This window comes from Flavobacterium sp. KH_001, assembly GCF_057840745.1.
The window spans coordinates 230,686-461,371 of record NZ_CM174520.1 but is presented as its reverse complement, the minus strand read 5'-3'; the positions used below and the strand labels follow the sequence as shown (position 1 = coordinate 461,371).

Genomic DNA, 230,686 nt, shown 5'->3' with positions numbered 1-230,686 from the left:
AATAAAGGTAAAAAATAAGAAGCAATGGGAGTTCGTAAAAGAGAAACAGCAGATGCGAGAAAAGAGGCTAATAAGTCTATTGCTTTCGCAAAATTGAATAACTGCCCTACTTCACCTAGAAAAATGCGCTTAGTAGCGGACTTGGTAAGAGGTCAGAAGGTAGAAAGAGCACTTAACATCTTAAGATTCAGTTCTAAAGAGGCTTCAAGAAAATTAGAGAAACTATTATTATCTGCGATCAACAACTGGGAGCAAAAAAATAGTGAAGGTAATTTAGAAGAAGCTGGATTATTTGTTAAAGAGATCAGAGTAGATGGTGGAATGATGTTGAAAAGACTTCGTCCAGCTCCGCAAGGTCGTGCACACAGAATAAGAAAACGTTCTAATCACGTAACAATCGTGCTTGGAGCTATCAATAACACACAAAGCAATTCTTAAGCAGCATGGGACAAAAGACAAATCCAATTGGAAATAGACTTGGTATCATCAGAGGGTGGGACTCAAACTGGTATGGTGGAAATGATTACGGTGATAAACTTGCCGAAGATCACAAAATCAGAAAGTATATCCACGCTCGTTTATCAAAAGCTAGTGTATCAAAAGTAATCATCGAGAGAACTTTGAAACTTGTAACCGTTACTATCACTACTGCTAGACCTGGTATCATTATCGGAAAAGGTGGACAAGAGGTAGACAAGTTAAAAGAAGAACTTAAGAAAGTTACTGACAAAGAGGTTCAAATCAACATCTTTGAAATTAAAAGACCCGAATTAGATGCTTATCTTGTGGCGACAAGCATCGCTCGTCAAATCGAAAGCCGTATTTCTTACAGACGTGCAATCAAAATGGCTATTGCTGCTTCTATGCGTATGAACGCTGAAGGTATCAAAGTTTTGATTTCTGGTCGTTTGAATGGTGCTGAGATGGCGCGTTCAGAAGGTTTCAAAGAAGGTAGAATTCCTCTATCAACTTTCAGAGCTGACATTGATTATGCTTTGGCTGAAGCTCATACTACTTACGGTAGAATGGGTATCAAAGTATGGATCATGAAAGGTGAAGTTTATGGAAAGAGAGATCTTTCTCCGCTTGCAGGAATGGATAAAAAACAATCTGGAACTGGTGGCGGTAAAGGTGGAGATTCTCCGAGAGGAGACAGAAAACCTTTTAATAAAGGTGGTAAACCAGACGCTCGTAAAAGAAAGTAAATTTTTAAACTAAAGAAAAATGTTACAGCCTAAAAGAACAAAATACCGTAAGGTACAGAAGGGTAAAATGAAAGGTAACTCTCAAAGAGGGCATGAACTTTCTAATGGAATGTTTGGTATTAAATCTGTACATGAAGATGGAATGTTCTTAACTTCTCGTCAAATCGAAGCTGCACGTATTGCTGCAACTCGTTTCATGAAGAGAGAAGGACAATTATGGATCAAAATATTTCCAGACAAACCAATTACTAAGAAGCCTCTTGAGGTACGTATGGGTAAAGGTAAAGGTGCCGTTGAATATTGGGCTGCCGTTGTTAAACCCGGAAGAATTATGTTTGAAGTTGGAGGAGTTCCTTTATCAGTTGCAAAAGAGGCTTTACGTCTTGCAGCTCAAAAGCTTCCAGTAAAAACTAAATTCGTCGTTGCTAGAGATTTCGAAGCATAATTAAATTTATATTATGAAACAATCAGAAATAAAAGATCTTTCTGCAGCGGAGTTGCAAGAAAAACTTAGTCAAACTAAGAAAATATATGCTGACCTAAAAATGGCTCACGCTATTTCTCCAATTGAGAATCCACTTCAGATTAGAAGTGTAAGAAGAACAGTTGCAAGATTGGCTACAGAGTTAACTAAAAGAGAGTTACAATAATTGTATTCTGCTGAAAGATGGAAGAAAAAAGAAATTTAAGAAAAGAAAGAATAGGTGTTGTTACTTCAAATAAAATGGATAAGTCTATTGTTATTGCTGAAGTAAGAAAAGTAAAACACCCATTATACGGTAAGTTCGTGTTGAAAACAAAGAAATACGTTGCACACGACGAAACAAACGACTGTAACATTGGAGATACTGTAAGAATTAGCGAAACGCGTCCTTTAAGTAAAACAAAATGTTGGAGATTAGTTGAAATCTTAGAAAGAGCTAAATAATTATGGTACAACAGGAATCAAGACTAAAAGTAGCAGATAACACGGGAGCAAAAGAAGTTTTAACTATCCGTGTTTTAGGAGGTACCAAAAGAAGGTATGCCTCTGTTGGTGACAAGATTGTAGTATCTATTAAAGATGCAACTCCTAACGGTAACGTTAAAAAAGGAGCTGTTTCAACTGCAGTTGTTGTACGTACCAAAAAAGAAGTGAGAAGAGCTGATGGTTCTTATATCCGTTTCGATGATAATGCATGTGTTCTTTTGAACGCTGCAGGGGAAATGAGAGGAACACGTGTTTTTGGTCCGGTAGCAAGAGAACTTCGTGAAAAACAATTCATGAAAATTGTATCATTAGCACCAGAAGTGCTTTAATTCGTTTTAAGATGATAAAGCTAAAAATAAAATCAGGAGATATCGTAAGAGTTATTGCTGGAGACCATAAAGGTGCTGAAGGTAAAGTTTTACGTGTTTACCGTGAGAAAAATAAAGCGATAGTTGAAGGTGTAAACATGGTTTCGAAACATACAAAACCAAGTGCTAAAAACCCTCAAGGTGGTATCGTTAAGAAAGAAGCTTCTATACAAATATCTAACATTTCACTAATTGATCCTAAAACAAAGGAAACAACTAGAGTTGGTATTAGAGTAGAGGGAGATAAGAAAGTAAGATTTTCAAAAAAATCTAATCAAGTACTATAGTAATGGCATATACACCTAGACTAAAAGAAGAATATAAGAGTAGAGTAATCTCTGCTCTTAAAGAGGAATTCGGATATACAAACGTAATGCAAGTTCCAAAACTTGAAAAAATCGTTTTGAGCCGTGGAGTTGGTGCAGCTGTATCTGATAAAAAACTTATTGACTATGCAGTTGATGAGTTAACAAAGATCACTGGACAAAAAGCAGTATCTACAATTTCAAAGAAAGACGTTGCGTCTTTCAAATTGAGAAAAGGGATGCCTATTGGAGCAAAAGTTACTTTACGTGGTGAAAGAATGTATGAGTTTTTAGATAGACTTATTACTTCTGCTTTACCGCGCGTTAGAGATTTTAGTGGTATCAAAGCTACTGGTTTCGACGGAAGAGGTAATTACAATCTTGGAGTTTTAGAGCAAATCATTTTCCCAGAAATTGATATTGACAAAGTAAACAAAATTTCAGGAATGGATATTACATTTGTTACTACTGCAAAAACAGACAAGGAAGCAAAGTCATTATTGGCTGAATTAGGATTACCTTTTAAAAAGAATTAAGACATGGCTAAAGAATCAATGAAAGCCCGTGAGGTGAAAAGAGAGAAAACGGTAGCTAAGTATGCTGAAAAAAGAAAAGCTTTGAAAGAAGCTGGAGATTTTGAAGGATTACAAAAATTACCGAAAAATGCTTCACCAGTTCGTTTACACAATCGTTGTAAATTAACAGGTAGACCAAGAGGTTATATTCGTCAATTTGGTATTTCACGTGTAACTTTCCGTGAGATGGCTAATAATGGATTAATTCCTGGAGTTAAAAAGGCGTCTTGGTAATCTCGCAATAAGTTACTACTTTTGCAAACCAAAAAATAATTTTTAATTGATTAAAGGTTCGGGAGGCGAGTGCCTCCCGAAAACCATAATCGCAATCAAATACATATGTATACAGATCCTATTGCAGATTATTTGACTAGAGTTCGTAACGCTGTGGCTGCAAACCACAAAGTTGTTGAAATTCCAGCTTCTAATCTTAAAAAAGAAATAACTAAGATCTTATTTGATCAAGGTTATATCTTGAGTTACAAATTTGAGACGAACACTGTTCAAGGTTCTATCAAAATCGCTTTGAAGTATGATAAAGATACTAAAGAGCCTGTAATTAAAGATATCCAAAGAATTAGTAAACCTGGTTTACGTAAATATGCAGGTGCTGCCAAATTACCAAGAATCCTTAATGGATTAGGAATTGCTATTGTTTCAACTTCAAAAGGTCTTATGACTGGAAAACAAGCGAAACAATTAAATGTAGGTGGTGAAGTAATTTGTTACGTATACTAATTTTAAAGACTAAATAAGATGTCAAGAATAGGTAAAAGCCCAATTGTAGTCCCTGCTGGCGTAACTGTAGAAGTTAAAGACGGTATTATTACAGTAAAAGGAAAAAAAGGTCAACTTACTCAGGAGTTTTCGGACGTAACTGTAACAGTTGAAGGCGATCAGGTTCAAGTTGAAAGATCGTCTGATCATAAAGACCAAAGAGCAAAACACGGATTATACAGATCATTAATCAATAATATGATTATTGGTGTATCAGAAGGTTTTACAAAAGAACTAGAATTAGTTGGAGTTGGTTATAGAGCTTCAAACCAAGGTCAAAAATTAGATTTAGCACTTGGATATTCTCACAATATTGTTTTAGAAATTGCTCCAGAAGTAGCTTTAGAAACAATATCTGAAAAAGGTAAAAACCCTATCGTAAAATTAACATCATTTGATAAACAACTTTTAGGTCAGGTTGCTGCGAAAATCAGAGGTTTCCGTAAGCCAGAGCCATACAAAGGAAAAGGTGTTAAATTTGTGGGTGAAGTATTAAGAAGAAAAGCAGGTAAATCAGCTTAAAAAATAAGATTATGTCATTAACAAAATCTGATAGAAGACAGAGAATTAGATTCAGAATTAGAAAATCGATTAGTGGTACTGCTACTAACCCAAGACTATCTGTATTTAGAAGTAACAAAGAAATTTACGCTCAACTTATTGATGATGTAAATGGAGTTACTATATTAGCTGCATCTTCAAGAGAAAAAGAAATAGGAAAAGGTACTAACGTTGAAGTAGCTGCTGCTGTTGGAAAACTAGTTGCTGAAAAAGCGTTAAAAGCTGGGATTGATACCATCACTTTTGATAGAGGAGGTTATTTATATCACGGTCGTATTAAATCATTAGCAGAAGGCGCAAGAGCGGCTGGACTTAAATTCTAATATATTATGTCTAAATACAAAAATGTAGAATTGGTAAAACCAAGTGGTCTTGAACTTAAAGATCGTCTGGTAAGTGTTAATCGTGTTACTAAAGTTACAAAAGGTGGTAGAGCTTTCGGTTTTTCTGCTATTGTAGTTGTAGGTGATGAAAATGGAGTAGTTGGTCACGGATTAGGAAAATCTAAAGACGTTTCTGAAGCAATTGCGAAAGCAGTAGAAGATGCTAAGAAAAATTTAGTAAAAATTCCTTTGAATGGACAATCTGTTCCTCACGAACAAAAAGGTAAATTTGGTGGTGCACGTGTATTCTTAATTCCTGCTTCTCATGGTACAGGAGTTATTGCTGGTGGAGCTGTTCGTTCAGTTCTTGAATCAGTAGGTATTCACGATGTATTGTCTAAATCTCAAGGATCATCAAATCCTCATAACGTAGTGAAAGCAACTTTTGATGCTTTATTACAAATGAGAAGCGCTCACACTGTTGCAAAACAAAGAGGTGTTTCTTTAGAAAAAGTTTTTAAAGGTTAATTCAAGGAAATTATGGCTAAATTATTAGTAAAACAAGTAAGAAGCAAAATCAACTGTCCTCTTTCTCAAAAGAGAGGTTTGGAAGCTTTAGGTCTACGTAAAATGGGACAAGTTGTAGAGCATGATTCAAACCCTGCTATCCTTGGTATGATAAACAAAGTTAAACACTTAGTTTCTGTTGAAGAAGCTAAATAACAAATACTGTTATGAATTTAAGTAACTTACAACCAGCTGAAGGATCAACGCACAATCAAAATAAAAGATTAGGTAGAGGAGAAGGTTCTGGAAAAGGTGGCACTGCTGCAAGAGGTCACAAAGGGGCAAAATCTCGTTCTGGTTATTCTAAAAAGATTGGTTTTGAAGGAGGGCAAATGCCACTTCAAAGACGTGTGCCTAAGTTTGGTTTCACAAACATCAATCGTAAAGAATACGAAGGTGTTAATTTAGATACGCTTCAATTATTAGTAGACAATGGTGTGATTACTGATTCTGTTTCTATGACAGATTTCGTAGCAAATCGTCTAGCTACCAAAAATGAGATCGTTAAGATTTTAGGTAGAGGAGAATTGAAAGCAAAATTAAAAGTAACTGCCCACAAATTTACTGCTACTGCAAAAGCTGCTATTGAGGCTGCTGGTGGAGAAGCTGTAACTATATAACTTATCTATTAAGATGAAGAAATTTATTGAATCAATAAGTAATGTTTGGAAAATCGAAGAACTGAAAAACAGAATCTTAATTACATTAGGATTGCTTTTAGTATATCGTTTTGGTGCACACGTTACGCTTCCTGGAATTGATGCAACTCAATTAACTGGTTTAGCGGGACAAACTAAAAATGGTTTAGGATCTATCCTAGACATGTTTACTGGGGGTGCTTTCTCTAAAGCTTCAGTTTTTGCTTTAGGTATTATGCCTTATATTTCTGCGTCTATTGTGGTTCAGTTGATGGGAATTGCTATTCCTTATTTACAAAAACTTCAAAACGATGGAGAAAGTGGTAGAAAAAAGATTAATCAAATCACTCGTTGGTTGACTATAGCTATTACACTGGTTCAAGGTCCAACTTATATCTATAATTTATACAGAACATTGCCTGGTAGTGCATTCTTACTAGGCTTTAATTCTCCTGAATTTTTGTTCTCATCTGTTATCATTTTAGTGACAGGTACAATCTTTGCTATGTGGCTTGGAGAGAAAATTACAGATAAAGGTATTGGAAATGGAATTTCATTATTAATTATGGTTGGTATCTTAGCTCGTTTACCTCAAGCTTTTATTCAAGAGTTTACAACGAGAGTTACCAATAACAATGGAGGTCCAATGTTATTAGTTATTGAAATTATTGTGTGGTTATTAGTGATTATTGCTTGTGTATTGCTTACAATGGCAGTACGTAGAATCCCGGTTCAATACGCTCGTCGTACAACAACTGGTGATTATGAGCAAGATTTAACAGGTGGTAATAGACAATGGATTCCTCTTAAGCTTAATGCTTCTGGAGTTATGCCAATCATTTTTGCTCAGGCAATTATGTTTATACCTGCAGCTGTAGCTGGATTGTCTAAATCAGACACATCACAATCTATTGTTGGAGCATTTAGTGATATGTTCGGTTTTTGGTATAATTTTGTATTTGCAACTTTAATTATTGTATTTACATTCTTCTACACTGCAATTACTGTTCCTACTAACAAAATGGCTGATGATTTAAAAAGAAGCGGTGGTTTTATCCCGGGAGTTCGTCCAGGTGCTGAAACTTCAGATTTCTTAGATAAAGTGATGTCTTTAATAACTTTCCCAGGATCTTTATTCCTTGCTTTGATTGCTGTGTTCCCAGCTATTGTTGTAAGTATTATGGATGTACAACAATCTTGGGCAATGTTTTTTGGAGGTACCTCATTAATAATTATGGTTGGAGTTGCAATAGATACTATTCAGCAAATCAATTCATACTTGTTAAACAAACATTATGATGGTTTAATGAAGACTGGTAAAAATAGAAAAGCGGTAGCTTAATATATTTATGGCAAAACAATCAGCAATAGAACAAGACGGATCAATCATTGAAGCATTGTCAAATGCGATGTTCCGTGTAGAGTTAGAAAATGGACATATTGTAATTGCTCATATTTCTGGTAAGATGCGTATGCATTACATCAAATTATTACCTGGTGATAAAGTGAAACTGGAAATGAGCCCTTATGATTTGTCAAAAGCAAGAATTACTTATCGATATTAAAGGATATTCACTATGAAAGTTAGAGCATCAGTAAAAAAGAGAAGTCCCGAGTGCATCATTGTGCGTAGAAAAGGGAGATTGTACGTAATAAACAAAAAGAATCCTAGATTTAAACAAAGACAAGGATAATTATGGCAAGAATAGCAGGGGTAGATATCCCAAAAAATAAAAGAGGTGTTATAGCACTTACCTATATCTTTGGATTAGGAAGAAGTAGAGCTATTGAGATTTTAGAAAAAGCTCAAGTTAGCCAAGACAAAAAAGTTCAAGATTGGAATGATGACGAGATCGGAGCAATTCGTGAAGCTGTTGGAGCATTCAAAATTGAAGGAGAATTACGTTCTGAAGTTTCTTTGAACATCAAACGTTTAATGGATATTGGTTGTTACAGAGGTATCCGTCATAGATCTGGTCTTCCGTTAAGAGGGCAAAGAACTAAAAACAACTCTAGAACAAGAAAAGGTAAAAGAAAAACTGTTGCTAACAAGAAAAAAGCAACTAAATAATAAGTAATATGGCTAAAGCAACTGCAAAAAAACGTAAAGTTATCGTTGAATCAACGGGAGAAGCTCATATTTCTGCTACCTTCAATAACATCATCATTTCTTTGACAAACAAAAAAGGTGAAGTTATTTCTTGGTCTTCAGCTGGTAAAATGGGTTTCAGAGGTTCTAAAAAGAATACTCCATACGCAGCTCAAATGGCAGCAGAAGATTGTAGTAAAGTAGCTCTTGAGGCTGGACTTAAAAAAGTAAAAGTTTATGTAAAAGGACCAGGAAACGGACGTGAGTCTGCTATTCGTTCTATTCATAACGGTGGAATTGAAGTTACTGAGATTATCGACGTTACTCCAATGCCTCATAACGGATGTCGTCCTCCAAAAAGACGTAGAGTTTAATTTTATTTATTCATAGTATAAACAAGGTAGAATATAGATTATCGAAGGATTTGACCTGAATTCATAATCTCTACCTTAAATTTAATTTTTTAGAAATGGCAAGATATACTGGTCCAAAAACTAGAATTGCTCGTAAATTTGGCGAAGCAATCTTCGGAGATGATAAATCTTTCGAAAAAAGAAATTATCCACCTGGACAACACGGGATGGCTAAAAAAAGAGGTAAAAAATCTGAGTACGCTGTTCAGTTAATGGAAAAGCAAAAAGCTAAATATTCTTACGGAATTTTAGAAAAACAATTCAGAAATTTATTCAAAAAAGCATCAGCTACTAAAGGTGTTACTGGTGAAGTTCTTTTACAATTATGTGAGGCAAGATTAGATAACGTTGTTTTTAGAATGGGTATCGCTCCTTCTAGAAGAGGTGCTAGACAATTAGTTTCTCACAGACACGTTACTGTTAATGGTGAAGTTGTAAATATCGCTTCTTACCACCTTAAACCTGGTGATAAAGTGGCAGTTCGTGAAAAATCTAAATCTTTAGAAGCTATCGAACGTTCTTTGTCAAATTCAAGTCATGTTTATGAATGGATTACTTGGAATAATGATCTTAAAGAAGGAACTTTTGTTTCTGTACCTGCAAGACTTCAGATTCCAGAAAACATTAAAGAACAATTAATCGTAGAGTTGTACAACAAATAATAATTGACTTAGTCGAAATTTATGGCAATATTTAATTTTCAAAAGCCCGATAAAGTTATCATGATCGATTCAACCGATTTTGAAGGTAAATTCGAATTTAGACCTTTAGAACCTGGTTATGGATTGACAGTTGGTAATGCACTTAGAAGAGTTTTGCTTTCAGCATTAGAAGGTTATGCAATTACATCTGTTCGTATCGAAGGTGTAGATCATGAGTTTTCTACTATTTCAGGTGTTGTTGAAGATGTTACCGAAATTATCCTTAATCTAAAACAAGTACGTTTCAAACGTCAGATCGAAGATATCGATAATGAAGCAGTTACAATTTCTGTTTCTGGTAAAGATCAATTAACAGCAGGTGATTTTCAAAAATTTATTTCAGGTTTTCAAGTTTTGAATCCAGACCTTGTTATCTGTAATTTAGATTCTAAAATCAAATTGAACTTCGATTTAACAATCGAGAAAGGTAGAGGATATGTTCCTGCTGAGGAGAACAAAAAACAGAATGCTGCAATTGGAACCATTTTTACAGACTCTATTTTTACTCCGGTAAAAAATGTAAAATATGCAATTGAAAACTTCCGTGTAGAGCAAAAAACAGATTACGAAAAATTAGTTTTTGAAATTAAAACTGATGGATCAATTAATCCAAAAGATGCTCTTACTGAAGCTGCTAAGGTTTTAATTCACCACTTCATGTTGTTTTCTGACGAAAGAATTACACTCGAGGCTGACGAAATTGCACAAACAGAATCGTATGATGAAGAGTCATTGCATATGAGACAATTGCTTAAAACTAAGCTTGTTGATATGGATTTATCTGTGAGAGCATTAAATTGCTTGAAAGCGGCTGAAGTTGATACACTTGGTGATTTAGTATCGTTCAATAAAAATGACCTAATGAAATTCCGTAATTTTGGTAAAAAATCTTTAACAGAGCTAGATGAACTTGTAGCAGTTAAAAATTTAACTTTCGGAATGGATTTAGCTAAATACAAATTAGATAAAGAATAATTCAATCCGCCACGGCGGATTAAATTTAAAATAGCAATGAGACACGGAAAAAAATTCAATCACTTAAGCAGACAGACTGGACATAGAAAAGCTATGTTAGCTAATATGGCTTGTTCTCTTATTGAGCACAAACGTATTAACACTACTGTTGCTAAGGCTAAAGCGCTTAAACAATTCGTTGAGCCTTTAATCACAAAATCAAAAGAAGATACGACTCACAATCGTCGTATTGTTTTTGCTTACTTACGTAGCAAATATGCGGTAACTGACTTGTTCAGAGACGTAGCTGCTAAAGTTGGAGACCGTCCAGGTGGATACACTCGTATCATTAAAGTTGGAAATCGTTTGGGAGATAATGCTGATATGGCAATGATCGAACTTGTAGATTTCAATGAACTTTACAATGGAGGTAAAAAAGAAGTTAAAAAAGCAAAAAGCCGTCGTGGTGGTAAAGCAAAAAAAGCTGAGGAAACTACTGAGGCTCCAGCTGCTGAGTCAGAAACGACTACTGAAGCTTCTGAATAATTATGAAAGTAATGATTCTATAAAAATCAAGGATAAGCTAATTTTTAGTTTATCCTTTTTTTTTGATTTTTTTTAAAGAAATCAAAATATAACTTATTTGAATACTTAGGTTTTATTTTTATGAATGAAATTTTTAAAAAATCTTGGAAGCGCTCTTTTAAAGAAGTAAATTTGCAAAATATCTAATTACAAGTAAAACAAGTCTGGCTGGTTTTATACCGATTAAAAACAATACAAATTAAAGAATGAAATACACAACACGACAAAGCGCCATTTTATTACTAAGTGATGGAACAATTTTTCACGGAAAATCTATCGGGATCAGCGGTAAGACTTTTGGTGAAGTTTGTTTTAATACTGGAATGACGGGATATCAGGAGATTTTTACTGATCCTTCGTATTTTGGTCAAATTATGGTAGCTACTAATGCACACATTGGAAATTATGGTGTAAATGATTTAGAGATTGAATCTGATAGTATCAAAATTGCTGGTTTAGTTTGTAAAAACTTCAGTTTTAATTATTCTCGTGAAGATGCTTCAGGAAGTTTGGAGGATTATTTTGCAAAGCAAAATTTAATCTGTATTTCTGATGTTGATACTCGTGCACTTGTAAGTTATATACGTGACAATGGAGCTATGAATGCAGTTATTTGCACAGATGGGACTTCTATTGAAGAGCTAAAAAAAGAACTGGCAAATGTGCCAAATATGGAAGGTTTAGAGTTGGCATCAAAAGTTTCAACTGCTGAGCCTTATTTTTTTGGAGATGAAAATGCTACATATAAAATTTCTGCCTTAGATCTTGGGATAAAAAAGAATATATTGAGAAATCTTGCTAAAAGAGATTGCTATATTAAAGTTTTTCCATATAATTCTACTTATAAAGATTTAGCGTCGTTTAATCCAGATGGATATTTCCTGTCAAATGGACCTGGAGATCCGGATCCTCTATTTGGTGCTATCGAAGTAGCAAAAGAAATTTTAGCTAATGATAATCCTTTGTTCGGAATTTGTCTAGGACACCAAGTTATTGCTTTAGCAAATGGAGTTGAAACTTATAAAATGTTTAATGGACATCGTGGAATAAATCATCCGGTAAAAAATATTATTACTGGTAAAGGAGAAATTACTTCTCAAAATCATGGTTTTGCAGTTAATAAAGAGCAACTGGACAATCATCCTGATTTAGAAATTACACATCTGCATTTAAACGATGAAACAGTTGCTGGTATGAGAATGAAAAATAAAAATTGTTTTTCAGTTCAATATCATCCTGAAGCAAGTCCAGGACCACATGATTCTTCTTACTTGTTCGATCAGTTTGTTGAGAATATAAAACTAGCTACTGCTAAAACGATATAGTTAATAAATAAAGGTGTTTAATAGTAAGAATGCATTTTTTCTATTAAATATTTTTATAATTTCGAAAAAAAATATAATTTATTAATAAAAAACAAAAATAATGAGTATTATAATTAAAGTTCACGCAAGACAAATTTTTGATTCTAGAGGTAATCCTACTATTGAAGTTGATGTAGTAACTGAAAATGGAGTTTTAGGAAGAGCTGCTGTTCCATCTGGAGCATCTACTGGAGAGCACGAAGCTGTTGAATTACGTGACGGAGGAAAAGCATTTCTAGGAAAAGGAGTTTTAAATGCAGTGAATAATGTAAATACTGTTATTGCTGAAGAATTAGTTGGAACTTCTGTTTTCGAACAAAACACTATCGATCAATTAATGATTGATTTAGACGGAACGCCTAATAAATCTAAATTAGGAGCTAATGCTATTTTAGGAGTTTCTTTAGCTGCTGCAAAAGCTGCTGCAAATGAACTTGGATTGCCGTTGTACAGATATGTTGGTGGAGTTTCTGCTAATACATTACCTGTTCCGATGATGAACATCATCAATGGTGGTTCTCACTCTGATGCTCCAATTGCATTTCAGGAGTTTATGATTTTCCCTGTAAAGGCAACTTCATTTACACATGCTATGCAAATGGGAACTGAAATTTTTCACAGTTTGAAAAAAGTATTACACGACAGAGGTTTGAGTACTGCTGTAGGTGATGAAGGTGGTTTTGCGCCAAATTTAGCTGGTGGTACCGAAGACGCCTTGGATACAATTAAATTAGCAGTTGAAAAAGCAGGGTATTCTTTCGGTGACGAAATTATGATTGCTCTTGACTGTGCTGCTTCTGAGTTTTATGTAAACGGTAAATACGATTATACTAAATTTGAAGGTGAAACTGGAAAAATCAGAACTTCTGAAGAACAAGCTGATTATTTAGCTGAACTTGCTGCTAAATATCCAATTATTTCTATCGAAGATGGTATGTACGAAGATGACTGGAATGGATGGAAATATTTAACAGATAAAATTGGAGATAAAGTACAATTAGTAGGTGATGATTTATTTGTTACTAATGTTGAGCGTTTATCTACAGGTATTGAAAAAGGAATTGCAAATTCAATTTTAGTAAAAGTAAACCAAATTGGTACTTTAACTGAAACGATTGCTGCTGTAAATATGGCTAAGAATGCTGGTTATACTTCTGTAATGTCTCATCGTTCTGGAGAGACAGAAGATAATACTATTGCAGATTTAGCTGTAGCTTTAAACTGTGGTCAAATTAAAACAGGTTCTGCTTCTCGTTCTGATCGTATGGCAAAATACAATCAATTATTAAGAATTGAAGAAGAATTAGGAAGTACTGCTTATTTTCCAGGGTTAAAAGCTTTCAAAATTAAATAATTGTAAGGTTATATATAGATTTAAACCATCCATTTTTTAATGGGTGGTTTTTTTTTGGAGTTTTAACAAATTCATAGCAGTATTCCTTTTTTAATTAGTCTTAAATTCCTTAGATTTGATAAATTATTATTTTAAAGATTTATTTCCGATATATTATGTCAAAAATAGCTACATTAGAAGTAGATGGTCAAAAAATTGAGCTTCCGGTAATTACAGGGAGTGAAAATGAATCAGCTATCGATATTAACAAATTACGTGATTTAACTGGTATTATCACAATTGATCCTGGATATAAAAATTCTGGTTCTTGCAAAAGTGAAATTACTTTCTTAGACGGAGAATTAGGAATTTTGCGTTACAGAGGGTATTCAATAGAAGATCTGGCTGAAAAAGCTAGTTTTCTTGAAGTATCCTATCTTTTAATTTTTGGAGAATTGCCAACAGCTCAGGAATTAGAGCAGTTTGAAAATGGTATTAAAAAACATACTTTGGTAAACGAAGAAATGAAAAATATCATTGATGGATTTCCAAAAACAGCTCATCCAATGGGTGTTTTGTCAGCTTTGACAAGTGCATTAACAGCATTTAATCCAAAAGCTGTAAATGTAGATAATGAAAAAGAAATGTACGAGGCCATTTGTAAAACAATGGGGAAATTTCTTGTAATCGCTACATGGACTTATAGAAAATCAATGGGTTATCCGTTAAATTATTACGATAACACAACCGGCTATGTTGATAATTTTATGCAATTAATGTTTAAATTGCCTACTGGACCTTATGCAGCAAATCCTATTATAGTTGATGCTTTGGATAAATTGTTTATTCTTCATGCAGATCACGAACAAAATTGTTCTACATCTACAGTGAGAATGGTTGGTTCGTCTCATGCTGGTTTATTTGCTTCTATTTCAGCTGGAGTTTCGGCACTTTGGGGACCTCTTCATGGAGGTGCAAACCAAGCAGTGCTAGAAATGCTGGAGGAAATCAATAAAGATGGTGGGGATACTGATAAATTTTTAGCGAAAGCAAAAGATAAAAATGATCCTTTCCGTTTAATGGGATTTGGTCACAGAGTTTACAAAAACTTTGATCCAAGAGCTAAAATTATTAAAAAAGCAGCTAAAGAAGTATTAGAAACTTTAGGTGTTAATGACCCTATTTTAGAAATCGCTAAAAAGCTAGAATCAGCAGCTCTTGAAGATGATTACTTCAAATCAAGAAATTTGTATCCAAACGTAGATTTCTATTCTGGAATTATTTACAGAGCACTAGGAATTCCGACTGATATGTTTACAGTAATGTTTGCTATTGGAAGATTGCCAGGCTGGATCGCGCAATGGAAAGAAATGCGTGAAAATAAAGAGCCAATCGGAAGACCTAGGCAAATTTATACAGGACATCCTTTAAGAGACTTTAAGTCTAATAAATAAAATAACTTTAAAGCTTCACTTAACTGTGAAGCTTTTTTTATATTTGCTCAAAATATAATAGAGTTATGTTGCAATTAAATATAAAGAACGAAACGTCAAGATTGCGTGCAGTAGTTTTGGGTTCAGCCGTTCATAATGGGCCAACTCCATCTATTGATGAAGCCTATGATCCCAAATCATTGGAACATATTAAAGCTGGTACCTATCCTGTTGAAGAGGATATGGTTGTTGAAATGAATGCTTTTAATGCTGTTTTTCAAAAATATGATGTAACTGTTTATCGTCCGGAAATGATTGAAAATTACAATCAAATATTTGCAAGGGATATTGGCTTTGTAATTGATGATGTTTTTGTAAAATCAAATATTTTACCTGATAGAGAACGTGAGTTAGATGCAATTCAATATGTAATCGATCAAATGAATCCTCTAAAAGTAGTTCGTCCTCCTGAGGAAGTTCATATTGAAGGTGGAGATGTAATGCTTTGGAATGACCATATTTTTATAGGAACTTATAAAGGAAGTGATTATAAAGATTACATCACTGCAAGAACTAATATGCACGGTGTAAAATATATTAAAGAATTATTCCCTAATAAAATTGTCAAAGAATTTGATTTAGTAAAGTCTAAATTAGAAGCTCGTGATAATGCTTTGCATTTAGATTGTTGTTTTCAGCCTGTTGGAAAAGATAAAGGAATAATTTATAAAAGAGGTTTCCGTGAAGAGGCTGATTATCTTTATTTGGTAAATCTTTTTGGAAAAGAAAATCTATTTCATATTGAAAGAAACGAAATGTATAATATGTTTTCAAATGTCTTTTCAATAGATGAAAATGTAGTGGTTTCTGAGAAAAATTTTACCCGTCTGAACAATTGGCTTCGCGCTAATGGATTTACTGTTGAAGAAATTCCATATGCTGAAATTGCAAAGCAGGAAGGTTTGTTGAGATGTTCCACTTTACCATTAATTAGAGATTAGAAAATAAAGTTTCAAGTTCAGGTTTCAAGTTTCAGGTTGGTTACGAAACTTGAAACCTGACCCGAGAGCATTGCTCGAACAGGCGAAGCAAACTTGAAACAAAAAAATAAAGAAAATGAGACAAACAACAAATGCAATCGTAATGATTCGTCCAGTTGCTTTCAGAATGAATGAGCAAACGGCAGTGAATAATTACTATCAAAAAGTATTAGACGGACTTTTGCCAAGTACAGTAAATGCAAAAGCACAGCAAGAATTTGATGTTTTCGTGGAAAAACTAAGAGCTGTTGGAGTTGATGTTACGGTTATAGACGATAATTTGGAGACTGATACTCCAGATAGTATTTTTCCAAACAATTGGGTTTCTTTTCATGAAAATGGAGATGTAGCATTATATCCTATGTTTGCTGAAAATCGTCGTCAGGAACGTCGTGAAGACATTCTAGATACGCTTGAAGAGAAAGGTTTTGAGATTTCTAATATAATGGACTATACATCTGCTGAGGAAGATGGTTTTTTTCTGGAAGGAACAGGGAGTTTGCTTTTGGATCGTGCCAATGCAAAAGCATATTGCGCATTATCTCCACGTGCTGATGAAGAATTATTCATAGAGTTTTGTGAAGATTTTGATTACGCTCCAGTAATTTTTGAAGCATTTCAAACTGTTGACGGTGAACGTAAATTAATTTATCACACAAATGTGATGATGTGCCTGGGTGAAACTTTTGCAGTTATCTGTGCTGATTGTATCGATGATAAAAAAGAGCGTAAAATGGTTCTTGAAAATTTAAAAGCCGATAAAAAAGAGATTATTCTAATCACAGAAGTACAGGTGAATAATTTCGCAGGAAATATGTTAGAAGTTCGAGGTGCAAATGACAAGAAATACATTGTTATGAGTGCATCGGCACATCAAAGTTTGACACCAAAACAAATTGCTCAACTAGAAAATCATGCTGAAATTTTAAGCTCAAGCTTGGATACTATTGAAGCTTGCGGCGGAGGAAGCGCAAGATGTATGATGGCTGAAGTATTTTTACCAAGAAATTAAAGGAATCCATAGAATATAAAAAAGGGATATAATGTTATGTTATATCCCTTTTTATTTAGGTGAAGGTAAATCTATTTACATCAGATTTCCTTTGATAATGTTAATGATTGAACTTACTATATATTGAATACCAATTGATATTACGATAAATCCAACAATTCTGGAAATTGCGACAATTCCTGAAGCACCTAATATTCGGGCTAAATAATGAGCGCTTTTTAAAATGGCAAAAATGGCAACTGCAATTGCTAAAATGGCTAAACTCGAAATAATAATTTCATTCATTTGGTGATGTTCCTGATAGAAAGCAATCAATAATGATATTGAACCTGGTCCTGCTAACATAGGAATAGCTAATGGAGTTAAAGCAATGTCATTTCTTTGGTGAGCTTCATTTTCAATCTTTTTATTAATTCCTCTCTTTTTATTGAATTTGCCGGAAAGTAAAGAAAAACCTGAATTTACAATCACAATTCCGCCGGCAATTCGAAGCGCATCAATACTAATTCCGAAAAAAGTCAGAACATATTGACCGATAAAAAAAGAGACAATGAGAATAATGAAAACATTTATAGCTGTCCACAATGAAATACGGGATCGTTCTTTTTGAGAGTCATGTTGGGTAAGGCCTACAAATATTGGAACAGTACCAATTGGATTTAAAACAGAAAAAAGTGCAGCAAATAAATAAATGAAAAGATCCATAAAGTTTGGGTTAGTACTGTAAAAATAGATAATTTTTAATTGTTTAAAGTAAATTCATGTTAGGATAATGTTTTTTATTACTCCAATTCTACATTAATAACCTAAAACAAGCTCGTTCTTTTTGATTACTTTTGTACAATATTCTAAAATAATGAAAAATAAGAAAACTTTAGTTCTTGGAGCTACCACAAAATCAGATAGATATGCTTATAGAGCTATAAATATGTTGGTTCAAAAAGGACATACGGTATTGGCAATTGGTCAAAATACTGGCGAGGTTGCCGGAGTGAAAATTTACACGAAAGCAATTCCAGTTAAAAATATAGATACTGTAACTTTATACTTAAATCCTGCCCGTCAGCGCGATTATTATAATTATATTATCGAAGCGCAGCCAAAAAGAGTTGTTTTTAATCCTGGAACTGAAAATCCGGAATTATATCAATTGTTAGAGCTGAATAATATCAAGGCTGAAGTTGCTTGTACTTTGGTCTTATTGGCTACTAATCAATATTAAGTTTTTTAAGAGCTAATTCCGCTATCATTTTTAAGCAAACTTCAGGGAACTCTAATTAAATTAAAGCAGGGGGAAGTAATTTTTTTGTTTTTTAATAGAAAGCAATAGGATTTCCACTTCTATCGGCACTAAAAAGAAACATTAAAGTATTACTTTTGTCGTCATGGAATTTTCATCAAAATTAATAGAAAAAGCAGTTAATGAAATGTCTCAATTACCGGGAATTGGTAAACGCACGGCATTGCGATTGGTTCTTCATTTGCTAAAACAACCGAAAGAACAAACCGGTTTTTTGTCTCAGGCATTATTAAACATGCGGGAAGATATTAAATTTTGTGAGAGTTGCCACAATATTTCAGATACAAAAGTTTGTGAAATCTGTGCCAACCTTGCAAGAAATCATCAGACAATTTGTGTGGTTGAAGATATTCGGGATGTAATGGCTATCGAAAACACAGGTCAATATAAAGGAATCTATCATGTACTTGGGGGTAAGATTTCGCCAATTGAAGGTGTTGGTCCAAGTCAGTTAAATATTTCCGGTTTGGTTGAAAAAGTGAAAGGTGGAAAGGTAATAGAGATTATTTTTGCACTTAGTTCAACTATGGAGGGCGATACTACAAATTTTTATATTTATAAACAAATTGCTGAATCTGAGATTGTAATTTCAACAATTGCCAGAGGAATTGCTGTTGGTGACGAATTAGAATATGCTGATGAAATTACACTTGGAAGAAGTATTTTGCATCGTGTTCCGTTTGAAAAAACTTTCAAAAACAACTAAATAAGATTAAATAAAAGTTAGATTTCCTGAAAGTTAAAGGAAAAGCTATATTTGCGATAAATTTTTTAATAATGACAAGAAACGGCTTTTATATTGTACTATTAGTTAGTATGCTTTTTACATCCTGTATCCCTGTAAAGGATCTATGGTATTTGCAAGATAAAAATAGTACAGGTGAGCAAAATACGGTTTCTGCAGTTGAATCTAAACCGTACAGATTGCAGGTAAATGATATTATAAGTGTTAATATAAAGGCAATTGATCCAAAACTGGTTGCGATTTTTAATACCACAGAAAATGCGACAACAGCAAAGTCTGAATCCGCTTTGTATTTTGACGGATTTACGGTTGATGATCATGGTAATATTCGAATGCCGATTTTAGGAGAAATAAATGTTATTGGCTATACTCTTGAAGAAGTTAGGGTTAAAATTGAGAAAAAATTACTAGAAGAATATTTTAAAAGCGAAGCAAATGTTTTTGTAACAGTAAAACTTGCCGGTTTTAGATATACAATAAATGGAGAAGTTGGAAGCACAGGGACAAAAACATTGTTTCAGTCGCATGTAAATATTATGGAGGCAGTTGCTAACGCAGGAGATATAACTACTGTGGGTAATAGAAAAGCGGTAATGATAGTTCGTCAAACTCCAACTGGAGTTCAAATGAATGAAATTGATCTTACAGATGCTAACGTAATGAAATCACCTTATTATTATTTACAACCCAACGATTATATTTACGTAAAACCTTTGAGACAGAAAACTTGGGGAACGGGACAAACTGGTATTCAGTCAATCGGTACTATAATTACCTTATTGTCATTGGCGACAACAGTGTATTTAATTATCAAAAACTAAAGTAAATTCAATAAATGTTAGACATAAAAGATTTTTCCATTTTTGAAAATCATTCAAATTTTGATTTTAAAGGGTTTATACTAAAGATTCTTAGTTACTGGAAATGGTTTTTGGTTAGTTTAATCATTGCATTTACTATCGCCTATCAGGTAAACATTCGTAAAGAAAAGATTTACGGAATGAAAACAATGATTTCTATAAAGGAAGAAAGTAATCCGTTTTTTACATCTAACACAAGTTTAGTTTTTAATTGGGGAGGAATTTCAGATCAGGTAAACGGAATATCAACAATTTTACAATCAAGGTCTCACAATGAGTTAGTTGTAAGTAAGCTACAGTTTTATATTGATTATTTTACACAAGGAAAGTATAATTTGACAGATTCTTATGGTGCGGTTCCATTTTATGTTGATATTGATAAATCGAAAGGTCAGCTTGCGAATGTTCTGATTCGTATAAAATTTTTAAGCCCTAATGAATATGAAATTAGAATTCCATTTGAACAGAATTCAGTTTCATTGATTAATTATTCGGATAATTCATATTCCAGTACAGCTGTTCAGCCAGCCGAATTTGTGAAAAAATACAAAGTTGGAGAACAGGTTTTACTTCCGTTTCTAAATTGGAAATTACAGATTAATGATAATCCAGGTATTTATAACGGTAATGAATACTTTGTTCGATTCAATGATTTTGATGGAACAGTTTCTCGTTATAGAGGTATTAATGTTGATTCGGACGATAAAGGAGGTTCGATATTGACATTAGGAATGCAGGGAACTAATAAGGCTCGAATGGTCGAATATCTGAATGCGACAGTGAAAATGCTGATCAAAATTCAACTTGACGGTAAAAATCAGTTTGCTACTAATACAATACGATTCATTGATAGTACTCTTGTTGCAATGGAATCTCAATTAAAAGAAACCGGAAATGAATTAAAATCATTTAGAAAGGATAAGAATATCTACGAAATAGAAGGTGGTGGCGCTAAGTTTTCTGATAAAATTATGGATTTTGATGTAGAAAGGGATTTGGTTTCCAGAAAGATAGCTTATTATAATTCCCTAAAAATGTATTTGAATAATAGTGTAGATTATTCAAGATTACCAGCTCCGTCTGTTGCAGGAATTGAGGATCCAAATATTGTTGCCAGTGTCTCAAAACTTATAGCGCTTTCAACACAAAGATCTGAAATGGCGTACGCAGTAAAAAGTGAAAAGATTTTTAAAGATTTTGATAATCAGATGCAGGCCGTTAAAAGTGTACTGTTAGAAAATATAGCTTCCGCAAAAGCGTCATTATTGTATGATTTGTCTTTGGTAAATGCTAAAATTGGTCAGGCAGAAAATACGGTAAAAAGGCTTCCTGAAGAGCAACAGGAACTGTTGAAAATTAAAAGAAAGTATGATCTAAATGACAATATTTATACTGAATTTCTTCAAAAACGAAATGAAGCAGAAATCGTAAAAGCTTCTAATTTATCCGATATTCATTTTATAGATCCAGCAAAAGATATTGGAGGTGGTTTAATTGGACCTAAGACCTCAGTAAATTATGTTTTGGCTCTTTTTCTAGGTTTGTTGATTCCATTATTGTTTGTTTTTGGAATTTTCTTTATAAATAATTCAATTCAGAATACTGACGATATTAGTAAGTTGACGCAGATTCCGTTGATTGGTGTTATTGGTATTAATAAAGATAACGTGAGTCTGGCGGTATTTGATAAGCCTAAGTCGGTGCTTTCTGAAGGTTTTAGAACTATTCGCTCATCCTTACAGTTTTTGTATAAAAAACAACAGGTTAGTGGCTCTAAAACGTTAATGATAACTTCTTCTATTAGCGGGGAAGGAAAAACATTTTGCTCGATTAATATAGCAACTGTTTTTGCTTTAAGTGAAAAGAAAACAGTGATTATTGGTCTGGACTTAAGAAAACCAAGACTAGCAGATGAATTTAATTTGAAGAATTCAATAGGTGTTGTAAATTATTTAATTAAACAAAATAGTTTAGATGAAATTACTAATCCTACTCAAATTGCGAATCTTGATGTTATCCTTTCAGGGCCAATTCCGCCAAATCCTTCTGAGCTTATTTTAAGCGATGCAATGAAAGAATTGATAGATGAACTGAAGCAAAAATATGACTATATAATTTTAGATACACCGCCGGTTGGATTGGTTTCTGATGCAATAGAATTGGCTCAATATGCTGATGTTACCTTGTATATTGTAAGACAAAACTATACTAAAAAAGACATGATATCGTTGTTAAATACTAGAATAAAAAGAGGAGAACTTAACAATGCCAGTATTGTTTTTAATGGTTATGAAAATAAAGCGAAGTATGGATCTGGTTATGGCTATGGCTATGGTTCATATTCAAACGGATATCATGATGAAGAAGTTAAATTAAGTTTTTGGAAAACTATTTTAAACAAATTCACTAAAAATAATATGTCATAGATGAAAGTATCATCTCAAATACAGTTTTAATTCCCAGAGAGGTAGTTGTATGACTAGTTTTTAAGTAAGCAGAGATAAAGTAAATGCATATCAGGTTATGATTCGATTCCGTTGCATGAAGGGAATATGAAAAGCTGTGAAACGGTGTTAGAATAACCTGAAACAAACCCGAGATTAAGATAACAGTAAAATAAATGAAAATTACAAAAATTTGTTGCATTGGTGCAGGTTATGTTGGAGGTCCAACGATGGCGGTAATTGCTCAAAAATGCCCACATATTGAAGTCACTGTCGTTGATTTGAATGAACAAAGAATTAAAGACTGGAATGATCCAAATACTGATAATATTCCAATTTATGAACCAGGTCTTTCAGAAATTGTAGCTGAGGCCAGAGGGAGAAATCTTTTCTTTTCGACAGACGTGGATAGAGCAATTGATGAAGCACAGGTGATTTTTATATCAGTAAACACACCAACCAAAACCTATGGAAAAGGTAAAGGTATGGCGGCTGATTTAAAATATATTGAATTATGCGCCAGACAAATTGCAAAAGTGGCAAAGCAAAATAAAATTGTTGTAGAGAAATCGACTTTGCCAGTAAGAACAGCTGAAGCTATTAAAAGTATTTTAGATAATACAGGAAATGGTGTTCAGTTTCAAATTTTGTCAAATCCCGAGTTTTTGGCTGAGGGAACAGCAGTAACGGATTTGTTAAACCCAGACCGAATTTTAATTGGAGGCGATACTACTCCGGAAGGTGAGTCAGCTATTAATTCTTTGGTTGATGTTTATGCAAATTGGGTTGAAAAAGATAAAATTTTAACGACGAATGTTTGGTCATCAGAGTTGTCTAAACTTACTGCAAATGCATTTTTGGCACAACGAATTTCGTCTATAAATGCAATGTCTGAATTATGTGAAAAGACTGGTGCTGATGTTAATGAAGTTGCAAGAGCAATCGGAATGGATTCCAGAATTGGTCCAAAATTCCTTAAAGCGTCTGTTGGCTTTGGAGGGTCTTGTTTTCAGAAAGACATTTTGAATTTGGTTTATATAGCAAAATCTTATGGTTTAAATGAAGTAGCAGATTATTGGGAGCAGGTCATTATAATGAATGATCATCAAAAAAGAAGATTTTCAAATAAAATCGTTCAGACATTATATAATACTGTGGCGGATAAAAAAATTGCATTTTTAGGTTGGGCTTTCAAAAAGGATACAAATGATACCAGAGAGTCTGCTGCTATTTATGTAGCCGATGATTTGGTCAACGAGCAAGCTAAAATTTCGGTTTATGATCCTAAAGTTTCAAGAAGCAAGATGCTTAATGACTTAGATTATTTAGGAACTAGAACAGCTGAAGAAAATGGTACAGCGTTAACTGTATTTGATGATCCATATGAAGCAGTTAAAGGATCTCATGCTATTGCAATTCTTACTGAATGGGATGAGTTTACAGCTTACGATTGGCAAAAAATATATAATTCTATGCATAAACCCGCATTTCTTTTTGATGGAAGAAATATATTAAATGCAAGAAAACTGGAAGAAATTGGATTTATTTACAAGGGAATAGGTTCTTAGTTTCTATTGATATTGAAGTACACTTAAAAGGAAATGAATGAAGGAAGATGCGAACGTTTTATTTCAATATAAAGACAAATTATGACTTGGTATGTTTTATATACAAAACCCAAATGGGAAAAAAAAGTAGCAGAAAAACTTAATCAAATTGGGATAGAGTGTTACTGCCCAACAGTTACACAAATTAAGCAGTGGTCAGATAGGAAAAAAAAGGTTGTTGTACCTCTTTTTAATTCTTATGTATTTGTTCAATTACCTGAAATTGAGAAAAATTCAGTTTTTACTGTTCCAGGTGTAATTCGATATTTATTTTGGCTAGGGAAACCTGCTGTAGTGCGAGATGAGGAAATTAGTATTATTAAGACAAGTCTTCAGGCTTCAGATGTGATTGATGTTACGGTCTCTGCAATTCAGGTGGGAGATAAAATAAAATTAGAATCGGGAGCTTTTAGTAATCAGGATGCAATTGTACAGGAAGTTTCGAAAACACATTATATTTTGATACTGGAATCTCTAGGTTGTGTTCTAAAAGTGAAATATAAATAATTAGGTGTTTCATACTAAAAAAATCAAAAACGGTTGATGAAATGTTAGATATATACATTTTATTAGCTGTTTTTTTTATTATGTGTTTTTTTACATACTGATTGATAGTGAGTTGGTAATTTTAAGTTTTTTTTTGTGATTTGTTTTTTGCGTATTACGGGAAACCGTATTGAATAAATTGACTTAAAATGCTATATTTGCTGAAAATGATTTTAAAGTATCTGTGCCAGTTTTTGTGGCTCAGAGGGGCGAAGCCGTGAAGTTAAGTTACTGGATCTTGTGAAAAAGTAGTGTAAACGGAATGTAATATTAAAGTCTCAGTTATTACTTTGGTTACAAGCTATGCTCCTTAAAATTATATTGCGAGCTATAAAGTCAGAATTTTTTAGTGAACATACTCAGTTTAGATTCTTTTTAATGAGTTCAATTAGAATAAAATAGTTTGCTGCAATTCTGAAATATTTTTTGTAGGTCCACGTTTAAATAACTGCATTAGCGAGAGTATCGCTTCACAAGTAGTAAAGTTGATGATAGCAAAGGGATTTCTGTTAATGGAATAACCTTCTAATACTTGGTACTACGGTATCGTATGGATTTATTGGTGACTAAAACTGCTGATATAATAAAAGTATTAATATAACAAGGCATATCATCACGGTATATGATCCTCTCTCGGATATGGAGGAAGTTAAAAGAGAAAGATTAACAATGTTAAATTCAATTTTAAAAGAAAAATTTTCTATTTTGTTTTAAGTTAGGATTTAAAATTTTTAAGTCTAAATTTTTCAAACTTACAAAAACAAGTAGCTAACTATTTGATGTAAAGAATGGTCTGAGATTAAGGCTGATTGGATACTTAATAGCAACAGTGCTTTTTATTAAAAAAAAATATGAATATAGATAAATCTATTACACATGTAATTTTGACTGGCGGAGTAGGAAGTAGATTATGGCCTCTCTCGCGAAAAAGCCAGCCAAAACAATATTTAGAAATATTTGAAGGAAAATCTTTATTTGAAATGACGGTCGACCGCAATAGTCATTTAGCGAATAAAGTGATGGTTGTAGGAAATATTGATAATCATCATTTAAGTGGTAAAGTGATGGGGAAAACCCAAACTTCCTATATCAATATTGTCGAAGCGACACCAAGAAATACTGCTGCAGCAATAGCATTTGCTGCATTTGCATCTAATCCTCAAGATGTATTAATTATAACCCCCTCTGATCATATTATTGATAAAATGGAAAATTATAATGAGGCGATCAATGATGCTGTTAAAAAAGCACAAGAAGGTTTTATTGTTACATTTGGAATTATACCAACTAAACCAGAAACCGGATACGGGTATATTGAATCTAAGGGAGATAAAGTGATTTCTTTTCGTGAAAAACCAAATGAAACCACTGCAAAAGAATTTATTTCGAGAGGAAATTTTTTATGGAACAGTGGTATGTTTTGTTTCAAAGCTGGGGTATTATTGGAAGAATTAAAGCAATTTCAGCCTGATGTTTATGAAAAGTCAAGGGCGGTCTGGGAGACAAATAAAGATGGTTTTTTAGACTTAGATTTATCATTAGAAATTCCGTCAATTAGTATTGATTATGCAGTGATGGAACGAAGTAAGAAAATAAAAGTAGTTCCAGCTTCGTTTTCATGGTCAGATTTAGGGTCATTTGAATCAGTATATGATTATTTGGTTTCAAAAAATCATCCTGTTGATAAAAATGGGAATATGGTTATTGGATCTGAAAAACATACTGTTTTCTTAGGATTAAGAAATACAATTTTTGTTTATACAGATTCAGTTAATTTAATTTTGCAAAAAGAAAATTCACAAAATGTGAAAGATATTTATAGTGAGTTGGAAAAGCAAAATTCTGATTTACTAAACTAAACTTATATTTAAAATGAAAAAAATTCTTATAACAGGAGGTGCTGGTTTTATTGGGTCTCACGTCGTTAGACGTTTTGTTAATAAATATCCAGAATATCAAATATTTAATTTGGATGCTTTAACTTATGCTGGAAATCTGGAGAACATTAAAGATATTGAGAATAATTCAAACTATACTTTTATAAAAGGAGACATTGTCGACGAAACATTTATAAATGAACTTTTTTCTGTCCATAATTTTGACGGAGTATTACATTTAGCGGCTGAATCACATGTTGATCGTTCAATTAAAGATCCGTTGGCATTTGTTAAGACAAATGTTATCGGAACCATGAATTTATTAAATGCGGCTAAAAATCAATGGAAAGATAATTTTGATGATAAGCGTTTTTATCATATAAGTACAGATGAAGTTTACGGTTCGCTTGGGGCTGAGGGACTTTTTACAGAAACTACACCATACGATCCTAATTCTCCTTATTCTGCTTCAAAAGCAAGTTCAGACCATTTTGTTAGAGCTTATGGTGAAACTTATGGTTTGCCTTATGTTTTGACAAATTGCTCCAACAATTATGGTTCTTATCATTTTCCGGAAAAATTAATTCCACTTTTCATAAACAATATCATAAATAATAAACCATTGCCAGTTTATGGAGACGGTAATTATACAAGAGATTGGCTGTTTGTAGAAGATCATGCTATAGCTATAGATCTTGTTTTTCATGCGGGAAAAAATCATGAAACTTATAATATTGGCGGGTTTAATGAGTGGAAGAATATAGATTTGGTTAAATTGTTATGCCAAATTATGGATCAAAAATTAGGTAGGAATATAGGAGCTTCAGCAGAATTGATAACGTATGTAAAAGATAGACCTGGGCATGATTTGCGTTATGCGATTGATGCTTCAAAAATTAACAAGGAACTAGGCTGGAAACCATCAGTAACTTTTGAAGAAGGATTGGAAAAAACAATTAATTGGTACTTAAGTAATGAAGAATGGCTTCAAAATGTAACTTCGGGGACATACAAAGAATACTATAAAAAACAATATTCGTAAAAAAAACAGGACTATTTAAGGCCCCTTTGGTTTAAAATTATAATTTAATATGAAAAAGATAACTTACGTTCTTACTCTATTTTTTGTTCTATTGCTGTCTTTTAGTGTACATGCACAGGACATGCTTAAATCTAAAGATTTGAGTACGGTAAAAGTCGATTATCTATCCCAGGAAGATATTGTAAAAATAGCAGCTCAATTAAAAAGCAACAATATGACTATTGATGAGGCTGAACCAATGGCACTTTCAAAGGGAATGAGCCAGACAGAGTTTGATAAGTTAAAAGGCAGAGTAAAAGATTTATCTTACAATTCGGGAAGTGATGCTAAAGCTGATCAGTTTAAAAACAACAAAACGCAATTTGGAAGAGAGCAGGAAAACATTGTAAATAATAAAGTTAAAGATTCCTCTAATGCCTTAATTTTTGGATCAGAACTTTTTGATAATCCTACTTTGAATTTTGAACCAGATTTAAAGTTGGCAACACCAATGAATTATATCTTAGGACCTGGAGATGAGTTGCAAGTAAGTGTTTATGGAGTTCAGGAATATAATGCCAGTATTCCTGTAAGTGTTGAAGGTAAAGTCAGTATTCAATATGTTGGGCAGATTGCCGTTTCAGGAATTTCGGTTGAAGCAGCGACACAGAAAATTAAAGCAGCTATTGCAAAAGTATATAGCTCTGTTCAATCAGGACAATCTCAGGTTAGTATCAGTTTAAGCCGAATACGTACTATAAAAATTACAGTTGTTGGCGGAAAACAGCCGGGAAATTATTCTATTTCCTCACTTGCCACAGTTTATAATGCATTGCATCTTGCTGGAGGGCCTGGCAAAAATGGAAGCTACAGAAATATTGAATTGATAAGAAATAATAAAGTCTACAAAAATGTAGATATTTATAGATTTCTGGTAAAAGGCGATCAATCAGACAATGTCAACTTAAAAGATAACGATGTTATTAGAATTCCTGCTTATAGTCAGCGAGTAACTGTAGAAGGACAGGTGAAACGACCTGGGATATTTGAAGTTAAAAAAGGAGAAACTTTTACTGATCTCTTAAGTTTTGCTTCTGGCTTTAATGAATTTGCTTATACAGCCTCAGTAAATGTTGTGCAAAAAACAGGAAAAGAATATAAAGTTCATGATATAAATGAAGCACAGTTTTCTAGTTATTATCCTCAATCTGGAGATGTTTTTAAAGTTACCAAAATCTTAAATCGCTTCGAAAATCGTATCAAAATTGAAGGCGCCGTTTTTAGACCAGATTATTATTCTTTCACAGAAGGAATGAGAATTTCTGACCTTATTACCAGAGCAGAAGGATTGAAAGAAGATGCCTATACAAAAAGAGCCAGAATCATTCGACTAAAAACTGATTTAACAACTGAAATTGTAAATGTGGATTTAAGTGGGGCATTATCTGGAGACTTAAATGCTGATCTTGAATTGAAAAGAGAAGATATAGTGACCGTTTACTCTATTCTGGATTTTAGAGAAGAATATAAAGTTACAATTGATGGTGAGGTAAAAAATCCAGGAACTTATGATTATTTTGAGAACTTAACCTTGAATGATTTAATTGTTCAGGTGGGTGGTCTAACCGGTTCTGCATCTAAAAGAGTTGAAATAGCAAGAATGGTAAAATCTGATATAATAGATGATAATGATCCGAAACGTGTTGAATTGGTCGAATTCGAAATTACGGCAGATAATAATGAACAGGTGAAAAATTTCATTTTGAAGCCCTTTGATGTGGTTAATATTAGAAGAATTGCAGTTTATGAAAAACCACAGATGGTTATTATAAGCGGAGCTGTTTCTTATCCAGGTAAATATGTTTTGGCAAATAAAAAAGAAACTGTTTATAATGTCGTAATGCGGGCAGGCGGATTGACATCAGTCGCAAACTCTGCCGGAATGAAAATCAAAAGACCAATCAAACAAGAGCAAATCGATAAAATAAAGAGTATTGATTTGAATTTATCTAAGAATGACACATTAGATGAAGCACTAGTAAAGAAAATTGAGGAAGATGTGAAATATGCAACGATTCCAATTGATTGGAAAAAAATTGTTAAGGACAAGAATCATTATTCAAATGTTACTTTATTTCCTGGTGATGAAATTATAATCGCAACATATAATGAAAGTGTAAAGGTTACCGGAAATGTTTTATTGACCTCAGAGATTCCATACAGAAATGGTAAAAACTTAAAATACTATATAAATGCTGTTGGGGGTGTAGATAGTAAGGGATGGAAAAAGAAAGCATATATTATTTATCCAAATGGTCAGGCGTCAGTAACTAATTCATTTTTGTTTTTCAGGTCATATCCGAAAGTACAACCAGATTCGCAAATAGTTGTTCCTGAAAAACCTGAAACAAATAAACTAAGTACAGGGGAATGGGTGAGTATTGGGAGTGTAATTACCAGTTTGGCTTTATTAATAGTAACCGCGTTTAAATAATTTAGAGACTTCTTATGAAAGAGAATGATACAGTCATTGATAATGAAATAACATTAAAAGAAATTATCGATCAATCAAAAATTGAATATCAATTTTTACTTTCTAAATGGAAAATTATTGTTATTGTTGGATTACTGGGAGGACTTTTAGGGTTAGGTTACTCTTACATTAGAAAACCAATTTATACTGCAACTTTATCATTTGCCCTTGAAGACGACGGAAATTCTGGTGGAGGATTAGGAGGTGCATTAGGATTTGCCAGTTCACTCGGTTTTGACATAGGTGGGAGCGGAGGAGGAGCTTTTGTGGGAGCAAATTTACCAGAGCTTTTTAAATCAAGATCAATGGTTGAGAAGGCATTATTAAACCCAATTAACATTGATGGTACAAAAACTTCTTTGGCCGAAGTATATATTCAAGATCACAATTGGAGAGAACAATGGGAAGATGATACTCAACTTGCAAAAGTCCAATTCTTGCCAAAAAAGGGAAATACGCGTTTTACACGTGTACAAGATAGTATCTTAGGTGTAATGTATAAAGATTTGTCGGAAAATGTTTTGAGTGTAGCTCAAAAAAACAAAAAGATATCAATTGTTAATATTGATGTAGTATACACAAATGAAGTTTTTGCAAAATATTTTACTGAAGCTCTTGCTAAAGAAGTATCTAATTTTTATATAGATACAAAAAGTAAAAAAGCTCGTATGAATATGACTATACTAGAGCGACAAACGGATTCAATTAGAAATGAACTTAATCAAGCAATAGCAGGTGTTGCTATAGCAAATGATAATACATTTAATTTAAATCCTGCATTAAATGTTAAGAGAATACCTTCTTCCCGAAAACAAGTTGATGTTCAGGCCGATGGAGCTGTTTTAGCAGAATTGATTAAACAAACCGAGTTAGCGAAAGTTACTTTACGTCGTGAAACCCCCTTGATTCAGATTATTGATAGACCAATTTTTCCTTTGAAAAAAGACAAAGTGGGAAAAATTAAAGGAATTCTTTTGGGTGGCTTTTTATTTGGTTTTTTGGCTGTTCTATATATGTTGCTTAAAAAATATTTAAAAAATAAAAATATTATATGAAAATTTTGATAACTGGTGGCGCAGGATTTATTGGGTCAAACTTATGTGAATACTTTCTACTTAAGAAATACCAAGTAGTCTGCTTAGATAATTTTTCAACTGGAAACAGACAAAATATTGATAAGCATATTTCTAATCCAGATTTTAAATTAATTGAAGGAGATATTAGAAATTTTGAGGACTGTAAAAGTGCCGTTCTTGGAGTTGATTTTGTATTGCATCAAGCGGCATTAGGATCAGTTCCTAGATCTATAAACGACCCTATAACCACTAATGAGGTAAATGTTTCCGGATTTTTAAATATGCTTGTTGCAGCAAGAGATGAAAAAGTAAAAAGATTTGTTTATGCAGCTAGCTCTTCAACTTATGGAGATTCTGTTGGTTTACCGAAAGTGGAGGATGTAATAGGCAAACCTTTATCTCCTTATGCCATTACTAAATATGTAAATGAACTTTATGCAGAAATATTTAGTAAAACATACGGGCTTGAAACTATAGGGCTGCGTTATTTTAATGTTTTTGGTAGAAGACAGGATCCGAATGGTGTATATGCCGCAGTAATTCCAAAATTTGTAATCCAATTTATGAATTATGAGAGTCCTGTAATAAACGGTGATGGCAACTACTCTAGAGATTTTACATATATAGACAATGTGATTCAAATGAATGAACTCGCCATGACTACTAGTAATCCTGAAGCGGTAAATACGGTTTATAATACTGCTTTTGGAGATAGGACAACTTTAACACAATTAGTGAGTTTATTGCAAGAATATTTATCTGATTTTGACCCAAAAATCAAAGATGTAACTGTTGTTCATGGAGCTAATAGAGTAGGTGATATCCCCCATTCGCTGGCAAGCATAGATAAAGCAAAAAAACTGTTAAATTATGATCCGCAATTTTCTATTCAAAAAGGGTTAAAAGAAGCCGTTAAATGGTACTACGATAATTTAAAAAATTAAAAAAAATGAAAAAAATTGCCATTATTGGTTTAGGATACGTTGGTTTGCCCTTGGCAAGATTGTTTGCTACAAAATATTCTGTTATTGGTTTTGATATCAATAAAGAAAGAATATCGTCTTTAAAATCAGGACATGATTCGACTTTAGAAGTAGAAGATGATATATTAAAAGCTGTTTTAGTTGATAGTCTTAGTGAGGTAAAAGGACTTTATTTTTCAGATTCTTTAGAAGACTTAAAGGAAGCACAAGTGTTTATTGTTACAGTACCAACACCTGTGGATAAAAATAATAGACCTGATTTAACGCCACTTTACAAGGCTAGTGAAACTGTTGGTAAAATTCTTAAAAAAGGGGATATTGTAATATACGAATCTACTGTTTATCCCGGAGTTACTGAAGAGGAATGTATTCCTGTTCTTGAGAAAGTATCAGGTTTAAAATTTAATGTTGATTTTTTTGCAGGATACTCGCCGGAGAGGATTAATCCTGGTGATAAACAACACACTGTTGAAAAGATCCTGAAAGTTACTGCAGGTTCAACTCCTGAAATTGGTGAAGAAGTGGATGCTTTATATAGAAGTGTAATAACTGCCGGGACTCATCTTGCCCCTTCAATTAAAGTTGCCGAAGCAGCTAAGGTAATTGAAAATTCGCAGCGTGATATCAATATTGCTTTTGTAAATGAATTGGCTAAAATTTTTAACCTAATGAATATTGACACGCAAGCCGTCCTTGAGGCAGCAGGTACAAAGTGGAATTTCTTGCCATTTAAACCTGGTTTGGTTGGAGGGCATTGCATCGGTGTTGATCCTTACTATCTCGCACAAAGAGCTCAGGAATTTGGATATCATCCTGAAATTATTTTGGCAGGAAGACGATTGAACGATAGCATGGGTGAATATGTAGCTTCGCAGGTGGTTAAATTAATGATAAAAAATGAAATCGCAATAAACGGTTCAAGCCTTTTAATGTTAGGAATTACTTTTAAAGAAAATTGTCCTGATGTAAGAAACACAAAAATAGTAGATGTAATCAATTCCTTAAAAGAATATGGTATTAAGATTACAGTCTATGATCCATGGGCAGATCCTGCGGACGTTTTTCATGAATATAAAATAGAAACACTTTCAGAGTTACCGAATGATAATTTTGATGCAATCGTATTAGGTGTTGCGCATGCTGACTTTTTAAAATTGGAATTTGATAACTTAAAAAAGGAAAAGGCTATAGTATATGATGTAAAAGGGATTTTAAATTTTTCAGATGGTAAACTTTAAAAAAGTATTTTCATAAATGTTTAGATATGGGACTATATAAAGTTGCGTGATGGAATAATTCATTAATGAGAAAAGTAAGATTAATGAATTATTTGTATTCAAAAAAAATTCCTTTTTTACCAGATATAATAATAAGATATATTCGCGTTATATATTCTTGCGACATACCTTTTAGAATTAATATTGGAAAAGGGGTCGTGTTTAAACATAATGGATTAGGTGTTGTAATTCATCCAAAATCAATTATAGGCGACTACACAAAAATTTATCAAAATGTTTCCATTGCCGGTCGTAATGGGAGAGAAGCTCCAACAATTGGAAAAAATGTGTTTATTGGGGCAGGGGCTTGTGTTTTAGGAGGAGTTGTAATTGGTGATAATGTAACAATTGGTGCTAACTCAGTTGTAATACATGATATTCCTGACAATGCAGTTGTTGTTGGCGTGCCGGGAAAAGTTGTGAAGTTTAATAATTAAGTAAAAAATGAAAGAAGAGAAAAATAAAATATTGCTGGTGTATGATTCAGTTGAATATTTTATGCCTTTTATCGAACGAAAAAATGTTGATGTCTTTAGATTATATAAAAATCTTAACTACGTAAATAGACTATTAAAAAAAATCTTCCAACTCTTAAATATTCGTACTATTTATTGGTATGAAAAATGGTTGAAAAATTGCAGTGATTACAAGACCATTATTTTTTTTGCAAATCGAGATTTTTATCCCTTGTACTACATAAAAAGGAAAAATCCCAAAGCAAAAATTATATTTTGGTATTGGAATCCGGCTATAAAAATGGCAGATCCGGATACTGTTCCTAAAGAATTATGCGAAATTTGGTCTTATGACCCTGTTGATTGCGAAAAATATAACTTAAAAAAGAATACTACATTCTATTTTAAGGATATAAAAATAAAAGAAGCCGCTAAAGAAATTGATTTACTTTTTTTAGGGATTAATAAAGGAAGGAAGAAAATCCTTAATGAATTAAATACTATAATGAATGAAAATAACATTAAAACTTATTTTCATGTAGTTCCAGATAAAAATGAAAAACGTCTAGATTCAATAAAGCCTATTCCTTATAAAAAATACCTTCAATTAGTTTCTAAATCCAAATGTATACTAGATCTGGTTCCGGAAGATAATAATGGAATGACATTAAGGCCAATGGAAGCCATATTCCTAAAAAGAAAACTTATTACAAATGATGCTAAAATTATGAAGGAGCCTTTTTATAATTCTAGCAATGTTTTTGTTTTAGGAGTTGATAAATTTGAAAATTTATATGATTTTATTAATTCTGAGTACACGGAAATAGACCTTAGTAAAGTACTTAGCTTTGATTTTGAAAATTGGTTAAATAGATTTTTTGTTGAAGAGAATAATTAATGAAAGATCTAATAAAATCATTTTTATCGTTTGGATTAGCTACATCTATAGATAGATTGCTAGGTTTAATTTTATTACCAATTTATACTAGTTGTTTTAATAAAGTTGAATATGGTGTAATAGATATGGTAGCAGTTATTCTCGGAATTGCCACAATATTTGGAGTGCTTCAAATAGAAACCTCTCTTCAAAGATATTATTATGAATCAAAAGAGCTGAGAAAAAAACTTTTGATTTCAAATGTATTTATTTTCATTTTAGCAGCCTCTGTTTTGGTAGCTGCAATAATGTATTTATTGGCACCATATTTGGCTGTTTCATTATTGGAGAATAAACATTATGAAGAGCTTATCAGGCTTGCTGCTTTTCAGCTTCCATTAATTAATATTAGTATGCATGGCCTTGTGGTTTTGCGTTATGAGCGTGAAAATTTAAAGTTTCTTCTAATCATAATTATTAAACTAATTCTCTCATTGCTTTTTGTTTACATTTTTGTTATTTTTCAGAAACTTGAGCTTTACGGCGTTTTTTTAGCGCAGTTATTCTCTCTTTTATTTTCAACTATTCTTGTATTAATTTATACAAAAAAGTACTTTGTATTATATTATTCAAAAGAAGTGATTAGAAAAACGACACGTTATGCTTTTCCGCAAATACCTGCAAGAATAGGTAGTGTGTTGCTCTCTCAGGCTAATCGTTTCTTTATGTTAAGTTTTTTAAGTTTAGGTGCAATTGGATTATATGCTGTTTCTTTAAAGCTAGCATCAGGAGTTCAAATGTTTTATTCTGCTTTTGTTATGGCGTGGGGACCTTTTATGTTCGATCAGTTTAAAAAGAAGAATAATAAAAAAATATTTGCATCGGTTTTGCCTATTATATCCTCCTTGATTTTTGCTGTCGTCGGTGTGATTACTTTGTTTTCGCAAGAAATTTTTCGTCTAATGGTATCTAAAGATTTCTATGAAGGACATAGATTTATAGGAGGACTTTCGCTTTATTTTGCTTTATTCATTATTAAAGAGGTAGTAGATATTGGACCCAAATTTAAAGAAAAAACTAAATTTCTTTCATATACATTTTTGGTTTCACTTTTAGTGAATTTAGGATCACTTTATATTTTAATTCAATTTTATGGTTTAGAAGGAGTTGTAATTTCAATGATCGTTACGAACGTATTTCTCGTAATTTTATCTTGGTTAGTTTCAAACTATCTATATCATATTTCCTTTAATAAAATTTATTTTATTTTGTTATTATTACCAGTTTTATTACTTAGTATAGTGTCAATGTACATTGAGTTTGGTTTAATAACAAGAATCGGGTTGACTTTTTTATTGCTGCTCATTTACTCTTGGAGTATGTATTTGTCTATAAAAAAATACAAAAATATTGTAATTACAGAATGATTTACATACTAATTTTTATTTCTATAATCTTCTGCGTGTTTTTGTTTGATTTTAATAAATCAAATGGAGCGTCAAATACCGTATATAATTTTTATTTGATCGTTTTTATTTTGATTGCAACTTTAAGGTGGAAAGTAGGTGGAGACTCAATTAGTTATCAGAATAGTTTTGAAGAAGATATACCAAATCTCTTCGAGTTAGATCTTGAATTCATTAAAGATTATAAATGGGAACCATTTTTTGTATTGGTGTTTTCATTTTGTAAAACGATAACAAAAGATTTTTGGTTTTTTCAATTCATTCATGCCATTTTTATTAATACAGTTTTTTTTAATTTTATTAAAAAGAACACTTCGTATAAATACATCGGATTAACTATATATTCGCTTTTTTTTTACTTCTATTTTAATTTTGAAATCTTGCGAGAATCGATAGCTGTAGCGATTTTTGTATTAATGTACCCCTTTTACTTAAACAAAAAATGGAAAAAATATTATCTTTTAGTGATAGTTGCTATCATGTTCCATTTTTCAGCATCAATATTATTAGTTTTCCCGTTGTTTCGTAATGCTGAGTTTAATTCAAGAGGAATTTTTTGGCTTTTTGTAATGGCGATTTTTTTCTTTATAATGAGTTTAATTTTTCCAATTCAATTAATATTTGCATTATTGGGAGATAATGCTCTCAACAAATTTGATTATTATTCTAACGTTATCATGAATTTTTATGGTACACTATATAAAATATTACTTTTCATAATTATTCCATATATAATATATAGATATAACAACAAGTATAGTAATAATGATCTTTTTAAAGAACTTATTTATGCTTATTTTTTTGTATCCTTTGCATATATTGTCATTTCAGGTTTAGGAAGATTTTTAAATTATTTCGCTCCTTTTGTCATCATTTATTATGCTAATACATTGCAGTTGATATTTAGATCAAAATCAATATATGAGATTAAAATTCTTCTTCTAGCAGTTATAATGTTTTTTCCAATAAATTATAAAATGTCTTATTACATGCGCTCTACAGATTATCTCGTTAAAGGAACTTATGCTTATAATATGTGGTTCCCATATTCTACAATATTTAGTAAGGAAGAAAAACTCGATCGTGAAACATTACACGATGAAGGATTAAGAGAATCACTTTCTAATACTTTAGATAATAATTAAAATATTGAGTATGGATTTTATGCTTGTAAATAACAATGTAATGTTTGAAAAAGATCAACAATTACTTGTTTATAAAGAGACGGGAAAATTTTTTGTTGAGGTTAAAGACTTAGGAAATAAAGTCAATGTTTTTCAACTTAGTATGTTGCAAAAAAAGAATGACACCTTCGCAAATTATAATATTAATGATAAAGGGCTTAATATTTATAATGTAAAAAGAAGAAATAGGTATTTTGCCTATATAAAAGCTTTTTTTAAGGCTCAATATATAATTAGAAGGTCTAATTTTATATATATATATTATCCTGGACCAATTTGTGTTTTTTTAGCTTTTTGTGCTATTTTGCACAGAAAAAAATTTGGATTATATGTAAGAGGAGAACAGGGATTTGATTCTTCTTTATCTAAAATTTTATTCAAAAAAGCCCAATTCGTAAATACTATATCCCCAAAATTTACTGATTTAATTACAAGTTTTGGAGGAAAGGCTTTTACTATTCGACCAATGATTGAATTAGGAGAGAAAGATATTGTGGAAGATAGAATGTATACTTCTAAGGAAAATTACAACTTATTGTATGTTGGCAGAGTGGTTGAAGATAAAGGGGTTTTCGAATTAGTTGAAAGTGTAGCTGCTTTAATTGAGAAACATAAAAATTTATCTATTAGGTTAACGATGATTGGTGATGGTTCTGATTTAAATAAGTTACAGGTTTTTGCAAAAGAATTAGGAATTGAGAGCAATATCGATTTTAAAGGAACTATAACAGATAGGATTGAATTGTCTAATCATTTTCTTAATGCAGATTTGTTTATATTACCCACACATCACGAAGGATTTCCCAGGGTTTTATATGAAGCAATGATTTTAGGAGTGCCAATTGTGACTACTTTTGTTGGAACAATTTCTTATTTAATGATTGATCAAGTGAACTGTATGGAGATTAAACCTAAAGATGTAAAAAATCAAATTCAAATATTGGAATCTATTTTACTTGATTATAATAATAAAGCAAAAATGGCTATAAAAGGAACTCAGACTATAAAAGAGTATTTAGCGGATAAAAAGTATAGTCATGCTGAGCAATTACATAATTTAGTTATTGGAAATTCTTAAGATATGGTTTCAGTTATTATACCGTTTTACAGTCATTTAGATTGGTTAGAAGAAGCATTGGAAAGTGTTTTTGATCAAACTTATACAGATTATGAAATCATTGTAATTAATGATGGCTCAACTGAGGATCTTACTAACTTTAAAAAAAAATACTTAGATCGAATAGTATATTTTGAAATTAAAAATAGTGGTCCCGCTTATGCTCGAAATATAGGCATTGAAAACGCAAAAGGAAAATACATTACCTTTTTAGATTCAGATGATTTATGGTTACCTACTAAACTCGAAAGACAAGTTCAGTTTATGGAGGACCACAAGGTAGTTTGGAGTCATACACTTTATGCTGTTTTTAATAATGAAGATGAAGAAAGAAAACTAACAATCATTAATAATGAAGATTATAGTGGAAACATCTTTCCTCTTTGTTTTACATCATTAAAAATTGGAACCCCCTGCGTAATGATTTTGACTCAATTTTTAAGAACTAATAGTAATATTCGTTTTTCGGAAAACATGAGATTTGGTCAAGATGGGTATTTATGGATGTTAATTGGTATGACTGAACCCTTAGGTCTATGTAAAGAGGTATTGACATATGTTAGAAGGTCGGGAGGGAATGCAGTACAAAGGGCTCGCGTTCATTTATATGTAAAGGGGAAGTTATATGAAAATCTAATAAAAAACATGCAATTAAATTATCCGGGAGTTAAATTGAATATGTTAGTGAAATTAGCGTATGCGCATTGCGGTTTTGGAAATAATATTGTTAGTTCTCTAGAGAATAGTAGCAGCTTTAACATCAGAAAAAATGTGTTAGAAACAGTCTCCAAGATTATTTATCTGCCAACATTTATATTTTTTAAATTATATTCAAAGAAAGTAAAATTATGGAATTGATAAAAAGATATGGACTATTAGGTTCTGCTAGATTACTCGTATCACTTGTTTATACTAAAATTTTTTTTTCGAAAGCAAGATTAATAAGATTACCTTTTGATATAAGAAATAAGAGATTTATTAAGATTGGTGAAAATTTCACCACGGGATTTGGCTGCAGGCTTGAAGCATTTCCGACAGATTACAATAATCATGATTGTTTAGTTATTGGAAAAAATGTTGAATTAAATGATTATGTGCATATAGCTGCAGGTGAAAAAGTTGTTATTGGAGATGATGTTTTGATTGCGAGCCGAGTATTTATTTCGGATCTGAACCACGGAAATTACACAGGCATTGACCAAGATAATCCACTAGTCAAGCCAAATGATCGGAAATTATCAACAAAACCTGTTATTATAAATGATAATGTTTGGATAGGAGAGTCTGTTTGCATTTTAGCAGGGGTTACCATTGGGAAGGGGAGTGTTATTGGGGCAATGTCGGTAGTAACTAAAACTATTCCAGAGTTTTCCATTGCAGTGGGATCACCTGCAAAAGTTGTTAAAACGTATGATTTTGAAAAAAAGGTCTGGACTAAAATTTGATTATAACTAATGAAAATTTCTGCAAGTATAGTGCTTTATCATTCTGATTTTGACACTTTAAAGAATTTAATAAAAAGTATTTATTTATCTGAAAATAGTGTTAAGCTCTATTTAGTAGATAACTCACATGATGATAGTCTTAGAGTACTTGAAAAGGAAAATGTAAATATAGTATATATACATAATAATGAAAATGTAGGCTTTGGTAAAGGACATAATATTGCATTTAAAAAAGCAATAGAAAACTTTTATGAATATCATTTTGTTATTAATCCCGATATTATTATTGACCCGCAAATCAATATAATAAATAGAATGGTAGAATATATGGCTCAGAATAAAGATATTGGTATGTTAATGCCTAAAATCTTAAATGAAGATGGAACTATTCAGTATTTGCCTAAATTATTACCAAGCCCAATTGATATTTTTATTCGTAAATTTAAAAGGCCAAAATCCTATTATAATTCTTTTATTGAAAATTATGAACTAAGATTTGTTGATCCAGATGTAGTTTACACCGCACCAATATTATCAGGCTGTTTTACCCTATTTAAGCTTAGTATATTTCAAAAAATCGGATTTTATGATGATAGATTTTTTATGTATTTTGAAGACTGGGATATATCCAGAAGAGTCAATGAAAAGTATAAGACAGTTTATTTTCCATTAGTTTATGTTTATCATGGCTATGAATCAGGAGCAAATAAAAGCAAAAAGCTTTTTAAAATTTTTGTTAATTCTGCCATTAATTATTTTAATAAATGGGGTTGGATGTATGACAAAAACAGGAAAAAGATTAATGCAAATACAATTAATCAATTTAAATAAAAATTTATGAAAAAAGTTTTTTTATTTATAATTATTTTAAAATCCGTGGGCATGTTTTCTCAAACTTACAAAGTTCTTCCTTTGTACAAAGAGCTCTTTGATAAGCAAGTAAATGTCACAAAGCATGAGAACGATTATCAGGATTTTTTAAAAAAAGCTTACGATGCCGAAGCAAATTTACCTGAGAACTTTGTGAAAAATGGTTCGGTTGATTATACTTTTTATATTCAGGAGGCTATTAATAAAAATGATATTGTTAAGCTTCCGAACTTTCCAATTTTAGTTAATACAAAAGGAATAAAATTAAAAAGTAATAGTGTTTTATTATTTCAAAATAAAACAAAATTGGTTATTCAGCCTAATAATTTAACTAATTATGAAATTTTAAATTTAAATGGAATAGATAATGTAAAAGTGTACTATGCCAACATTGAAGGAGATAAATATACTCATGTTGGAAAAGCCGGACAATGGGGATTTGGAATTAGTATCAGAGGTTCAAAAAACATTTTGTTAATTGGACCACAAGTTAGTAAAACTTGGGGAGACGGAATTTACATAGGGAAGTTAAACAAAAATTGTAGTGAACAAATAGAAATTATAAATAGTGTAGTAAATGATGTAAGACGTAATGGTATTTCCGTAACATGCGGAGTAAATATTAATATAGTATCACCATTGCTTGCTAATACTTGTGGTAATAGTCCGAAAAGTGGATTAGATATAGAACCGAATACTAATGATGATTTATTAGATAATATAATTATTTCAAATCCAATTACATTTAATAACGAATGGAGTGGGATATTGATAGTTTTACAATCCCTAGAAGGAATGAAAAACAAAAAAGTGTCCATAGATATTCAAAATCATGATGACATTAAATCAAGAAATGCATTATCTCTGCAAGGTTTAGTCTTAAATAAGTATAAAGATTTTGTTTTGGATGGTACAGTAAAAGTCAACGGTACTGCCTATAAACAAAATAAAATGGGTTTTTATTTATATAAATCAGATTTATCAAATTTGCAAATTGAGTCAGATAATCAAGATGTTTCCAAACGAATTAGTAATTATAGAAGTGCAAAAAAATAATTTTTTATATTTTGAAAAATAAAATTGTAATTACAGGTTCATCGGGATTTGTTGGTAGGAATATTAAATGTTACTTGAAAGATAGCTATGAAATAATTCCAATGTCTGCTCGTTTTTTTCCAGATCAAAAATTTCATATTAACGGAGATGCCGTAATTCATTTGTCGGGTAAGGCACATGATTTGAAAAAAGTTTCTAATTCATCGGAATATTTTGAAGCTAATTTTGAACTGACTAAACAATTATTTGATTCTTTTTTAGAATCAGAAGCTTCGGTTTTTATATTTATGAGTTCGGTTAAAGCTGCTGCCGATGAAGTTTTAGAAGTTTTATCTGAAAATGTAATAGCAAATCCAAAAACACCTTATGGTCAATCAAAACTACTGGCCGAAGAATATATTCTTTCGAAAAAAAATCCTAATAATAAAAGAGTTTTTATTATTAGACCATGTATGATTCATGGTCCGGGAAATAAAGGGAATCTAAATTTATTATACAATGTGGTTCAAAAAGGAATACCTTATCCTCTAGCAGCTTTTTACAATGAAAGATCATTTCTGGGTATTGATAATCTTAACTTTTTGATTAAAGAAATTCTTCAAAATCAAGAAATTCCTTCTGGAGTCTATAATTTTGCTGATGATGAAGTTTTGTCAACAAATGAGCTAGTTAAAATAATTGCAGATGTTTCAAATAAAAAAAACTTGTCTGTAGCAGTTCCGAAAACTATTATTAATAACATTGCTAAACTCGGAGATTTAGTGAAGTTTCCGCTGAACTCAGAAACAGTTAAGAAATTAACTGAAAATTATAAGGTTTCAAATTATAAGATAAAGCAGGCAATAGGAATTGATAAGATGCCATTGACGGCGCGCCAAGGGTTAGAAAAAACAATCAAAAGTTTTATAAAAAAATAATGGAATATACAATACTGGGATTACTTTTAATGATTTTAATGCTTCTGTATTTTAAAATTGCAGATCGTTTTAATATTATCGACAAACCCAACGAGAGAAGTTCACATACTGAAATTACGTTAAGAGGAGGAGGAATCATTTTTTGGTTTGCAGCGTTACTTTATTTCGTACGCCATTTTCAGGATAATTACTTTTTTTTTACGGGAATTACGTTAGTAAGCTTGGTGAGTTTTTGGGATGATATTCAGAGTTTATCCAATAAGATCAGGATTTCTATTCATTTTCTGTCGATCACTTTGATTTTTTATGATTTGGAGTTATTCAATACTGTTCCTGTTTTTGGAATTGTTGCCGCCTATATTTTAGCAATCGGATTAATAAATGCGTACAATTTTATGGACGGAATTAATGGAATTACGGGATTGTATACTTTGGTAGTATTGGGATCGCTATTATACATAAATTCTAAAATTCAACTTTTTATAGATGGTAGTTTCATAAAATATGGAATGATTGCGAGCTTAGTCTTTTTGTTTTTTAACTATAGAAAAAAAGCCAAATGTTTTGCTGGGGATGTAGGAAGTATTGCAATTGCTTTTTGGGTTATTTATCTCATTTTAAAGCTTGTTTTAATAACAAATTCACTTATTTGGTTGTTGTTTTTAGCTGTTTATGGTGTTGATGCTGTGTGTACAATTTTACATCGATTGTATTTAAAGCAAAATATTTTTGAAGCACATCGCTTGCATTTTTATCAGATCTTAAGTAATGAATACAAGGTGCAGCATAGATTAGTGTCTCTTTTTTATGCATTGGCACAGATAGTAATTTCAATTTTAGTAATTGCTCTCTATCAAAAAGTAAATGAAATATTATTATTTGTAATAGTTATTTTCCCTTTGCTTTTGGTGTACTCGTTAAAATTTTATCTCTTAAGAGAAAATAATTTAAGATTAAATTCATGAAACCGAAAATAATTCAGGGCGGTAACTTTTCAGATCATCGGGGAACTATTTCATACGTAAATGATTTTAGTTTTGGAGATATTGAAAGGTTTTATATTATTAGTAATTCTGATGAAAATCCTATTCGTGCCTGGCAGGGACACAAATTAGATGCTAAAAATTTTTATTGTTTAAGTGGATCTTTTAAAATTCACTTTGTAGAAATTGATAATTGGGAAAATCCTTCCAGAAATTTACATATTGAAACAGTTTATGTATCTTCATCAGATAGTAAAGTAGTTCATATTCCAGCAGGTTATGCAAATGCAATCGAAACACTTGAAAGTAATTCGAAATTAATGTCATTTTCCACTTTGCCATTAACAAATGTGAAAGAAGATGACGTACGTTTTCCCTCAGATTATTGGGTTTTAAATGGATAATTCAAGAATATATTTATCGGTAGCACAAGCAAGTGGTTTTGAACAAGAATATATTCAGGAAGCAATTAATACAAATTGGATTACTTCCGGGGGACCAAATGTTGATAATTTTGAAAGAGAACTTCAAAACTATTTAAGTGAACAGAAATTTGCTACAGCATTGAATTCCGGAACATCTGCAATTCATTTAGCCTTAATTTTGTTAGGAGTGAAAACGGGTGATGAGGTAATTTGTCAAACGATGACATTTTCAGCATCAGCAAATCCGATTTTGTATCAGGGAGCAATTCCTGTTTTTGTAGATAGCGAACCTGAAACCTGGAATATTTGCCCTGAAAATTTAGAAATAGCTATAAGAGACCGAATAAAAAAGGGTAAAAAACCCAAAGCTATAATTGCGGTGCATTTATATGGCACACCTTATAAAGTGGAACAAATTCATGCGATCGCAGATGCGTACGAAATTCCAATTATCGAAGATAGTGCGGAAGCTTTAGGGAGTTATTACAAAGGAAGAAAATGTGGAACTTTTGGAACTTTTGGAATTTTATCGTTTAATGGAAACAAAATTATTACGACCTCTAGTGGAGGGGCATTAATTTCTAATTCTAAAGAGATAAAAGAAAAAGCTGTTTTTTATGCTACTCAATCAAAAGATGAAGCTGTTCATTATCAGCATAGCGAAATTGGTTATAATTACAGAATGAGTAATATTTGCGCTGGCATTGGTATGGGGCAAATGAAAATAATAGAAGATAATATTCAACGCAAACACGAAGTTCATCAATTTTACAAGGGGATTTTTGATACGATAGGGGGTGGTGTTGAACTGTTTGAAGTCGGTGCAGGACAGAGAGATTATTTTTCAAATTATTGGTTAAATACGATTTTGATTAAGCCGGATAAAAAGAATAATAAAAACAGAGAAAGTTTAAGATTAGCTTTTGAAGCAGAAAATATTGAAAGCCGCCCACTTTGGAAACCTATGCATTTACAACCCATTTTTTTTAAATATCCATATTATGGCAATAAGGTTGCTGAAGAATTATTCGACAAGGGGTTATGTATGCCATCTGGGACAAATCTAACTACTGACGATAAAAATAGAATCAAAGGAGTGATCAACACTTTCTTTAAGTTGTAAGTAAATATCAAGAATATATCATAAAATGAAAATTGAAGAAACATTTATAAAAGATTTAGTTATTGTTGAGCCAACGGTCTTTGGAGATGAGAGAGGTTATTTTTTCGAATCTTACAGTAAGACTAAATTTCAAGATTTAGGAATTGAAATAGATTTTGTTCAGGATAATCAATCGTATTCAAAAAAAGGTACTTTGCGAGGTTTGCATTATCAAAACCCACCTTTTGCACAAACTAAATTAGTACGAGTACTACAAGGTGAAATTATTGATGTTGCTGTAGATTTAAGAAAAGATTCACCTACCTACGGAAAGTCATTCAGTATATTATTATCCGGTGAAAATAAGAAACAATTATTAGTTCCTCAAGGTTTTGCACATGGGTTCTCAGTTATAAGCGAAACGGCATCAGTAATGTATAAGTGCGATCAATTTTACAATAAAGCGTCTGAGGGAGGAATTAAATTTGATGATCCGTACTTAAATATTGATTGGGGAATGAATTTAGAAGAAGCAATTGTGTCTGAAAAAGACCAGGTACTTCCATTTATAGATAATTGTAATAGTTTATTTTAATGGAAAAAATTCTTGTTACAGGTGCTAATGGACAATTAGGATCGGAGTTAGCAGTTTTAGCAAAAGGATATCCAAAATATGACTGGGTATTTGCTGATCGAAAAGAGACTTCTTTAGATAATTTAGAGTTGCTTAAAAAGCAACTAAACGAAATTCAACCTGATATAATCTTAAATTGCGGAGCTTATACTGCAGTTGATAAAGCAGAAACTGAAAAAGAAACTGCCTTTACAGTGAATAGTTTAGCTGTAGAAGTGATTGCAAAATATGCCTTAGAAAATAAAGCGAAATTAATTCATATTTCTACTGATTATGTTTTTGACGGAACTTCTTCAATTGCTTTAGATGAGTTAGCAGAAACAAAACCTATAAATGTATACGGGGAAAGTAAGCTCGCAGGTGAAATTGTATGTTTGAAAGAAAACCCAGATTCCGTAATTCTAAGGACTTCTTGGGTATATAGCAAGTTTGGTAATAATTTTGTCAAAACAATGCAACGATTAATGCAGGAAAGAGACGCAATTAGTGTAGTAAATGATCAAGTTGGTTCTCCCACCTATGCGGCGGACTTAGCTCAGGCAATGATAATCATTCTTGAATCTGAAAATTGGACTCCTGGAATATTTAATTATTCAAATGAAGGAGAAATAAGTTGGTATGATTTTGCATTGAGTATAAAAGAATTGGGAGGATATGACTGTACTATTACTGGTATTCCATCAGCTGCTTATCCAACTCCTGCAAGACGTCCTGAATTTTCACTACTGGATAAGACTAAAATCAAGAAAATTTATTCCGTAAAAGTGCCTGATTTCAAGGAAAGTTTAAAAAAAATATTTATATAATCGTTTAAGATAATAGGTTTATGAAAGGAATAATTTTAGCTGGAGGCTCTGGCACACGTTTACATCCTTTAACACTTGCCATGAGCAAGCAAATGATGCCGGTTTACGATAAACCAATGATTTATTACCCATTGTCAACATTAATGATGTCGGGAATTAATGAAATATTGATTATTTCTACCCCTCATGACTTACCAAATTTTAAGAAGCTATTAGGAGACGGATCTAGTTTAGGTTGTAAATTTAGTTATGCTGAGCAGGCAATTCCAAATGGATTGGCACAGGCTTTTGTAATAGGGGAAGAGTTTATTGGGTCTGATGATGTAGCTTTGATTTTAGGCGATAATATATTCTTTGGATCTAATATGCAAGAACTATTAAAATCGAATACAAAACCAAATGGTGGTGTCGTCTTTGCTTATCACGTTTCTGATCCTGAACGTTATGGAGTCGTAGAGTTTGATGAAAATTTTAAAGCAATTTCAATTGAAGAAAAACCAGCAGAACCAAAATCCAGCTACGCAGTGCCAGGACTTTATTTTTATGATAATTCTGTAGTAGAAATTGCAAAGAATATTAAGCCTAGTGCTCGTGGCGAATATGAAATTACAGATGTTAATAAAGTATACTTAGAAAGAGAAGCTTTAAAAGTGGGTATTTTGAGTCGAGGTACAGCCTGGCTAGATACAGGGACGTTTAACAGCTTGATGCAGGCAGGGCAATTTGTTCAGGTTTTAGAAGAAAGACAAGGATTAAAAGTGGGCTGTATTGAAGAAATTGCATGGAGGCAGGGATTTATAAATGATCTACAATTAGAAGAATTAGCTCTGCCATTAGTGAAATCGGGTTACGGAGCATACCTAATTGAATTTTTGAAGCAGAAGAAAAAAGGGGGTAAAATTTAAATTACACACATTATATATGTAATTAAAGCCTTTAATTTGTATTTTTGTAATACATACAAGATTTACAGAATCAAACCTAATCAAATTGAATACAGATAAGCAGACCAAAATAGCCGATTTATTGCATAATTCATTCTCTCCAAGGAATCTAAGAGCGCAGATTAACAATCTTAGTTATTTGCCTAGGTGGATTATTATTGGTATTGATGTATTGGTGTTGGCTTTTTCTTTTACGTTTACCTATATGCTGTTTGAAGGAACAGCTTTAGGTTATATTATTACTTCTTACGACTTTTATTTTGTAGCAAGTCTAATTGCTGTGAATATATTTTTCTTTTGGTTATTTAGGACTTATTCAGGTATTATTAGGCACTCATCCTATATAGATGCAATAAAACTTTTATTCTCTCAAATGTCGGTTTTGGTGTTCTTTTTATTTTTCAATTTAGTTTTTGAATTATATACAGGACATAAAGCATTTTTAAATACAGCTCTTTTCATTAACCTGGTTTTATCCTTCTGTGGATTGTTTTTATATCGTGTTATAGTAAAACAAACTTTTGAATTATATTTTTCAGAAAAAACCAACTCTAAGCTAATAAGAACCGTAATCTACGGAACAGACGCAAATGCTATTTCAGTAGCAAATGCTTTGAAATTTGAAACGCCTTCAAGATTTAAAATTGTTGGTTTTGTGGATAAAAACAATCAAAATGCATCTAAGCGAATGCTAGATTTACCTATTTTGATTTTAAGAAAGAAGCTACCCGCTTTAATGCGCTCTGTAGCTGCTGAAGGAGTAATTATCGCAGATAAAAGTTTATCTAAAGAAGAACAATTAATTATAGTTGATCAATGTTTGGAATTTAATTACAGAGTATATACAGTTCCATTGATATCGGACTGGGAAAATCAAAAAGAGATTTCTCAAAAAGTAAAAAATATTCAAATTGAAGATTTACTAGAAAGAAAACCAATTGTTTTGGATAGTAAGTCTATTTCTAAGCAATTGAAAGAAAAAACAATTCTTATTACTGGTGCGGCAGGATCTATCGGAAGCGAGATTGTTAGGCAAGTTTTGGGATTCAATCCGAAAGTAGTAATAATACTTGACCATGCCGAAACACCTCTTCATAATTTGTGTTTGGAGACATTGGCAATGAATTCGCAAACAAAAATTGTTGCAGTAATTGCTGATGTGAAAAGTAAAAAAGCTTTAGAAAAAGTTTTTAAAAATTATAATCCTCATGTTGTTTTTCATGCTGCTGCATACAAACATGTTCCTTTGATGGAAGAAAATCCATCACAGGCAATCTTAACCAATATTAAGGGAACTAAAAACTTAGCTGACCTATCTTGTAAATATCGTGTTAGAAAGTTTGTTATGGTTTCAACAGACAAGGCCGTCAATCCAAGCAATGTGATGGGAGCGAGTAAACGAATAGCAGAAAAGTATGTACAGTCTTTATTCCTGAAAAATCAAAAAGAAAATGGTGAAAGTGGTGTAACAAAGTTTATTACAACGCGTTTTGGAAATGTTTTAGGATCAAATGGATCTGTAGTACCATTATTTACAAAGCAAATAGCCGAGGGAGGACCTGTTACGATAACGCATCAGGATATTATTCGATATTTTATGACTATTCCCGAAGCTTGTCAGCTAGTGCTGGAAGCTGGTGCTATGGGTAACGGAGGTGAAATTTACATCTTTGATATGGGTAAGCCGGTACGTATTATTGATCTGGCTAAAAAAATGATCAAATTGGCAGGATTTATTCCGGAGAAAGAAATCAAGATAAAAATAGTTGGTTTAAGACCTGGAGAAAAATTATATGAGGAATTATTAAATGATACTTCTAAAACGTTGCCAACGTATCATAATAAAATTATGATTGCGCAGGAAATTCAGGATGAGTATGAAAATCTTCATACCGAGATTGATGAACTAATAGGTATCGCAGATTTTTATGACAATGATGATATTGTTGCTAAAATGAAAAAAATTGTACCTGAATTTAAAAGTATGAACTCTGCTTTTGAAGTTTTAGATAAATAAAGATTTAATATATAAATCAAATGGATAATAGTAAAAGGTGTTTTTTTAAACGCCTTTTCGCTTTTTTGGGAATTTTTAACCGACTAAAAATCTTGTTAATTTGACAAGAGAAGAATGCGTATTAAAAATAACAAAACTTACAACTTAATTTGTGAGCACACAGAAATGAATACTACAGATAATAACAATGAATGGCTGTTTGAAATAACACCAAAAAACAAATTCTTTACATTAAATCTTAAAGAGGTTTGGCGATACAGAGATCTATTATTTCTATTTGTAAAACGAGATGTAATCACGGTTTATAAACAAACAGTTTTAGGGCCACTTTGGTACTTAATTCAACCTTTATTTACATCTATTACCTTTACCATCATTTTCAATAATGTTGCCGGAATTGATACAGGGCCAGTTCCTCCATTTTTGTTTAATCTGGCAAGTATTATGGTGTGGAATTATTTTACTTCCTGTTTAAATGGTACGTCAGATACCTTTAAATCGAATGCAGGAATATTTGGAAAAGTTTATTTCCCAAGATTTATTACACCGTTATCTGTTGTAATTTCTAACTTAATTAAATTTGGAATTCAATTTTTAATTTTTGTTGTCTTTTATATTATCTATTATTGTAGAGGAGCCGATTTAAACTTAAATAGTATGGTATTATTTTTCCCTGTCTTAGTTATTATCATGGGGATTTTAGGACTTGGGCTAGGTATGATCATTTCCTCTATGGTGACAAAGTATCGTGATTTTAGTTATTTAGTTGGTTTTGGAATACAATTACTTATGTATTTATCTGCCGTTATGTACCCGATGGAATTGATAAAACAAAAATTGCCTAAATATGGCTGGATCGTCGAATACAATCCTTTGGCTTATGTTATCGAAACAGCACGTTATATGCTTTTAGGTGTAGGTAATATTTCGATTTTAGGATTATGTTACACTTTGAGTGTGACTGTAGTCGTTTTCTTTATAGGACTTTTGATTTTTAATAAAACAGAAAAAAGTTTTATAGATACTGTTTAGACCGCAATTTATTTTTAGATAATTTACAACCTACAATTCATAGTTCATAATTGAAAAAAGATATCATTTTAAAGGCAGAGAATATTTCTAAACAATATCGTTTAGGACAAGTTGGTACTGGTACATTAAGTCACGATTTTAATAGATGGTGGCATGAAATACGTGGAAAAGAAAATCCATATTTAAAAATAGGTGATACTAATGATCGTTCTACAAAAGGAACTTCAGAATATGTATGGGCTTTACAGGATATCAATTTTGAAGTAGAGCGCGGTGAAGTTTTGGGTATAATTGGAAAAAATGGTGCAGGAAAATCAACCCTACTGAAGATACTTTCAAAAGTGACCGCTCCAACAACTGGCAGTATAAAATCGCGTGGACGTATTGCTTCACTACTGGAGGTAGGAACTGGCTTTCATGGGGAAATGACAGGGAGGGAAAACATCTATTTAAATGGTGCTATTTTAGGAATGACCAAAAAAGAAATCATTTCTAAAATTGATGAAATTATTGACTTCTCTGGCTGTGAGCGCTACATTGATACACCAGTAAAAAGATATAGTTCTGGAATGACCGTTCGTTTGGCATTTGCAGTAGCCGCTTTTTTAGAACCTGAAATTTTGGTTATTGATGAGGTATTAGCTGTTGGTGATGCTGAATTTCAGAAAAAAGCTATTGGGAAAATGCAGGATATTTCACGACAAGGAGGAAGGACTGTTTTGTTTGTGAGTCATAATATGGCTGCGGTTAAAAGTCTTTGTACTAAAGGAATTGTTTTAGAACATGGAAAAGTTGTTTATGAAGGGAATGTAGTTGAAGCTATATCAGAGTATTTAAGTCTAAATATGAATCTAAATTCTGTTAAAAAATACTCTATTGAAGATGCTCCATCTAGTGAAGCCATTAGATTATTGGAGACAGAAGTTTTAAATGATAAACTTGAATCTAAATTGGATTATTTTATTACAGAGAGGATTGGAATTCGAATAAAATTTGAAATTTTAAATGAAACGGATGATTTGGTATTAGGATTGAATCTTTTTAATAACGAGGAAATTCATATTTTAAGTTCGCATCAAAGAAATAATAATATTAATTATAAAGTAGGAATTTATCAAACAATTGTTTGGTTTCCTAATAATTTCCTTTCAGAAGGATTTCATTTTTGTGGTATTGCTGCAATGTCTTATAGGGGGATTTTCAGGGTTCATTTTCATGAAATAAATAAATTCTCTTTTAATATAATTGATGATTTTACAAATAAATCTGCTAGGGGAAGTTATTACAAAGGAAAATTTCCTGGAGTTATTCGTCCAATTTTGGAGTGGGATAATGTTAAGAGTTTATAAAATTTAAGTATGAAAGATTTGGAGTTTACAGGTGAACGATTAACGACAAGCGTTGATTCAATTCACGGGGTTATTGAGCATCTACATCGATATGCTTTAGCTCAAAAAATGACTAAAGATAAGATCGTTTTAGATATAGCTTCTGGCGAAGGATATGGTAGTTTCCTTTTAAGTAAAAATGCAGTCAAAGTTTATGGAGTTGATATTGATGAGAAATCTATAAACCATGCGAAAGTTAAATATGCATCGTCAACAAATATTGAGTTTACCGTTGGCTCTACAGATGAAATACCATTACCAGATAGTTCTGTTGATGTGGTAATCTCTTTTGAGACAATTGAACATCATGATAAGCACGATTTGATGATGAAGGAAGTTTCTAGGGTGCTTAAACCAGATGGTATAATCCTTATTTCATCTCCAGAAAAAAGTATTTATTCTGAGAGAGATCCTAACAACCCTTATCACATAAAAGAATTAAGTCTGCTTGATTTTGAAAAATTGTTAAATAATAATTTCAAAAATGTTAAATTATTTAATCAGCGCTTTGTTATAGGTTCCTTAATAAATTCATTTGATCAAAATAAGAGATCGGATTTTAGTTTTTTTGACGGAGATTACACAACTATTTATAATGAATTATTTTATGATCAGTTTTATAACAAACCTTACTTTAATTTAGCATTATGTTCTAATGTTGATTCGGAGCTTTATTTAGAAATTGGAACCTCAATTTTTAACGGTGTTAAGGCAGTTAAAAATGAAATGAATAAACAAAAACTCATTGATTCAAAAAAATATCAAGAAGTTTTAAACTCAGAATCTTATAAATTAGGTCACTTTTTTGTAAGAAAAATAAATATATTAAGAAAGTTGTGGAAAAAATAAAACCTATTGCAATATACCTTCCTCAATTTCATCCGATTCCCGAAAATGATGAATGGTGGGGTAAAGGTTTTACCGAATGGACTAATGTGACGAAAGCTCATCCAAGATTCGAAGGACATTATCAACCTCATTTACCTGCTGATTTAGGGTTTTATGATTTACGTTTAGAGGAAACAAGATTAGCGCAGGAAGAACTTGCTAAGATGTATGGAATTTACGGTTTTTGTTACTATCATTATTGGTTTAATGGAAAAAGACTTTTAAACGAACCATTAGATAGAAAGCTTAATAATCCTAAAGAAGATTTACCTTTCATGATGTGCTGGGCAAATGAAAATTGGACAAGAGCTTGGGATGGTTTAGATAAAGAAGTATTACGTAAACAAGATTATAGTTTTGATGATGATGCAAATCATATTCAGCACTTAATTTCTTATTTTAAAGATGATAGATATATAAAGGTTGAAGGTAAGCCTGTATTTATTGTTTATAGACCAAATCTTTTTCCAAATATGCAAAAAACAATTGAAATTTGGCGAAAAATAGTTAAGGAATTTGGTTTTCCAGATTTATATATAGGCTTTGCTCAAAATAAAGAATATCAATTTGATCCAGCAGATAAAGGTTTTGATTTTGCTTTTGATTTTCAGCCAAATTCTTTACATAATGCTACTGCAAAAATTTACCCTACAACTTTTCAAAAAAAAATTACAAGAAAAATAAAAAATATATTTAGGATAAAAGGAAATATGAATTATTACGTTGATTATTTGGATTTTGCGCAGAATCAGATGAATAAGCTTTTTTTAAAAGATGTGTATCCAGGGATAACTCCGATGTGGGACAATTCGGCAAGACGAAAAAATAATAATTTCATATTACACGATTCAACACCTGAAAAATATAAAATTTGGTTACAACATATAAAGGAAAATTATTCTTGGGAATCTGTTCCTGAAAATTTTCTATTCATTAATGCATGGAATGAATGGGCTGAAGGCAATCATTTAGAACCTTGTCAAAAATGGAAAAAAAGTTATTTAGAAATAACTAAAGAAGTATTATCATAAAAAAAGATACTTTGAAGTATAACTTAGGGAAATAATTAAATAAATAGCAAATGGTGATTAATAACAAGCCACTAGTATCTATTTGCATTCCAACTTATAATGGAGCTAAATATCTACAAGAGTCTTTAGAGAGTATTAAAAAACAGACCTATTCTAATGTTGAAGTTATTTTTAGTGATGATACTTCTAGTGACGATACATTATTACTCATTCATAATTTTAAAAGCGAAGTCAATATTCCTGTTTACATTTATAATAATAGTAAAAAAGGAATAGGAAGTAATTGGAATAATTGTATCAAACTTGCTAATGGTGAATATATAAAATTTCTTTTTCAAGATGATGTTTTAGAATATAATTGCATCGAAGAAATGGTGAATGCTTATAATAAATTCCCACAAATAGGACTTGTTGCCTCAAAAAGAAGCTTTATAATTGATGAAAATTCACAAAATGAAACTATAAAGCAATGGATTAGCAAGTATGGCGATTTGCAAGAAACAATTTCTCAATCTGAAAATGAGATTTTAATCTTAGATAATCAGTTATTTAGAAGTAAGCAATTCACTTTGTCACCGCTAAATAAAATAGGTGAACCAAGTACTGTAATGTTTAAAAAGTCAATTGTTAAAAAAATTGGTTACTTTAGAACTGATCTGAAACAAGTTTTAGATTATGAATTTTGGTATAGAGTATTAAAAAACAACAAAATTGTCATTATCAATGAGCCACTTGTAAAGTTTAGAATTCATCAGGACCAGGCAACAAATGTTAATCGAAGAGATGATATAAAAGATTATGATATTTATGATAAATTATTATATAAAAAATATTATTCACTATTAAACCCTGAAGTGCAAAAAAGACTTTATAAAAAGTATTCTTTTCTTGCCAGAGTAAATCGCAAAATCAAGTCTATTATGAAAATTAAGAGTTAATGAAGATAGCGGTAATTATAGTTACTTTTAATCCGGAAAAGTGGATTGAAAAATGTTTTTCGAGTTTGAGAAAAAGTACCCTTGAACTACAGACAATAGTAATTGATAATAAATCTTCTGATAATGCGACAACAATAATAAAAGAATTATATCCAGAAGTCACCTTGTTAGAATTGGATAAAAATTTAGGTTTTGGACAAGCAAATAATATTGGAATAAAAAAAGCTTATAATGATGGTGCGGATTACTTTTTTTTGTTAAATCAGGATGCCTGGATCGAACAAGATACTATTGAAAAGTTGATTATTGCTCATCAAAAGCAAAAGCAATTTGGAATATTAAGTCCGATGCACCTAAATGGAAAAGGAGATGCATTAGATTATAATTTTTCCTCTTTTGCAAGCCCACCCAAATGTAAAAAATTATTTTCAGATATTTTTTTAAATATAACAGACGATAAAATATATAAAACGGAATTTGTCAATGCAGCCGCATGGCTAATTTCTCGAGATTGCATTGAAAAAGTGGGCGGGTTTAGTCCTGTTTTTTTTCATTATGGAGAAGATGATAATTATTGTCAGAGGGCTAGATTTCATAAGTTATCTATAGGAATTCTCCCTGTTGCTAAAATTTATCATGATCGGGAAGATAGAAATAAAAATCATTATTTCGATGATATAAAAATTGCATATCAACGTAGAATACTTTTAAAAGCTTCTAATGTTTTTTATGATTTCTCATTTAAACGTGAATATTTTCATTGTTATTTTCAAATCATTAAATCAGGTTTATTATTTAGATTAAAAGATAGTTCTAATGCATATTTGAAACTTCGAATTTTAAATTCAATAGATAAAAACCAAATTGCCAAGAGTAAAATGATCAGTAAAATTCCTCAGAAATCATTTTTATAAAAAATGACTCCTTTAATTTCTATAATTATACCTACTTATAATCGTGCTCACTTGATAAGTGAAACACTTAATAGTGTTATTAGTCAAACATACACAAACTGGGAATGTATCATTGTTAATGATGGTTCTCTTGATAACACAGAAAAAATTGTTAAGGAGTATATCAAACAAGACAATCGATTTCAGTTTTATGATCGACCGAAACATCTTTTAAAAGGGGGAAATGCTGCGCGGAATTATGGATTTGAGGTAAGTAAAGGAGAATTTATTAACTGGTTTGATGATGATGATACAATGGAAAAAGATTTTTTGTTTACAAAACTTTCTTCTTTTAATGAAAATATTGATATTGTGATTGCACCAGGATATTTTTGCGATTCTCAATTAAACATTCTTAAAGAAATGAAATTCAAATCCAGCGGTAATTTATTTGTAGATTTCTTATTATGGGAATTACAGATTATAACGAATTGCGTAATGATAAGAAGGGAATTTTTAATCAATAGAAAGTTATTTGAAGATTGGATAGTTCGGGGCCAAGAAACAGAGTTTTTTTCAAGACTTTTTTATAAAATTGATAATAATAAAGTTCGTATTATAGATAGTTTCCAATTTTTTCATCGAAATCATTCAGAGAGAAAGACTTCAAAAGATAAAGAATATATTATCGAAAATCAAAAATGCACGGGATATATTTATATAAGCAATTATAGTAGAGTGAGAGAGCAAAAAAATGAGATGCTCATAACATTATTTTATAATAGAATTATTGCATTATGGTTTCGTCATCTTAAATTTAAAGATTTTGTTAATCTGAGAAACTTAGAAAATCAATTTCTTTTTAGATTAAAGGAAGACAAGATTAATTTTTTGAAAATTAAACTCGCATTTTTTTTGTGTCGAAAATTTAATATTCAATCTACTAAATTCAAGAATTTTCTAAAGAAAAAATATGAATCAGATTCCTAAAATAATCCATTATTGTTGGTTCGGCAACGCCGATTATTCTAATATTCAGGAAATTTGTTTTGCGTCATGGAAAAAACATTTACCAGATTATCAATTTATGTTATGGGATGAAAAGAATTCAGATCTTGATCATCCTTTTATTCAATTTGCATATAATAAGAAAAAATTTGCTTTTGTAGCTGATTATGTGAGATTAAAAGCGGTGTACGATTTCGGTGGAATTTATTTGGACACAGATATGTTCTTGGTGAAAGATTTCGATGCCTTATTAAATCAAAGTTTTTTTATTGGTGCTCAAGACAAAAAATTAATCAACGCGAGCATTTTTGGAGGAATTAAAAAAAACGACTTTATAAAAGAATGCCTAAAATACTATGACGATCAAAGACCGCAGGAGTGGCAATTGAAATTGGCAATCCCTAGAGTTTTGACAAGAGTTTTTGAAGCATATACCAATACTTTTAATACAACCTTTGATTCGTTTATAGAAATGAAGGGATTATGTGTTTATCCAGCTGAATATTTCTATCCATTACCTTTTGATGTTAACAAGTCTTTTCAAAAAGCCTTTTTAAAACATGCAGTCGATAATACAATCGCAATTCATTTATGGGAAGGTTCGTGGATCGATTATGATATTTTTCAGTTAATTCGAAAGCGAAATTATTTAAAGGCTCTAAAAAAAATAAATTTTAATAAAAAAATAAATTTTAAGTTTCTAAAAAAATGCACTAACGCAATAATTTATTCAATCAAAAATTAATGATTTCAGTTGTTATAAGGAATAAAAATGAAGCAATTGCTTTAGAATCCATTTTGAATATTTTGCAAAAAATATACATCGATGATATTGATGAGATAATTGTAGTAGATAATAAATCCACAGATGAAAGTATACTTGTAGCGGAAAAATTTAAATGCAAGATTATAACCATTGAAAATTTTACATATGGAAAAGCAATTAATTTAGGTATTAAAAATGCCAAAAATGATCTCATTTTACTTTTAAGTTCACATGCTGTCCCAATAGGAATGTCTTTTTTCAAAAATACAATTATAGCAGTCAATAAAGAGGAAAAATCGGCTGGTGCAAGATTTATTAATTCTATCGAAAATTATAAAAGAGCATTGAATAATGATTTCTTGGTTAAAGATGGTTTGAATTTTGGTTTGATGGCTGCTTGTGCAATAGTAAATAAAAAGGTTTGGGAAACTTATCCATTTGATGAAAAGCTGATAGCAAGTGAAGATAAGGAATGGTCTGATCGAGTATTAAAAGCTGGTTTTAAAATTCTCGATATAAATGAAACTTTTTTTTATTTTGCTAATAGAAATGATAAAGAAAAACTAAAAAGATGGGAAATTGAAACAATAGCACATTATCAATTGCATAAATTAAAATATCCATCGATTTTTAAAATAGCATTAAATTTTATTAAGAAAATGACTTTTAATTTACCTAAAGAGTATTTAAAAAAAATGAAATTTGAATTCTTATCTCTGATAGTAAAATTAAAAATAAGTAATTCGCTTAGAAAAAAAAAGTTATGAGTTAGTCTATAACTCATAAAAATAGTAGTATTGATTTACTATTTAATTAAATGAAGAATTTTATTGTGGCTTAGGGGTATGAAATAACCTAAAAAGGTTTAAGACTAGAAGATGTCTTTCTAAATAGTTGTAAAAAATGAGATAATTATTATATGGCATTCTATAAGAAGGTTAAAAATGTTCCAATTGTTGACATATTTTTATGAGTATGATCGCAAAACAATAAATTTTTTTTACATGCATGGTTAAACAAGAGAAAAGATAAAATTCAAGAACTAACACTTTGTTTCACATCGCTATAAAATTCTTTAAATAAAATATTATTCTTCGTAATTATTATTGTTACGGGAATAAAAGTTCAACGATAGTAGCTGATTTTTTATGAAAAGTTATTATAAGCAAAATTATTTGCAGCCAATTTATAAAAATATCTAATGATAACAATTGTTTTAACCAATCGTAATCGTGATTTACAGACTATAAAAAACTGTCTGGACTCTTTAGCAATGCAAACCAATAATGAGTTTGAATTGTTCTTTGTTGATTATGGTTCAAATGAAACTTATGTGCCTCATTTAGAAAAGCTCCTTTTAGAATATCCTAAAATTAAGTATTTGAATTGCCCTGTTTCCGGACAATTATGGAATAAATGCAGGGCTATAAATATTATTTTGCAACAATGTAAAACCGCTTATTTTTTTGTTGGAGATATTGACATGCTTTTTCACTCTGATTTTATCAGCAGACTTCACGAACTTAAAAATGAATCCAGAGTCACCTATTTTCAAGTTGGCTTTTTAGGCGAAAAAGAAACAGCACTCCAGAAAAATTTTGATAATGCGACTATTAGCTTTACTTCAAAAAAAGAGGCTACCGGAATGACATTGTATCCAACTCAACTATTAAAAGAAATTAATGGATACAATGAATTTTATCACGGCTGGGGTGCAGAAGACACAGATGTTCATGTTCGATTAGAAAATCTTGGAGTTGAAATTGAATTTTACAAAAAAGAGATTCTTCTTAAGCATCAATGGCATCCAAAAACATATCGAACTAATTTAAGTACAGATCCTTATCATTTTAAATTAGAAAGAATTAATCACTCCTATATTCTTATTTCACAAACGAGTAAACAAATAAAGGCAAACATAGATCAGGAATGGGGTGTTTTGCCTGAAAAAAAGGAGTATGCCAAATTATCGAATACTACTGACTGTACTACAATAGAGATTGAGCCAGAAATATCTAATGTGAACGCGTTATTAGCGCAATTAAATAATTTTGAAGATAAAGTCGTTTCTGTAATTATTAAAGATGTATCCAACAACAATAAAATAAAGCAATCAGTAAAAAGAATTTTGGGAAAAAAATATCTTAAATTTTTATCTATAAAAAATGTAAACGATATGATTCTCCAGGAAATTGTTTTGCATTACAGAAATTTACCCTACCAATATTCATTTAATCAAAATGAAGGCTTAATTCACCTTAAAATTTGTTTTAAGTAATGAAAATCCTAATGGTTTCGATTTCATCACTTCATTTTTTTAGGTGGACTAGTCAGCTTCAAGATTCAGGGTATGAGGTGTATTGGTTTGACATTACCGGAATGAGTAACAAAGTTGAAAGATTAAATTGGGTCTCACAAAAAACGAACTGGAAACTAAAATGGAATTATCCGGGCCGAATATTTTTAAAAAGTAAATTTCCTGAAATAAATTATAAAATTCAAAAAATAAACGAAAGGGAAACCGCTAAAGTTTTTGAAGAATATTTGAACGAAATAAAGCCGGATGTGGTACATAGTTTTGCGTTATATTTATCATGTACTCCCATAATCTCGGTTATGGAAAAATATTCAAATCAAAAATGGATTTATTCTTCCTGGGGCAGCGATTTGTTTTATTTTCAAAATGATTCAAAATATTTAAAAGATATAAAACGGGTTTTGCCCAGAGTAGATTACTTGTTTACAGATTGCAAGAGAGATTATGAGATAGCAAAGAAATATGGCTTTACAGGCGATTTTCTTGGTGTTTTTCCTGGTGGAGGCGGATTTGACCTGGCCTTTATGAAACAATTTAAATTACCCGAAAAACAACGAAAAATTATTTTAATTAAAGGTTTTCAAGGAAGATCAGGAAGAGCTATTTCGGTTTTAAAAGCAATAGAATTGCTGGAAAAAGAATTGTCAAATTATACGATGGTTGTTTTTGGTTCTGACAAGGAAACCTTAGATTATGCAAAAAAATCGACATTAAAAGATTGGCCCAATTTTCAAATAGAAGGAAAAATGACACATCAGGAAGTTATTCAACTTATGGGGCGGTCTAAAATTTACATTGGTAATAGTAACTCAGATGGAATTCCTAATACTTTATTAGAAGCTATCTGCATGGATGTTTATCCTATCCAGTCAAATCCGGGTGGCGCTACGACAGAGATTATTAATCATGGTGTTAATGGTTTGCTAATTGAAAATTGCGAAGATGTTTCTGAAATTAAATCAAACATTTTGGATGCAATCGTGCATGTGCCTAAAACAAATCAGGATTTAAAAAAACTTCAGGAAGAATTAGAATTTGAATATTTAAAAGAAAAAGTACTGGATAGTTATAATAGTTTAGGTGATGTGCCAATAGAAATTAAAGATTAGTATAAGTGAAAAAAAGTATTTCGACTCAAGAAGATATTAAACAATTGATTATTGATATTGAGCAAAAGTGGCCTGTAGATTTATGGAATATAAATGGAATTGATATTTGGCCTTATGTTAGAATTAAGATCTATATAGATTTCTTAGTTCAAATGAATAAATCAGATTCGTCAACCGAAACAAATAAAAAGACAGAGAAAGAAAAGGCCAATTTTTTACTGCGTTATTTTTTAATGATTATAAAAATAACAGGCGCTTTCGTGAGATTAATTTCGTTTTTTTTAATGTTGAAAAATAAAAAGATTTTATTTTTTGGTTCACATATTCATAGAGTTGTAAATGAGGGTGTTTATTTTAATAGATTTTATGATTCAATGATTGAACATCATAAATTGGAAGATGAGGTTTATATGGTCGAGTATCAAAAAACCTATAACAAGATGTACAATCCTGGTGCTATAATAGAATTAAAAAAATATTTGAATGATTATACTTTATTCTCTAAAGTGTTTTCTGTTTTTACAAAAAATAAAAACACAATTGATTTAGAAGGGTATGATGACTTTTATCTCTGGTTGTCATTACATTTTTTTGAATTGAAAAAAGTGAAGATTTCACAGAAAGACTTAATTAATTGGTCTAATAAAATTAAATCACTTAAAACATTTTATAGATTATTTTATAAAAAAGTAAAACCATCTAAAATAGTTTTTCTTGGATATTATGGTTTGGATGATTTGACAGCCGCCCTATTGGTTGGTAACGATTTAAAAATTACGACCATAGATTTTCAGCACGGGCCACAAACTAACATTCATATGGCTTATACCAGCTGGACAAAAGTTCCAAAAGAAGGTTTCAATATAATGCCAGTTGAATTTTGGAATTGGGATTCAAGATCAAAAAGCAATATCGAAAAATGGGCTTCTAAGACAAACAAAGTTAAGTCAAGACTGGTGGGACAACCTTTTGTTTCATATTATTTGAACAAATATAAGAATATAGAGAAAAGTGATCAAAAACAAATTTTTTATAGCTTACAAACTACTCCATTTTCGATTGAGGATATGATTACTCCTAAAATTATTTCATTAATAAAAAAATCGAATTTGAAATGGATTTTTAGATTGCATCCAAGAAGTAACATAAGCTTGCAATCATTAAATGATTTTTTGATGCTGCATAATATTGGTGATAAAGCCGTGACTCAGGATGCATTTCAAACTCCTTTGCCAGAATCTCTTGCCAGTTCTTTTTTGCATGTTACAAATTATTCTGGTTGTTTAATTGAAGCTTATTTAATGGGAATCCCGTCATTATTAATTCATAATATGGGTAAAGAAATGTTTAATTTATACATCGATAATAAAAAAGTATTTTTTCTGGATCAAAATGAATCAAATTTTGAATTGGATTTTTCTAATCTTATTGAAAGCATGGGAGAAAATAGTATGTTTAACACCAAGTTAGAAGTTTATAATCCTTTAGCATAATTTAATTGTGGAAAATATGTTAATTAAAAATTGAATTTTGAATACTAAAGAAAACTTTTTGTGGATTTCAAACCTGCGTGTACTTGCTGTCCTTGCAGTTATTTTTGTACATACAGCCTCACCTTTGGTTACCAAATTTGGTTTATTGCCAACTGCATTTTGGAATTATGCTAATTTTTATGATGCTGTGTCTCGATTTTGTGTGCCTGTGTTTGTAATGATTTCAGGAGCTTTATTGCTCAATAAAGAGTATCAGATTGTTATTTTTTTCAAAAAGCGCTTTGTTCGTATTCTCTTGCCTTTTTTATTCTGGAGTATTTGTTATGTCTTATATTCAATTTTTATAAAAACCAGCGATTATCAAAAAATGCATTTTTTTGATATAATTAAAAAACTGATCAGATCTGTTTATTTTGGCAGCGCTTACCATTTGTGGTATGTTTACATGCTTTTAGGATTAATACTGATTATCCCAATACTTAATTCCTGGATTATGAGGGCAAAGAAAAATGAAATTCATTATTTTTTATTGTTGTGGTTTGTAACTCTTTCATTTAAAAACCTGGGAATGGAAAATTACAAACCACCAATAGAGTTGCTTTATTTTTCAGGATATGTTGGTTATTTAGTATTAGGTTATTATTTGTCTGTTATTGAATTTAAGAATACAAAAAAGTGGAAAATAATAGCTTTACTGCTTTTTATTTCTGGTTCTCTTATTACTTTTTTGGGTACCTATTGGCTTTCACTTTCAAAAGGAAAAACCGACAGCTCATTATATGATTTTTTTAGTTTTAATGTACTTCTCGCTTCGATTGGCATCTTCATTTTTTTTAGATTGTCTGATTTTTTTAATCGAAAAAGCAATTTAGTTATAGGGCAGATAAGTCATTTTAGTTATGGCATTTATTTAATTCATGTTTTGGTTTTATGGATATTAGATAGTTTTGCGATAAATGCTTCGTTGATTTCTCCATTAATAGGTACTCCAATTACAGTTTTGTTATGTTTAGGTATCTCAACAATTATAATAAAAATTATTAATATGAATAAGTTTGGCTCTTATATTTCAGGCTAGCTTTGTTCTCTTAGTATAACCTTTTTGTTATATACTTGTTTCATAATTCATTTATAATTAGGTGCTTTGACGCTGGAGGGTAAGAGGTTTTTTTTATTCTGATAGTTATGTGCCTGATGAGCATAATTTTAATTAGTATAATACATCGTTTTTTAAGTTTAAAAGTTATTTTTGGGTGCATTTAAAATGTTATATATGAAAAAAACAGCAATAATTCCACTACGTAAAAACTCAAAAGGGATTCCGGGGAAAAATAAAAAGAAAATGCTTGGGCGTCCGCTTTTTTCCTGGGCTCTTACTGCCGCTATTTTTTCAGAATTAGATGAAGTATACATTTTTACAGATGATGAAGACATAATCAATTATGTAAACAAGGAATATTTTTGGTCTCCAAAAGTAAAAGCACTTTTACGAAATGATAAAAATGCTTCTGATACGGCATCTACAGAAAGCGTTTTGTTGGAATTTGCAGAAAGTGTTCAAAATGATTTTGATATTTTATGTTTATTACAGGCAACTTCGCCCATGACAACAGCACAAGATATCAATGCAGCGTTAAATGAAATTATTGTAAACAAAAAAGCTTCTGCATTGACTGTTGTCAATACGCATCGTTTTATTTGGAATTCTGACGGAACTCCACAAAATTATGACGTTTTTAAGAGACCAAGACGCCAGGATTTCGAAGGCTTATTGATCGAAAATGGCGCTGTTTATACAACAACAAAAGAAGCGTTTTTGTCTTCTCAAAATAGAGTTAGCGGTTCAATTGGTTTAGTAAGGATGCCTGAAGAATCACTTGTAGAAATTGATAGTTTGTCTGATTGGGAAATTGTCGAAGGTTTACTAGCAGATCGTCAGAAAAAGAAGAAAGTACACCAACGAATTGAATATTTAGTATTGGATGTTGACGGTGTTTTTACAGACGGATGCGTTTATTATGATGCCGAGGGCGAATTGGCCAAAAAATTTGATATGCGTGATGGAATGGGATTAGAAATAATCAGACAAAATCAGGTTGAGGTAATCGTAATGACTTCAGAAAATTCTGAGTTAGTAGCACAGCGAATGAAGAAATTGCAAATAAAACATACTTTTTTGGGGGTTAAGGATAAGTTTTCGTTTTTAACTCAGTTTCTTTTAGATAGAAATAGTAGTTTTGGTGCCGTTGCATACGTGGGCGATGATGTAAATGATTTAGCAAATATTTGTAGTGTTGGATGGTCGTTTACACCAGCTGATGCAACAGAAGTAGTCAAAGCAAATGCAGATTATATATTGACAAATGCTTCAGGAGATGGTGCAATTAGAGAAACTTGTGAAATTTTATTAAAATATAATAAACGTTATGAAAGATTATAAAAAACCTTATGTGATTGCTGAAATTGGATGTAATCATAAAGGCGAAATGGCCATTGCCAAAGAATTAATTAAAATTGCTAAAATCTTTGGAAATGCAGATGCAGTTAAATTTCAGAAACGTAACAATAAAGAACTTTTAACAGAAGAGCAGTACTATGCTCCACATCCGAACGCTTCAAATTCATATGGAAACACTTATGGTGAGCATAGAGAATATTTAGAGTTTGATGTAGAGCAGCACCGTGAACTTAAAGAATATTGTGAGGAAATTGGAATTGTATATTCAACATCAGTTTGGGATACAACTTCTGCAAAAGAGATCTCGTCATTAAATCCCGAATTTATTAAGATTCCTTCAGCCTGTAACAACAATTTTGAAATGTTAGGTTGGTTATGCGATAATTATCAGGGTGAAATTCATATTTCTACCGGGATGACTACTAAAAATGAGACGGAAATTTTAGTAGCGTATTTTACTGAAAAAGGAAGAAATAAAGATCTAGTTTTATATAATTGTACCTCAGGTTACCCTGTTCCGTTTGAGGATGTTTGCTTGCTGGATATTAATTTGTTGAATCAAAAATTTGGAGATAAGGTAAAACATATTGGTTTCTCGGGGCATCATTTGGGAATTGCCGTTGATATTGCAGCCTATACTCTAGGTGCCAATATCATAGAAAGACATTATACAATTGACAGAACCTGGAAAGGTACAGATCACGCGGCTTCATTAGAACCAATGGGTTTACGTAAGTTAACCCGCGATCTTCAGGCTGTTTATCAGGCATTAACTTTTAAGAGTTCTGATATATTGCCAATTGAACAAATTCAACGAGATAAATTAAAAAATAAAAAAGTCTAACTGAATGTTTTTTTCAAATAGAATAAGACTTTTTTGGTGGAATGAAAAAGTAATTCAGGGTAAGTCCAAAGAAAATTACGGCGACGTTTTAGGGAAATATCTTGTTGAAAAAATTTCAGGAAAGAAAGTTGTTTTTGCCTGGCCAAAGAAGTTCTCTATTCTTGATTGGTTTATCCCCATTTATGTTACTGTAGGAAGTATTCTAGCCAACGTAAATCACAAATGTATTGTTTGGGGAAGCGGAATTATTGATCAAAAAGCAAAAATTAAAAACGCTGTTTTTTTAGCCGTTCGCGGTCCACAGACACGTCAGTATTTGTTGGGTTTTGGCTATGATGTTCCAGAAATTTATGGAGACCCGGCATTATTGCTACCGCGATATTTTAATCCAAAAATTGAGAAAAAATACAAATTTGGCTTCGTACCACATTACAATGATTACAAATTAGTACATCATTGGTTTAAAGACAATCAGGACGTATTGTTGATTGATATGATGACAAATGATATCGAATCTAAAACTATAGAGTTTTTGCAATGCGAAAAAATAATTTCTTCTTCTCTACATGGAATAATTATTGGGCATGCGTATGGAATCCCGTCTGTTTGGCAAAAGTTTTCAGATAAGGTTTTCGGAGATGATATAAAGTATCAGGACTATTTTGAATCGATTCAGTTGCCATTTTATACTCCTGAAATTAGAATTTCTCCTTTTACAGATACTCAAATGGAAAACTTGTTTGCAGATTTACCAAGTTTACCCCTAAAAGAAAATGTAGAAAAATTATGTGATGGCTTAATGAAAGTATGTCCTTTTAAATAAGGAGTTTTTAGATAATCATCAAAGATTTGAATATGAAATAGAATGAAAAAAAAAATATTTATTTTTCTGCCAGACGGTGTTGGACTTCGCAATTTTGCTTTTACAAATTTTAAAGAAATTGGAGAAGAAAAAGGATATCAAATTACCTATTGGAATAACACAGTTTTTTCTTTAAACGATTATTTAGGATACAATGAGGTTGAAATTGAGAATCATACCACGCATCCTTTAACGCCTCTTTATTCGAGAATTAGAAAACATATAGAATTAAATGTTTCTCAAAAAAAGTTTAAAGACCCAGTATATCAAACTTATAAATTTTCTTTTAGTTATAATGGATTTAAAAACATTTTAAAAACATTATATATCAAATTATTGATTGGTTTTAATTCATCAGAGGAAGGAATTTTAAGAATAAGAAAACGTATCAATGCCCTGGAACGTTCGACATCAAAATATCAATATTGCAAAGCGCAATTAGAGGAACACAAACCTGATTTGATTTTTTGCACTACTCAAAGAGCAACGCAATCGATTAGTGCATTACTGGCAGCTCAGGATCTTAATATTCCGGTAGTTTCCTTTGTATATTCATGGGATAATGTGCCAAAAGCAATGCAGGTAGTCGAAGCTGACTTTTATTTTGTCTGGAGTGATTTAATGAAACAGGAAATTTTAAAATATTATCCTTTTGTAAAAGAATCTCAGGTTTTTGTTACGGGGACACCTCAATTCGAACCTCATTATAATCGTAACTTGTTTAAAAGTAGAGAAACGTTTTTTAAAGAAAACAATCTTGATAGTTCGAAAAGATATATTTGCTTTTCTGGTGATGATGAAACAACTTCACCTTTAGATCAGTATTATTTGGAAGATTTGGCAAAAGCCGTAATAAGTCTAAATGCTAAAGGCGAAAATGTTGGTATTATCTATCGTAAATGTCCTGTTGATACAACATCTCGTTACGACGACATACTTAATTCTTATAAAGATGTTATAACTGTTGTGGATCCATTATGGAAAGCAGTGGGAAAAAACTGGAATGAAATTTTACCTACAAAAGAGGATTTGGGATTATTGCATAATGTTTGTGCACATTCAGAATTTGTAACAAATGTTTGTTCTTCAACTGTATTTGATTTTGTCGCTCATGATAAACCCTGCATCTATTTTAATTACGAACAGCCTCAATTAAAAAAAGGTATTAGAGATATTGGTCAGAACTATAAATATGTTCATTTTAGAAGTATGCCCAGTAAGGAATCTGCTATTTTTTGTACGAGTAAGTTAGATTTAGAAAATCAGGTAAAACAAATTTTAGATAAGAAATTATCTAATGTTTACGATGGAAAAAAATGGTATAGTATTGTCGCAGGAGAAAATCCAATTCTTGCCTCTGAGAATATTTGGGAAGCTATAAATAAGATTGTAATAAAATAATTATGTTTTTTAATTCTTTAGCTTTTGCTATTTTTTTACCAATCGTTTTTTTCTTGTATTGGTTTATATTTAACAAAACCAAAAGCAACCAAAATGCTTTATTAATTGTTGCCAGTTATTATTTCTATTCTTGTTGGGATTGGAGATTCCTTTTTTTGTTAGTTTTCTCCACATTCCTGGACTATTATACCGGAATACAAATCGAAAAAGGAAAATCAGAAAAAAGTCGAAAATTTTGGTTTTGGCTTAGTATCCTGGTCAATTTAGGTTTCTTAGGCGTTTTTAAATATTATAATTTCTTTGCGGCTTCTTTCGCAGAATTGCTAAATTCAGCGGGAATTCATGCAAGTCCAATTTTGTTGAATGTTATTCTTCCTGTCGGAATTTCATTTTATACCTTCCACGGTTTATCGTATGTAATCGATATTTATTTTAAGCGAATCAAAGCCGAATATAATTTTATTGATTATTCACTTTTTGTTAGCTATTTTCCGCTTTTAGTTGCTGGGCCAATAGAAAGAGCGACTCATTTATTGCCGGAAATAAAAGTAAAACGAGAATTTGATTTAGAAAAAGCCAAAGAAGGTGTTTGTCAAATTGTTTGGGGATTAGTCAAAAAAGTAGTTATTGCAGATACTTGCGCCACTTATGCCAACGCTATCTTTGACAATTATACTTCAATGAATTCTTTCTCTCTTATTTTGGGAGCAATTTATTTTGCTTTCCAGATCTATGGAGATTTTTCAGGATATTCAGATATTGCTCTGGGAGTTTCAAAATTGTTTGGTTTAGATTTGTTGAGAAATTTTAATTACCCTTATTTTTCAAGAGATATAGCAGAGTTCTGGCGTCGTTGGCATATTTCACTTTCTTCCTGGTTTAGAGATTACTTGTATATTCCGCTAGGAGGAAGTAAAGGTGGGCTTTGGATGAAAATCAGAAATACCTTTATCATTTTTGTAGTTAGTGGTTTTTGGCACGGTGCCAATTGGACCTATATCGTTTGGGGATTCATAAATGCTGTTTATTTTCTGCCTTTGCTTCTGTCAAACAGCAATAGAAATAATATGGATGCAATTTTACTAAAGCCAAATTTTGATTCAGTCAAAGTAGTAATGAGTATTCTTTATACCTTTTTATTGACGTGTGTTGCCTGGGTGTTTTTTAGGGCCAGAACAATCACAGATGCCGTTGTGTATTTAAAACGTATTATCTCTAACAGGGAGTTTAGCTTTCAATATTTAGAAAATGAAAGGTATAATTATGAGTTGTTTTTATTGATTGGCCTTTTTGTTCTGATTGAATGGAATAATCGTAACAAAATCGAACCTCTTTCAGGAAGAAGAAATATATTGAAAATGGCTTTAGCAGTTGGCGCAATCCTGGCTTTCGGAACTTTTTCAGATTATAAAGAATTTATATATTTTCAGTTTTAATGAAGAAATTTTTAACTTATACAACCAAAATTTTTATTGTCATAGTTTTAATAGCAATTGTATTAGATGGGTTATATACAGCAATTTTTATGCAATCTAAGAATAGAGGAAAAATCGAAACTGTTTTTAATTCTACAGCTAAAAAATACGACGTTATCATTTTAGGTTCGTCTCGGGCAAATAACCATTTCGTAACACAGATGTTTGAAGATAGAGGTTTAAAAGCTTTTAATTATGGCATGAGTGGCGGACATTTGTTCGAAGCTTCTTTGTTGTTGAAATTAATGATTGAAAGAAAATATGAAATCAAAAATGTAATTCTTGAGGCCGATTTGAACCTTTCTAACGATAAGGAATCTGAAGGAGTTTCGACAAAATTTTTGCCCTATATTCATAATTCGACAGTCATAAAAGATCATTTTTCTGTCCAAGAAAATTTTAATGAATTGTATTACATTCCTTTTTATAGATATGTGAAATATGATTCTGAAATTGGATTTAGAGAAGTTTATAAAACTCTAATCGGTGAAAAAACGAATGCTTTAGATAACTTGGGATTCTATCCATTAAAGAAACACAAGAACGGTAATATGAAAAATAATATTGTTAATCTAAATCCGTTACCACATAATAAATATTACGAAGAAATAAAAAATATCTGTAAAGTAAATAATATTAATTTTATTGCAGTAATGACTCCTATATGTGAAAATGTTACGGGTATGAATTATTTTGAAAAAGTTAAAAAGTTTTATCCAGAGATTCATAATTATGAAAACGTAGTAAAAGAAGATAAATATTTCTCGTCTTGTGGACATATGACTGACGAAGGGGCAAAAATATTTACAGGCAGAATTATTAATGATTTTTTCAAGAAATAAATGCATATAGCCTTTTTAACACCAGAGTTTCCCCACCCTAAAGTTACACATGCAGCAGGTTTAGGTACCAGTATAAAAAATCTTACAACCGCTTTGGTCAAAGAAGGAGTTAAAGTGACTGTATTTGTATATGGTCAGAAAACTCAGGAAATTATTACCGAGAATGGAATCACACTTCATTTAATTAAAAATAAAAAATATAAATACTGTGGGTGGTTTTTTCATAGAAAGCATATCCAGAAGTATTGTGATAAAGTCATTAAAGAAGAAAAAATAAGACTTTTAGAAGCACCAGATTGGACGGGAATTACTGCATTTATGAAGTTTTCAATTCCTTTGATAATTCGTTTTCATGGTAGTGATACCTATTTTTGTCATCTGGAAAAAAGAAACCAAAAGCGTAAAAATTTTTGGTTTGAAAAATTGGCAGTAAATCATGCAAGCGCATTTATTGCACCAACTGACTTTGCCGGAAATGTTTCAAAAGAACTTTTCAAAATAAAATCGAAGGAAATAAAAACAATTCATTACGGCTTGGAGTTAGAAAATTTCACAAATAATTTTCCAGACGTTTTCGAAAAAGGTTTAATTCTCTATGTTGGAACTTTGATAAGAAAGAAGGGAGTTCTAGAATTACCTGCTATTTTTAAGCAAGTACAAAAAGATTTCCCTCAGTCTAAACTAGTTTTAATTGGCAGTGATTCTTTTGATATAAAAACAAAATCAAATTCAACCTGGCAATTGATGCAGAATCAGTTCACAAAAGAGGATTTGAAAAATGTGGAATATATAGGAAAAATTCCATACAGTGAAGTTCAGAATTATATAAAGAAAGCAAATGTATGTATTTTTCCAACCTTTGCAGAAACCTTAGGAATGGTGACTATCGAATCTATGGCAATGCAAAAAGCAGTTGTTAATAGTAATATAGGATGGTCTCAGGAATTGATTATAGATGCCGAAAGCGGTTATTTGGTCTATCCGGAAAATCATGATTTATATGCTGATAAAATTATTGAATTAATTCAAAATGATACAGTTTGCCTACAAATGGGTAAAGACGCGAGAAAAAGGGTTGAATCTAAATTTGATATCAATAAATTAGTAAATGAAAATATTAAATTTTATCAGAAGCTCATAAATCAAAACACAAAAAAGCAATCATGATCGTTGTTTATCATAAAAATAATAGAATTGTTATTATTGAATTTGGCGAGGAAAGACTTGTTTTTTCGTCGATAAATATTTCGTCAATTTTATTTGAGATTGCTGAAATTTATTCCGATCAGTTAATTATTTGGTGTCATTTCGATTTAAAAGCTAGTTTAAATCTTTTAAATATTGATGCTATTTTTCATCACAATAAAATAATGGCTTCCTATAATTTAGCAGGAAATTCATTTTTATCAGATGCTATTGGTTATGTCGAAGAATCGCCTTTTATAAAGATTAACAAGGGTGTGAGTTATCCAACATGGCAAATGAGCAGTTCTGTTGGTGGAATTCATGCTTCAGTATTGCTGGAATTGAAAAATCAAATTCAGGAAGATAAAAAATTTGATTATTTTTTGCACTCACTGGCAAAACTCGCAATGCCAAATGGACTTTTGTGCTATTCCGAACCTGGATTAATAAATGATTTTTCGATCAGCTTGACAGAATATCAAAATAGTAAATTTCAACTGTTTAGATTTGTGAAGCAGCATTATAAAATGCGTTGGATATTTTTGTTGTTTTTGAACTTATTTCTCTATGAAAGGGAAATAGCTTTTTTGCCTCTTATTTATAGTCTATTTTATAAAAAAAGAGAATTAAATGACACTACTTTAAAGATGATCAAAGTTCAGTCGACAAATAAAGTTGTTGAATTAGGAACGATTGATGTAATAATTCCAACAATTGGCAGAAAAAAATATTTATATAATGTATTGAAAGATCTTTCCTTTCAAACGCATTTGCCTGATAATGTTATAATTGTTGAACAAAATCCCATATTAGGAAGCGCTTCGGAATTAGACTATTTAACTAATGAAAAATGGTCATTTAAAATTAAGCATATATTTACACATCAATCGGGAGCATGCAATGCAAGAAATTTAGCGTTAGCAGAAGTAAAAAGTGATTGGGTTTTTATGGCTGATGATGATATTAGAATTGGAAATGATTTTATTGAAAATGCTTTAAAGAATATTATTCAGTTTGGTGTATTTGCAGGAACATTTGGTTGTTATGAATACGATTATCCATTTAGTAAAAAATATACAATTACGATGCAATGGATTTCGTTTGGTTCTGGTTGTAGTATTGTAAAAAATGAGTTTTTAAAATATATTAAATATAATTCAGGATTTGAATTTGGTTATAGAGAAGATGCAGATTTTGGTATGCAATTGAGAAATGAAGCAGTTGACATTCTTTATTTCCCTTCCCCAGAAATTATACATTTAAAGGCTCCAATTGGAGGTTTTAGATCAAAATCTGTTTTAGCGTGGTCAAATGATTATATTCAGCCTAAACCTTCACCAACTGTTATGTTGTATAATCAATTGCATTTAACGATACAACAAATTAAAGGTTATAAAACAATATTGTTTTTTAAATTTTATAAAGTTCAAACTATTAAAAACCCAATTCGATATTTAAATAATTTTCAAAAACAGTGGAAACAAAGTTTATATTGGGCAAACAAGTTAAAAAGTAAGCAATGAAATTTTCTTTAATTATTTGTACCTATATGCGTCCTGAGCCTTTACTGAAATTATTGGCTTCAGTAAAAGGACAAAATTTGTATCCAGACGAAATTTTAATTATTGATGGATCATTGAATAATGAAACAGAAGTTGCTTTAAGTCAATATCAATTTGAAAATCTTCAGTACCATATAATGACTAGTGAGGATAGAGGACTAACAAAACAACGAAATTTTGGAGTTTCAAAGGTTAGCGTTTCTTCAGAAATTATCTGTTTTGTTGATGATGACACCATTCTTGAGCCGGAATATTTTGCTGAAATTGTCAAGACTTTTCAAGTTAACCAGGACATTTGTGGTGTTGGAGGAGTTGCTATAAATGAATACAAATGGAAGCTTCGAAAAGAAAATGGTAACTATAATAAAAAGGGCTATTATTTTTTTGAAGACTATGTTTACAAGGAAGGTTTAAGAAATGTCGTTCGTAATTATTTGGGTCTTGCTTCTAACTTAAATCCAGGAAAAATGCCAAATTATTCGCATGGCAGAACTTGTGGATTTCCACTTACAGGAAAAATTTATGAAGTAGATTTGCTAATTGGTATGTCGATGGCTTTTCGGAAAAGTATTTTTGAAAAAATAAAATTTTCAAGATTTTTTGAAGGTTATGGCTTATATGAAGATGCTGATTTTAGTATTAGAGCATTAAATTATGGAAAAAATGTAATAAATACTCAAGTTCAGTTATCTCATTTTCATGATGAATCGGGGAGGCCAAACAAGTATAAATATGGTAAAATGGTAGTAAGAAATGGTTGGTATGTTTGGCGCGTTAAAAATCCAAATCCAAAATTAATCGATCGTTATAAATGGAATGCCATAACTATCTTATTAACCATAATACGATTTACCAATGTGATAACAGAACGAAAGAAAAGGGAAGCTTTTACAGAAGCAGTCGGTAGAAGTATTGGCTGGTGGAGTTTGATTTTTAATAAACCAAAATTATAATGAAAATTACATCTTTTTTTAGTTTAAGAAACTATAAATACTTTTACTATCTTATTAAACCATTTCCTGAAGAAGTAAAAAAAGATTTTAATAGTTATAGTGAGTTTGTAAATATTTCGGCCCTTGTTGATTACATCAATGTAAAAAATTACAAAAAAATAGTTGTCGTCGCAAGTGGGCCTTCAGCTAAGAATGTAACATTAGAAAAAGATGCATTGTATTTTACAACTAATAACGCACTTAAATTAGTTGAATCTGTTCCTCATGTTTATGTACTAAATGATTCCTATTACATTTTAAAATATTTAAAATCCATTAGTAATTCTGAAGAATGGAAAACAACTATTTTTTGGTATGTTTCTACGACATCAAAAATAAAAGAAAGTGCTGTGAAAATATTAGAGAACTATTTTGAAACAAGATCCAGAGATAAGAAGGAGTTTTTAATTACAAATATCGATAAGCCCTTTATGCTGAAAAATATTCATGTTGAGTTGGTCGAATTTCTTAAATTAAATCTGGATATTAATTATTATGGGGTGAATTCAGGATTTGTCACACTTGTTTTGGCTTATGTTATTTCCGTTATTTCTGATATTGAAATTGAGATTTATGGTTTGGATATGGGGGAGAAAGAGGAAGGGTATTTTGATAAAAAGATAGAGCTTGGTAAAAGTATAAAAGGAGAAAAAAATAGAGAAATTGTGAGGTCTTTTTTATTAAAAGCTTATCAATCGAAAGCTAAAATTATTAACCATTCAAACTTCATGACTTATGGAATTAATAAATGAATTTTTATCATGCAAAATATGTAATGGTAAAATTTATGATATAAATTCAACATTCAATCTTGTCAAATGTCAGGAATGTAAATTTGTATTTTCAAAACTAAAATTTTCAACAGAAGATTTTATTTTAACTTATGATAAATTATACAATGCAAAGGAAAATATACGATATAAAAAGCATTCAATAGAAGAATATAACCAACTCAAAAACGGGATAATCCGTATTGGGCATAACAGGAAAAGAATCATCAATAGTATTGTTACAAATCAAACTAAGAGTGTTTTAGAAATTGGTTCAGGTGTCGGTTTAATTGGTATGTATTTGAAAAGATTTAATGATTTATCTTATTTCGGCTTGGAATTGGATGAAAAAACACATCAACGTGCACTATCTCTTGGTGTGAATTCTATTAACGGAGATTTTTCTAAAATGAAAACATTTGATGAAAAATTTGATGTAATAATGATGTGGGAAGTTTTAGAACATTTACAAGATTTGGAGTTGTTTTTTCAATTGGCAAAAGATAGATTAAAAGCTAACGGAGTTTTTGTGTTTTCAGTTCCTAATTTCGCTAAAATTAATAATTATAAAGACGTAAGAGATAGAATATATCAAAGTGGACCTCCAGTTCATCTTAATTTTTTTACCAAGGAGTCTGTAGAAGAGGTTTTAAAAATTCATGGGTTTGATAATATTGTAGTTCGAGAAAAGAAATTTCCGTATTTTAATTTTAAAGCCTTAAATTTTTATAAAATGTTTTTGAAGTCTTTAATTGGTAAATATAATGGGCCTACGCTATATGTTACTGCTACGTTAAATAAATAAGGATAGTAATTTTGTCATTCAATTTTTGTATTATAACACATGTCATTCATCAAAAGCAAGAGGAGAGTTACTTTGGCTATGCACCGTATATTCGTGAAATGAATATTTGGCTGAAGTATGTCGATGAGGTAACTATAGTTGCTCCTTTAGAAAATAGCGATCCTACACCAATCGACTTGTCTTATGCGCACGAAAAAATTGATTTTAAATTGGTGCCAAATTTCAATTTAATTGGCTTTAGAAATGTTTTTTTTACATTAGTGAAATTACCCACAATTGTTTGGAGAATATTTTTTGCTATGTGTAAGGCCGATCATATCCATTTAAGGTGCCCTGGAAATATGGGACTAGTAGCTTGTTTTGTTCAAATTTTTTTTCCTAATAAAACTAAGACAGCAAAATATGCCGGAAATTGGGATCCTAAAAGCAAGCAACCCTGGACATATCGTTTGCAAAAATACATTTTGAATAATACTTTTTTGACTAAAAATATAAAAGTTCTGGTTTATGGAGAATGGGAAAATCAATCGACGAACATTTTACCTTTTTTTACTGCTACATATTCAGAAGCTGAAAAGGAAATAGTTAAAAAGGAGAGTCTAGATTTAGATACTCGTTTTGTTTTTGTTGGAAGCTTAGTTTCAGGTAAAAATCCGTTGTATGCAATTAGACTGATTGAAGAACTTATTAAAAAAGGAAATAAAGTTACTTTAGAATTATATGGGGAGGGTTCCGAAAAAGAAACTTTACAAAATTACATTTACGATAATCGATTAAATGATTATGTAATTTTAAGAGGAAACCAGGATAAGGATGTCATTAAAAAAGCGTTGCAAAAAAGTCATTTTGTAGTATTACCATCTAAAAGTGAGGGATGGCCAAAAGCAATTGCAGAAGGAATGTTTTGGGGGTGTATACCTGTTGCAACGAAAGTGTCGTGTATTCCTTTTATGCTAGATCAGGCAAATAGAGGTGTTCTGTTGGAGATGGATTTAAAAAAAGATGCAGAGCAACTAGAACAAATAATTAGTGACGAAAAGAGTTTTTTTACTAAAAGTAGACTAGCTAGCGAATGGTCAGGAAAATATACTGTTGATATTTTTGAGTCACAAATAGAAAAAATTTTAAAATCATGAAGCATACCTTAAAAACACGAATATTTAAAACTCTTTCATTACTTCCTGATCGATTAGGCTATTCTTTGTATCATATACTGCAAGATATTGGCAGTAAAGCTACACTTGAGGATAAAATTAATTCGACAAAAAAAACTTATGAAACGATAAAAAGAATATTACTTGCAAATAATTTAACTACTGAAGGCTTAAATATTGCAGAAATAGGTTCTGGTTGGGTTCCTGTATTTCCTTATCAATTAATACTTTTTGGAAAAGCGAAAAGTGTTGATACATATGATATAAATGAACATTACAGTATAAAAGAGATTAAAAAATTAAATGAATACTATAATACCCAATTTAATTTTGAAATTGAAAATAGAGGTAAATACCCTTTACATAATGCCGTTAAATATTTTCCTAAAACTAATGTTTGCAATGGAGATCTTAAGAATGTAGATTTAGTTTTGTCAAGGTTTGTACTAGAACATATTTCGCCTGAAAATTTATCAGAGATTCATAATTTTCTTTTTTCAGATTTAAAATCGGGAAGTTATGTTTTGCATTTAATTTCGCCAAGTGATCATAGAGCTTACAGTGATTCTTCTTTATCATTACAAGATTTTTTGAAGTATAGTGAAGAAGAGTGGAATCAAATTCAGACAAAATTTGATTATCATAATAGATTAAGACTACCTCAATATTTAGATCTCTTAAAGAAGAAATTTGAAATAGTTTTTTTTGAACATGATAAGATTAATTTCGAATCTGCAAGTTTTCGCAAATTTAGTAAATTGGAAATTCATGAAGATTTTAGAATATATAATGATCAGGAATTAATGGCGGGAAGTATAAATATTTTGCTTAGAAAGAAATGAGAGTGGTACAACTTATAGATTCTCTTGAGGCGGGTGGTGCTGAACGAATGGCAATAAATTATGCGAATGCTTTGTCCAAAAAAGCTGTATTTTCTGGTTTAATTGCAACTCGAAACGAAGGATTACTTTTAAGTCAAATAGATCATAATGTGAACTATCTATTTTTGAAAAAAAAAAAGGTTTTCGATTTTGGTGCTGTTTTACGCTTAAGAAAATATATAAGGCAAAATGAAATAGATTTTGTTCATGCACATAGTTCCTCTTTTTTTATTGCAGTTTTGGTAAAATTAACTTTTTCAAAGGTCAAAATTATTTGGCACGATCATTATGGAATTTCACAAGACCTATCATCAAGAAAGAGCTTTGTTTTAAAATGTAGCTCACTATTTTTTACAGGTATAGTTTCTGTAAATTCTGCATTAAAAGAATGGGCTTTATCTAATTTATTATGTTCTAACGTAGTATATTTGCCTAACTTCATTGAAAAATCTCCTTCCTTTAAAACTGACTTTTTTTTGGCAGGCCTAAAAGGCAAAAGGATTATTTGTGTCGCCAATTTAAGACCACAAAAAAATCATGCGTTGTTAATAAAAGCAGCTCATTTAATTAGAAACGAATTCCCGGAATGGACTTTTCACTTAATTGGGAAAGATTTTAATGATTCGTATTCTGCAAGCCTGAATCAAATGATTATTAATTTAAAGCTTGAGGAAACTGTTTTCCTTTATGGATCAATAGACAATGTAGTTTCTGTATTAAAACAAGCCGAAATTGCCGTTTTACCATCCCTGTCTGAGGGGCTTCCTTTGGCTATTCTGGAATACGGTTTATATAGTTTACCAGTTGTGGCAACAAATGTTGGAGAAGTTTCAAAAGTAATCACTTCGAAAGAAGAAGGATTTATTGTAGAATCGAATGATCTAAACCAATTTATAAAGTCAATCAAAATACTAATAAAAGATCAGAATTATAGAAAACAGGTAGGAGTGAATTTGAATAAACAAATTCAGTTTAATTACAGTGAAGAATCAATTATAAAAAAGTATAGTTCATGGCTAGGAGGTTTACTTAATTTTATTATTTTAATATGTTGTTCAAAATGAAAAACACTAAATTCTCATATACTTACTTGCTTTTAATTCATGCTGCCATTTCTTTGGCAATTTTCATTATGCCTTTTTTATCTAAGATTTATGCACTATTGATTCCTGTAGTTGGTTTTGCGGTTATTTATATGAAAAAGAACAAAAATAATGAAGCATTGTTTGTTGCAGCATACCTTGTAGGTGTAGAAGTCTTTCTTCGTATGACAGGAGGCAATTTTAATAATGAATACGTGAAATTTAGTGTTGTTTTTTTTATGATTCTTGGTATGATTTATAGTAATTTTTCTACTAGTTCGTTTGTCTACCTATTTTTTCTGCTTTTATTAATTCCTGCTATTTTAATTACTTCTAGTGCAATCAATACTGATATAGATGTTAAGAAACTGATTTTTTTTAATTTATCAGGCCCTGTGTGTTTAGCTGTTTGTGCACTATATATGTTTAAAAGAAAATTTTTATTTTCTGATTTGCAAAATCTTTTAGCTGTAATGGGCCTACCTATAATAACAACTACTGTTTATTTGTTTTTATATAATCCAAGTGTAAAAGATGTGATAACAGATACACAATCCAATTTTGAAACATCAGGTGGATTCGGACCCAATCAGGTCTCGACAATTTTAGGATTAGGAATGTTTATTTTCTTTACTCAATTAATTTTATTTTCAAAAACAAAAAAGGAGATCTTAGTAAATGGGTTTTTATTTCTGTTTGTTAGTTATCGCGCAGTGGTTACTTTTTCTAGGGGTGGTGTTATAACTGCTATAATAATGATTATTTGTTTATTGTTTTTGTTGTATTATTTTTCTAATGCGAAAGGAAGAACTAAATTTAGTTTAGTTTTTATATTAACAATCTTAATGACTTTAGGAATTTGGTCATATAGTTCTGTTCAAACCGGTGGTTTAATTAATAATAGATATGCCAATCAGGATGCGATAGGAAGGACTAAGAAAGACAAACTGGGAGGTAGAGAGAAAATTATGGATACAGAGATAAAACTTTTTTTGGATAATCCTGTTTTGGGAATTGGTGCTGGTATGGGGAAGCAAGTAAGAAAAGAGTCGTTTGGGTTGCAAGTTGCTTCTCACAACGAAGTTACACGTATGGTAAGTGAACATGGCTTGTTTGGCATTTTTGGGTTATTAATACTTTTAATAACCCCACTCTTGCTCTATATAAATAACAGACAGCATCTCTACTTTTTTTCCTTTTATTTTTTTTGGTTATTAACTATAAATCATGCTGCAATGCGAATCGCAGCTCCCGCATTTGTGTATGCTTTAACACTTCTTTCTGTTCAGGTTAAACTCCCTGAAAAAGAAGAAAATTCGGTCGAGTAAATTCTATTTTTTATAATACATTTGTCGCTAACTAGAGAGACCAAAAGAAAATAGATTACATGAAATCAAATAAAAAAATGCATTTTGAAATTTCAGAAAGGAAGATACTTCTTAGAGTTTTTGATGTTGCTTTTATTTTGTCAGCGCTGTTTTTGCTGAATTTTTTATTTGAGGTCCAGTATTTCAGTTTAAGTAAGACATACTATTTTAGACCAATGATGTTAATTGCATACCTGACTGTTTTCGGATCAATTTTCGAAATGTACAACTTACAGGTTGCCAGTAATCAGTTTCAGGTTCTTCGAAGCGTTATTCTTACCGTTACAACAGCGACTTTAGTTTATTTATTTACACCCATCTTATCACCAGAACTCCCAAAAAAGCGTTTGGTTATTTTGGCTTTTTATTTTACCATCTTGGGTACATTATTAGCCTGGCGATATTTCTATGTATATTTCCTTGCATCACATCGTTTTTCGCAAAATGTAATTTTAATTTGTGATCAGAATCAGGTTGAAGAATTGGTTTTAGGGCTTGAAAGTGTTGATCCTCACTATAAAATTTTAGGATTTGTTAATTCCGATTTAGTTTCACGTGAAGACGCTGATTTTTACTATGTAAAAGAAATTAAAAAAAATGATTTGGAAGTATTTGTCGCCAAAAACAATATTTCTGAAATTGTAATTGCATCACAAAAAACAGATGGTATTACTGCCGATTTGTATCAACAGCTACTTCACTTATTAGAATCCGGAAATATTATTCGTGAGTATACACAAGTATATGAAAGTAAAACACAGCGAATACCGGTACATTATATTGAAAAAGATTTTTATCGTTTTTTTCCTTTTAGCAGAAGTAATAGTAATAAATTGTATTTGTCATTAATTCGTTTACTTGAGTTTTTACTCTCGTTTACGGGCTTAGTAATTTGCATTTTATTTATCCCTTTAATTTTTATTGGAAATCTTGTAGCTAATAGAGGAAGTTTGTTTTACACCCAAGAAAGAGTGGGGAAACACGGAGTTGTTTTTGAAATTTATAAATTCAGAACAATGACGAAAAACACTGATGTAAATGGCGCATTTGCTTCTTCAAATGATAAAAGGATAACTCCTTTCGGTAAATTTATGCGTAAGTCACGAATAGATGAATTACCTCAGTTTTTCAATATTTTAAAAGGAGATATGGCCGTAATAGGACCAAGGCCGGAACGTCCGTACTTTGTGAATGAAATTGCTAAGGTTATGCCTTTTTACGAGACCCGACACGTTATCAAGCCTGGGCTTACGGGTTGGGCACAAGTGAATTATTCTTATGGAGAATCGATCGAGGAAAGTTTAATAAAGTTACAATATGACTTATATTATATTAAACATCGAAGCATTTTCCTCGATTTGAGCATCACTTTTAAAACCATTACTACTGTCTTGTTTTATCGAGGACAGTAAATTATTTAAATAATAATCGGAATGCGTTTTTTGTTTCTGATCACAACTCTTACTAAAACAAAACCACTTGTTAGTATCATTGGTGAAACAATTAATAGGTGTGCTTTGTTGATCATAAATAAGGTGTAAGCGATTAAAAAGAGGATATGTAAAACCGCAAATCGATAGGTCCATCTTTTGTTTTTAAGAATTGATAAAAAGACTAAAATCAACAGAAGAGGACTGAATAAAAGTACATTGTAATTCATCGCCAATTCCTGGTGAAAAGAATAAAATCCCACCACTACAAAGAAGATCCCTATTAAAGATAAAATGAATAGATAGATTTTGTCTACTATTTTGTTATGGGCCAAAACTACAAATGCCAGTATAAAAAGATAAGTATAAACATTATTCCACCATGAAGTTGGAGTTTCTTTTTCAAATAGCAGGAGCGTCTTGCTTTTGCTTACTAAAGGACGGTTTTGAAAAGTTGTTTTGTCTAAACTGTTTTTCAATTCAAAAGGCAGGAATATCTTCGTTCCTAATTGATCTACTTTGGTTCCGAAAATAATACTGGTTCCCAATTGCTCATAAAAATGTCCGTTGAAATAAGGGAATAATATAGAGCGATACGTAATATCTGTTTCTCCTTTTTTTACAATTACATTTTCATTTAAAGTCGAATTGATAACATCGACAACCATTGATGTGCAGTTTTTATCAATAAATTTGTAGGTGTAATAACGGTCGTCAGAAAATATCGTTGCATTTAATTTGTCAAAAAGTTTTTGCTTCAATTCGGGTGCTATAAGTAATTCCTGCTCAAAAACACTTCTTTTTTCATAAGTGTAGTCATTTATAAAATCTCCATAAGAATGGGCAGTCGCAAAATATTGCAAGTCACCTTTGGCAAATTTGGCAACAAAATTCGGTGTTCTAAAATCGAAAGTACCATAGTTGTAAACTACATCAATATTATTGGCTGGATCAGCTATTCTAATGGCTGTATGTCCAAAAAAAGAATAGGATTCATTCCCAAGTCCACAAGTAAGGACGCTTACTTTGGCATCTTTTGATAAAGGTAAATTCTGGCTAAAACCAATAAAACTCAGTAATAATAGTAAACTAAAAAGTGTTTTTTTTAAAATGACATTTTTCATAATTTAAAATTTTAAGAAGTTTGATGGTTTGTAAAAATTATCTAAAGATACCTAAATCTACTTTTAAAGAAAAAATATTCGAATAAAGGGCTGTACTTTGGTTTCCTAAATCAGTTAAAGCATAATCAACCTGAATGCCCTTATATTTAAATCCTAATCCAATATTAGGCTGAAAATTCACTTTTTCAGTATTATCCAATTGCATGACGTTCTGAAAATTTCCAGCTCCGGCTCTTAAGAAAACCAAATCGGTATATCCAAACTCAAAACCAACTGCAGGATCAATACTCACTATTTTTGATGAAATAATATCGTTTGTCTGTTCAAAACGCATATTCAAATTTGTAGCGACCAAAAGACTATAATCATTATGAAAGTCAAAAGTTTTTGAAACTCCTAATTGTGCTTTTGGTAAAGTAATCTCTGTGCTTTCTGGTAATTCGTTATTTTCTCCCGGAATAGCGTTGGCAATTTTTGCGTATTCTTCTTCATCAATATTCCAGACATTATAAGTTGTTGTAATATCACGAAGCATTAATCCGAATTTCCAGTCATTTCGTTCAAACTGTAATCCAAAATCAAAACCAAATCCCCACGAATTAGCAAATTCTCCAATAATTCGACGGATAACTTTTGCATTAATACCGTATTGAAAACCTTCTACAGGCAATTTCCTTGCGTATGAAAAGGTAAAACCATAATCGGCAGTCGAGAACAAACGAATTCGGTTGTAATCAATATTTCCCTGGCTGTCAATTAACTCAGTTGTGTCCATGATATCATCAACTCCGAAACGAATCATCGAGATCCCCCAGGCACTTCTGTCATCAATGGGGCTCGCATATCCTATATAGTCATACTGCGCTATATTGGCAAAATAATTGGCATGCATTAAAGATATCTGATGATCTTCAAGATGTGTAAGACCTGCCGGATTCCAATAAACAGCATTTACGTCATTAGTTGAAGCAACAACAGCACTCGACATTCCTAATGCAGCTGCATCGACACCAATATTCATAAATTCATTCGAATATTTTCGAACGGTTTGTGCATATTGTTGTGTGCAGCTCCAAAATAATAAAAGCAGTAAGGTTTTCTTCAACGTATATTTTTTTGCAGACTGAGGTCTATTTTAATTTTTATCAAAAATATAATATTTTACCCATCTAATTTATTCCTTTTGAGAAATATTGCGAAAGTCAAAATTTCAAATAAAAAACTCTTAAAAAAACGGCTTGTACATGCAGTTATTATACTAAATTTGTTCCTCACCATTATCAAATTTTATAAAGATGAATATTAAAAAACACATTCCTAATTTAATTACATTAATCAATCTTTTCTGCGGTTGCATTGCAGTTGTTTTTATTTCTGAAGCCAATTACGAAATGGCTTTTTATATGGTTTGTTTAGGAATCTTTTTCGATTTTTTTGATGGTTTTTTTGCCCGATTGTTCAAAGTTTCAAGCCCGCTTGGTTTACAATTGGATTCTTTGGCTGATATGGTAACTAGTGGTGTTGCTCCAGGTTATGTAATGTATAGTTTGTTTACAAACAGCGCTCACGAATTGGGAAACAATCCGGCGATTCCGTTTTTAGGATTTATCGTGACTTTAGGTTCTTGTTACCGTTTAGCAAATTTCAATATCGATACTCGTCAAACCGATTCGTTTATTGGCTTACCAACACCGGCAAATGCATTGTTTATTTTGAGTTTGCCTTTAGTTTTGAAATATTCCGATTCATTAATGATGTTAGAAATTCTAACTAATCAATGGGTTTTATTGGTTATTACTTTATGTAGTGCTTATATTTTGAATGCTGAAATTCCGTTATTTTCTTTAAAAATCAAGAAATTTAGCTTTAAGGAAAATGCACTTCAAATAGTGTTTTTGATAGTGTCTGTTTTAATGGTGCTTTTGTTGCATTATATAGCTATTCCGTTAATTATCATTTTTTACGTGTTGTTGTCAGTTGTCAATAATATTTTTTTGAAAAAGTAGTTTTATCCGAATGGCAAGAAAAACGACAAGACGAACTACTTATTCCCGAAAAACGCAACCAACTCGTTCTGCTTTTAGTAGATTGATCCGCTTTATCGCATACTCTTTTTTAGCATTGCTTTTCATTGGAACTGTTTGTCATTATCGTGCCGGATTGGCTTATTACCTCGGATTTAAATCGGATAAAGTTTTAGAAGAAGATGAGGTTGACAAGCATCTTTCTGATGTTCGAAACATTCGGGTTTTGGAGAATCATAAAGGGAAAGTGATTGGTATTGATGTGTCTGAATTTCAGGGAAAGATCGATTGGGAAGAGGTTGAAGTTTTAGAAGAAAAATATCCGGTTCATTTTGTGTTTATTCGCGCTACTGCCGGAAACGATCGGGTAGATGGACAATTTAAAAAGAATTGGGATGGCGCAAAAGAATATAAAATAATGCGTGGCGCGTATCATTATTATCGTCCAAACGAAAATTCTATCGAGCAGGCCAATCTTTTTATTAAAACTGTGAAACTGCAAAAAGGAGATTTGCCTCCTGTTTTAGATATTGAAAAATTGCCAAAAAATCAACCTTTGGATAGTTTGAAAAAAGGCTTGAAAAGATGGCTAACTAAAGTAGAAAAGCATTATCAGGTTCGCCCAATAATTTATACAGGAGAGAGCTATTATGACGATTTCTTAAAAGAGGAATTCAGCGAGTATTTGTTTTGGATTGCCAACTACAATTTTTATAGAGAAAAAATCGAAGACGATTGGCTTTTTTGGCAATTTACAGAGAAAGCTTCTTTGCCGGGAATCAAACACAGAGTAGATGTTAATATCTACAACGGCGATCTGGAACAATTGCAGTTTATAACCGTTGAATAATAATGTTCAGTGTTCAGTTTATTAGTTGCCAGTTTTTCACTGAACACTAAAAGCCTGAACACTGAACACTATTTATTAAAATTCAAGTTTCTTTTTACGTAGTTCGAAGTTTTGCCCAAGATAAACGCGACGAACCATTTCATCTTCAACTAATTCTTCCGGAACTCCCGCTTTCAAAATTCCTCCTTCAAACATTAGATATGTTTTATCTGTGATTGCCAGGGTTTCCTGAACGTTGTGATCGGTAATTAAGATTCCGATGTTTTTATTTTTTAATTGTGCCACAATTCTTTGGATGTCTTCAACCGCAACCGGGTCAACTCCCGCGAAAGGCTCATCCAATAAAATAAATTTAGGATCTGTTGCCAATGCACGTGCGATTTCAGTACGACGACGTTCTCCTCCTGAAAGTAAATCGCCTCGGTTGGTACGAATGTGTTCTAAACTGAATTCTTCAATTAGGCTTTCCATTTTTGCAATTTGCTCTTCTTTTGTCAGTTTAGTCAATTGCAAAACACTTAGAATGTTATCTTCAATGCTTAATTTTCTAAAAACCGAAGCTTCCTGTGCCAAATAACCAATTCCTTGTTGTGCACGTTTGTACATAGGGTAATCGGTAATATTCAAATCATCCAGATAAATGTTTCCCTGATTTGGTTTTACCAATCCCACAATCATATAAAAAGAAGTTGTTTTTCCAGCACCATTCGGACCCAAAAGACCCACGATTTCTCCTTGATTTACTTCAACAGAAATTCCTTTTACAACACTACGTCCTTTATAGGTTTTGATTAAATTATCGGCTCTTAGCTTCATTTTTTCAATTAGATAATTAGATAATTTGAAAATGAGATAATTAAAAAAACTAACTCAAATTCAATTTTAAAATTTATTAGAAGTGACAAATTAAAAGTAAAATAATCAACTAGATAAATGAATTAACAAATTATTGCGTTTTCAGGATTAGCTACAAGACTATTTTGAAGTAAATAATTAGAGCATTTTAAGAAATTATCTAATTAACACATTTTCTAATTTGTAGCTTCCTCTTCCAAAGCTTCCCAGAATTCGTAAGCTCTCCTTAAATGCGGAATTACAATTGTTCCTCCAACCAAAGTTGCGATTCCCATTGCTTCCATCATTTCTTCTTTGGTAACACCTTCTTTATGGCTTGTTTCCAGGTGATATTTTACGCAGTCATCGCAGCGTAAAACGGCTGATGCTACTAATCCTAAAAGTTCTTTTGTTTTTACATCAAGAGCTCCTGGCGCATAAGCGTTGGTGTCAAGGTTGAAAATTCGCTTTACAATTTTGTTATTGTCAGCTAATAATTTTTCGTTCATTTTAGAACGATAGTCGTTAAATTCTTGAATTAATTCAGACATTTTCTTTTAATTTATTTCTATAAACAACTTTTGAAATCAGGATACTCACCTCGTATATAAGCAACATTGGTATTGCTACGATAGTCTGGCTTACTACGTCCGGAGGAGTTACGATTGCGGCAATAATCAAAATGATAATCACGGCATACTTCCAATATTTTCTTAAAAAAGCAGGAGTTACTAATCCTAATTTGGTTAAGAAATAAATAGCGATCGGCAATTCAAAAAAGATTGCACTTCCTAAAATACTTGTTTTTACCATTCCCATATAAGAGTCGATTGTAAACTGATTCTTTACGACATCACTTATAGAGAAAGTCGCAACGAAATTAACTGACATCGGAATAACAACAAAATAGCCAAATAATACCCCTAAAAAGAAAAGTAAAGAAGAAGTGAATATAAATACTCTCGCATTTTTTCTTTCTTTCTCATATAAGGCAGGACTAATGAATTTCCAGATTTCGAATAAAATATAAGGGAAACTTAAAATGAAACCAGCCAAAATACACATCCAGACAAAGATGTTTACCTGACCTTCCATCTCCGTATTCTGAATAATAAAATTCAGTTCGGTGATACAGATGCTGTCGGCAAAACCTAGTTGATGTGATAAATCGCAAAACCAGCGATAGGTAAAAAAAGATGGTTTGGTCGGACCTAAAATAATTTCATCAAATAAATAATCACTAATAAAATAAGTTACAAATGCCATAATCAGTGTTGCAGTTGTACTTCTAACTAATAACCATCTTAGTTCTTCAAGATGGTCTAAAAATGACATCTCGCCAAGGTTCTTTTTTGCCATTATACGATTCCTTCTTTTAAAATGTCATGTAAATGTAATACTCCTTTGTACTCACCATTGTCAGCGACAATTAATTGTGTTATTGAAAAATCTTCCATCATATTCAAAGCGTCTACCGCCATGGTTTCGGAAGAGATTAATTTAGGGTTTTTAGACATAATATCTTTTGCCGTTAAGTCTGCAATAGTATCTACGTCGTTTAGCATTCTTCGGATGTCTCCATCGGTAATAATTCCAATAATTTTGCCCTCTTCGATTACGGCAGTAACGCCTAATCTTTTCTCAGAGATTTCAAAAATAGCTTTTTTGATTGAAGTCTCTGGTGTAACCATTGGTTTTAACGAATGTTCAATCATGTCCTTCACACGAAGTAATAGTTTTTTCCCTAAAGCACCACCTGGGTGATATACGGCAAAATCTTCTGGTTTAAAATCGCGCATTTCCATCAAACAAACGGCTAATGCATCACCTATTACAAGCTGTGCTGTTGTACTGTTTGTTGGGGCAAGGTTTATTGGGCAGGCTTCAATCTCAACTGTAGTGTTCAGGACGTAATCAGAGCCTTTTGCTAAAGATGAAGTTATGTTTCCTGTGATGGCAATTAAAATGTTTCCGAAACGTTTTAATAAAGGAACAAGGACTTTTATTTCAGGACTGTTACCGCTTTTTGAAATGCAAATAATGATGTCTTCTTTTTGAATCATTCCTAAGTCGCCATGAATAGCTTCTGAGGCATGCAGAAACATAGAAGGGGTTCCGGTTGAGTTAAAAGTAGCAACCATTTTTTGGGCAATTATTGCGCTTTTTCCTATTCCGGTAACGATCAATCGGCCTTTGGTTTCGTAAATGCGTTGAACAGCTTCGTAGAAATTTTCGTCAAGAAAATCAATTAACTTTATAATTGCTTCACTTTCAGATAGTATGGTTTTTTTGGCGATCGCCAATATATTTTCTTTTGAAATCAAAACAGAATATTTAAAATTTGTATGTATAAAAGAAAGTTGTATCTTTATGTGTTGCAAATTTATACAAAATATCCATTAATATAAAGAATGAATTCAAACGAAATTGAAATACACAAGGAATTAAAGAAGTATTTCGGCTTTAGCCAATTTAAGGGCTTGCAGGAGCAAGTCATTACGAGTATTTTAGGTAAGAAGAATACTTTTGTAATTATGCCAACTGGCGGTGGAAAGTCTCTTTGTTATCAATTACCCGCTTTAATTCAGGATGGAACAGCGATTGTTGTTTCTCCTTTGATTGCTTTGATGAAAAATCAGGTTGATGCGATTCGAAGCCTTTCTTCAGAAAACGGAATTGCCCATGTGCTAAATTCCTCCCTCACAAAAACAGAGATTGCCCAAGTAAAAAAAGACATCACCTCCGGTTTAACTAAACTTTTGTATGTCGCGCCGGAATCTTTGACTAAAGAAGAATATGTGGCTTTTTTACAGAGTGTGCCCATTTCGTTTGTTGCAATTGATGAAGCGCATTGTATTTCAGAATGGGGGCATGATTTTAGGCCGGAATACCGAAATCTGAAAAATATAATAAAACAATTAGGGCAGGTACCAATTATAGGACTTACCGCAACTGCAACCCCAAAAGTTCAGGAAGATATTCTGAAAAACCTTGATATGTCTGATGCAAATACCTTCAAAGCATCATTCAACAGACCGAACTTGTACTACGAAGTTCGCACAAAAACGAAAAATATTGAATCGGATATCATTCGATTTATCAAACAACATAAAGGCAAATCCGGAATTATTTATTGCTTAAGCCGTAAAAAAGTCGAATCTATTGCCGAAGTTTTACAAGTTAACGGAATCAGTGCTGTTCCATACCATGCAGGTTTGGATGCTAAAACCCGCGCCAAACATCAGGATATGTTTTTGATGGAAGACGTAGATGTGGTTGTAGCAACAATCGCCTTCGGAATGGGAATTGATAAACCAGACGTTCGTTTTGTAATTCATCATGATATTCCAAAATCACTAGAAAGTTATTACCAGGAAACAGGTCGTGCCGGTCGTGATGGAGGAGAAGGGCATTGTTTAGCCTATTACTCTTATAAAGATGTTGAAAAGCTGGAGAAATTTATGTCAGGAAAACCAGTTGCAGAACAAGAAATCGGTTTTGCCCTTTTACAGGAAGTTGTGGCTTACGCCGAAACCTCAATGTCACGAAGAAAGTTCCTATTGCATTATTTTGGTGAAGAGTTTGACAGCGAAACCGGAGAAGGTGCAGATATGGACGACAATGTTCGTAATCCGAAGAATAAAATTGAAGCACAGGATCAGGTCGTTAAATTGTTGGAAATCGTTCGTGATACTAAACACATTTACAAATCAAAAGAAATCGTGTTTACTTTAATAGGACGTATTAACGCAGTGATTAAAGCACACAAAACAGATACACAGTCCTTTTTTGGTTCAGGCTCAGATCATGACGAAAAATATTGGATGGCTTTATTGCGACAAGTATTGGTCGCAGGCTATTTATCAAAAGATATTGAAACTTATGGTGTGGTGAAAATCACTAAAGAAGGTTTGAACTTCATTAAAAAACCGGTTTCCTTTTTGATGTCTGAAGATCATGAATACAATGAATCTGAAGATGAAGCAATCGTAACCGCATCAAAATCATCAGGAACTGCCGATGAAGTTTTAATGGGAATGTTGCGCGAACTGCGTAAAAAAGTGGCTAAAAAACTTGGCGTTCCTCCGTTTGTAGTTTTCCAGGATCCTTCGCTTGAAGATATGGCTCTAAAATATCCAATTACCCTAAATGAATTATTCAATATTCACGGAGTTGGAGAAGGAAAAGCGAAAAAATACGGTGGTGAATTTGTAGCCTTGATTAGTCGTTATGTGGAAGATAATGATATCATTCGCCCAGACGATTTAGTGGTAAAATCTACTGGAGTTAATTCTGCCAATAAACTATATATCATTCAAAATATAGATCGAAAGTTATCTTTAAATGATATCGCTTCTGCGAAAGGTTTAACGATGGACGCCCTGATTAAAGAAATGGAGCAAATCGTTTATTCTGGTACAAAGCTGAATATAAAATATTGGGTTGATGATATGTTGGATGATGATCAGCAGGAAGAAATTCACGATTATTTCATGGAATCAGAATCAGACAAAATCGAAGATGCATTGAAGGAATTCGATGGTGATTATGATATTGATGAATTAAGGCTTATGAGAATTAAGTTTATAAGCGAAGTAGCTAATTAAAGTAATTAGTGATCAGTTTTTTAGTGTTCAGTAAATGCTAAAGTAGATTGTGAAAAAATATAAAGGTATTAAGTAATCAGTTTTTTTAGGACTCTCTGAACACTAAAAAAACTGATTACTGATCACTATAAACTTCCCCACGATGCGGTTTCAAAGCATCTCTTACCGGAATCATATTTTCTTCGTTTACAACCATAAAAGCAGTTGCGTGCATGTCGTTTACGATTTTAAAGCCCGTAATATTTAGCGGAAGTTTTTCTATCGCGATATATTCTTTCAAATGAATTTCGTGATGTTCAGCAGTTTTTGCTGATGCCGGACCACGAAAATCCCAAATCAATTTTATTTTTCTAGACATTGTTTTTAAGGTGCAAAGGTTCAGAGGAACAAAGGTACAAAGTCTATTTTACGAAGAAGAGAAAAGTTGCTATATAATTAACCGCAAAGTGCGCTAAGATTTTTTAAAGATATGGTTTTATAAAAACACAAAGTTCGCAAAGCTTTGTGTTGATCTAGCTTTGCGAACTTTGTGTTTTCTATGCGTAAAGTAAAATTAAATCTTAGCGCACTTTGCGGTTAATTATATAAAGTCAGTTCAAAATGTTATTTTTGCATGTTCTTTTCATAAATAGAAAAGCTAATTGAATAAATAAAACAAAATGCCAAGAGAACTTTTACTTCAGGTAACTCCAGAAATAGCTGCAAACGAATTGTTGCTAAAAGACTATTTGTCTAAACAAATAAAGGTTTCTCCTAAGGAAATTCAACACGTTTCTATTTTAAAACGATCAATTGATGCGCGTCAAAAAGCGATAAAAATCAATTTGAAAGTGATTATCTATTTGCAAGGAGAACCCTTTCAGGAAACAAAAATAGAGCTACCTATATATAAGGATGTATCATCCGCACAAGAAGTAATTGTTGTTGGAGCTGGTCCGGCGGGACTTTTTGCAGCTTTGCAATTAATTGAATTAGGCTTAAAGCCAATTGTAATTGAACGCGGAAAAGACGTGCGTGGTCGTCGACGCGATTTAAAAGCAATTAATGTAGATCATTTGGTGAACGAAGATTCTAATTACTGTTTTGGAGAAGGAGGAGCAGGAACGTATTCTGACGGAAAATTATATACACGTTCTAAAAAACGTGGCGATGTTACTAGAATTTTAGAACTTTTAGTAGCGTTTGGAGCTTCTGAAGATATTTTGGTAGAAGCGCACCCGCATATCGGAACCAATAAATTACCTAAGATCATTGAGGATATACGAAATAAAATCATCGAGTTTGGTGGTCAGGTTTTGTTTGATACGAGAGTGACCGATATTTTAGTAAAAAATAATGAAGTTGAAGGGATCGTAACGCAAACGGGAGACAAAATTCTGGCGAATAAATTAATCTTGGCAACAGGACACTCGGCTCGCGATATTTTTGAATTATTAGATAAAAAGAAAATTTTTATAGAAGCAAAACCTTTTGCTTTGGGTGTTCGTGCAGAACATTCGCAACAATTAATTGACAGTATACAGTACAGTTGTGATTATCGTGGTGAGCATTTGCCTCCAGCACCATATTCGATCGTAAAACAAGTAAACGGTCGCGGGATGTATTCGTTTTGTATGTGCCCGGGTGGTGTAATTGCACCTTGCGCAACGAGTCCGGGTGAAGTGGTAACCAATGGATGGTCGCCATCGAAACGGGATCAGGTTACGGCAAATTCCGGAATTGTGATCGAATTGAAATTGGAAGATTTTAAGCCTTTTGCAAAATTTGGCGCTTTGGCCGGAATGGAATTCCAAAAAAGTATTGAACAAAAAGCATGGCATTTGGCAGGAGAGACTCAAAAAGTTCCGGCACAAAGAATGATCGATTTCACCCAAAATAAAGTTTCGGCAGATATTCCGAAAACGTCTTATGTTCCGGGAACAACTTCCGTTGAAATGGGGCAGGTTTTTCCGGGATTTTTATCACAGATTTTGCGCGAAGGTTTCAAGGAATTCGGAAAATCAATGCGTGGTTATTTGACTAACGAAGCTATTTTACATGCTCCGGAAAGCAGAACGTCATCTCCCGTTAGAATTCCGAGAGACCCTATTACATACGAGCATTTACAAATAAAAGGTTTGTATCCTTGCGGAGAAGGAGCAGGATATGCGGGCGGAATTATTTCTGCAGCAATTGATGGTGAAAAATGTGCTTTAATGATTGCTGAAACTTTAAAATAATATATTTTGATAAAAGATTTCTTTTCTAATTTATTTGGCAGAAATAATGATCCAAAATCGATTGTTTCTTTTGATGTTGTTGATTCAATTTATTCTTATTTATATGATGAAGAGAATAGATTAGAGATTAAACTAAAAGGGATTTATGATACTGTTTCGGTAAATTTATATTCGTTTCCAAATTCATTTAATAATGAAGAAGCGCAAAACGGAATTAAGAAAGCGGGATTAAAAAATGCGTATGAAGTTTTAAATGAATTGTATAAAAAACTTAATATTGGAGCTGTTTCAGAAGAGGATATTCAGGCAGAATTAGAATACGATTATATTCATATTCAGTTTTACACACAGCCAACTCCTGAAATGAAAAAACATTTAAAACATGTTTTGCATAATTTCGTCATTTTCTTTTGTTGCACCAATAGTTTAGAAACCAATGATTTTAGAATTTTGTACAATAACAGTTATTTTCTGGATTATGTTGGAGGAATACTTGATACGGAATATATTGATATCAAGGATCCGAAAAATGATGTTCAGAAACTAGGTTTTAAAGAATTTGAAAGAGTTCTCCAAGGCATTTGTCAGTATATGCAAATCGAATTACCCGAAGGTATCGAGCTTCCATCACAAGAGAGTTTATTACCAGAAGAAGTTGAGATAGACCAGGAAACTTTTGAAGAATTTATCAAGCTGGTTTCAAGAGGAAATGTTGAAGAAAAATCACTTCAGAAACAAGCTAAAAAGCTTTTGAAGAATTTTAAAAAAGAAGCAAAAGAATATCATAAGATTGTTGAAGATCATTGGAGTTTTTTTGAAAGCATAGACTGCTGGAACAGCGATTGGAAATTTGATCCTGAAGATGCGGAATATTTTATCTCAGAAATGATTGGCGAAGATCTGAATTTCGAATATCCGGAAGAAACGTATAGTCATGATTTGTTTCCTTATATTCAATCGGCTTTGGGGAAACGCAATCTTGAATTAATGACGTATGACACACAGGGAGATAATTATTTGTTTTTTGTGGCGAATAAAAATGAGGTTGACAGAATCTTAGAATTGTCTGAATTGACGAAGATTGAGATTAATCAGTTGTAAATTGAAAACGATATTTCTCGCGTGAGGGATAGAGCTAAGCTACCGCAGTAGCAGCGAAAGCCCGACACCAATAAAAAAGGGGCGACTAAGCGGTGCTATAGTCAGCCCCTTTTTATATTGGTGGCACGCCCAGGTTATTATTTACGGAATTAAAATTATTTTCCCTGTACTTTTTCTGCTTTCCAAATAATCATGAGCCAATTTTCCTTCTGATAGTTTGAAAGAAGTTGGAGTTGAAAGTGTAATTTTTCCTTCGGTAATCCAATTGAATAATTGATTGGCTCTTTTGATTCGCTCTTCCTTGGAGTTTAAATAACTCCACAAATCGCCACCAGTTAAAGTTTTAGAACCATCCATCAACATTCTTGGATCTACAGGTGCCGGATCGCCACCTGCCATTCCGAAGAAAACGACCTGTCCACACTCTTTTGTGACTTCAAAACTTTCCATCAATGTGCTGCCTATGCTGTCGTAAGCAACGTCAACGCCTTTTGGAACTATTTTGAAAACTTGCGATTTCCAATCGTCATTATAAAGAAAAACATGATCAGCACCTTGCTCAATCGCAATTTTTGCCTTGTCTTCAGATGAGGTTAAACCGATAACATTTGCACCCAACAATTTGCTGATTTGTGTTAGTGTCTGACCAACGCCACCAGCAACGGCATGAATTAAAACCGTTTCGCCTTTTTGAGTTTTATGACTGTCTGTTGCTAAATAATGGGCGGTTAAACCTTGTAGTAAAATAGCGGCTGCAGTTTCAAAAGAAATAGCTTCGGGTAACGGTAAAACGTGATTTATATTTACGGCAACCAACTCTGCATTGGCGAAAGGAACATCGGCGAAAGCCACACGATCACCAACTTTGTATTCAGGATGATTGTTTGCATGAGCTACTATTCCTGCACCTTCATAACCGGCAATAAAAGGCGGATTTCCTTTTAAGTGATAATTTCCCTTTCGTCTGTAAACATCGGCAAAATTTAATCCGATGGCTTTCATTTCGACTAGAATTTCATCGTTCTTCAATTCCGGTTTCGGGATTTCTATATATTCTAAAACATTTGAATCTCCAAAAGTAGAGAAGGTAAGTGCTTTCATTTTTTATACATTTTTAGGAATACAAAAGTACGCTAAAATCTATTTTAAGTTAGAAAAGCTTTTCTTAAAACTGTATAAAAAAACCTCACTTGAATTTCAAGCAAGGTTTTGAATTTTATTGTTTTTCGAAATTAAATTTTAGGAAATTTCATTTCATTGAAAGTACTTTTTTGAGCTGCCATTTTTTCAACATCCTCCCATTTTCTTGGAGATTCAGCAGACAAATTTTCATACGAATCTTTTTTGATTGCAATGTCATCTTCGATTCGAACGCCGATATTCCACCACTTTTTATCACATTTACTGTTTGCTGGTATATAGATTCCCGGTTCAACAGTAAGTACCATATTTTCTTTTAAGTTTCCACCATAATTTCCTTTGTCATGAACATCTAAACCAAGAAAATGGGAGCAGCCATGCGGATAATAAAGTCTGACATCTTTAGGATCTGTGATGATTCCTAATTTAATTAATCCGGCAGCAATTACTTCTTTTGATTTTTTATTTAAATCCTGAAAAGGAGTTCCTTCTTTACAGATTTTAAAAACTTCTTCCTGAGCATCATAAACCAATTGATAAATGGCTTTTTGTTCTTCAGAAAACTTGCCATTTGCAGGAACTGTTCTCGTTACGTCTGCAGAATAACCGTGGTATTCAGAACCAACATCCATTAATAATAATTGATTGTCCATTTTTGTACTGTTGTTTTCGCCATAATGCAAAATACAGCCGTTTGCGCCAACACCTACGATTGGTGGATAACCTTCGCCCTCGGCACCATATTTTTTGTGAATATAAGCGTGAATTCCGTCAGCTTCGTTTTCGCTCATATCCGGGCCAACAGCTTTCATAACTTCGTTGTGGGCAACACAGGAAAGTTTAACGGTTTTGCGCATTAATTCCATTTCTTCGGGAGTTTTGATTTCTCGAAGGGAGTTGGTAATTTTGGTGAAAGTTTTTGCTGACGCTTTATCTTCACTTACAATACTGGCTTTTGTTTTGAAAATCTGAATTAGATTAAATAAATCTGCAGGATCGTAGGTGTTATCTTGAATTCCAGGTGATGCTTCGTCAAAAATAATCTCATCAAATTTTTTGAAGTCAATAGCAAAGGCATTAAAATCGGAACCATTATAAGCTTTTGAAAATCCTAATTTAGATTTGGCTCCTTCAACGCCTAAACGTCTTCCGGTCCACATTTCTCTTCCAGCATTTCTTTCTCTGACAAAAAGTACTTCGTTGTAAGTTTCACCTGTTCCCTGATTTTCTTTAAAGATTAGTAATATACCGTCTGGTTCTTTGTACCCTGTTAAATAATACATGTCAGGATTTTGATGGTAATTGTAGTTAACATCTTTAGAGAAAACTCTTTCCGGATAAGAAAAAACAACAGCAACTGAATTGGCTGGCATCATATTTCTGAAAGCTTCGCGTCGGCCTTTGTGAAATTCTTTTGAAAGATAATCTGCTGGAAGGTTTTCTTGTGCCTGAATATGGACGGCACTAATTAATAAGGTAAACAATAAAAGAAATTGCTTCATTTTTTTTGGTTTTTTATTGATGATTTTAGTTTTTTGATCACCGCAAATTACAAAAAAAATATAATTGTATGTTTTAATTTAAGTGTTTGATCTATAGTTTTTTAATTAAAATAAAGTAACTTAGTTATGAGAAATTGCAATTTCATAATCAAATCTGAGGTCTTTTTATGAAATATTAAATTTTTGTAAAACTTGCAGTCGGGCACGAATATTGAGAAGTACCATTCTATAAAAACAATTTTAATCTTTTAAAAACAACATTTATGAAAAAATATACTATTGCAGTCGTTTCAGTTTTAACTTTATTACTTACTTCATGTATGGCGTCAAAAGAAGTCAAAAACACAGCTAATATTTATGATACAACCTGGGAATTAGAATACATTTCCGGACCAAGAATTGCTTTTGAGGGATTATATCCAAATAAAAAACCACAAATTACTTTTGACCAGAAAGAAACAAAAGTTTATGGTAATAATGGTTGTAATGGATACAGCGCACCTTATACCCTAAATGGAAAATCTTTGACTTTTGGCGAGCCTGGACCAGCAACAATGATGTTTTGCGAAGGTGGCGGAGAGCAGCAGTTTTTACAGCAAATGAAAAAAATAACAAGTTATGCTATTGATAAAGATGGAAAACTAAATTTAATCGAGGGCGATGTGCCGATGATGCGATTTAAAAAAGTGGCTAAACAATAGTTTTAAAATCAATATAAAAGAAAAGGGAAATGAGTTACTTCATTTCCCTTTTTTTATGGTTTATTTCTTTTTGAGTTTGTCTTTAAAGACTTTTTCAAATTTCTCTATTTTCGGCTGAATCACCATTTTGCAATAGGGCTGACTTTTATTGTTTGCATAATAATTCTGATGATAATCTTCAGCTTTATAAAACTTTTTAAAAGGTTCTACTTTTGTCACAATCGGGCTGCTGTAAACTTTAGCTTTATTAAGTTCTGAAATAATACTTTGCGCTGCTTTTCTTTGTTCGTCGTTTTTATAAAAAATAACAGAACGATATTGTGTTCCAACATCGGCGCCCTGTCTGTTTAAAGTTGTTGGGTCATGAACTGTAAAGAAAACCTTGAAAATTTCATTAATATCTGTTACAGTTTTGTCATACGTAATCTGAACAACTTCGGCGTGACCTGTTTTTCCAGTGCAAACTTCTTCGTAAGTAGGATTGGCAACAGTTCCTCCGGAGAAACCGGAGACAACAGATTTTACTCCGTTTAAATCTTCATAAACCGCTTCAACGCACCAGTAACATCCGCCGCCAAGTGTGATTGTTTCAAGATTTGAAGCTTTTTTAGTTTGTGCAAATCCGTTTAAGGATAAAGCAAAAAGGCAAATTAGAATCGTATTTTTCATTTTTTTATTATTTGTTATCAGGAATAAAATCAAGGGCAATTGAGTTCATGCAATAGCGTTTTCCGGTTGGTTCGGGGCCATCATCAAATAAATGGCCTAAATGCCCGCCACAACGTCCGCATAAAGCTTCAATTCTTTCCATTCCAAGCGAATTATCTTCTTTGTAAACCACACTCTTTTTATTGTCTTGTTCAAAAAAGCTTGGCCATCCGCAGCTACTGGAAAATTTAGCTCCGGATCTAAAAAGCTTATTTCCACATGATGCACAATAGTAAGTTCCTTTTTCATCGGTATTCCAATATTTTCCTGTAAAAGGCCTTTCAGTATCGGCCTCACGCATTACTGCGTAAACATCTTCGGGAAGTACTTTTTTCCATTCTGCATTACTTACGTGCAATACGGTTGTGTCAGTATTTGAATAATAAGGATTTCCGGACTTATTGATTTTGTTTTCCATAACAATAGTTTTTGTGTTTTGCTTTTTTGTTGATTGGCCGCATGCCTGCAAAATGAAAAGCGGAATTAAAAAGCAAAGGCTGAAAAATTGAGTTCTTGTTTTCATAATTTTTGAGAGGCTGTAATTTTGTAAACCAAAGGTACGACGAGAGTTAGTTTCGAAATGTCGTCTAATTTACAATTGAGATTTTTTTAAGTATGTTTTAACTTTTTTTTATTTACGTAAAAGCAATGCATATAGTTTTTTAAGCTTATTTTTAAACGTTTTTAAATAAGTAGGTGTTTTTAAAGTCTTGAATTGTAAAGACTTGTGAAAATGTAGGCTCGTTAAACTTTTCACAATCTTTTTCAGAATTTTCAAGCCATTTCTTTTTTCGTATTTTTGTTTTGTACAAAACGCCATATGATAGAAGAAAACGTAATATTAGTTAATCAAAATGATGAGCAAATTGGCTTAATGCCAAAATTAGAAGCGCATGAAAAAGCACTTTTGCACCGCGCATTTTCTGTTTTTATCTTAAACAGTAAAAACGAGGTAATGTTACAACAGCGTGCTCATCAAAAATACCATTCTCCTTTACTCTGGACAAACACCTGTTGCAGTCATCAGCGTGAAGGTGAAAGTAACATTGAAGCCGGAAGCCGAAGATTATTTGAAGAAATGGGTTTTAAAGCGGAACTGAAAGAACTTTTTCATTTTATATATAAAGCTCCTTTTGATAACGGATTAACAGAGCATGAGCTCGATCATGTTATGATTGGGTATTTTAATGAAAGCCCTGAGATTAATCATGATGAGGTAGAGGACTGGAAATGGATGAAGATTGAAGATATAAAAGAAGATATTGAAAGACAGCCCGAAATTTACACTGTTTGGTTCAAGATAATATTTGATGAATTTTATCATTATTTAGAAGACCATAAAATTTAACCAAGACAACCAAAAACCCAAATGAAAGTAACCATATCAAGAAAAGCACATTTTAATGCTGCACATCGATTGCACAGGAAAGATTGGACGTTTGAGAAAAACAATGCTGTTTTTGGAAAATGTAATAATCCCAATTTTCATGGTCATAATTATGGTTTAACAGTGAGTGTTACAGGAAAAATTGACCCAGAAACTGGTTTTGTTTTAGATGTGAAAGTATTAGCGGATATTATACATGAAGAAGTAGAAATACCGTTTGATCACAAAAATCTGAATCTGGATGTTCCGGAATTTCAGGATTTGAACCCAACTGCTGAGAATATTGCGGTTGTGATATGGAATAAAATTAGAAAAAAAATTCATGCCGACTTTGATTTAGAAGTTGTTTTGAATGAAACGGACCGCAATTTTGTAACTTATAAAGGAGAATAATAAATGTCATTAAAAATAGGAGATATCGTTCCGAATTTTACTGCTAAAGATAGTCATGGAGAAGTTTTTGAAAGCCAAAGTTTTTTGGGTCGAAAGCCACTCGTGATCTATTTTTATCCAAAAGATAATACTCCAGGTTGTACTACTGAAGCATGCAGTTTTCGGGATCAGTATGAAGATTTCAAGGATTTGGGTGCTGAGGTAATTGGGATTAGTAGTGATAGTGTAAAATCGCATCATAAATTTGCCAAGAAACATGAATTGCCTTTTATATTGTTATCAGATCCTGATAAAAGACTGAGACAAGTTTTTGGAGTTCGAAATAATTTATTTGGTCTTTTGCCAGGAAGAGTAACTTATATTATAGACAGAAATGGCGTTGTAATTTATATTTTTGATAGTATGAATGCAGCCAAACATATTGAGAAAGCCTTAGAAACAATTAGAGAATTAGTATTATAAACTAAAGAATTAGTATTAGTTCAAAAACTATTTAATAAAGATATTAGCCGAAAAAAAATGAAACCAAACTTATACCCTTTACAATTCGAGCCCATTTTAAAAGACAGAATCTGGGGCGGAGAAAAATTAAAAACCATTCTGAATAAACCAATAGTTTCTAAAATTACCGGTGAAAGCTGGGAATTATCAACTGTTGAAGGCGATGTAAGTGTTGTTGCAAATGGAGTTTTAAAAGGAAAATCATTAATGAATCTTATTGATGAAATGCCAAATGAAATTTTAGGAACAGCAGTTTACAAACGTTTCGGAAAACAATTTCCATTACTTTTTAAATATTTAGATGCTCGTGAAGATCTTTCTATTCAGGTTCATCCAAATGATAAATTGGCAAAAGAGCGTCATAATTCTTTTGGTAAAACGGAGATGTGGTTTGTAACTCAGGCTGATGCCGATGCAAGAATTATTGTTGGTTTTAAAGAAGATTCGAGTAAAGAAGAATATTTAAAGCACCTGAGCGACAATACTCTAGTTTCTATTTTAGATGATGTTAAGGCAAAGGTTGGAGATGTTTTCTTTTTAGAAACGGGAACCGTGCATGCAATTGGTGCCGGATTAGTTGTGGCTGAGATTCAGCAAACTTCTGATATTACCTATCGCTTATATGATTTTGATCGTGTAGATGCTCAGGGGAATAAAAGAGAATTGCATGTAGATTTAGCTCTTGATGCTATCAATTATAATAAAGTAGATACGCAGAAGAAATACGACACAAAAGCCAATACTTCAAATACTGTTGTAGATTGTCCTTATTTTACCACCAATTTTATTCCGTTAGAAGGCAAATTGGAAGTTTCTAAATCAGGAGAAACATTTACCGTTTATATGTGTATTGAAGGAAGCTTCGAAATTGAATTTGATGGTTTTAGACAAACCTATATAAAAGGAGATACAGTTTTGGTTCCAGCTGAGATAAATGCATTTATTTTGAACGGAAAAGCTTCTATTTTAGAAATTTACATTTCATAGGGCTAAATATAAAGATTATATGTACTTTTGCAGACGCAAATTAAAATTAAAATAAAAATGGCAAACGTTAAAAATTTAAAGAAAGACATCAACTTCGTATTAGGAGATATTATTGAGGCAATTTACTTATTTGAAATGTCTACTACAGGAAATCCTACTCCAGAAACGAATGCTTTGATCGATCAGGCTATTGCTGCTTTCGATACTTTGATCACAAAAGTGAACGCAAAGAACGTTGAAAACAAAAAAGCGCACTTCAAACAAATCAATGTTGAATTGGAAGAAACTGCTAATCAATTGATTGCTAAAATCAACGAATTGTAAGCGAAAAAAAGTATAAAAAAGTGCAAATTTATTTTGGTAAAACGAAAAACCGCTTTATATTTGCATCCGTAATGAGTCGCCAGCGTAGCTCAGTTGGCTAGAGCAGCTGATTTGTAATCAGCAGGTCGTGGGTTCGAGTCCCTCCGCCGGCTCAACATAAAACCATCACTTTTAGTGGTGGTTTTTTATTTAAATTTATTGCAAATTTATTTTGGTAAAAACGAAAATCCGTTTTATATTTGCACCCGTAATGAGTCGCCAGCGTAGCTCAGTTGGCTAGAGCAGCTGATTTGTAATCAGCAGGTCGTGGGTTCGAGTCCCTCCGCCGGCTCAACATAAAACCATCACTTTTTAGTGGTGGTTTTTTTTTGCTCAAAACTTTTATGAAAATTCCAAAATTGAAATCCCAAATTCCAATTGCAGCTATTTTTACTTTTATTAAGTTTGGAATTTGGAATTTCAATTTTGGAATTTTACCCCATAAAAAAAGTCCTGAATATAATTCAGGACTTTTTTTATGGGGTAAAAACTATTTTTGTTCTTGCTTTTTAATGTCAGCAACATATTTGGTTAGCTTTTTTCCGTAAAGTGATTGTGCTACTTTTGGAGTCATTGATTTTTGAATGGTATCAAGAAACTTAATGTTGATGTCATAAATCTCAGCTAAAGCGATATACGGTGCTATTTCGTGATCTTTGTGGTTAATGGCGAAGTTTGTGGCGTACAAGTATTTTCTCTTGATATTAGATTGTTGTTTTGCATCAATACTATCCACTGCTTTTTGATCTTGTCTTTTAAGTGCTCTAAATTTTGATTCAACCATGTTTAGGTTTTCATCATTAAAACGAGAGTTTATCTTTTTGTATTCTTCATACAATTCCTGATTTCTTGATCCTGTTATTTTAGCACCGTAAATAAAATTATCCAAGTTAGTTTCGATATTAATATTTCCAGGTTCTGCAAAGAATAGTATGTTATTATCCATCGAGTTACTTACTCCGCGATCCAGGAATAAATAAAGCATCTCAGGAGATTCTAATTTGATATCGCGTTCAAAAGCCGAATTTCCATCTATTTTAACACTGTCTATTGCGACAAGTGAGGTGTCAACAATTCTTTGAATATATAAAGTTCCGTTTTTTAATCCTTTAATGTTTCCTGTGATGTGCAGGTTGTCAGTAGATTCTTTTTTGCTGCATGATGCTAATAGGGCAATGGCGACAAAGGCAATAATTGATTTTTTCATTGGTTTTTAGATTTTGGTGCAAAATAAAGAAAATAGTTTGAATGTAGTGTTTGGGATTTAAATTTTAATAAAAAATAAATCCCAATTTAGAAATAAATTGGGATTGCTGTATTTTTATAAAAATGAGGCTTTTACATGGCTAAAGTATAGCTAATGCCACTTTCATGAGTATAAGTGAATATGCTGTCACAATCATTGTTTCCGTAGTCAATAACACCTTTAAGAAATCCGCCTTCTACTTTTAATTTTCCTTTAGAGATATAAGCGCATGATTGTTTTTTAACTAGTGTTTCCTGAACGGTCAAGGTTAGGGTTGCATCTTTGTCTGTTGTTACTGTATGGGTTCCTTCTGTCATTTCATATACATTATCTGTTAAAACATAAGGAGTGTCAACACCTGCTGTTTGTTTTACAGTATGCATGCCGGAGTTTGTATACACTCTTCCCTGAAGATCAGTAAATTTTCCGTTAGTAACTTTTCTGCTCCATTGTGGTACAGTTGCAACAGTAGTAGTATTTGTGTATTCAATTGTTCCTTCCAGTTTTATTCCGTTAATAGAATAGTCAATTCTTTCAATAGTTAATTTGCTTCCGGTTGTAATAATTGGTCCTGAAAGCGTAATTTTTAGTTTTCCTTTTCTTAAAAGTTGATTGTCTGTACAACCTGCTGTTCCATAATCAACAGTAAATACTTTTGGATAAGAATCTCCGGAAATAGTAATTGTAGCACATACACCTGCAACATCTGTAGCTGATTTTGCAGTTGGTGAACTATTTGTTACCAGTAAGCCTGTATTGATGTCCATTTCGTCCGCTGCATCAATTGCGACAGAGGCTCTCACCGCGGTAGTATCGGTTTCGTTAATAACGTCGTCATTATTTGAACATGAAACATAAGTTAATGCTGTAGCGCAAATACTTAGAATTAAAAAAGCTGTTTTTTTCATAGTAGTTTTAGTTTAAGATTAGATTAAAAAGGCATTCAAATGTAATAAAAAAAATGAATTCCAATAAAAAAATCCTGTGAGTCAGACCCACAGGATTTTAAAAATTATTTTTTTTTGAAAAAACCTTATTTAATCATTTCGAAACTTCTTTTTACAAAAGCCGTTAAAGCTTCACCTTTTAGTAGGTTTTGCGATAACTTTGCTAAGTCTAAAGCTTGTTTTACCAAGTGTTCCTGATGTGTTTTGTCCTCTGTATTTAAGATACTTGTTGCTAAATCAGAATTTGTATTTACAACTAAATTGTACATTTCCGGCATATTACCCATTCCGAACATTCCACCGCCGCCTGACTGGCTCATTTCTTTCATTCTACGCATAAATTCTGGTTGCGTGATAATGAAAGGAGCTGCCTGGCTGTCCATAGCTTCTAATTGTACAGAATATGCTTTTGGAATATAAGCTTCTAATGAAGTTTTTAGCGTTTCTTTTTCTTCATTAGATAATTTAGAAATCGTGTTTTCTTCTTTTTTGATTAGATTATCAATATGATCAGAATCCACGCGAACAAAAGTCACATCTTTATTATCACCTTCAATTTTTTGAATAAGATGAGAGATAATCGGAGAATCTAAAAGCAATACTTCGTATCCTTTTTCTTTTGCTGTTTCAATATAAGAGTGTTGAGCGTCTTTATTTCCAGCATATAGCACTACCAGTTTTCCGTCTTTATCGGTTTGGTTTTCTTTTAATTTCTCTTTTAATTCTTCAAGGGTAAAGTAAGTGTCATCTACAGTTGGATACAATACAAATGCACCTGCTTTTTCGTAGAATTTATCTTCAGAAAGCATTCCGTACTCTAAAACAATTTTAATATCGTTCCATTTTGCTTCAAAATCAGCACGATTTTCATTGAATAAAGCTTTTAGTTTATCAGCAACTTTACGAGTAATGTAGTTTGAGATTTTCTTTACTGCACCATCAGCCTGTAAACCTGAACGAGAAACATTCAAAGGAATATCAGGTGAATCAATTACACCTTTTAACATTGTCAAAAATTCAGGTACAATTCCTTCTACGTTATCTGTAACGTAAACCTGGTTTTGGTACAATTGAATTTTATCTTTCTGGATTTGCATGTCTGAACCTAACTTAGGGAAGTATAAGATTCCGGTTAAGTTGAAAGGATAATCGACATTTAAATGAATGTTGAACAACGGTTCTTCAAACTGCATTGGGTACAACTCTCTGTAGAAGTTTTTGTAATCTTCCTCAGATAATTCAGATGGCTGTTTTGTCCATGCCGGGTTTGGGTTGTTGATGATGTTGTCAATTTCAACAGTTTCATTGATATAGTCTTCAGGAGCATCTTCCGGTTTTGGAAGTGTTTCTGTTTTTGTTCCGAATTTAATCGGAATAGGCATAAATTTGTTGTACTTGTTTAATAAACCAGCAATTTTTGAATCTTCTAAAAATTCAAGAGAATCTTCAGCGATATGAAGGATGATTTCAGTACCACGTGAAGTTTTGTCAGCTGGCTCCAGAGTAAATTCAGGGCTACCGTCACAAGTCCAGTGTGCAGCAGGCTCATCTTTGTATGATTTTGTAATGATTTCTACTTTTTCAGCAACCATAAAGGCAGAATAGAAACCAAGACCAAAATGGCCAATAATTCCAGAATCTTTAGCAGAATCTTTGTATTTATCAAGGAATTCTTCAGCTCCGGAAAAAGCAACCTGGTTGATATATTTTTCTACTTCGTCTGCAGTCATACCTAAACCCTGGTCGATAATATGGATTTTTTTCCCTTCTTTATCCACTTTGATTTCAATAACCGGATTTCCGTATTCAACTTTAGCTTCGCCAATGCTAATAAGGTGTTTTAATTTTAAAGTAGCATCGGTTCCATTTGAAACCAGCTCACGCAAGAAAATTTCGTGATCGCTGTATAAGAACTTTTTGATTAAGGGAAAGATGTTTTCTACTGAAACATTAATTTTACCTGTTGTCATATTTTTTAATTTTTTAGTTTAATGTGATGATTCTCATTCCTTCAAATAGAATACCAATTGTTTTTTAGGTGACAAAATGACCGAAGTGTTAATTTTGAAAGAAAATAATTAGATTTTGGAACTGTTAATATTTCAATGAATCGTATATTTGTGGTACAGTAATTGTTAAACCTGTAAGTATTAACTTAAATAATGTATAAAATGAAGAAAATTCTTTTCATTTGCATGATCGCCACAATGGTATTCGCGTGTAAATCAGCTTCGTCAACAAAAGCTTCAACAGAAGCAACAACGCTTTCGACTAAACTTGACAAATCGACTCAAGTAGCACTTAAAGGAAATTGGGTCTTAACTAATGTATCTTACCCAGGTTCAGAGTATATCAAAGTAACTTCATTTGATCTTGCAGATTCTAAATGTTTTATTGGTAGTACCTGGAGTTTTATTTCGAATAATAATAAAGGTACAATGACATTGACAGCCCCAAGTTGTACAGCATTTACTTCTCCAATTGTGTGGAGTATAAATAATCAAGGTCTTTTTGTACTAAAAATTGTTAATCCTGGAACAAAATCGAAAAACGTTAAGGAAGGTTATTTACTAAAAGTTGCAGGTGTAACCGACAACTCTTTTGAGTTAATAGACAACATTAATGTAGGTGGACAAACTAAAGATGTTACTTACCAATTTCAAAGAGCCAATTAATATTAAAATATATACACATGAAAAAGATAACAGTTTTAGGGTTGAGTAGTTTACTTGTATTAGTTAGTTTTTTTGCAAGCTGCGATTCAGTTAAAAATGCAAATAACACACAAAAAGGAGCCGGAATTGGAGTAGTTGCCGGTGGTCTTATTGGTGGTATTTTAGGAAATAATTTAGGAAAAGGCGGAAACGCTGCTTTAGGTGCTGCAATTGGTGCTGCCGTTGGTGGTGGAACCGGAGCGCTTATTGGAAACAAAATGGACAAGCAAGCTCGTGAAATCGATCAGGCTTTACCTGGTGCAGATGTTGAAAGGGTAGGTGAAGGAATTCACTTAACTTTAAACGAAAATGCAGTTCGTTTTGATACAAATAAATCAACTTTGACTACTCAGGCAAAAGCTAATCTTGATAAATTAATCCCTGTATTTACTGAATACGGAGATACTAATATCGAAATTTTTGGTTATACAGATAACACTGGAAAACCAGAGTACAACTTAACGCTTTCAGGTCAAAGAGCTGCTTCTGTGCAAGCTTATTTAGTTTCAAAAGGATTAAAATCAAGCCGTTTCAAAACTTCAGGTTTAGGAATTGCTGATCCAATTGCAACAAATGATACTCCGGAAGGAAGAAGCCAAAACCGTCGTGTTGAGTTTGCTATTACAGCAAATGACAAAATGGTAAATGATGCTAAAACTGAAGCTGGAAAATAGTTTCTAAGACAATAAAAAATTTTAAAAGCTGTTTCTTAATTGAAGCAGCTTTTTTTTATTTGGATTTGAAATTACTGTTGATAAGTTAAAATCATAGATGATGATATTTTTCCATACTTTTCCCAAGTTCCCTGACTTCCAAATTTGTAATAATGAGTAGAGCTAAAGGATGGAATTATAATAGGAAGGCTTAATTTGTTGCCCTCATTCGAATGCTCAATCCATTCTACAGTGAGAATAATATCTTGCTGAGTAACAATGTTAAAGGGGGTTAAATCAATTATAGCCCAGTCTTTAAAGTTATTTTCGACTTCAATAAAAATATTAGAATTAGTAAGTTTTTTATCAGGCTTATTATCTTTTAAACTGTAAATATTAATTCTGAATTTGACTTTATTAAAGTTGTTCTCTTTAATGTAAAATTTGAATTCCGTTAATAAACTTGCCTTTTTTGATCCTATTGAAAATTTCTTGCCAATTTCCGTTCCTAAATTCATGTTTTTATAATTTGGATTGGCAAATAATACTTGATGTTTGGTTTCGGTTTTATCTTTTCCTTCAGTATAGATTTTCAAATTATTTTTTGAAAGAATAACTTCATCCAGTTTTTCAATATGATTTTCAAGAATTATAGTTGTCTTTTCTTGATTTAAATCTTTTACTAAATAATCTCTTGGAATATATGACAGGGAAGAAAACCTAAGTGTATCCAAGCCAGTAGTATTTTCAAGAATAAAGGAAAATTCCCCATTTTGATCAGAAACGGTACCAACAGGTTTATTTAAAATCCCAATATTAGCGTACGGAATTGGATTTTTTAAACTGTCTAGGACAATTCCTCGAACTGTTTTGCCTTGCGAATAAATAAATGTTGAAAAGGATAGTAAAAAAAGAATTCCAAGTTTTTTTTGCATAGGATAAATTTGTTAAAGAAAGATAAAGGTTGAAAATTATAATTTAACCGATGATTTTTTATAAAGTGATATAACATGCAATAATTAGATATTTTTGCATGTTATATTACTTAGCAAAATGAATTACGTATTAAAAATACAAGCAATATATTTTTCTTACAATATTACTGATTTTAGTAATTGAATAACAATTTAAAATAACAAAGTGATTTTATTTTTTTACTTTAGAAATTAAACATTGTAAATTTGGACTTTCAAATACAACCCATGCTCGACATTCAGAATATTTCATTTTCATATACCGATAAACCTGTTATTAAAGACGTTTCTTTTACTATAAACAAAGGTGAAAACATTGCTATTATTGGCGAAAGTGGCTGCGGAAAAAGTACGCTTCTTAAGCTTATGTATGGTTTGTTCGATTTAGATGAAGGCAAGATTTTTTATAATGAAAAACCAATTTTAGGACCGAAATACAATTTGATTCCAGGTATGCCTTTCATGAAATACCTGGCACAGGATTTTGATTTGTCCCCATATGAAACGGTTGCAGAAAATGTTGGAAAATTTCTTTCGAATGGTTTTGCTAACATGAAAAAATTGCGCGTTCAGGAATTACTGGAGATGGTCGAGATGGAATCTTTCTCTAATGTAAAAGCTAAATTTTTAAGTGGAGGACAACAACAACGTGTCGCTTTGGTCAGAGTTTTGGCTTTGGAGCCAGAAGTGATTTTACTAGATGAACCTTTTAGCCAAATAGATGCTTTTCGTAAAAATGCATTGCGCCGAAATTTGTTCCGATATTTAAAGCAAAAGGGAATTACCTGCATCATTGCAACACACGATAGTACTGATGCATTATCATTTGCTGATGAAGCTATAGTAATGCGAAATGGAGAAATCATTGTAAAAGATAATCCAACAAAAATTTATGAAGATCCTCAAACGAAATATGTGGCATCCTTATTTGGTGAAGTAAATGAAATTCCAACTCATTTATTACTCGATTATGAAGATGAAACACACAAAACATTAGTTTATCCCCATCAGTTAAAAATGCTTTCTGAGTCTAAATTACCGGTGAAGATTAGAAGAACTTATTTTAGAGGAAATCATTATTTAATTGAAACCGTTTATAAAAGACAATTAATCTTTTTTGAAAGTGAAATTGATTTGCCGCTGGAACAAGAAATTTCCTTAGGTTTGAATTATCTTTAATTAGAAAATTTGTCAATTAGATAATTAGATAATTCTTTTTACATTATAAATGAAGAAACCGACAGTCTTGAAAGCTGTCGGTTTCTTCATTTTAATTTAAATCTAGTTTTTTAAATACTTTTCTAAGAACTGATCTTGCTCCCAAAGTAAGTGTAGAATATTTTCTTTGGCAACATAACTATGTGCTTCTTTCGGTAAAATTACCATTCTGGCATTTGCTCCTAAACCTTTTAAAGCTTGGAAATAACGTTCTGTTTGTAAAGTAAAAGTTCCAGGGTTGTTATCTGCTTCACCATGAACTAGTAAAAGTGGTGTTTTCATTTTGTCAGCATTCATAAAAGGTGACATTGTATTGTAAACTTCCGGAACTTCCCAATAGTTACGTTGCTCTGTCTGGAATCCGAATGGAGTCAGCGTTCTATTGTATGCACCGCTTCTGGCAATTCCACACGCAAAAAGATTAGAATGTGTCAATAAATTTGCCGTCATGAAAGCACCATAAGAATGCCCTCCAACTGCCACTTTTTTACGGTTAATATATCCTAAAGCATCAACAGCATCAATTGCCGCTGCTGCGTTATCTACCAACTGAGAAATGAAATTGTCATTAGGTTCTGTTGTTCCTTCTCCAATAATTGGGAAAGCAGCATCGTCTAAAACTACATATCCTTTTGTTACCCAATAAACAAATGATCCGTAATAAGGAAAAGTAAATTCATTTGAGTTTTGAGTCGATTGTCCCGCACTGTTTTTGTCTTTGTATTCTGCCGGATAAGCCCAGATCAATAACGGTAATTTTTCTTTTTTTACTTTGTCATAACCTGCAGGCAAATATAAAGTCCCAGATAATTCAACACCGTCTTTACGTTTGTATTTGATTACTTCTTTGCTGACATTTTTAATACTTTCAAACGGATTTTTAAAAGTTGTTATTGGCGTCAGACTGTTTTGTTTTTTGATGTTTCTGAAATAATAATTAGGATATTCATTTTTCGATTGAATCTGAACTAAAACTTTTCCTGATTTGAAATCTTCGATTTCTAATAAATCTTCTTTTTTGTCTTTATAAGGAGAAGTATAAATACGTTTTGACTGATAGGTTTTTAGATTGAACTGATCAATAAAAGGAAATTGACCTTCTTTTGTGTAACCATCTCCAATACGGTAAGCATTGTCATTCTCGATAGCTAAAACATATTTGTTGTATTCGTTCTTTTTAGTTTCAAAAATACCTGGATCTGAATATACATCCTGAGAATTTCTGTCTGTAATTACTTTTGGCTGTTGCGCAGGATTTGACGGATTTATGACATACGTTTTAGTGTTACGAGTGTCATACCATTCGTCAGAAATCATGGCAATATTGTCATTTCCCCAAATAATATCGCTAAAACGCTGAGGTGTCTTTATCAATGAAGTGGCTTCATTTGTAAAAGGAGCGTCCCAAAGAAAAACTTCGTCTCTAAAATCAACTTTATTAGCAGGATCTCCTTCGTCTAAAGCTACAGCATAATATAAAGTCGCTGGTTTATCAGTTCTCCATGCCATATCTCTTTTTCCTTTTCTCACTGCCATGAAACCTTTTGGAATCACTTCGTTAAGCGGAACTTCGTTTACAGTTTTGATCTCTTTTCCCCTAGCATCATAAACAATAGTTTTAGACGGGAATCTATATAAAGGAACTACATAGGAGAATGGTTTTTGAATCGTAGTTAGCATGATGTAATTTCCGTCTGGAGAAATTTTTTCACCAAAATACATAGCTGTATCTTTAAACAAGGTTGCAGTTCCGTTTAAATTTACTTTGTATAATTCAGACGTGGTAATGTTCTCAAAGTTGATTTCATCATTCTGATTTTTTAGCATATCAGGATATGTTCTGTTCTGAGATTTTGTCCCGGATGTATTTGAGATGATTGGTCCGGTTGGTAAATCTTTTTTAGAATCTAATAATGGTTTTCTGTCTTTGGGAAGCATTTTTACCAAAATCGTTTCGTTGTCTAAAAACCAGTTAAAAGGATTTCCTAAGTTGGCGTTTACGTTTGCTTCTGTAAGTTTTGTGGCTTGCGCCGATGCAACATCCAGAACCCAAAGTTCTACGCCAGTAGCAATAGTGTTTGAGAATGCTATTTTTTTATCGTTTGGCGACCAAAGAATATTGCTTATTTTAGGATTACTTGGTAATCCGGCAACCTGAATCTCTTCCTTACCATTTACTTTTCTAACTTTTAAATTATTCAGATAGGTAACTGAACTTGATATATTCGTTATTGGATTAATTCTCAAACCTCCCAAACGAAGTTCTTCCTGATTTAAATCGTCTAATGTTTTGTAAGTGCTTCTATACATAAACAGCATGTATTCTTTTTTAGTATCCATTGATACTGTCGGAGCCCTTTCATAATCGGCTAAATCTAAAATAGATTTAGATGGTTTTTGGTAGGTTAAATTTTCTTGTGCAAAAGTAAAAAAGCCAACATTTAAGAATAATAATAGTGTAACCTTTAATTTCATAATTTGAATTTTAGTGGTTTAAAAATGGTATTCAGGATGTTTGACTAAAGTACTTCAATATTGTTACATTTTTTGAACTATTTTCATACTTTTCAGGCTTTCGATGCTAAAACTGTTTTTTCGATCAATAAAAGAACATTATCTAATGTATAATTAAATTATATTAAATTGCTAATAACGAAAAAAATAGTAATTTGGACGCTTATGTTTTAAAGTATACGTAAATTTGCAATCCAATTTTTTAACAAATAATAAAAGAATATGTATCATTCAAAAATAGCGGGCTTAGGATATTATGTTCCTTCAAATGTTGTGACCAACGATGATTTGTCTAAATTAATTGATACCAATGACGAATGGATTCAGGAACGTACCGGAATTCAGGAGCGCAGACACATCATTCGTGGAGAGGATACCACAACTTCAATGGGAGTAAAAGCAGCTAAAATTGCAATAGAACGTTCTGGCGTAGCCAAAGAAGATATTGATTTTGTAGTTTTTGCTACATTAAGTCCGGATTACTATTTTCCAGGTCCCGGAGTTTTAGTACAACGTGATTTAGGATTAAGAACAGTTGGAGCATTAGATGTTAGAAATCAATGTTCTGGTTTTGTATATGCAATTTCTGTTGCAGATCAATACATTAAAACTGGAATGTATAAAAACATTTTGGTAATTGGTTCTGAAGTGCATTCAACTGGATTAGACATGACAACTCGTGGACGAGGAGTTTCAGTGATTTTTGGAGATGGAGCAGGAGCGGCAGTTTTAAGTCGTGAAGAAGATTTATCGAAAGGAATTTTATCCACGCATTTACATTCAGAAGGACAACACGCTGAGGAATTAGCTTTGCAGGCACCCGGAATGGGAGCGCGTTGGGTAACTGATATTATTGCGGATAATGATCCAAATGACGAAAGTTACTATCCTTACATGAATGGACAATTTGTATTTAAAAATGCGGTAGTTCGTTTTGCAGAAGTAATCAACGAAGGTTTAGAAGCAAATGGTTTACAGGTTTCAGATATTGATATGTTGATTCCGCATCAGGCGAATTTGAGAATTTCACAATTCATTCAGAATAAATTCAAATTGACGGATGATCAGGTTCATAATAACATCCAGAAATACGGCAACACAACGGCAGCCTCTATTCCGATTGCTTTGACAGAAGCTTGGGAACAAGGAAAGATCAAATCTGGCGATACAGTTGTTTTAGCGGCTTTCGGAAGTGGATTTACCTGGGCGAGTGCTATTATTAAATGGTAATTTAATTCATCTTGCATTATATTTAAAACCTGCTCTGTTAAGAGTGGGTTTTTTTATAATTTAGTGGTTTGTAGTTTTTGAGAAAAATATATTCAAAATGAAAAAAAATCAACTCGAAATAGCATGTTTCAATTACGAATCGGCGATAATCGCGCAGGAAGCTGGTGCAGACAGAATCGAATTATGTGATAATATGAAACTTGGCGGAACAACTCCTAATCCGATCTTAGCGGTTAGGGTGCGTGAAAAAGTATCTATAAAAATGCATGTTATTATACGACCTCGCGGTGGAGATTTTATTTATACCGATGATGAGTTTGTTGAAATGAAACAAGACATCAAGCAATTTAAAAAACTGGGAGTTGATGGTTTTGTTTTTGGGATTTTAAAGGAAAATGGGAATATCAATAAAAGACGCAATAAAGAATTAGTTGATTTAGCTCATCCTCTTCCGTGTACGTTTCACCGGGCTTTTGATGTGGTGAAGGATGTCAAAAAATCGCTCAAAGATGTATTTGATTGTGGCTTTACAACCATTTTGACTTCTGGTCAGGGAATAAATGTGGAGGAAGGGATATTTGATTTAGAAAAAATTCAAAAATGGGCGAAAGGCAAAATTGAAATTATGCCAGGTGGCGGCTTACGGTCCTCTAATATTAAATTATTGCAGGATAAATTGGAGCCGACCTTTTATCATTCATCGGCAATAACAGACAATATGGAAACTGCAAAACCGGAAGAGATAAAAGAATTGCGAAATTTTTTATAATCTGTTTTATAAAATAGAAAAGCCTGGAGTTGGCATACTCCAGGCTTTTCTTTTCTACAAGAACTATTAAAATCTACTAATAAAAGTGGGATTAAAACATTCCACCACCACCTTTGTTAGTGTTATCTTCTCTTTGTTTACGTTGTAAGTTTTTGATTTTCCCTCCACCAAAGTTGTAAGTTAAACCTACATAAACGGTTTGGCTTTCCCATGAAAACTGTCCTGTTTGCGGGTAAGGATAAATTCCGTCAAATGAAAATTTCATGGTGTTGAAAACGTCATTGAAACGTACACTGATGTTCATCTTGTTGTCTAATAATGTATAACGTGAACCAATGTCTATTTTGTACATTTCGTTTCTGTGTTGTTGAATTTCTTCAACACCACCTCTGTAAAAACCGAATAATAAAAAGCTTAAACGTTTTGTTGGTTTAAAGTTTGAGTTCATACGAGCATTAAATGCTGATGTTGTAACAGTGCGTTCATACGGTAAACTTTCACCTGAAGCAGGATCTAATTGGAAAACTACACCATGCTGTTTTATGCTTGAAAAATCAATCGATGGCTGAATATCCCACCATTTTGTAAGTTTGTAATTTAATGAAACATCAAATCCGTAAGAGCTGCTATTGTCATAATTTGTAAAACCTAAAACTTGTTTATATCCTGAATCGTCATTTGGATCAGGACTTAATGTTCTGCTGATTTGATCGTTAATTCTTCTTACGAAAACACCTGCTGTTACACTTCCTTTTTCAAGCGTTTTAGTATAATTCATTTCTACAGAATTCGTAAACTGAGGTCTTAATTCCTGATTTCCGTAAGACGTTACCAATGGGGTAGAAAACTCACGAATAGGTTTTGTCTGTTCTAAACTAGGGCGGTCAACACGACGGCTATAACTTAATTGCAATACATTTTTCTCATTTAAATTATAAGTTAAATAAGCTGAAGGATATAAAGTGATATAATCATCATTAAAAGTTTTATAACCATAATTAAGATTTGAAGTAACCTTATAGCTTTCAAAACGAGTTCCAACCTGGTAACTGAATTTTTTGAATTTCTGACCAAAAGTTACGTAAGCTGAATAAATATCAGTGTCATAAATATAGTTAGAAATTTGATCCTCAGTAGCTACTAAAGGATTTTCAGTAGTATAATCATTAGTTGTTCTTGTAATTCTGGCTTCAGCACCAGCTTCAAGAGTCGTTTTATCATTTAACGGATTTACATAATCAACGTTAATAGTGCTTAATTTTCTTTTGTCATTAATAAAATCATTGTAAACAATGTCATTTACTGTGTTGGCAGGACTAGTTGTTTGAGTATCAAAATTTGAATTTTGAATCTCTTTAGTATCACTGTAGTTTCCTTCAAAATCTAAAGTATGTCCTTCTTTCTTAAAGATATGTTTGTAGGCTAAATTGTAAGTTCCAGTTGTACTTGGCCCTTGATATTTAGAATCTTGGTAGATGTTTAAAATGTCCGGGTCACCGTTATTATAATTAATATCAGTAAGAACAATTCCCGTTCCGGTAGATTTATTTTGGTTGGTATAAAATGACAAAGTATTGTGATCATTGATCAAGTAATCCATACCCACTTTATACAAGTAGTTGTCATTATCGTTTGAAATATCTAATTTTTGGTCTACATCCTGATCTAATCTTACGATATGACCTTCATTGTAATAAGTACCAAAATTTTGCCCTGCATTTCCAAAGAAATTTACTTTCCCAGTTTTATAATTCAAATCTAATGATTGATTGTATTTGGCCGTTTTTCCAAAAGTAATACCGCCACTATAGCTTCCGTTGAAACCAGTGTTAGCATTTTTGTGCAAAATAATGTTGATGATACCCGACATTCCTTCCGGATTGTATTTCGCACTTGGGTTTGTGATCAACTCAATTTTTTTGATAGAAGTTGATGGAATTTGTTTTAACAACTGCGCAGGATCAATATTTGATGGTCTTCCGTCAATTAATACACGTACATTATCGTTTCCACGAAGTGAAAGTTTTCCGTCCTGATCTACGTTTACTGATGGAATGTTGCTCATAATGTCAGATGCAGAAGCTCCTGCAGTAGTCAAATCTTTACCTACAGTAATTACTTTTCGGTCAATTTTTTGTTCCATTGTTGAACGTTCAGCTACTATATTTACACCTTTAAGCTGAGTCGCTTCTTCTTCAAGAGAAACATTCACAGTTGCCGTTTTTTTACTGTCGCTTAAAATTACAGAACCAATGTATTTTCTAAATCCAATGTATTGAATTTCGATTGTATAACTTTTTAAAGCTAGATTTTTAATTGTAAAGTCCCCATTGTCATCTGTGTTTACTCCTGAAACCACTTTTCCGTTGTCTTTAATAGAAACTGTTGCGTAAGAAATAGGTGCGTTATTCGATTTTTCAGAGATTTTTCCAGACACTGTTCCGGTGTTCTGGGCCTGAGCTGTTGCGATTACTGCCAGTAATGCAAACAGAAAGAGTTTTAATTTCATAATAGTACTAGTTGATTATTTTGATTTGATTGATGATGATTGTTTTTTTTGTTTTTGTTAGATTTTTTGGCTTCAAATGAATTCAAAGTTCCTATTAAGACTCTTTTGTTATCGTTATGTTACAGAAAAAAACGAAAAAGATTAAGTTTTTTTGAAGATGCCCTGTTGTTTAATAGATTAGCATTTTAGTTTTTTGATAATTTTAACATTCTATTCAAAGTGATTTTTAAGAAATTCTAAGTGTTTTGTTTAATTTTATATGTTTTTCATTTTCTGTAATTGATGAATAAGCAGTATCTTTGCTCACTTTAAAATAAGTTTACATGTCATTATCACAAATTCTTACTCCTTCTATACAAAGCGCCATTCAGGCATTATTTGATGTTACTGTTGATAAAATTGAATTTCAAACTACCCGAAAAGAGTTTGAAGGCGATATCACAATGGTGATTTTTCCATTAGTGAAATTGATCAAAAGCAATCCGGCAGAACTTGGAAATAAAATCGGAGATTATTTAGTTGAAAACGTTTCTGAGGTTGCCCGCTTTAATGTGGTTTCAGGTTTCCTGAACATTGTAATTGCAGATAGTTATTATTTGAATTTCTTTAATGAAATAAAAGACAATACAAAGTTTGGTTATGTAATACCTAGTCCAGACGATAAAGCTATTATGATCGAATATTCTTCGCCAAATACCAATAAGCCTTTACACTTAGGTCACGTTCGTAATAATTTATTAGGATATTCAGTAGCTGAAATTATCAAAGCTTCGGGTAAAAAGGTTTATAAAACGCAAATCATCAACGATCGCGGAATTCATATTTGTAAATCGATGTTGGCGTGGGAAAAATTCGGAAACGGAGAAACTCCTGAAAGTTCAAATTTAAAAGGCGATAAATTGGTAGGTAAATATTATGTGGAGTTTGATAAAGCTTACAAAGCAGAAATCAATCAACTGATAGAAACCGGTAAAACAGAAGAAGAAGCTAAAAAGCAAGCGCCAATTATTGTTGAAGCACAAGAAATGCTCCGTAAATGGGAAGCTGGTGATGAGCAGGTAATTGCACTTTGGAAAAAAATGAACCAATGGGTTTATGAAGGCTTTGCTACGACGTATACCAATCTTGGAGTTAATTTTGATAAATATTACTACGAAAGCAATACCTATTTGTTAGGGAAAGATGTTGTTCAGGTTGGACTTGATAAAGGTGTTTTCGAAAAAGATCCGGACGGTTCGGTTTGGATTGATTTGACAGATGAAGGTTTAGACCGTAAAATTGTATTGCGTTCAGACGGAACTGCTGTTTACATGACACAGGATATTGGAACTGCGATTCAGCGTGTAAAAGATATGCCAGATGTTGGCGGAATGGTTTACACAGTTGGTAACGAACAGGATCATCACTTTAAAGTTTTGTTTTTAATCTTGAAAAAACTTGGTTTTGACTGGGCTTCAAGTTTATATCATTTATCATATGGAATGGTAGATTTACCATCTGGAAAAATGAAAAGCCGTGAAGGAACCGTTGTTGATGCTGATGATTTAATGCAGGATATGACGGATACTGCGAAACAAATTTCTGAAGATTTAGGGAAATTGGAAAGTTACTCTGCAGAAGAAAAAGCTAAGTTGTACAAAACTATTGGACTTGGTGCTTTGAAATATTATATTTTAAAAATAGATCCTAAAAAACGTATTTTATTTAATCCGGAAGAATCTGTTGATTTTGCAGGAAATACTGGGCCGTTTATTCAATATACATACGCGAGAATTCGATCAATAATCCGTAAAGCCGACTTTGATTTTTCAGCAAAAACAAATACAGTAGAATTGCACGAAAAAGAGAAAGAATTGGTAAAACAAATTGAACTTTTCCCTGAGATAATTCAAAATGCCGCACAAAATCATAGTCCGGCTTTGATTGCAAATTATACTTATGATTTGGTAAAAGAATACAATTCATTTTATCAATCTGTTCATATTTTAGGAGAAGTTGATTTAACTAAAAAGATTTTCAGAGTACAGCTTTCGCAAAAAGTTGCCGAAGTTATAAAATCTGCTTTAACATTATTAGGAATTGAAGTTCCGGAGAGAATGTAAACGTATGGACATAAAAAGTAAAGAGCCGGTAATTTAATTATCGGCTCTTTTTTTATATCCTATTATCAGATACAGTTTGGAGATTAGTGCGTTTATAACAAAGTAAAAATAAATTAATTATAATGAATTGGTTAAGGATTTGTTAAGCTGAATTTTCTTCTAAAAATATTGATTTTAGATTTGCAGCTGTGAATTTTATACTTATGTTTACAGTAAGAAAATGATTTATAAAAATACCATGATAAGCTAATAAACAAAGAAGATCCCCAGATCTTTTATGCTTTAAATAATCGAGGAAGCTGAAAATCGTAAGAGTAAGCAAAACCAAAAACATGAAAATAAATGATTAAAAAACCTTTTTTCGTATTAGCCTTTTTATTTGCGCTAAGTACAATGAATGCACAAGATTTAATTAATCCATCTTATGGGTTCTCTCACAGTAAAACAGCCTACATTACTTTGGCAGATGGAACAGAAATCAATGGAACTATCAGAGATATTGATAGAGAAAAAGGATTAATTGAGTATATTAAATTACAAGACGCAGCTGGAAAAAAGCACAAACTTAAACCAGAAGATATTAAGTTTATGTACCTACCACCAAGCGGACTTGATAATTTAACTAAAAGTCTGGATTTTATTTCTGATTATCAAAAATGGAGTGACGATAAACTGAACCAAGCGTACATAAAAGAAGGTTACGCCTATTTTGAAACAGCTGATGTACAAGTTAAAAAGAAAACTTCAAAATTATTAATGCAACTCTTAAACCCGGGATTTAGTAAAGAGTGCAAAATATACTGTGATCCAAATGCAAAAGAAACTACTGCATTAGGAGTTGGCGGAGTTAACTTTATTGGCGGCGATGCAAAATCTTATTACGTAGCTAAAAAAGATGCACCAGCAGTTTTATTAAAGAAAAAGGAGTATAAAAAAGAATTTGCACCATTATGGGGTAGCTGTGAGAAAGTGATTTCTGCAAATCCTGAGCCTAAATGGACAGATTTAACAAAACATGTTATTACTTACTCTGAGTGTGCAGAATCAAAATAATTGTTTTGTAAACTAAAAGATATAGAATAAAAAAAGCCGATAGCATTAAAACTATCGGCTTTTTTACAACTAACACAAACCATTTTTATTTTACGAACTTGTCGATAATTTTGTCTGTTTCTGCTTTTGAAGCGTCTGGTTTTAGATCAAACAAAAGAGAATACAATGCTTTTCTATCCACTTTAGCTTCTAAGTTTAAGTCTTGATGTCTGTCAAACAACGTTTGCCATTTGTCACGAACATTTTTCCAAAGGGCGTTGTTTTCTTTCCACCATTTTTGAGCAGCAGCACATTTACTATCCGGAACTTTAGTGTAAACATCAAATCCTTTTTCCTGAGCTAGCAATACATCTTTTCCGCTGTCATCTCTAACCAGTTTGTCATTGTCTTGCTCGTGATTCCATCCAGTAGAAGTGATTTCATGAATGTTTCTTCTTTTCAAAACATTGTAGTCATTACGTTTTGTCTGCTCTCTCCTTGGTAGAGGAGCGTCAGCTACATTAGCCCAGTAATCTTTTCCGTCAACATGTACCCATGTTGATGATCCTTCATATCTTGGACTATCATCTACCTGATAAACTTTTTGAGTCCATTGTCCTTTAACTGCTTTTTTATCTAATTTTTGGTATTTCCAGGATGTTCCTTTATTGAATGAATATAAGTCTGTGTTTTCAAAAAGCCAGTCTTGTCTCCAGTGTTTGATGATCATATCATCGCTTACAATTAATAAGTGCTGCATTACAATCTTGTTTGGAGTATCTTCTAGTAAATCAACCCATTCTAAAGCAGACTCATGTTTAGTCTGTGATGGTTTGTAAGTAAGAGTATCTTTTGGATATTGAAAAGTTTCAGTAAAATTAAATTTCACTTCATAACAACCACACATTGATTTGATCGATTTGATGTCTTGTTGTTTTTTATCCTGGCTAAATCCAAGAGTACAAGTCAAAGCCGTTACGGCCGAAAAGAAGAGGCTTTTTGTAATCATAACTTATTGTTTTGTTTTTAAATTTTTTTGCAAATATATAAATTTTATTTAGAACAAATAAAAATAGTTATATATTTGCGTTCTTATTCAGACTTAATAAAAATAATGAAAATTAAAATTACCCTTTTTGCAGCAGTTCTTTTTTGCCAAATTTCTTTTTCTCAAGAAATTAAAAAAGATAGTGTTTCAGCAAATGAATTATCAGAAGTTAAAGTTACAACCGCAACGAGAACAGAAAGGGTACTTTCGTCATTGCCTTTACCAATGACAATTATTACATCAGAAGCAATTATTAAATCTGGTGTTACAAGATTAAATGAAATTTTAAGTGAACAAACAGGAATTATTTTGATTCCAGACGAAAGTGGTTTTGAGGGTATTCAAATGCAGGGTTTAGATGCTGCTTACACGATGATTCTAATTGATGGCGTGCCGCTTGTAGGAAGAAGTGCTGGTGTTCTTGACTTATCACGAGTTTCGGTTGGAAATATTGAGAGAATTGAAATTGTAAAGGGAGCCTCTTCTGCGTTATATGGTTCTGAAGCAATGGGAGGGGTAATAAATGTTATTACTAAAAAACCTAAAAAAGACATGTTTTCGGGTAGTCTTTCTTATAGGTATGCGACTTTTAATACTAATGATGCGAATACAAATCTTCTTTGGAAAAAAAAGAAATTTTCGGCTAATCTTTTTGCTAATTTTTATTCTACTGATGGTTATGATTTAGATAAAAGTACAACTTTAAAAAATGTAGAACCATTTTATAATTTTACAATTCAGCCTAAAATATATTACGATTTCTCAGAAAATTTAAAATTAATTATGAGTAACCGTTTTTATGATATGAAAATGGATAACGTCGCTATTATTGATTCTGAAAATTATAAAGGTGATGCGAAAGAAAAAGAGTGGAATTCACAGGTTAAATTAGAACATAAATGGAGTTCTAAAGTATATTCTGAATATGAATTCTATGCTACCAATTACAAAAATGATTCGTTTTTAAACGATGAGAATAATGTTACTTATGAAAGTGCTTATTACGATCAATGGCTTCTTCGTCCAGAGATTAGAACTACACTTTCACTAAAAAATGATAAATTGACTGGGGGTCTTGGATTAAATTATGAGACTTTGGATAGAACTTATTTTGATAAAAAAGTTGAGTTTAATTCACAATATGTCTTTTTACAATATGATTATAATCCAACAGAAAGATGGAATATAATAGCTGGTTTTAGATATGATAATCACAGTGTATATGCTTCACAATTCAGTCCAAAACTCGCGGCAAACTATAAAATCAACGAAAATTTATCTTTAAAATCGTCAGTGGGTTATGGTTATAAAGCGCCAGATTTCCGTCAATTATATTTTGATTTTACAAACCCCTCAGTTGGATACACTGTTTTGGGGTATAATGTAGCCGAAGCCCGATTGGATCAGCTTCAAGAGCAAGGGCAGATTTTGAGTAGAGCTGAAGGAATAAATTTTAACAGTCCATTAGAGGCTGAAAGTTCTATAAACTTCAATTTTGGAACTTTTTACAAAAAGAATAAGCTTAGGATAGATGCTAATGCTTTCTATAATTCAATAGAGAATTTGATTGACACTCGTGTTGTAGCTCAAAAAACTAATGGTCAAAATGTTTTTAGCTATTTTAATATAAGTCAAATTTTTACGTATGGTTTAGAATTTAATTCCACGTATGACTTTACTAAACAATTATCGGTTTCATTTGGATATCAATATTTAACAGCAAAGGATAAATCGGTTTTAGATAATTTCGAAGACTATCAATATATCCGTAACTCCGATTTGCAAACGTTTCAGATTAATAAATCGGATTATTTCGGATTGTATAACAGGTCTAAGCATACTGCAAATATCAAAGTTGCTTATTCTATTCCAAAAATCAAGACCGATATCAATTTGCGCGTTTTTTATAGAAGTAAATATGGAATGTTTGATACTAACGGAAATCAAATTCTGGATAAATACGACACATTTGTTGCTGATTACTTCATAACAAACTTATCTATTTCAAAATATATCGGAGATAAATTTATGCTTCAAGGAGGAGCAAACAATTTACTTGATTTTACAGATCCTAGTCAAATTAGTAACCTGGCAGGAAGGCAGCTTTTTGCACGAATTCAATATAATTTTTAATCAACATTTATTTAAACACCTTTACCATGAAAACAAATTTTTTAAAACTTTCGATTTTAGCTCTTGTACTTTTTACTGCATCTTGTAGTAGTGATGATAATAATGATAATACAATTCCGGCTGTTGAAACTGTAAAAGTTTCTAATCTTGATGCATCAAAAACGGAATATACAAAGTTCAGTTTTTCGGAAAACAAAGTTGTTACCACTGATAATTGGGATATTGCTTTTAGTAAAACCACTATAATCGTAAACGGAGGAGCAAAAAAAGCAGATACTGAACCAAGCAGAACAGGATCTGGTGCAGTAAGTATTGTTTCAGGTACATTTGCTAGTGTAACTGTATACCCGGCTGCATCTACTTTTGTTCAGGATGGAACTGCTGCTTATGGAATTCCTACAGGAAGCGGAAATGGATGGTATAGCTATAATTCAGCAACTCATATTATTTCTCCTATTGCAGGAAAAGTATTTGTTGTAAAAACACATGATGGTAAATATGCAAAATTTGAAATATTAAGTTATTATAAAGATGCTCCAGCAGTACCAGAAGCAACTTCTGTATCAGGAATCTACACTTTTAATTTTGCATATCAGGCTAATAGCACAACAACATTCTAATAAAAGTATATAGGACCTCGAATAAATTATTTATTCGAGGTTATTTTTTAACTAATAATTCAATTTAACATGAAGAAGGTTACTTTTATTTTATTGTAAATTTTGTTTTAAGTCTTTTTTACAAATAAAGTCTAAAATGAATTTTAAAGTAGATTCAGATAATTACTTAATGTTATGTAAATCATTATAAATATGAAAATAAAATTACTATTATTGTCTTTACTGTTCTTTGTAGAGATTAGTTTTGCCCAAAATTATGTGACTTACTCATCTAAAAGTGGAATAGTAACAACTAACTCAGGTGTTGAAGGATCATTTGATATTGTAATTAGTTGTTATGGAAGTAGTGGCATCCCGGTAATTCTTAATCAGCACTTTTTATGTGGCGATCCTGATGGTTTTGTTTCTAATCTAGCTTCAAATGGATTATCGTTAATTCCCGGACAAACAACAACATTAAAATTTAAATTTAAAAAAACTGTAACTTCAGATACTCAAAAAGTTTATAAGTTTACTACCAATGGAAGTTGTTTTCAGAATGAATCTGAAATGATTAAAATTACGGTAAATTATAAAAATGGATCGACGACAATTCCAACGAATCCAACAAATCCAACAAATCCCAATCCAGAACCAAATTTAAATAAAATAACATATAATGGAATTCCTAGTAATTACGTATATAAGAATGAAGGTGATAATTCTATTTGGATTATAGGAACAGATATGGGGCCAAATATTACCTATCAATGGTTTAAAAGATATTGGGCAGGAACACAACCTGAGGTTAAAATTGTTGGAGCAACAGGTAAAGATTATTTACCGACTGATTTTGACTCATTTAATTATTGGAGGCGATCATATAATGCGTCAAAAGTTTTGTCTAGTAATGTGATTGAAATAACTGTAATTAAGGCACCAAAACTGGAAAATAATATACTTACGTTAAATGGGAATACTGTTTCCGGGAGTTTACCAACTGGAGGAACTGGATCATATAGTTATTATTGGGAGTTAGATGGTGGAGATGTAAAATATTCATTTCCAGCAGGAACGGGACAAAGTGTGGAACTTCCTTCGTGGATACATAATGAATTATATGAAGGATTAAATGAGTATTATGGTTTGTATATTACTAGATATGTAACTTCTGGAAATGAAACTGTTGGAAGTAATTCTGTGAGAATTCCACTTATGGCTGCTATAAAAAATAACATAATTACGTTACAAGGAAATACGGTTTCTGGGAGTTTGCCAATAGGAGGAACTGGTACATATAGTTATTATTGGGAGTTAGATGGTGGAGATGTAAAATATTCATTTCCAGCAGGAACGGGACAAAGTGTGGAACTTCCTTCGTGGATACATAATGAATTATATGAAGGATTAAATGAGTATTATGGTTTATATATTAATCGATATGTAACATCTGGAAGTAAAACTTTGGGAAGTAATTCAGTGAGAATTCCACTTTTAAAAGCTAAGAAAATTGCTTCAAATAGCTCTGAAATTTACGATGGTTTATCTGCGAACGATATATTAACAGTCTACCCAAACCCAACATCAGAATCAGTTAATTTCTCAACAAGTTTTTCAATAAATAAAGAAATTGAGATAATTGTGTATTCAGATAAATTAGGAAATGAAAAATCTGTTTATAAAGGCGTAGTAGTACCTAATCAGGTTGTAAATTGGAATATTCCTCCCGGCTACCAAAAAGGAATTTATTTCTTTAAGATTTTTTCAGGAAATAAAGAAGTTAAAACTGGTAAAATAATAATTCAATAAAGGGAGACTTAAAACCTCTTTGTTTTAAATTTTAGTTAATTCATTAGCTTTGTTTTTTTTATTTTTTTTGAGAGAGGTTAGATTTATCTAGCCTCTTTTTTTGTTTTTTATTTTAATGTTAAAAAGGGTTGTAAATTAATGTTTAACCCTATCTTTGCACATGTTTTTTTAATATGGAATTAACAGGAAATTTTAATGAATTTCAGTCCAAGCCATTCTTCAAATTATAAGTAATAAGTGAATACAAAATCCTATTTTTTTCAGTCTTTCGCAATTGTCGCACTGGCGTTCATCGCCTTTATTGGATTCAAACAAGTTTTACCGAACAAAATCTTTTCGGATAGTAAAATAGATTCTAAAAATGTATTAATCGATAGTATGCTTTTAGAGTCGGTTGCTAATGACTCATTGTCTTTGGAAAACGACAGCATTGCTCAGGCGGAACAAGAGGAAGCGCAACAAGAAATTGTTTTTGAAAATACAGAAGGAATCGAATTTCCATCAGAAACTTTTGAAAATTATAAAGGATACCAATATCTGGTTTCTTTTTACGAAAAGTTGTATCAATTAGAAAAAAATCCACAAGCTAAAGTCCGAATCGCTTATTATGGAGATTCTATGACCGATGGAGATTTAATTGTGCAAGATGTAAGAACTAATTATCAGGAACGTTTTGGTGGAAATGGAGTTGGATTTGTATCCATAACTTCAGAATCTGCAGCGTCCAGAGGTTCGGTAAAATCGGTTTATTCTAAAAACTGGAAAACACAGTCTTATTTAAATGTAAAAAGACCAACAAGTCCTTTTGGGGTAAACGGTCACGTATTTTTCGCCAATGATAAAACCAATCCAACCTGGGTGCAATACGAAGCCGGAACGAACAAATATTCAACGACTTTAGATAATCCAGTATTGTTTTACGGAAAATCTGCCAAAAGAGGAAATGTAAACTTTATCATTGGAAAAGATACACTTCGAAAAAATCTTGTTCCAAGTAATTTGGTTAACAGCTTAAAAGTAACTTCAGGCAGTATAAAAGCATTCAAAGCTAATTTTGTCCATGCCGATTCTATTCCGATTTACGGTTTCAATTTCGATAACGGAAGCGGAGTTCACGTAGATAATTTTTCACAAAGAGGAAATTCAGGATTACCAATTTCAATGTTTGATGCCAATGTAATGCGTGCCTTCAATAATAATCTAAAATACGATTTGATTGTTTTGCATTACGGAACTAACGTTTTGAATTATGGTACCAAAAATTACTATTGGTATGAAAAAGGAATGAAAAAAGCTGTGAATAAAATAAGAGAATCTTTTCCGGGAGTTTCAATTCTGATTGTTTCGACTGCAGATAAGTCAACAAAATATGATTTGGAAATGAAAACCGATTCAGCCGTTGTTCCTTTAATGAAAGCACAAAAAAGATATGCTTTAGAATCAGAATCCGGATTTGTCAACTTATACACTTTAATGGGAGGAGACGGATCGATGGTAAAATGGGCTGATGAAACGCCGGCAAGAGCCAATAAAGATTATACGCATTTTAATCAGCGTGGTGCAAAAGCAATCGGAAGATTATTATACGATCAATTGAATAAAGGTTACGAAGAATATAAAATATTGCGCGAGAAACGTGATGTTGTTTCCCGTCAACAAAGAGCCACACGAAAAACAAACACAGACTCGGTTTCTGTAATAAAAGATAGTGTAAATGAATAAACTAATTATTTTCTTTTGTTGTCTTTTTTTATCTGCAAATAATAAAGTGCAAAAGACAGCTCCACTTCCAATCACTAAGCCTATGAGTAGTAAAATAGATACAACCACAGTTGATTCTTTTTCTGACGATAAGATCTATAACGCAAAAGCATTGGAAAGCATTTTTCAGAAATTAAATGAAAATGAAAACCAGAAAAGTCAGAAGATAAATATGGTTCATATTGGTGATTCTCATATTCAGGGTGATTTAATGACTAACGAAATTAGAAAAAATCTGCAACAGCGATTTGGAAATGCGGGAAGAGGTTTGGTTTTTCCGTATCAATTGGCCAAAACAAACGGATCGTATAACGAACGTTTTCGTTCGAACAGAACATGGGAAAGTTATCGAAACATTCATCCGCACAAAAATTATCCTGTCGGCTTAAGTGGAATAGGGCTTTGGAGAGATAATGGAGGTTTTGCAGTTGAGTTGAATGTAAAAGATCCTGCTTATAAGTTCAATACAATTAAGATTATTACGCCTCAAAACCAGAATATGTTTGATTTGGCAACATCATCTCAAACCAATATTATTCAGTCGACAGAACGAAAAGTAATTACCCACAAAATCAAAAAAGGAGAAGCGATCTCAACGATTGCTGACAAGTACAACATTTCGGTTACAGATATTAAGAAAGCAAATGGTTTAAAATCCAATAATATTCGTGCCGGTAGAACATTGAAAATTCCAACGAACGAAACAAAACCTAAAGCAATCAAGAGTTCAGCTTTTGTTTCTTTAGATATTGAATCAGATTCATTTTGTCATTATTACAATTCTGAAAAAGCATTAGATAAAATTTTCCTGATTCCGAATAAAGACGCTTCTAAATTTGAGCTAAACGGAATTGTTTTGGAAAAAGATGCACCTGGAGTTCTTTATAGCAGCATTGGAGTAAACGGAGCAAAATTTTCAGATTATAATAAATATCCGTTGTTTTTTGAACAGTTAAAAGCGTTGCATCCTGACGTACTGATTTTTTCATTAGGAACAAATGAAAGTTATGATCATATGGAAGCATCTGCTTATATCAAAGAATTGCGCCAGTTTATAAAAAATATAAAGGATCAGAATATTAATGTTCCGATAATTGTGATGACGCCGCCGCCTTCTTTTTTAAAAGCAAGAAGACCTAATATTTACGTTCATGATTATGCAAAAAGTATCCTCGGAATTGCTAAAGAAGATGGTTTTGCAGTTTGGGATTTATATGATGAATTTGGCGGAATGGAAGGTGTCCGAAAATTAAAAGCAGAAAAATTAATTGGTCCGGACTATGTTCATTATTCTAAAAAAGGATACGAAAAACAAGGAAACTTATTTACACAGGCGTTTTTAAAAGCATACGATAATTTTAAATTAAAAAATTAAGTTGATTACAATTGATAGCATAAATAATTGGTTTGTTCAAAATTTTGGGGAAGTTACTTTAGAGCAGGCTAAAAGCTGGTTTATTTATAATCCCGACGAAAAATTATTATTTAATACCGGTTTGTTCCTGGGATTATTTTTGGTTTTTTATTTTGTGTATGGTTTTTTACGCAAAACATTTTATTTGAGATTAACGTATGTTATTCTCTTCTCGCTTTTCTTTTACTATAAGTCAAGCGGAATTTACTTTTTACTCTTATTACTTTCCTCTGTAGTCGATTATGGTCTGAGCCAGATTATTTACAATACAGCAAAAGACAGTACTAAAAAAGTGTATTTGGTCATTAGTGTTATCCTGAATTTAGGATTACTTGGTTATTTCAAATACATGAACTTTATGATCGTGACTTACAATGATATGTTCAGTGGTCATTTCGAACTTCATAATGTTTTTCTTCCTGTCGGAATTTCGTTTTATACTTTTCAGTCGATGAGTTATATTATTGAGATTTACAGGGAAGAAATCAAACCAACAAAAAACTATATTGAATACCTGTTTTTCGTTTCGTTTTTCCCGCAATTAGTTGCCGGACCAATCGTACGTGCGAAAGATTTTCTTCCGCAGATTTATCAAAAATTAAACCTGACAAAACAAGATGTAAACAACGCTTTGTTTTTGATCATTGGAGGTTTAATTAAGAAAACAGTAATATCAAATTACATTTCGATCAACTTTGTCGATCGTGTTTTTGATACACCGATGAGTTATACTTCATTCGAAAATTTAATGGCATCTTACGGATACGCCATCCAAATTTATTGCGACTTTTCAGGATACTCAGACATGGCAATCGGAATTGCTTTATTGTTAGGATTCAAATTACCGGCCAACTTTAGAACGCCTTATAAATCGGTGTCGATTACTGATTTTTGGAGAAGATGGCATATTTCATTGTCAACCTGGCTGAAAGATTTCCTGTATATCTCTATTGGAGGAAACAGAAAAGGTTCATTTGCAGGATATTTGTTTCCAAGTTTATTCTTCTTCGGATTATTGCTTTGGGGAATCTCAAATGTTAATGAAAGCTTTATTCCGTTAGCAATTGGTATCGGATCAATTATTGTTTTTTGCCTTTCGTTTTTGCTTTCAAAAAAGAAAAACCAAACGTTGGTAACCAATTTTAATTTGTTTACTACAATGCTTTTAGGAGGACTGTGGCACGGAGCCGGAGCGCAATTTATCGTGTGGGGAGCACTTCACGGATTAGCTTTGGCAGTTCATAAAATTTTCATGGAACTTTTTCCTTCTAAAAAAGAAGGCCCAAGTTGGTTATGGACATTCTTTTCTATCTTAATCACGTTCCATTTCGTAGTTTTCTGCTGGATCTTTTTCCGAGCCAGAGATTTCGAAACAGCCTTGCAGGTTATCAACAATATCGGGCAATTAACTTTCGAGCCAGAAAACTGGAAAGCCATAGTTCTAGGATATAAAAATGTATTCTTATTAATGTTGTTCGGTTATGTTTGGCATTTCTTACCGGAAGTTGTTACAGACAAAATGAAATTCGTTTTCGACAGAACTCCATTACTTTTAAAAGCAGTAATCCTGGGCTTCGTCTACTGGATCGTGTACGCCACAGCAGTAGCAGGATCACAGCCGTTTATCTACTTTCAATTCTAAGGATTTTGCCACAAAGGCGCAAAGAAAAAGTTCTTTGCGCCTTTTTCATATATTTCAGCAAATAAAAAATAATAAACTTTGTGTCTTTGTGTCTTCGTGGCAAAAATTACATAGTGAATTTTGTGTTTAAAAAACTTCGTGCCTTAGTGCCTTCGTGGCAAAAACTACATATAAATAAAAATTGCCTGAAATATCTAATTAGATTATCTTTGCACTTCAAATAAAGAAAATAGTATGTTTGATAATTTAAGTGATAAGTTAGATAAAGCGTTCCATATATTAAAAGGACACGGTAAAATTACAGAAGTAAACGTTGCCGATACCTTGAAAGAAGTTCGTCGTGCCTTATTAGACGCCGATGTTAACTTTAAAATTGCAAAGGATTTTACAACCAAAGTAAAAGAAAAAGCAATTGGTCAGGACGTTTTAACAACGCTTCAGCCAGGACAATTATTGGTGAAGCTGGTAAAAGATGAGTTGACAGAATTAATGGGTGGCGATGTTGCCGGAATTAATCTTTCAGGAACTCCATCTGTGATCTTAATGTCAGGATTGCAAGGTTCTGGTAAAACAACTTTCTCAGGAAAATTAGCCAACTTCTTAAAAACTAAGAAAAATAAAAAGCCACTTCTTGTAGCGTGTGATATCTACCGTCCTGCGGCGATTAACCAGTTGCATGTTGTGGGAGACCAAATAGGTGTTGAGGTTTACTCAGAACCAGAAAATAAAAATCCTGTTGAAATTGCTCAAAACGCAATCAAACATGCAAAAGCAAACGGTTTCAATGTTGTTATTGTCGATACGGCTGGTCGTTTGGCAGTAGATCAGGAAATGATGGATGAAATTGCTCGTGTTCATAAAGCAATTCAGCCTCAGGAAACATTGTTCGTTGTGGATGCAATGACAGGACAAGATGCTGTAAACACTGCAAAAGCCTTCAACGATATCCTGAACTTTGATGGAGTTATCTTAACAAAATTAGATGGTGATACTCGTGGTGGAGCTGCGATTTCGATTAAATCGGTTGTAAACAAACCAATCAAATTTGTGGGTACAGGCGAGAAGATGGAAGCAATTGATGTTTTCTATCCAGATCGTATGGCCGAGCGTATCCTTGGTATGGGGGACGTTGTGTCTCTTGTAGAAAGAGCGCAAGAGCAATTTGATGAAGAAGAAGCAAGAAAACTTCAAAAGAAAATCGCTAAAAACGAATTTGGTTTTGATGATTTCTTAACGCAAATTCAGCAAGTAAAGAAAATGGGTAATATGAAAGACTTGGTCGGAATGATACCAGGTGCTTCAAAAGCCATGAAAGATGTAGAAATCGAAGATGATGCTTTCAAACATATTGAAGCAATCATTCACTCGATGACGCCAATCGAAAGAAGCAAACCTGCCATTATCGACGTAAAAAGAAAAGCCAGAATCGCTAAAGGTTCCGGAACCAAAGTCGAGCAAGTAAATCAGTTAATGAAGCAATTCGACCAAATGAGCAAAATGATGAAAATGATGCAAGGTCCGGGCGGAAAAAACCTGATGAAAATGATGGGAGGCATGAAAGGAATGCCAGGCGGTATGCCGAGATAATAAAATTAAAAGTTTCAAGTTTCAGGTCTCAAGTTAAGAGACTGAAATTTGAAACTTTTTTCAATAAATAACAGTTTCGTTTTTTTAACTTGAAACTTGAAACCTGAAACAAAATTAAATCTGAAACAAAAACAATGCAACTACTAGACGGTAAAAAAACAGCAGAAGATATTAAAAACGAAATCGCAGCCGAAGTTCAATCCATAAAAGCAGCAGGAGGAAAAGTACCTCATTTAGCAGCAGTTATTGTAGGAAGCAACGGAGCAAGTTTAACTTACGTAGGAAGTAAAGTAAAATCTTGCCAGCAAATTGGTTTCGATTCGACGCTGGTAGCTTTGCCTGAAGATATTACAGAAGAAGCTTTATTAGCAAAAATTAAGGAATTAAACGAAGACGATAACCTTGATGGATACATCGTTCAGTTGCCTTTACCAAAACATATCGATGAGCAAAAAATTCTTTTAGCAATCGATCCTGATAAAGATGTTGATGGATTCCATCCAACAAACTTTGGAAGAATGGCATTGGAAATGGAAAGTTTCATTCCTGCAACGCCATTCGGAATTATGGAATTATTAGAGCGTTACAAAGTAGAAACTTCCGGGAAACATACCGTAGTTATTGGAAGAAGCCATATTGTAGGACGTCCAATGAGTATTTTAATGAGCCGTAAAGGAAATCCAGGAGATTCGACTGTTACTTTGACGCACAGCCGAACTAAAAACTTAGCAGAATTCACTAAAAATGCTGATATTATCATCACTGCTTTAGGAGTTCCTGAATTTTTAAAAGGAGATATGGTTAAAGACGGAGTTGTTATTATCGACGTTGGAATTACCCGTGTAGACGATGCATCAAACGCAAAAGGTTATGTAATAAAAGGTGATGTTGATTTTGACGGAGTAAGCAAAAAAGCCTCTTTCATTACGCCAGTTCCGGGTGGAGTAGGACCAATGACAATTGCAATGTTGTTGAAAAATACACTTTTAGCAAGAAAAATGAGAAGCGCAAAAAACAAATAATTTGTTTCAAATAATAACAGAAAGCCTATTCGAAAGAGTAGGCTTTCTTCATTTTAATATTTAATTAATAGTTTAAAGTTTCGGGTTTTAAAAATAAAGGATACTTTTGCCACACTTAAAAAAAACTTCTCCAAATGGACGATTATTATTCGTTAGTATTAAATTAAAGTAGCTTTTGAAAATTTCAAAATGCTGCAATAAAACCCTGTATTTTGAAATGAAAGTATTTTACACAAACAACAACGGATTACTAGAAATACCAAAATGGACGCCAAACTGCTGGATTAATATTGAAGATCCATCAGAAGCAGAAAAACAATATTTACTCGAAGAACTTCAAATTCCCGAAGCATTTTATAATGATATCGAAGATATCGACGAAAGACCACGTATCGAAATCGAAGACGGCTGGACATTGATCATCATGCGCGTTCCCATAAAAAGCAATGACATTAAACTTCCTTTTCAGACCATTCCGCTAGGCGTGATTTTTAAAGGTGATATTTGCGTAACAATCACTTTTTACAAAACAGAAATCATCCATGATTTTATGTTGTATTCCAGACGCAAAAACATTCAGGTTAACGATAATCTCGATTGGGTTTTGAGATTATTGCTTTCATCAAGTGTCTGGTATTTAAAGTATCTAAAACAAGTCAATCAGAAAATAAAATTGGCCGAAGATAATTTGGAGAAATCCATTAAAAACGAAGAATTACAGGCATTGCTTCAAATCGAAAAATGTTTAGTATTCTTTATTACTTCGCTAAAAGCAAACGATGTTTTGTTTCAACGCATTAAAAATCTAAAAGCATATAAGGCAGATTATGATCTAGATTTGCTCGAAGACGTCGAAATCGAATTAAGTCAGGCGCAGGATACAGCCAATATTTACAGCAATATCCTGACCGGAATGATGGACGCCTATGCATCTGTAATTTCAAATAATATGAACAACATCATGAAGCAAATGACTTCAATTTCTATTATTTTAATGATCCCGACATTAATCGCGAGTTTATACGGAATGAACGTCCCAAATGGTCTTGAAGAAAGCAAATACGGCATTTGGATTCTTCTTTTAGTTTCTGTCGTGCTATCCGCTTTTGGAGTATTCTTATTCAAAAGAAGAAGATGGTTTTAATCAAAATTATAAAGGCCTGTTCATTTGAATAGGCTTTCTTGTTTTATAATCTGGGCGTGACCGTATTTACAAAAGGCGCTATTTAACATACCGCTTATGTGCGCCTTTCGCAAATACGGTCGGGCTATCCACGCTACTTCGGTAGCTAGCTTCTATCCCTCACGCAGCCCTCCGTTAATAAGAAGCTATTTCCTGTAAGGTTTTCAAAACCTTACAGGTATAATTTTTCGAACCAATAAAATAAATTAATTTTTCGCTTGTCAATTCAAAATAAAACATAACTTTGCAGTACAAAGTACTTTATTTATGAATCAGAAGCACCAAGAAGATTTAGCACATATTCGTTCCATGATGGAACGCTCTTCAAGATTTATATCCCTTAGCGGACTTTCAGGAGTTTTTGCCGGTCTTTCTGCTTTAATTGGCGGATTGTATGTTTATCAATTGTTTAAGATAAACGGTATTGAATATTTTGCTGGCGAAGTATATAGTGATGAAGTATATACAATTCCATCAAAATTAGTTTCAGAACTGGTTGTAACCGGAATCGTTATTTTGATTTGTGCATTTGTATTTGGATTGGCTTTTACCATCAGAAAAAGTAAAAAGTACAATTTGCCAATTTGGACATCGGCAACAAAAAAAATGCTTTTTAATCTGGCAATTCCATTAACAGTGGGCGGTGTATTTTGTTTATCACTTTTATACCATCAAAATTATGGTCTAGTAGCACCGGCAACTTTACTTTTTTACGGATTGGCACTTATAAATGCTGAGAAATATACTTTCTCTGATATTAAATATTTAGGGTATTGTCAATTATTTTTAGGCTGTGTTTCTCTTTTTTTTATTGGATATGGTTTAGTTTTTTGGATCATTGGATTTGGTATTTTGCATATCTTGTACGGATTAATAATGTTCAAAAAATATAAATAATCCACGCAATGGGAATTATTGATAAATTAAATAAAGACTTCGAAAGCCGTGTCAGATTGGGTATTATGTCCGTTCTGATGGTGAATGAATGGGTAGATTTTACCGAAATGAAAACCTTGTTGAATATTACAGATGGTAATTTGGCCAGTCACGCCTCAGCGCTTGAGAAATCAGAATATATTGCAGTAAAAAAGGAGTTTGTTGGCAAAAAGCCAAAAACGTCTTATAGTGTTACCGAAAGAGGTCGTTTGGCCTTTAAAGAGCACTTGTCGTACCTTGAAAAATTAATGAAATCCTAAAAACCAAAATTTTTTGTCTAATTACTTTGAAAAACAAAGTACTTTTAAATTTATTACAATGAAAAAACATCACATTATTTTAGTATGCAGTTTGATATTTACACTGCTTTTTTACAAAGAAGATCTGGGCGTTAACCTTGCTATTTTTGGGCTGGTCTTAACGGGTTTTGTTTGTTATTTCTTTCAGGATCGCTTTGTCGAAAGAGCACATTTGATCTTAGTGGTTACATCGGTTTTGTCTTGTCTGGCTTTTGCCTGGTATGGAGATTTTGCTTCTTTTCTGGCATTGGCACTGTCTGTTCTTTTTTTACAGTTTAAAACACAGGATCCAAAACTGAAAATAGTACAGATGTTCCCACTTGTATTTTTAAACGGAATTACTTCATTGGGACGCGTTTTAATGTTTAAACAATGGCTTCCGGAAAAGAAAATCCATAACAACTTTGCCAAGAAATTGGTTGCTTTTTTTGTTATCCCGGCTATTTTCTTAATCTTGTTTTTTATTGTGTATTCTTTCGGAAGTGATCATTTCTCTTCTTTATTTACAGATTACACTTTAGATATCGATCTTGGTAATCTTATTATTATTGGAATTCTGGGTTTTTATATTTCATTTAGTTTCTGGAATTACTGGGTTCCTGAAGTTTGTTATGAAAAAAATGACCTTCTGGATAATGAATTCACCAATATTGCCGAAGTCAAAAATCAAAACACATTTTCCTTTCTTGATTTGGATTTCGAAAGAAAGAGTGGTGTAATTACTTTACTGCTCTTGAATGTAATGCTTCTGGTATTTATTGTAACGTATAATTACGAACAGTTTTTTGAAGTGGTAGAAAAATCAAACTTAAGTGCCGATACTCATCAAAGAGTAAATTCAGTAATCTTTTCGATTTTAATGGCAGTTGGTGTAATCATGTTTTATTTCAAAGGAGGATTCAATTTTGACAAAGAAGCGGGTTCTCTTAAAAGACTGGCAAAGCTGTGGATTTTTCTAAATGGTCTCTTAATTGTAAGTGCTTTTATTAAAAATTCAGAATATGTTTCCTATTTCGGATTAACATATAAACGATTAGGAGTTTATGCTTTTCTGATTTTGGCCATTATTGGTTTAGTTTATGTCTTTTTTAAAATTACAAAGCAAAAAACAAACGCTTATCTTATCAATCAAATGGTCTGGTATTTTTATGGAACGGTTCTTTTATGTAGCTATGTAAACTGGGGTAATTTAATTACGAATTACAATATTTCAGTAAATAAAACCGTAGAACCAGTGTTTTTAAGCGATTTGAATTTTAATGATGAAGCCCGAAGAGCCTATTTTTTAAAGAACAATTTAGACGGACAAAAAACCGAAATCAGAAGAGAAGAAACAATTGAAGAATATCAAAACACTACGTTTTTATCGAAAGCGTTGTATTATGAGTTTTTGAATAAAAAATAGTAAGCAATAAAAAGCCGTTCAATTTGAACGGCTTTTTGTATTATCATTTTAATAATCTCCTTTTTTCTTAAATCGGGGATCGTGTTTTGAAATGAATTCGGTTCTTCGTGTAGCACGTATCGGCGCTTCCGCTTTTGGTAAACTTGCTTCTTCAGTCTTGCTTGATGGTTCAATCAAATGATTTAATTCTTTAATTTCATCATCCGTCAAATCACGATAACGCCCCACAGGAACATCTAAAGAAATATTAATAATTCGGATACGTTTCAAAGCCGTTACATCATAACCCAAATATTCACACATTCTACGAATCTGACGGTTTAAACCTTGAGTCAAAATAATTTTAAAAGTGTATTTGCTGATTTGTTCGACTTTACATTTTCTGGTTACAGTATCCAAAATCGGAACACCATTTCCCATACGCTCAATAAAACGATCTGTGATTGGTTTATTAACGGTGACCGTATATTCTTTTTCGTGATTGTTTCTGGCGCGTAAAATCTTGTTTACGATATCACCATCATTTGTCATAAAAATTAATCCTTCACTGGCTTTATCCAATCTTCCAATTGGGAAAATACGTTTAGGATAATTAATATAATCGACAATATTATTTCGAACCTCTAAGTTGGTGGTACATTCAATTCCAACCGGTTTGTTGAAAGCCAAGTAGACCAATTTTTCGTGCTTTTCCACGATCAATTTCCCGTCGATGCGTACTTCATCATCAGGCGAAACTTTAGTCCCCATTTCAGGTACAACTCCATTTATCGTTACGCGTCCTTCTTCAATTAATTTATCCGCCTCGCGACGAGAACAATAACCTGTTTCTCCAATAAATTTATTCAGACGTTTTAAATTCTCTTCCATACTGCAAAAGTAGGCAAAATTTAGACTTCTTAGAATTTAGATCTCTAGATTGTTAGACTTCTTAGAATTTTAGTATTTTCCGCAATCATGTAGAAAAGACAAAATGGGTGGGCTATCAAATGAAAAACCTTTGTCCCTTTGAACCTCTGCGCCTTTGAACCTTTTTAAGAATGAAAGCCCGCGCTGTCTTCCGGCGTTTCTTTCCTATCAAACATCCCATAATCCCGAACAACATGAGCAATTCTCAAATGATAATCTCTAAAGACTTCATTTCTCCCTTTTGACTGGGCATGACGATGCATTTCAAGATTTCTCCATTGTTGAATGCTTTCCTCATCTTTCCAAAAAGATAAGGACAAAACCTTTTCGGGATCACTAAAACTCTGAAAACGTTCTATCGAAATAAATCCTTCAATAAGATCCAGTTCTGGCCGCAAATTGGCAGCGATATTTAAATATTCTTCTTTTTTTCCGTCGTTAGGAATAACCTCAAAAATTACAGCTATCATGGTTTTATATTTTTAATTATTGAATTGAGATCCAGATATTTTTTGGTAATCTGGCATTTATAAGGGGTTCGTATTGAATTTGATTTTCTAACAATAAAACAGATTGGTAATTCTGAAACAAATACCAAATCGCTTCTGTTGCCAAATGAATGGAAAGATATTTAGCTAGGCACATATGTCCTCCAATTCCGAAAGTTAGATTTTCTGTGTTATTTATTCTTTCAACATCAAAATCCATAGCATTTTCAAATTTTTGAGAATCTCGATTGGCGGATGCCAGGACAATTAATATTGGATAGCCTCTTTTAATTTGGCTTTCGCCGATGTAAAAATCTTCAATTGAAACTCGTCTTGTATTATGAATTGGCGGATCAAAACGCAGTGTTTCCATTACGGATTTTTCGATTTCGATACGATTTAAAAATGTTTTACTCTGAATAATTTGCAATAACGAATTACTCAGAATCCCACGGCCGGCATCGAAACTCTGAATACATAAACCAATAAAATTACTGACTGCAATCAAATTAATTTCTTCTATTGAAATATTATATTGGTTTGAAGTTTTGATTAATAAAGAATCATAAAAGGGTAGAGAAGAAAGATGCTTTTCAATAGTTGAATACAGTTTTTCTGAAATTTCATTTATAAATTTTACTTGCTCCTCAGTTTTCTGCGGAAGCATAATTTTGATAAAAGATTCTATTTTCTGTGAAATGAAATCACAATCATTTTCTCCAAATCTAAAACTTTTTAAAAGAACAAGAACGGGCAGTTTTTTACAAACCGAATTAACCCAGTCGATTCCATCTTCAATTAAATCACTTTTAAGTAAAGGTGAAATGATTTCGCTAATATCAATTGATTTTATATTAGAAAACAACTGCATTGCTATTTCTTTTGAAATTTCATGCTGAATTCCATTTGATAAGCGGGTTAAATTACGAAGAATTGTCAGAGCAGATTCATTCAGTTGTTGTTCGTTATTTGGATTTACAATCGGAATTTCGACTTTGCTGCTTTTTAGAATTTCTACACAATATTTATAAGAATAGATAGCCCATATTTTGTTGGTTTCATCCCAATAAACAGGATGTTTTTCCAACATTGATTTATAAGTTGAATAAGGATTCTGAATGTCTGATTGAAGGAATAAATTGGAGGTCATTATGATTTGTTTTTAGCAAAGTTATTTAACTTTACAAGGGAATAGTTCAATCTATATTTAACTATGAAAATAAAATGGAAGATCAGTTTATAAAAACAGCAACTTTAATTGGCGACGCAACACGTGCCTCAATTTTGTGGAATTTACTCGACGGAAGAGCTTTTACGGCAACTGAATTAGCCATTGCTGTTGAAACATCGGCACAAAATATCAGTATGCATTTAGGGAAACTTTTAGAAGCCGATTTGATTTCTGTTGAAAAACAAGGCCGTCATAAATATTACAAATTTTCGAATAAAGAAGTTGCCTATGCCGTTGAAGCGATGGCGAATCTTATTCCGAAACCTAAAGTTTCTGTAAAAAAGAGATCGGAAGAATATCCTCCAATAAAATACTGTCGAACTTGTTACGATCATTTAGCCGGAAAAATAGGTGTTGCGCTGGCTGATAGTTTATTGGAACAAAAAATAATTACCGAGAAGAATGGTGTTTTCGAAATTAGTATTGACGGAGAAAAATGGTTTTCAGATTTTGGAATTAATATAGAAGAAGCCCAAAAACAAAAAAGAATCTTCTTAAAGCCATGCCTGGATTGGAGTGAAAGACGAAATCATATTGCGGGTTCTGTTGGCGCAATGCTTTTAAATAAAATGATAACAGAAGATTGGGTTAGAAGAATTAAAGATTCGAGAGCGGTAACGATAACGGGAAAGGGAGAAAAGGAATTGTTGCGGTATTTTAAAATTGTTGTTTAGACTTCTTAGACTTTTAGATTTATCATAAAGTTTGTCATTCCGAGGAACGAGGAATCCCCGCAAGTAACTCCATCCAGAGAATTATCAATCTTTGTCGAGCTACTCGTGGGGATTCCTCGTTCCTCGGAATGACAATACTGTGGCTGCCTAAATATAATCAAAGAAAAACCTTAGCGTCTTAGTGCCTTCGTGGCTAAGAACCTTCAGAAAATAAAAACTCAAGAACCTTCTCGTACAATTCATCGTCATGCATGCCGTGCCCCAAACCTTTAGTTTCAATAAATTGACTGTTCTTCCAATTACTGGCTATTTTTCTACCTTCCTCAAAAGCAACAATCTTGTCTGAAGTATCGTGTGCAATTAAACCGGCAACATTAAATTCAGATGCAAATCGTTGTCCGGAGAAATCTTCAAGTTTAAAATTGAAACGTTTCATGAATTTGCTTTCTAAAAGTGAAAGCATTTTAGTATTCAAACTCAACATCGAAATGTAATTGTCAATCAATGTTTTTAGTTCTGAAGGAGCTCCTAAAATTACCATTTTATTAATGCTCGTATTCGGAAATAAATATTGATGATAAACGCAAGCTGCACCACCAATAGAGTGTCCAATAATAATTTCGGGTTGATACTTCTCAACCGCTTTATTAATGAATTCAGCATAAAGCGGAACATTAAACTCTTTTCCGCTACTTTGTCCGTGTGCGGGTGCGTCAATTGCGATTATCGTGCTCCCAGATTTTTGAAGATGCGGTAAGGTTTTTTTCCAGCGTGAAGCATTGCTTTCCCAGCCGTGAACGAGCAGGATTTTAGTTTCGTTTCCTTTCCAGATATAAGTTTGAAAATGATGTTCGTTATGATGAAACGTTTCCGTTTCTGTATTCTTAAGGATCTTTGGTAAAGTGCCTTTTTGCAGTCTTCCAATTCGTGGCTGGCTAAAAAGTGCGTATGAAAGTTCAACCGCTTTTTGTGGACGAACGTAACTCAGGAAGTTGATATATTGTCCGACCGATTTTAATGTAATGAAACGAATTCCTTTTTTTATTCCCAAAACTTAAATTTTATTTTAGTAAAGGTAAAAAAAAAGTCCCGATTTAATCGGGACTCTATTATTTAGAATTTAGAGAACAATTGTTCCATTTTTTCTTTTTCTTCTTCAGCTAATGCGCTGTCAACTAAAATTCTTCCAGAGTGCTCATCAGTGATGATTTTCTTTCTTGAAGCAATTTCAACCTGCGTTTGAGGCGGAATTGTAAAGAATGATCCTGCAGATGCTCCTCTTTCGATAGATACTACAGCTAAACCATTACGAACACTGCTTCTGATTCTGTTGTAAGCAGCTAATAATCTTTCTTCAATTTGACCTGAAAACTCAGCAGATTTCTCAGATAAGAAGATTTCTTCTTTTTGAGTTTCAGCCATAATTGCATCAAGTTCAGATTTTTTATGTTTTAAATGAGAACTTTTTGCGTCAAGTTTTTCTTTTAAGTTAGAAATAACTTCTTTTTTATGTTCGATAGAAGCTTTCATTTCTTTGATTTGCTTTTCAGCCAATTGAATTTCTAATTCCTGAAATTCAACCTCTTTAGTCAAAGAATTAAATTCTCTGTTATTACGAACTGATTCTTGTTGTTTTGTGTATTTTTTGATAACCTCTTTGTGCTCATCAATAGCATTTTTCTTTGCTTTGATAAGATCTTCAATCACTTCAAGTTCACTTTTCAGTTTCTCTGAACGAGTGCTCAAACCTGCAACTTCATCTTCTAAATCTTCAACTTCTAAAGGAAGTTCTCCTCTTACGTTTCTGATTTCGTCAATTCTAGAGTCAATAAGCTGTAAATCGTATATTGCTCTTAACTTGTCCTCAACACTTAATTCTTTCGTATTCGCCATATTCTATAAGTACTTAACTGGATTTGTATTTTCTTCTGATAAAATGATGGCAAAATTAAGGATTTTTTTTCGAAGATAATCAACAATATAGTTTTTTGTATAGCGTTCGCTCTCAAAATGACCAATATCTGCCAAAAGTAGCTTGTTTTCGGCTTCGTAAAATTGATGGTATTTTAAATCGGCTGTCAAAAAAGCATCGGCCCCCGCCTGAATTGCATTTTTGATAGCAAAACTTCCAGAGCCACCTAAAACGGCAACTTTCTTAATTTTTTTTCCCAGAAAGGCAGAATGACGAATTCCGTTGGCAATCATTTTATCTTTTACGAAAAGCAAAAAGTCTTTTTCGTTCATCGGAATTTCAAATTCTCCAATCATTCCTAAGCCAATATTTTGATGCGAATTTTGAAGCTCATAGATTTCATAGGCTACTTCTTCATAAAGATGATTGTCAAAAAGAGCTTTTAAAATTCTGGATTGCAAATGTTTTTCAAAAGTAACTTCAATTTTTATTTCTTCGGTTTCTGTCAGTTTATGACGTTTCCCTACAACTGGTTTGCTTTTAGAATTACCTCTGTACGTTCCAATTCCGTTTGAGTTAAAACTGCAATTGTCATAATTTCCGATAGTTCCGGCACCGGCATCAAATAGTGCCTGACGTACTTTTTGCGCATTATCAGGGACAGTATAAGTAACTAATTTTTGTATGAAATTTTGCTTCGGAATTAAGATTTTTGTGTTTTCCAATCCTAATATATCGCAGAATATTTTATTAACTCCGGCAGAATGATTGTCAAGAGCAGTGTGGACGGCATAAATAGCAATATCATTTTTGATTGCTTTTAAAATCGCTCTTTCAACATAATTTTTGCCAGTAATTTTTTTGATTCCGGAAAATAAAATCGGGTGAAAGCAAACTACCAAATTGCATTTTTTTGCAATAGCTTCATTAATTACGTTCTCCAGGGCATCATGGCAGACTAAAACTCCTGAACTTTGTGTTTCAGGATCACCGACCAAAAGTCCAACATTGTCAAAATCTTCGGCGTAAGCCAAAGGAGCCATTTCTTCCAGAACTGCAATTATTTCTTTAATTTTCATCTTCTTTTTATTTCAGGTTTCAAGTTTCAGGTTTTATGTTTTACGATGAACCCGAAACTTGAAACAAATTAACGAAAAAAATTATACTTTCGTAAAATGAATGTACTTCGAAAAATACTTTTTCCGTTTGCCATTTTATACGGATTCATTACTTCAATTAGAAATTTTCTTTTCGATAAAGGAATTCTAAAATCAACTTCATTTGATGTTCCGGTTATTGCTGTTGGAAATCTAAGCGTGGGCGGAACCGGGAAAACACCTCAAATAGAATACTTAATCCGATTATTATCTGATAAATATAAAGTGGCCACTTTAAGTCGTGGCTATAAGCGTAAATCTGAAGGTTTTGTTTTGGCTGATGGAACTTCAAATGCTGAAATTCTTGGTGATGAACCTTTTCAGTTTTATCAAAAATTCCCCAATATTCAGGTGGCAGTTGATGCAAACCGAACAAATGGAATAACACAATTGCTTTCTCAAGAAAATAAACCGGATATAATTCTGCTAGATGATGCTTATCAACACCGAAAAGTAAAAGCCGGATTTTATATTCTGCTCACTTCGTTCGGAGATTTATATGCAGATGATTTTATGTTGCCAACCGGAAATTTGCGCGAAAGTAGAAGCGGAGCGAATCGCGCTAATATTATTGTCGTAACTAAATGTCCAAAAGATTTATCGGATCAAAAGCAAGAAGAAATTAGATTGAAATTGAACTTAAATTGTTCGCAGCAAATCTACTTTACTTTTATAGATTATGATGATGCGATTTATAATAAAGAGGATAAAGTTGCTGTAAATGATATTAAATCAGAAGCCAAAATACTTTTAGCCGGGATAGCAAAACCAAAGCCTTTTTTTGATTATTTAAAGAATGAAAATGATGAGTGCCTGACTTATCCGGATCATCATCATTTTTCGGATACTGATCTTGAGGAAATTCAAAACAAAGGAAACGGAAAAAAAATCATTACTACAGAGAAAGATTATGTTCGTCTAAAGGATTCTAAATTGGTTTCACAATTGTACTATCTTCCTATAAAAAGTACTTTTATCAATCAGCATCAAAACTTTGACGCGACGGTTTTGGAGTATGTGAAAAAAACTCAGAATCTTAGCGACTTGGTATCTTAGAAGCTTGCTTAATCAAAAAACTTAGCAATTATAGTATAGAATTCGTCTGGAACGAAAGGTTTAGTAATAACATCATTCATTCCAAAAGATAAAAGCATCTCTCGATTTTCATCAAGCGAAATAGCAGTTAAAGCAATAATTGGAGTATTTTTATCAAATTCCCTGATAAGTTTTGTCGCAGTTGTTCCGTTAATGCCTGGTAAATGCACATCCATTAAAACCATGTCAAAACGTTTCACTTTTAAAAGTTCTACAGCTTCTTCGCCATTATCCAGGATTTCGCAGAGTATGGCTTTGTTTTCCAGCATTTTTCTGGTAATCATTTGATTGATTTTGTTATCCTCAATCAATAAAATTGATTTGTGTTTTAATTGTTTGTCGTTATATGGTTTTGCTTCATTAGCCACTTCTAAAGGTTCTTTGTTAATACTAAAATCTAATTTAAATGTAAAGGTAGATCCTTTTCCAACTTCACTTTTTAGTTTTATCTCGCCTCCTAAAAGTTCAATCAGTTTTTTTACGATGGTAAGACCTAAACCGGTTCCACCATATTTTCGATTTACTTCTATAGAACCTTGTGAGAAGCTTTCAAATACCGTTTGTAATTTATCTTCTGGAATACCAATTCCGGTATCAACAATTTCAAAATAAACGGTTGCAGTTTCGTCCTCAATGGCATATAATTTTGCAATTACATTGACATTTCCATTTTGAGTGAACTTAAGGGCATTATTGATTAAGTTTAAAATGATTTGTGATAACTTAGTAGGATCTCCAATTAAATTGTCCGGAATGGTTTCGTCTATTTCGAGATTGAAGTAGTTTTTGTTGGCGGTTGCCAGTTCTTTTAAGGAGCTTTGAATATTAAATAAAAGTTCTTTTAAATTAAAGCTTATGTTTTCGATCTCTACTTTAGTAGAGTCAATTTTATTGATTTCAAGAATTTCATTGATAAAGGTAGTAAGGTAATTTCCTGAAAATTTTAAGGATTCTAAATACTTTAGCTGATTTTTTTTCGGATTGTCTTCGAGTAGTAAATGCGTTATTCCATTAATTGCATTCAACGGTGTCCGCAGTTCGTGACTTACTGTAGATAGAAATTCAGATCTGGCTTTTGATGCTTTTTCGGCTTTATTTTTAGCAAGAATGAGCTCTTTGTTTTTTTCTCTTAAAAGTAGGTTATTCTGATTTCGAATAATGTTGTTTTTGTATAAAGCCAGACTTAAAAGCGATAAAATCGAAATCAAAGCAATAGCCAGAATGCTAACCAATTTTGAATATCGATAGGTTTTTAACTGTATTTTTTCTTCACTTTCACGTTTAAGCGTGTTGTTTATAGACTGTGTTTTTTTGAACTTTTCATACTCATTCAAATCTAGTTTTGCATTTTTGAGCTTGAGAATATAGTTCTCAATTTGGTAATGTTCGTCAAGGTAAGAGTAAGCAAGATCAAAGTTTCTTTGTTTTTTATAGTATCTGCTTATGGCTAAAATGATCTTTGATTTTTGAGATAAATTATTGTTTTTGATACTATAATCTAAAGCATTCTCGAAGTGTACAAGTGCCGAATCGTTTCTCTTGAGCTGAGTTTCAATCAAACCAAGCTGATAATAAGAATCTGTTTTGGTTTTAAGGTTTTTTGGATTGTCCGGTTTCTTTACTATTTGATGGAAAGTTTTTGCCGCAAGAGATAGATTATTTCCAGCTTTTAAGGCCATTGCTTTTTGATAATCTAAAATTTCAGCATGGTCAATAAGCTTTAAATGTTTAAGTAAACTATCTGCTTTTTGATAGTAAATATTTGCAACGTCGTTATTGCCTTTTGCCGTGTTGCTGGCACCAATGTAATGTAAGGCTAAGACCTTAGTGCAGGTTGGTTTGATTTTGTCAAATAAAGAAACGCTCTTATGAAAGTTTTTTAATGCTTCGTCATAATTTTGCTGATTGTAGAAAATTTTTCCCAGCTTGAAAGTTTGATTGGCTAAACTTTCGCCCTGACCACTTGTCTGAGAGAAATCGATTGATTTTTTGGTATAAAAAACAGCCTGAGTATACTTTTTCTTATCAAGATTTGAGTTTGCTAATTTATTATAATAGGAAATGCTATCTGTATTCTTCTTTTGAGTTTGAGAATACAAAAATGAATTTAAAAAACAAACAAGAATAAGAAGATGGTATTTCATGTATGGCAATGCTTTTACAATGAATTTTATGTTTTCCTTATCAGTAAAATCAAATCTATTAATCTTGATGAATAACCAATTTCGTTATCGTACCAACCCACAACCTTTACCATTTTGTCAATAACGGAAGTAAGTTGTGCATCAAACAAACACGAATGTGTATTGCCAATTACATCGACAGAAACAATTGGATCTTCTGTGTAATCTAATATTCCTTTTAAATGCGTTTTTGAAGCTTCTTCAAATGCTTTATTAATCTCTTCTATAGTGACAGCACGTTTTACATTAAACGTGATATCGGTCAATGAACCATCAGGAACGGGAACACGAATACCACAACCTCCTATTTTTTGATGCAATTTAGGAAAAATTTTTGTTAATGCCTTAGCTGCACCTGTAGTTGTTGGAACAATTGACTGACTAGCGCCTCTCGCCCTGCGTAAATCCTTATGTGGCTGGTCATGAAGACTTTGGTCGGTTGTATACGAATGTATCGTTGTAATGTATGCTTGCTCGATTCCGCATAATTCATCAATGATTTTTATCATCGGGGCAGCATTGTTTGTCGTACAACTTGCATTCGAAACGATTAGCTCATTTCCGTCTAAAATACTATCATTTACTCCTAAAACTACTGTTTTTATTGTGTCAACTTCTGATGGGGCCGAAAGAATTACTCTTTTTGCTCCAGCTTCAATATGTGCATTTAATTCTTCGTGCGTTTTATATTTTCCTGTTGATTCTATTACAAAATCAATAGAATGGCTTTTCCAGTCTAAATTTGAAATGCTTTTTTCATGAAAAAAGACAAAATGTTTTCCGTCAACAATGATACCTTCTTCGTCGTGACTTACTTTAAAAGGTAGAACTCCATGAATACTGTCGTATTTTATCAAATGCGACATGGTTTTGTTATCAGCAATATCATTAATTGCAACTACTTCAATTTCTGGATGGTTTATAAGAAGGCGAAATAAATTTCTTCCAATTCTTCCAAAACCATTAATAGCAATTCTTGTTTTCAAACTTATGGTTATTCAGTTAATCAGTTATTCGTTTAATCGATTGAACAATTAAACGAATAAACGATTAAACTTTTTTATAAAATATGTTTTTGTGCTTTGTATGAAGAACGAACCAAAGGCCCGCTTTCTACGTAGCGGAAACCTAATTCAAGACCAAATTTTTCATATTTAGCAAATTGATCCGGGGTAATAAATTCTTTTACAGGTAAGTGTTTTTTACTTGGTTGCAGGTATTGACCAATAGTTACAACGTCAACATTTGCATTACGCAAATCGGTCATGGTTTGAAAAACTTCTTCTTCAGTTTCACCAAGTCCCAGCATAATACCCGACTTAGTTCTGTTGATTCCTTTTTCTTTTAAGTAACGTAAAACTTCAAGACTACGATCGTATTTTGCCTGGATACGAACCTCACGTGTTAAGCGACGAACGGTTTCGACATTGTGCGAAACTACTTCAGGATTTGCTTCTACAATCCGGTCAATGTTTCTTTCGATTCCCTGAAAATCCGGAATTAAAGTTTCAAGTGTAGTGTTTGGATTCATTCTGCGAATTGCTTTCACAGTTTCAATCCAGATAATTGATCCACCATCTTTCAGGTCATCTCTGTCAACACTTGTTATTACAGCATGTTTGATGTTCATTATTTTTATAGAACGTGCTACTTTTTCAGGTTCGTCCCAATCTACCGTTTCTGGCCTACCAGTTTTTACACCGCAGAATCCGCAAGAACGCGTACAAACATTTCCTAAGATCATAAAAGTAGCTGTTCCTTCGCCCCAGCATTCTCCCATATTTGGGCAACTTCCTGAGGTGCAGATAGTGTTTAAGCTATATTTATCAACTAAACCACGAAGTTCAGTATATTTTTGTCCAATTGGAAGTTTAACCTTTAACCATTTAGGTTTTCCAGTTGGTATATTTTCAATGACTGTTTCCATATATCAAAATTCAAAGTACAAAGATAAGCATTGTAGTTTATTTGAGGATTTGTTTATAGTTTAATTTGAAATTGTATTGTTACAATTTTGCGAAACCGTTTTGATGATTATTTTGTCAAATTGTTAAAATATTGTTTTTTGAAAGTAAGATACGTCCAAAAGGTATTGTTTTTGGCTATTTATTAGAAGGGAGAGGCTAAATATGCTATTCCTTTGACTTTTACTCATTTAAAATTTATATCTTTATTTGTTAAAAAATGGACTTAAAACAAGCCTAAAAAGGAACATAACTGTACTACATTTGTTGTTAAATTGAAATAATAAGAAATATGAAAAAGAAATTTATTGTATTGGGAGTTTTATTTGCCGCTTTTGGTTTCACTAAGATCAATGCGCAGATTAATTTTGGAGACAAAGCGATTGGTGCTGTCCAAAAAGGGGTTACAGGTTTTACATTTAGTAATGCTGATGCTGCTGCATTGTCTAAAGCGGCGGTAGATAAATTGGATACCGAAAATGAAATTGCCGGGCCCACAGATGGATACACTTTAAGATTGAATAAAGTTTTTGGAAAATATACTGCTGGTGAAGGCTATACATTAAATTATAAAGTATATAAATTAAAAGAAGTAAATGCTTTTGCAACGGCAGACGGTAGTGTTCGTGTATATTCAGGATTAATGGATATTATGGATGATAATGAGTTACTTGCTGTAATTGGTCATGAAATTGGGCACGTGGCGAACCATGATTCACAAGATGCTATAAAAGCGGCTTATAAAAAAGAAGCTTTAATGGATGCAGCTGCTTCACAATCAACAACTGTAGCTACTGTTACTGATAGTCAGTTAGGAAAAATAGGAAGTGCTATTGTTGATAGTAAATTTAGCCGTAAACAAGAAGCAGAAGCTGATTTGTTTGCGTATAATTTCATGAAAAAGAATGGTTATGATGTAAATGCAGAAGAATCTGCTTTTAGGATTTTAGCCAAAATGAGTGAAGGAGCAGAAGCTTCCTTTATTGATAAAATGATGAGCTCACACCCAGATTCAAAACAAAGAGCTGAAGATGCTAAAAAAAGAGCTGAAAAAGATGGTTTGTATAAGCCGTATGTGCAACAAAAAATTGTAAATACCGTTCCGGCTCCGACTAAGAAAGCAACAACTAAAAAGAAAACTACAACCAAAAAGAAAAAGTAATTTCCTTTAGAAAAAAGAAACCCGATAAATTTTTGAAATTTGTCGGGTTTTTTAATTTTATGATTAACCTAAAACATGGTGAGCTAGTACTTTTTGAACATCATAAACATTTACCGATTTAGTAAATTGTTTTACAATACTTGGCTGCACTTCGCTTGATACCCAAATTTTTAATTCGGCTTCTAAATCAAAAGTTCCCGCTGTTTCTACACTAAATCGGGTAATGCTTTTGTAAGCGATCGATTTATATTCTGTTTTGCTTCCTGTAATTCCTTGTACGTCAACTAAGATTAATCTTTTATTAGTGAAGATAAAAGTGTCACGGATCAATTTGAATCCCATTTCGATGGACTCATTATCAGTTAAGAGCTGTCCGTAGTTTTTTAGTAAATCTTCCTGACTTACAGAACCTGCATTTCCAAGAAGTGCTGAAAATATTCCCATTTTTTAGTTTTTAATTTTAATAAAATGTTTTTCTTTTATGAATGTAAAAGTAAGTGATTTTGTTAAAATTTTGAACCGCCTTTTGATTTAATTAGTAATGGAGTTGAAATTAAAGAAATCAGAAATGCGGATATTATGGAGACAATTATGTTGCCAAAAGCTTTTAGGTTAAAAGATATTGAAAATCTCAAAACTAGAATTAGAGTTAGTAAGATGAGAATCGTAACCCAATATTTTTTGCTAACTGAAGTTTTAGAGTTTATTTTTTTTGGAAGCCTTAATACTGCTATAATTATAGCGAATGCTCCAATTAACGAACTCAAATGTTGTGCTGTTTTCCAAAGCGGGATTTCTTTTTTAAGAATCTTTGCAGTGTTACTGAGTGTAGGGATTTTGTTTACAAAATAACCATGATTGTGTGTAAAGGCATCCCAAAAAAGGTGAGAAGTTATTCCGATTATTAAAGAAACTAGAACAGTAGTATAATTTTCTTTGAAATAAGTATTCCAGTTAAATTCGGTAAATAGTAACAGTCGAGATTTAAAAAAGCTAGGTAAGTTTAGATATAAACTATTACGAACTATATTATGAAAAATGAATGTTAATAAAATCCCTAGTGGTAAATCAAACCAAAATATCCCGTCGAGAGTATGACTATAAATACTTTGAACTTTCATTCTGATGAAATATTCGAAATCGGGAGTTAGACTGCCAATTACAAGACCGGTTAACGAAAACCATTTTCTCGGAAAATATTTAAGAGGAAGAATAATTGCGGGATGCGAGAAGGTAAATGGCATTAATTACAAATAAGTAAGGTTTTCTACAGAGTTAAAATTAGTGTTTTATGATGGAACAAAAAAAGCAGAACCTAAATTCTGCTTTTTCTTTTTTTATTCTACTTCCGTTTTTATTGTTATTGGAAGATTATATGCTGTTCTTACTGTTTTTCCGTTAAGTATTCCAGGAGTCCATTTTGCTTTTATAGATTTCAAAACTCTAATAGCTTCTTTTCCTAAGCCATAACCAGGGTCATTTAGTACCTTTATATCAGTAATTGAACCGTCTCTTTCAATTACGAAAGAAACATATACTTTTAATGTTCTTTCAACATCTAATTCCGGTCTGTTGAAATTGTTACCAACATAACTATAAAACTTCGCCATTCCTCCAGGAAATTCCGGCATTTTATCTAATACAGCAGAATTTACAGGATCATTAGTTGGTGGTGCCATTTCTGTACCGCTACCACTACTACCAGTTGATGGCAGAGTATTAACTACAGTACCAGTTCCCGCTGAAGTATTGTTAACAACAGGAGCATTATCTGTGTTGGGAGCAATAACATCTGGCGTAGCCTGATCTGTAGTAGTAACAACTGGATTTATCAATTGTGTACTGGTAATTGGCGGAGTAGCTGAACTTTGTTGCGGAGGTGCAATTGGTTCAGGCGTTGGTGGTTTAACGTAAGGATCAATTGTAACCGGCGTCATTGGTTCGGTAAAGGTTGGTTCGGTTTCTATCGGATCAGGTTGTCCTTTAAGTTTATTAATCAACATCGATACGCTTCCAATACCTGCTAAAAATAGCAGTCCCATAAATAGCGCTGTTACTGTGGTTTTTGAATTCTCCTGGCGTAATTGATACGCGCCGTACTCTTTGTTTTTGTTTTCGAAAACAAGGTCGGTCCAAGTGGTTTCGTAGATGTTTGATTTAGACATGATTAATGGATTTTAAGGTTAAGTAACATTAAATCATAAGCGATGGTTTTTTGGTTTTAGCAACAATGTAGGTGTTGTTGTTTTAGTATGTGAATAATTGATTGTTTTAAGAAAAAATAAGATAATACTTTATTCTTTACCTAAAGATAATAAATTATCTATTACGTTCAATTATTTCTGCTAATAATTTTTTAGCACGAAGAAGCTTTACTTTTACGTTGCTTAATGGTTCATCAATTTTAAGTGCAATTTCCTGATAGGTCATTTCCTGGAAATAACGTAACTGAATGACTTCCTGATAATGGGGTTTTAATTCTTTAATGCATAAAAGCAAACGGGATAAATTTTGCTCTTTAATTAATGCATCTTCAGCAGATGGAGTAGGGTCGGCAATGTTGTATGCCTGTTGATCTTCAGAATCTGTAATTTCGATAAAAAGATTGGTTTTCTTTTTGCGCAATAAATCAATATAGACATTTTTTGCGATTGCAATTAACCAGGTGTTGAATTGAAACTCTGAATTGTAAGTAGCAATTTTGTCGAAAGCTTTTGAGAAGGTTTCGATTGTAATATCTTCAGCAATAGTTTCGTTTTCAGTACGTTTTAGCATGAAGCCGTACACTTCATTCCAATAAAAATCTAATAAAAAAGTAAAGGCAATCTGGTCGCCTTTTTTTGCTTTTTCTATTTTAGAATTTATTTCCAATGTACAGGTTTTGAAAAGAGATTAGTTATAAAGATATTAATTTGTGTGAATATAAGCACTATCTCTACAACCGGAAACCATATTTTAAGATCATTTTCTTTTAATTTTCCGGAAGAAAATCCCATAACAGTCCACGCAACTGTGTAGCGAGTAGCCAATATTGCCAATACAGCAATCCATTGAAACTGGAAGGCCAATAAAAGTATAACTAATAAAAAGAATAATAATTGTGATGTATAAAAAAGACCCAACTGCATTTTATCAAAAAACTTATAATGTTCTGCAGTAGAAACATGTCTTCTCTTTTGTGTGAACCATTCTTTATATGATTCTTTTGGTTTTGAATAAGTAAAACTTTTCGGATTATATGAAATGGTAGTGTTGCTTTTATTTGCCGCCTGATTAATAAATAAATCATCATCGCCTGAACGAACCTGAATATGATCTATAAAACCGTTAACATTAAAGAATTCTTCTTTTTTGTAAGCTAAATTTCTCCCAACTCCCATATAAGGAGCTCCAATTTTAGCCCATGAAAAATATTGTACAGCTGTTAAAACAGTTTCAAAACGGATAATTTTATTTAGTAAAGAGCGCTCAATTTTTTCATAACCGCCATATCCTAAAACAATAGTTTTATTCATGGTAAATTGTGAGGTCATTGATGTTATCCATTCTTTTGAAGTTGGATAACAATCAGCATCAGTAAATAAAAGGTATTCTTTTTTAGAAGCTTTGATTCCTAAAGTTAAGGCGTATTTTTTATTACCCCAGAAAGCTTCATTATTTTGCACTTTTACCAGACGAATATTTGGATATAGGCTTTCAAATTCTTCAAAAACTTCTAAGGTTTCGTCGCTTGATGCATCATCAATTAATACAATTTCAAAATCAGGATAATCTTGTTCTGCTAATAACGGAATGAACTTTTTTACATTTTCTTCTTCATTTTTAGCACAGACAATTACAGAAACAGGAAGTTTTTTTTGTGTAATTTCTTGTGGTTTACTGAAAGCAAACTTTCCAAAAATTCCTAAGTAATAGAAAATTTGAATAAAAACAATAGCAATAAAGAAGTAAAATAAAGTTATAAGCATCTGATTTTAATGTCTTTTAATTTCTGAATCTTGCGCGTGCAAATGTACTTATGAATTCGTAATTTTCAATGGTTAATTCCAATTTACTTTCGGCATTTCGCCATTTCTTTTGCAACAGCAATAGCCTGAGGGTTTTCGGTTTTTTCTAATTCCGATATTATATTTTTATAATTGTGATCATCGCGATTTTGAGAGAGTTTTTTTGTGGCCTGAATCTCATCGATTTCTATTTCGAAACCAAATATGCCCCTGGCTTCACGCATTGTTTTTGTTGATAAATTCTCAACTCTAATCGGATTCTCTGAACTAGCTTCGTATTTATCAACCAGTTTTTTTAATTGTTCTATTGTACTTTCTTCATCGACAATTTTAATTCTTCCATAAACATGTACGGCTATATAATTCCATGTTGGTACATTTTCGTGATCATACCAGGAAGGAGAAATATAACTATGTGGACCTGTAAAAACAGCCAAAACCTGATCGTTTTCAGCAAAACCTTCTGCTTGCGGATTCAGTTTTGAAATATGCCCTTGCAGGATTTCTTTTCCATCAGCATTTACTTCAAGTTCTATCGGAATATGGGTTGCACACAATTTTCCGTTAGTCTGATTGATGAGAATTCCAAAACTGTTTTCTTTCAAAAAAGTTCTGATTGATTCAGGATCTTCGTTTTTGTATATTTCGGGTGTATACATTTGTGAGTTTATTTTAAAGATTTTCCAAAGCAAATGGCTTCCGGGCGATCGGTATATTTTCCGTAATTAGGAATTACTTTATAATCTTGTTTTTTATAAAATGCTGTTGCTTCTTGATTTTTCACTCGTGTCTCTAAAATCAAATCAGTATAACCAATTGTTTTAGCTTTATTTTCTAAAAAGGCCAAAACTGTTTGCCCGATTTTCTTTCCCGGATATTTAGAATACATTCGTTTTACTTCTCCAATATTTTCAGAAATTGGTCTAATCGCGCCGCATCCAACAATTTCATCGTCAATTTTGGCAACAGCAAAAACATATTTTGAATTATTGTATTCCCAATCGTTAAAAGAATTCTTTCCATCGCTTCCAAAACGAAGATAAAGATTTGCCGACAATTCTTCTATGATTGCCAGAACTTTTTCATCATTTGGATTGGTTACAATTATGGAAATTTGTTTTGACATTGATTTTTAATTTGATTTTGTTTCGTTTTTCACAGCAAACAAATTTGGTTTTACACTGAACCATAAAATCAAAAGCCCCAGTAAGGTAAAAGTAATTCCTCCAATTATAAATTGGATTACAAAATCATCAGAAAATGCAGATACGAAAAAATCAAATAAACGGGAAAATACACCTCTTCTAAAAAATTTAAGTCTTAGGATGATATACATTACAATTGCGACCAAAATGGTATTTAATGATGAAAATTTATGTTTCCAATTCAAGAAAGAAACCAGAAGAATTCCAGCTATAAGGCCTAAGAATATCCAGATATAAATACCTGGCCAAAAGTCAAAAAAAGCTTCTTTTGAAGGGAATAATCTATTCCAGCATTCCGATTTATTATTGTGAGTTGTGGCACAAATGAACTCTTCAGCGACAGTGTAAAACCGCAGTTGAAGTGTGCCATGAATCAGGAAAATCATTCCAAGCAATTGAAGTAGAATGACTCTGAAGTTAAGTTCTTTCATTTATAAAAATAAATTATAAAATTCTTAAATTACGTTTACTTCAGCTTCAATATGAATTCCGAAAGTTTCAAAAACAGTTTTTTGAACATCTTTTGAAACCGCTAATATTTCTTGCCCGGTTGCATTTCCATAATTCACTAAAACCAAAGCCTGATTTTTATGTACTCCGGCATCTCCAAAACGTTTTCCTTTAAAACCAGCCTGTTCAATTAACCAACCAGCCGGGACTTTAACTTCAGTTTCAGAAACTTCGTAATATTTCATTTCAGGAAATTTCAGATGGATTTTTTCGAAATCAGATTTTAATAAAATCGGATTTTTAAAGAAGCTTCCGCTATTTCCCAATTCTTTCGGATCGGGTAATTTGCTTTGTCTGATTGCAATTACGGCGTTGCTTACATCTTTTAAAGTGGGTGTAACAATATTATTTTTAGCTAATTCAGCGGTAATGTCTCCGTAAGAAGTATTGATTTTATGATTGCGTTTGGTCAATTTATAAATTACAGACGTAATGATATATTGGTCTTTAACTTCATTTTTAAAGATGCTTTCTCGGTATCCAAAATTACATTCAGAATTCTTGAAGGTTTTGATTTCCTGAGATTCGATATTGATGGCTTCACACGAAATAAAAGTATCTTTGATTTCAGTTCCGTAAGCACCAATATTTTGAACCGGAGTTGTACCGACATTTCCGGGAATTAGGGACATGTTTTCTAAACCTCCAAAATTATTTTCGATTGTATAAAGTACAAAGTCATGCCAAGTCTCGCCGGCCTGACTTTCAACCCAGACAAAATCTTCATCTTCTTTAATGATTTTTTTTCCTTTTAAATCGATATGAATTACCAGGGCGTCAATATCTTTAGTTAAAAGCATATTGCTTCCTCCGCCTAAAATGAATTTTTTCTCGTTTTTGTGTGCTTCTAAAATAGTTTTCAATTCAGCAACCGAATGTACTGCAACAAATTGTTTGGCTTTGGCTTCAATACCAAAAGTATTGTAGTTTTTTAAAGAAAAATTGGATTGGATTTCCATAAATAAAAGGCTTTTTTGATCCCGAAGTTTCGGAATAATTCTGAGCTCAAAAGTAAGGATTATAATTTATTTGAATTGGGTTTTAAATAAATATCAAATTAAAATTTTAATTCAGATGAAGGAGCATTTGTGAATTTTCGTACTAAAGACTTTTTGATATTGTAGTTTAATTTTCATGTTGGTTGTGATATTAGATTTTATCTTTCGTATGTTTGATTTAAAAATATCAATCTTTTAAAGATGAAAATAACTTATCGAACATTGCTTTTGTTTCTTGTAATTTTGCAATTCTTAAGCTGTATAAAATCTAAAGAAGAAAATGTAATTAAGAAGATTACGATTAAAAAATCCACAGAGAAATCTGAAGTGGCTTTAACAAATTCTAAAATAGATAATTTCTCTTTTCCTGTTGACAGCACTTTGAAAGTCAAGATTCTTGAACTTGAAACATTTCATAATGATGAAGTTGATCCTAATTTGGATAAGAAAATTTGGTTTGGACTTTTTAAAAGTAAGGATAACTATACTCTTGTGGAAACTAAGGTAACAATTAAAAACGCACATGATGCTATAATTGATGAAACCGAAGATGAACAAACAGGATGGAATGTTAGCGTTGCAACAAAAGATACTTGTGTAGTTTTAATTGAAAAACTACCTTATTTAAATAATAGAGATATATCAAGCATAATTTTGCCGAAGAGTATTTATCCAGGAGATAATTTTAAATTTTCTTTTGAAGGGATAGAATATGCTTTGTCTGCAACCGGCGATAAAAAAGGCTCTGATTGGATTGAGGTGTCAAATTATAAATTGTATTTGACATCAAAAGTTAACGGAAAAGAAATCACAGATCTTTTAGTTGCACAAAAAAGTTTTGATGATCAAATGATCAAAATCATTTTTGCTGGTGATATTGATGGAGATTCTAAATTAGATTTAATTATAGATACATCATATCATTATAACCTCTCAAGGCCTACATTATATTTTTCTAAAACGGCTGAAAAAGGAAAAATTATTAAACCAATGGGGGTTTTTAGTTATGTTGGCTGTTAAGCGATTTGATTATTTTATAGCTGCAATAAATCGTTGCATTTCTTTCATGGTTCCTATGGTAATTCGGGTCCATTTTCCATTTTCTTCGTAAATTTTTGTTCCAGTTATATTATGATCTTTCAATTGTTTGAAGTACTCTTTTTTATAATTATCTAAAGAAAAATAAATAAAATTAGAATGGGACGGAATGCAGTTTAAGTTAAGAAGAGTTAGCTGGTCTATCGTATATTTTTTTACTTCTTCATTTGATGTATGTACTTGTTGAATAAATTTCTCATCATTTAAAGAGGCTATAGCTGCCGCTGTCGAGACAACGCTGACTGCCATATTCTGTGATGATCTCACAGTGTCAAGTTCTTCAATAGTAGTAGCATGTGCAATAGCATACCCAACTCGGGCGCCGGCCAAACCGTACATTTTTGAAAAAGTCTTGGTGATAATCAAATTTTTATTTTCGAAAACCAAATCACTTAAGGATTGTTCTTTTGTAAAATCGATATAAGCCTCATCAACAAACACTATTGCTTTTTTTGTTGCTTCTTTTATAAAGGATTCCAATTCTTGTCTGCTACATATCGTTCCTGTTGGGTTATTCGGATTGCAGATATAAATCATTTTAGTATCTGAGTCGATAGCTTTCAACATGGCCGTTAAGTCATGTTTTTTGTGTTTAGTTAAGGGAACAGTAATTTTCTTAAGTCCTAGTTTTTCAGAAGGCGCTGTCCAGTAGTCGAAAGTGGTTTCCGCCAAAATGAAATTACCTTTTTTTAATGCAGTAAATTGAAGTACTAAATCTAAAATTTCTGTTGAACCAGCACCTAACAGAATATTATGGTCTGAAACAGCATTCTTTTTAGCGATATGCGTGATTAATTCTGCCGAAAGATCCCAGCCATATCGATTACTGGTATTGATGCTTTTTGCCATTGCAGCACGAGCTAATGGAGACGGACCATACGGATTTTCATTTGATCGAAGTGTTATAGGAGAATTGTCTAAATCAGGAAAAATAGGTTCTTCAACAGGTTTTGCAAATGCTTCAACGTTATAAAATCCTAATGCTATAGTACCTAAACTTATTTGTTTCAGCCAATTTCTTCTATTATTCATCTCTGTTTTAGATTAAATTAAACAATTACTTTTAATAGTATGTCGTAGAGATATAGGAAAAGTTACTAAGAGTTTTTTTTTTCTTAATGCTAAATAAAAAAAGCCTTCAAGTTTGAAGGCTTCTATATATTGATTCGTAATTTTATTTTGTAGCTAGTTTTTTAGAAAGGGAAATTGAATTGTCTCCAATCAAGCTAGAGGCTATTTCCATTTTTTGTTTTCCAAAAGTTTCATCAAAAGATTTTCTGTTTTCCTTGTCTTTGTAGGATACAGTAGTTTTTTTTTCAGATTCGTTTAAAATATCTTTAATTATATTTTTCATAACGCAGTCATTTGTAGTACAAAAGTATAAAAATTATTTGAACTCATCTTTAATCTCAAATGTTATAAAATTATATAATTTACTTTTATTAGAGTCGTATATTTGATATTCAATTTTGTCAACATTGATAATTGAATTGGGCTGTTTTCCTGTTTCTGCATTTTCTTGGATCTCTAAATCTCTAATAATTCCACCTCTTATAATAAAAAAACGTTCAATTGAGGCTAAATTATTATTTAATCCGATTTTGTATAACCTGTGTTTTGCATGAGTATTTCCGAAAAAGGTTAAAATTGAATTAGGATAAGTAGATAAAAAATCTAAGGCACAGGTAAATACTGTTTTTAGGACTTTGTTTTTATCATTTTTATTATTGTCTCGTGCCATATCAGAAATTGTTTCTTTGCCATTTTCATCGATATGAATGTTTCCAAATCCTAAATTATAATATCGCTCTAAACCACGTTGTGGATATTTTCGAATTGCAACCCTTTTAGGAATATCCTTTTTACCAATACTTACAAAATCATATTTAACATGGGAAGGATTTTTGTCGACTTGCTCAAATTCATAAGATTCATTTATTAAATCTTCCATTCATTGTTTTTATTGTTGGCAAACTTAAAATAAATAAAGTAAAATCTTGTTAAATTTTGATAAATTGTGTTTTGAAAAATCAAGTAGTTAGAAAAAATATCAAAATTTCCTATTCATTAACTCATGATATTTATCCGCAATAATCTTCATATTAATATCATAATTCGCATTCTCCTCTACAAATTTTCGATTATCTAAAATGGCATTATTTCGGGATTCGCTATTTTTAAAAGACCAAATCAATTCTTCTGCCAGCATTTCGACATCATCAATTGTAATTAATTGTCCGTTTTCATGATGTTTGATCCAGCTTTGATTTCCGGGAATGTCAGAAACTACAGGATAACAACTGCAAGCCATTGCTTCAAATAAAGAAGCAGAAACACCTTCGGTAATGGGCATGCTGATGTAAATATTCGATTCCTGTAATAATTTCGGAAGTTCAGTATTCGGAATTCTGCCTGTAAAAATTACTTTGTTTTCGATTTGTAATGTTGCCGCTAAATCTTTTAAAAACTGTAATCTTGTTCCGTCTCCCACAATGGTCAAAGTGAAATCTATTCCTTTTTGATGTAAAATAGCAAAAGCTTTTAAAATTGAATCATGACGATATTCCGGTTGTAAAGATCTAGTTACAATCGCTTCAATTTTATTTGAATTATTAATAGAAGGAGTAAAAAGCGTTAAATCAATTCCTTTAGGGATCACCAAGACTTTGCTCATGTCAACTCCGATTTGCTTCATTGAAATGGTCATAACTGGCCCCCAGGCATGAATTAGGTCAGCTTTTTTGAAAGCGTGTTTTTGTATGATTTTTTTAAGTGGTAATAAAATGGAACCTTCCGGCCATAAATCGGTTCGGCCTTGCTGTGCAATTGCAATTGGGTGCATTCCAGAAATGGCAGCAAGAAAACCGTAACTGGTTGTTCTCTCTGCAATAATCATATCCGGTTTTTCGCGTCGGATTGTTTTTCGAATAGAAATAGGAGAGAAGGCGTATTCTAAAATACGTTTGAATCGATTTAGTTTTGAATTGTTTGGTGTTTGAAGTTCCCAGGTACAAATTTCAAAATCGCCAAATTCTTTCAAACCTTTCATCCACGTAATAGCGTCCGCACGATACGATTCTCCCAGAAAAAGTATTTTTCTTTTCATTATTGTCTTTTTTCGCCACGAATTCACGAATTATTTTAAATTCATTCGTGAATTCGTGGCGATAATTTTTTTCGAATTGCTGAATTATTTTGCCACAGATTTCACAGATTTCAAAGAATTTTTTAATCTGTGGAAATCTGTGGCGAAATTTTATTTTTTCTAAAATTCATCTGTTTCTAAAGCACGATTGATGAACTCGTTTAATGGTTTTAATGTGATTAATTTCTTGCTCATTTTGGCAACAAAATCTTTTTGAGTCACCTCGGCAATATCATATTTTTGAGTTGCGGTAAAGCTTTTCAGTTTTAAAAATTCAATCGCCGGATGGTCTTTTTCGTAACCACGCGGCATGCTTTTAAGCGAATTGGTTTCGTTTACATCTAAACTTCCAAATTCCTTTTTGAAGTTTTTATCAGCCAAAATAGCTTGTAAATCATCATGAAAAAAAGCAATTTCTTTACGGACTTTTTTTAAGTCTGCAGCTTCTGGCGAATAAAATCCGCCGGCAATAAAACTAGCTCCTTTTTCAATGTGAACATAATATCCAGAACGATTGGCACCTTTAGCCCCGGCAGACATCCAAACGCCTAAATGTGCTTTATAAGGTGATTTGTCTTTGGAAAACCGAATGTCACGATTGATTCGGAAAGTGCAGTTTTTCACTTCTAATAATTCCAAAGAAGGATCAAGCGGTTTCATAATATCCAGAAAATCACTCACCAATTGATGATAGTCTTTTTTGAAAATCTCGTATCGTTTTTTATTGTCCTGAAACCAGTCTCTGTTGTTGTTCTTTTTTAAATCGTCTAAAAATTGCAATGATTCTTTCGTTAGCATATTCTGTGTTATTGCAGTTGTTCTTTTAAGTTTTGTTCAGAAGTCAGGCCTATTATTTTCTTTTGCACGGCTTTGTTTTCGTAAATCAAAATAGTAGGAAGAGAAGTGATTTTCATTGTTTCTGCCAAAGATTTGTTTTTGTCCACATCAATGCGAACAATTACAACCTTGTCTGCCATTTCCTTTTGCATTTTCGAAATAAACGGTTCCATTTGTTTGCAAGGTCCACACCATTCGGCATAAAAATCAACTAAAACTTTTTTGTCTGTATCTAATAAATCATTAAAATCATTCATCGTCATTCCAGCCTGAGCCGTCGACGGATTCGATAATCCTGCTTCGCTCCAGTTTAAGAAGCCACCGTCTAACTCATAAATAGTAGTAAAACCAAGTTCCTGAAGTTTTGCGGCTGCTTTTTTACTTCTTCCCCCACTTAAGCAGTACACAAAAACAGGTTTTGATTTATCGTAAGATTCGGCTTTTGTTGCAAAATCATCACTATTCCAGTTTACATTTACAGCATTATCAATATGTTCAGATTCAAATTCTTCCGGAGTTCTAACATCTAAAATTTGAGGTTTATCAGTTGTTTCGATTTTTTCTGCAAATTCTTTTGGTGCAATCGATTCAAAAGGTTTTGCTTTTTGGTTGTTGCAGGAGAATAGGAAAATTGAAACTATAAGCAATACAATTTTGGGGAATTTCATGATATTGAATTTTAAAATAAAGTATTGCTAAAGTAATGATTTTTCAATTTTGATTTCATAACAGAAAGGTAAAATCAATTTAGAGATAAGGCTTGCAGTTTCAAACGTCATGCTTGGAAACTTGAAACCTGAAACAAAATTTATAAATTGAATATCTTATAACTTTGATGCGTCGATTTTACAATTGCTTCGGTACGTTCGGGGTGTGTGTCTGAAATAAAAAGTTGACCGAAAGTTTCGCTGTTGACCATTTCGATGATTTTGGAAACACGGGTTTCGTCCAGTTTGTCAAAAATATCATCAAAAAGTAAAAGTGGCTTTACCCCGCTTTGTTTCTTTAAAAATTCAAATTGAGCCAATTTCAAAGCAATCAAAAAAGATTTTTGCTGACCTTGAGATCCGAATTTTTTTATAGGATAAGAATCGATTTCAAAAGACAAATCGTCTTTATGGATTCCGACACTTGTGTAATGAAGTGCCCGGTCTTTATTTATGTTTTCCTGTAAAAGAGTTAATAGGTCTTTTTCGTAAAGATGACTTTCATAAACCAATTGCACAGTTTCTTCAGACCCTGTGATAGCCTGATGATGTACATTAAATATAGGTATAAATTGCTCCAGAAAATCTTTTCGCTTTTCAAAAATAGATTGTCCAAAACTATTTAACTGCTCATTATATATAGATAAGGTATCGTTATCAAAAGTATGATTCAGGGCAAAATACTTCAAAAGCGCATTTCGCTGCACGATTACTTTTTGATATTGAATAAGCTGATGCAGGTAAGTGGAGTCTAATTGCGAGATAACGCTGTCCATGAATTTACGACGCGTCTCGCTTCCTTCTACAATTAAATCACGATCGGCTGGCGAAATTATTACAAGAGGAATAAATCCAATATGATCTGAGAATTTGTCGTAAGCTTTACCGTTTCTTTTTAAAACCTTCTTTTGTCCTTTTTTTAAACTGCAGACAATTTGTTCTGTTCTGTCATTTTTTACTATCTCGGCATCAATAACAAAAAACTCTTCCCCGTGTTTGATATTTTGAACCGCTAACGGATTAAAATAGCTTTTTCCGTATGCTAAATGATAGATTGCATCGAGCACATTAGTCTTGCCAATTCCGTTTTTGCCGACAAAACAATTAATCTTGAGGTCAAAATCGAAACTGACTTCGGCGAAATTTTTATAATTGAATAAAGAAATTTTGTTTAAATGCATTTTTTAAGAAACTCTAAGGGTAAAATTTGAAGTTTTTATAGGCGAGATTTTGTTTTTTGCCACAGATTAAAAGATTTTAAAGGATTTTTTCTGCTAAATACTGTGAAAACCTTTTGCAATCTGTGAGAATCTGTGAAATCTGTGGCTAAAATTTGAGTATTAGCCTGGAAAATCTGCGTTTTGGAACATCAAAAAATTGAGGGTGCAAATTATCGAAAATTATTGATATAAAAGGCTTTTGGCGTGTTTCAAGATGAATTATTTTAGTGCTGAGAAGAAAGGACTTAGCATTCGGAAAAATATTTTTTTTAAAATAGTGATAAAATTGATTTTTTTTACCTCAGTTTCAATAAAAATTTTATTTTTGCCGTTCACTAAATTAATTTTAAATGGCTACTTACAATAAAAGAGGATATAAAGCACCAAAAGAGAAGGAAGTTAAAGAAGTAACTGAAGAAACACAGGTAATCATTGACGAAAAAGACAGTACAACTGCTGGAGTTTTTTCTAAATTAGATGAAACTGCTTCAAGAACTGAGGATTGGGTTGCTAAAAATCAAAAAATCATTATTGGTTTAGTTGCTGGTATTGCGGTTGCTACTATTGGATATTTGGCTTACCAAAAATTTATCGAAGCTCCTAAGCAAGATGAGGCTGCAAACGAAATGTTTGTTGCTCAACAAAACTTCCAAAAAGCAACTGATGGTGTTGCAAGCGATTCATTATACAAATTAGCGTTGAATGGTTCTGAAGGTAAATTCGGATTCGTGAAAATTGCTGACGAATATTCTGGAACTGACGCTGGAAACTTAGCAAATTACTATGCTGGTATGGCATATTTGAATACAGGTAAATTTGATGACGCTATTAAATACTTAGGTAACTTTAAATCTGAAGATTTGATTTTAAGTGCTTTGGCAAAAGGTGCTATCGGAGATGCTTATTCTCAAAAGAATCAACAAAAAGAGGCTTTAGAGTATTATGTAAAAGCTGCTGAGTCTAACAAAAATGATTTTACAACGCCTCGTTTCTTATTAAAAGCTGGTAAAACGGCTTTGGCTTTAGGTCAAAAAGAAGATGCTTTAAAATATTTAACTGATATTAAAGAAAACTTCGATGCAACTCCGGAAGCAGCTTCTGTTGATGTATTGATTGGATTAGCGCAATAAAAATTTTAGACTTTAGATTTAAGATTGTAGATTTGTAATTAAGAATCTAAATTCTGAAATCAAAAATCTAAAATAGTACAGATGGCTACCGAAAATAAAAATTTATCAGAATACGATAAAAACACAATCCCAAATGCGAAAGACTTTCGATTTGGGATTGTTGTTTCTGAATGGAACGAAACCATAACAGAAGGACTTTATAATGGCGCTTTTGATGCCTTAGTTGATTGTGATGTGCCTACGCAGCAAATTATTCGTTGGAATGTTCCAGGGAGTTTTGAGTTGATTTATGGTGCAAAGAAAATGCTGCAAACACAAAACGTAGATGCCGTTATTGTAATTGGATGTGTAATCCAGGGAGAGACAAAGCATTTTGATTTTGTATGTGAAGGTGTTACTCAAGGAATTAAAGATTTGAATGTTCAAACTGATATTCCGGTTATTTTTTGTGTTTTGACAGATAATAACATGCAGCAATCAATTGATAGAAGCGGGGGAGTTCACGGAAACAAAGGAACTGAAGCGGCAATTGCAGCAATTAAGATGGCGTACATTCGTCAACAGGCTTCAATGTCACATCCTTTTAATCAGCCTTTATTAACTTCAGGTGCGCTTCAGATCGAAGAAACACCAATAAAAATCGAGAACGAATAAAACACAAATGTTTTAAAAATACCAAAACCTATACTGTAAAATAGTATAGGTTTTTTTATGCTTTTTTTGGGAATTTGTTAAGTATAAGTTGGTTAGGAAATATATTACATTTGAAATAATCTGTAAATTAAATTTCTATGAAAAAACAATTACTTGTTATTGGTTTTATTTTTCTTTCCTGTATTGGATATTCTCAGAATGGTTTTAATAAGGACTTGAAAATTGAATTAGATTCAATTATGAAATCAGATCAAATCCTTAGGGAATTTGTTGATTCCGAAACTTCCGAAGATCGTAAAAAGGAGATACTAAAAGAAGTAGGTCGCGAAAATGATCCTTCGTTTAGAAAAAATATTTGGTCAGCAATAAATAAGCAAGATTCAATTAATTTAATTAGAATTGAAAAAATTATTGCAGTTTATGGTTATCCGGGAAAAACTTTGGTAGGAGAACCAACTAACGAATCTGCATGGCTTGTTATTCAGCACACTTCTAAAATTGCCAAGTATTTACCTATGATTGAAGAAGCAGCCAAAAAAGGAGAAATTCCATTTACAAAATATGCTATGATGCAAGATCGTTACTTGACACAACAAGGAAAAGAGCAAATTTACGGAACGCAGGGACAGGGCAAGCAAATAACAAATAAGGAAACAGGAAAAAAGGAATTCTTTAATTATATATCACCAATACAAAATCCTGAAAAAGTTAATGAACTTAGAAAAAAAGCTGGTTTTACAAGTACTGTAGAAGAAAATGCCAAAAGATTGGGGATAGAATATAAAGTCTACACACTAGATGAAATAGCAAAAATTAATTAAATAGAGGAGCAATTGTATACAATCTTTCTGTTTTATAGAGGATTGTGGTTTTTGTTTTTTTTATGAGAGCTTAAGTTTAAAAAGCCAACAGAAATTCATTAAATTTGTACACCTTGATTTAGATTTCAAATCAAAAATCTCAAATCTTTAATCTACAATCTAAAATTTTAAATGTCGAGTATAATTCAATTACTTCCTGATCACGTTGCTAATCAAATTGCTGCTGGAGAAGTGGTTCAAAGACCAGCTTCAGTCGTAAAAGAGCTTTTAGAAAATGCTGTTGATGCTGATGCAACCGACATTAAATTAATTATTAAAGATGCCGGGAAATCATTGGTACAGGTTATCGATAATGGTAAAGGAATGAGTGTGACCGATGCGCGTTTGTGTTTCGAACGTCACGCCACTTCAAAAATTCGTCAGGCAGAAGATTTGTTTTCATTGTGCACAAAAGGTTTTCGTGGTGAAGCTTTAGCTTCTATTGCGGCAATTGCGCACATGGAAATGAAAACCAAGCAAGACCAGGAGGAACTAGGAACTCATATCGTAATTGAAGGCAGTAAATTCGTTTCTCAGGAAGTAGCAGTTTTACCAAAAGGAACTTCATTTGCAGTTAAAAATCTGTTTTTTAATATTCCGGCTCGTCGTAATTTCTTAAAGTCAGATACGGTTGAATTTCGTCATGTTATGGATGAGTTTCAACGTGTAGCTTTGGCACATCCTAATATTCATTTTACTTTTTATCATAATGGCAGCGAAATGTACAATTTGCCTGCTGCAGGATATCGTCAGCGTGTTGTTGGAATTTTCTCCGGAAAAACCAATGAGAAATTAGTTCCGGTTAATGAAGATACCGAGATTATTAACGTTCAGGGATTTGTTTGCAAACCTGAATTCGCGAAGAAAAACAGAGGAGAACAATTCTTTTTCGTAAACGATCGTTTCATCAAAAGCGGTTATCTGCATCATGCTGTAATGGCAGCTTACGACGGACTTTTAAAAGATGGTTCACAGCCAAGTTATTTCTTATATCTGCAAGTTCCACCAAATACGATTGATATCAACATCCATCCGACTAAAACAGAAATTAAGTTTGATGATGAACAAGCCTTATATGCTATTTTAAGAGCTTCTATTAAACATAGTTTAGGACAGTTTAATGTGGCGCCGGTTTTAGATTTTGATCGTGATGCCAATTTAGATACGCCATACCATTATAAAGATTTAGAAGCCGAAACACCAACGATTCAGGTTGACGGTACTTTTAATCCGTTTACGGATGATAAAACGAATCAGCATTATACAAAATCTGGTTCTTCGGGATCGGGTTCTGGTTACAGTTCAGTTTCGTCTTCGTCTTCAGTTTCCTCTTATTCCGGATATTCAAAAAGAGTTGAACCAACTGCAAGTTGGGAAAGTTTGTATGTTGGCCTGGATACCGAAAGTATCGAAAGCTCGCCTTTTACTTTTGAAAATGAAGAAGTAACTTCGTCCTTGTTTAATGATGATGAGGTAGAAACGGCACCTCAAAAGACCTATCAAATTCATAAAAAATATATTGTTTCACCTATAAAATCTGGAATGGTTATCGTTGATCAGCAACGTGCCCACCAGCGTATTTTGTACGAACAATTTTTACTGAATATGACGGTAAATCAGGCTTCAAGTCAGCAATTGTTATTTCCCTTGAATTTGTTTTATTCTTCAGATGAAATGACATTAATTGAAGAATTGAAACCTTCACTAGAAACAACAGGTTTTGTTTTTGATGACGCGCAGGCCGATCATATTGTGATTTCAGGAATTCCCGTGAATATTACAGAAAGCGAAGTCTCCTTAGTAATCGAACAATTATTAACTGATTTGCAAGACGGAATTCCGGCGAGCAGTTACAGTCAGAATGATACTATTGCCAAATCGATGGCAAAAAGTTTAGCGGTTAAAACGGGATCTTATTTAACCGAAAAAGAACAGGATAATTTGGTAAACGGATTGTTTGCCTGTAAAGATCCCAATATTTCACCTTTTCAAAAACCAACTTTCATCACCATGCGTGTTGAAGATATAGATAAAAAGTTTGCCATATGATGAAGATAACTCCTGTTGTAAAACAATTACTGATAATTAATATTATCTTTTTTATTGGTGCTCAATTAGTGCCGATGTCTTATGAGTATTTAGCGCTTTTTTTTCCAGAAAACCCTGGATTTAAATTTTGGCAACCTATTACCCATATGTTTATGCATGGCGGATTTACTCATATTGCATTTAATATGTTTGCGCTGTATTCGTTCGGATCAACTTTGGAGCACTTTTGGGGTGGAAAGAAATTTTTGTTTTTCTATATTTCATGTGGGCTAGGTGCGGCTTTGGTTAATTTTGCTGTTAATTATTATTTTTATCAGGACAGTTTAAATATTTTACTGGCAAATGGATTTCATAAAACAGATATTCTCAACTTATTAAATGAGGGTAAAATCGATACAAGATGGCAAGATATTTTGACCGTTTCTGAATTTAAACATTTTACTGAAGCGTATTTAGGAACAGTAGTTGGTGCATCTGGTGCAGTTTATGGATTATTAATTGCTTTTACTTTTATGTTTCCTAATGCAGAACTAGGAATTATGTTTATTCCAATTCCAATAAAAGCAAAGTATTTTGTTCCAATTTACATGTTATTATTTGATGGTTTTTTTGGAATTTTCGGAAGTTCATTTATGGGAATAGAATCTGGTATTGCTCATTATGCACATATTGGAGGCGCTCTTTTTGGATTTTTAATTATGTGGTACTGGAAAAAAAATCAGTTTAATAGTAATCGTTGGAATTAATTTTTAACTTTAATATCGGAAACTAAAAAACAAAGGAAACTTTATGAATATTTTAGATGATTTAAAACTACAATATAAAATAGGAGGAATCGCGCTGCGTGTTATTTACTGGAACATTGCCTGTTTCCTGATTTCATTGGTGTTTTTCTATCAATATTCAGGTGGAGGTTTTGCTTATCCGGATTGGCTGGCTTTATCTTCAGATCCAAATAGTTTTTTATTCAGACCCTGGACGCTTTTAACGTATGCTTTTTTTCATGCCTCGTTTTTGCACTTGTTGTTTAATATGATGGTTTTGAATTTTGCAAGCCAGTTGTTCCTGACCTTTTTTACACAAAAACAATATTTAGGACTCTATATATTAAGCGCTATTTTTGCGGGAGTTACTTTCGCATTAAGTTATTATTTTCTAGGTTATTCAGGATCTATAGTTGGGGCTTCTGCTGCAATTATGGCCATTTTAGTGGCGGCAACAACCTATCAGCCCCTAATGAATGTTCGTTTGTTATTAATCGGAAATGTAAAATTGTGGCACATTACAGCTGTAATTTTAATTTTGGATTTAATGCAGCTTCGTTTGGAAAATATGGGTGGCCATATTTCGCATTTAGCTGGCGCTTTGTTTGGATTTATTTACATCAAATTACTTCAGAACGGATCTGATTTGAGTATTGTTATTTCCAGAACACTTGATTTCTTCGCAAATCTATTTAAAAAATCCCCTTCGACCCCATTCAAAAAAGTTCATAAAAATTATCAAAAACCTACAGAAAAATCGGCATCAAGAATTGTTACGAAAGACAAAACGCAACAGCAAATTGATGAAATTCTAGATAAGATTAGCCAGTCAGGTTATGATTGTCTGACAAAAGAAGAAAAAGAGTTTTTATTTAAAGCTGGAAAATAATCCTTTTAGCAAAAAAATATGAAAAACCTTTCGTGGTTTAATAAGATAATGTTCTTTTTGAATATAGTGCTGACTGTCCTTACATTTAGTGTCTATGTTTTACCTTTTTTAGCACCTAAGAGCTTTCCGCTTTTATCGGTGCTTACGCTGTTTATGCCTGCCTTCTTTGTGCTGAATGCATTCTTCTTTGTTTATTGGGCTATTCAGTTTAAAAAACGTCTTATTTTGTCTGGTTTGGTTCTCTTGACGGGAATTACATTCATCAGTAAGTTTTACAAATTTTCAGCAAAAGAATACGTCAAAGACGAAAAAGATTTCTCTGTAATGAGTTATAATGTGCGTCTTTTTAATGTTTTTAAATGGCTGGATCGCGATGATATTCCGGAAAACATTAAAACGTTTATTGACGAAAAAGACCCGGATATTTTGTGTATTCAGGAATATTCGAATTCTGCTCATCTGGACTTAAAAGTGTACCCGCACCGTTATATTTTTATTGATGGAAATCAGATAAAAACAGGTCAGGCTATTTTTTCTAAATTCCCAATCTTGTATGAAGGGAATATCATCTTTCCAAATTCAGATAATAATGTGATCTATGCGGATATCAAGCGAGGTAAAGATATTATTCGTGTTTATAATATGCATTTGCAGTCTATCAAAATTTCACCGGACGTCGATAAAATCTCTAATGATATTGATAATGTAAATCAGCAAAAATCGCAATTAATTTATACCAGAATAAGTAAAGGATTTAGGCAGCAGCAAGAACAGGCAGAAATATTTAAAGAGAATATCAAGCAATGTAAAAATCCGATTATTATTTGTGGAGATATGAATAATAGTCCATTCTCCTATGTGTATCGAAATATAAAAGGAAAACTAAAAGATACTTTTGAAGAAGCTGGCGGAGGCTTTGGAGCAACTTATAAATTCCGTTATTACCCTGCTCGAATTGACTATATTTTTGCAGACAGCAATATGAAAGTCAAACAATTTGAAAGTTTTTCTGATTTCGAAAACTCGGATCATTATCCAATTATGACGAGACTTTCAATTGAATAATTTATTTAACCGCAAAGAGCGCTAAGGTTTACGCAAAGTTCGCAAAGTTTTATATAAGCTTTGCGAACTTTGCGCTTTTATACTTTGTGCTCTTTGCGCTCATATGAAGCTTTACAAGTTTAGCTTTCTGTATTGTAATGGAGATTTTTGTTTTAACTCTTTAAACTTCCTGTTGAAATTGGAAATATTATTAAAACCACACAATTCAGCAATTTCCAGAACAGACAGTTCGCTATTGTTGGCCAATAATTTTGAAGCATGTTCAATTCGGACTTCAATTAAAAACTGAAAAAAAGACTTGTTCGTCCGGACTTTAAAATACCGGCAAAAGGCATTTTTAGTCATATTGGCAATCGAAGCAATTTCATCTAAATTAATGTTTTTCTGAAAGTTAGTCATAACGTGTTCAAAAACCGTCTGCATTCTCTTGCCTTCATTATCGGTTATTTTTTTATCATATAAATGATTAGACAAAAGCTCCTTATCATTATTTGAAAGCCACTTTATGATTCCTAAAAACAAAAGAAAGCGTTCGTAATTATCTGCCTTTTTTAATTTTTTAAATGACTTAGTAATTTTTTTTGGTGCGTTATGAATGATGAAGCCGTTTTTGCTGCTTTCTAGAAAAGGATGAATATTTTTGAAAGTAGTAAGAGAAAAAAAATCTTTCCCAAACGAGTTTGTTGTAAAAAACAGCGTGAGCATTACGGAAGACTCATTTTCATGTACTTCGCTCCTAAAAACATGGGGTAAATTACTGCCAATAACGAGTATATCACCTTCACGATAATGTGAGATAGTATCGCCAGCAAAAACAGCACCTTCTCCTTTTTCGATAAAACTGATTTGAATTTCTTCGTGTTGATGGAGCTTGTCATAAAAAACAATTTCTCTATCTTCTTGATATATAAGGGGGTCTTCTCCCGATTTAGGGATTTTGAATGGAAAAACTTTCATGGTTGGTTCAGGTTAGTTACATCAAATATATTTTATTTGATCAAAAAAATAGCAATATATTAGTTTGTTTTTTGCTTAAATTGGATATATAGGGTAATATAGTATTAGTTTGAGGTAATTTATCAGCCTCTTGCTTTGTTCAATATAAATAATTTTGATTTTAATAAAAATCGATATTATGAGTATTCAATGGAAAGGCGTAATGCCGGCAGTAACAACAAAATTTACTGCAGATGATAAATTAGACTTCAGAATGTTTGAGGTAAATTTAAAAGCACAACTAGACGCCGGGGTTGAAGGAATTATTCTTGGCGGTACTTTGGGAGAAGCCAGTACACTTTTAGAAGAGGAAAAAAGAGAATTGGTAAAAAGTACTGTTAGCATGGTTAATAATCAGGTGCCAGTTATAATGAATATTGCAGAACAAACTACACGGGGCGCAATCTTAGCAGCCAATAAAGCAGAACAAGATGGAGCAAAAGGTTTAATGATGTTGCCTCCAATGCGTTATAATGCTTCTGATTTTGAAACGATAACTTATTTTTCTGAAGTAGCAAAAAATACATCACTGCCTATAATGGTTTACAATAATCCTGTAGATTATAAAATCGAAGTTACGCTTGATATGTTTGAAGAAATTTTAAAATTTGATAACATTCAGGCTGTAAAGGAATCAACAAGAGATATATCGAATGTAACAAGAATGATCAATCGTTTTGGAGATCGCTTAAAAATATTATCAGGTGTTGATACTTTGGCGTTAGAAAGTTTATTAATGGGTTCTCACGGATGGGTTTCAGGTTTGGTTGATGCTTTCCCTAGAGAGACAGTTGCAATTTACAAATTGGCTAAGGCAGGTCAAATCGATGAAGCATTGAAAATATACAGATGGTTTTTACCTTTATTAGAATTAGATATTAATTCATTTTTGGTTCAAAATATCAAACTTGCAGAAGTAGCAACTGGTATTGGAACAGAAAATGTTCGTGCACCTAGATTGCCATTACGTGGTTCTGAGAGAGAAAAGGTTTTAGGTATTATTGCAAAAGCTTTAGAATCAAGACCAACATTACCTGATTATAAAAATTTATAGTAATCAACGAATAGAATTGATTTTGCAAATTTCTTCATTTAAGAAATGTGAAGTATTCATTCAAAAAACAAAAAATAGTATGATTACAGGAAAAAATTATGTGGGAAGTACGCTTAAAGCTGCGGGAGAAAAAACATTTAAAACATTTAATCCGCAGTTAGATAAGGAAAATCCCTGGGTTTTTACGGAAGCTACTCCCGAAGAAATTGAAGAAGCTGTTACGTTAGCTAATCAGGCATTTGGAACCTATAAAAATTGTTCCGGTCTTGAAAAAGCTGTTTTTTTAAACGCTATTGCTGATGAGGTTTTAGCTTTAGGAGATAATTTGTTGGTTCAGTATTGTAGCGAATCCGGATTCCCGATGGGAAGAGCAGAAGGAGAACGCGGCAGAATGGTTGGTCAGTTACGTGCGTTTGCCCAAATGCTTGCGGAGGGAAGCTGGGTTCAGGCTACAATTGATACAGCATTACCAGACAGACTTCCGGCTCCAAAAGAAGATTTACGAAAAATGCTGGTTCCATTAGGTCCTGTTGTCGTTTTTGGATCCAGTAATTTTCCATTCGCCTTTTCAACTGCTGGCGGAGATACTGCTTCGGCCTTAGCTGCAGGCTGTCCTGTAATTGTAAAAAGTCACTCGATGCATGTTGGTACCGGTGAAATGGTTGCTTCAGCAATTCTTAAAGCCGCACAAAAAACAAATATGCCTGAAGGTGTTTTCTCTAATCTTGTTGGTGGCGGAACAACGCTTGGAACAAGTTTGGTTAAACATCCGTTAGTAAAAGCAGTTGGTTTTACTGGTAGTATTCGTGCTGGAAGAGCTTTGTTCGATCTTGCTTCACAGCGCCCTGAGCCTATTCCGGTTTTTGCCGAAATGGGAAGTATAAACCCGGTAGTCTTTTTGCCAGAAGCGCTAAAAACAAATAGTCAAAAATGGGCCACTGCTTATGCAGGATCAATTACTCTTGGTGCCGGTCAGTTTTGTACCAATCCGGGTTTATTAATTGGGATAAAGGGAGCAGAGTTAAATCAGTTTTCAATAGAATTATCAGAAGCAATCGAAAAAATAACACCGTTTTGTATGTTACATCCTTCAATGAAAGACAGTTTTGAAGAGGGTACAGCAACGATGATGGCTCAAAATGGAGTTTCTAAAATTGCGGAATATAAAGGCGAGGCAGCTCCTAATTACGGATTACAGAAGGTTTTGACCGTTGATGGTAAAACTTTTTTAGAGAACAAAACTTTAAGCCATGAGGTTTTTGGACCGGTTTCTATTCTTGTACAATGTAATGATGAGCATCAATTATTGAAAATCATCAAGCAGTTGGACGGACAATTAACAGGGACAATTATTGGAGAGCCAAAAGAACTGGAAGATTATAAGGAATTAATTGAAGGAATGCAAAACAGAGTAGGGCGTTTGATTTTTAATGGCGTTCCTACTGGGGTTGAAGTTTGTCCAGCGATGATTCACGGAGGCCCTTATCCGGCGTCTTCTGATTCCAGATTTACTGCAGTTGGAATTCATGCTGTTTATCGTTGGGTGCGACCATTTAGTTATCAAAATTGGCCAAATGAGTTATTGCCGGTGGAATTACAAGATGAAAATCCGTTGCAAATTTTAAGAACGTTAAATAATATTCAAACAAAATCTAAGGTATAATAATGTCAAAGAAAACTTTTTTTTGTGTAGATGCACACACTTGCGGAAATCCCGTGAGAGTTGTAGCTGGTGGCGGTCCTAATTTGGAAGGAGCTAATATGAGTGAAAAACGTCAGCATTTTTTAAAAGAATTTGACTGGATCCGTAAAGGATTAATGTTTGAACCTCGCGGTCACGACATGATGAGCGGAAGTATTTTATATCCGCCAAGTAATCCGGACAATGATTTCGGGATTTTATTTATCGAAACGTCGGGATGTCTTCCAATGTGTGGCCACGGAACAATTGGAACCATCACTATTGCAATTGAAGAAGGTTTGATTACTCCAAAAATACCTGGAAAAATAAAAATGGAAGCGCCTGCCGGTTTGGTTAATATTGAATACCAACAAACCGGAGGTAAAGTAGATTGGGTACGTTTGACGAATGTAAAATCGTATCTAGCCGCTGAAGGTTTGACAATTGATTGCCCTGAACTGGGAGAAATTACTTTTGATGTTGCCTACGGTGGAAATTATTACGCGATCGTAGATCCGCAAGAGAACTTTTCCGGAATTCAGGATTTTACAGCCAGTAAAATTATTCAGTTTAGTCAGGAAGTCCGTAAACGAATTAATGCAAAATATCCGGATTATTTTATTCATCCGCAAAATGATACGATTCGCGATGTGAGTCATATGTTATGGACAGGCGAACCTCTTGATCCTACATCATCTGGAAGAAATGCTGTTTTTTACGGAGATAAGGCGATCGATCGTTCGCCTTGTGGTACTGGAACTTCAGCAAGAATAGCGCAATTGCATGCCAAAGGAAAACTTAAAAAGGGTGAAGATTTTATTCACGAAAGTTATATCGGAAGCAAGTTTATTGGGCGGGTTGTTGAAGAAACAACTATTGGAGAAATTCCGGCAATTGTACCAAGTATTCAGGGCTGGGCAAAAGTGTACGGTTACAATACCATCATGATCGACGAGTCAGATGATCCGTATGCGCATGGTTTTCAGGTAATTTAAAAACTAATAAAAAATTCAATTCATTGAAGAAGCATATAATACTTCTTCAATGAATTTTTTAATTCTGCAAAAATGAAAAAAGTAAGTATAATTGGTGGAGGTATAATTGGTCTGTGTTCGGCCTATTATCTTGCTAAAGATGGTTTTGAGGTAACTATTTTTGATCAATCGGCAATGGATGATGGTTGTTCGTACGGAAACGCGGGGATGATTGTTCCGTCGCATATCATTCCGTTGGCACAACCCGGTATGATTGCGCAGGGAATGAAATGGATGTTTGACAGCAAAAGTCCGTTTTATGTAAAACCAAGATTAAATGCTGATTTGATTAAATGGGGACTTCAGTTTTATAAACATGCTAACGAAAAACATGTTGAAAAAGCGATGCCCGCTCTTCGTGATTTGTCTTTGCTGAGTAAAGAATTGTATCAGGATTTTGCCAAAGAAAATAATTCCTTTTTCTATGAAGAAAAGGGACTTTTGATGTTGTATAAAACTGAAAAAGTGGGACACGAAATGTTTCTTGAAGGAAGAGAAGCAGAAAAGTTAGGACTGAAAGTGGATTATCTTTCAGCAGAAGCAGTTGCGAAATTAGAGAAAGGTACTAAAACAAATGTTTTGGGTGGAATTCATTATACTGGTGACGCACATTTATATCCGCAGAAATTCATGCAATTTATCAAGCAGGAGCTGGCACGATTGAATGTTGAGATTCATTCGAATACAACAGTGCAGGATTTTGTTTTTGACCAAAATAAAATTACAAAAATTGTAACAAGCAAGGGTACATTTGCGACTGATGAAGTAGTGTTGGCTGCTGGTTCATGGAGTCCTTCATTGGCAAAGAAACTTGGAATTTCAGTTTCAATTTTACCAGGAAAAGGATATAGTTTTACTTTAAAAGATAAAAACCATAAACCTTCGATTCCTTCTATTTTGTGTGAAGGAAAAGTAGCGGTAACACCTATGAATACAGATATTCGTTTTGGAGGTACTATGGAGATTACGCATACCGGAGATACTCAAATAAATAAAAACAGATTGCAGGGAATTGTAAATAGTATCAATGAATTTTATCCGGAAATGGAAGTTGGAATGCCCGAAACGCAAGATACGTGGTTTGGATTCAGACCTTGTACGCCTTCCGGAATGCCAATAATCAACCGTTCAAAAAAAATCGTAAATTTGACTTTCGCCACAGGACACGCCATGATGGGTTTAAGTCTTGCGCCGGCAACAGGAAAAATAATCACTGAAATTATTTCAGGCAAAACGACTTCTGTAGATACTAAAATGTTCCAATTATAAAATATGAGATACGATTCGATTCCAGTTTCTTTATTCGAAAATAACCGAAAACGGTTTGTTGAAAAGATGCAAAACAATAGTTTGGCAATTCTAACATCAAATGATGTAATGCCAAATAATGCTGATGATGTAATGGGATTTGCACAAAACAACGATTTGTTTTATTTGTGTGGAATTGAACAGGACGAAACTATTTTAGTGCTTTATCCGGATGCCTTTAAAGAAGAAAATCAAGCCATTTTATTTGTAAAAGAAGTTAGTGAACACACTTTAATTTGGGATGGTGATTTTTTAACCAAAGAAAAAGTCTCGGCTATTTCCGGAATTAAAAATGTAAAATGGATTCATGAATTTGAAAAAACAATACAACTTTTTACGTTTGAAACAGATCGAATTTATCTGGGACACAACGAGCATATTAAAAGAGTAACAACTGAAATGAATACACGCCAGGATCGAATGATTCAGTGGTGTAAGCAAAAATATCCGTTACATCAATATGATCGCGTTGCTAAAATCACGAGAGAACTGCGTCCAATTAAATCGGATGAAGAAATTGCTTTGATTCAAAAAGCGGTTTCAATTAGCGTGAAAGGATTCAAATCGTTATTAACAGCCGTAAAACCGGATGTCAAAGAATATGAATTAGAAGCAGAATTAGCTTATCAATATATAAAGAATGGAGGAAATCGCCATGCTTTTAAACCCATTATAGCTTCTGGTAAAAACGCCTGCGCACTTCATTATAACACTAATGATTCGGTTTGTAAAGAAGGCGAAATGATTTTAGTAGATTTTGGTGTTTGTTATGCCAATTACAATTCAGATACTACACGCTGTGTTCCGGTAAACGGAAAATTTTCAGCTCGTCAGAAAGAAGTTTACGAGTCAGTTTTGCATTGTTTAAAAGAAGGTTCTAAGTTTTTGAAACCAGGAATTCTGTCAAAAGATTACGAATTGCAAATGGCAAAACTAATTGAAGCGGAATTGATTAAATTACGATTAATTAGCCCTGAAGATATAGCAAATCAGGATCCTCAAAATCCGGCGTATAAAAAATATTTCATGCATGGAACAGCACATCATTTAGGACTTGATGTTCATGATGTTGGGTTGTATTCAAAACCTTTTGAAAAGGGAATGGTGCTAACCTGCGAACCCGGAATTTATATTCGGGAAGAAGGAATTGGATGCCGTCTGGAAAATGATTATTTATTGACAGAGGACGGAAACATCAATTTATCTGAAGAAATGCCAATTGAAATTAAAGATATTGAACACTTATTAAACAACAAATAAACCATGATTAAAAACCGCTTTTTATTACTTCTTTTTATTTGCACAAGTATTTTTGCACAAAAAGACATTGACATTAACGAATTAAAATGGCTGCCAAACTCGCATTCGTTCTGGGTAAATTCAGACGAGAACATTTTGGTTTATGATGTAGATAAATTAAATCAGAGTACTACTGTTTTAACTACTAAACAATTAAAAGATGCAGGTTTCAACGGAGAAGTTGAAGATTTGGTTTGGAATCAAAATAAGACAAAAGTATTGGTTTATACCAATTCAAAAACCGTTTGGCGAGCTAAGACTAAAGGAGATTATTGGTTCTTTGATTTAGCAACGGGAAAAGGAAGAAAATTGGGAGCAAACTTAGAAGGATCTTCGTTGATGTTTGCTAAATTCTCCAATGATAATGAAAATGTTGCTTACGTTTCAAAACATAATATCTATCTGGAAAACCTAACTTCAGGAAAAATAACGCCATTAACAACTGATGGAACGGACAAAGTTATTAATGGAACTTTTGACTGGGTTTACGAAGAAGAGTTGGCGGCAAGAGATGGATTTCGTTGGAGTCCTGACGGAAAAAGTATTGCTTTTTGGCGCGTTGATGCAACAGATACGAAGTTTCATTTAATGATCAATAATACGGATGCTTTATATCCGTTTGTTGTTCCTGTTGAATATCCTAAAGCAGGAGAAAGACCTTCAGCGGTAAAAATCGGAATTATTGAGGTGGCTTCTGTAAAAACAAATTGGCTTGATATTCCAGGTGAACCTGATAATAATTATTTGGTTCGTATGGAATGGGTTGCTGCAAATGAAGTAATGGTGGTTCAGTTGAATAGAAACCAGAATCAGGCTTCAATTTACAATTGCAACGCACAATCAGGAAAAGCAAATTTAATTTATCAGGAAAAATCACCTGAGTGGATTGATGTTTTTGACATTTCTTCAGGAGTTTATGATGGTTTTCCATGTCAGTTTGTAGATAACGGAAAAGCTTTTTTATGGAGTTCTGATGCTGATGGCTGGATGCATGTTTATAAAATTAGCCGTGACGGAAAAAAGAAAGAGCTACTTACAACTGGAAAGTTTGATGCTTATTTTAAAGCGTATAATGATAAAACAAAATCAATCTATTATATCGCAAGTCCAACAGATGCTACACAACGTTATTTGTATGAAACGAATTTGAATTCGAAAAAAACAAAAAGACTAACCCCTGAAGCGTTTGAGGGGACTAACGAATATGAGTTTTCTACAGATGGATCTTATGCAAAACACACTAATTCTAATATCAATCGTGTTTTCAATACACGTTTAGTTTCGCTATCTGAACATAAAAAAATAGTACCAAAAGAAGCTGATGTTTTTACGGCTCCGAAGCGTGATTTTTCTTTAGAGAAATTTAAGGTAACAACTGTTGACGGTGTTGAAATGGACGGGATAATGGCAAAACCATTAGATTTTGACCCATCAAAAAAATACCCATTGTTCTTTTATGTTTATGGAGAGCCAATGGCTACTGTAGCAAATGATATGCCTTATTTTAATGGGTTTATCGATTTATTAATTCCAAAAGGATATATCGGAATTGCACTGGATAACAGAGGAACTCCATCCTTGAAAGGAACAAAATGGAGAAAATCGATTTATAAAAATATCGGAATTATCAATACGCGTGATCAGGCAATGGCAGCAAAAGAAATTTTGAAATGGAATTTTATTGATAATGACAGAGTTGCTGTACACGGATGGAGTGGCGGTGGAGCTGTGACTTTAAATTTGATGTTTCAATATCCGGAAATATACAAAACCGGAGTAGCCATTTCTGCAGTTACAGATCAACATTTTTATGATAATATCTATACAGAACGTTATATGGGATTGCCAAGTGAAAATGAAGCAGCTTACATTCAGGCATCACCAGTAACCCATGCTAAAAATTTAAAAGGAAATCTGCTTTACATTCACGGAACAGGTGATGATAATGTGCACTATAAAAATGCCGAAGTTTTGATTAATGAGTTAGTTAAATACGACAGAATGTTTAATTTAATGATTTACCCAAATCGTTCTCATAGCATCTACGAAGGAGAAGGTACGAGAGAGCATTTGATTAATACTTTTATAAAATTTATTGAAGAAAAAGCACCTCCGGGAGCAAAATAAAAATACTCTAAAATAAGAATTAAGGGGGAGAATTTCTGGGTAAAGAAATTCTCCCCTTTTTTGTTTTCTTGGACATTATCTAATTTGATGTTTTTATATGTTTGGTTTTTTTTTGTTTTTCATTGTGGATTATCATACAATAGGGTTTATTTTTTAATAGTATGTTTTTTTAAGGTTAAAAAGCTGTTAATTATGTATTGTTTTTAAGTAACATAGTATCAGTAAAGTAAGGTCTTTCGTGATAATTTTGATGTTAACAAAAAAACAAACAAACATGAGAGTAAAACTACTTATCCTGCTACTTTTTACGATAGTAAAAATGAGCGCGCAAGGCCTTCCTTGCCGGACGACAGAAGAAAATGCTAAAGTGTATCGGAGTAATCCGAATTCACTTAAGGAAAAAAAAGAATTTGATGCTTTTACAAAAAAGTTTGCATTGCAACGTAAAAGTAAGACTTCAAAAGAAGCGGCTGTTACTTACACAATTCCCGTGGTTTTTCATATTTATGGAGATGTTCAAAGTGGAAAAACCGTTACTTACGAAAAGATTGTAAATCATATGGCGCAATTAAATGACGACTTTAATGGAAGAAATGCAGATTACCAAACTGTAGAACCTTTCTTTCAGCCAAGAAGAGGAACATTGAAAGTTGAATTTAAACTAGCCAAAAAAGATCCTAACGGAGGATGTACAACCGGTGTCGTTTTTCATCCTGCTAAAAACGGTTACGGAAATGGAGGCGGTTATGATGATCAAATTGCTGCAGATGCATGGGATAACACAAAATACATGAATGTGTACATTCAGAATGACTTGTATAACGAAGGTGTTTTCAATAATTCGGGAGTTGCATGGTATCCAAATTCGGATATGACGGCCAATAACACAGCCCGTGTTGTATTTAATGGAGCATATCTTTATGATAACTCTTATAGCAAAGAATTCTCGGCAACACTAACACATGAGTTTGGTCATTTTATGAACCTAATTCACACTTTTGAGGGTGGTTGTTCAGGAACAGATGAAGTTGATGACACTCCAGCCGAAGATGCTTTACACACACTTGCCTGCACACCCGGAACAAATTGTGCGGGAGATAAGGTAAATTTTGAAAACTATATGGGTTATAACGGAGCGCAGGGTTGTTACAAAATGTATACGCAAGGTCAGATCGACAGAATGTTAGCCGCTTTACAACATCCTGCCAGAATTACGTTGTGGCAACCTCAAAATTTAATTGATACTGGTGTAAACGCAATAGAAAGTAGTTTAGTTGCGAATGTGACCACTTTTAAGGAAACTCTTGTAAATGATGGTGCATTTGATTCTGCATCGGTAGTAACAATTGGCGGAAGCAAAACATTTGCACTTAGCTCCGGAACAATGACAGCCGGAACTCATTTTACGCACACTTTTCCGTCAGGAATTACACCAGTAGTAACGGTTAATTCAAATGGACAAGTAACCGTAACACTTTCAGGAAAAGCGACTAATCATGCTACTGCTCAAAATGCAACGGCCGGAATTACCTTTTTACCAGCAGCTTTCACTGGAGGAACTGCAGGTTTATCGTGTACAGCTATATTTTTCAATTTGAAATTTACAGATCCGTACGGGATATTTTTTGTTGATATGCCAAACGTTAATATCTCTTCAGCCTTAACATGGAAAGCTTTTGAAATAGCTAAAGGAGATGATACTTCATTTGGAGGATGGCGTCATGTGGCAAATGCTTTAAAAATTGAAACCTATGGCAAAAAGTTAGTTTGCGAAAGTGGTACAAGAAATATTTCATTATTGGGACAAAATGTAGCAGTGGGTCCAGCGAGCAATATGACAGCTCCAGGAGCTTATCCTGATCAGTTAGATTTGAGAGCTGCAGGTTATACAGCCTGGGAAGGGAAATCCGGTTATGTAGGTTTTGAATACCAAATTGACGGACAAACATGTTATGGATGGTTTAAAGTTGATGTTGCAGCAAACGGCGATGCCTTTACAATTTCTGAGTATGCCTATAATACACAGCCAAATACACCAATTTATACCGGAATGACAGCGAAAACAGCTGTCGTATTATCTGATAGTACTTTGTACGAAGCAGATGCAAATGATGGTGGTTTTGCAACAACCAGTACGATTTCATTATCGACTAACAATGGAACATTTACGAAAAACTCGGGAACTTTAACTGTAGGAACTGATTTTACAGTAACTGGAACTCCTTCGGGATTAACAACTGTATTGACACTTCAGGGAAATAATAAAGTAGTGGTTTCTTTTACTGGTAAAGCAACAGCAAATACTCCAACAAATGATGCTGCTGTGGTAATCACTTTTAAAGATGCTGCCATTACCGGTGGAATTACGACATTAGATAGTGCTTCAAAAACAATCAATCTGAAATTTGAAGCGCCTTACGGAGTAGTTTATGTAAACAATCCTGATTATGTTGCTTCGGCTGCACAAACATGGCAGTATTTTGATTTGGCAATTGGAGATAATACGGAGTATGGAGTGTGGCAATATGCAGCTGCAGCTTTAAAAATGGAAACGTATGGTAAACGATTAGTTGGCCAGGCCGGAACCAGAAATATCACTTTGATTAACGAAGGTGCAGCAATTGGTGCATCAAGTAATTTTGTAACTCCGGGTGCTTATCCAGACCAGTTAGATTTGAGAACAGCAACTTATACAACGTGGGATAATAAAACAGGATATGTGGGATTTGAATACAAAAGCAGAGGACGTACTTGTTACGGCTGGATGCATGTAAAAGTAGAAGCCGGTGGAGTAGGTTATACCGTTTTAGATTTTGCTTATCATACAAAACCTAACGAATCAATTTTAGCAGGAACGCAAACTGCAACAACGGTTTTGGCGCCAACAAGTTTAACCGCAACTGCTAATAATACAAACTTAGAAGTGCAATTGACATGGGTAAACAATGCAACAAATGCGACAAACATTGTAATTGAAAGAGCAGGAAGTGATAATGTTTTTGCTGAGATCGTAACTTTGCCAAGTACAGCGTTAACTTATACAAACACTGGTTTAACAGCTGGGAATACTTATAAATATAAAGTTCGTGCAAAAGCAAATACTATTTATTCTGCTTATTCTAATGAAGTTTCTGCAACAATCACAGTAAATTCATCTTATTGTACAACGCAGTCTGATAATAAATACGAGTATATTAACTCAGTAACTATTGGAAGTTTCAACAATGCTTCAGGAAAAGATGCAGCCGGTTATGCTGATTATACTTCTAAATTGATCACAGTAGCACCAAACACGGTTACGAATGTAAGTCTGACACCTGGTTTTTCAGGTGATGCCTATTTGGAATACTGGGGAATCTGGATTGATTATAACAAAAACAATATTTTTGATGCGTCAGAAAAAGTTATTGATGGAATTTCTTCTAATGGAACAGCTACAGGAAGTTTTACACCTCTTGCTTTTACGGGATCAACAAGAATGCGTGTGGTAATGAAATACTATTCAAATCCTTCTGCTTGTGGAAATATTGTTGACGGAGAAGTTGAAGATTATACAGTAGTTTCCGGGACAGTAACGCCACCAAATCCGGTAACATTGGCAACGCCAGCCAATATTGGGAATTCAGGAGTTTATGCTACAGGATTTTATGCTTCATGGAATACCGTTTCAAATGCAACAAGTTATGAAGTGCAATTGAATAATGCAACAACTGGCTGGACAAGTTTTGGAACTTCAACATCTTATTATTTATGGATTCCGAAACAAGGAACGCAAACAGTTTATCAGTTTAGAGTAAGAGCAAAAAATGCCACTGAAATAAGTGATTGGAGTGCTCCATTAACTATCGATTTACAAAACGGAAGCACCGGTGCAGACCAGACTGATTTTACAAAATCATTTTCAATGTATCCAAATCCTGCTTCTGATATAGTGAACTTCAATTTTTCAAATCTGAATACTTCCGGTATAAAAATAACAATTTATGATAGTACGGGAGGTGTTGTTGAGGTTTTAGAAAATGCGACTTCTTATCCGGTTCATAGATTAAGAAAGGGATTTTATATAGTAGTTGCTACCGATGGAAGCTTCACTGAAAGTAAAAAGTTATTGGTTAAATAATTATAGTTTGGTTACTATTAAGAAAGGGAAACGATACGTCGTTTCCCTTTTTTTATTGACTTAAAAATAAAGCAAAATTTACGCTACATCAATCCCAAACGGATTATCAATGCTGTGCATTGGTGTAGTAAACCATTTTGGCCCGTTTGCTGTCATGTAAAAATGATCTTCATGACGAATTCCAAATTGTCCAGGAATGCAAAGCATTGGCTCATTACTTACCACCATTCCTTCTTGTAAAACAGTAGCATTGCCTCTTACCAAATAAGGATGTTCATGTATGTCTAACCCAGTTCCGTGACCAACACGATGAGGTAATCCCGGAAGTTCATAATCAGGACTCAATCCACCTTCTGCAATTACTTTTCTGGCTGCGTCATCTACAGAACCGCAAGTTGCTCCTAATTGTGCAGCATCAAAAGCTGCTTTTTGAGCGGCTTTCTCTAAATTCCAAATTTTTATATGAGCTTCCGTTGGTGTTCCGTAGACATAAGTTCTGGTAATATCAGACAAATAACCTTCTAAACGACAACCAGTGTCAATTAATACGACATCATTTTCCTTTAAATCCTGTGGCGTAGTAACACCATGCGGATATTGTGAATCATCAGCAAATAATACAATACAAAAATAAGAGCCAGAAGAAATTCCAGCCTTAATATGCGCCTGATTGATAAAATCAACCACTGTTTCGGCTTTTATTCCAGGATATAAAATACGTGCGGCAGCTCTTTGAACGACCATCGTAATTTCTTTTGCCTGCTGAATTATGGCAATTTCATTTTCTGATTTCTGAATACGGCATCCGGTAGTAATCGGTTGAGCATTTTCAAAATCATACTTTGAATTAGCTTTGGTTATGGCATCAATTAAAAAATAAGCTGCAGATTCATCCAAAGCAATTTTACCTGCATTGATGTTTTTGCTTTGCAATATTTTTCCAAATAAAACAGACGGAGATTCGTGCTCTTCCCAGCAATTAATTTTGCCTTCTATTTGCATGAATTTTTTAAAGGTTCCTTCTTCAAATTTCGGAACAATATATTCCAGGCTTCCATCTTCAGATAATAGTGCACCAACCATTCTTTCAGAAGCGCTCCATTTGGTTCCTGTAAAATAATATAAATTAGTTCCGGCATTAAGGTATAAAGATTTAACGCCTGTTGCTTTCATAATTGACACTGCTTTCTGAATACGCATCTGGTATTCTTGTGGCTGAATGGCTATTACATTCAGTGTCATGTTTTGTATTTTTTCCAGTTCTGCTTTTGCGGTAGATCCGCCAACTCCAATTGTCATCTTATTATTTTTTTGAGTTAATTATATTTTTTAAGTGAGTAGTTAATCTTAACGGTGGATTAAATGTATTAAAGATTTCAGGATTTATCATGAATTCTTTGGTTTTGGAATAAAATTAAGTCAATATTTTGTCATAGTGATATTTTAGCTCAAACTAGGTAAAATAGGATAATTTACAGGTAATATAGTATGAGATTGAGAGTTGTAATGCCTGTATTTTTAAAAATTCAATTAAACTTTAAAAATGAAAAAAATACAACGCTTACTATTTGTAGCGGTCATAGTCTTGAGCCCTTATTATGGTTCAGCGCAGACCACATCAATTTTGCTTCAAAAGCTAACAGAATTGTTTCCTAAAGCTGAAATTACTGCCATAGAAAACTTAGAAGGTTATACAGAATCCTATCAGTTGATTTTAAACGAACCGTTAGATCATAAAAATCCTCAAAACGGAACCTTTAAACATTATATGTACCTGTCTCATTTGGACTTTAGTAAACCAATGGTTATTGAAACACATGGTTATAGTACGAATAATATTAAAAGTGAAGTGAGTAAACTAGTAAACGCAAATCAAATCGCGGTTGAATATCGTTTTTATGGAAAATCAAGACCAGAGCCACTTCCGTGGGAATATTTAACTAACGATCAGGCTATTGCAGATTATCATGAAATTGTAGTGAAATTAAAACAATTATATACTGGTAAATGGATATCGACAGGAATTAGCAAGGGAGGAGAAACGTCTCTGATTTATAAATCAAAATATCCAAATGATGTCGATGTTGCAATGCCTTACGTTGCTCCTTTAATCGATTCGACGGAAGATCCAAGAACAATAAAGCACACAAGAACTATTGGTACTGCAGCATGCAGAGATAATATTACTACATTTCAAAGAGCCGTTTTAAAAAATAGAGAGGCAGTTTTGCAAGAGTTTCAGCAATATGCAATAACAAAAAAAATGAGTTTTACAGAAGTTTCGTATGCCGAAGCTCTGGAATACGCTGTTTTAGAATTTCCTTTTTCTTTTTGGCAATGGGGAGGACATTGTAATGAGATTCCACCAATAAAAGCTTCTCCAAAAGAATTGTTTGATTATTTGAATGTTATAGTTGGTCTTAGGACGTACAACGATAAAACCTATTTTAATGATCTACCTTCTTATTATCAGCATTTAAGCGAATTAGGATATTATGGTTTTGATCTGTCTCCGGTTGCAGATCTGTTGCAAATAGTAAAAAGTACTTCCAATGATCGATTCGCACCAAAGGGAATCACAATAAAATACAATCCTCAATACATTAAAGAAGTTCGCCAATATGTAGAAAACAAAGGAGATAAAATTTTGTACATCTATGGAGGTTACGATACATGGTTTTCTTGTGCGCCAACACCAGATCCAAAACTAGATGCTTTGAAAATGGTTCTGCCAACGGGAAGTCATAAAACAAGAGTAAAAGATTTTCCTGAAAAGGATCGAGCGCTTATCATGGAAACACTTTCCAGATGGTTGGCTGAAAAAAAGAACTAACTAAAACTAAAATAAAAAAAAGGAAGATTATGAAAATTAATAATTGGATAGCAGCTGGTATAAGTGTTTTTTGTATGACACTTCAGGCACAGAATAAAGAGAATTTATTATTAACGCCACCTATGGGCTGGAACAGCTGGAATACTTTTCATACGGATATTAGTGAGAAAATGGTAATGGAAACGGCTGATATATTGGTCTCATCCGGAATGAAAGATGCAGGTTATATTTATCTGGTTCTCGATGATGGATGGATGGCTATGGAAAGAGATAAACAGGGAAACCTTGTTCCGGATCCGCAAAAATTTCCACATGGGATGAAGTTTGTTGCTGATTATGTACATTCTAAAGGATTGAAATTTGGCATGTATAATTGTGCCGGAACGATGACCTGTCAAAAATACCCGGGAACTCGTGGATATGAGTATCAGGATGCAAGAAATTATGCAGCGTGGGATATTGATTTTTTGAAGTATGACTGGTGTTTTACTATGGGAATCAATGCAAAAGAAGCGTATCAAACTATGAGTAATGCCTTGAAGAAAACAGAAAGGCCAATTGTTTTTAGTATTTGTGAATGGGGTGTAAATAAACCATGGGAATGGGGAGAAGGAATTGGTCAAATGTGGCGTACAACAGAAGATATTTATCAAATTTTTGATTCGGTTCATGATGAGGGAACGTGGAATTCGTTAAGCGTAATGCATATCGCCGATTTACAGTCTAATCTTCGTAAATATTCGGGACCGGGTCATTGGAATGATCCTGATATGCTGGAAGTGGGTAATGGTATGACTTATAATGAGGATAAAGCGCATTTTTCACTATGGAGTATAATGGCAGCACCGCTTATGGCTGGTAATGATATCAGAAAAATGAGTAAGCAAACCCTTGAAATATTGACTAATAAAGAGGTGTTGGCAGTAGATCAGGATTCATTAGGAATTCAGGGTTTTCGATATTTGGATAAAGATGGCTTGCAGGTTTGGTGTAAACCACTTAAAAATGGAGATTGGGCGATTTGTTTTATCAATAGAAAAACAGAACCAAAAACAATATCTTTTGACTGGAGAAAAGAAAATATTGTGGATGAGATTTATAAATATTCACTGGACAAAAACGTGTCGTATAATCTTTTTGACGTTTGGAGTAAAAAAAATGCAGGAACAACAGCCAAAGAACTTAAAGCAACATTAGAACCACATGGCGTTTTAATGTATAGACTAAGTAAATCTAAATCTTAATTGATTAAAAAAAAGAGTCGAGTTATATTAGTTAAGTTGAGAAAAGATGCTTTAGACTTTCTTTAAGATTGGCTAAAGTATCTTTTGGTTTTTTAAATAATCCATAGCGAATTTACCTTCATTAAAAAGTAGATCTAAAACACTAAGGTTGTTTATAAAACCATGTTTGTCATCAAAAACTTGTGGATATTTTTCGAAAGAATTTGGGTCTTTTTTACCATTGGCTAAATATCTGAAATCAGAAATGTTTTCTGCTTCCATGAAATATTCGGTTGTTTTGCTGAATTCTAATTTCATTCTCAAACATTTGGTAACAATGTCGAAAACTTCCATATTTAAATCCATTAAAAAAGTGTGTTTCTTTTCAAAAACAGGTCGAATATCATCTTCAAAAAACTCAAAAAAAGGCGAACTTCTGTAACCTGCTTCTAAAGATTTGAAATGCTGTTTTTGCCAGTCAAATTCATTTTCAATCAAAACATCTTTTGTTTTTTGATGTAATGTTTTAGAATGCTTAACAGGAATGTTTAATAACTGAAGGCCGTTTGGACTATAAATATAAGTACGGTTTCTGTTAGTCTGTTTTTGAAAATTATCTTCCATTTCAAAAGTAATATTCTCAGATTGCGCCATAACTGCAAAGTGGCTTATCGATGGGAAATAAGTAGGAAGTAATAACGAATTCATGACTTTTGTGTTTAAACGTTTCAGGTTTCAAGTTTCAGGTTAGTATAAACTTGAAACTTGAAACCTGAAACCAAAAATAACTATTTTTTATTTATGCTTTATTTTCTTTTCTCTTTCTCCAGAAATATTCCCCAACAAAATAGGCAGCCAGTACCATTAAGAAATATTTGAAGTACGATTGTGGTTGCCCTTCGCCATCAACCGTTGTGAAAACTCTGTCCCAACGAACTTTGTTGATTCCTTTTCCGTTAGTATCCCAGCTCAACCAGATAAATACTGGTTTTCCTACAATGTGATCTTCCGGAACATATCCCCAATAACGACTGTCTTCAGAGTTATGGCGATTGTCTCCCATCATCCAATAGTAGTTTTGCTTGAAGGTATAAGAATTTGTTTGTTTTCCGTTGATTATGAAATGAGAACCATCTATTTGCAATGTATTATGCTCATAATTGGTAATGATTTCTTTGTAAAATGGTAATGATTCATTCGTTAAAGCAACTGTTTTTCCTGCTTCAGGAATATAAATGGGGCCAAAATTATCTTCATTCCATTTATTAATATGAGGAAAAATTCGATCATCGTTACCCGTTGCAATTTCTCTAACAACACCTGTAATACCCGGAATGGTTTTCATGCGTTCGGCATTAGCTTCTGTTAAGGCACCAATAAACAAAGTATCTCTTTTATTGTTATCTCTAAAGCCTCTTACATCCACAAGGTTAACGTTAAGTTCTTTTAGAAGAGCTTCTAAATCTATTGGAGTTTTTTCGTCTAATGCTATTTTGTATGAATATTGTGGTTTTGCTCTTTCAGGTAAAACCAATTTTTTTCCATTGATATAAACATAACCGTCTTTTATAGATAAACTATCTCCAGGAATACCAACACATCTCTTAACATAATTAGATCTTTTGTCAATTGGTTTTATAACACCCGGTCTTCCTTTTGGTTCGTAAAAATAATGTACGGTATCTACTGGCCAGTTAAAAACGACAATATCCGTTCGTTTTATTTTTTCAAAAGCAGGTAATCTGAAATAAGGTAATTGCGGCCAGCTTAAGTATGATTTTCTTTTTGTTAACGGAATAGAATCATGAACCATTGGTAACGCAACGGTTGTCATCGGTACCCTTGGCCCGTAGTTTAGCTTGCTTACAAATAAAAAGTCTCCAATTAATAAAGATTTTTCTAATGAAGAAGTTGGAATCGTATAAGGCTGTACTACATAAGTGTGTACTAATGTTGCTACGATTATAGCAAAAAGTAATGAACTTACAGTATCAGCAGTTTTGTTTTCAGGAGTTAATGATCTATTGGCGTTGTATTCTAATTTTTGAGTATAATTTACATAGTAAATGTAAAAACCAAGGGTGAAAATACCCAGAAAAGTATCCAAAGTTGATTTTTTACCAAATGTTCTTAAAGTCTCTATCCAAACAACCGGAAACATTATAAGGTTTATAATCGGAATGAAAAGTAATATTGTCCACCAGGTTGGTCGGCCAATGATTTTCATTAAAACGATTGAATTGTACACAGGAATAGCAGCTTCCCAGGTTTTACGGCCAGCAGCCTGATACAATTTCCAGGTTCCCAGAAAATGAATGATTTGAACAGCTAAGAAAAAAACAAACCAAAGATATAGTGTCATAATATTTTGTTTAAAGTTTCAAGTTTAAAGTTGATTTATTGAATTAACCTTACCCTTTAAATTTATTTATTTTAAGTTTAAAACATCTTTCATACTATAGATTCCTTTTTTACCAGCTAACCATTCAGCTGCAATTACGGCTCCTAAAGCAAAACCTTCACGATTATGAGCGGTGTGTTTTAATTCGATGCTATCTACAACTGAATCGTAAGTTACGGTATGGGTTCCCGGAACATCTCCAATTCTTTTTGCTTCAATATGAATCTCGTTTGTTTTAGCTTCGTCTAAAGTCCAATTTGCGTAATTGCTATTTTCAATAACGCCTTTCGCTAATGAAATGGCAGTTCCGCTTGGAGCATCTAATTTTTGAGTATGGTGAATTTCTTCCATTGTCACTTTGTAGGAATCAAATTGTGACATGATTTTAGCTAAATATTCATTTAGTTCGAAGAAAATATTCACTCCTAAACTAAAGTTGGAACTTGAAATGAAGCCCCCTTGTTTTTCGTTGCAAAGTGCCACCATTTCATCAAAATGTTCCAGCCATCCTGTTGTTCCTGATACTACAGGTACATTGGCATGAAAGCAATTTGAGATATTATCAACGGCAGCAGTAGGAACGCTGAAGTCAATTGCGACATCAGCAGTCGAAAGTCCTTCAAAAGTATTCGTTTCATCTTTCTTCAAAACAATTTGATGACCTCTTTCTAAAGCAATTCGTTCAATTACTTTACCCATTTTTCCGTATCCTAAAAGTGCAATTTTCATTTTATGTATTTTTTTTGAATTTTAAATAGTGAAAAGAACTATTTAAAAGTGGTAATTAAAAGTTAGTCCAACGTTTGGTTTAAAAGTTACATCAGCCGGATAGATTTCCGGGCGTACTGATAATCTTTCATTTACGTTAAACTGAATTAAAGCAGCGTCAACATTGGCATCGATAATGTTCAAAACATAAAAACCAACAACAAACAATGCTGACAGATCTCTGTTTCGTTGGTAGAATTTTTGCCCGGCGATAAGCCTGTCATCATCTAAAAATTGGTAATCATCATCATTGTAACCTTCCAGTCTTCGTTTGTAGGCGTCACGATAATCATGATATTTTTTATTATTGTCAATGTAAAAATACAAACTGGTACCAATTGCTCCGTAAACTAATGGTATTTTCCAGTATTTTTTGTTGTACGCCTGACCCAAACCGGGTAAAATGGCCGAGTAGAAAGCCGCTTTTGCTGGGGTAAGCGGGTCTATTTCCGGATACTTAGTAGTGTCTTTAACAACCAAAACCGTGTCTTTTTTTGCCTGGGCAAAAAGAGAAACGGTTCCTATAAGAAAGAACAATAGACTTATGGGGACAATTTTATTCACTATCCGTTTATTAATTTTATAATTCTGTCAAAGTCAGCTTGGGAATTAAAAGGAATTGTGATTTTTCCTTTTCCATTGCCAGCGACTTTTATATCAACTTTCGCACCAAAATAATCGTTGAAAGTGTTTTTTTGCGTTTCTTTAACAAGGAAGGAAGACTCTGCTTTTGCCTTTGTTTCTCCTTCTGGCTTTGGTTTTACACCTTCGTGATAATTTTTTACCAAAGCTTCTGTTTCACGAACAGATAAATTTTGGCTTACTATTTTTTGATAGATATCCGTCTGAACATCTAAATCTTCAATATTGATGATCGCTCTACCATGTCCCATACTGATAAAACCATCACGAATACCAGTTTGGATAATCGGGTCTAATTTTAAAAGACGTAAATAATTGGCAATTGTAGAACGTTTTTTTCCAACACGCTCGCTCATTTGTTCCTGAGTTAACTGAATTTCATCAATCAAGCGTTGGTAAGATAATGCAATCTCAATTGGATCTAAGTCATGACGTTGAATGTTTTCCACTAAAGCCATAACCAATGACTCATTGTCATTTGCAATACGAATGTAAGCAGGAACATGAGTTAAGCCTACTAAAGTTGAAGCACGTAAACGACGCTCTCCTGAGATTAACTGATATTTATTGAATTCTAATTTTCGAACAGTAATAGGCTGAATCACACCAAGTTCTTTAATAGAAGTGGCTAGCTCACGTAAAGATTCTTCATTGAAATTGCTTCTAGGCTGAAACGGATTTATTTCGATAGCACTTATTTCAAGCTCTATAATATTTCCAACAACTTTGTCAGCATTTTTGTCTTCTACTGATGTAATGTCGTTTTCCGGATCTTTTAATAATGCTGATAATCCTCTTCCTAAGGCTTGTTTCTTAATTGCTTTTGTCATAAAAACTATTTACTGTTTTTCTTTATAATTTCCTGAGCTAAATTGATATAATTAACTGCTCCTTTGCTTGTTGCGTCATAATTAATGATGCTTTCACCAAAACTTGGAGCTTCACTCAATTTTACATTTCGCTGAATCACGGTGTCAAAAACCATATCGTTGAAGTGTTTCTGAACTTCTTCAACCACCTGATTAGATAAACGTAATCTTGAGTCATACATTGTAAGAAGTAGTCCTTCAATATCAAGATCCGGGTTGTGTATTTTTTGAATACTTTTAATAGTGTTCAATAATTTTCCTAATCCTTCAAGTGCAAAATATTCACATTGAATTGGAATAACTACTGAATCGGCAGCTGTTAAAGCATTCAGGGTTAATAAACCTAAAGAAGGTGCGCAGTCAATAATAATAAAATCATATTCGTCTTTAACACTTTCTAATGCTTTTTTAAGCATGTATTCTCTGTTTTCTTTGTCAACCAATTCGATTTCGATGGCTACAAGGTCAATATGAGCAGGGATCACATCAACGTTTGGAGCTGAACATTTCACGATGGTTTCTTTTGGGGTGTGGCTATGTTCAAGTATTTGGTATGTACCAATTTCTACTGATTCAACATCAATCCCAAGGCCAGACGTGGCATTTGCTTGAGGATCAGCATCAATCAATAATACTTTCTTTTCTAAAACACCTAATGAGGCTGCAAGATTTACAGATGTAGTAGTCTTTCCAACGCCTCCTTTTTGATTAGCAATCGCAATGATTTTGCCCATTTATTTTCTAAATTTTGAACCGTAAAAATACAATTATTTATGGTTTTTGAAAATCTATTTTGTTAACATTTGTGAAACTTCGGATAATCGTTGTATGGTGCGTGTTTTGAAGTTTTTTATTGTTGTAATAATAAAAAAGAGTAACGAAATTTCGCTTTGTTCTATCATTGTTTTAAAGTGCAAAAAGTACAAAGCGGTAGTTTTGCTAAAAATGCGTTTTAGGGTTAAATTAGCTTTTTAATTTTCCACAATTTCAATTTTTACTTTCATTGAGCCACTTCCTTTGTTTGAGGCGATTTTCATAAAAGCTTTTTTGGTAAGATCAATTTCTCTTTTTTTGCTAAAAGGGCCTCTGTCAATAACTTCTACAATAACAGATTTATTATTTCGTTCGTTTGTAATTCTTAGTTTTGTCCCAAAGGGGAATTTTTTATGAGCAGCAGTTAATTTGTTGTTGTTGAATTTTCTACCACTTGCTGTTCTTTTTCCGTTAAATTTATTATTGTAATAAGAAGCGTGTGCATGAGTTTTATATAAGATGTATTTATCATTATTTTTTTCTGAATTCTTCTGCGCAAAGGCGAATGTGGAAATAATTAAAATAATGTAGAGTGTTATTTTTTTCATCTATAGATTTTCTAGGGTTACAAAAAAAAGCTTATTTGAAAAAACAACCAAATAGATTGGCTAATATTTATCATATGAATTTATTTTCCGATTTCAATGAAGAGGCTATGATCTTTAATCACAGTTAGACGGGGTGGGGAAGTATTGAAAATTTTATACTCTTTATTATTTTTTAACGCAGAGAACACAATCCCGATAGCTACCGGGATTCGCAGAGTGCACTAAGATTTAAGTTATGTTTACAAAATCTAAGCCCGAAAAGCTTTGTGAACCTTGTGTTTTTACTAAGCTTAGAATACTTAAAAAACTCTGTGTTCTCCGTGATGTTTTTTATCCACAGCTTTTCGTATTGATCCTATATATTAATTTCAAAAAAGTTTAAAGCAAAAAAAAGTCTTTTCAAAAAGATGAAAAGACTTTAGTCGGGGTGGCAGGATTCGAACCTGCGGCCTTCCCGATCTCAATCGGGACGCAATAACCGCTCGTTTATGTTAATTTCAAGAAAGTTTAAAGCAAAAAAAAAGTCTTTTCAAAAAGATGAAAAGACTTTTGTCGGGGTGGCAGGATTCGAACCTGCGGCCTTCCCGATCTCAATCGGGACGCTATAACCGTTCGTTTATGTTAATTTCAAAAAAGTTTAAAGCAAAAAAAAGTCTTTTCAAAAAGATGAAAAGACTTTTGTCGGGGTGGCAGGATTCGAACCTGCGGTCTTCCCGATCTCAATCGGGACGCTATAACCGTTCGTTTATGTTAATTTCAAAAAAGTTTAAAGCAAAAAAAAGTCTTTTCAAAAAGATGAAAAGACTTTTGTCGGGGTGGCCGGATTCGAACCTGCGGTCTTCCCCGATCTTAATCGGGACGCTATAACCGTTCGTTTATGTTAATTTCAAAAAAGTTTAAAGCAAAAAAAAGTCTTTTCAAAAAGATGAAAAGACTTTTGTCGGGGTGGCAGGATTCGAACCTGCGGCCTCCTGCTCCCAAAGCAGGCGCGATAACCGGGCTACGCTACACCCCGAAGATGTATTTGTTGTACTGCCCGTAAGCGGATGCAAATATAGTAATAAATTCTGTTTACAAAAGAAAAATCTCAAAATAAATAAAACTTATTTTGAGATAGTTATTTAGGATTTAATTTGATGGTAATTTTTTATAATAAAGTTTACATTTGCATCACAAAAAACTACACATATTATGTCAGATACAATAGAAAAAATTAAATGCCTTATTATAGGTTCTGGTCCAGCGGGTTATACTGCTGCAATTTATGCTGCCAGAGCAAATATGAATCCAATATTATATCAGGGAATGCAGCCAGGTGGTCAGTTGACTACAACAAATGAAGTAGAGAACTTTCCAGGTTATGTTGATGGAGTTACAGGACCAGAAATGATGATACAGTTACAGGAACAAGCAAAACGTTTTGGTGCTGATATTCGTGATGGTTGGGCTACTAAAGTTGATTTTTCAGGAGATATTCATAAAGTTTGGATTAACGATACTATCGAATTGCACTGTGAAACGGTTATTATTTCAACAGGAGCTACTGCTAAATATTTAGGATTGCCTTCAGAACAACACTATTTAAATATGGGTGGAGGAGTTTCTGCCTGTGCTGTTTGCGACGGATTTTTCTACCGCAATCAGGAAGTTGTAATTGTTGGAGCAGGAGATTCTGCTTGTGAAGAAGCACATTACTTATCTAAACTTTGTAAAAAAGTAACGATGTTAGTAAGAAGCGAAAAATTCAGAGCTTCAAAAATCATGGAAGAACGCGTTCGTAAAACGGAGAATATCGAGATTTTAATGAATCATGATACTGTTGAAGTTTTAGGAGACAGTAATGTTGTTCATGCTATTAAAGCCTTAAACAAAACTACTGGTGAAGTTATCGAAATTCCAGCAACAGGATTTTTCGTAGCAATTGGTCACAAACCAAACACAGATATCTTTAAAGATTATATTACACTTGATGAAACTGGTTATATCATCAATACTCCGGGAACATCTAAAACAAATGTTGATGGTGTTTTTGTAGCCGGAGATGCTGCAGATCACGTATATCGTCAGGCAATTACTGCTGCAGGAACGGGTTGTATGGCTGCTCTTGATGCAGAAAGATATTTGGCTTCTAAGGAGTAAACATTTAGTTTCAAGTTTTCTTTGTTTGCTTCGCCAGTTCGGCTAAAGCCTAGGGTCAAGTTTCAAGTTGTTGGAACGTGAATTAGAGAACTAATAAAGTAAAAATCCCATTCGTTATTTTACGAATGGGATTTTTTTATGTTGAAACTTTAAGCAGATTAAATTTTACCGCAAAGGTCGCAAAGTTATTGTAATGTGTAGTGTTATAAAACACAAAGTTCGCAAAGCTTTGTGTTGAACCAGCTTTGCGAACTTTTTTTCTTAATGTAAATGTGGGCAAAAAAAACTTAGCGTCCTTTGCGGTAAAATTCTCATTTCAATCTGACAGGAGGCTTTAGCCGAACTGGCGAAGCAAACAAAGAAAACCTGAAACTTTTTTCTATTTTATCTTTTTAATCAATTTTGCCTCTTCAGAAAAACGGGTAAGTGTGATAGCAGGACTTCCAAAAATCGAAACTTCTGTTTGGTTTCCTGCTGCTAATGTTAGGGTTGTTTCAGCTAAAATACTTCCTTTTGAAGATCCTTCTGCAGTAATACTGGCATCTTTCATAGTGAATTTAATTCCGGTGAAAGTCGAATTGTTGTCTAAACGAATCGTTGCTTTTTCGGCAATTCCTTCAAGGGTAGCAATCCCTTTTTGATATAGATCGCATTTGAATTTAGTTGCTGTCACTAATGATTTTATGACAGAATTTTTACTCAATTGAAGAGAAGCTTCATCTGCTTTTAAGTTTATTTCCGATCTCGATTTGTCATCGGCAATTAAACTGAATTTTTTAGCATTTACATTCAAAAATAGCTTTGAAAAATCGAAACTATTGAAAGTAATGTCATCCAACTGAAGTTCCTGAATCGCATAAACAACAGCTTCGTTTTTTGTAATAACTTTATTAAATGTATTCGTGTACGTTACGTGTACCGTAAGTTTTTTGAAAATAGTACTTTCCTTAGATGTATACAAACGAAGTGTTTTCTCTCTTAAATCCATCCCGATAATATCATGTAAATTATCATCGGCTTCAATTTTAATTTCGTTTTTTTCTCCTCGTTCCAGATAAACTTCAATATTATCATCAACTTCAAGAGCATCAAAATTTCCTGTTTCTTTTATAGAAGTAGTTACGATTTTAGTTCCTTTTACTTTTTCTCTTTTTTGGGCAAAAGTTAATGTAGTGAATAATAATAATAGGAGTAGGGCTGTACTTTTTTTCATTAATTCTAGATTTGATTTTGACAAATATAAAAAAATCATCCACTTTTGATGAATGATTTCTTTTATATTTAACAGTAAAATAAGGTTTATCCCTGATTGATACTTCCGCCTGAATTAGAAGTTTTTTCAATTGATTTAGGAGATCCTTTGTAATTAATGCTTCCTCCACTATTGGCATTGGCTTTCAAACTAACTATTGGGCTAATGTTTATGCTTGCTCCGCTATCGGCATCGGCTTCAATCTCATTGGCTAATAATTTTTCAGCCTCTATATTTGCAGCGCTAGATGCTGAAGATTTTACTTTTAATGCTTTTCCTTCAATTGTAATAGAACCCGCACTGTCTGTATCCAAAGAGATTTCATCAGATTCTATATTAACATTCATTGTCGCAGCACTTGAAGCATCTAATTTTATATTAGTAGAATGAATAACATTTGTACTCGTTATAGTAGAAGCGCTTGAAGCTTCTAATGCATCGATAACAGGCATTTTTACTATTACTTTTTTCTTAGTAACATTGTGGAAAGAAGTAAATTCACAGCTAATTACCAGAGTTCCATTTTCAACAGTCGTTTTAATTTCTTTCTGCAAATTGTCATCAGCTTCAACAATAATTTCTGTTTTATCTGATTGTTCGATTACAACATCAATAGCATTGCTTACTGATACATTTTTAAAATCTCCCTGAACAATTCGTTTTTCAGTCGTAACATTTCCACTTCCTTCTATAGATTTCATGTTAGTAAAATTACATGAAGCGAACAATAATGCAGTAACAGTGGCAATAATGAATTTTGTAATATGAATGATTATTTTTATCATGGCTTTAGTTTATTTTGATTATAACTCCGTTTTTATCAGTGGTTAACTTTCCGTTAGTTTTTTTTCCGTTTAGAACTTCTTTTCCATTAATTTTAATTGAAACTTCTTTTACTGTATCATTGTCAATAGTGTTGTCTTCGTCATAATCTACATCTTCCTGATCATCTTCGTCTGCAGGACAATTCAAACATTTAATTTTAGAACCTTCTACTTTATAATTGTAGTTTCCGCTAAAGTGTAAGTTGAAAAAATCATCTTCAGAGTCATCATAATCTTGTATAGAAGCATCTGGTTTAAACAATTGGCCTTCCGGCAAGTACAAATATACATCAACTTCCTGACCTCTAAATTTATTTTTTACATCTGTCAGAAAATAATTATCCAAAACTAAATGATTTCCGTTGATCTGAATTTTATAATCAATTTTTTCAGCTCTTTTTTTAGCATTTGAAAAAGAATTTCCTCTTGCACTTTTTTCTATCTGTAAGTAAGGACTTGCTTCGTCAGTGTGCAAAACATGTAAGCGAACATCATTTGAATAGATTAGCTGATTGTTTACAGAATCCTGCACAAACTCAAACTCTCTGTGATAATTGTTAAGGTCCTTAGCAAAATAATCATTGTATCTGAATTTTACATAAAGAGTATCTTTTGCATTGATGTTAAGCGCTTTTTTCTCTACCGTTTTTCCGTCATAAGAAATTTCAGTTGCTTGTTTGATTCCAATGCTGATAGCAATTGCAACAGCGATAATCCAGATTGCCAATAAAGTGTATTTTGTAATATTACCAATAGACTTTAAGTTTGGCGATAACAATTTGAAACCTAAAAGTGTCAAAAAGAAGAACGGAATTCCAACCGCAAAGAACATTAATAAACCAAATGACCAAATAGGATATTCTGTAAAGTTTCCTGCTTCAACGAAGTTTTGCCAAGGAAAATCAATAAAAATATTAGTTCCTAAGGTAAACACTCCAATCAATAACATGATCAAAACTGATATTCCTGACATGATTAAAACTACGCCTAAAAATTTTGCGAAGATTTTAAAAACCGTAATGACAAAGTCTCCAAATGAACTACTTATTCTCTCAGCTCCCGACTTTACCTGGTTTCCCATTTTGTCATAATCTGCACTTTTAAATTTATCAGATAATGATTCTATTTCTTCGCGAACTTTTTTTTCGATGTTTGAAATAGTTACCGGTTCACCTGTCATTTCTAATTTCTCAGAAGTTGTAACTGCTTCAGGAGTTACGATCCAAAGAACGAAATAAGCTAAAATTCCAGTTCCAAAACCTGCAAAAACAAATACTAAGAATATGATTTTGATCCAAACAGCGTCAATTCCAAAATAATGTCCTAAACCTGTTGCAACACCGCCAATCATACCTTTCTCTTTGTCACGGTATAATTTTTTATGCTTTCTTGTTCCGTAATCGTTAAAAGACTGATTTGATTTTTCTTCATCTTCAATGATGTAATCTTCAGGTTGTCCCATAACGGCAATCACTTCGTCAACGTCTTTCAGTCCAACAACATGTTTCTCGCTTTTTTGTTTTTCTGTTAATAATTCAGAAACACGCATTTCGATATCTTTAATAATTTCGTCTTGTCCAGATGAGCTGTTAAGTGATCGTTTTATTGCGTCAAAATAGCGGGTTAATTTTAAGTATGCATCTTCATCGATGTGAAAAAACATACCTCCTAAGTTAATATTTACTGTTTTGTTCATGACTATTGATTTTGATTGGTGATTAGTTTTACGGCGTCAGATAATTCTGTCCAGGTGCCGCTAAGTTCGTTTAAAAAAGTTTGTCCTATTTCGGTTAATCCATAATATTTTCGTGGCGGCCCTGAGGTCGATTCTTCCCAACGATAATTTAGCAAACCGTCGTTTTTCAGCCTAGTTAAAAGTGGATAAACTGTTCCCTCAACAACTAGTAATTTTGCGTTTTTTAAAGTGTCTAATATTTCTGATGTGTATGCGTCTTTTTCTTTCAATACAGATAAGATGCAAAACTCAAGAACACCTTTGCGCATCTGTGCTTTTGTGTTTTCAATGTTCATAATTTCATTTTGTTTTTTTTAGATTGAACAATTCGTTTTTTGATTGATGATGATTGCTGCGCCAGTTCGCCCTTCTGGCTCGGGTGATTGATGATTGATTCGAATTTATTCTGTTAGAATTATTTCGTATAACTTATAACTTTTAACCTTTTTAAGGATTACTTTATAAAAGGAATCGTTAACGGATATTTGTAATATTCTCCGTTTGAGGTTTTTATTGAAGCATAAATCACTAAAAAGAATTCAACAACTTTTAATAAGCCAAAAAGTACAACCGCTGTTCCACCTATAGTAAGTAACCCAATATTGCCTTGAAAATCAAAATTTCTTATTGCAAAATTATCGTCGTTAAAAAAAGCTTCCATTGGGATATTTTGAAGAAAAACAGTTACAAAAACCGGAATGGCAATTAGAGCCAGAACCAAAGTGTAAAGCAATAAACTTAATTGAAAGTTTAAGGTTTGTTTTCCGTGGTGATTTACAAATTCTGATTTGTCTTTGTAACTCGTCCAGATCAAAATTGGAAAAATATAATTTCCAAACGGAATGAAATACTGTGTTAAAGTACTTAAGTGTGTGAACGTTGCAGTGTTCTTTTCTGATGTCTTTTCCATGATTAGTGGTGTTGATGTTTCCATGATTAAAAGTATATAGTAATTTCTTATACAAATATATAGCTAAAAGACAGTATCTTGTTTTGCATAGTACCAAATATTAACAAAATTTTAACAAAGTTAAAATTTTAAATGCACCTTTAAAGCATTGAAAATCATTCGGAAGTATTGATTTTGTTGCTATTTTAGGAAAGTAATCGCTATTTATTGTGCGTGCATAGTTTTTTTGTATTTTTACATAAAAAAATAAATCACATGGCAGTTTCAGTTTCCAAACTCAATAAATTTGTATTATTCAAATTACCTTCAGCATACTTTTGTGGTGTGCGTGTCAAAGCAATTGATAAAGACAGATGTGTAGTAAGTGTTAAACACAGATGGATTAATCAAAATCCTTTTAACTCTATGTATTTTGCTGTTCAGGCTATGGCGGCCGAATTAACAACGGGAGCTTTGGTGATTTCTCAAATCCAGGAAAGCGGAAGAAAGATTTCGATGTTGGTAGCTAACAATAAAGGAAACTTTACTAAGAAAGCAACTGGAAGAATAACATTTGCTTGTAATGACGGACATTTAATTGCCGATGCTATTAAAAGGACAATAGAAACTGGAGAAGGGCAAACCTTCTGGATGAAATCGATTGGAACAAATGAAGAAGGAGTTCAGGTTTCTGAAATGGATTTTGAATGGAGTGTCAGATTGAAATAATTAGCTTTAATAGAATATAAAAAAAAGACCTCAAGCAATTGAGGTCTTTTTTGTTGAAACAGAATTTCTTTTATTTTTTAACGCAACAAGATTTTTTGTCCTTTTTATCTGTTGACGTTTTTTTGCAACATGATTCTTTTTTTGCTTTTTCTTTTTGAACCGGTTTTGTTTCTTGAGCAGTTACTCCAATTGAGAATACAGCAGCCGTTAAGAAGGTAATTACTTTTGTCATTTTATATAATTTGTTTTTGTTAGAAATATTGTGTTTTGGTGATTCAAATATACCAACATTTCTTAGAGTTGATTCTTACAATTTGTTAATGTTTTTATAATAATATGTCATTGAAAATTAAACAATCCAGGCATCTTCTATTTTATCAACAATCCATTTATTCTTTACTTTTTTAATATAAATTCTATACCCATATCCGCACATATTGCCACATTCAATACCTGCGGTGAGAACACCATATTTTTTTTCACTATCAAATTGAATTCTACTAAGAATGATTATCCCTCTAACAGAATAACAGCATTGATTATATATTTTTATTTCATTTTTGCGAGGTATTTTAGAAACATAATGAAGATGAAAAGTTTCGTATGCATTCAGTTTTTTTCTGTCAAATTTATATTCAAGGGTATCTGGAAAATTTTCTTTAGATATTTCAGCATCTTTGAAATGTTCTTGAAGTTGTTTTTCATTTCCGTTTGAAACAGCTTTATCCAGAATCACGAGATCAATCTTGAAGTGGGACTTTTTAAATCCTGCCAAATCTTTATTGAATCGTTTGTTTGATTCTTTTCGCTGATTTAATTTATATTCAGAAAGATTCATTCCTGGCGGTGCAGGTGGAACATAATTTCGCATAGCGTTTACCCAAACGGAATCAATAAGTGCTGGATAAACTTCATATATCACATTTTTTTCAAATTGTAAATCAGCTTCTTTATTATTACAGCCTGTTAAGATTATTCCAGAAATAAAAAGTAGTGTAAAATAGATTTTTCTCATACTTTATTTGAAAAAATTGTCATCAATTTTAATATTGAGAGATTTCATGATTATGCCATTATAGTTTTCTTTCAGTAAATTATTTATTGCTTGTTGGGATTTGTAAACAATCTTATAATTATCATTTTCAATTTCAATGCTTTTGATAGATTTACTGATTTCAATTATATTTTCATCATCCCATCTTCCTCTTCCAAAATAAATATGTCCTTGTTTTTCGTCTGGATTATGAGGAATTAAATTAAAAACAATCGAATCTCCTTTTTTCATCTCATCAAGCTGATCGTTTTTAACTTTCGAATTTATAATAAGTTTTACTTTTACATTGCTTTCACCTTTGTTTGTAAAAAGAATACCTTGCGAGGGATCACAGCTTATTAAGAGAAAAGCAGTCAGAAATAAGAATAGGAAATTTACTTTTTTCATTTATGAAGGTTACTGTTTAGTTTTGATAAAATTTCTATGCTAATATAATATTAATAATTCAGGTTTACTCCAAAACCAATTCCCATATCACTATCATAATGCGTTGTGATTCCGAAGTTTCTTCCCGCTACATATTTTAAACCGGCCATATATTCCTTATCCGTATTCCACATTAAGTTCATTCGCAAACGTCTCGCTAGCGGAATATCCTTTCGCTCAAACTGAACTCTCACATTTCCATCCGTATAAACTTCAACTTGTGCTTTTACCAACATGGGCAACGTATATTCAAGTCCGGCGCTAAAAACAGCACGGTTGTCTTTGGTATTGGTTTGGCCAAAAAGGTTTTGTTCCTGTTCGTCCATTCCCATTTTTCGATAGCGCCAGTCGAAACCTATAAAAGGCATTAACCATTGCATCTTACCAATATATCGGCCAATATGGGTTTCAGTTTCGTAACCGTGTTTGTCATTATAACCCAAACGCCATTCGGTTCCAATGCTCCAACGCGTGTTGCTGTACATGGCTTCTCCGTCGTTTCCGTTTGTGGCGAAATCATTTTCTGCCATAAAATGAAACATGCGGTCGTCCATTTTTAGCATTTTGTACGCCATTTCAGGATGATGTATCAACGGGTTTGGTGCTGAATTTTCATAACTAAAAATCCTTCCCATTCCCGCCATCATATGATACAGGATGTGACAATGAAAAAACCAATCGCCATCTGCATTAGCCTGAAATTCGATCGTATCGGTTTCCATTGGCATAATATCAATCACATTTTTAAGCGGAGAATAATCTCCGTGTTCGTTCAAAATTCTGAAATCATGTCCGTGCAAATGCATTGGATGGCGCATCATCGAATTATTATATAATACAATCCGAACGTTTTCTCCTTTTTTAATTAAGATTTTATCGGTTTCAGAAATCACTTTATTGTCCATACTCCAAACATAGCGGTTCATGTTTCCTGATAATTCAAAGCGTAATTCTTTTACGGGAGCATCTTTTGGTAATGTTGTTATAGTTGGAGATTTTAGCATTCCGTAATTCAGCGTTGTAATCTCAGCAACTTCTGTTGTATCGTTTGCCATATTCATGCCTTCCATAGTATGCTGAGAATGATCTTCTGTTTTAGATACTTGCTCTTCTCCGGAAATCTCCGGATACATCACGGCATTCATGTCCATTTTATTCAAGGACATATTCATACCCATATCGTTCATTTCGCCGTTCATCTTCATCATGTCGTTCATCATTTTCATCCCTTCAAAATATTTTAGTTTGGGAAGATGAGCAACAGGCTGTTTAGCTCCGTCTCCTAAAAACAAAGAAGCTGATCCGGTTCTGTCTTCGGCTGTAGCCAAAAAAGCAAAGGATTTTTTATCTTCAGGAATTGTAACGACAACATCATAGGTTTCAGAAACCGCAATAATCAATCGGTCAACTTCTACAGGCTCAACATCGTTTCCGTCACTGGCCACAACGGTTATTTTTCCACCACCGTAAGTCAGCCAGAAATAACTGGATGCGCCTCCGTTTGCGATTCGAAGTCGGACTTTATCTCCAGCTTTGAATTGCGAAAGCTGATCTTCATTTTTACCATTAATTAAAAACTTCTCATAATAAACATCACTGACGTCCATGGCGTTCATGCGTTTCCATTCGTTGGTCACTTTTGTTGAAAACTGTCCGTGTTTAATGGCTTCGGCATAACTTTGCGTTGTTCCTTTTTTTATGGCAAACCAATCGTTGGCATTGTGCAGCATTCGCTGAACATTTTCCGGTTTTAGATCGGTCCATTCGCTTAATATGACGGGAACTGTCGGTAAATCATCAATTCCTTTTCTGAAAGTAGTATCGTCTTTCTTTTTGTTGATGATAAAAAGACCGTACAAACCTATTTGTTCCTGCAGTCCGGAATGGCTGTGGTACCAATAAGTCCCATTCTGAATAATTGGGAAGCTGTATTTATGAGTTGTTCCGGGTTTAATTGGCATTTGCGTTAAATAAGGGACACCATCTTCTTTATTCGGAAGAAATAATCCGTGCCAATGTAATGCGGTATCTTCTTTATCCAGTTCGTTGTGTACATAAATTTCGGCAACATCGCCTTCCGTAAATGTCAAAGTCGGCATCGGAATTTGACCGTTAACAGTTAGAGCCCGTTTTTCTTTTCCTGAAAAATTGACAATAGTATCGCGAACGTATAAATCGTACCGAACTACTTTTTGAGCCTTTACGCTAATGGCAATCAGGAAGACAAGTATTATCGTATATAATTTCATGTTGCTTTTTTAAAGGTTTAGATTTCGTAATCGTAAAGCATTTACAATCACTGAAACGGAGCTCAGACTCATTGCCAGGGCTGCTAGCATCGGCGAAAGTAAAATTCCAAATACCGGATATAAAATTCCAGCCGCAATAGGAACGCCTAATACATTATATATGAAAGCGAAAAATAAATTCTGTTTGATATTTTGCATTACGGAATAACTTAGTTTTTTAGCTTTTACAATTCCGTTTAAGTCTCCCTTTACCAATGTTATTTTAGCACTTTCAATGGCAACATCAGTTCCGGTTCCCATCGCGATTCCAATATTCGCTTGTGCTAAAGCGGGAGCATCGTTAATTCCGTCACCCGCCATAGCAACAATTTTACCTTCGGCCTGTAAACGTTGAATTTCTTTTAACTTATCTTCAGGTAAACAATCAGCTTTGAACGAACTTAAATGTAAATGATCAGCAACCGCTTTTGCAGTATTGCCATTGTCACCTGTCATCATAATCACTTCAACACCCTGATCAATTAAATCTTTGATTGCTTTTGCACTATTTTCTTTTATGGCGTCAGTAATTGTTACATAACCCAAAACAACTTTGTCCACTGCGATATAAGAAACCGTTTTCCCTAAATTTTGTTCTGCAACAACCTTGCTTTCTATAGCCTCAGAAACTGAAGCACCAATCTGAAGCATGAGTTTTTTATTTCCTAAAGCTACTTTCGAATTATTTACAGTTCCTATTACTCCCTTTCCGGCAACGGCTTCGAAATCCGGAACTTCAATTAAACTTTGATTTTTAGTTTTAGCGAAGTTAACAACGGCTTGCGCCAAAGGATGTTCACTATACTGATTTAGCGAAGCAATATTTTGAAGTAAAGTATCCTCATCATTATGGATGGCGTAGATTTTTTCGACAGATGGTTTTCCTTCGGTAATTGTTCCGGTTTTATCAGTAATCAGAACATCAATTTTACTCATGTTTTCTAAGGCCTCTGCATTTTTAATCAGAATGCCAAATTGTGCCCCTTTACCAACACCAACCATCACCGACATTGGTGTTGCCAGACCTAACGCGCAGGGACAAGCTATAATTAAAACGGCTATAGCATTAATTAATCCATAAATATAAGCAGGTTCAGGACCAAATTTTGCCCAGACAATAAAGGTTACAATGGAAATAAGAACTACTGTCGGAACAAAATATTTGGCTACACGATCTGCTAGTTTTTGAATTGGAGCTCTCGAACGGCTGGCATCATTTACCATTTGTATAATTTGAGAAAGTAAAGTTTCTGATCCTACTTTTTCGGCAATCATAACAAACGATCTGGTTCCGTTGATAGTTCCAGAAATAACAGTATCTCCTGTTTTTTTATCAACCGGAATAGGCTCACCAGTAATCATGGCTTCGTCAATGCTGCTTTCACCACTAGTTATTTTTCCGTCAACGGGAATTTTTTCTCCAGGTTTTACACGTAATAAATCTCCTTTTTTGATATTGTGAATCGAAATTACTTTGTCATTTCCATTCTCAACCAAAGTCGCTTCTGTTGGCGCTAATTTCAATAATGCTTTTATGGCTCCATTGGTTTGTCCGTGTGCTTTGGCTTCTAGCAATTGTCCTAATAAAACTAAAGTTATAATAACAGTCGCAGCTTCAAAATAAAGATGAATGGTTCCATGATGTGATTTAAACTCCGATGGAAAAATATCCGGAAAAAACATTCCGGAAATACTAAATAAGAAAGCAACGCCTGTTCCTATTCCTATTAAGGTGAACATATTAAGATTCCAGGTCAAAATCGATTTCCAGGCGCGAATAAAAAACATCCAGCCTGCGTAAAAAATAACCGGAATTGAAAATAAAAACTGAACCCAATTCCATTTTTCAATAGACATTATAGTATAGAGAGGATTATTGGGAATCATTTCTGACATTGAAATAATAAAAATGGGAAGCGTAAACAATAAAGCGATCTTCATTTTCTTTAGTAAATCAGTATAGGTTTTGTTTTCTTCAGAATTAGAAGGCTGCATCGGAACTAAATCCATTCCACAGATTGGACAATCACCGGGTTCGTTTGAAACTATTTCCGGGTGCATTGGGCAGGTAAATTTTGTCGTATTGATTGCAACCTGAGGAATCAGATCCATTCCGCACACTGGGCAATCTCCAGGTTTGTCATAGGTTTTGTCGCCTTCACAATGCATTGGGCAATAAAAAACGCCGGTTGCATGGTGATTATGTGCTATAGTAGATTCTTTTTTATGCCCTGAACAACACGATTTAATTGCTGTTTCGTTATGGTTTTTAGGAGAATCCATCTCGATAGTGTATTTCCCAACTTCAGATAAAACTTCCTGAAATTTTTTAGTCGCCACATGTTTTTCCATTGTAATGGTTGCCAATGGAGGGTTTAATGTTACTTCAGCCTGAATTCCTTCAATGGTATTTAAAGTTTTCTCGACTTTGGTGCGACATCCATCACACGACATTCCTGAAATTATATATTGATGTGTCATTGTTTTATCTTTTAAAGTATTACAATGCAAATTTCCGAAGTAACGATTACTTCGATTTGTATAATTTTGTGAATGATTTGTAAGATTTACAAATGTTATTTAACCGCAAAGTGCGCAAAGGTCATTTATATGCGAGATTATTAAAAACACAAAGTTCGCAAAGCTTTGTCTAAATAGCTTTGCGATCTTTGCGTAGATCTTTGTGATCTTTGCGGTTAAGAAAAATTACAAATTCTCTATCTGAATGCGTTTTTTATCCTTCAATTGTTTGTAATAAGTAGGAGTGAAGCCTGTAATCTTCTTAAACTGATTACTCAAATGTGCTACATTGCTATAATTTAAAATGTCAGCTATTTCGCTTAATGAAAGTTCATTGTAAATCAAAAGCTCTTTTACTTTTTCTATTTTTTGACTTATGAAATATTTTTCGATTGTTGTGTTTTCGACTTCTGAAAATAAATTGCTTAACGTATTATAATCCTGACTAAGGTTTTGCGCCAGATAATCAGATAAATTGATTTTAAGTTCATTGTTTTTATGATGAACCAAATCAATAATAAGATTCTTTATTTTCTCAATAGTTTTACTTTTTTTATCATCAATTAAGTCGAAACCTAAAGCGTGTAATTGAATTAAAAGCTCTTTTTTTTGATCTTCGGATATGGTGTCTTTTAGTTCGACTTCGCCCAATTCAACAGAAATAGTCTGAAGTCCGAGTTTCTCAAACTCAGACTTCACAACCATTTTACATCTACTACACACCATGTTTTTGATGTAGAGCTTCATATTTATTTGATAGTTTCTACCACGTTTCCGCAAGTTAACATTGAAGAACCGTAGTACGGATTCTTAACTGCTTTTTCTTTGCTTAACCAATCAGCGTCTGCCATTGGACAGTATTGTTTGTAAACAACTTGTGCAGATTTTGAAACTTTAATAAGATCGTAAGTGTTTTTTGAAAGTGATTTGAAAGTTTCGCGTTGCTTTTTCAGATCTGTAGTTGCTGAAATAGTTTTTGCATCAGCAGTCAGTTTTTTTATGACTTTCATCCAGGCAGTATGCTCGTCACTTTTAAGTTTGTCCATTTTTACAGCCGAAATTGCTGTCAATAAAGCTGTGGCTTTCGCCGAAGTTAATTTGCTGTCACTTTTAATAAGCGCATCTTTCACTGAAAAATAAGCATCATAAACAGGTTGCAGCTGATTTGAATCTGCAATTTCAATTGTTGTCGTTTCTGATTTTACAGTGTTTGCGTGGATGATATTGGCAGTAAATAATGTAATTACTGATACTATAGTTGCTATTGACTTTTTCATTTTTATATGATTTTATAGAGATTGTAAATTTCTCTAAGTTGAATAATTAAATTTAATATTTCTTTGGGTCTTCGTGTCTTGGTGGCAAAACCCAATTATGGCTAAACAAAATACAATTATTTTATTTTTGGCGGCGACCAAATAGAAGTAAATCCATCTGAAACAGGGGTTTCAGTGTAATATAAAATAGGTTTCTCTAAAGAGAAATTAAAAGCATTAGTATTGAAATCAAATTCATTTTCTGAAATCAGACTAAATTGTAATCCAGAAGTTGTGCAGCCCGGATGATCACATTTTCCATTGCAGCCATGTTGATCTTTTTTTGAAGAATGACCTTTTTTGCAACAGTCTTTTTGACAAGTATCTGAATTTGTTTTTATTGAAGTTTTTCTTTCGCAAGAAATTTTTTCAGACGATTTTCCACATGCAAAACCCGCAGTTGGTATCAAAAAGAAACCAAAGGTTAAAACGAGAAATAATATGTGTACTTTTTTTGCCAAAGAAATTAGGTTAGTGATACAAATTTAGGTTTTTTTTTGAAGTCCCAAGATTATTTAAGATTTCGCTAACTACAGTTTTTTATAATCTGTAGGTTTCATGTTTTTTCTTTTTTTGAAATAATTTGATAAATGGCTTTCATCAGTAAAACCAAATTCATGAGCGATTTGCTTAATCGGCAATTGATTATTGTGGAATCTTTTTTCGATTAATGTTGTTCTTAAATTATGAATGTAATCGCGATAACTAATTGTAAAAGTTCTTTTAAAATAAGCGCTAAAATAGGTTTCGGCAATATTAAAATGATTTGCAATAACCTTTATCTGAACTAATTTTGGATTGTAAATATTCTGATGAATATAAGACGTTATTTGCTCGTTATCAATAGAATTACCTCTTACAACAAGATTCTGACCGCGCATTGTTTCTTTTATTAATCCAAAAATCGAAAGAATCTGATAAAATACAATTGGCGAATTTGAAACATCTGTATGACAATTATAGGCAGCAATATTTTCGATCGTATTTTTTAATATTGTTTTACAAGGATCATCTAATTTAAGTACAGTTTCTTTTAATGTCTTGTTCCGCATGAAACTTTCAGGAGTGTGAATTAAGAATTCATCGCATGTAAGGTTTTGTTTCGAATTAAAATAACTGTCGGTGAATTTAATATAAAAGAAACGAGTGCTTTTTTTAATATCAAAATAATGCTCGTCTTCTGGTGAAATTACAAATAAATCACCTGTTTTATAAGGTAATAAATTGTTATTTAGGTGATGAACTCCGCTTCCTTTTTTAATATAAATGATTTCATAATAGGTATGAGAATGCAACGGAAGATGAAATTTCTCATCTTCAAACTCATCAATCATGAGTGTTTTGAATTGATTTAATTTCGGCATAACTTAAATTTACAAGTTTATATCGCAAAAGTACAATTTATTTCTTGCATTCCTGACGTAAATTTGCATCATAGAAAATCTATTCCTTTCTTAATAAAAACAAATGAAAAAAAGTCTTATTGCCTTGTCTTTAGGAGGCTTAACTATTGGGATAACCGAGTTTGTAATGATGGGTTTATTGCCTGATATTGCTTCAGATATGAAAGTTTCGATTCCTGTTGCCGGATATCTAATTTCGGCTTACGCTTTAGGTGTTGTTATTGGCGCACCTTTATTAGTAATTATCGGGAGAAACTTTCCACCAAAAAAAATGCTTTTAATATTAGCTCTGATGTTAACTGTTTTCAATGCTCTTTCGATCATTGCTCCAACTTACAATTTTCTGTTTGCTTCACGATTTCTTTCGGGATTACCTCACGGAGCCTTTTTCGGGGTGGGGGCGGTAGTCGCGAGCCGTTTGGCTGATAAAGGCAAAGAAGCTCAGGCAATTTCAATAATGTTTGCAGGTCTAACCCTGGCAAATTTAATTGGTGTTCCAATTGGTACTTATATAGGACATCATTTTATATGGCGTTATACTTTTGTGTTAATTGCGATTGTGGGAATGTTAACTTTTTTGTTTATTTCTTTATGGATGCCAAACTTGGAGAAAAGCGGTAATGTAAATATGAAAACGCAATTGTTGTTTTTCAAGAAAACCGAAGCCTGGTTAATTATCGGAATCACAGCAATAGGTTTTGGAGGTCTATTTGCCTGGATTAGCTATATCGCACCTTTATTAATAAACGTTTCTAAGTTTTCTCCCGAAGATGTTTCGTATATTTTAATATTAGCCGGATTCGGAATGGTAGTTGGGAATTTTTTGGGAGGGAAATTGGCTGATAAATATTCGCCGGCACCAACTGTATTAGCATTGTTGTTTGTAATGGTGGCCGATCTGATTATGGTTTACTTTTTCTCTTTCAATCAATACATCTCTTTATTTCTGACATTTTTAACCGGAGCAATTTCGTTTTCTGTAATTGCACCCATTCAAATGCTGATGATTAAAACAGCTAAAGATGCTGAAATGATTGCCTCGGCGGCACTTCAGGGAAGTTTCAATATAGGAAATGCTTTAGGGGCCTTTTTAGGCGGATTGCCTTTAGCGGCGGGTTATAGTTATGCGTCTCCAAATCTTATTGGTATTGGGATGGCTACGGTCGGAATGGTTATAACTTTGGTTTTAATGCAGAAACATAAAAGTAATTTACAATTACAGTCTGCTTAATAATAGGTTAATTATTGTAAAAAGCCCTTAAACGAATTGCGTTTAAGGGTTTTTTTATAATAGAAGCTTGTGAAAATCTTACTCAATATCCAAATCAAATTTCTCCAATAATCCGGCAAGTGCTGTGTGTGAAACTTTTGTCCTTTTGATTTTATTTTCCGAAGGATCAAAAGCATAATTTCTTGAAGAACGAAAGTCAGTTTTCTCCAGAATACATTCTACGAAAGTGGCATTTGCCAAATCACAATTTTTAAAAATAGCAAGAGACAAATCTGTATTCGAGAAATCGACATCTTTTAGAGAGCAATCGATAAAACTGGTTTTCTTTAATTTTTTATAAATGAAAGTAGAATAATCTAAGAGGCAATCCTGAAAACGCATTGAAAACAAAAAGCTATTGCTTGCACTGAAATCTAATCCCATCAATTTACAACCGATAAATTGAATGTTTTTAAGCCCGGTATTTTTAAGAATGGCCAACGACAGATTACAATTCTTAAAAGTACAATCTAAGAAATCAATAGAACTGAAATCGCTTTTGGAAAAATTACAGTTGATGAATTCGCAATTTACAAATTCATTATCTGATAGTCTTTGTTCTGAATAATCAATAGTGTCAAAAGTTTTATTTTGATGTAAGGCAGTTTCCATAGTGAATAGTTAAGTTTTGAGAAAAGATTGTATCGAATTTTATTCTAATTCGATACAATCAAAAATGTTGTTTTGTAATACTATTTCAGAAACTTCCGTTTCACTCTCAATTCGTAAAATGTTATCGCAATCCTCAAGATCAAAATTCCATTTGGCATGAGGTAGTAATTCGGTAAGTAATGCTGTTGCGAATTCTAATTTCGATTTTGTATCAACTGAAGTTTTAAAAACATGAATCATAAATCTCCTTTTTTATGAGGCAAATTTCATAAAATGCTTGAAGAATTGATAGGATTCCGCAATCAATAATTAGGACTTATCAATCATTTTTCGGTACTGAATGGGAGTAACGCCCTCGTGTTTTTTAAAGAATCTGCTAAAGTAAGACTGATCTTCATGACCAACCTGCATCGCAATTTCACTGACAGAAAATGTAGTTTGATAGAGCAAATATTTTGCTTCAAGCATTATGGTTTCATCAATCCAATTGGTTGCAGATTTCCCAGTAGCTGCTTTAATCGATTTGTTTAAATGATTTGGACTTACATTTAAAAGTGAGGCATAATAATTTACCTGATGATTTATTTTAATATGATCATAAATAAGTGCTTTGAATTTTGATGAAAGTGTCGCCGCAGCACTATTATTTTTGGTTGTTTTGATGTTGTTTTTATTCATTTCACAGAATAAAGCCATCAAATAAGATTGAACGATTTCTAAATTGGCTTTTGCATTGGCAGTGTATTCATGTTGAAGACGGTGGAATAAATTGAGGATAAAAGGAAAGTCTGTTTCTGAAACCGGAATTTTTGGATTACCGCCAATCTTCAGAAAGTCAAACTCATTAATCATTTCGCTTCCGCCATATTTTCCAATTAAAACATCAGGATGAAATTGACAGACAAAACCAACATGTTTATTGTTTAAATGTTCTACCGAAAAAATCTGGCCTGCAGGAACGACTATAATTCCGTTAGAATAGGTTTTGTACTCTTCAAAACCAATTTTGATGCTATGGATGCCCGAAGTTATGAAAATGATCGTGTGACAACTGTGTTTAGATGGTGGAACTGGAAATTGTAATCCCATCATTTCTTCGATTTTCAAACAAAAAAAATGATCTGAATTGGATTTGAATAGCAAATGTATCGGATTTTCTTCGCCAAGAAATCGTTCCCGAAATCCTTTTGGTTCGTAGGTTTTTATTTTTTCGTTTGCCTGTTTTTTCATCCTTAATAATAAAGCCTGAAATCAAGCAATTGGCAAAGTGCATAATGTTTTTGGTACAATTCTTCAACAACCTCAGTAAGATCATCATTGTCCTGATACAAACTAAAAAAAGCTTTATCGATAGTACTGCTGCTGGCTATTTTATTATAAGTTGATCCGTAACCTGAGATGGCTCGGGCTCCGGTTATATCCAGAAAATATTGTGCTTCTTCTTCGTTGAGGTCTAATATTTTTTTATTAGCAAAATGAATTACTTTTCCTTTCATCTTGCCTTCAAAAAGCTCTGCTATTTCTTCCAGGCTATAGTAATAATCATGAAGACAGATGTTGTTAGGTTCACCTGGCATTACCAAATAGATTATTTCATAATCTTTAAAATTATGATCTTCATATAGCAATACATTTAGACTTTCTTCGAGGCCTTCAATGGTATCACAAGTCTTATAAATACTTGCAATTCCTTGATCAATGGCAATTTCTTCTAAGTTTTTAACCACTTGAGTCTCTAAATAAGTATCTACATCAGGAACGCCTTCCAGACAGAAAATAAATTTATCATGCTCCATAATAGTACACTTTCAGGTTCAGGGTGAGTTGTGAAAAGACTCTCTTTGTTTCATTTTGACAAATGTATTTTTTTATGTGGAAAAACTGCTATTAGATATGGATTTTAACGTGCTTTTTGCAATCTTGTCTTTTTGAAGAATATAGAATTTGGAATAAATTGAGCAATAAAAAAGAGGCTGTTTAAAGCCTCTTAGTTTTTAATGTTTTCCGTTTCCTTTACCATTGTTTCCTTTGCCGTTCCCGTTTCCATTTCCATGGTTTCCGTTATCGTGTCCTTGTTTGTTATTTCCGTTACCCGGTTTTTGACCAATTGTTTTTTGAGGTTTTCCTTTGTAACCTTTTCCATATTTTACTTTATGATTTTTAAAATTATCATAAGGAGAATTTCCTCTATAATCTGTTAATACCACTTTATACTCGTTGTAAAGGTCATAATTTCTGTAAACAGATGGAAGTGTTCTCGCTCTTATCCATTTTCCATTATTGATGTAAATATAATTAGATGTGCTTACATCATAATAAGTTTGAAGATCTGGTAGGTAATAATAACGTGCATCATTATAACCAACTGGTCCCCATAGTGGCGGCGTACCTATGTTAACGTTTACATTAACCTGAGCGTTTGAAAAATTAATTGCCAAAAGTGACAATCCTAGAAATAAATATTTTAATGATTTCATGATTTCAATTTTTTAAATTATTATTAAAGATACGAAAAACAAAAAGCATGCCGAAGAAAAACATTTATTGCTTTTTCAATTGTAAGTTATTGATTGTTAGTAATGTAGGTGTTTTTCTTTTAAGAGGAATTTATATATAATGTTTAGAAACGCTTTTTTAATTCCAAATTCCATTTCTTTCAGTTAATATGATCGGTTTACCTTCAGTAACCACAATTGTATGTTCGTGCTGTGCCATAAAACCACCCTTGTTGCCAACCATTGTCCAGCCATCCTTAAGTTCTACTGCCTGAGATGAAGTTGTCGAGATGAAGGTTTCAATTGCCACAACCGAGTTCTTCTTAAAACGTCTTTGGTCAAAGCGATTTTTATAATTTAGTAATTCGTCTGGTTGTTCGTGCAGACTTCTGCCAATTCCATGACCACCTAAATTTTTTATTACTTTGTAACCTCTTTTTTTTGCTTCTGTCTCTATAAGATATCCTATTTCAGCAATTTTCACTCCGCCTTTTATGTTGTTTATGGCTTTTTGTAAAATATCTTTTGAAGCATCAACCAGTTTTTGGTGTCCGTTTTTATCTTCACCTATAACAAATGAGCCTCCATTATCTGACCAAAAACCATCCAATTCTGCAGAAACATCAATGTTAATTAAATCTCCTTCTTTTAGTATTCTTCTTTCAGATGGAATACCGTGACAAAATTCATTATCTACGCTGATACAAGTCCATCCCGGAAAACCATAAGTTAAATAAGGTGCTGATTTTGCGCCTAAATCAGTAAGGATTTTTCCTCCATATTCGTCTAACTCCTTTGTTGTCATACCAGGTTTAGCAAATTCGCTCATTGCTTTTAAAGTATAGGCAACGGCTTCACTGGCTTTTTTCATTCCAATTAATTCTGAATCTTGTTTTATTGACATGTTTTTTATTTTTCTAATTAATTATTTTCAACCAGCTCAATATCCATTGTTTTTATTAATCCATCCTGAAAAGTATAAATATGTTTTACTAATCCGTCAAATATTAAATTGCCTTGCAAGTCTTTTACATTTTGATGTACCTTAACTTCTAAACTCCCGTTTTCTCTCTCCTCGAAACTTGTCGGCTCTACTTTCGGATTGATTTCTGTCCATTGTCTGGTCCAATATTGTTTAATTTCATCATGCCCGGAAATGTAGCCGCCTTCCCATGCTTTTGACCATTGTACATCTGGTTGCATTGTTGAAAGAGCATTGTCAATGTTTCTTTCGTTAAAAGCTGAGTAGGCTTTTTTGATTGTATCTTCGAATTGATTTGGCATATCTTGTTATTTTAGTTGTATTAGTTCTCCTTCTGAAATTTTATAGTTGCCACTTAGTAAACAGTCTTCTTCGAAATATTCTTTGTAACTGCTATTTTTTGTCTTTTTTGTTTTAACTAAAACCGTATTTCCTTTTGTGCTAATTTCTGAATTACATTGAGATAAAACAGGTTGTTTTTTATCTTCCCAGGACTCTGTTGCTAAACGTGCTTTGATCGAGAGAGAACTTAAATTTTCTAAATCTATTATATTAAAATCCGAACTGCCTTCAGAATGACCTCTAGAGCCATAACTGTATTGTGTGGTGTATAGTATAAATTTTGCATTATCAGAAAGTTCGAAAAAACCATATTGTCCACTGCCATCATAAAGATTAGGCAATTCATAAATTGTATATATCGAGTCATTTTTATAAAACAATGCTTTTCGTAATGTGTTTGTTTTATCTACCCAATCTTTAATGAAAAAGTTTTTTCCTTTTAATTCATTTTTGGACTGAATTTTAGCAATTTCTGTTGCTTTAATAACTTTACCAATTGCAATTAGTGGACTAAACTTTAAATTGGTTTTGCTTTGAGAAAAAACAGAAAAATTTAATAACAGTACGAATAATAGTATACTTGTTATTTTCATTTCAAAATTTTGAATTTAATTTGAAGCGATAAAACATATTCAACAACAGGTTCTGTTACTACCGGATTTATAATTTTGTCAAAGCCCGAGTAATTCAGTTTATCATAATAATAAGTTGGTGTTTTTACTAAATCTAATCTTTTGTTATAGGTGTTGTCATTTGTGTATGTTGAGCTAAGATTCGAAGTGTAACTGTTATAGGATTCTTGAGGTGATTGACTATGAAATTTTTCTCCAAAAATTTGTGAGGAAGTATCCAATTTCACGTTTGTTGCCGAAACATATAAATTTTTCTTTTTCTCAATAGTGCTTTTCGCAATTTCAAATAGGTTTGAATAAACTTCTTCTTCGTTGGAAACCAGATAATCTACTTTGATTAAGTCGTAAATAGCATAATTTGAGGCACAAATAACCATTTTATCTAAATCAGCTATTTTTTTGAATTTCAAAATGACATTTTTCTTTATTTCAAATCCATTGATATATTGTGTCGCAACTTCTTCTTGTATTTTGTAATCGTAAATTCTGGTTTGAGTTGTCATGTCAACGTAAATATCATTTTTATTAATACCCATTTTTACTAGATCTGAAATAAAACTGGTAATTCGTTTATTAATATTTTCGTTGCTTTCTTTCAATGAATTTGCCTTTTCACTTACTCCAAAAACTGCTACGTAATTATCTGCAATAACATTTTTTAAAATATTAGCCTGAACAATAAAAGTACTGTCCGTTATAAATAATTTTTGTGGTTCTAAAATTCCAATTTGATTTCGCTGATAATTTTTTTGAGCAGAATTTCCACTTACCTGTGCGTTTAATTTTGAGATTAAAAGAAATATTATTAAAGCAATTATTTTTTTAACTTTCATACTTTAGGATATTTATGTTTTTGTTATCGCTAATATAAAGCTAATTTTATTCAAAAGTAAATTGTTTTAAGATTGCTGAAATCACTGGTTTTGTGAACTGTTATTGGAGATAAAGCAATTATAATGAAGTTTCGAATTCATAATTTACTTAAAATAACTCTAATTGATTATTCGGATTTGCTGGTTTACTTTTAGGAGGTTTAGCGTCTCCAAAAACAGTTTTGCCACCATATTTATAGGATTCATTTCTTTCTCTTTGAATTAAGGCGTCAAAGTTGGAGTTGGGCGTAAAACTTTCTTCGGCTTTTCTTGAGATTTCAGATAATTTCCGAATCGCTTCTATTTTATCAGTATTGCCTATTTTAGCACGATTAATGGCTCTTTGTAAAGTGTCAATGGTTTCATCATAGATTTTTACCGGAACAGGAAAAGGATGTCCGTCTTTTCCGCCATGAGCGAACGAGAAACGTGCAGGATCTTCAAATCGGGTAGGAGTTCCGTATATTATTTCACTAACTAATGCTAATGATTGCAAAGCTCTTGGTCCCATTCCTTTTAAAAGTAATAATTCCTGAAAATCTTCCGGCTTATTTTCGTGTGTTGTCCAAAGCATTGCTCCGAGTCTTTTCATATTCACATCTTCCATTCTAACATCATGATGCGCTGGCATGGAAAGATTCTGCATTTCTTTCATGATTTTTGTTGGAGATTCTTTAGCTAATTCTAAAATACCTTCTCTGGATTTTGTTGCTGCCTGAGCGGTAAGATTTAAGATTGTACCTTGACTTTCGCCATAAATAAAGGTGTGGGGCTCATTTATAAAAGATTTTAAATCTTTCGAGTGCCAATGATATCTTCTTGCAGTTTGAGAATTAGGATTCATTCCTTGCTGAATAACGGCCCATTGACCTTTGTTGTCCACAATAAAATTATGCTGATACAATTGAAATCCATCCTGAATAGCAGTATTATCTACTTTGGCTGTAAGTCTGCTGCAATTCGCAAGATTATGACCGTCAAGGCCTGTTTTCTCACCAACAAATAAAAGTTCCTGTGGTGTTAACATAGAATGTTTGCCTTTGCCTCCGCAGATGTAGATTCCGAGTTCTTTTGAATGTGGATTGACAGATTTTTTTAAAGCCCCAAGTACTGAGGTTGTAATTCCGGAAGAATGCCAATCCATTCCCATTACGGCCCCAAAACTTTGAAACCAAAAAGGATTACTTAGTTTGCTTACAACTTCTGAAGTCGAAAATTCAAGGGCAATCGTTTCTACAATGGCAAAACCAAGTTTAGACATTCGTTCGGCCAGCCATAATGGAACATGGCCATAATGTAATGGGAGATCTGCCGTTCCTGAACGCTTCATCTAGTGGAATTTGTATTTACACAAAAATAACTAAAATACGTTTAAATGCTGGGAAGGCCGAAAAGTTGTTCCAGATCAGAACATTTTATTCCTCCTGTTCTAAATTGTCAACAGCCGAAATCTGATCTAATATATTAGTTTGGTTGGGCGAAATGTAGTTTTTTACCTCAGTTGGAGTTTCTTTCTTAAAAAGAATATCCAATGCATTGTATAATTTTAATAAAACATCTTTGTCTTCTTTTGCAATGTCTAAAGCAGTATTAAAATTAAAAACATAATTATTAGAATTACGTACTTCTACTTTTATAGTTTTTGATGTGATTTTAAACTTAACTATGTCCATATTTATAACGTGTTAACTTTTAGATTTTTTTTCTAATATAAAAATTAGGGAATGCTAATTTTTCTAGCATGCCACTAAAAAGTATTAAAGATATTTAATTATTTAGAGTTATAGCTTAATTATTTACTGTAATTTTTTATATAGTAAGAAATTAATTCTAATAAAAAAACCCCTAAACATTTGATGTTTAAGGGTTTGTTTTTTGTAGCGAGGACGGGAGTTGAACCCGTGACCTCAGGGTTATGAAAATTGAAATTTGATGCCTGTTATTGTGTAAGTTGTTTATTTATAGCGTTTTAATTTTTTTGCAAAAAATAGGTTTCGTGCTGTTTTTCGGCTTTTCCTCACTTACATTCCTCACTTGAGCTTTATTATAAATATTTGGCTATTTTAATTGATATTGTTTCTTTCGATCTAATTATTAATAGCTTAAAGATTACAAGATTATTTTGACATACTAGCAAAAGAATGAGGTCCAATTTGAAAGTAAACCTCCTTTCTCTTTTACTCCACTTTTTGTGATTAAATATTTAATGTACGAACTATCTTTCCAAAGATAATTACAAGTTTGTTTACATTTCTTTGGAGTATTTTTTAATCAAATTGGTTCTTTTTAATTTGTTTTTTCTGCCTTCTTTTACGAATAAATCTTTTAATTATGTTAATTCGATGATTAATTATAAAGAAATAATTATTCTATTTTAGCAAAATAAATATCACAAAAGGTAACTTAAACGATAATATCGTATGATTGACCATAACCGATTGTATAAGCCGCTTAGCAATAGATTTAATTTTTGCCAAAAACCAAACATTAATGCAAAAGGCAGCCTTAATAAAGGGGTGGAGACTAAATAACACTATTTAGTGATTTATATGTTGAAAAGACACTTGGTGGTGTTGGCTGTTGCCCATTTGATAAAAGCAGATGAGAGAATGAAAAGATAATTAGTAATTTGGTAAAATAAAAGTCAACGACAAGAATTGACGGTTTGTAATTTTATTTTTGAGAGCTATATATAATTTGAAAATTATGAATAAAGAATTGGAAAGAATCATTAATTTATATGAAATTAATGAATTAAAAAATGATTTACAATCAGCTGAAATTGTTGAAAATATTTTTATTGGAGTTTTAGGGGAATTTAGTTCAGGAAAATCATCATTGTTAAATAGTATTTTAGGAAAAAAACTACTTCCAGCAATGGATAAGCCAACTACCAAATCAGTTACGTACTTGAAAGCAGATGTGAATCAAGAAAATGAAATTGAATACTTTGAAATTAAAGAAGATGATTCAGAAGAAAGAATTTCTTTACTAGAATACCAAGACATTGCGAAAGGAAATCGGTCAGGTGAAGCGATAGTATCGGTTAATAGTAATGATTTTCTAAATAAAGGATATGTTTTTATTGATACCCCAGGCATTAGTTCTCTGGATCAATCTGATATTGATATAACATATGGATTACTGCCAAAATTGGACGGGGTATTAATCTGTATAGATTGCAATACAGGTTCTCTAAATTCAAGTTTAAAATCATTTTTGGAAAGACCAGAAATCGAGTTAATCAAAGATAAAATTTTATTTGTACTCACAAGATCTGATCAAAAAACAGCCGAGTCGATGAATAAAATAATTGACGGATTTAAAAATGATATTAATCACTATTTAAAGGTCAATGATATGGATAATCGTATTATACCGTTTTCTTCTAAGGAAGTTTTAGATGATGGAAATAGTAATGCAATCGAAAGTCTTTTTAATTTGTTTGATATTTCTATCAATTCTCGCAAAAAAGAAATGATTAATTTTCGTTTAAAAAAACAAGAGGAAGCTTTAAAAAGTAAGATAATAAATGCTTTGAAAGATCTAAAAAACAAGCTTTCTTTTGACGACAGCCAGTTTAAAATTGAACGTGTGAAATTGGAATCAGATATTGAGTCATTAAATGTCCAAAAAAGTGATTTAAAGAAAAAATTGGCAAAATTTGAAGAGATTTTATTTGATGAAATAAAATCTACAAACCAGAATTTTAATTCAAAAATACAATTTGAGTGTTCAAATGTTACCCCCAATGAGGAAATTTTGAATAAATTATACAGTACATACACTCAACAAATAAATAATATTATAAGTGCAAGCGTCGAAAGATTTTTCAAAGAACATACAATTGTTGAACCTAATAGTGTGAATATTGACATTAGTGAATTGTCTTCTACTGTAAATTCTATTATTAAAAAGAAAGAAATGATTACAGGGATTGCTACTTCCCTAACTATTGCTTTAGCAACAGGAGGGGTAACTCTTGCGGCGAATACAGTAGAAACTGTTGGTGCTGAGACTCTTCAGCTAGCCGGAAAGACGGTGACAGAAACAGTTACTAAAGAAGCTGCAAAAAATGGAGTAAAGACAATTCTAAAGCAAGGAGCAAAAAAGATGGCCTTAGATTTTCTTATGGGTCTAGCAGAAAAAGCAAAAGAAGCGAATCCTATAGAGCACGTAGGTGCATTATTAGCTAAAAGACAGATAGGATCAAATCTAGATGTTAGTTTATCTGAATTAGGAAGAAAGATTTGTAACCAGACTTTAATATCAATTGAAAGTCAAATTGAAACGGTTTTTATTGAAATAGGCGTGAAATTAAAAATTCATAATAACAATCTCGCTCTTGCTTTTGAAAATAAGAAAAAGGGTAAAAGTGAAGTGGAGAATTTAAAATCAAAAATTGAAGAAGAACTAATTAGACTCAACTAAAATATATGGATCTTAATAAGATTATATCTCCGCAAATGAAAAAGGAAAATAAGGTTAGAGAAATAGACATGAATCTTGTAAATCTATTTTTGAACGATATTGTCCTTTATAATGATGTTGAGAATGATTTTCCTGATGAGCTTTTTTGGAGAAGAGACCGAAATCTGATTAAAAGTTTAGAAGAAGATGCAAGAGTAATGCTTAAAAAAGCCATAATGGTTTCCGACAGTCATCAGAAAGTTAGAGTGGCTGTGGTGGGAAATTTTAGTGCTGGAAAATCAACTTTTATTAATTCATTGATTCAAGATGACATTTGCCCTGTTGCTGACAAATCTACAACTTCTTCTATTACCACTTTTAATTTTGCCCATCATAAAGCTTTTTACTTGATTGATGATGTAGGTTATAAAAAAGAGATATCAGCGAAGGATTATGAAGTGATGGTACAGCATGGTACAGAAAAAACATTAAGAAGAGGAGCACAATTTTTTGTAGAAGGCCCCTGGAGTTTTGTACGTGATATTTCATTACTGGATACGCCAGGTTTTCAAAGAGGTGATGATGTTTGTAATGGAAATATTGGAGGTGACGATGTCGTTACTGAAGAGGTAATAACAAAAGAAGCTGATGTATTATTTTGGTTGATGGATATCGATATTGGGACAATTACTAAAGATCAAAAGGAAAGAATTATTAAGTTAAAAAGAGAAACCAAAAATTCAGTTGATATCTATGTGATTTTAAACAAAGCTGATAGAAAAGGTTCAACTGGTAGACAAAAAATTTTAAATGATATTAAAAAAGATCTAGGACATTTGATTAAGGATGTGATTTTGTATTCATCTAAAAAGGAGGAAACTATTGATGAAGTAATTGATCTGGTTAAAATAAGTGTTAACAACCAAAGCTTATCTTATCAAGATAATTGGGAGTTGAAGTTCACAAGTTCATTGGGAAGAAGAGGGGGATTGAAGTTTCATTTTCATGAGAATGATAATCAGTTACATTTTTTTCACAATGTAGATCAGGATAATGAAATTGGAAAAATTTCTGAACGTTTTGAGGTGCAGGAAATGTTAAAAGAATTTGGAACTAACAACAATGAAATTTCTAATAAAAGCTTTGAGAGGGAATTTGCAGCTTACCAAAAGAGAAAGGAAAATATAACTCATATCTCAAATAAGATAAAAAAACAAATGGACGAGTTATGGTACTCTAATTTTGAGCCAAAACTGGCATCATTTAATGAAGAACAAAAAGCAATTTCTAAAACTTTTATAAATAATAATATTGGAGTATTCAGCAATATGAATTGTGAAAAAGATCATCATGAAATTTTAGATTCTTTTATGAAATTATATTCTTCGACCTTTAAGATATTTCGGAAGATAGTTAAGGAAAAGTTTAATTATTCGTTAAATGAAAAGGTGATAGAATTATTTTACGTCAAAGATTTTTTTTCGCAGCAATTGCTTGTATTTAATGATGTTGAAAAAGCTATGAATAAAACAACCTTTTTTTTAAATACAAATATATATTCTGCTTTTTACGAATATATTCTGCTTGATTACAAAAATTTATATCAGAAGTATAATAACATTTATACAAAAATACTACGCTAGAAAATATGCTACACGAATATACTAAACAAAAAGAATACTTCTTGGAGATATATGAAATGCTAGAAAAGGAAGATTCGAAATTTGTAGATGAAAATTTAAAATCAGAATTGCTAGAAAAGAAAAGTTCGTTGCTTAAGGATCAATTTATCTTGGCCGTCGCTGGTCAGATGAAAGCAGGGAAGAGCACTCTACTCAATGCTTTGATTTTTGGTAATAATATCCTTCCGGCCGATGATACTGAGTTAACGGCAAAGATTACCTTTATAACTTATGGAGAGGAACCATCATATGAAGCAACTTTATATACTTCAAATGAATTTGTTCAATTGAGGAATTCAATTAAAGGAACTGAAAGCGAGAGTGAATTCAATAAACTACTGAACACGTCTCTCGAAAATTTACAAAATAGAGGTTATTCAAGCTATGAAGAGTTGCTTTCTGAAAAAAATATTACAGGAAAAAACCTAAAAGAGTTGATTGATTTTGTTGGTAAAAATGGTGTTTTTACTCCTTTTGTTAATACGCTAACATTAAAAACAAATTCTAGTTATGTAAAAAACTTAATTGTTGTAGATACGCCTGGTATGAATTCACCAAATCAAATGCGTGATAAAGTTGTAAAAGATTGGATTGGAAAAGCGAATGCGGTTCTTTACTGTAGTTATGCTGGTGCAGCTATGAATGCTGTTGATGTAGATTTTGTAAAAGATTACATGTTACACATTTCTCCCAACCATCGCCTGTTTCCACTGACAAAATCTGACACTATAAATGGAGAAGATAGATTGACAGATACAATTGATGATATGGTGAATGGTGAATGGAATAAAAAATACAATTTAATTCCAGGCCAAGATACAGTTTTTCCTGTATGTCAACTAGCAGTAATGTTGGATAAAATGGATAAAAATAGTTTGCCATTTACCCCTGCAATGGAAGAAGAGTATGAAAAGTTGGAAAACCGAATTGATTTTGAATATTGTCATATACAATTCTCTAATTTAGAATCGGCAATTGAAAGAAAATTGATTGCCAACAAAGATTCTAATATGATTGAAACACATCAGCAATATCTAACTACGCTTTTTAGCGAGCCCTTACTAGAAATTAAAGAAGATATTGATAGTTGCAAAAAGAGTCTTGAGTTGATTAAATCTGATAAAAAGGAATTGGAAAAGAAAGAGATACAAATAAGGAAGGATATAAAATTTATCAGCGCAAGTTTAGAAAATATTGAAGATAGAATTAAAAATCATTTCGACGAATCCTCAAATAACATCAAGATATCTGCTGAAATCAAAGCAGCATTAAATATCATTATGAAGCGTTTAGAGGGGATGTCTTTAGATGATTTAGAGAAGTATGCAGCAAACGTTATTGAAGAGAAGTTAAGAAATGGTATTAATAATTTAAAAGAACAAATAAAGACTTTTACCAATGATTTTTCAAAAGGTTTGCAACGTATTTTTGATACAAGTAATCTTCAATTAGAGTATTTAAATTCTGATTTTATTAAAGATAAAATTGAAATCAAGTGTAGAAGTTTCATTAATTCGAAAATAGGAAATTTAAAAGATGAGTTAGAAACAGCTTCAAATAGTTTAAAAACAGATTATAGTAAAAATATTAATTTTTGGAGAAAATTTAAAGATGTTTTTAAATCTAACAAAACGAGAGATATACAGAGGGGAGAAGAAGCTCTGCAAAAGTTTGTTTCGGAAACACTTAATCCTATGTCTATAAAATTTAATAATGTTGAAAGGAATTTTTTTACTGATTTGAATTACGATATATCTGAAATTTTTAGACAAATACAAGATGAAAACAATAATAAATTAGAAGAGAAAGAGAAAGAAATTGAAATTCTGAAGAATAAAAATGGTAAAGATATTGAAGAGAGAATGCAAGTCGAGCAATCAAAATATAATGCTCTTAAAGTTCAAGAAAAGGAATTAGAAACTTTGATTGCTGGTATTAAAAGTAAAATAAATTTTATGTAATTATGAGAAACATTGTGATAATTATTGTATTTGTTGCTTTTGGTTTATTTGTTTTTAGAATATTTTCAAGAGAAAAATCAAAAAGAATTAAAGTTTTTTTGGTTAAAGACGAGCAATCTAAACTTAAATTTAAGCAAAAGGAGAAGGAACAAATCTATTCAAAATTAAATGAGATTAGAAATAGACATCTAGAAAATTTGGTTAATTACGAAATGACTTTGCTATACCGAACAGATTTGGACAATCAAAACATTAGAGAAAAATTATCTGAAAAATATCCTAAAACATTTAGTCGAATGACTTTTAATTTTACTTTGTTGTATAATGAACACGAAGTAGCATTAGTGGACGATTGTATCATTGAAATATTAAATTCACTAGGAGGGAAGGATTTTAAGTCAGAATTAAATCAGCCTTTTTTGACATTTGAATTTTTCATCAAAAATGAGGCAAAAGAAAAAGCACGGAAGCTTTTTGACGATTTTTTAGATGAAAATAAAAATTTAATCATTAACTAAAAAGGTTCAACAGAGCAAACTCATGATTTGTTTTGATAATTCTCAAACCCCTTCTTCAACTCCTCCTTAATCTCCTCCGCCAACCATTTAGGTTCTACGATCTTAACCAAACTTCCATATTTCAAAACCTGTTGTCGGAACTCAAAATTGGGATGAATACTTAGCTCAATATCAAAATTGTTTTCGTTATCGGTGTTGATTTCCTTTTGAGAATGATGTAAAGGTAGCGAGACAATATATGGTTTTTGTGAAATGTGGAAAGACAGTTGTATCTTTTCCATTTTATGATCAACATAATTTAGACCGATTACATTTCTAAATTTATCTATGGCTTCTTCAGTTTTTTGCTTAAATTTTTTAGTGCCTACTGTAATGTCTTTTAATCGATCAATTCCAAAAGTGCGATACCCTTTCTCAGTTTCACCAATAACGTACCAGCGATTTTGATATTGCTTTAAAAAATATGGTTTCAATGTATAATTTTCCTCTTTCAAGTGGTAAAAACTATAGTGCCCAAAACTAATAGGTAAGGCTTGATGAATAGCTTCCAAAATAACTTTGAAATTTGGAATTGAGGAAATGGTAGCTTTGTTTTCAAATTCAACGAAAGCTAATGCATTATTTGTTTCGTTAAAGCTGGACTTAATTAGTTCAGCTGTTGATAGAATTTCAATGTGGCTTAAAAAAGATTCGACGTTAGCAGATTTCTCTTCGTCTAAATAATAGTGCGTATTCCCTTTATTAAGTGTAATAACAATACCATAATCTTCATTTAATGTTTTTACATATCGTTGTATTGTACGTACTGATAGATTCTTTTTTTCCTTAACAGATATTTCTTTTATAAGAAGGTCACGATGCATTGATTGGTGTTTTCTTAATAATTCAACTAGTATTTTAGTGCGATATACTTGTGGTGAATTCAGGTGCGTTTGATTTTCTTCCATTTTCTTTTTTTGATATTTCAAAGTTAAAAAACAAAAACGACATAAGGTGTCGCTTGTTGCTTTTTTCAAATAAATAATAAGCGACACTAATTGTCGCGTTTGAGCAATAATTTAGCTCCGAAATTTTAAAACAAGTATTATGAAAAATTTATTTAAAAAGAAAGACAGTGAATTAGACTTTAGTAGTCTAAGTACCATTTTGAGTACAAGTGTGGCAGCCGGAGTTGCGATTGCTAATTATTCAGGGAAAAATCCTAAAACAGCAGGAATAATAAGTGCTGGTATATCTCTATTGGTTACTGGTTTAATAACAGCTTTAGATGATGATACTTCTTCCTCGAATTATAAAAGCTAAGATACATGTTTTTTAAATTAATTAATTTTTAATCAGACGCAAGTCACAAAATAAAAGTTTATGTTATTTCAAGTATTATTAAATATTGTAGCATTTTTTATAAAATGCATTGCATGGATAATTGTTGCATTTGTTGCAATTCCATTCGGGGTTTATTATTTTCTTTTGAGCTACTTCCGGGATTTTACGTTAGCCTATGGCTTTTCTTTTTGGGCCGTATTTTCAATATTATCCATCATCGGTTTTGTAATATTATGGAAGCCAATAATTTGGACAGTTGGAGTTATTCAAACGTTGGGAGCGGGCGCATAGTTTTTATAAAGGTTTCGGCTCAAGTCGAAACCTTTATTGTTGCTTTTTAAGTTATTCAGGATCTAGTTTTTCGTCTCTTTTATTAATAAGAGGATCCAACCAATCTGCTTTATCTGTGGCCCATTTGATCCACTCTAATTTCTCATCTGTTAAATTGTTTTTTGAAATGGCATGTTGATGTTCCGCTTTGATATATTCTCTAATTAATAATGACTGATTGTATTGTTTGGAAAGTTCGACAAGTTTATTAAATTTTTGAATTTCCTCATCTTTTTGTTTTTTTATTTGATTTTTTCGCTCTTTTTCTTCTTCATATTTCAGCCAATATATTCGAGATTCTTCCTTTCGAATAATTTCTTTGTCGGCGTCGATTTCGAGTTTTGCTACTATTTTTGCTAGCTGATTCTCTAGCTTGACTGTTCCATCTCTCCATTCTTGGGCTCTGAAACTTTCTCCAATTTTTAAAACTAGTATTCCACTAGGAAGATAAGTTGAACCATATGATCCCTTTTCAGGAGGAATCCTTTTCTGTGCTTCCCTCATACTAAAAGGAAATGAAATTTCTTTGATTATAATATGAGGGCCATCACCGTTAATGTCTCTTTTAAATGAATGCCCTCGATGTTTGAGTAGCTTTACGAACATGTCCATAATTATCAACGCGCGGTTGAAATTTTCTTTTTCAACTCCGTATATTGATAATAAATCTATTTTACTTGTACGGTAGTTATCATGATTATAATGCCCTTTTGTTTTATATTCTCTAGTTTGAGATATTAAGTTGTCTGGTTTAGTAAGTTTTTCGGATGTTTTTAGAGGTGCATTCTTGTCACTCAAAATTTGTTTGGTTAAAATCGTAAGTGGAGTTTGATCAATATTTACAATGCTGCCTTCTTTACGAATTGTAAGTTTAATTTCATTCTCTCCATTATACTCTAAATTTAGGTATTCTTTTTTGAAAGGCTTATTATGTTTTAATTTTGACCAATATCCATTTGGTGGTAGCGGAACCTCATGGGCTTTACAAATTTTTTTAAATCCATCATTTGATAATGCATATTGGTCTAATATTTTTGAAATAGGTGTTGACCAAACTAAGTCATATAATTCTTTTCTATTCAGTTTAGTAGTTTCCATTTGTCAACATTTTATAAATAAAAGTAATTATAAATTTTATAATTGAATGCAGGATAACTATTTTATTATGAACTAGTTAAAGATTGTGTTGTAAAGAGTTTCACTTAGCTTTTCATAACGTTCTTTTGTAGCTATTAGTGATCTGAGTTGCGTTGTAGTTTCTTCTGTTTCTTTTTTATTTTCTAATTCGAATTTAGTCATTTTTAATGTAACTGGATTTACAAGTTTTTTAATTGATTGAATGAATTTTGATGCTGATTTTCCAGATCTTAATTTTTCTTGTAATTCTTCTATTTGTGATGTATAATAGTCATTAAAAAAAATTATTATCAAATTATAATTTATTTTTTGTTTCTCATAAATTTTTGCATTTGAAAGTAGTATTACATTAGCTAATTCAAAATAAATTCCCTCAATGGTAAATATTGTTTTATTGATCTTTCCTTTTATTGCTAAAGCATGATTTAAATTCAATGCTGAAAAAATCCATAAATCATTTTTTAGTTCATCATAATTTATTATAAGTTGCTTTAAACAATGGATCAAATCACCTGCAATCGTTTTAGTTTGATATGATTTTTTTAAAGAACACAATTCCATGCTATATAATTTTTTTTCCAAATGCTTGTTTCTTATGTTTTCTTCATAGAATCCTATATAATTTAAAACTTGCAGTTCTAAAAGTTGTTGCTGAGCTAAGATTTCTTTTGCTTTTCCGAAGTTTAGATTATAAATATGATTATATTTTTCTGTCTTTAATAACAGGATTCTCTTATCGATTTTTTTGATGCAAATAAGTAACTGATCATAATTTTGAATCATCGTAAAAATGTTTTAATGGTGATTGAGTAAAAATAAAGCGACACACTGTCAAAGTGTGTCGCGATTGATGATTGTAAAATTATTTAGCTTCTCTTGTGCCAACTTCTTCCGTTTGTAGTTGAATAGTAAAGACCTTTTGAAGTACTTGCTAGTATTTCTTTACCATTATCTGTTAAATCTTGAAAATTGCCAT

At 32.5% G+C, this 230,686-nt stretch carries 227 protein-coding genes and 3 tRNA genes (1 of these 230 cut by a window edge); 148 read left to right on the top strand and 82 right to left on the bottom strand.

The features are described from left to right. The 29 genes from rpsS to ctlX all read left to right on the top strand — a co-directional run. Positions 1-18: the final stretch of a 30S ribosomal protein S19 gene (gene rpsS / locus AC3ITQ_RS02190; protein WP_012022488.1), read on the top strand. It extends 261 nt beyond the left edge of the window; only the last 18 of its 279 coding nucleotides appear in the window; its start codon lies off the left edge, out of view; it ends in the stop codon at positions 16-18. Between the two features lie 6 nt (positions 19-24). Beyond that, on the top strand, positions 25-438 hold the full coding sequence (gene rplV, locus AC3ITQ_RS02185; RefSeq protein WP_007803631.1) for a 50S ribosomal protein L22: 414 nt from the start codon (positions 25-27) through the stop codon (positions 436-438). Positions 439-443: 5 nt separating this feature from the next. After that, the gene (rpsC, locus tag AC3ITQ_RS02180; RefSeq protein WP_007803635.1) at positions 444-1,205 is read left to right on the top strand and encodes a 30S ribosomal protein S3; all 762 of its coding nucleotides are present in this window, start codon (positions 444-446) and stop codon (positions 1,203-1,205) included. Between the two features lie 19 nt (positions 1,206-1,224). Beyond that, positions 1,225-1,650 (top strand): 50S ribosomal protein L16, encoded by a 426-nt coding sequence (gene rplP / locus AC3ITQ_RS02175; RefSeq protein ID WP_007803637.1) that lies wholly within the window; start codon positions 1,225-1,227, stop codon positions 1,648-1,650. Between the two features lie 13 nt (positions 1,651-1,663). After that, complete coding sequence (rpmC, locus tag AC3ITQ_RS02170) at positions 1,664-1,855, top strand: 50S ribosomal protein L29 (RefSeq protein ID WP_007803639.1); 192 nt, start codon at positions 1,664-1,666, stop codon at positions 1,853-1,855. Positions 1,856-1,872: 17 nt separating this feature from the next. Then, positions 1,873-2,133 (top strand): 30S ribosomal protein S17, encoded by a 261-nt coding sequence (rpsQ, locus tag AC3ITQ_RS02165; RefSeq protein WP_007803646.1) that lies wholly within the window; start codon positions 1,873-1,875, stop codon positions 2,131-2,133. A 2-nt stretch (positions 2,134-2,135) separates the two neighbouring features. After that, positions 2,136-2,504, top strand: a complete 369-nt coding sequence (rplN, locus tag AC3ITQ_RS02160) for a 50S ribosomal protein L14 (protein WP_007803649.1) — start codon at positions 2,136-2,138, stop codon at positions 2,502-2,504. Between the two features lie 11 nt (positions 2,505-2,515). After that, the gene (gene rplX / locus AC3ITQ_RS02155; RefSeq protein ID WP_007803650.1) at positions 2,516-2,830 is read left to right on the top strand and encodes a 50S ribosomal protein L24; all 315 of its coding nucleotides are present in this window, start codon (positions 2,516-2,518) and stop codon (positions 2,828-2,830) included. A gap of 2 nt (positions 2,831-2,832) precedes the next feature. Continuing rightward, positions 2,833-3,384, top strand: a complete 552-nt coding sequence (rplE, locus tag AC3ITQ_RS02150) for a 50S ribosomal protein L5 (RefSeq protein ID WP_017495015.1) — start codon at positions 2,833-2,835, stop codon at positions 3,382-3,384. Positions 3,385-3,387: 3 nt separating this feature from the next. Then, a complete protein-coding gene (gene rpsN, locus AC3ITQ_RS02145) occupies positions 3,388-3,657 on the top strand; it encodes a 30S ribosomal protein S14 (RefSeq protein WP_007803655.1) in 270 nt (89 codons plus the stop codon). A gap of 105 nt (positions 3,658-3,762) precedes the next feature. After that, positions 3,763-4,161, top strand: coding sequence for a 30S ribosomal protein S8 (gene rpsH, locus AC3ITQ_RS02140; protein ID WP_029272051.1), 399 nt, complete (start codon positions 3,763-3,765; stop codon positions 4,159-4,161). Positions 4,162-4,179: 18 nt separating this feature from the next. After that, the gene (gene rplF, locus AC3ITQ_RS02135) at positions 4,180-4,722 is read left to right on the top strand and encodes a 50S ribosomal protein L6 (RefSeq protein ID WP_489236634.1); all 543 of its coding nucleotides are present in this window, start codon (positions 4,180-4,182) and stop codon (positions 4,720-4,722) included. 11 nt (positions 4,723-4,733) lie between these two features. Continuing rightward, a complete protein-coding gene (gene rplR / locus AC3ITQ_RS02130; RefSeq protein WP_072974805.1) occupies positions 4,734-5,084 on the top strand; it encodes a 50S ribosomal protein L18 in 351 nt (116 codons plus the stop codon). A gap of 3 nt (positions 5,085-5,087) precedes the next feature. Then, positions 5,088-5,612 (top strand): 30S ribosomal protein S5, encoded by a 525-nt coding sequence (gene rpsE, locus AC3ITQ_RS02125; RefSeq protein ID WP_085950926.1) that lies wholly within the window; start codon positions 5,088-5,090, stop codon positions 5,610-5,612. Between the two features lie 12 nt (positions 5,613-5,624). After that, the gene (gene rpmD / locus AC3ITQ_RS02120; protein ID WP_017495010.1) at positions 5,625-5,807 is read left to right on the top strand and encodes a 50S ribosomal protein L30; all 183 of its coding nucleotides are present in this window, start codon (positions 5,625-5,627) and stop codon (positions 5,805-5,807) included. An 11-nt stretch (positions 5,808-5,818) separates the two neighbouring features. Next, positions 5,819-6,271: a 50S ribosomal protein L15 gene (rplO, locus tag AC3ITQ_RS02115; protein ID WP_026982954.1), complete on the top strand. Its 453-nt coding sequence runs from the start codon at positions 5,819-5,821 to the stop codon at positions 6,269-6,271. Positions 6,272-6,284: 13 nt separating this feature from the next. Next, a complete protein-coding gene (gene secY, locus AC3ITQ_RS02110; protein WP_489236633.1) occupies positions 6,285-7,631 on the top strand; it encodes a preprotein translocase subunit SecY in 1,347 nt (448 codons plus the stop codon). Positions 7,632-7,638: 7 nt separating this feature from the next. Continuing rightward, positions 7,639-7,854: a translation initiation factor IF-1 gene (gene infA, locus AC3ITQ_RS02105; protein ID WP_007136545.1), complete on the top strand. Its 216-nt coding sequence runs from the start codon at positions 7,639-7,641 to the stop codon at positions 7,852-7,854. Between the two features lie 12 nt (positions 7,855-7,866). Beyond that, positions 7,867-7,983, top strand: a complete 117-nt coding sequence (gene ykgO / locus AC3ITQ_RS02100; RefSeq protein WP_072945378.1) for a type B 50S ribosomal protein L36 — start codon at positions 7,867-7,869, stop codon at positions 7,981-7,983. Positions 7,984-7,985: 2 nt separating this feature from the next. After that, entirely contained in the window at positions 7,986-8,360 is a 375-nt protein-coding gene (gene rpsM / locus AC3ITQ_RS02095; RefSeq protein WP_056245953.1) for a 30S ribosomal protein S13, read from the top strand. Between the two features lie 8 nt (positions 8,361-8,368). Beyond that, the gene (rpsK, locus tag AC3ITQ_RS02090) at positions 8,369-8,752 is read left to right on the top strand and encodes a 30S ribosomal protein S11 (RefSeq protein ID WP_007803677.1); all 384 of its coding nucleotides are present in this window, start codon (positions 8,369-8,371) and stop codon (positions 8,750-8,752) included. A gap of 95 nt (positions 8,753-8,847) precedes the next feature. Beyond that, on the top strand, positions 8,848-9,453 hold the full coding sequence (gene rpsD, locus AC3ITQ_RS02085) for a 30S ribosomal protein S4 (protein WP_026982953.1): 606 nt from the start codon (positions 8,848-8,850) through the stop codon (positions 9,451-9,453). A 21-nt stretch (positions 9,454-9,474) separates the two neighbouring features. Further along, on the top strand, positions 9,475-10,467 hold the full coding sequence (locus AC3ITQ_RS02080) for a DNA-directed RNA polymerase subunit alpha (RefSeq protein WP_026109818.1): 993 nt from the start codon (positions 9,475-9,477) through the stop codon (positions 10,465-10,467). A gap of 36 nt (positions 10,468-10,503) precedes the next feature. Next, complete coding sequence (gene rplQ / locus AC3ITQ_RS02075) at positions 10,504-10,992, top strand: 50S ribosomal protein L17 (protein WP_007803683.1); 489 nt, start codon at positions 10,504-10,506, stop codon at positions 10,990-10,992. A gap of 245 nt (positions 10,993-11,237) precedes the next feature. Further along, entirely contained in the window at positions 11,238-12,356 is a 1,119-nt protein-coding gene (gene carA / locus AC3ITQ_RS02070) for a glutamine-hydrolyzing carbamoyl-phosphate synthase small subunit (protein ID WP_489236632.1), read from the top strand. Between the two features lie 100 nt (positions 12,357-12,456). Further along, entirely contained in the window at positions 12,457-13,749 is a 1,293-nt protein-coding gene (gene eno / locus AC3ITQ_RS02065) for a phosphopyruvate hydratase (RefSeq protein ID WP_056195292.1), read from the top strand. 155 nt (positions 13,750-13,904) lie between these two features. After that, positions 13,905-15,182, top strand: coding sequence for a citrate synthase (locus AC3ITQ_RS02060; RefSeq protein ID WP_489236631.1), 1,278 nt, complete (start codon positions 13,905-13,907; stop codon positions 15,180-15,182). Positions 15,183-15,247: 65 nt separating this feature from the next. Then, a complete protein-coding gene (locus tag AC3ITQ_RS02055; protein WP_489236630.1) occupies positions 15,248-16,162 on the top strand; it encodes a dimethylarginine dimethylaminohydrolase family protein in 915 nt (304 codons plus the stop codon). Positions 16,163-16,277: 115 nt separating this feature from the next. After that, entirely contained in the window at positions 16,278-17,213 is a 936-nt protein-coding gene (gene ctlX / locus AC3ITQ_RS02050) for a citrulline utilization hydrolase CtlX (RefSeq protein ID WP_489236629.1), read from the top strand. Between the two features lie 75 nt (positions 17,214-17,288). On the opposite strand, the gene AC3ITQ_RS02045 is transcribed toward ctlX, so the two are convergent. Then, the gene (locus tag AC3ITQ_RS02045) at positions 17,289-17,918 is read right to left on the bottom strand and encodes a MarC family NAAT transporter (protein ID WP_375033703.1); all 630 of its coding nucleotides are present in this window, start codon (positions 17,916-17,918) and stop codon (positions 17,289-17,291) included. Between the two features lie 151 nt (positions 17,919-18,069). Here AC3ITQ_RS02045 and AC3ITQ_RS02040 point away from each other — a divergent pair, with 151 nt between their 5' ends. The 58 genes from AC3ITQ_RS02040 to AC3ITQ_RS01755 all read left to right on the top strand — a co-directional run bounded on the left by AC3ITQ_RS02040 (position 18,070) and on the right by AC3ITQ_RS01755 (position 81,735). Further along, on the top strand, positions 18,070-18,435 hold the full coding sequence (locus AC3ITQ_RS02040; RefSeq protein WP_375033702.1) for a CoA-binding protein: 366 nt from the start codon (positions 18,070-18,072) through the stop codon (positions 18,433-18,435). Positions 18,436-18,598: 163 nt separating this feature from the next. Then, positions 18,599-19,219, top strand: coding sequence for a recombination mediator RecR (gene recR / locus AC3ITQ_RS02035; protein ID WP_489236628.1), 621 nt, complete (start codon positions 18,599-18,601; stop codon positions 19,217-19,219). Positions 19,220-19,290: 71 nt separating this feature from the next. Further along, positions 19,291-20,079, top strand: a complete 789-nt coding sequence (locus AC3ITQ_RS02030; RefSeq protein WP_489236627.1) for a polysaccharide biosynthesis/export family protein — start codon at positions 19,291-19,293, stop codon at positions 20,077-20,079. Between the two features lie 14 nt (positions 20,080-20,093). Continuing rightward, on the top strand, positions 20,094-22,544 hold the full coding sequence (locus AC3ITQ_RS02025) for an exopolysaccharide transport family protein (protein WP_489236626.1): 2,451 nt from the start codon (positions 20,094-20,096) through the stop codon (positions 22,542-22,544). A gap of 194 nt (positions 22,545-22,738) precedes the next feature. Then, positions 22,739-24,130, top strand: a complete 1,392-nt coding sequence (locus tag AC3ITQ_RS02020; RefSeq protein ID WP_489236625.1) for a UDP-glucose 6-dehydrogenase — start codon at positions 22,739-22,741, stop codon at positions 24,128-24,130. An 81-nt stretch (positions 24,131-24,211) separates the two neighbouring features. Then, complete coding sequence (locus AC3ITQ_RS02015; protein ID WP_489236624.1) at positions 24,212-24,676, top strand: UpxY family transcription antiterminator; 465 nt, start codon at positions 24,212-24,214, stop codon at positions 24,674-24,676. 890 nt (positions 24,677-25,566) lie between these two features. Beyond that, positions 25,567-26,574, top strand: coding sequence for a mannose-1-phosphate guanylyltransferase (locus AC3ITQ_RS02010; RefSeq protein WP_489236623.1), 1,008 nt, complete (start codon positions 25,567-25,569; stop codon positions 26,572-26,574). A gap of 13 nt (positions 26,575-26,587) precedes the next feature. Then, positions 26,588-27,634, top strand: coding sequence for a dTDP-glucose 4,6-dehydratase (gene rfbB / locus AC3ITQ_RS02005; RefSeq protein WP_489236622.1), 1,047 nt, complete (start codon positions 26,588-26,590; stop codon positions 27,632-27,634). 49 nt (positions 27,635-27,683) lie between these two features. Continuing rightward, positions 27,684-30,107 carry an SLBB domain-containing protein gene (locus AC3ITQ_RS02000; protein WP_489236621.1) on the top strand — a complete coding sequence of 808 codons (2,424 nt, stop codon included), beginning with the start codon at positions 27,684-27,686 and terminating at the stop codon, positions 30,105-30,107. 14 nt (positions 30,108-30,121) lie between these two features. After that, a complete protein-coding gene (locus AC3ITQ_RS01995; protein ID WP_489236620.1) occupies positions 30,122-31,201 on the top strand; it encodes a Wzz/FepE/Etk N-terminal domain-containing protein in 1,080 nt (359 codons plus the stop codon). Continuing rightward, a complete protein-coding gene (locus AC3ITQ_RS01990; protein ID WP_489236619.1) occupies positions 31,198-32,166 on the top strand; it encodes an SDR family oxidoreductase in 969 nt (322 codons plus the stop codon). Before AC3ITQ_RS01995 ends, AC3ITQ_RS01990 begins: the two co-directional genes overlap by 4 nt. Before the next feature lie 5 nt (positions 32,167-32,171). Next, positions 32,172-33,443 (top strand): nucleotide sugar dehydrogenase, encoded by a 1,272-nt coding sequence (locus tag AC3ITQ_RS01985; RefSeq protein WP_489236618.1) that lies wholly within the window; start codon positions 32,172-32,174, stop codon positions 33,441-33,443. Between the two features lie 65 nt (positions 33,444-33,508). Further along, a complete protein-coding gene (locus AC3ITQ_RS01980; protein WP_489236617.1) occupies positions 33,509-33,919 on the top strand; it encodes a serine O-acetyltransferase in 411 nt (136 codons plus the stop codon). Positions 33,920-33,926: 7 nt separating this feature from the next. Further along, positions 33,927-34,835, top strand: a complete 909-nt coding sequence (locus tag AC3ITQ_RS01975; protein ID WP_489236616.1) for a WaaS/CpsH family glycosyltransferase — start codon at positions 33,927-33,929, stop codon at positions 34,833-34,835. Continuing rightward, positions 34,835-36,241 carry a lipopolysaccharide biosynthesis protein gene (locus tag AC3ITQ_RS01970; RefSeq protein ID WP_489236615.1) on the top strand — a complete coding sequence of 469 codons (1,407 nt, stop codon included), beginning with the start codon at positions 34,835-34,837 and terminating at the stop codon, positions 36,239-36,241. Before AC3ITQ_RS01975 ends, AC3ITQ_RS01970 begins: the two co-directional genes overlap by 1 nt. Beyond that, on the top strand, positions 36,238-37,425 hold the full coding sequence (locus AC3ITQ_RS01965) for an EpsG family protein (RefSeq protein ID WP_489236614.1): 1,188 nt from the start codon (positions 36,238-36,240) through the stop codon (positions 37,423-37,425). The genes AC3ITQ_RS01970 and AC3ITQ_RS01965 overlap by 4 nt, the downstream gene beginning before the upstream one ends. 10 nt (positions 37,426-37,435) lie before the next feature. Continuing rightward, positions 37,436-38,542, top strand: coding sequence for a glycosyltransferase (locus AC3ITQ_RS01960; RefSeq protein WP_489236613.1), 1,107 nt, complete (start codon positions 37,436-37,438; stop codon positions 38,540-38,542). Positions 38,543-38,545: 3 nt separating this feature from the next. Then, positions 38,546-39,439 carry a glycosyltransferase family A protein gene (locus AC3ITQ_RS01955; RefSeq protein ID WP_489236612.1) on the top strand — a complete coding sequence of 298 codons (894 nt, stop codon included), beginning with the start codon at positions 38,546-38,548 and terminating at the stop codon, positions 39,437-39,439. After that, positions 39,430-40,026 carry an LbetaH domain-containing protein gene (locus AC3ITQ_RS01950; RefSeq protein WP_489236611.1) on the top strand — a complete coding sequence of 199 codons (597 nt, stop codon included), beginning with the start codon at positions 39,430-39,432 and terminating at the stop codon, positions 40,024-40,026. The genes AC3ITQ_RS01955 and AC3ITQ_RS01950 overlap by 10 nt, the downstream gene beginning before the upstream one ends. 9 nt (positions 40,027-40,035) lie before the next feature. Next, on the top strand, positions 40,036-40,857 hold the full coding sequence (locus AC3ITQ_RS01945; protein WP_489236610.1) for a glycosyltransferase: 822 nt from the start codon (positions 40,036-40,038) through the stop codon (positions 40,855-40,857). Positions 40,858-40,863: 6 nt separating this feature from the next. Then, positions 40,864-41,952, top strand: a complete 1,089-nt coding sequence (locus AC3ITQ_RS01940; protein WP_489236609.1) for a hypothetical protein — start codon at positions 40,864-40,866, stop codon at positions 41,950-41,952. Between the two features lie 11 nt (positions 41,953-41,963). Then, a complete protein-coding gene (locus tag AC3ITQ_RS01935) occupies positions 41,964-42,869 on the top strand; it encodes an NAD-dependent epimerase/dehydratase family protein (protein ID WP_489236608.1) in 906 nt (301 codons plus the stop codon). Then, a complete protein-coding gene (locus AC3ITQ_RS01930; protein ID WP_489236607.1) occupies positions 42,869-43,834 on the top strand; it encodes an MraY family glycosyltransferase in 966 nt (321 codons plus the stop codon). Before AC3ITQ_RS01935 ends, AC3ITQ_RS01930 begins: the two co-directional genes overlap by 1 nt. Then, positions 43,831-44,256, top strand: a complete 426-nt coding sequence (locus tag AC3ITQ_RS01925) for a WxcM-like domain-containing protein (protein ID WP_489236606.1) — start codon at positions 43,831-43,833, stop codon at positions 44,254-44,256. Before AC3ITQ_RS01930 ends, AC3ITQ_RS01925 begins: the two co-directional genes overlap by 4 nt. Next, complete coding sequence (locus AC3ITQ_RS01920) at positions 44,249-45,400, top strand: DegT/DnrJ/EryC1/StrS family aminotransferase (RefSeq protein ID WP_489236605.1); 1,152 nt, start codon at positions 44,249-44,251, stop codon at positions 45,398-45,400. Before AC3ITQ_RS01925 ends, AC3ITQ_RS01920 begins: the two co-directional genes overlap by 8 nt. Positions 45,401-45,425: 25 nt before the next feature. Continuing rightward, positions 45,426-45,974 carry a dTDP-4-dehydrorhamnose 3,5-epimerase gene (gene rfbC, locus AC3ITQ_RS01915; protein ID WP_489236604.1) on the top strand — a complete coding sequence of 183 codons (549 nt, stop codon included), beginning with the start codon at positions 45,426-45,428 and terminating at the stop codon, positions 45,972-45,974. Beyond that, entirely contained in the window at positions 45,974-46,819 is an 846-nt protein-coding gene (gene rfbD, locus AC3ITQ_RS01910; protein ID WP_489236603.1) for a dTDP-4-dehydrorhamnose reductase, read from the top strand. The genes rfbC and rfbD overlap by 1 nt, the downstream gene beginning before the upstream one ends. A gap of 20 nt (positions 46,820-46,839) precedes the next feature. Then, positions 46,840-47,724 carry a glucose-1-phosphate thymidylyltransferase RfbA gene (gene rfbA / locus AC3ITQ_RS01905; protein WP_489236602.1) on the top strand — a complete coding sequence of 295 codons (885 nt, stop codon included), beginning with the start codon at positions 46,840-46,842 and terminating at the stop codon, positions 47,722-47,724. Positions 47,725-47,809: 85 nt separating this feature from the next. Then, entirely contained in the window at positions 47,810-49,780 is a 1,971-nt protein-coding gene (locus tag AC3ITQ_RS01900; RefSeq protein ID WP_489236601.1) for a polysaccharide biosynthesis protein, read from the top strand. A 165-nt stretch (positions 49,781-49,945) separates the two neighbouring features. Continuing rightward, entirely contained in the window at positions 49,946-50,812 is an 867-nt protein-coding gene (locus AC3ITQ_RS01895) for an ABC transporter permease (protein ID WP_489236600.1), read from the top strand. Positions 50,813-50,862: 50 nt separating this feature from the next. Further along, positions 50,863-52,161 (top strand): ABC transporter ATP-binding protein, encoded by a 1,299-nt coding sequence (locus tag AC3ITQ_RS01890; protein WP_489236599.1) that lies wholly within the window; start codon positions 50,863-50,865, stop codon positions 52,159-52,161. A 9-nt stretch (positions 52,162-52,170) separates the two neighbouring features. Next, positions 52,171-53,049, top strand: a complete 879-nt coding sequence (locus AC3ITQ_RS01885) for a class I SAM-dependent methyltransferase (RefSeq protein WP_489236598.1) — start codon at positions 52,171-52,173, stop codon at positions 53,047-53,049. Beyond that, positions 53,037-54,119, top strand: a complete 1,083-nt coding sequence (locus tag AC3ITQ_RS01880; protein WP_489236597.1) for a glycosyltransferase WbsX family protein — start codon at positions 53,037-53,039, stop codon at positions 54,117-54,119. Before AC3ITQ_RS01885 ends, AC3ITQ_RS01880 begins: the two co-directional genes overlap by 13 nt. A 50-nt stretch (positions 54,120-54,169) precedes the next feature. Then, positions 54,170-55,057, top strand: coding sequence for a glycosyltransferase (locus AC3ITQ_RS01875; RefSeq protein ID WP_489236596.1), 888 nt, complete (start codon positions 54,170-54,172; stop codon positions 55,055-55,057). Further along, the gene (locus AC3ITQ_RS01870; protein WP_489236595.1) at positions 55,057-55,971 is read left to right on the top strand and encodes a glycosyltransferase family 2 protein; all 915 of its coding nucleotides are present in this window, start codon (positions 55,057-55,059) and stop codon (positions 55,969-55,971) included. The genes AC3ITQ_RS01875 and AC3ITQ_RS01870 overlap by 1 nt, the downstream gene beginning before the upstream one ends. A gap of 3 nt (positions 55,972-55,974) precedes the next feature. Next, on the top strand, positions 55,975-56,940 hold the full coding sequence (locus AC3ITQ_RS01865; protein ID WP_489236594.1) for a glycosyltransferase family 2 protein: 966 nt from the start codon (positions 55,975-55,977) through the stop codon (positions 56,938-56,940). Further along, entirely contained in the window at positions 56,924-57,703 is a 780-nt protein-coding gene (locus AC3ITQ_RS01860) for a glycosyltransferase (RefSeq protein WP_489236593.1), read from the top strand. The genes AC3ITQ_RS01865 and AC3ITQ_RS01860 overlap by 17 nt, the downstream gene beginning before the upstream one ends. Then, the gene (locus AC3ITQ_RS01855) at positions 57,703-58,491 is read left to right on the top strand and encodes a glycosyltransferase family 2 protein (RefSeq protein WP_489236592.1); all 789 of its coding nucleotides are present in this window, start codon (positions 57,703-57,705) and stop codon (positions 58,489-58,491) included. The genes AC3ITQ_RS01860 and AC3ITQ_RS01855 overlap by 1 nt, the downstream gene beginning before the upstream one ends. Positions 58,492-58,925: 434 nt before the next feature. After that, positions 58,926-60,002 (top strand): glycosyltransferase family 2 protein, encoded by a 1,077-nt coding sequence (locus AC3ITQ_RS01850; RefSeq protein WP_489236591.1) that lies wholly within the window; start codon positions 58,926-58,928, stop codon positions 60,000-60,002. Beyond that, complete coding sequence (locus AC3ITQ_RS01845) at positions 60,002-61,150, top strand: glycosyltransferase family 4 protein (protein ID WP_489236590.1); 1,149 nt, start codon at positions 60,002-60,004, stop codon at positions 61,148-61,150. The genes AC3ITQ_RS01850 and AC3ITQ_RS01845 overlap by 1 nt, the downstream gene beginning before the upstream one ends. Positions 61,151-61,155: 5 nt before the next feature. Further along, the gene (locus AC3ITQ_RS01840; protein ID WP_489236589.1) at positions 61,156-62,643 is read left to right on the top strand and encodes a hypothetical protein; all 1,488 of its coding nucleotides are present in this window, start codon (positions 61,156-61,158) and stop codon (positions 62,641-62,643) included. Positions 62,644-62,680: 37 nt separating this feature from the next. Beyond that, a complete protein-coding gene (locus AC3ITQ_RS01835) occupies positions 62,681-63,721 on the top strand; it encodes an acyltransferase (protein ID WP_489236588.1) in 1,041 nt (346 codons plus the stop codon). 195 nt (positions 63,722-63,916) lie between these two features. Next, positions 63,917-65,083 (top strand): cytidylyltransferase domain-containing protein, encoded by a 1,167-nt coding sequence (locus AC3ITQ_RS01830; RefSeq protein WP_489236587.1) that lies wholly within the window; start codon positions 63,917-63,919, stop codon positions 65,081-65,083. Beyond that, the gene (locus tag AC3ITQ_RS01825; RefSeq protein WP_489236586.1) at positions 65,070-65,945 is read left to right on the top strand and encodes an N-acetylneuraminate synthase family protein; all 876 of its coding nucleotides are present in this window, start codon (positions 65,070-65,072) and stop codon (positions 65,943-65,945) included. The genes AC3ITQ_RS01830 and AC3ITQ_RS01825 overlap by 14 nt, the downstream gene beginning before the upstream one ends. A 4-nt stretch (positions 65,946-65,949) precedes the next feature. Beyond that, the gene (locus AC3ITQ_RS01820; RefSeq protein WP_489236585.1) at positions 65,950-66,768 is read left to right on the top strand and encodes a polysaccharide pyruvyl transferase family protein; all 819 of its coding nucleotides are present in this window, start codon (positions 65,950-65,952) and stop codon (positions 66,766-66,768) included. Positions 66,769-66,810: 42 nt separating this feature from the next. Continuing rightward, positions 66,811-68,208, top strand: coding sequence for a glycosyltransferase family protein (locus tag AC3ITQ_RS01815; protein WP_489236584.1), 1,398 nt, complete (start codon positions 66,811-66,813; stop codon positions 68,206-68,208). A gap of 2 nt (positions 68,209-68,210) precedes the next feature. Next, the gene (locus tag AC3ITQ_RS01810) at positions 68,211-69,644 is read left to right on the top strand and encodes an MBOAT family O-acyltransferase (protein ID WP_489236583.1); all 1,434 of its coding nucleotides are present in this window, start codon (positions 68,211-68,213) and stop codon (positions 69,642-69,644) included. Next, entirely contained in the window at positions 69,644-70,525 is an 882-nt protein-coding gene (locus AC3ITQ_RS01805) for a hypothetical protein (RefSeq protein ID WP_489236582.1), read from the top strand. The genes AC3ITQ_RS01810 and AC3ITQ_RS01805 overlap by 1 nt, the downstream gene beginning before the upstream one ends. Beyond that, a complete protein-coding gene (locus AC3ITQ_RS01800; protein ID WP_489236581.1) occupies positions 70,526-71,692 on the top strand; it encodes a glycosyltransferase family 4 protein in 1,167 nt (388 codons plus the stop codon). It begins immediately after the preceding gene. Further along, on the top strand, positions 71,689-73,233 hold the full coding sequence (locus AC3ITQ_RS01795) for a glycosyltransferase family 2 protein (protein WP_489236580.1): 1,545 nt from the start codon (positions 71,689-71,691) through the stop codon (positions 73,231-73,233). The genes AC3ITQ_RS01800 and AC3ITQ_RS01795 overlap by 4 nt, the downstream gene beginning before the upstream one ends. Next, complete coding sequence (locus AC3ITQ_RS01790) at positions 73,230-74,225, top strand: glycosyltransferase family 2 protein (RefSeq protein WP_489236579.1); 996 nt, start codon at positions 73,230-73,232, stop codon at positions 74,223-74,225. Before AC3ITQ_RS01795 ends, AC3ITQ_RS01790 begins: the two co-directional genes overlap by 4 nt. Beyond that, on the top strand, positions 74,225-75,016 hold the full coding sequence (locus AC3ITQ_RS01785) for a hypothetical protein (RefSeq protein ID WP_489236578.1): 792 nt from the start codon (positions 74,225-74,227) through the stop codon (positions 75,014-75,016). The genes AC3ITQ_RS01790 and AC3ITQ_RS01785 overlap by 1 nt, the downstream gene beginning before the upstream one ends. Next, on the top strand, positions 75,000-75,839 hold the full coding sequence (locus AC3ITQ_RS01780; RefSeq protein ID WP_489236577.1) for a class I SAM-dependent methyltransferase: 840 nt from the start codon (positions 75,000-75,002) through the stop codon (positions 75,837-75,839). The genes AC3ITQ_RS01785 and AC3ITQ_RS01780 overlap by 17 nt, the downstream gene beginning before the upstream one ends. A gap of 11 nt (positions 75,840-75,850) precedes the next feature. Further along, entirely contained in the window at positions 75,851-76,975 is a 1,125-nt protein-coding gene (locus tag AC3ITQ_RS01775) for a glycosyltransferase (RefSeq protein ID WP_489236576.1), read from the top strand. Further along, positions 76,972-77,835, top strand: a complete 864-nt coding sequence (locus AC3ITQ_RS01770) for a hypothetical protein (RefSeq protein ID WP_489236575.1) — start codon at positions 76,972-76,974, stop codon at positions 77,833-77,835. The genes AC3ITQ_RS01775 and AC3ITQ_RS01770 overlap by 4 nt, the downstream gene beginning before the upstream one ends. After that, complete coding sequence (locus AC3ITQ_RS01765) at positions 77,832-78,938, top strand: glycosyltransferase (protein ID WP_489236574.1); 1,107 nt, start codon at positions 77,832-77,834, stop codon at positions 78,936-78,938. The genes AC3ITQ_RS01770 and AC3ITQ_RS01765 overlap by 4 nt, the downstream gene beginning before the upstream one ends. Further along, the gene (locus AC3ITQ_RS01760) at positions 78,935-80,284 is read left to right on the top strand and encodes an O-antigen ligase family protein (protein ID WP_489236573.1); all 1,350 of its coding nucleotides are present in this window, start codon (positions 78,935-78,937) and stop codon (positions 80,282-80,284) included. Before AC3ITQ_RS01765 ends, AC3ITQ_RS01760 begins: the two co-directional genes overlap by 4 nt. Before the next feature lie 59 nt (positions 80,285-80,343). Next, on the top strand, positions 80,344-81,735 hold the full coding sequence (locus AC3ITQ_RS01755; RefSeq protein WP_489236572.1) for an exopolysaccharide biosynthesis polyprenyl glycosylphosphotransferase: 1,392 nt from the start codon (positions 80,344-80,346) through the stop codon (positions 81,733-81,735). A 5-nt stretch (positions 81,736-81,740) separates the two neighbouring features. Here AC3ITQ_RS01755 and AC3ITQ_RS01750 read toward each other — a convergent pair whose 3' ends face one another. Beyond that, the gene (locus AC3ITQ_RS01750; protein ID WP_489236571.1) at positions 81,741-82,877 is read right to left on the bottom strand and encodes a lipoprotein N-acyltransferase Lnb domain-containing protein; all 1,137 of its coding nucleotides are present in this window, start codon (positions 82,875-82,877) and stop codon (positions 81,741-81,743) included. A gap of 37 nt (positions 82,878-82,914) precedes the next feature. Next, on the bottom strand, positions 82,915-83,982 hold the full coding sequence (locus tag AC3ITQ_RS01745) for a putative type IX sorting system protein PorV2 (RefSeq protein ID WP_489236570.1): 1,068 nt from the start codon (positions 83,980-83,982) through the stop codon (positions 82,915-82,917). Positions 83,983-84,172: 190 nt separating this feature from the next. Between AC3ITQ_RS01745 and AC3ITQ_RS01740 the strand changes: the two genes are divergently transcribed. After that, positions 84,173-84,883, top strand: a complete 711-nt coding sequence (locus AC3ITQ_RS01740; RefSeq protein ID WP_489236569.1) for a CDP-alcohol phosphatidyltransferase family protein — start codon at positions 84,173-84,175, stop codon at positions 84,881-84,883. A gap of 10 nt (positions 84,884-84,893) precedes the next feature. Further along, a complete protein-coding gene (locus AC3ITQ_RS01735; RefSeq protein ID WP_489236568.1) occupies positions 84,894-85,751 on the top strand; it encodes a glycoside hydrolase family 25 protein in 858 nt (285 codons plus the stop codon). Positions 85,752-85,826: 75 nt separating this feature from the next. On the opposite strand, the gene lptB is transcribed toward AC3ITQ_RS01735, so the two are convergent. From lptB to AC3ITQ_RS01715, 4 genes are all read right to left on the bottom strand, one after another. Then, positions 85,827-86,567: an LPS export ABC transporter ATP-binding protein gene (gene lptB, locus AC3ITQ_RS01730; protein ID WP_194657188.1), complete on the bottom strand. Its 741-nt coding sequence runs from the start codon at positions 86,565-86,567 to the stop codon at positions 85,827-85,829. Positions 86,568-86,782: 215 nt separating this feature from the next. Continuing rightward, positions 86,783-87,136, bottom strand: a complete 354-nt coding sequence (locus AC3ITQ_RS01725) for a carboxymuconolactone decarboxylase family protein (RefSeq protein WP_489236567.1) — start codon at positions 87,134-87,136, stop codon at positions 86,783-86,785. Further along, complete coding sequence (gene tatC / locus AC3ITQ_RS01720) at positions 87,129-87,944, bottom strand: twin-arginine translocase subunit TatC (protein WP_375033643.1); 816 nt, start codon at positions 87,942-87,944, stop codon at positions 87,129-87,131. Before tatC ends, AC3ITQ_RS01725 begins: the two co-directional genes overlap by 8 nt. Further along, complete coding sequence (locus tag AC3ITQ_RS01715; RefSeq protein WP_489236566.1) at positions 87,944-88,909, bottom strand: KpsF/GutQ family sugar-phosphate isomerase; 966 nt, start codon at positions 88,907-88,909, stop codon at positions 87,944-87,946. The genes tatC and AC3ITQ_RS01715 overlap by 1 nt, the downstream gene beginning before the upstream one ends. Positions 88,910-88,996: 87 nt before the next feature. Between AC3ITQ_RS01715 and recQ the strand changes: the two genes are divergently transcribed. Next, positions 88,997-91,192: a DNA helicase RecQ gene (recQ, locus tag AC3ITQ_RS01710; RefSeq protein ID WP_489236565.1), complete on the top strand. Its 2,196-nt coding sequence runs from the start codon at positions 88,997-88,999 to the stop codon at positions 91,190-91,192. A 115-nt stretch (positions 91,193-91,307) separates the two neighbouring features. Here recQ and AC3ITQ_RS01705 read toward each other — a convergent pair whose 3' ends face one another. Continuing rightward, complete coding sequence (locus tag AC3ITQ_RS01705) at positions 91,308-91,550, bottom strand: hypothetical protein (RefSeq protein ID WP_489236564.1); 243 nt, start codon at positions 91,548-91,550, stop codon at positions 91,308-91,310. Positions 91,551-91,851: 301 nt separating this feature from the next. Here AC3ITQ_RS01705 and AC3ITQ_RS01700 point away from each other — a divergent pair, with 301 nt between their 5' ends. Further along, positions 91,852-93,411, top strand: a complete 1,560-nt coding sequence (locus AC3ITQ_RS01700) for an NAD(P)/FAD-dependent oxidoreductase (RefSeq protein ID WP_489236563.1) — start codon at positions 91,852-91,854, stop codon at positions 93,409-93,411. A gap of 6 nt (positions 93,412-93,417) precedes the next feature. After that, positions 93,418-94,512, top strand: coding sequence for a DUF6630 family protein (locus AC3ITQ_RS01695; RefSeq protein WP_489236562.1), 1,095 nt, complete (start codon positions 93,418-93,420; stop codon positions 94,510-94,512). A 141-nt stretch (positions 94,513-94,653) separates the two neighbouring features. Here AC3ITQ_RS01695 and AC3ITQ_RS01690 read toward each other — a convergent pair whose 3' ends face one another. Beyond that, positions 94,654-95,613, bottom strand: a complete 960-nt coding sequence (locus tag AC3ITQ_RS01690; protein WP_489236561.1) for a quinone oxidoreductase family protein — start codon at positions 95,611-95,613, stop codon at positions 94,654-94,656. A 131-nt stretch (positions 95,614-95,744) separates the two neighbouring features. Then, entirely contained in the window at positions 95,745-97,154 is a 1,410-nt protein-coding gene (locus tag AC3ITQ_RS01685; protein WP_489236560.1) for an aminopeptidase P N-terminal domain-containing protein, read from the bottom strand. A gap of 263 nt (positions 97,155-97,417) precedes the next feature. Here AC3ITQ_RS01685 and AC3ITQ_RS01680 point away from each other — a divergent pair, with 263 nt between their 5' ends. Then, positions 97,418-97,855 carry an META domain-containing protein gene (locus AC3ITQ_RS01680; RefSeq protein WP_489236559.1) on the top strand — a complete coding sequence of 146 codons (438 nt, stop codon included), beginning with the start codon at positions 97,418-97,420 and terminating at the stop codon, positions 97,853-97,855. Positions 97,856-97,915: 60 nt separating this feature from the next. Here AC3ITQ_RS01680 and msrA read toward each other — a convergent pair whose 3' ends face one another. Continuing rightward, positions 97,916-98,524, bottom strand: coding sequence for a peptide-methionine (S)-S-oxide reductase MsrA (gene msrA, locus AC3ITQ_RS01675; protein ID WP_489236558.1), 609 nt, complete (start codon positions 98,522-98,524; stop codon positions 97,916-97,918). A 7-nt stretch (positions 98,525-98,531) separates the two neighbouring features. Next, a complete protein-coding gene (msrB, locus tag AC3ITQ_RS01670; RefSeq protein WP_489236557.1) occupies positions 98,532-99,086 on the bottom strand; it encodes a peptide-methionine (R)-S-oxide reductase MsrB in 555 nt (184 codons plus the stop codon). A 297-nt stretch (positions 99,087-99,383) separates the two neighbouring features. Here msrB and idi point away from each other — a divergent pair, with 297 nt between their 5' ends. The 7 genes from idi (at position 99,384) to AC3ITQ_RS01635 (ending at position 102,486) form a co-directional block, all read left to right on the top strand. Then, positions 99,384-99,911 carry an isopentenyl-diphosphate Delta-isomerase gene (idi, locus tag AC3ITQ_RS01665; protein WP_489236556.1) on the top strand — a complete coding sequence of 176 codons (528 nt, stop codon included), beginning with the start codon at positions 99,384-99,386 and terminating at the stop codon, positions 99,909-99,911. Positions 99,912-99,932: 21 nt separating this feature from the next. After that, the gene (locus AC3ITQ_RS01660) at positions 99,933-100,343 is read left to right on the top strand and encodes a 6-carboxytetrahydropterin synthase (protein ID WP_056195575.1); all 411 of its coding nucleotides are present in this window, start codon (positions 99,933-99,935) and stop codon (positions 100,341-100,343) included. 3 nt (positions 100,344-100,346) lie between these two features. After that, positions 100,347-100,805: a peroxiredoxin gene (locus tag AC3ITQ_RS01655; protein ID WP_375033630.1), complete on the top strand. Its 459-nt coding sequence runs from the start codon at positions 100,347-100,349 to the stop codon at positions 100,803-100,805. A gap of 57 nt (positions 100,806-100,862) precedes the next feature. Further along, positions 100,863-101,831, top strand: a complete 969-nt coding sequence (locus AC3ITQ_RS01650) for a type I phosphomannose isomerase catalytic subunit (protein ID WP_489236555.1) — start codon at positions 100,863-100,865, stop codon at positions 101,829-101,831. A 57-nt stretch (positions 101,832-101,888) separates the two neighbouring features. Next, positions 101,889-102,155, top strand: a complete 267-nt coding sequence (locus AC3ITQ_RS01645) for a hypothetical protein (protein ID WP_026982865.1) — start codon at positions 101,889-101,891, stop codon at positions 102,153-102,155. Positions 102,156-102,233: 78 nt separating this feature from the next. Then, positions 102,234-102,307 (top strand) — tRNA-Thr (locus AC3ITQ_RS01640). Between the two features lie 105 nt (positions 102,308-102,412). Beyond that, positions 102,413-102,486 (top strand) — tRNA-Thr (locus tag AC3ITQ_RS01635). A gap of 198 nt (positions 102,487-102,684) precedes the next feature. Here AC3ITQ_RS01635 and AC3ITQ_RS01630 read toward each other — a convergent pair. The 3 genes from AC3ITQ_RS01630 to htpG all read right to left on the bottom strand — a co-directional run bounded on the left by AC3ITQ_RS01630 (position 102,685) and on the right by htpG (position 106,357). Beyond that, positions 102,685-103,401: a DUF4369 domain-containing protein gene (locus AC3ITQ_RS01630; RefSeq protein ID WP_489236554.1), complete on the bottom strand. Its 717-nt coding sequence runs from the start codon at positions 103,399-103,401 to the stop codon at positions 102,685-102,687. Positions 103,402-103,532: 131 nt separating this feature from the next. After that, positions 103,533-104,348, bottom strand: a complete 816-nt coding sequence (locus AC3ITQ_RS01625; protein WP_489236553.1) for a hypothetical protein — start codon at positions 104,346-104,348, stop codon at positions 103,533-103,535. A gap of 125 nt (positions 104,349-104,473) precedes the next feature. Beyond that, entirely contained in the window at positions 104,474-106,357 is a 1,884-nt protein-coding gene (htpG, locus tag AC3ITQ_RS01620) for a molecular chaperone HtpG (RefSeq protein WP_489236552.1), read from the bottom strand. 201 nt (positions 106,358-106,558) lie between these two features. Between htpG and AC3ITQ_RS01615 the strand changes: the two genes are divergently transcribed. Together AC3ITQ_RS01615 and AC3ITQ_RS01610 are read left to right on the top strand one after the other, a co-directional pair. Continuing rightward, positions 106,559-107,062, top strand: coding sequence for a hypothetical protein (locus tag AC3ITQ_RS01615; protein WP_489236551.1), 504 nt, complete (start codon positions 106,559-106,561; stop codon positions 107,060-107,062). Positions 107,063-107,079: 17 nt separating this feature from the next. Then, positions 107,080-107,775: a YiaD family glycine zipper/OmpA-like lipoprotein gene (locus AC3ITQ_RS01610; protein WP_489236550.1), complete on the top strand. Its 696-nt coding sequence runs from the start codon at positions 107,080-107,082 to the stop codon at positions 107,773-107,775. Between the two features lie 71 nt (positions 107,776-107,846). Here AC3ITQ_RS01610 and AC3ITQ_RS01605 read toward each other — a convergent pair whose 3' ends face one another. Then, positions 107,847-108,689, bottom strand: a complete 843-nt coding sequence (locus tag AC3ITQ_RS01605; protein WP_489236549.1) for a carboxypeptidase-like regulatory domain-containing protein — start codon at positions 108,687-108,689, stop codon at positions 107,847-107,849. 267 nt (positions 108,690-108,956) lie between these two features. On the opposite strand from AC3ITQ_RS01605, the gene AC3ITQ_RS01600 reads away from it, so the two are divergent. Further along, positions 108,957-109,907 carry an ABC transporter ATP-binding protein gene (locus AC3ITQ_RS01600; protein WP_489238878.1) on the top strand — a complete coding sequence of 317 codons (951 nt, stop codon included), beginning with the start codon at positions 108,957-108,959 and terminating at the stop codon, positions 109,905-109,907. 102 nt (positions 109,908-110,009) lie between these two features. On the opposite strand, the gene AC3ITQ_RS01595 is transcribed toward AC3ITQ_RS01600, so the two are convergent. Next, the gene (locus tag AC3ITQ_RS01595) at positions 110,010-112,421 is read right to left on the bottom strand and encodes an alpha/beta hydrolase family protein (protein WP_489236548.1); all 2,412 of its coding nucleotides are present in this window, start codon (positions 112,419-112,421) and stop codon (positions 110,010-110,012) included. Positions 112,422-112,682: 261 nt separating this feature from the next. Here AC3ITQ_RS01595 and AC3ITQ_RS01590 point away from each other — a divergent pair, with 261 nt between their 5' ends. After that, the gene (locus tag AC3ITQ_RS01590) at positions 112,683-113,690 is read left to right on the top strand and encodes a 3-oxoacyl-ACP synthase III family protein (protein WP_056195595.1); all 1,008 of its coding nucleotides are present in this window, start codon (positions 112,683-112,685) and stop codon (positions 113,688-113,690) included. Positions 113,691-113,787: 97 nt separating this feature from the next. Then, entirely contained in the window at positions 113,788-114,459 is a 672-nt protein-coding gene (locus AC3ITQ_RS01585; RefSeq protein ID WP_489236547.1) for a copper homeostasis protein CutC, read from the top strand. Between the two features lie 91 nt (positions 114,460-114,550). On the opposite strand, the gene AC3ITQ_RS01580 is transcribed toward AC3ITQ_RS01585, so the two are convergent. Then, a complete protein-coding gene (locus AC3ITQ_RS01580) occupies positions 114,551-116,968 on the bottom strand; it encodes a TonB-dependent receptor (protein WP_375033620.1) in 2,418 nt (805 codons plus the stop codon). 323 nt (positions 116,969-117,291) lie between these two features. Here AC3ITQ_RS01580 and argS point away from each other — a divergent pair, with 323 nt between their 5' ends. Together argS and AC3ITQ_RS01570 are read left to right on the top strand one after the other, a co-directional pair. Continuing rightward, the gene (argS, locus tag AC3ITQ_RS01575; RefSeq protein WP_489236546.1) at positions 117,292-119,070 is read left to right on the top strand and encodes an arginine--tRNA ligase; all 1,779 of its coding nucleotides are present in this window, start codon (positions 117,292-117,294) and stop codon (positions 119,068-119,070) included. A 342-nt stretch (positions 119,071-119,412) separates the two neighbouring features. Then, positions 119,413-120,123: a hypothetical protein gene (locus AC3ITQ_RS01570; RefSeq protein WP_489236545.1), complete on the top strand. Its 711-nt coding sequence runs from the start codon at positions 119,413-119,415 to the stop codon at positions 120,121-120,123. An 85-nt stretch (positions 120,124-120,208) separates the two neighbouring features. Here the strand turns inward: AC3ITQ_RS01570 and AC3ITQ_RS01565 are convergent, their stop codons facing one another. Beyond that, on the bottom strand, positions 120,209-121,111 hold the full coding sequence (locus tag AC3ITQ_RS01565) for a DUF6607 family protein (RefSeq protein WP_489236544.1): 903 nt from the start codon (positions 121,109-121,111) through the stop codon (positions 120,209-120,211). Positions 121,112-121,216: 105 nt separating this feature from the next. Between AC3ITQ_RS01565 and AC3ITQ_RS01560 the strand changes: the two genes are divergently transcribed. From AC3ITQ_RS01560 to AC3ITQ_RS01505, 12 genes are all read left to right on the top strand, one after another. Next, positions 121,217-123,283, top strand: a complete 2,067-nt coding sequence (locus AC3ITQ_RS01560) for a TonB-dependent receptor plug domain-containing protein (RefSeq protein WP_489236543.1) — start codon at positions 121,217-121,219, stop codon at positions 123,281-123,283. 26 nt (positions 123,284-123,309) lie between these two features. Continuing rightward, positions 123,310-123,903 carry an HmuY family protein gene (locus AC3ITQ_RS01555; protein WP_489236542.1) on the top strand — a complete coding sequence of 198 codons (594 nt, stop codon included), beginning with the start codon at positions 123,310-123,312 and terminating at the stop codon, positions 123,901-123,903. A gap of 192 nt (positions 123,904-124,095) precedes the next feature. Then, positions 124,096-125,691, top strand: coding sequence for a T9SS type A sorting domain-containing protein (locus AC3ITQ_RS01550; RefSeq protein WP_489236541.1), 1,596 nt, complete (start codon positions 124,096-124,098; stop codon positions 125,689-125,691). A gap of 237 nt (positions 125,692-125,928) precedes the next feature. Continuing rightward, complete coding sequence (locus AC3ITQ_RS01545; protein ID WP_489236539.1) at positions 125,929-127,413, top strand: SGNH/GDSL hydrolase family protein; 1,485 nt, start codon at positions 125,929-125,931, stop codon at positions 127,411-127,413. A gap of 82 nt (positions 127,414-127,495) precedes the next feature. Then, positions 127,496-128,827 (top strand): GDSL-type esterase/lipase family protein, encoded by a 1,332-nt coding sequence (locus AC3ITQ_RS01540; protein ID WP_489236538.1) that lies wholly within the window; start codon positions 127,496-127,498, stop codon positions 128,825-128,827. Position 128,828: 1 nt separating this feature from the next. Then, the gene (locus tag AC3ITQ_RS01535) at positions 128,829-130,508 is read left to right on the top strand and encodes an MBOAT family O-acyltransferase (RefSeq protein WP_489236537.1); all 1,680 of its coding nucleotides are present in this window, start codon (positions 128,829-128,831) and stop codon (positions 130,506-130,508) included. 234 nt (positions 130,509-130,742) lie between these two features. Beyond that, a complete protein-coding gene (ffh, locus tag AC3ITQ_RS01530) occupies positions 130,743-132,095 on the top strand; it encodes a signal recognition particle protein (RefSeq protein WP_042565987.1) in 1,353 nt (450 codons plus the stop codon). Positions 132,096-132,229: 134 nt separating this feature from the next. Then, positions 132,230-133,117 (top strand): bifunctional 5,10-methylenetetrahydrofolate dehydrogenase/5,10-methenyltetrahydrofolate cyclohydrolase, encoded by an 888-nt coding sequence (locus tag AC3ITQ_RS01525; RefSeq protein WP_489236536.1) that lies wholly within the window; start codon positions 132,230-132,232, stop codon positions 133,115-133,117. 217 nt (positions 133,118-133,334) lie between these two features. Further along, on the top strand, positions 133,335-134,261 hold the full coding sequence (locus AC3ITQ_RS01520) for a magnesium transporter CorA family protein (protein ID WP_489236535.1): 927 nt from the start codon (positions 133,335-133,337) through the stop codon (positions 134,259-134,261). A gap of 306 nt (positions 134,262-134,567) precedes the next feature. Beyond that, positions 134,568-135,197, top strand: coding sequence for a hypothetical protein (locus AC3ITQ_RS01515; protein WP_489236534.1), 630 nt, complete (start codon positions 134,568-134,570; stop codon positions 135,195-135,197). Between the two features lie 8 nt (positions 135,198-135,205). After that, complete coding sequence (locus AC3ITQ_RS01510) at positions 135,206-135,496, top strand: winged helix-turn-helix domain-containing protein (RefSeq protein ID WP_072974630.1); 291 nt, start codon at positions 135,206-135,208, stop codon at positions 135,494-135,496. A gap of 58 nt (positions 135,497-135,554) precedes the next feature. Beyond that, the gene (locus tag AC3ITQ_RS01505) at positions 135,555-136,940 is read left to right on the top strand and encodes a DUF4153 domain-containing protein (protein WP_489236533.1); all 1,386 of its coding nucleotides are present in this window, start codon (positions 135,555-135,557) and stop codon (positions 136,938-136,940) included. 48 nt (positions 136,941-136,988) lie between these two features. Here AC3ITQ_RS01505 and rluF read toward each other — a convergent pair whose 3' ends face one another. The 3 genes from rluF to AC3ITQ_RS01490 form a co-directional block, all read right to left on the bottom strand. After that, positions 136,989-137,810 carry a 23S rRNA pseudouridine(2604) synthase RluF gene (gene rluF, locus AC3ITQ_RS01500; RefSeq protein WP_489236532.1) on the bottom strand — a complete coding sequence of 274 codons (822 nt, stop codon included), beginning with the start codon at positions 137,808-137,810 and terminating at the stop codon, positions 136,989-136,991. Between the two features lie 164 nt (positions 137,811-137,974). Next, on the bottom strand, positions 137,975-138,319 hold the full coding sequence (locus AC3ITQ_RS01495; RefSeq protein WP_489236531.1) for an antibiotic biosynthesis monooxygenase family protein: 345 nt from the start codon (positions 138,317-138,319) through the stop codon (positions 137,975-137,977). 16 nt (positions 138,320-138,335) lie between these two features. Further along, positions 138,336-139,487, bottom strand: a complete 1,152-nt coding sequence (locus tag AC3ITQ_RS01490) for a cytochrome P450 (RefSeq protein WP_489236530.1) — start codon at positions 139,485-139,487, stop codon at positions 138,336-138,338. Positions 139,488-139,561: 74 nt separating this feature from the next. Here AC3ITQ_RS01490 and AC3ITQ_RS01485 point away from each other — a divergent pair, with 74 nt between their 5' ends. Then, positions 139,562-140,242: an ArsR/SmtB family transcription factor gene (locus AC3ITQ_RS01485; protein ID WP_489236529.1), complete on the top strand. Its 681-nt coding sequence runs from the start codon at positions 139,562-139,564 to the stop codon at positions 140,240-140,242. Positions 140,243-140,435: 193 nt separating this feature from the next. On the opposite strand, the gene AC3ITQ_RS01480 is transcribed toward AC3ITQ_RS01485, so the two are convergent. The 3 genes from AC3ITQ_RS01480 to AC3ITQ_RS01470 all read right to left on the bottom strand — a co-directional run bounded on the left by AC3ITQ_RS01480 (position 140,436) and on the right by AC3ITQ_RS01470 (position 143,233). Beyond that, positions 140,436-141,293, bottom strand: coding sequence for an alpha/beta fold hydrolase (locus AC3ITQ_RS01480; RefSeq protein WP_489236528.1), 858 nt, complete (start codon positions 141,291-141,293; stop codon positions 140,436-140,438). Positions 141,294-141,355: 62 nt separating this feature from the next. Further along, positions 141,356-142,135 carry a zinc ribbon domain-containing protein gene (locus AC3ITQ_RS01475; RefSeq protein ID WP_072974617.1) on the bottom strand — a complete coding sequence of 260 codons (780 nt, stop codon included), beginning with the start codon at positions 142,133-142,135 and terminating at the stop codon, positions 141,356-141,358. A 3-nt stretch (positions 142,136-142,138) separates the two neighbouring features. Then, a complete protein-coding gene (locus AC3ITQ_RS01470; protein WP_489236527.1) occupies positions 142,139-143,233 on the bottom strand; it encodes a Nif3-like dinuclear metal center hexameric protein in 1,095 nt (364 codons plus the stop codon). A 96-nt stretch (positions 143,234-143,329) separates the two neighbouring features. Here AC3ITQ_RS01470 and lpxK point away from each other — a divergent pair, with 96 nt between their 5' ends. Then, on the top strand, positions 143,330-144,367 hold the full coding sequence (lpxK, locus tag AC3ITQ_RS01465; RefSeq protein WP_489236526.1) for a tetraacyldisaccharide 4'-kinase: 1,038 nt from the start codon (positions 143,330-143,332) through the stop codon (positions 144,365-144,367). Positions 144,368-144,375: 8 nt separating this feature from the next. Here the strand turns inward: lpxK and AC3ITQ_RS01460 are convergent, their stop codons facing one another. From AC3ITQ_RS01460 to lipA, 3 genes are all read right to left on the bottom strand, one after another. Then, a complete protein-coding gene (locus AC3ITQ_RS01460; protein ID WP_489236525.1) occupies positions 144,376-146,550 on the bottom strand; it encodes a tetratricopeptide repeat-containing hybrid sensor histidine kinase/response regulator in 2,175 nt (724 codons plus the stop codon). A gap of 26 nt (positions 146,551-146,576) precedes the next feature. Then, a complete protein-coding gene (gene gap, locus AC3ITQ_RS01455) occupies positions 146,577-147,575 on the bottom strand; it encodes a type I glyceraldehyde-3-phosphate dehydrogenase (protein WP_194657139.1) in 999 nt (332 codons plus the stop codon). A gap of 74 nt (positions 147,576-147,649) precedes the next feature. After that, complete coding sequence (gene lipA / locus AC3ITQ_RS01450; protein ID WP_489236524.1) at positions 147,650-148,516, bottom strand: lipoyl synthase; 867 nt, start codon at positions 148,514-148,516, stop codon at positions 147,650-147,652. Between the two features lie 329 nt (positions 148,517-148,845). On the opposite strand from lipA, the gene AC3ITQ_RS01445 reads away from it, so the two are divergent. Next, a complete protein-coding gene (locus AC3ITQ_RS01445) occupies positions 148,846-149,715 on the top strand; it encodes a M48 family metalloprotease (protein ID WP_489236523.1) in 870 nt (289 codons plus the stop codon). Positions 149,716-149,778: 63 nt separating this feature from the next. On the opposite strand, the gene AC3ITQ_RS01440 is transcribed toward AC3ITQ_RS01445, so the two are convergent. From AC3ITQ_RS01440 to murB, 9 genes are all read right to left on the bottom strand, one after another. Then, complete coding sequence (locus tag AC3ITQ_RS01440) at positions 149,779-150,159, bottom strand: PH domain-containing protein (RefSeq protein WP_072974609.1); 381 nt, start codon at positions 150,157-150,159, stop codon at positions 149,779-149,781. Between the two features lie 62 nt (positions 150,160-150,221). Beyond that, positions 150,222-150,959 carry a DUF4184 family protein gene (locus AC3ITQ_RS01435; protein WP_489236522.1) on the bottom strand — a complete coding sequence of 246 codons (738 nt, stop codon included), beginning with the start codon at positions 150,957-150,959 and terminating at the stop codon, positions 150,222-150,224. A gap of 93 nt (positions 150,960-151,052) precedes the next feature. Then, positions 151,053-151,880 (bottom strand): energy transducer TonB, encoded by an 828-nt coding sequence (locus AC3ITQ_RS01430; protein WP_489236521.1) that lies wholly within the window; start codon positions 151,878-151,880, stop codon positions 151,053-151,055. A 154-nt stretch (positions 151,881-152,034) separates the two neighbouring features. Further along, positions 152,035-152,586, bottom strand: coding sequence for an RNA polymerase sigma factor (locus AC3ITQ_RS01425; protein WP_074659495.1), 552 nt, complete (start codon positions 152,584-152,586; stop codon positions 152,035-152,037). Continuing rightward, entirely contained in the window at positions 152,577-153,683 is a 1,107-nt protein-coding gene (locus tag AC3ITQ_RS01420; RefSeq protein ID WP_489236520.1) for a glycosyltransferase, read from the bottom strand. Before AC3ITQ_RS01420 ends, AC3ITQ_RS01425 begins: the two co-directional genes overlap by 10 nt. Before the next feature lie 83 nt (positions 153,684-153,766). Continuing rightward, positions 153,767-154,381: an FMN-binding negative transcriptional regulator gene (locus AC3ITQ_RS01415; RefSeq protein WP_489236519.1), complete on the bottom strand. Its 615-nt coding sequence runs from the start codon at positions 154,379-154,381 to the stop codon at positions 153,767-153,769. A gap of 8 nt (positions 154,382-154,389) precedes the next feature. Further along, positions 154,390-154,848, bottom strand: coding sequence for a GNAT family N-acetyltransferase (locus AC3ITQ_RS01410; RefSeq protein WP_489236518.1), 459 nt, complete (start codon positions 154,846-154,848; stop codon positions 154,390-154,392). A 6-nt stretch (positions 154,849-154,854) separates the two neighbouring features. Further along, on the bottom strand, positions 154,855-155,358 hold the full coding sequence (locus tag AC3ITQ_RS01405; protein WP_489236517.1) for a hypothetical protein: 504 nt from the start codon (positions 155,356-155,358) through the stop codon (positions 154,855-154,857). Positions 155,359-155,382: 24 nt separating this feature from the next. Further along, positions 155,383-156,396 carry a UDP-N-acetylmuramate dehydrogenase gene (gene murB, locus AC3ITQ_RS01400; protein WP_489236516.1) on the bottom strand — a complete coding sequence of 338 codons (1,014 nt, stop codon included), beginning with the start codon at positions 156,394-156,396 and terminating at the stop codon, positions 155,383-155,385. 240 nt (positions 156,397-156,636) lie between these two features. Here murB and AC3ITQ_RS01395 point away from each other — a divergent pair, with 240 nt between their 5' ends. Then, positions 156,637-157,455: a hypothetical protein gene (locus tag AC3ITQ_RS01395; RefSeq protein WP_489236515.1), complete on the top strand. Its 819-nt coding sequence runs from the start codon at positions 156,637-156,639 to the stop codon at positions 157,453-157,455. Between the two features lie 9 nt (positions 157,456-157,464). On the opposite strand, the gene hisC is transcribed toward AC3ITQ_RS01395, so the two are convergent. From hisC to recF, 7 genes are all read right to left on the bottom strand, one after another. Next, positions 157,465-158,565 carry a histidinol-phosphate transaminase gene (gene hisC / locus AC3ITQ_RS01390; protein WP_489236514.1) on the bottom strand — a complete coding sequence of 367 codons (1,101 nt, stop codon included), beginning with the start codon at positions 158,563-158,565 and terminating at the stop codon, positions 157,465-157,467. A 142-nt stretch (positions 158,566-158,707) separates the two neighbouring features. After that, positions 158,708-158,887: a hypothetical protein gene (locus tag AC3ITQ_RS01385; protein ID WP_489236513.1), complete on the bottom strand. Its 180-nt coding sequence runs from the start codon at positions 158,885-158,887 to the stop codon at positions 158,708-158,710. Positions 158,888-158,920: 33 nt separating this feature from the next. Further along, positions 158,921-159,484 carry a DUF6934 family protein gene (locus AC3ITQ_RS01380; protein ID WP_489236512.1) on the bottom strand — a complete coding sequence of 188 codons (564 nt, stop codon included), beginning with the start codon at positions 159,482-159,484 and terminating at the stop codon, positions 158,921-158,923. Positions 159,485-159,583: 99 nt separating this feature from the next. Beyond that, the gene (locus tag AC3ITQ_RS01375; RefSeq protein ID WP_489236511.1) at positions 159,584-160,639 is read right to left on the bottom strand and encodes a glycosyltransferase; all 1,056 of its coding nucleotides are present in this window, start codon (positions 160,637-160,639) and stop codon (positions 159,584-159,586) included. A 159-nt stretch (positions 160,640-160,798) separates the two neighbouring features. After that, positions 160,799-161,476, bottom strand: a complete 678-nt coding sequence (locus tag AC3ITQ_RS01370; RefSeq protein WP_489236510.1) for a DUF2461 domain-containing protein — start codon at positions 161,474-161,476, stop codon at positions 160,799-160,801. Positions 161,477-161,484: 8 nt separating this feature from the next. Then, positions 161,485-162,183 (bottom strand): thioredoxin, encoded by a 699-nt coding sequence (trxA, locus tag AC3ITQ_RS01365; protein WP_489236509.1) that lies wholly within the window; start codon positions 162,181-162,183, stop codon positions 161,485-161,487. A 140-nt stretch (positions 162,184-162,323) separates the two neighbouring features. Next, the gene (gene recF, locus AC3ITQ_RS01360) at positions 162,324-163,403 is read right to left on the bottom strand and encodes a DNA replication/repair protein RecF (RefSeq protein WP_489236508.1); all 1,080 of its coding nucleotides are present in this window, start codon (positions 163,401-163,403) and stop codon (positions 162,324-162,326) included. A gap of 389 nt (positions 163,404-163,792) precedes the next feature. On the opposite strand from recF, the gene AC3ITQ_RS01355 reads away from it, so the two are divergent. The 7 genes from AC3ITQ_RS01355 to AC3ITQ_RS01325 all read left to right on the top strand — a co-directional run bounded on the left by AC3ITQ_RS01355 (position 163,793) and on the right by AC3ITQ_RS01325 (position 170,853). Continuing rightward, a complete protein-coding gene (locus AC3ITQ_RS01355) occupies positions 163,793-164,572 on the top strand; it encodes a tetratricopeptide repeat protein (RefSeq protein ID WP_375033584.1) in 780 nt (259 codons plus the stop codon). 81 nt (positions 164,573-164,653) lie between these two features. Beyond that, positions 164,654-165,226: a 6,7-dimethyl-8-ribityllumazine synthase gene (ribH, locus tag AC3ITQ_RS01350; RefSeq protein ID WP_375033583.1), complete on the top strand. Its 573-nt coding sequence runs from the start codon at positions 164,654-164,656 to the stop codon at positions 165,224-165,226. A gap of 137 nt (positions 165,227-165,363) precedes the next feature. Next, complete coding sequence (locus AC3ITQ_RS01345) at positions 165,364-166,047, top strand: DUF6624 domain-containing protein (RefSeq protein ID WP_489236507.1); 684 nt, start codon at positions 165,364-165,366, stop codon at positions 166,045-166,047. 171 nt (positions 166,048-166,218) lie between these two features. Continuing rightward, positions 166,219-168,135, top strand: a complete 1,917-nt coding sequence (gene mutL / locus AC3ITQ_RS01340; RefSeq protein ID WP_489236506.1) for a DNA mismatch repair endonuclease MutL — start codon at positions 166,219-166,221, stop codon at positions 168,133-168,135. Then, positions 168,132-168,881: a rhomboid family intramembrane serine protease gene (locus tag AC3ITQ_RS01335; RefSeq protein WP_489236505.1), complete on the top strand. Its 750-nt coding sequence runs from the start codon at positions 168,132-168,134 to the stop codon at positions 168,879-168,881. The genes mutL and AC3ITQ_RS01335 overlap by 4 nt, the downstream gene beginning before the upstream one ends. A gap of 43 nt (positions 168,882-168,924) precedes the next feature. After that, the gene (locus AC3ITQ_RS01330; protein WP_489236504.1) at positions 168,925-169,788 is read left to right on the top strand and encodes a rhomboid family intramembrane serine protease; all 864 of its coding nucleotides are present in this window, start codon (positions 168,925-168,927) and stop codon (positions 169,786-169,788) included. An 18-nt stretch (positions 169,789-169,806) separates the two neighbouring features. Next, entirely contained in the window at positions 169,807-170,853 is a 1,047-nt protein-coding gene (locus tag AC3ITQ_RS01325; RefSeq protein WP_489236503.1) for an endonuclease/exonuclease/phosphatase family protein, read from the top strand. A 111-nt stretch (positions 170,854-170,964) separates the two neighbouring features. Here the strand turns inward: AC3ITQ_RS01325 and AC3ITQ_RS01320 are convergent, their stop codons facing one another. Further along, positions 170,965-171,810, bottom strand: a complete 846-nt coding sequence (locus AC3ITQ_RS01320) for an AraC family transcriptional regulator (protein ID WP_489236502.1) — start codon at positions 171,808-171,810, stop codon at positions 170,965-170,967. 178 nt (positions 171,811-171,988) lie between these two features. On the opposite strand from AC3ITQ_RS01320, the gene AC3ITQ_RS01315 reads away from it, so the two are divergent. From AC3ITQ_RS01315 to AC3ITQ_RS01285, 7 genes are all read left to right on the top strand, one after another. After that, positions 171,989-172,903 (top strand): dihydrodipicolinate synthase family protein, encoded by a 915-nt coding sequence (locus tag AC3ITQ_RS01315; protein WP_489236501.1) that lies wholly within the window; start codon positions 171,989-171,991, stop codon positions 172,901-172,903. Between the two features lie 79 nt (positions 172,904-172,982). Beyond that, positions 172,983-174,566 (top strand): aldehyde dehydrogenase (NADP(+)), encoded by a 1,584-nt coding sequence (locus AC3ITQ_RS01310; protein WP_489236500.1) that lies wholly within the window; start codon positions 172,983-172,985, stop codon positions 174,564-174,566. 2 nt (positions 174,567-174,568) lie between these two features. After that, entirely contained in the window at positions 174,569-175,579 is a 1,011-nt protein-coding gene (locus tag AC3ITQ_RS01305; RefSeq protein ID WP_489236499.1) for a 4-hydroxyproline epimerase, read from the top strand. Positions 175,580-175,651: 72 nt separating this feature from the next. After that, complete coding sequence (locus tag AC3ITQ_RS01300) at positions 175,652-176,887, top strand: NAD(P)/FAD-dependent oxidoreductase (protein WP_489236498.1); 1,236 nt, start codon at positions 175,652-175,654, stop codon at positions 176,885-176,887. 3 nt (positions 176,888-176,890) lie between these two features. Continuing rightward, entirely contained in the window at positions 176,891-178,186 is a 1,296-nt protein-coding gene (locus AC3ITQ_RS01295) for an aminopeptidase P N-terminal domain-containing protein (protein WP_489236497.1), read from the top strand. Between the two features lie 3 nt (positions 178,187-178,189). Next, the gene (locus AC3ITQ_RS01290) at positions 178,190-180,352 is read left to right on the top strand and encodes a S9 family peptidase (protein ID WP_489236496.1); all 2,163 of its coding nucleotides are present in this window, start codon (positions 178,190-178,192) and stop codon (positions 180,350-180,352) included. A 274-nt stretch (positions 180,353-180,626) separates the two neighbouring features. Beyond that, positions 180,627-184,472: a M43 family zinc metalloprotease gene (locus AC3ITQ_RS01285; RefSeq protein ID WP_489236495.1), complete on the top strand. Its 3,846-nt coding sequence runs from the start codon at positions 180,627-180,629 to the stop codon at positions 184,470-184,472. Positions 184,473-184,550: 78 nt separating this feature from the next. On the opposite strand, the gene AC3ITQ_RS01280 is transcribed toward AC3ITQ_RS01285, so the two are convergent. Then, entirely contained in the window at positions 184,551-185,771 is a 1,221-nt protein-coding gene (locus AC3ITQ_RS01280) for a M24 family metallopeptidase (protein ID WP_489236494.1), read from the bottom strand. Positions 185,772-186,015: 244 nt separating this feature from the next. On the opposite strand from AC3ITQ_RS01280, the gene AC3ITQ_RS01275 reads away from it, so the two are divergent. Together AC3ITQ_RS01275 and AC3ITQ_RS01270 are read left to right on the top strand one after the other, a co-directional pair. Next, entirely contained in the window at positions 186,016-187,305 is a 1,290-nt protein-coding gene (locus AC3ITQ_RS01275; protein ID WP_489236493.1) for a S28 family serine protease, read from the top strand. A gap of 29 nt (positions 187,306-187,334) precedes the next feature. Beyond that, a complete protein-coding gene (locus AC3ITQ_RS01270; RefSeq protein WP_489236492.1) occupies positions 187,335-188,549 on the top strand; it encodes a glycoside hydrolase family 27 protein in 1,215 nt (404 codons plus the stop codon). Positions 188,550-188,621: 72 nt separating this feature from the next. On the opposite strand, the gene AC3ITQ_RS01265 is transcribed toward AC3ITQ_RS01270, so the two are convergent. The 8 genes from AC3ITQ_RS01265 to AC3ITQ_RS01230 form a co-directional block, all read right to left on the bottom strand. Continuing rightward, positions 188,622-189,236, bottom strand: coding sequence for a WbqC family protein (locus AC3ITQ_RS01265; protein ID WP_489236491.1), 615 nt, complete (start codon positions 189,234-189,236; stop codon positions 188,622-188,624). A 91-nt stretch (positions 189,237-189,327) separates the two neighbouring features. Next, positions 189,328-190,890, bottom strand: a complete 1,563-nt coding sequence (gene lepB, locus AC3ITQ_RS01260) for a signal peptidase I (RefSeq protein ID WP_489236490.1) — start codon at positions 190,888-190,890, stop codon at positions 189,328-189,330. Positions 190,891-190,956: 66 nt separating this feature from the next. Further along, positions 190,957-191,658 carry a 4-hydroxy-tetrahydrodipicolinate reductase gene (gene dapB / locus AC3ITQ_RS01255; protein WP_489236489.1) on the bottom strand — a complete coding sequence of 234 codons (702 nt, stop codon included), beginning with the start codon at positions 191,656-191,658 and terminating at the stop codon, positions 190,957-190,959. A 42-nt stretch (positions 191,659-191,700) separates the two neighbouring features. Continuing rightward, on the bottom strand, positions 191,701-192,261 hold the full coding sequence (locus AC3ITQ_RS01250) for a DUF5683 domain-containing protein (protein ID WP_194657100.1): 561 nt from the start codon (positions 192,259-192,261) through the stop codon (positions 191,701-191,703). After that, the gene (locus AC3ITQ_RS01245) at positions 192,261-193,169 is read right to left on the bottom strand and encodes a ParB/RepB/Spo0J family partition protein (RefSeq protein ID WP_026982802.1); all 909 of its coding nucleotides are present in this window, start codon (positions 193,167-193,169) and stop codon (positions 192,261-192,263) included. The genes AC3ITQ_RS01250 and AC3ITQ_RS01245 overlap by 1 nt, the downstream gene beginning before the upstream one ends. A gap of 5 nt (positions 193,170-193,174) precedes the next feature. Continuing rightward, a complete protein-coding gene (locus AC3ITQ_RS01240) occupies positions 193,175-193,942 on the bottom strand; it encodes a ParA family protein (RefSeq protein WP_026982801.1) in 768 nt (255 codons plus the stop codon). A 237-nt stretch (positions 193,943-194,179) separates the two neighbouring features. Beyond that, complete coding sequence (locus tag AC3ITQ_RS01235; protein ID WP_489236488.1) at positions 194,180-194,569, bottom strand: septal ring lytic transglycosylase RlpA family protein; 390 nt, start codon at positions 194,567-194,569, stop codon at positions 194,180-194,182. Between the two features lie 940 nt (positions 194,570-195,509). Then, positions 195,510-195,584: transfer RNA gene (locus tag AC3ITQ_RS01230), tRNA-Pro, on the bottom strand. A 176-nt stretch (positions 195,585-195,760) separates the two neighbouring features. Here AC3ITQ_RS01230 and trxB point away from each other — a divergent pair. Continuing rightward, a complete protein-coding gene (gene trxB, locus AC3ITQ_RS01225; protein ID WP_194658355.1) occupies positions 195,761-196,708 on the top strand; it encodes a thioredoxin-disulfide reductase in 948 nt (315 codons plus the stop codon). Between the two features lie 379 nt (positions 196,709-197,087). Here the strand turns inward: trxB and AC3ITQ_RS01220 are convergent, their stop codons facing one another. The 5 genes from AC3ITQ_RS01220 to AC3ITQ_RS01200 form a co-directional block, all read right to left on the bottom strand. Further along, entirely contained in the window at positions 197,088-197,921 is an 834-nt protein-coding gene (locus AC3ITQ_RS01220) for a GIN domain-containing protein (RefSeq protein WP_489236487.1), read from the bottom strand. Positions 197,922-198,007: 86 nt separating this feature from the next. Beyond that, positions 198,008-198,745, bottom strand: a complete 738-nt coding sequence (locus AC3ITQ_RS01215; RefSeq protein WP_072974548.1) for a head GIN domain-containing protein — start codon at positions 198,743-198,745, stop codon at positions 198,008-198,010. Between the two features lie 4 nt (positions 198,746-198,749). Further along, positions 198,750-200,480 carry a PspC domain-containing protein gene (locus tag AC3ITQ_RS01210; RefSeq protein WP_489236486.1) on the bottom strand — a complete coding sequence of 577 codons (1,731 nt, stop codon included), beginning with the start codon at positions 200,478-200,480 and terminating at the stop codon, positions 198,750-198,752. A 2-nt stretch (positions 200,481-200,482) separates the two neighbouring features. Then, positions 200,483-200,815, bottom strand: a complete 333-nt coding sequence (locus tag AC3ITQ_RS01205; protein WP_017498072.1) for a PadR family transcriptional regulator — start codon at positions 200,813-200,815, stop codon at positions 200,483-200,485. A 158-nt stretch (positions 200,816-200,973) separates the two neighbouring features. Continuing rightward, positions 200,974-201,429: a DUF4870 domain-containing protein gene (locus tag AC3ITQ_RS01200; RefSeq protein ID WP_489236485.1), complete on the bottom strand. Its 456-nt coding sequence runs from the start codon at positions 201,427-201,429 to the stop codon at positions 200,974-200,976. Positions 201,430-201,684: 255 nt separating this feature from the next. Here AC3ITQ_RS01200 and AC3ITQ_RS01195 point away from each other — a divergent pair, with 255 nt between their 5' ends. Then, positions 201,685-202,137: a DUF4442 domain-containing protein gene (locus AC3ITQ_RS01195; protein WP_489236484.1), complete on the top strand. Its 453-nt coding sequence runs from the start codon at positions 201,685-201,687 to the stop codon at positions 202,135-202,137. Between the two features lie 70 nt (positions 202,138-202,207). Here AC3ITQ_RS01195 and AC3ITQ_RS01190 read toward each other — a convergent pair whose 3' ends face one another. From AC3ITQ_RS01190 to AC3ITQ_RS01150, 9 genes are all read right to left on the bottom strand, one after another. Then, the gene (locus AC3ITQ_RS01190; RefSeq protein WP_157849298.1) at positions 202,208-202,369 is read right to left on the bottom strand and encodes a hypothetical protein; all 162 of its coding nucleotides are present in this window, start codon (positions 202,367-202,369) and stop codon (positions 202,208-202,210) included. Between the two features lie 117 nt (positions 202,370-202,486). Then, on the bottom strand, positions 202,487-203,152 hold the full coding sequence (locus AC3ITQ_RS01185; RefSeq protein WP_489236483.1) for a hypothetical protein: 666 nt from the start codon (positions 203,150-203,152) through the stop codon (positions 202,487-202,489). A gap of 3 nt (positions 203,153-203,155) precedes the next feature. Further along, positions 203,156-203,578 carry a hypothetical protein gene (locus tag AC3ITQ_RS01180; protein ID WP_489236482.1) on the bottom strand — a complete coding sequence of 141 codons (423 nt, stop codon included), beginning with the start codon at positions 203,576-203,578 and terminating at the stop codon, positions 203,156-203,158. Between the two features lie 50 nt (positions 203,579-203,628). Next, the gene (locus AC3ITQ_RS01175; RefSeq protein ID WP_489236481.1) at positions 203,629-205,866 is read right to left on the bottom strand and encodes a multicopper oxidase family protein; all 2,238 of its coding nucleotides are present in this window, start codon (positions 205,864-205,866) and stop codon (positions 203,629-203,631) included. A 9-nt stretch (positions 205,867-205,875) separates the two neighbouring features. Continuing rightward, a complete protein-coding gene (locus AC3ITQ_RS01170; protein ID WP_489236480.1) occupies positions 205,876-208,386 on the bottom strand; it encodes a heavy metal translocating P-type ATPase in 2,511 nt (836 codons plus the stop codon). Positions 208,387-208,611: 225 nt separating this feature from the next. Further along, complete coding sequence (locus AC3ITQ_RS01165) at positions 208,612-209,172, bottom strand: helix-turn-helix domain-containing protein (protein ID WP_489236479.1); 561 nt, start codon at positions 209,170-209,172, stop codon at positions 208,612-208,614. A gap of 2 nt (positions 209,173-209,174) precedes the next feature. Then, on the bottom strand, positions 209,175-209,702 hold the full coding sequence (locus tag AC3ITQ_RS01160) for a DUF3347 domain-containing protein (RefSeq protein ID WP_489236478.1): 528 nt from the start codon (positions 209,700-209,702) through the stop codon (positions 209,175-209,177). Between the two features lie 116 nt (positions 209,703-209,818). Then, positions 209,819-210,202 carry a hypothetical protein gene (locus AC3ITQ_RS01155; protein ID WP_489236477.1) on the bottom strand — a complete coding sequence of 128 codons (384 nt, stop codon included), beginning with the start codon at positions 210,200-210,202 and terminating at the stop codon, positions 209,819-209,821. Between the two features lie 69 nt (positions 210,203-210,271). Then, on the bottom strand, positions 210,272-211,105 hold the full coding sequence (locus AC3ITQ_RS01150) for an AraC family transcriptional regulator (protein WP_489236476.1): 834 nt from the start codon (positions 211,103-211,105) through the stop codon (positions 210,272-210,274). A 103-nt stretch (positions 211,106-211,208) separates the two neighbouring features. Between AC3ITQ_RS01150 and AC3ITQ_RS01145 the strand changes: the two genes are divergently transcribed. Further along, complete coding sequence (locus AC3ITQ_RS01145) at positions 211,209-212,375, top strand: MFS transporter (protein ID WP_489236475.1); 1,167 nt, start codon at positions 211,209-211,211, stop codon at positions 212,373-212,375. Positions 212,376-212,453: 78 nt separating this feature from the next. Here AC3ITQ_RS01145 and AC3ITQ_RS01140 read toward each other — a convergent pair whose 3' ends face one another. The 11 genes from AC3ITQ_RS01140 to AC3ITQ_RS01090 all read right to left on the bottom strand — a co-directional run bounded on the left by AC3ITQ_RS01140 (position 212,454) and on the right by AC3ITQ_RS01090 (position 220,022). Beyond that, positions 212,454-213,026, bottom strand: coding sequence for a pentapeptide repeat-containing protein (locus AC3ITQ_RS01140; RefSeq protein WP_489236474.1), 573 nt, complete (start codon positions 213,024-213,026; stop codon positions 212,454-212,456). Positions 213,027-213,065: 39 nt separating this feature from the next. Further along, on the bottom strand, positions 213,066-213,266 hold the full coding sequence (locus AC3ITQ_RS01135) for a hypothetical protein (RefSeq protein ID WP_489236473.1): 201 nt from the start codon (positions 213,264-213,266) through the stop codon (positions 213,066-213,068). Between the two features lie 69 nt (positions 213,267-213,335). Next, positions 213,336-214,256 carry a helix-turn-helix domain-containing protein gene (locus AC3ITQ_RS01130; RefSeq protein WP_489236472.1) on the bottom strand — a complete coding sequence of 307 codons (921 nt, stop codon included), beginning with the start codon at positions 214,254-214,256 and terminating at the stop codon, positions 213,336-213,338. Between the two features lie 2 nt (positions 214,257-214,258). Beyond that, the gene (locus AC3ITQ_RS01125; RefSeq protein WP_072974515.1) at positions 214,259-214,822 is read right to left on the bottom strand and encodes a DUF6642 family protein; all 564 of its coding nucleotides are present in this window, start codon (positions 214,820-214,822) and stop codon (positions 214,259-214,261) included. Between the two features lie 198 nt (positions 214,823-215,020). After that, positions 215,021-215,503, bottom strand: a complete 483-nt coding sequence (locus AC3ITQ_RS01120; RefSeq protein ID WP_489236471.1) for a hypothetical protein — start codon at positions 215,501-215,503, stop codon at positions 215,021-215,023. A gap of 157 nt (positions 215,504-215,660) precedes the next feature. Beyond that, positions 215,661-216,425, bottom strand: coding sequence for a type I methionyl aminopeptidase (map, locus tag AC3ITQ_RS01115; RefSeq protein WP_489236470.1), 765 nt, complete (start codon positions 216,423-216,425; stop codon positions 215,661-215,663). 17 nt (positions 216,426-216,442) lie between these two features. Next, positions 216,443-216,805: a nuclear transport factor 2 family protein gene (locus AC3ITQ_RS01110; RefSeq protein WP_489236469.1), complete on the bottom strand. Its 363-nt coding sequence runs from the start codon at positions 216,803-216,805 to the stop codon at positions 216,443-216,445. Between the two features lie 6 nt (positions 216,806-216,811). After that, complete coding sequence (locus AC3ITQ_RS01105; RefSeq protein WP_489236468.1) at positions 216,812-217,438, bottom strand: hypothetical protein; 627 nt, start codon at positions 217,436-217,438, stop codon at positions 216,812-216,814. Then, a complete protein-coding gene (locus AC3ITQ_RS01100) occupies positions 217,435-218,310 on the bottom strand; it encodes an SIMPL domain-containing protein (RefSeq protein ID WP_489236467.1) in 876 nt (291 codons plus the stop codon). The genes AC3ITQ_RS01105 and AC3ITQ_RS01100 overlap by 4 nt, the downstream gene beginning before the upstream one ends. A 148-nt stretch (positions 218,311-218,458) precedes the next feature. Next, positions 218,459-219,679 (bottom strand): DUF763 domain-containing protein, encoded by a 1,221-nt coding sequence (locus tag AC3ITQ_RS01095; protein ID WP_489236466.1) that lies wholly within the window; start codon positions 219,677-219,679, stop codon positions 218,459-218,461. An 85-nt stretch (positions 219,680-219,764) separates the two neighbouring features. After that, positions 219,765-220,022, bottom strand: a complete 258-nt coding sequence (locus AC3ITQ_RS01090; protein ID WP_489236465.1) for a hypothetical protein — start codon at positions 220,020-220,022, stop codon at positions 219,765-219,767. Positions 220,023-221,055: 1,033 nt separating this feature from the next. On the opposite strand from AC3ITQ_RS01090, the gene AC3ITQ_RS01085 reads away from it, so the two are divergent. From AC3ITQ_RS01085 to AC3ITQ_RS01070, 4 genes are read left to right on the top strand one after another with little or no spacing between them, the layout of a single operon-like run. Continuing rightward, a complete protein-coding gene (locus AC3ITQ_RS01085) occupies positions 221,056-222,780 on the top strand; it encodes a dynamin family protein (protein WP_489236464.1) in 1,725 nt (574 codons plus the stop codon). Between the two features lie 5 nt (positions 222,781-222,785). Next, positions 222,786-224,402 (top strand): dynamin family protein, encoded by a 1,617-nt coding sequence (locus AC3ITQ_RS01080; protein ID WP_489236463.1) that lies wholly within the window; start codon positions 222,786-222,788, stop codon positions 224,400-224,402. Between the two features lie 41 nt (positions 224,403-224,443). Continuing rightward, positions 224,444-226,402 carry a dynamin family protein gene (locus tag AC3ITQ_RS01075; protein ID WP_489236462.1) on the top strand — a complete coding sequence of 653 codons (1,959 nt, stop codon included), beginning with the start codon at positions 224,444-224,446 and terminating at the stop codon, positions 226,400-226,402. Positions 226,403-226,416: 14 nt separating this feature from the next. After that, on the top strand, positions 226,417-226,920 hold the full coding sequence (locus AC3ITQ_RS01070) for a hypothetical protein (RefSeq protein ID WP_489236461.1): 504 nt from the start codon (positions 226,417-226,419) through the stop codon (positions 226,918-226,920). 20 nt (positions 226,921-226,940) lie between these two features. Here AC3ITQ_RS01070 and AC3ITQ_RS01065 read toward each other — a convergent pair whose 3' ends face one another. Then, positions 226,941-227,867, bottom strand: a complete 927-nt coding sequence (locus AC3ITQ_RS01065) for a helix-turn-helix transcriptional regulator (protein WP_489236460.1) — start codon at positions 227,865-227,867, stop codon at positions 226,941-226,943. A gap of 139 nt (positions 227,868-228,006) precedes the next feature. Here AC3ITQ_RS01065 and AC3ITQ_RS01060 point away from each other — a divergent pair, with 139 nt between their 5' ends. Together AC3ITQ_RS01060 and AC3ITQ_RS01055 are read left to right on the top strand one after the other, a co-directional pair. Further along, entirely contained in the window at positions 228,007-228,222 is a 216-nt protein-coding gene (locus tag AC3ITQ_RS01060; RefSeq protein ID WP_489236459.1) for a hypothetical protein, read from the top strand. Between the two features lie 60 nt (positions 228,223-228,282). Then, on the top strand, positions 228,283-228,534 hold the full coding sequence (locus tag AC3ITQ_RS01055) for a hypothetical protein (protein ID WP_489236458.1): 252 nt from the start codon (positions 228,283-228,285) through the stop codon (positions 228,532-228,534). Positions 228,535-228,585: 51 nt separating this feature from the next. Here the strand turns inward: AC3ITQ_RS01055 and AC3ITQ_RS01050 are convergent, their stop codons facing one another. Both AC3ITQ_RS01050 and AC3ITQ_RS01045 read right to left on the bottom strand, forming a co-directional pair. Beyond that, a complete protein-coding gene (locus AC3ITQ_RS01050; protein ID WP_489236457.1) occupies positions 228,586-229,671 on the bottom strand; it encodes a hypothetical protein in 1,086 nt (361 codons plus the stop codon). 72 nt (positions 229,672-229,743) lie between these two features. Further along, positions 229,744-230,493 carry a hypothetical protein gene (locus AC3ITQ_RS01045; RefSeq protein ID WP_489236456.1) on the bottom strand — a complete coding sequence of 250 codons (750 nt, stop codon included), beginning with the start codon at positions 230,491-230,493 and terminating at the stop codon, positions 229,744-229,746. Positions 230,494-230,686 lie beyond the last annotated feature (193 nt).

What these genes read in the sequence shown, in the direction of transcription:
- rplV (WP_007803631.1), top strand. Translation starts at nt 25, where the DNA reads ATGGGAGTTCGTAAAAGAGAAACAGCAGATGCGAGAAAAGAGGCTAAT.
- rpsC (WP_007803635.1), top strand. Translation starts at nt 444, where the DNA reads ATGGGACAAAAGACAAATCCAATTGGAAATAGACTTGGTATCATCAGA.
- rplP (WP_007803637.1), top strand. Translation starts at nt 1,225, where the DNA reads ATGTTACAGCCTAAAAGAACAAAATACCGTAAGGTACAGAAGGGTAAA.
- rpmC (WP_007803639.1), top strand. Translation starts at nt 1,664, where the DNA reads ATGAAACAATCAGAAATAAAAGATCTTTCTGCAGCGGAGTTGCAAGAA.
- rpsQ (WP_007803646.1), top strand. Translation starts at nt 1,873, where the DNA reads ATGGAAGAAAAAAGAAATTTAAGAAAAGAAAGAATAGGTGTTGTTACT.
- rplN (WP_007803649.1), top strand. Translation starts at nt 2,136, where the DNA reads ATGGTACAACAGGAATCAAGACTAAAAGTAGCAGATAACACGGGAGCA.
- rplX (WP_007803650.1), top strand. Translation starts at nt 2,516, where the DNA reads ATGATAAAGCTAAAAATAAAATCAGGAGATATCGTAAGAGTTATTGCT.
- rplE (WP_017495015.1), top strand. Translation starts at nt 2,833, where the DNA reads ATGGCATATACACCTAGACTAAAAGAAGAATATAAGAGTAGAGTAATC.
- rpsN (WP_007803655.1), top strand. Translation starts at nt 3,388, where the DNA reads ATGGCTAAAGAATCAATGAAAGCCCGTGAGGTGAAAAGAGAGAAAACG.
- rpsH (WP_029272051.1), top strand. Translation starts at nt 3,763, where the DNA reads ATGTATACAGATCCTATTGCAGATTATTTGACTAGAGTTCGTAACGCT.
- rplF (WP_489236634.1), top strand. Translation starts at nt 4,180, where the DNA reads ATGTCAAGAATAGGTAAAAGCCCAATTGTAGTCCCTGCTGGCGTAACT.
- rplR (WP_072974805.1), top strand. Translation starts at nt 4,734, where the DNA reads ATGTCATTAACAAAATCTGATAGAAGACAGAGAATTAGATTCAGAATT.
- rpmD (WP_017495010.1), top strand. Translation starts at nt 5,625, where the DNA reads ATGGCTAAATTATTAGTAAAACAAGTAAGAAGCAAAATCAACTGTCCT.
- rplO (WP_026982954.1), top strand. Translation starts at nt 5,819, where the DNA reads ATGAATTTAAGTAACTTACAACCAGCTGAAGGATCAACGCACAATCAA.
- secY (WP_489236633.1), top strand. Translation starts at nt 6,285, where the DNA reads ATGAAGAAATTTATTGAATCAATAAGTAATGTTTGGAAAATCGAAGAA.
- infA (WP_007136545.1), top strand. Translation starts at nt 7,639, where the DNA reads ATGGCAAAACAATCAGCAATAGAACAAGACGGATCAATCATTGAAGCA.
- ykgO (WP_072945378.1), top strand. Translation starts at nt 7,867, where the DNA reads ATGAAAGTTAGAGCATCAGTAAAAAAGAGAAGTCCCGAGTGCATCATT.
- rpsM (WP_056245953.1), top strand. Translation starts at nt 7,986, where the DNA reads ATGGCAAGAATAGCAGGGGTAGATATCCCAAAAAATAAAAGAGGTGTT.
- rpsK (WP_007803677.1), top strand. Translation starts at nt 8,369, where the DNA reads ATGGCTAAAGCAACTGCAAAAAAACGTAAAGTTATCGTTGAATCAACG.
- rpsD (WP_026982953.1), top strand. Translation starts at nt 8,848, where the DNA reads ATGGCAAGATATACTGGTCCAAAAACTAGAATTGCTCGTAAATTTGGC.
- AC3ITQ_RS02080 (WP_026109818.1), top strand. Translation starts at nt 9,475, where the DNA reads ATGGCAATATTTAATTTTCAAAAGCCCGATAAAGTTATCATGATCGAT.
- rplQ (WP_007803683.1), top strand. Translation starts at nt 10,504, where the DNA reads ATGAGACACGGAAAAAAATTCAATCACTTAAGCAGACAGACTGGACAT.
- carA (WP_489236632.1), top strand. Translation starts at nt 11,238, where the DNA reads ATGAAATACACAACACGACAAAGCGCCATTTTATTACTAAGTGATGGA.
- eno (WP_056195292.1), top strand. Translation starts at nt 12,457, where the DNA reads ATGAGTATTATAATTAAAGTTCACGCAAGACAAATTTTTGATTCTAGA.
- AC3ITQ_RS02060 (WP_489236631.1), top strand. Translation starts at nt 13,905, where the DNA reads ATGTCAAAAATAGCTACATTAGAAGTAGATGGTCAAAAAATTGAGCTT.
- AC3ITQ_RS02055 (WP_489236630.1), top strand. Translation starts at nt 15,248, where the DNA reads ATGTTGCAATTAAATATAAAGAACGAAACGTCAAGATTGCGTGCAGTA.
- ctlX (WP_489236629.1), top strand. Translation starts at nt 16,278, where the DNA reads ATGAGACAAACAACAAATGCAATCGTAATGATTCGTCCAGTTGCTTTC.
- AC3ITQ_RS02045 (WP_375033703.1), bottom strand. Translation starts at nt 17,918, where the DNA reads ATGGATCTTTTCATTTATTTATTTGCTGCACTTTTTTCTGTTTTAAAT.
- AC3ITQ_RS02040 (WP_375033702.1), top strand. Translation starts at nt 18,070, where the DNA reads ATGAAAAATAAGAAAACTTTAGTTCTTGGAGCTACCACAAAATCAGAT.
- recR (WP_489236628.1), top strand. Translation starts at nt 18,599, where the DNA reads ATGGAATTTTCATCAAAATTAATAGAAAAAGCAGTTAATGAAATGTCT.
- AC3ITQ_RS02030 (WP_489236627.1), top strand. Translation starts at nt 19,291, where the DNA reads ATGACAAGAAACGGCTTTTATATTGTACTATTAGTTAGTATGCTTTTT.
- AC3ITQ_RS02025 (WP_489236626.1), top strand. Translation starts at nt 20,094, where the DNA reads ATGTTAGACATAAAAGATTTTTCCATTTTTGAAAATCATTCAAATTTT.
- AC3ITQ_RS02020 (WP_489236625.1), top strand. Translation starts at nt 22,739, where the DNA reads ATGAAAATTACAAAAATTTGTTGCATTGGTGCAGGTTATGTTGGAGGT.
- AC3ITQ_RS02015 (WP_489236624.1), top strand. Translation starts at nt 24,212, where the DNA reads ATGACTTGGTATGTTTTATATACAAAACCCAAATGGGAAAAAAAAGTA.
- AC3ITQ_RS02010 (WP_489236623.1), top strand. Translation starts at nt 25,567, where the DNA reads ATGAATATAGATAAATCTATTACACATGTAATTTTGACTGGCGGAGTA.
- rfbB (WP_489236622.1), top strand. Translation starts at nt 26,588, where the DNA reads ATGAAAAAAATTCTTATAACAGGAGGTGCTGGTTTTATTGGGTCTCAC.
- AC3ITQ_RS02000 (WP_489236621.1), top strand. Translation starts at nt 27,684, where the DNA reads ATGAAAAAGATAACTTACGTTCTTACTCTATTTTTTGTTCTATTGCTG.
- AC3ITQ_RS01995 (WP_489236620.1), top strand. Translation starts at nt 30,122, where the DNA reads ATGAAAGAGAATGATACAGTCATTGATAATGAAATAACATTAAAAGAA.
- AC3ITQ_RS01990 (WP_489236619.1), top strand. Translation starts at nt 31,198, where the DNA reads ATGAAAATTTTGATAACTGGTGGCGCAGGATTTATTGGGTCAAACTTA.
- AC3ITQ_RS01985 (WP_489236618.1), top strand. Translation starts at nt 32,172, where the DNA reads ATGAAAAAAATTGCCATTATTGGTTTAGGATACGTTGGTTTGCCCTTG.
- AC3ITQ_RS01980 (WP_489236617.1), top strand. Translation starts at nt 33,509, where the DNA reads ATGAGAAAAGTAAGATTAATGAATTATTTGTATTCAAAAAAAATTCCT.
- AC3ITQ_RS01975 (WP_489236616.1), top strand. Translation starts at nt 33,927, where the DNA reads ATGAAAGAAGAGAAAAATAAAATATTGCTGGTGTATGATTCAGTTGAA.
- AC3ITQ_RS01970 (WP_489236615.1), top strand. Translation starts at nt 34,835, where the DNA reads ATGAAAGATCTAATAAAATCATTTTTATCGTTTGGATTAGCTACATCT.
- AC3ITQ_RS01965 (WP_489236614.1), top strand. Translation starts at nt 36,238, where the DNA reads ATGATTTACATACTAATTTTTATTTCTATAATCTTCTGCGTGTTTTTG.
- AC3ITQ_RS01960 (WP_489236613.1), top strand. Translation starts at nt 37,436, where the DNA reads ATGGATTTTATGCTTGTAAATAACAATGTAATGTTTGAAAAAGATCAA.
- AC3ITQ_RS01955 (WP_489236612.1), top strand. Translation starts at nt 38,546, where the DNA reads ATGGTTTCAGTTATTATACCGTTTTACAGTCATTTAGATTGGTTAGAA.
- AC3ITQ_RS01950 (WP_489236611.1), top strand. Translation starts at nt 39,430, where the DNA reads ATGGAATTGATAAAAAGATATGGACTATTAGGTTCTGCTAGATTACTC.
- AC3ITQ_RS01945 (WP_489236610.1), top strand. Translation starts at nt 40,036, where the DNA reads ATGAAAATTTCTGCAAGTATAGTGCTTTATCATTCTGATTTTGACACT.
- AC3ITQ_RS01940 (WP_489236609.1), top strand. Translation starts at nt 40,864, where the DNA reads ATGAAAAAAGTTTTTTTATTTATAATTATTTTAAAATCCGTGGGCATG.
- AC3ITQ_RS01930 (WP_489236607.1), top strand. Translation starts at nt 42,869, where the DNA reads ATGGAATATACAATACTGGGATTACTTTTAATGATTTTAATGCTTCTG.
- AC3ITQ_RS01925 (WP_489236606.1), top strand. Translation starts at nt 43,831, where the DNA reads ATGAAACCGAAAATAATTCAGGGCGGTAACTTTTCAGATCATCGGGGA.
- AC3ITQ_RS01920 (WP_489236605.1), top strand. Translation starts at nt 44,249, where the DNA reads ATGGATAATTCAAGAATATATTTATCGGTAGCACAAGCAAGTGGTTTT.
- rfbC (WP_489236604.1), top strand. Translation starts at nt 45,426, where the DNA reads ATGAAAATTGAAGAAACATTTATAAAAGATTTAGTTATTGTTGAGCCA.
- rfbD (WP_489236603.1), top strand. Translation starts at nt 45,974, where the DNA reads ATGGAAAAAATTCTTGTTACAGGTGCTAATGGACAATTAGGATCGGAG.
- rfbA (WP_489236602.1), top strand. Translation starts at nt 46,840, where the DNA reads ATGAAAGGAATAATTTTAGCTGGAGGCTCTGGCACACGTTTACATCCT.
- AC3ITQ_RS01895 (WP_489236600.1), top strand. Translation starts at nt 49,946, where the DNA reads ATGAATACTACAGATAATAACAATGAATGGCTGTTTGAAATAACACCA.
- AC3ITQ_RS01885 (WP_489236598.1), top strand. Translation starts at nt 52,171, where the DNA reads ATGAAAGATTTGGAGTTTACAGGTGAACGATTAACGACAAGCGTTGAT.
- AC3ITQ_RS01875 (WP_489236596.1), top strand. Translation starts at nt 54,170, where the DNA reads ATGGTGATTAATAACAAGCCACTAGTATCTATTTGCATTCCAACTTAT.
- AC3ITQ_RS01870 (WP_489236595.1), top strand. Translation starts at nt 55,057, where the DNA reads ATGAAGATAGCGGTAATTATAGTTACTTTTAATCCGGAAAAGTGGATT.
- AC3ITQ_RS01865 (WP_489236594.1), top strand. Translation starts at nt 55,975, where the DNA reads ATGACTCCTTTAATTTCTATAATTATACCTACTTATAATCGTGCTCAC.
- AC3ITQ_RS01860 (WP_489236593.1), top strand. Translation starts at nt 56,924, where the DNA reads ATGAATCAGATTCCTAAAATAATCCATTATTGTTGGTTCGGCAACGCC.
- AC3ITQ_RS01855 (WP_489236592.1), top strand. Translation starts at nt 57,703, where the DNA reads ATGATTTCAGTTGTTATAAGGAATAAAAATGAAGCAATTGCTTTAGAA.
- AC3ITQ_RS01850 (WP_489236591.1), top strand. Translation starts at nt 58,926, where the DNA reads ATGATAACAATTGTTTTAACCAATCGTAATCGTGATTTACAGACTATA.
- AC3ITQ_RS01845 (WP_489236590.1), top strand. Translation starts at nt 60,002, where the DNA reads ATGAAAATCCTAATGGTTTCGATTTCATCACTTCATTTTTTTAGGTGG.
- AC3ITQ_RS01830 (WP_489236587.1), top strand. Translation starts at nt 63,917, where the DNA reads ATGAAAAAAACAGCAATAATTCCACTACGTAAAAACTCAAAAGGGATT.
- AC3ITQ_RS01825 (WP_489236586.1), top strand. Translation starts at nt 65,070, where the DNA reads ATGAAAGATTATAAAAAACCTTATGTGATTGCTGAAATTGGATGTAAT.
- AC3ITQ_RS01820 (WP_489236585.1), top strand. Translation starts at nt 65,950, where the DNA reads ATGTTTTTTTCAAATAGAATAAGACTTTTTTGGTGGAATGAAAAAGTA.
- AC3ITQ_RS01815 (WP_489236584.1), top strand. Translation starts at nt 66,811, where the DNA reads ATGAAAAAAAAAATATTTATTTTTCTGCCAGACGGTGTTGGACTTCGC.
- AC3ITQ_RS01810 (WP_489236583.1), top strand. Translation starts at nt 68,211, where the DNA reads ATGTTTTTTAATTCTTTAGCTTTTGCTATTTTTTTACCAATCGTTTTT.
- AC3ITQ_RS01805 (WP_489236582.1), top strand. Translation starts at nt 69,644, where the DNA reads ATGAAGAAATTTTTAACTTATACAACCAAAATTTTTATTGTCATAGTT.
- AC3ITQ_RS01800 (WP_489236581.1), top strand. Translation starts at nt 70,526, where the DNA reads ATGCATATAGCCTTTTTAACACCAGAGTTTCCCCACCCTAAAGTTACA.
- AC3ITQ_RS01795 (WP_489236580.1), top strand. Translation starts at nt 71,689, where the DNA reads ATGATCGTTGTTTATCATAAAAATAATAGAATTGTTATTATTGAATTT.
- AC3ITQ_RS01790 (WP_489236579.1), top strand. Translation starts at nt 73,230, where the DNA reads ATGAAATTTTCTTTAATTATTTGTACCTATATGCGTCCTGAGCCTTTA.
- AC3ITQ_RS01785 (WP_489236578.1), top strand. Translation starts at nt 74,225, where the DNA reads ATGAAAATTACATCTTTTTTTAGTTTAAGAAACTATAAATACTTTTAC.
- AC3ITQ_RS01780 (WP_489236577.1), top strand. Translation starts at nt 75,000, where the DNA reads ATGGAATTAATAAATGAATTTTTATCATGCAAAATATGTAATGGTAAA.
- AC3ITQ_RS01770 (WP_489236575.1), top strand. Translation starts at nt 76,972, where the DNA reads ATGAAGCATACCTTAAAAACACGAATATTTAAAACTCTTTCATTACTT.
- AC3ITQ_RS01765 (WP_489236574.1), top strand. Translation starts at nt 77,832, where the DNA reads ATGAGAGTGGTACAACTTATAGATTCTCTTGAGGCGGGTGGTGCTGAA.
- AC3ITQ_RS01760 (WP_489236573.1), top strand. Translation starts at nt 78,935, where the DNA reads ATGAAAAACACTAAATTCTCATATACTTACTTGCTTTTAATTCATGCT.
- AC3ITQ_RS01755 (WP_489236572.1), top strand. Translation starts at nt 80,344, where the DNA reads ATGAAATCAAATAAAAAAATGCATTTTGAAATTTCAGAAAGGAAGATA.
- AC3ITQ_RS01750 (WP_489236571.1), bottom strand. Translation starts at nt 82,877, where the DNA reads ATGAAAAATGTCATTTTAAAAAAAACACTTTTTAGTTTACTATTATTA.
- AC3ITQ_RS01740 (WP_489236569.1), top strand. Translation starts at nt 84,173, where the DNA reads ATGAATATTAAAAAACACATTCCTAATTTAATTACATTAATCAATCTT.
- AC3ITQ_RS01735 (WP_489236568.1), top strand. Translation starts at nt 84,894, where the DNA reads ATGGCAAGAAAAACGACAAGACGAACTACTTATTCCCGAAAAACGCAA.
- lptB (WP_194657188.1), bottom strand. Translation starts at nt 86,567, where the DNA reads ATGAAGCTAAGAGCCGATAATTTAATCAAAACCTATAAAGGACGTAGT.
- AC3ITQ_RS01725 (WP_489236567.1), bottom strand. Translation starts at nt 87,136, where the DNA reads ATGTCTGAATTAATTCAAGAATTTAACGACTATCGTTCTAAAATGAAC.
- tatC (WP_375033643.1), bottom strand. Translation starts at nt 87,944, where the DNA reads ATGGCAAAAAAGAACCTTGGCGAGATGTCATTTTTAGACCATCTTGAA.
- recQ (WP_489236565.1), top strand. Translation starts at nt 88,997, where the DNA reads ATGAATTCAAACGAAATTGAAATACACAAGGAATTAAAGAAGTATTTC.
- AC3ITQ_RS01705 (WP_489236564.1), bottom strand. Translation starts at nt 91,550, where the DNA reads ATGTCTAGAAAAATAAAATTGATTTGGGATTTTCGTGGTCCGGCATCA.
- AC3ITQ_RS01700 (WP_489236563.1), top strand. Translation starts at nt 91,852, where the DNA reads ATGCCAAGAGAACTTTTACTTCAGGTAACTCCAGAAATAGCTGCAAAC.
- AC3ITQ_RS01690 (WP_489236561.1), bottom strand. Translation starts at nt 95,613, where the DNA reads ATGAAAGCACTTACCTTCTCTACTTTTGGAGATTCAAATGTTTTAGAA.
- AC3ITQ_RS01685 (WP_489236560.1), bottom strand. Translation starts at nt 97,154, where the DNA reads ATGAAGCAATTTCTTTTATTGTTTACCTTATTAATTAGTGCCGTCCAT.
- AC3ITQ_RS01680 (WP_489236559.1), top strand. Translation starts at nt 97,418, where the DNA reads ATGAAAAAATATACTATTGCAGTCGTTTCAGTTTTAACTTTATTACTT.
- msrA (WP_489236558.1), bottom strand. Translation starts at nt 98,524, where the DNA reads ATGAAAAATACGATTCTAATTTGCCTTTTTGCTTTATCCTTAAACGGA.
- msrB (WP_489236557.1), bottom strand. Translation starts at nt 99,086, where the DNA reads ATGAAAACAAGAACTCAATTTTTCAGCCTTTGCTTTTTAATTCCGCTT.
- idi (WP_489236556.1), top strand. Translation starts at nt 99,384, where the DNA reads ATGATAGAAGAAAACGTAATATTAGTTAATCAAAATGATGAGCAAATT.
- AC3ITQ_RS01660 (WP_056195575.1), top strand. Translation starts at nt 99,933, where the DNA reads ATGAAAGTAACCATATCAAGAAAAGCACATTTTAATGCTGCACATCGA.
- AC3ITQ_RS01655 (WP_375033630.1), top strand. Translation starts at nt 100,347, where the DNA reads ATGTCATTAAAAATAGGAGATATCGTTCCGAATTTTACTGCTAAAGAT.
- AC3ITQ_RS01650 (WP_489236555.1), top strand. Translation starts at nt 100,863, where the DNA reads ATGAAACCAAACTTATACCCTTTACAATTCGAGCCCATTTTAAAAGAC.
- AC3ITQ_RS01645 (WP_026982865.1), top strand. Translation starts at nt 101,889, where the DNA reads ATGGCAAACGTTAAAAATTTAAAGAAAGACATCAACTTCGTATTAGGA.
- AC3ITQ_RS01630 (WP_489236554.1), bottom strand. Translation starts at nt 103,401, where the DNA reads ATGAAAAAATCAATTATTGCCTTTGTCGCCATTGCCCTATTAGCATCA.
- AC3ITQ_RS01625 (WP_489236553.1), bottom strand. Translation starts at nt 104,348, where the DNA reads ATGAAAAAAACAGCTTTTTTAATTCTAAGTATTTGCGCTACAGCATTA.
- htpG (WP_489236552.1), bottom strand. Translation starts at nt 106,357, where the DNA reads ATGACAACAGGTAAAATTAATGTTTCAGTAGAAAACATCTTTCCCTTA.
- AC3ITQ_RS01615 (WP_489236551.1), top strand. Translation starts at nt 106,559, where the DNA reads ATGAAGAAAATTCTTTTCATTTGCATGATCGCCACAATGGTATTCGCG.
- AC3ITQ_RS01610 (WP_489236550.1), top strand. Translation starts at nt 107,080, where the DNA reads ATGAAAAAGATAACAGTTTTAGGGTTGAGTAGTTTACTTGTATTAGTT.
- AC3ITQ_RS01605 (WP_489236549.1), bottom strand. Translation starts at nt 108,689, where the DNA reads ATGCAAAAAAAACTTGGAATTCTTTTTTTACTATCCTTTTCAACATTT.
- AC3ITQ_RS01600 (WP_489238878.1), top strand. Translation starts at nt 108,957, where the DNA reads ATGCTCGACATTCAGAATATTTCATTTTCATATACCGATAAACCTGTT.
- AC3ITQ_RS01595 (WP_489236548.1), bottom strand. Translation starts at nt 112,421, where the DNA reads ATGAAATTAAAGGTTACACTATTATTATTCTTAAATGTTGGCTTTTTT.
- AC3ITQ_RS01590 (WP_056195595.1), top strand. Translation starts at nt 112,683, where the DNA reads ATGTATCATTCAAAAATAGCGGGCTTAGGATATTATGTTCCTTCAAAT.
- AC3ITQ_RS01585 (WP_489236547.1), top strand. Translation starts at nt 113,788, where the DNA reads ATGAAAAAAAATCAACTCGAAATAGCATGTTTCAATTACGAATCGGCG.
- AC3ITQ_RS01580 (WP_375033620.1), bottom strand. Translation starts at nt 116,968, where the DNA reads ATGAAATTAAAACTCTTTCTGTTTGCATTACTGGCAGTAATCGCAACA.
- argS (WP_489236546.1), top strand. Translation starts at nt 117,292, where the DNA reads ATGTCATTATCACAAATTCTTACTCCTTCTATACAAAGCGCCATTCAG.
- AC3ITQ_RS01570 (WP_489236545.1), top strand. Translation starts at nt 119,413, where the DNA reads ATGATTAAAAAACCTTTTTTCGTATTAGCCTTTTTATTTGCGCTAAGT.
- AC3ITQ_RS01565 (WP_489236544.1), bottom strand. Translation starts at nt 121,111, where the DNA reads ATGATTACAAAAAGCCTCTTCTTTTCGGCCGTAACGGCTTTGACTTGT.
- AC3ITQ_RS01560 (WP_489236543.1), top strand. Translation starts at nt 121,217, where the DNA reads ATGAAAATTAAAATTACCCTTTTTGCAGCAGTTCTTTTTTGCCAAATT.
- AC3ITQ_RS01555 (WP_489236542.1), top strand. Translation starts at nt 123,310, where the DNA reads ATGAAAACAAATTTTTTAAAACTTTCGATTTTAGCTCTTGTACTTTTT.
- AC3ITQ_RS01550 (WP_489236541.1), top strand. Translation starts at nt 124,096, where the DNA reads ATGAAAATAAAATTACTATTATTGTCTTTACTGTTCTTTGTAGAGATT.
- AC3ITQ_RS01540 (WP_489236538.1), top strand. Translation starts at nt 127,496, where the DNA reads ATGAGTAGTAAAATAGATACAACCACAGTTGATTCTTTTTCTGACGAT.
- ffh (WP_042565987.1), top strand. Translation starts at nt 130,743, where the DNA reads ATGTTTGATAATTTAAGTGATAAGTTAGATAAAGCGTTCCATATATTA.
- AC3ITQ_RS01525 (WP_489236536.1), top strand. Translation starts at nt 132,230, where the DNA reads ATGCAACTACTAGACGGTAAAAAAACAGCAGAAGATATTAAAAACGAA.
- AC3ITQ_RS01520 (WP_489236535.1), top strand. Translation starts at nt 133,335, where the DNA reads ATGAAAGTATTTTACACAAACAACAACGGATTACTAGAAATACCAAAA.
- AC3ITQ_RS01515 (WP_489236534.1), top strand. Translation starts at nt 134,568, where the DNA reads ATGAATCAGAAGCACCAAGAAGATTTAGCACATATTCGTTCCATGATG.
- AC3ITQ_RS01510 (WP_072974630.1), top strand. Translation starts at nt 135,206, where the DNA reads ATGGGAATTATTGATAAATTAAATAAAGACTTCGAAAGCCGTGTCAGA.
- AC3ITQ_RS01505 (WP_489236533.1), top strand. Translation starts at nt 135,555, where the DNA reads ATGAAAAAACATCACATTATTTTAGTATGCAGTTTGATATTTACACTG.
- rluF (WP_489236532.1), bottom strand. Translation starts at nt 137,810, where the DNA reads ATGGAAGAGAATTTAAAACGTCTGAATAAATTTATTGGAGAAACAGGT.
- AC3ITQ_RS01495 (WP_489236531.1), bottom strand. Translation starts at nt 138,319, where the DNA reads ATGATAGCTGTAATTTTTGAGGTTATTCCTAACGACGGAAAAAAAGAA.
- AC3ITQ_RS01490 (WP_489236530.1), bottom strand. Translation starts at nt 139,487, where the DNA reads ATGACCTCCAATTTATTCCTTCAATCAGACATTCAGAATCCTTATTCA.
- AC3ITQ_RS01485 (WP_489236529.1), top strand. Translation starts at nt 139,562, where the DNA reads ATGGAAGATCAGTTTATAAAAACAGCAACTTTAATTGGCGACGCAACA.
- AC3ITQ_RS01475 (WP_072974617.1), bottom strand. Translation starts at nt 142,135, where the DNA reads ATGGCGAATACGAAAGAATTAAGTGTTGAGGACAAGTTAAGAGCAATA.
- AC3ITQ_RS01470 (WP_489236527.1), bottom strand. Translation starts at nt 143,233, where the DNA reads ATGAAAATTAAAGAAATAATTGCAGTTCTGGAAGAAATGGCTCCTTTG.
- lpxK (WP_489236526.1), top strand. Translation starts at nt 143,330, where the DNA reads ATGAATGTACTTCGAAAAATACTTTTTCCGTTTGCCATTTTATACGGA.
- AC3ITQ_RS01460 (WP_489236525.1), bottom strand. Translation starts at nt 146,550, where the DNA reads ATGAAATACCATCTTCTTATTCTTGTTTGTTTTTTAAATTCATTTTTG.
- lipA (WP_489236524.1), bottom strand. Translation starts at nt 148,516, where the DNA reads ATGGAAACAGTCATTGAAAATATACCAACTGGAAAACCTAAATGGTTA.
- AC3ITQ_RS01445 (WP_489236523.1), top strand. Translation starts at nt 148,846, where the DNA reads ATGAAAAAGAAATTTATTGTATTGGGAGTTTTATTTGCCGCTTTTGGT.
- AC3ITQ_RS01440 (WP_072974609.1), bottom strand. Translation starts at nt 150,159, where the DNA reads ATGGGAATATTTTCAGCACTTCTTGGAAATGCAGGTTCTGTAAGTCAG.
- AC3ITQ_RS01435 (WP_489236522.1), bottom strand. Translation starts at nt 150,959, where the DNA reads ATGCCATTTACCTTCTCGCATCCCGCAATTATTCTTCCTCTTAAATAT.
- AC3ITQ_RS01430 (WP_489236521.1), bottom strand. Translation starts at nt 151,880, where the DNA reads ATGTCTAAATCAAACATCTACGAAACCACTTGGACCGACCTTGTTTTC.
- AC3ITQ_RS01420 (WP_489236520.1), bottom strand. Translation starts at nt 153,683, where the DNA reads ATGCTTATAACTTTATTTTACTTCTTTATTGCTATTGTTTTTATTCAA.
- AC3ITQ_RS01415 (WP_489236519.1), bottom strand. Translation starts at nt 154,381, where the DNA reads ATGTATACACCCGAAATATACAAAAACGAAGATCCTGAATCAATCAGA.
- AC3ITQ_RS01410 (WP_489236518.1), bottom strand. Translation starts at nt 154,848, where the DNA reads ATGTCAAAACAAATTTCCATAATTGTAACCAATCCAAATGATGAAAAA.
- AC3ITQ_RS01405 (WP_489236517.1), bottom strand. Translation starts at nt 155,358, where the DNA reads ATGAAAGAACTTAACTTCAGAGTCATTCTACTTCAATTGCTTGGAATG.
- murB (WP_489236516.1), bottom strand. Translation starts at nt 156,396, where the DNA reads ATGGAAATCCAATCCAATTTTTCTTTAAAAAACTACAATACTTTTGGT.
- AC3ITQ_RS01395 (WP_489236515.1), top strand. Translation starts at nt 156,637, where the DNA reads ATGAAAATAACTTATCGAACATTGCTTTTGTTTCTTGTAATTTTGCAA.
- hisC (WP_489236514.1), bottom strand. Translation starts at nt 158,565, where the DNA reads ATGAATAATAGAAGAAATTGGCTGAAACAAATAAGTTTAGGTACTATA.
- AC3ITQ_RS01385 (WP_489236513.1), bottom strand. Translation starts at nt 158,887, where the DNA reads ATGAAAAATATAATTAAAGATATTTTAAACGAATCTGAAAAAAAAACT.
- AC3ITQ_RS01380 (WP_489236512.1), bottom strand. Translation starts at nt 159,484, where the DNA reads ATGGAAGATTTAATAAATGAATCTTATGAATTTGAGCAAGTCGACAAA.
- AC3ITQ_RS01375 (WP_489236511.1), bottom strand. Translation starts at nt 160,639, where the DNA reads ATGAAAAGAAAAATACTTTTTCTGGGAGAATCGTATCGTGCGGACGCT.
- AC3ITQ_RS01370 (WP_489236510.1), bottom strand. Translation starts at nt 161,476, where the DNA reads ATGCTAACGAAAGAATCATTGCAATTTTTAGACGATTTAAAAAAGAAC.
- trxA (WP_489236509.1), bottom strand. Translation starts at nt 162,183, where the DNA reads ATGAAATTCCCCAAAATTGTATTGCTTATAGTTTCAATTTTCCTATTC.
- recF (WP_489236508.1), bottom strand. Translation starts at nt 163,403, where the DNA reads ATGCATTTAAACAAAATTTCTTTATTCAATTATAAAAATTTCGCCGAA.
- AC3ITQ_RS01355 (WP_375033584.1), top strand. Translation starts at nt 163,793, where the DNA reads ATGGCTACTTACAATAAAAGAGGATATAAAGCACCAAAAGAGAAGGAA.
- ribH (WP_375033583.1), top strand. Translation starts at nt 164,654, where the DNA reads ATGGCTACCGAAAATAAAAATTTATCAGAATACGATAAAAACACAATC.
- AC3ITQ_RS01345 (WP_489236507.1), top strand. Translation starts at nt 165,364, where the DNA reads ATGAAAAAACAATTACTTGTTATTGGTTTTATTTTTCTTTCCTGTATT.
- mutL (WP_489236506.1), top strand. Translation starts at nt 166,219, where the DNA reads ATGTCGAGTATAATTCAATTACTTCCTGATCACGTTGCTAATCAAATT.
- AC3ITQ_RS01335 (WP_489236505.1), top strand. Translation starts at nt 168,132, where the DNA reads ATGATGAAGATAACTCCTGTTGTAAAACAATTACTGATAATTAATATT.
- AC3ITQ_RS01330 (WP_489236504.1), top strand. Translation starts at nt 168,925, where the DNA reads ATGAATATTTTAGATGATTTAAAACTACAATATAAAATAGGAGGAATC.
- AC3ITQ_RS01325 (WP_489236503.1), top strand. Translation starts at nt 169,807, where the DNA reads ATGAAAAACCTTTCGTGGTTTAATAAGATAATGTTCTTTTTGAATATA.
- AC3ITQ_RS01320 (WP_489236502.1), bottom strand. Translation starts at nt 171,810, where the DNA reads ATGAAAGTTTTTCCATTCAAAATCCCTAAATCGGGAGAAGACCCCCTT.
- AC3ITQ_RS01315 (WP_489236501.1), top strand. Translation starts at nt 171,989, where the DNA reads ATGAGTATTCAATGGAAAGGCGTAATGCCGGCAGTAACAACAAAATTT.
- AC3ITQ_RS01310 (WP_489236500.1), top strand. Translation starts at nt 172,983, where the DNA reads ATGATTACAGGAAAAAATTATGTGGGAAGTACGCTTAAAGCTGCGGGA.
- AC3ITQ_RS01305 (WP_489236499.1), top strand. Translation starts at nt 174,569, where the DNA reads ATGTCAAAGAAAACTTTTTTTTGTGTAGATGCACACACTTGCGGAAAT.
- AC3ITQ_RS01300 (WP_489236498.1), top strand. Translation starts at nt 175,652, where the DNA reads ATGAAAAAAGTAAGTATAATTGGTGGAGGTATAATTGGTCTGTGTTCG.
- AC3ITQ_RS01295 (WP_489236497.1), top strand. Translation starts at nt 176,891, where the DNA reads ATGAGATACGATTCGATTCCAGTTTCTTTATTCGAAAATAACCGAAAA.
- AC3ITQ_RS01290 (WP_489236496.1), top strand. Translation starts at nt 178,190, where the DNA reads ATGATTAAAAACCGCTTTTTATTACTTCTTTTTATTTGCACAAGTATT.
- AC3ITQ_RS01285 (WP_489236495.1), top strand. Translation starts at nt 180,627, where the DNA reads ATGAGAGTAAAACTACTTATCCTGCTACTTTTTACGATAGTAAAAATG.
- AC3ITQ_RS01280 (WP_489236494.1), bottom strand. Translation starts at nt 185,771, where the DNA reads ATGACAATTGGAGTTGGCGGATCTACCGCAAAAGCAGAACTGGAAAAA.
- AC3ITQ_RS01275 (WP_489236493.1), top strand. Translation starts at nt 186,016, where the DNA reads ATGAAAAAAATACAACGCTTACTATTTGTAGCGGTCATAGTCTTGAGC.
- AC3ITQ_RS01270 (WP_489236492.1), top strand. Translation starts at nt 187,335, where the DNA reads ATGAAAATTAATAATTGGATAGCAGCTGGTATAAGTGTTTTTTGTATG.
- AC3ITQ_RS01265 (WP_489236491.1), bottom strand. Translation starts at nt 189,236, where the DNA reads ATGAATTCGTTATTACTTCCTACTTATTTCCCATCGATAAGCCACTTT.
- lepB (WP_489236490.1), bottom strand. Translation starts at nt 190,890, where the DNA reads ATGACACTATATCTTTGGTTTGTTTTTTTCTTAGCTGTTCAAATCATT.
- dapB (WP_489236489.1), bottom strand. Translation starts at nt 191,658, where the DNA reads ATGAAAATTGCACTTTTAGGATACGGAAAAATGGGTAAAGTAATTGAA.
- AC3ITQ_RS01245 (WP_026982802.1), bottom strand. Translation starts at nt 193,169, where the DNA reads ATGACAAAAGCAATTAAGAAACAAGCCTTAGGAAGAGGATTATCAGCA.
- AC3ITQ_RS01240 (WP_026982801.1), bottom strand. Translation starts at nt 193,942, where the DNA reads ATGGGCAAAATCATTGCGATTGCTAATCAAAAAGGAGGCGTTGGAAAG.
- AC3ITQ_RS01235 (WP_489236488.1), bottom strand. Translation starts at nt 194,569, where the DNA reads ATGAAAAAAATAACACTCTACATTATTTTAATTATTTCCACATTCGCC.
- trxB (WP_194658355.1), top strand. Translation starts at nt 195,761, where the DNA reads ATGTCAGATACAATAGAAAAAATTAAATGCCTTATTATAGGTTCTGGT.
- AC3ITQ_RS01220 (WP_489236487.1), bottom strand. Translation starts at nt 197,921, where the DNA reads ATGAAAAAAAGTACAGCCCTACTCCTATTATTATTATTCACTACATTA.
- AC3ITQ_RS01215 (WP_072974548.1), bottom strand. Translation starts at nt 198,745, where the DNA reads ATGATAAAAATAATCATTCATATTACAAAATTCATTATTGCCACTGTT.
- AC3ITQ_RS01210 (WP_489236486.1), bottom strand. Translation starts at nt 200,480, where the DNA reads ATGAACAAAACAGTAAATATTAACTTAGGAGGTATGTTTTTTCACATC.
- AC3ITQ_RS01205 (WP_017498072.1), bottom strand. Translation starts at nt 200,815, where the DNA reads ATGAACATTGAAAACACAAAAGCACAGATGCGCAAAGGTGTTCTTGAG.
- AC3ITQ_RS01200 (WP_489236485.1), bottom strand. Translation starts at nt 201,429, where the DNA reads ATGGAAAAGACATCAGAAAAGAACACTGCAACGTTCACACACTTAAGT.
- AC3ITQ_RS01195 (WP_489236484.1), top strand. Translation starts at nt 201,685, where the DNA reads ATGGCAGTTTCAGTTTCCAAACTCAATAAATTTGTATTATTCAAATTA.
- AC3ITQ_RS01190 (WP_157849298.1), bottom strand. Translation starts at nt 202,369, where the DNA reads ATGACAAAAGTAATTACCTTCTTAACGGCTGCTGTATTCTCAATTGGA.
- AC3ITQ_RS01185 (WP_489236483.1), bottom strand. Translation starts at nt 203,152, where the DNA reads ATGAGAAAAATCTATTTTACACTACTTTTTATTTCTGGAATAATCTTA.
- AC3ITQ_RS01180 (WP_489236482.1), bottom strand. Translation starts at nt 203,578, where the DNA reads ATGAAAAAAGTAAATTTCCTATTCTTATTTCTGACTGCTTTTCTCTTA.
- AC3ITQ_RS01175 (WP_489236481.1), bottom strand. Translation starts at nt 205,866, where the DNA reads ATGAAATTATATACGATAATACTTGTCTTCCTGATTGCCATTAGCGTA.
- AC3ITQ_RS01170 (WP_489236480.1), bottom strand. Translation starts at nt 208,386, where the DNA reads ATGACACATCAATATATAATTTCAGGAATGTCGTGTGATGGATGTCGC.
- AC3ITQ_RS01165 (WP_489236479.1), bottom strand. Translation starts at nt 209,172, where the DNA reads ATGAAGCTCTACATCAAAAACATGGTGTGTAGTAGATGTAAAATGGTT.
- AC3ITQ_RS01160 (WP_489236478.1), bottom strand. Translation starts at nt 209,702, where the DNA reads ATGAAAAAGTCAATAGCAACTATAGTATCAGTAATTACATTATTTACT.
- AC3ITQ_RS01150 (WP_489236476.1), bottom strand. Translation starts at nt 211,105, where the DNA reads ATGCCGAAATTAAATCAATTCAAAACACTCATGATTGATGAGTTTGAA.
- AC3ITQ_RS01145 (WP_489236475.1), top strand. Translation starts at nt 211,209, where the DNA reads ATGAAAAAAAGTCTTATTGCCTTGTCTTTAGGAGGCTTAACTATTGGG.
- AC3ITQ_RS01140 (WP_489236474.1), bottom strand. Translation starts at nt 213,026, where the DNA reads ATGGAAACTGCCTTACATCAAAATAAAACTTTTGACACTATTGATTAT.
- AC3ITQ_RS01135 (WP_489236473.1), bottom strand. Translation starts at nt 213,266, where the DNA reads ATGATTCATGTTTTTAAAACTTCAGTTGATACAAAATCGAAATTAGAA.
- AC3ITQ_RS01130 (WP_489236472.1), bottom strand. Translation starts at nt 214,256, where the DNA reads ATGAAAAAACAGGCAAACGAAAAAATAAAAACCTACGAACCAAAAGGA.
- AC3ITQ_RS01125 (WP_072974515.1), bottom strand. Translation starts at nt 214,822, where the DNA reads ATGGAGCATGATAAATTTATTTTCTGTCTGGAAGGCGTTCCTGATGTA.
- AC3ITQ_RS01120 (WP_489236471.1), bottom strand. Translation starts at nt 215,503, where the DNA reads ATGAAATCATTAAAATATTTATTTCTAGGATTGTCACTTTTGGCAATT.
- map (WP_489236470.1), bottom strand. Translation starts at nt 216,425, where the DNA reads ATGTCAATAAAACAAGATTCAGAATTAATTGGAATGAAAAAAGCCAGT.
- AC3ITQ_RS01110 (WP_489236469.1), bottom strand. Translation starts at nt 216,805, where the DNA reads ATGCCAAATCAATTCGAAGATACAATCAAAAAAGCCTACTCAGCTTTT.
- AC3ITQ_RS01105 (WP_489236468.1), bottom strand. Translation starts at nt 217,438, where the DNA reads ATGAAAATAACAAGTATACTATTATTCGTACTGTTATTAAATTTTTCT.
- AC3ITQ_RS01100 (WP_489236467.1), bottom strand. Translation starts at nt 218,310, where the DNA reads ATGAAAGTTAAAAAAATAATTGCTTTAATAATATTTCTTTTAATCTCA.
- AC3ITQ_RS01095 (WP_489236466.1), bottom strand. Translation starts at nt 219,679, where the DNA reads ATGAAGCGTTCAGGAACGGCAGATCTCCCATTACATTATGGCCATGTT.
- AC3ITQ_RS01090 (WP_489236465.1), bottom strand. Translation starts at nt 220,022, where the DNA reads ATGGACATAGTTAAGTTTAAAATCACATCAAAAACTATAAAAGTAGAA.
- AC3ITQ_RS01085 (WP_489236464.1), top strand. Translation starts at nt 221,056, where the DNA reads ATGAATAAAGAATTGGAAAGAATCATTAATTTATATGAAATTAATGAA.
- AC3ITQ_RS01080 (WP_489236463.1), top strand. Translation starts at nt 222,786, where the DNA reads ATGGATCTTAATAAGATTATATCTCCGCAAATGAAAAAGGAAAATAAG.
- AC3ITQ_RS01065 (WP_489236460.1), bottom strand. Translation starts at nt 227,867, where the DNA reads ATGGAAGAAAATCAAACGCACCTGAATTCACCACAAGTATATCGCACT.
- AC3ITQ_RS01060 (WP_489236459.1), top strand. Translation starts at nt 228,007, where the DNA reads ATGAAAAATTTATTTAAAAAGAAAGACAGTGAATTAGACTTTAGTAGT.
- AC3ITQ_RS01055 (WP_489236458.1), top strand. Translation starts at nt 228,283, where the DNA reads ATGTTATTTCAAGTATTATTAAATATTGTAGCATTTTTTATAAAATGC.
- AC3ITQ_RS01050 (WP_489236457.1), bottom strand. Translation starts at nt 229,671, where the DNA reads ATGGAAACTACTAAACTGAATAGAAAAGAATTATATGACTTAGTTTGG.
- AC3ITQ_RS01045 (WP_489236456.1), bottom strand. Translation starts at nt 230,493, where the DNA reads ATGATTCAAAATTATGATCAGTTACTTATTTGCATCAAAAAAATCGAT.